Consider the following 181,703-nt stretch of genomic DNA (forward strand, 5'->3'; position numbering starts at 1 on the left):
GTGGTTAATTGCAAAATAAAAGGCTCTAAGTTTTGGGAACTTAGAGCCTTTATAAGCCATCTGTAGGATCGTTCAACCGATCATTTATCTCTTAACTGATCGGCATTAGACGTTGGTCTGCTTTTTTTTACAAATGTCTAATTTGTAAGTAAATTAACTGCAATTGTTATGGAAGTATGAATTTAATTCATCTACCTTTAGGGTAATAAATAAAGGATAAATGGATGAATTCAAATGAGAAAAGCGCTCATTCCTATTGCCGCAATCACGATATTGGTTGGATGTGGTAAAGAGCTCCCTCCGGTCCCTGAACCCGAGTCTCGCCCTGCCAAGCTCTTTACCGTCTCTGTTGGCAACGCCCAGTTTGAACGCCAATTTCCTGCTACAACAGAAGCTGGAGATCGAGCCGTGTTGGCTTTCCGTGTTCCAGGTTTACTTCAATCTATTGACGTAAACGCTGGGCAAGCCGTCAATAAAGGGGATGTGTTAGCCACGCTCAATCCCGACGAATATACCCTCCTTGAAAGGCAAGCCAGAGCAAATTTCATGCTCGCAGATGTTCAATACAAACGTTATAAGAAACTCAGCAAAGACAAAGTGGTTTCTGAACAAGATTTTGATCGCGCCAAAGCAAACCATAATTCAGCTAAAGCACAATGGGACCAAGCAAAAGCGAACTTAAGGTACACCAAACTAGTCGCCCCTTATGATGGTACGATCTCTTACCTACCTGCCGAAAATCATGAATATGTGGCTGCGAAAGCAGGGGTCATGAACATTCAAACAAACCAGGTGTTGAAAGTTATTTTTCAGTTGCCTGACCATTTGTTGACCCGTTTTTCTCAAGGTGCAGATGCTTCTGCATCCATGACATTTGATGCGTTTCCCGAACAAGCTTTTGAACTTACTTTTCAAGAAATAGACACCGAAGCCGATCCTAAAACCGGAAGTTACAAGGTGACCATGGTAATGGCGCGCCCAGAAGACATTGGTATTCTTCCTGGTATGTCAGGTACTGCACATCTGGTCTCTGCAAATGCGAGTGCAACTAAGATCCCTGACTCTGCATTATTTGAGCAGGAGGGTAAAACGTATGTATGGCGCGTTAATGACCAAGGCCTTATTGAGAAAGCAGTGGTGACGTTAAACGAGAAACAGCAAGTAATTGAGGGATTAGAGGACGGTGATCAAATCATTATTTCCGGCGTCAACGCGATTGAACCTGGTATCAAAGTGCGAGAATGGATTAAAGAACGAGGATTGTAGAATGAAAGGAACCGTTACTTTAACAAGTCTGTGCTCTCTTCTATTGCTTGCCGGGTGTGGTGATCCGGCTCCAGAAAGAGCGCTCGATACCCCCCTCGTACGTGTGGTGTCACTGGAAGGAAAAAAAGTGAATGATAACTTGTACTTTCCTGCCGTTGCTAATGCAGCAGACCGTTCTCACCTGAGTTTTCGCGTCGCTGGGGAGATCAGTCGCGTATTGGTAAGAGAAGGGGATAGAGTACAAAAAGGGGACGTGATCGCAACGCTTGACCCAACGGATTATCAGCTCGCCGTCGACAATGCCACGGCAAGGTTTTCGGTTATTGATAGCCAATATCGCCGCTCAAGTCCGTTAGTCGAAAAAGGACTATTGGCAAAGTCTCAATTTGATGAGATTGCCGCACAGAGACAAATTGCCTTGGCAGAGCTTGACTTAGCAAAATTACATTTGTCTTTTACTACGCTCAAAGCGCCAGTGGATGGAATTATTTCTCGAGTAAATGCGGAGCAGCATGAAAATATACAAGTCGGTCAATATATTGTAAATATCCATAGCGTAAATCGGGTAGAAGTATTGATTCAACTTCCTGACAGAATTTATGTAAGGCAACCCAAAAAAGAAGAGGCGCTCACTGCAATTAATGCCATGGTACGTGTTCCAAGTGGCAATGAATATAGTGCGAGCATAAAAGAATTTACCACCGAGCCAGATCCCTCGACGGGTACTTTTACCGTGACGCTCTCGTTACCGATGCCTGAGCAAGAATACATACTCGATGGTATGGCTGTTGAGGTGACATCTAAAGATGAAAACGTAGGTTTAGAGTTGAACGTCGGTATTGACGTACCGATTGAGGCTATTTTTAACGCTGACGGAGATGAGTTAGGCCGTAAAAATAAGTTTGTTTGGGTTCTTAATGATGATAGTACCGTTAGCCGTAAGCAAGTTCTGGTAGGCAAAGCATCAAGAACGTCAATTCAGATTCTTGATGGCTTAAAACTCAATGATAAAGTCGTCGTGGCAGGGATATCTCGTTTAAGAGAGGGCATGAAAGTAGACGTGGTTAAGCAGGAGATAAGCCAATGAGTGAAAATAATCACACTACGCCGCAAGATGACGAAAACATAACGGGTATCGCCGCGTATTTCATTCGTAATCGAGTCATTAGTTGGATGGTGGCTCTGATCTTTTTGATTGGGGGTGTCGCCTCTTTCTTTGGCTTAGGTCGCTTAGAAGATCCGGCCTTTACAATCAAAGATGCGATGATTGTAACGTCTTATCCAGGCGCAACTCCGCAACAGGTAGAGGAGGAAGTGACCTATCCGATCGAGAAGGCGATTCAACAACTGACTTATGTTGACGAGGTAAATTCGATATCTAGCCGTGGTTTGTCTCAAATTACAGTAACGATGAAGAATAACTATGGCCCAAACGACTTACCTCAAATTTGGGATGAGCTGCGTCGTAAGGTGAACGACTTACAAGGCACCTTGCCTCCGGGGGTAAATACGCCCCAAGTGATTGATGACTTTGGTGATGTATATGGCATCTTACTGGCAGTCACTGGCGATGGTTACAGCTACAAAGAATTACTGGATTATGTTGATTATCTTAGGCGAGAACTAGAACTTGTTGATGGCGTAAGCAAAGTATCAGTTTCTGGTGAGCAGCAAGAGCAAGTTTTCATTGAAATTTCAATGAAAAAACTCAGCAGCATTGGTCTTTCTCCAAATACGGTTTTCAACTTATTGTCTACGCAAAATGTAGTTTCCAATGCAGGTGCGATTCGAATTGGCGACGAGTACATTCGGATTCAACCGACGGGGGAATTTCAGAGTGTCAATGAGTTGGGAGATTTATTAATCACCGAATCAGGGGCACAAGGACTGATCTTCCTTAAAGATGTCGCAGATATTAAGCGTGGTTATGTCGAAGTACCGAGCAATATTATTAATTTTAACGGCAGCCTAGCGCTGAATGTCGGTGTTTCATTTTCCCAAGGTGTGAACGTGGTGGAAGTGGGCAAAGCCTTTGATCGCCGCTTAGCTGAACTCAAATACCAGCAACCAGTAGGCGTACAAATTTCTGAGATTTACAGTCAACCCAAAGAGGTCGACAAATCCGTCAGCGGCTTCGTTGTTAGCTTGGCGCAAGCAGTTGGGATTGTCATCATTGTATTGCTGTTCTTCATGGGACTTCGATCTGGTCTGCTAATTGGCCTCATTCTGCTATTGACCGTGCTTGGTACTTTCATTTTCATGAAGTATTTGGCGATAGATTTACAACGAATATCACTTGGCGCTTTAGTTATCGCTTTGGGTATGCTGGTGGATAACGCCATCGTTGTGGTGGAAGGGATACTGATCGGTACCCAAAAAGGGCGAACGAGGCTGCAAGCCGCGACCGATATCGTGACGCAAACGAAGTGGCCGCTACTTGGTGCCACGGTGATTGCGGTAACCGCTTTTGCTCCGATCGGCTTATCAGAAGATGCAACCGGTGAATACTGTGGCACTTTGTTTACAGTATTGCTGATCTCTCTAATGCTGAGTTGGTTTACTGCGATCTCATTGACGCCATTCTTTGCTGATATTTTCTTCAAAGGGCAAAAAATAAAAAGTAGTGAAGGCAAAGATAATGATCCGTATAACGGAATTATCTTCATGATGTATAAGAAATTCTTAGAATTTTGCATGCGTCGTGCATGGATTACGGTTTTGGTTTTAGTTGCAGGTCTGGCCGCGAGTGTTTATGGCTTTACTCATGTTAAACAATCGTTTTTTCCGTCATCTACTACGCCAATTTTCCAATTGGATATGTGGCTGCCCGAAGGCACTGATATTCGAGCGACGAATGATAAGCTTAAAGAGCTCGAACACTGGTTGTCAGAGCAAGATAACGTAGAACATATCACCACCACCGCTGGTAGAGGTTTGCAACGTTTCATGCTTACTTATGCACCTGAGAAGAGTTATGCCGCTTATGGTGAGATCACGACTCGAGTAAACAACTATGAAGCGTTGGCGCCACTTATGCAGCGTTTTCGAGAGCATATAAAAGCGAATTATCCAGAGATAAATTACAAGTTGAAACAGATAGAATTGGGACCTGGTGGTGGTGCAAAAATCGAAGCGCGCATCATTGGTTCTGATCCGACGGTATTGCGAACTATCGCTGCACAAGTGATGGATATCATGTATGCCGATCCTGGTGCGACAAATATTCGCCATGATTGGCGTGAACGAACTCAGGTGTTGGAACCTCAGTTTAATGAAAGTCAGGCGCGTCGCTACGGTATTACTAAGTCTGATGTTGACGACTTCTTGTCGATGTCTTTCTCTGGTATGACTATCGGTCTATATCGTGATGGCACCACGTTGATGCCAATTGTCGCTCGTTTGCCCGAAGACGAACGAATTGATATTCGAAACATTGAAGGTATGAAAATTTGGAGCCCGGCACAAACGGAGTTCATTCCGTTACAACAAGTGACTATGGGCTACGACATGCGCTGGGAAGACCCGATTATCGTACGTAAGAATCGTAAACGCATACTCACAATCATGGCTGACCCTGACTTATTGGGTGAAGAAACCGCGTCGACGTTACAGAAGCGTTTGCAAACTCAAATCGAAGCTATCGAGTTACCGCCTGGCTACTCACTAGAGTGGGGGGGAGAGTACGAGTCTTCGGGAGATGCGCAAGCGTCGCTATTTACGACGATGCCAATGGGCTACCTATTCATGTTCTTGATTACGGTGTTCCTATTTAATTCTTTGAAAGAGCCATTGATTGTTTGGTTAACGGTCCCGCTTGCACTGATTGGTGTTACGATAGGCCTACTCGCATTGAACACACCATTTGGCTTTATGGCGTTACTTGGTTTCTTGAGTTTGTCTGGTATGGTGTTGAAAAACGGTATTGTATTGCTGGACCAGATTGAGATTGAAATCAAGTCAGGAAAAGAAGCTTACAGTGCGGTGGTCGACGCAGCAGTTAGTCGTGTCCGTCCTGTTTGTATGGCTGCGATCACGACAATTCTTGGTATGATTCCACTTCTACCTGATATTTTCTTCAAACCCATGGCGGTAACCATCATGTTTGGTTTAGGTTTCGCGACGGTTCTGACGCTTATTGTCGTACCCGTGTTGTATCGTCTTTTCCACAAAGTGGCAGTGCCAAAGTAAAAACTCCCAATTAGCAAGGATATTCAAAGCGCCTCTGGCTAACTGTTAGGGGCGTTTTTATAAGGAGCAAATTATGGAACAGAAAACTTGTGCATGGGCGATGAATCACCCCCTTGAGCGAGAGTATCATGATAAAGAGTGGGGGGTGCCAGTTTATGATGACAAGGTACTATTTGAATTTATTACCCTTGAAGGCGCTCAGGCAGGGTTGAGTTGGATAACCATTCTTAAGAAGCGCGAAGGGTACCGAAAAGCATTTGAGCACTATGATCTCAATGCCTTGGCTGTGCGAGACGAAGCGCGTGCGGAGTATATTGTTGAGAACTTTGATGTGGTGAGGCATCGAGGAAAAATCAATTCAGTATTCAGTAATGCAAAAGCAGCAAATCAATTAATTGAGGAGTATGGTAGCTTATCGCAAGCGCTATGGCAGTTTGTTGATGGGAAGCCAATCATTAATCATTGGCAAGATATGAGTGAAGTACCTGTATCTACTGAGCAATCCAAAGCGATGAGCAAGTTCCTCAAAAAGAAAGGCTTTAAGTTTGTTGGTGAAACGATTTGTTATGCGTTTATGCAGGCAGTCGGCATGGTGGATGATCACGTTATCGGTTGTCCCCAAAAGCAATAACGCCCCAAGCATTGAGGACATTATTGCTAGATGGATAGGATTATAAGGACCTTTCTTTCTCTAGCGCTAAAGCGTTGTATCGAGCAAAGCCCGCTTCTAAATCGGCTATCAAGTCATTCACATCTTCCAGACCGATATGCAGACGAATCAAGGTGCCTTCAAAGTTGGGATTTGCAACCGTACGCAAACTGTTGAAGCTCTTTGGTTCATTGGCGAGAATCAAGCTTTCGAAACCACCCCATGAGTAACCCATGCTGAAATGTTTCATACCATCAAGTAAAGCGGTGGTGGCTTTTGGGTAAGAGGACTTAAGCACGAATGAAAATAGACCGTTCCCACCAGTGAAGTCACGCTTGAAGAATTCATGTCCAGGGCAGGTCTCCAAAGCAGGGTGGCGGACATGATCCACTTCAGGGCGGCTTTCTAGCCACTGAGCTATTTTCAGACTGCTCTCTGCATGCTGGCGTAAACGTACATCCAGAGTACGAATACCACGCAAGCCAAGGTAGGCGTCATCAGGAGAAACGCACTGTCCCATTAGGTAACTTTGTTCGCGCAGCTGCGGCCAGTACTTTTCTGAGGCTACCGCCGTGCCGAGCATGACATCTGAGTGACCAACAATGTATTTGGTTGCCGCTTGAATTGAAATATCCACACCGTGTTCAAATGGAGCAAAATTCACGCCTGCTCCCCACGTGTTGTCGAGCATCACAATGATGTTTTGTTCATGGGCAATGTCAGCTAGGGTCGGGACATCGATCACTTCCATGGTGATCGAGCCTGGAGACTCCAAGAAAAGTATTTTGGTGTTTGGTTGGATCAGTTCTCGAATGTCTTCTCCGATCATTGGGTCGAAGTAAGTGGTTTCGACGCCCATTTTTTTCATAATGGTGTCACAGAAATCACGGGTTGGTTCGTAACAGGTATCTACCATAAGAATGTGATCACCCGTTTCGACAAAAGACAGAATGGCATTAGAAATAGCAGCAGTACCACAAGGGTAAAGCGCACAACCTGCACCACCTTCGATTTCGACCATGGCATCTTGAAAAGCAAAATGTGTGTGGGTGCCGCGACGACCGTAAAACAATGTTTTGTTAGCACGGTTAATCATCGCTTGGTTTTTTTCCGCGACCGTATCAAATACGACGGTAGACGCACGTTGCACGGGTGGATTTACCACCCCGTTGGTCCATTTCTTATTGCGGCCTGCGGTGACGAATTTCGTCTTTTTGCCCTCTGACATAAAATTTCCCTGTCTAATTAACGATTTTTATTATTTAAAACATGGACTCGCTGTGCTTGGCAAGGGAAAAGTCAAATCTGCGTCACTTGTCAGAGGATTTGGGTGGATGAAACCGAGGGGGAGGGAGGAGACAAAACCGACCGCTTGTGGCCGTCGGTTTTGAAATGATCTAAGTGAGTGGATAGTTTCTAAAGTAATGGGTTAAATAGGTAGAAAATGCGCTCTAAGAAGTGAGAAAAGATAGTGCGTTTTTTCCATTCATCTAACTGAACCGTATGAGACTGATTGATATAGCGATCTTGAAGTGTGGACATCTGTTTTGTGAACGCTTCATCATCTACTGCTAGCGTTACCTCAAAGTTTAACCACAAACTGCGCATGTCCATATTGACGGTACCGACAAGACAGAACTGATTGTCGATTACCACCGATTTGGTGTGGAGTAATCCACCGTAGAATTCGTAGATTTTTACTCCGGCAGTAAGTAGTTCGCTGTAAAACGCGCGTGATGCCCACTGCACCATCATTGAGTCATTTTTATGTGGAATAATCAGTTCGACATTAATCCCACGTTGAGCCGTCATCTTAAGTGTTTCTAGCAGGTCGGCACTTGGCACAAAGTAAGGTGTGGTAATCCTTACGGAATGGTTCGCTTGGTTAATCGCCAACGTTAATACCTGATAAATGAGATACTCAGGCATCCCGGGTCCTGATGGCACAACTTGGATAGGGTGCTGAAACTCCTCACTATCAATTCGGCATTCTGGGTGTTTAGGCAGCGCTCTCTCTCCCGTTTCTACTTCCCAATCCCAGCAATGAATCGCACTTAACACGTTTACCGTCGGTCCTGTGATACGCACCATTATATCAATCCATTGACCAACGCCACTGTCCTGTTTGAAAAACGCAGGGTCGACTAAGTTCATTGAACCGGTATAAGCAATCTCATCATCAATGACGATGATTTTGCGGTGTTGCCTTAGATCTAAGCGGCGTAAGAACATACGCCACATTTTAACTTCTAGCGCTTGCACAACATCGATTCCAGCTTCCTTCATCATTTTGTACCAAGGACTGCGGAAGAAACGAGGGCTACCAGCGGAATCGAGCAGTAGCTTTACATCGACGCCACGTTTAGAGGCCTGGATTAAAGCGGATGCAACCCCGTCAGCCAGACCACCAGGATGCCAAATGTAGAAAACCATGCGAATGCTGAATTGTGCGTGTTCAATGTCATGAATGATAGAACGCAGAATCTCATCAGGGGATTGCTGAAGTGAAAGTGTGTTGCCGCTCAATCCAGGTAAACCAAGACGGTTATTACACAGTTCGTCAATACGGTAAATATGACGGCCCATGGATTCCGGTGTATGGGCATTACAATCGTTTAGCTGGGTAAACCATTGTTGAAATGGTTTGAACATCTCTTTCGCGCGTTCTGCACGCTTGCGACCCAGATTAAGTTCACCAAATAGGAAATAGCAGCCGACGCCAAGTACTGGAAGTATGTAAATAATCATGAGCCAGGCAAGAGAAACGCTGACAGCGCGACGCTTTAAAACCACGCGAATCGTGACACCAGCGACGAGGAGCCAGTACAGGGCAATACCAACAAGGGTAAGAAAGTGATAGAACTTGTCCATATATGCTCAAAATAGAAACCTTAATATGAATATTAAGCGTAAATCATGCTTCTGGAAACTGTTATTACGTTATGAAGGAAAAGGGCCGTTGGTGTTGATAGGTGAAGTAATTTTTCGACATGTTGTGTCATCAAATGATGACAATTTGAACAAAATGTTAAGAAATGAGCAAAATTTCAGCATTTAACCTGAATAATGAAACATTTTTTCGATAAATATGCTAAGTGGGGTTTCAATTTTAAATTGAAACTGTTTTACTGGCCATATATAGAGCGTTATACAAACTTTGCACAAGGTGTACATTTATTTTTACACTAACATATTTTAGACGCCTATTCAGTCTGCAAACACAACAAACATTTTTCGGAGAAAAAGCGTGGCTACAACTAATACAGCAGCACCACGTGATACGTGGGGGTCTAAACTAGGCTTCGTAATGGCAGCAGCGGGTTCCGCTGTTGGTTTAGGCAATATATGGAAATTCCCTTACACAGCAGGTGAGAGTGGCGGTGGCGCATTCGTTGCTATCTACTTGCTCTTTGTTATTTTTATTGGCTTTAGCGTAATGCTCACTGAATTCGCTATTGGTCGTAAGACAGGACTCTCGGCAGTAGGCGCTTTTAAATCAACTGATCGCCGCTGGACATTTACTGGTGTCCTAGGAGTATTTAGTGGCCTATTGATCATGGGTTTCTATCCTGTGGTAGGTGGCTGGGCGTTGGCTTACATCTTTAAAGTGGCTGGCGGTCTTCTAAGCACACCGGATGCCATTGGTGACAGTTTCGGTAGTTTCATTTCTGCACCGCTACAACCACTAATGTGGATGGGTATTTACCTCTTCCTAAACATCCTAATTGTAATGAAAGGCATTTCTGGGGGGATCGAGAAGGCAGGTAAAATTTTGATGCCGCTGCTATTCCTTATCCTGATTGTCGTATCAGTGAAAGGTCTGATGCTACCAGGCGCGATGGCAGGCCTTGAGTTCCTGTTCATGCCGGACTTTTCTAAAGTAGACAGCAGTGTTGTTCTTGCAGCACTTGGCCAAGCATTCTTCTCGCTCAGTCTTGGTATGGGTTGTATGCTGACATACGGCTCGTACCTTAAGAAGAAAGAGAACCTGGTTCAAACTACCGGTATGGTGACAGCGATGGATACTGGCGTTGCGATCCTTGCGGGTGTGGCGATGTTCCCAGCAATGTTCGCATTCGGGATGGAGCCTGCAGCCGGTCCTGGTCTAGTCTTTGTGGTTGTTCCTCAGTTATTTGCTGAAATGGGCGGCGTAATTGGTCTTCTATTTGCTCTTATGTTCTTCGTCGGTCTAACGGTAGCGGCACTCACTTCTTCGGTATCGTTACTTGAAGTGGTGGTTTCTTACCTAATCGACGAAAAAGGCATGAAGCGCCCAACAGCGGTGCTGTCAGCAAGTGCGGTTATGGCAACCCTTTGTGTATTCGCATCGCTATCACTGGGCGGCGTTGGTCCGACACTGTTTGGTACAGGCGCATTCGATATCTTCGACTTACTCACGGATAAGATCTTCCTAGCGGTTGGCGGTATGTTAGTGTGTATCTTTGCAGGTTGGCGTCTAAACCGTGCAGACTTAGAGAAGGAAATCACAAACGATGGTGAAGTATCTTTCCCACTATTTGGTCTATGGTACAACCTAGTTAAATACATTATTCCTTTTGCTATCGCTATTGTGGCATTCATGGGAATTAAGTCTGGATTCGACAGTGGCAAAGGCGAAATCATGATGTTGGGTATCGCTATCATTGCATTGGCTGGCGTGTTCTCGAAGAAGCTATAGTGAGTAAATTTTAAGTAAGTGAGGGCCTCTGTTGAGGCCCTTTTTTGTTGATAAGCTTACGGTCACAAAGATGGAGCTAGAAAGTTTAAGTTCGCCTAATCAATTAGAATAGGTATACTTCTGGCTCCAACGGAGAGCCAGTTTTTTATGTTCGATATCCTATATACCCATCCAGATTTTCTTGTCATTAACAAGCACCCAAACGTCTCGGTCCACAAAGATGACGGGGACACGATGTTGCTTCAAGAAGTCACAAAGCAGAGTGGGGATGAGCAGCTCTACCTCGTTCACCGACTGGATAAGATGACGTCGGGTATTTTGCTGCTCGCACGCAACGCTAAAGCTGCCAGCGCATTATCTCAAGCCTTTGCTCAGCGCAAAGTTGAAAAATACTATTTGGCGATCAGTTCGAAAAAACCAAAGAAAAAGCAAGGGTTAGTTGTTGGCGATATGGAGCGATCACGCCGTTCGTCCTGGAAGCTGGTTAACAGCAAGCAAAATCCTGCTATTACACAGTTTTTCTCCTTAGCCGCAGAACCGGGTGAACGTCTGTTTTTATGTAAACCTCATACCGGTAAAACACACCAAATTCGAGTGGCATTAAAGTCTGTTGGTTCAGGCATTGTTGGTGATGCTATCTATAATGCAGGTAATGAAGCTGATCGTGGTTACCTACATGCATTCTCATTATGCTTTAGTTTTCAAGATGAACAATTTCGCTTTGTTTGCGACCCTCGTGATTACCAAGCGCTAGGCAGTAAGTGGCACTCTGAGATTGTTGTTCAGGGCATTGATAGCTGGTTGTGTCCGTGGGAATTGAACTGGCCAACGATCAAATAAACTTAGAAATAAGATAGATAAGAGATTTCGATGCAAGCATCACAACTTCCGCTGTTTTTTCAGCACCTTGAAGCGGAGCTGGCACAAGCTCCGAATGAAATTCGTCGACTGTTTCATGGTCGCGGTCGCCGTTTTGAAGGCCTAGAACAAATTACTTGTGATTGGTTGCAAGGGCAATTGATCATTAACTTATTTAAACCGGTGGATGAGATTTTTCTTACCGAGTTGAAAAGTGGCCTACATGCGCTTGCTCAGTCCCAACGGTGGTCGGACAAACAAGGTTGCGCAATAGTGATTCAGCATCGCTATGCGGATGGGACTCCTTCAGAAGCGCTAGTTGGGGAGCTAAACTCGCGACCTATCGTGGAAGAGAGTGGGCTTAAATACCAACTGGATATCGGGCGTAACCAAAATTTTGGCCTGTTCTTAGATATGCGCTATGGGCGCGATTGGGTGCGTGAACATGCGAAGCATAAGAATGTACTAAATTTGTTTGCTTACACTTGTGGCTTCTCGGTCGCTGCTATTGCGGGTGGCGCGGATAAAGTGGTTAACGTGGATATGGCAAGAGCATCATTGTCGAAAGGCCGTGAAAATCATCTTCTTAATGACCACAACATTAGCCAAGTCAGTTTTTTGGGCCATGATATCTTCAAATCGTGGGGAAAAATCAAGAAAGCAGGACAATATGATTTGATCATCATTGATCCGCCATCATTCCAAAAAGGCAGCTTTGCTCTGACGAAAGACTACAAAAAAATTCTACGTCGTTTGCCTGATTTGTTGGCAGACGGTGGTCAGGTGCTTGCGTGTGTGAACTCTCCGTCGGTAACCAGCGACTTCTTAATTGAAAGTATGAAGGAAGAAGCGCCGGCGCTAACGTTCCGTGAGCGTTTGGATAATCCACCCGAGTTTATGGATGTCGATAGCGAAGCGGCTTTAAAAGTGCTGCTGTTCAGCTGAGTTTAACGCCTCTTTAGTTGGTCATCCCTTCTTTTAGGGAATCTCTAGGAGCACTCTGGCCATCAAAAGCGCCGTTCGCGGCGCTTTTTGATCGATGAAATAGGGGCTTAACTAATTTGTACTTCAAGATCGGACTCAATCGTAGAAGAGCAAGCCAATACATAGCCTTGTTCAATCTCTTCCAGTGTTAGAGTCTCAAGGCTGGTGGAAGAAACGCTACCTTTATGAACTTTACACTTACAAGAGCCACAAATACCGCTTCGACACGCGACTATCAAAGGCAACGCCGCACTTTCTAACGCCTCCGCTAACACCTGGCCTTTTTTCGCATTGATACTTTGAGCGAAATCAGGCACGGATACGGTCGCTTTTTCGTCAGATACTTCAGTATCTTCATTTCGTGCTGGGGTAAAGCTCTCTTGATAGAAGTTTTCTATATCGAAACTGAGTTCATTTAAATAGCCTTGAACGTCGAGCATGAACTGGTTCGGGCCACAAAGGTAGACAGTGCGTTGCTTAACATCTGGCACTAGCTTTAATAACCACTCGACATTTAAACGCCCTTCAGGGTATGGGGTTTCACCGCCATGTTTAAGTAGCAGCTTCAAGTGGAAATTGGGGTAAGCAGCGTGGTAGGTTTCTAACAAATCAAAGTAGATGGTCTCCTGCCGAGAACGCGCGATATGCAAGAACTCAACGTCAACCTCTTCATTATTGTTCAGCCAATGCTTTGCCATTGCGAACACTGGGGTAATGCCACAGCCTACACTGATGAGTAATGCTTTCTTTTTCCCATCATAAAAAGCCGGTGGATGGTCAATACAGTTGAATTCCCCCGTCGGTGGCAAGGCCTGAAGGGTATCGCCAATCAGAAGTTTATCGACAATGTAATTGGATACTTTACCCCCTTCGACGCGTTTAATCGTGAGTTGCAGGCAATCTTCACCAGAACGAGAGCTAAGCGAGTAGGCGCGAAATTCCATTTTTCCGTCAATCTCAACACCCAGATTAATGAATTGACCCGGTTTAAATTCGAATAGAAGTGACTCAGATAAATCTGCCAGCTTTAAACTCACTGCATCCGGTGTTTCATGGTATTTATCAACACAGCGTAACGTGACAGGTTGACTGCCTTGCCATTCAAAAAACATAAAAATCTCTTTGGTTATGACTATTTTCTACAGTTAATTCTATTAAAAGGCCCCCAACGAAGGGGGCGTGTTATAGACGGGAGAATTACGCCGCTAAAATGGCTTTTAGATCATCCTGAACGTTACTGATGCTACGCATGTCAAATTTCTCTTGAATGATAGCAATCAAGTTAGGCGTCAGGAATGCTGGCGCCGTAGGGCCTGTGTAAATGCCTTTTACGCCTAGCGCGAATAGCGTTAGCAGAATAACAATCGCTTTTTGTTCAAACCAAGATAATACAAGTGTTAGCGGCAGCTCGTTGATATCACAGTCGAACTCTTTAGCCAACGCCAGTGCAAGTTGGATTGCTGAGTAAGCATCGTTACATTGACCAACGTCTAATAGACGAGGGATACCATTGATGTCGCCGAACGTGTTTTTGTTGAAGCGGAATTTACCACACGCAAGTGTCAGAATAAGCGTGTCTTCTGGTGCTTCGGCAGTGAAATCTGTGTAGTAACTACGTTCTGATTTATCGCCATCACACCCACCGACTAGGAAGAAGTGTTTGATGTTGCCTTGCTTCACTTGATCGATAACAGCAGGTGCAGCGTTCATTAATGCATTGCGGCCAAAACCGACCGTGATGTTGTGCTCGATTTCATCGTGTTGGAAGCCCGGTTGTGCAAGTGCACACTCAATCACAGCACTGAAATCGTCACCTTCAAGATGCGCGATACCTGGCCAGCCAACAATGCTACGAGTGAATAGACGATCTGCATATTGACCTACATTTGGGTTAAGCAGACAGTTAGATGTCATCACAATGGCACCAGGGAAGTTAGCAAATTCCTTCTGTTGGTTTTGCCATGCGCTGCCGTAGTTGCCAACTAAATGAGGGTATTTCTTCAGTTCTGGGTAGCCGTGTGCAGGCAGCATTTCACCATTGGTATATACATTGATGCCTTTGCCTTCCGTTTGTTGAAGAATTTTTTCAAGGTCATGCAGATCGTGGCCAGAAACAAGGATACATTTTCCTTTCACTGGTTTAACGTTAACGGTTGTCGGCTCAGGGTGACCAAAGGTCGCTGTCTCACCTAGGTCTAGCATTTCCATCACTTTGTAGTTCATCAGACCAATGCGCATTGAGCAATCAAGCAGTGCACCTAAATCTTCAGGGTCGGTACCTAACCACGCCATGATCTCATGGTACTCTGCGTAGATGTCGTTGCTTGTTTGATCAAGAACGCGAGCATGCTCCATGTAAGCTGCCGCGCCTTTTAGGCCGTATAGACAAAGCAAGCGTAATCCGATCACGTCTTCATGTACTTGGTCTTTACCACGGTTAACCGCCACCTGTGGTGCGAATGTTAATATTTCCGTGACTGAGGCTGGTAGCTCGAAATTCGCTACGGCAGGAATGTCCGAAAGAGGCTGATTCGCTAACGTTGCAGCGGCCATGACTTCCGTCTTTAGTAGAGACTTGTATGCTTCTGCGTCTGATGTCAGTTTTAGAATACGTTCTGGGTCGAAGTTAACATTCGTTAGGGTTGAGAAGAATGCTCGCGGTGCCCATTGGTTGATTTCATCATTGATGATGTTGAATTCAAGTGCGCGTGACGCCCAAAAAGAAACCCCTTGCAGAGCGTAAACAAGCACGTCTTGTAGATCAGAAACCTCTGCCGTTTTACCACACATACCTTGTGCGAAAGAACAGCCTTTTACAGCTGGGGTTTGGATTGTCTGTTCACATTGAATACAGAACATATTGGGTTCTCCAGTGAGTATCGTAATAGTCGTTTTATTTATCACTAGATAGCAGAATGCGTGCCAGACTTTAAGTTTTTGAAATATAACAACAAACTTTACTAGCAAATAAGGGGTTGATGTAATTAATACAACATGAGTGATGTTATAATCACATCGTGCTTTGCGGGCTGCTTATTTATTGATTCCGAGTTTTTTACCCATTCGATACAAATTACCACGATCCATCTGTAAAAATTCGGCGGCTTTTGCCCACACTCCACCCGTTTGGTTTAAAGCATGTTCAATTAAATCACGTTGATAGCGTTCCACCAGCTCTCTCATTGGTTGACTTTTTTGGGGGAAATGGCTTGATGTGTTTTTTACATCATTAAGTGCAGTGGAGGTATCAAAGTGATTCAACATGATGGTACTTGCGCCTTGTTGAATGGAATGTAAAGCGGCGCGGGTCAATGTATGTTCGAGTTCACGAACATTACCATACCAAGGTAAAGACTCTAATTGGCTCAACACTTTAGGGTGTACATGAAGATTTGGTGCGTTGAACTGTTGACGGACTTTTTCCAACAGGTAACCCGCTAAAACCGGAATGTCACCATCACGATTGCGTAATGGCGGCACTTTAATCGGAAATACGTTTAAACGGTGGAATAAGTCAGCTCTGAAGGTGCCCGCTTCGACTTCTTTCTCTAATTGCCGATTGGTCGCTGCGATAATGCGTACGTTGACCAGTAAATGTTGATCGCTACCTACGCGTTGCAGTTCGCCTTGCTGAATCACACGCAGTAGTTTTGCTTGTAAAATTAACGGTAATTCACCGACTTCATCAAGAAAAATCGTACCACCGTCGGCCAGTTCAAACTTACCTGCTCGGTGACCATTTGCGCCGGTAAACGCCCCTTTGACGTGGCCGAATAATTCACTCTCTGCGAGCCCCTCGGGCAGTGCTGCACAGTTTACGTAAATCATCGGCTTGTCGCTGCGATGAGATTGCGCATGCACCGAGTGCGCCACTAGTTCCTTACCTGTTCCCGTTTCTCCTGTGATTAAAACGGCATAATCTGATTGAGCAACGGTGGCAATGTTATTACGCAGTTGATTGATTTGCGGGCTTAATCCCACCATTTCGCCATGTTGTGAGCGTGCTTGCTGGATCAGTGTTTGAGTGACACTTTTTTGCTTTTGGTTCTGTGCTTTGAGTGCTTTTAACTGAGAAATATTGCGCAAGGTTGCAGCGGTTAAAGCGGCAAAAGTTTCCATGGTGACGGGGTCGATATCATCAAACGCGCCGATCGCAAGCGCATCCATCGTGAGCGCACCGACAAGTTGTCCATCAACATATAAGCTGCACCCCATACAATCGTGGACATCGATACACTGGTTTTGTGCTAGTAGGGTGCCATCAAAAGGATCGGGGAGTGAACAATCTGCATCAAAACGTACGGGCTCACGGCTTTGTATTATTGCCTCCAGCCTAGGATGTGCTTTGGGAAAGAAACGTCGCCCTAATACAGCAGGCGATAACCCCTTGACTGCGACGGGCGTAAGAAAGTCATCTTCGTCGAAGATAAACAGGCAACTTGCATCGCAAGGGAAAACCTGAGTGACACCATCAATTAAATTTTGATATTGCTGTTCATGAGAGCGATTTGAGCTGAGGTTTAAGGCGATATTCAGTAGAACTTGGTCGAAGGCTAGGGGCATAACATACTCATAAAAAATGTGGATGAGGCAATACTAACAGAGTGATGTTGTTTTTACATCGTTAGGCTTGTGTGATTGATGTCCCATTGACGACAGAGGAAAGGTGGTGAAACATTGGAAAATGACAACACAGACAAACGCAATAATGGCATTTGCCTGTGTTGTTTAGCTAATGAATGCAACTATCTTTGGTGTGATACGTATTAACGTGGGACCACTCTTGCGCTATCACCGGCTACGTTAACTTGTACTGCTTGGCCGGGCTGGAAAATCATGTTGGGGTCCACCTCTTGAACGATAGAAATGACTTTTCCATCTTCCAAACGAATGGTTAGGTTTACACCGTTGCGTTTACCTGCTTCCCCTGCAATTTCACTACCCGCATATCCTCCGAGTAAGCCGCCGCCAATGGCCGCAATGTCAGAGCCTGAGCCACCACCAATCTTCGAACCTAAAATGCCGCCAATGGCTGCACCTGCAATGGTCCCAATGGTATTAGTTTGGGTCGACGCATCAATCGTCACGGGGGCGACCTTTTCAATTGTGCCATAGTAAACTTGCTGTACGGTACGGGTTTCTTGCGACCCATAGGCGTCGCCATATGGGTTTGGCGAAGTACAGCCAGCTGCTAATGAAGCTAGGGAAAATATGAGAATTAAATGAAAACTATTGTGTCTTACCATGTAACCTCCAAATGATCGCATTACTCAAAGAGTATAGAAGTAAGATTTGCTTTCTGCTGCAATATCAAAGAGAAAGCGGTAAGTCATGGCAAACAATAACTTATATACAAGGGAGGTTTAATTTCAGTTTTAAGAGCGTTACATGGAATCCGCACATCGAGGAGGCTCAGGTATGAGCCATGACTTTATTCTGAGTTCAAAGTATGGAAGCCCGAATAAATACGAGTAAATGTCGTAAACCAGCATGCGGTGCCAAAAATGTAGGCAATGACATCAAAATGTTGTGGGAACAAGCAGAGCAACGCAAAGCAGGCAATAGTCTCGGTACCTTCCGTTAAACCGCTCATATAGTAGAGAGACTTGTTCGTGTACACCGGATTATCGATACCGCGTTTGCTAGCCATGATGGCAAAGGCCAAGAAACTGCTGCCAGTGCCGATGAATGAAAAAATCAAAAACGCACCGGCAACGGCATTTTGCTCTGGGTTTGCCAGTACAAAGCCAAATGGGATCAGCGAATAAAATAGGAAATCCAAGCTGATATCGAGGAAACCACCGGCATCGGTGATGCCTTGTATTCTCGCTAATGCGCCATCCAACCCATCGCAGACTCGATTGAGTAAAATGAACAGTAAAGCGAGCGTGTATTGTTCGGTGACCAATGCGGGTAGGGCAAAACAACCGAGTACAAATCCAAATAATGTGATTTGATTCGCGGTCACGCCGCGATTATCGAGCAGTTTTGCACTTTGCGTTAATGGCCAACGAATAACTTTGATACTTAAACGATCAAGCATTGTTCGTCTCCCAAGGCCAGTTTAGGCAACGACTGCCTTGTGGGATATCTTCTTTATCATGCGTCACCATTAAGGCTGGGATATTCGCATGTTGTAACTGTTCTACAACCCAGTTACGGAATTGAACGCGAAGATCTTTATCTAGTTTGCTGTATGGCTCATCAAGTAGCGCAACTTTAGGTTTAGCCAGTAGCATACGTGTAAGAGCGATACGCGCTCTCTGACCGCCAGATATTTGGTCAGGAAAAGACTCTGCGAGCTTAGTCAAAGAAAGGTGCTTAAGTGCCAGTATTGCACGCTCTTTACGCTCTGCACCTTTAATTGAGTTTGGTAGAGCAAACGCAATATTTTCCCATACGGTTAGGTGTGGGAATAGTAAATCATCCTGAAATAGAATTCCGACCTGGCGTTTGTGCGCTGGTAGAGCATCTAAGCGTTGATTATCCAGTGTGATCGAGCCTGAATAGTCGAACTCTGCTGATAAGTGCCCGGCAATGGCATCTAACAACGTTGATTTGCCACAACCACTTGGCCCCATTAGTGTCACAATTTCACCTTTCTCTACGGTAAGGTTGAAAGAAGAAAAAAGTATATCGCCATGGGATTTACGGATGGCGAGGTTTTCGAGACAAAGACTCATTAGGCAGTAAACCTTTAATAGACAACCGGCGATACTTAACGTGTAAACGACTAAGTAGAATCGCAAAAGAGAAGAACATCAACGGCAATAGGGCTTGCCAAATTGCGTAAATAGCAGTGACGCGACGGTCAAAACCACTCGATAGAGCAACCGCTTCGGTGGTAATAGTGCTAATACGGCCAGCTCCCAGTACAAGAGTCGGTAAGTACTGAGCCAAGCTAACACTAATGCCGACAGCCCAAGCAAACGCAATCGCAGGTAAGAGAATCGGTAGCTTTACTTTTAACCAAGCTTGTAATGGTGATTTCCCCAAACTTAACGCTACTCGCGTTAAACCATTATCAAAGCTGCGCCATGGGCCATCAAGAGAGAGATAGACAAATGGGAAAGCGAAGAACACATGCGCCCAACATACCCAGAAGAAATAAGCATTGCTATCGAGGTACAGTGTCGCTACTTGCATGCCAAACAACACAGAAAGCTGAGGAATCAACATTGGTACCGCTATGATGTAGCCCGGCACTTGCCAGCGGTAACGCAGTCGGTATTCATGAGCAATCAGTGAAAGTAAAAGGGCGATCAACGCACTAATGACAGCAATCAGCATACTTTGTTCTAGCGTACTAAGAATGTTTTGCCATTCGTATTCCCAAAAGCGTAGACTGTAGCGGCTTGGTAGTAAATCAGGGAAGCGCCAACGCTGAGAAAAGCTCCATACTACCATGAGTGGCACCTTTAACAGTGTGAGCAAGGCAATCACCGCGAACAAGGTTTTTCCTGGTAGACGGAAGCCGCTGCGACCTGAGTATTGCCAACGCTTGACGCCTTTGGTGATGCTCCATTCCACCAAGCGAGCAAAACCAATTAATAGAGTTGCGATGACAAAAAGAACGACAGCGCCTGCCGCGGCTCTTGGTAACAAAGAGAGGTCAGGGTCATTAAACCATTGCCAAACTAGCACCGCAAACGTCGGAGGATTCGTTGGACCGATAATCAGTGCGACATCAACAACCGATAAGCTGTAAGCAATGACGGCGAGCATAGGAAAGCGTAGCTTTGCAAACCATTGTGGGAACACGCATTTCCACCAAGCTTGTGCAGAGGTATAGCCCATGGAATGGCTGACTTTTTCGATTTTTTCTACTTTTAAATGCTGAAGAATTGGGATGCTCATCAGTAGTAGGAAAGGCACTTCTTTGAAAGCAAGCATAACGATAAGGCCAAGCGCATAAGGGTCTTTAATAAGCAACGCTAAGTCGTTAACGGTTTGCGCATTTGGGTCATATCCAAACAATTGATTGAGTGTACGTATCCCCATGCCTGTTGGAGCAAATAGGAACGCAAAACCAATCGCGAAAGCCACGTGAGGTATAGCGAGAAGTGGGGAAAGGCTGAGTTCAATTTTACGCCAGAATTTGCTTCCCCAAGAGGCTTGCAGAATCGCAAACGTGATCAAGCAAGCTAGGTAGCTACTAAAAATAGCAGAATAAAAAGTCAGGCTAATTGACGTCCAAACGCCCTCCCAATCAAAGACCGCATTGAAGCCATCAAGAGAGAAGTGGTTCAAACCGATAGGCGGTACGTAACCGAGCGCAGAAACGATTACTCCTAGTAATCCAGGGATGGTCGGCAAAATACATACTGCGATAATAACTAGATACAGCGCTCTTAACATGTGCTCGTATTAATTCCCGTAACGTTTCAACCATTCTTTTTCTAATGCAGCCTGCCAACTAGGGTGGGGCTCTGCGATAGATTTAAATTGTTGTGTGTTTTTAGCCGTACCTGTTAAGTATTGGCTGTTTAGCACCGAAGGGTCACCCCAGATGTTGATGTCACCTTTACGAGATTGTGCTTCAGGACTCAATAAAAAGTTAATCGCAACTTGTGCTCCGGCAATTGCGTTTGCGTTCCATGGAATGGCTAAGAAGTGGATATTAGACAGTGCACCGGCGTCCATCGCGTATGCTTTGGTACTTTCCGCTAGATTACCGCTCGATTGTGCAGAAAACACTGCGTTCGGGTTGAATGTCACAGCAAGATCAATTTGGCCATCATCGAGTAATTGCACACTTTCTGCCGTACCTGCAGGGAATTGCTTACCACCACGCCACGCCACACGATGGAACTCATCTAAGTAGCGCCAAAGTGGTTGAGTTACCGAAGCAAATGTTTCTTTTGTTACTGGTTGTTGTAGCTCTGGCGCATTGTTTGTCACTTCAATCAGCAGTGATTTAATAAAGCTGGTGCCGTGAAACTCGGGTGGGCGAGGGTAGGTTAAACGATTTGGAAACGCTTTTGCGTAGCTCAGCATTTCAGAGAATGAACGTGGTGGATTATTAAGCGTGTCTTCATCATGGATAAAGACCAATTGACCGACACCCCAAGGTGCTTCTAAGCCATCTGTTGGTTCAGAAAAGTCTACATCAACCGGTAACGTTTTATCGACATATTGCCAGCTAGGTAGTTGGTCAACAAAAGGTCCAAACAACAGTTGGTTGTCTTTCATTGATTTGAAGTTTTCACCATTGATCCAAACCATGTCTACACTGCCGCCACTGTTTTTTCCTGCGGCTTTTTCTGCAATGATACGTGTTGTGGTTTCAGAAATATCGGTGACTTTGACATGGTTAAGGGTCACGTTGTAGCGAGACTTTAGCTCTTTTCCGGCCCACAGAATGTAGCGGTTGATTTCTTGGCTACCACCCCAAGCATGAAAATACACGACCTGTCCGTCTGCCTGCTGTTCAATGGCTTGCCATTTTTCCGGAATAGAAGATGCAAAAGAGGAAGTAGCGAAAGTGGCGGCTAAAATACCAAAAGTGCTCAGTAATTTTTTCATACGTAATCCGTGTTTTTTATCTTTGTCTTTATTTTGGTGCTTTGTTTTTCTATGCAATGAAAAACGCTTAATTTTGACAATTAATATAGGGCCTTAATAGTATGGACGATCCTTTTTCTCTATATGGATAGTAATCTATCTTGGTCTATTATCAATGTGAATTTGATAATAGATTTAGAGAATTACTCGCCTTGTGAAGCTATACCAATCAACGCCTCATTTTAGCCGTAAACTTAATCAGAGGTGGCTTGAAGTATGACCAGACCGATATGAATGAAAAAGAGTGCGGCTCCTGATAAACCGCACTCTTAACGTTTCAATATGGATAGACCGGATTACTTCGCCAATTCTTCCATGTTGATGCCTTTTTTCTTCGCAATATATTTTGGAATCAGTGACATACCAAACAGGATAAGACCTGCCGCCGCGAACTTAACAAGCAGCATCGCTGATACACCGTTGGTCGCGATATCACCCGCCATGTAAGCAAAGATGAAAGCACCTGGCGCCATGGTTAGTAGGGATACTAACGCGTAAGTTCCAAGGCTCAGGCTCGTTAGACCGTAAGCGTAGTTCTGCAGACTGAATGGGAATACCGGCACTAGACGAGTTAGGATCAAGAAGCTGGTGCCGTTTGCAGCAACGCCGTCGTCGATCTTTTTGAAGATTGGGTTATCACCAAATTTTTTCATGATTGTGTTACGTAGTAGGAAACGTGCCACAATGAATGCTACCACCGCACCAAGCGTTGCAGAAAACAGCGCTAACACACCGCCTTTGATAGGACCAAATACAATGCCCGCTACAATGGTGAACGCACTGCCCGGTAGTAGGAACACACATGCAAACACGAATGCTGCTACGAATACTGCGTAACCCCAAACACCAAAACTTGCGATCCACTCTTGTAGGCTCTTGATGTCAGTGATGATCTCAAGAATGCCAGTTTGTTTTGCTGCAAATAGTGCTAGCGCTACTACTGCGATTAATAAAGCAATTTTTACAAATTTCATTGTTTTTACTTCACTTAAAGATGGTTATACATTCATACACTTGATTAGACCCGCTTTTGATTTGTAGCGGTTGAACCAAGCTTTCACAGGGCTTGCTAGTACGTTTACTGGTGGCTCATCGTTTTGCATGATGACTGGACCAAACATCAGATCCAGAATGTGCCAAGCTTTCTTGCCAACGCCCATCATAGAGCCACGACAAGCCGAGCAGTAAACCACCACATTATCAGTTTCAAACTCTTCTGCACGGCGTACTGCAACGCGGTTAGCAACATCTGGATTCGCAGGCACAACCATGCCACCAAAACCACAACAGCGAGTGTTTTCACGAGTATGCTCAGGCTCAGAAATTTTGTAGCCAAGCTCAGTTAGGATCCAGCGAATACCGTCCTGTAGCTCTTTTTCGTAGCGAGTTGAACAAGAGTCATGAATAGAGAACACCACATCACTGTGTTTCGCTTTGCCAACCAATTCTTTTGGTAGGCCAATTTCTGGTAGCAGCTTCCACAGAGATACTGGCTTTTGTTTACCGCCAGATTTTTTGATCATGCCGTAGCAGCTTTGACACGCGACAATCACTTCTTGGGCTTCTAACTTGTCGAAGTCTGCTTGCAGGTCGCCGTAACGTTCTTTGAACTTGTCGTATTGACCGATTGCTGCGGTTGGTTTACCACAGCACTTTTGCACCGCGCCCATCTCTGGGAACACGTTTTTTAGGTGCTGTGCAATTGCCGCTACACCTTCAGGAGAGTAGGATGGCAGACTGCATCCTGGCATAAATACTTTATTGCTCATGTGTGTTTACCTAGCGTTTAGCCATTGTGAAGAGTTTAGAGAAGCCCAGAAGCTGGTGCATATTGATTGCCTTGTGACCTTTGATTGGCGATTCGCCATTGTTCGCTTTAACAAAGTCGTTACGAGCGCCAAGGAAGATTTCTTTCATTGGGAAATCTTTTGGACAAACGATCGTACATTGGTCACAGGCGTTACATGAGTAAGCCAGTTGCGGATCCATTGTCTTGTTATTAACGAAATCAGAGAATGCCGTTTTCGGGCAATCCGTGAAGTCGTTCATCATGATACATTCGCTCATACATAGCTTACAGCTACATTGCAGACAGCGAGATGCTTCTTGCTTGATCTGCTCTTCAGTGAAGCCTAAATCCACTTGTGCAAAATCTTGCTTGCGCTCTTCAGCGTCACGTAGTTCACCGTGTAGGCGAGGGGTATCTACTGTACCTTTTGGAAGTGGTACATCTAGACGAGATTGGTAGCTGTATTCTTGCTCGAAGTCACGATCTTCAGTCAGTGGACGAGACGTTAGGAAGCGCTCAACACTCATTGCGGCTTTACGGCCTAGTGCCATCGCTTCAATCACGATGTTACCGCCGCACGCATCACCGGCTACGAATACGTCTTCTAGGCTAGAAGCCAGTGTTTGCTTGTCGACAACATAACGACCGCCACGAGTTTGCTCTAGTGCGCCGTCAGTGATGTCAGCGACGATTTGACCTGTTGCGAATACCACCGTATCCACTGCGATGGTTTTGCTTTCGTCGCTGTATTGAGGTGCAAAGTTGCCTTGCTCGTCAAAGATAGATAGCACTTTCTTAATGGTGATACCCGTTACTTTGCCGTTTTCATGTTCGATGGCAACCGGACCCCAGCCTGCGTTGAACACGACGTTTTCTTCTAGTGATTCGTCGATTTCGATTTGGCTAGCAGGTAGGTTTTCCATGCTCTCCAGAGAACATTGGTACACTTCGCTTGCACCGATGCGCCAAGAAGAGCGCGCACAGTCCATCGCTACGTCACCACCACCGATGACCATCACACGTTTACCGGCACGTGGGAATTGGCGGGTTTCAGAGATCTCTTTCAAGTATTCAACCGCAGAGAACACGCCGTCGTTGTCGTGACCTGGTAGAGGAATGATAGAGCCTACGTGTGCACCGTGAGCAAGAATCACCGCATCGTGCTCGTTTCGTAGTGCTTCAAAACTGATGTCTTTACCGATCTCAACGCCAAAACGGGTCTTAATACCTAGCATGCCTAAGTAGCTGTATTCGAAGTCGATCACATCGCGAGGTAGACGGTATTCAGGAATACCCACGCGCATCATGCCGCCGTATACGTCTAACTTTTCGTAGATCGTTACTTCGTGACCTTGGCGGCGAAGCTCAATTGCTGCTTGAGCACCAGCAGGGCCGGCACCAATGATAGCGATGTGCTTGTTGGTTAGTGGAGCGATGTTAAGATCCCAATGGTCTTGGCTATCTAACTTCTCAGCAACGAAACGTTTGATACCTGCAACACTGATCGGCTGACCGAACTCAGTGTTACGACGGCAAGACGCTTCACAAGGGTGTGCACAAATGCGGCCAAGTGTTTGAGGTAGGAATAGTTTGGTGCGGATAAGATCTAACGCACCTTGGAAGTCACCTTCACCCGCCATGCGAACGTATTGTTTTACATCCGTGTGCATTGGACATGCGGTTTGACATGCTGGATCAGAATCACCCATACAGCCATCGATGATCATCTGGGCGGTGTCGTATAACTTTTGGCTAAAAATTACATTGTTCATTGACTGCTATTTCCGTTTTAATTAGCTCTTGACGTTGATAACGTTCACTTCAGGATTCTTTTGCTCGTAGTGAGCGTGGCTGTATTCAATCCATGAACCATCGTAGTTATAGACGCCTTCCGCACCTAGAACTTCGGTCAGAATCATGGTTGTGTGAGCCGAACGTACGCCGGATTGACAGTAAGCAATGACTTTCTTGCCTTTAATGATGTCACCGTAAAGTGCTTGCAGTTCTTCTGCTGATTTTAGTGTGGTGTCTTCGTTTAACGCTTTTGTCCAGTTGATATGAACACTGCTCGGGATTGTACCAGGGCCGAATGCGCCAGAAACTGCCACCTCACCGTTGAACTCGTCATTACTGCGAGTATCTAGGATTACCCAATCTGGGTTGTTTTGTGCTGCGATAACCATGTCTAGCGTTGCTAGTGCATTGTTTTCTTGTTTCGCATTTGGTGCGTCGTATTGGGTAGCAGCAACGCTTGGGTTTTCAGAACCAGTAGGGAAACCTGCACCCAACCAAGCATTTAAACCACCGTCTAGGTAACGAATGTCGTCGTGGCCTAAGTTGTAGATTTGCCAGTAAAGGCGAGCGGCATCGTGATGAGAGCTCGCAGCGTAAACCACGATCGTGCTGTCTGCTGTTGCGCCAAAGCGACCAAGGATGGTTTCCATTTCTTCAACGCTGTTGCTCATGCCCTCAAAGTCGTAAACACCTTCCGTTGCAGAGTAATCGTTGCGCCACATAGTGTAAGAACCAGAAATAGGACGATCCGGTTTGATAGGGTTTAGCGCACCGATCACGACCACATCTTTGTCTGCGTCCATCATTGCTTTGAGCTGTTGAGCTGAAATGAAATGTTCTGGGTGAGCGTATTCTGTGAATTTCTGCTCTTGTGCAGCCGCATCCACAGTCACAGCCTCAGCAGAGAACATCGTATTGTAAGTTGAGTAACCAACGGCTGCGACAGCCGCGAGCACACCCAACGCAATAGTCGACTTTTTCATGAGTTGTTTCCATATTTTAATTTAAAGTTTTGCTGACGAGTCACTTAGCTCGGCAGTTAGAATCTGGTTGAAGCTAAGACGAAGACACATAAACTTAGTAATTTTTCATAAGTGTTCATGGCGTATTAACACTCTTAAATGAGTGAACTTGCATCTAGCCCTTAGTGGGTAAGTATTTTGAGTAAATTGACACTTAGGAGGTATTGTGGTTTTCCACAATAATGAAGCCAACTTGATCTAAAGCAACAAAGTTATTGGGGGAAGTGATGGTAAAATGTGCTACAGACAATTTTTAATATTATTTCGTAAGTGATTAATAACCATTCTCAAAAAATTAAACTGTTTATTTTTGTTATTTCAACAGTGTTCTCTTATGTTTCATTTGCGAACGAGCCTACAACTCAAAGAAAAGACTATGAAGTCGGGGTGTTGGCGTTGAGAGGGTATGCTCACGCAAGGCAAGCTTGGCTACCCACACTGGATTGGCTAGAAGAACGAAATCCCGGCTACCAATTTAATTTACATACCTATGATTTTGACCAACTGGAAGATGCTTTTCTGCATGATAGGTTGGACTTTATATTGACCAGTCCAGGTCAGGCAACCAAGTTGGCGCGTGCATATCCTATAAACTGGGTGGCCACGCAAAAAACCGCGTATAGCAACTTGCCGAATAAGTCGATTGCGTCAGTGGTGGTGGTTCGTGGGGAATCGCCATATAAGACACTGAGAGACATAAATAAAGCGAAAGTGGCGGCGGTATCGGAAAAAGCATTTGGTGGCTTTATTGCCCTTCAATATGAATTGGATAAGTTAGGCTATTTCAATTCGTCTTTTTTTGAAAAGATTCAGTTTACCGGACCGCCAACGGATCAGTTGATACTTGATGTAATAGGTAATGCTCTTGATGTGGCGATTGTACCTGCGTGTACATTGGAAAATATGGCGAAAGAAGGGCGTATTCAGTTACATGATTTACGAGTACTCAATGAAAAACGTCCAGCAGACTCAGTTTGCGCGGTGAGTACACCACTTTACCCAAACTGGACGTTAGCAATGACGGAGCGTGCCCCTACCTATGTGGGTCAAATGGTCGCTCAGAGCCTATTTGCTATGCCTACTGACCATCCTGCGGCGATCGCTGCAAATAATGTGGGCTGGATGCTACCTGCGCCAAGCATTAATGTTGATCAGGTATACAAACATCTCGATATGCACCCTTTACAAAAGTCTTGGGGGCAAAAAGTTAAAGAGTGGCTACACGAGAATCAAATCATTGCCATTGCTGCAATGCTGACGTTGTTATTGTTGACGGCTTATCACTTTTGGTTGCAGTGGAGATTTCAGCGCAGTCGCGAGGAACTGAAAAATGCAATGAATGATTTGCGCCGAAAAAGCACCATGTTGGAACATGCACAACGCATCACGATTGTTGGTGAACTTGGCAGTAGTATCGCGCATGAAATCAATCAACCACTTGCTGCGATAAAGAATTATAGTCAAGGCGCTAAAGTACGTATGAAGCGAGGTACAACACCTGAAGAGATGTTGCCTATTATCGAAAAAATTCAACAACAAGTGACCTCTGCCAGCGATATTATCCAGCGTTTACGTAGCTTAATAAATAAAACACCGATAGAGAAAAACTGGGTGGATTTACCGTCCCTGATTGAAGATGCAATGAAGTTGGTGGATTTCGAGTTTCAGCGTCATCGTATCCATTTGGGAGTGTTGTATTCTGGGGAGCCGCAAAAAATTTATGCAGATGTGACGGGCCTACAGCAGGTGATCTTAAATGTGCTCAATAACGCCAAAGACGCTTGCCTTAGCCACATGCCAAAACGCACAGGTTTATTCGTTGATTTGCATGTCAGCTTTTGTGATGAGATGGTCATTGTTGATGTTACTGATAACGGCGTTGGTATTCAGCAGCAGGAGATCCCCCTTGACCAAGCATTCTACACCACGAAAGATAATGGCTTAGGACTAGGTTTGGCAATTTGTCGCGATGTCATAGAAGGGCATCACGGCAGTATTCGTTTTCGGTCAATTGAGCCTTCAGGTTGTCAAGTGACCATCATTTTACCGTATCAGGAGGCTTGTAGTGAGTCGTAATCTTTGTCCTCTTTATGTCGTTGATGATGAAGAGTCAGTGCTGGAATCGATGGCCTTCATGCTAGAGAGTTATGGTTATGAGGTAGAGGCCTATTCTAGTGGCGTCGATTTTTTAAATGACGCAGATTTGGCGTCTGCTGGTTGTGTATTGCTCGATAGTCGCATGCCAGAAATGCGCGGCCAAGATGTCCACCAAATCATGAATGAGCAATTTAGCCCGATCAGCGTCATTTACTTAACGGGGCACGGGGATATCCCGATGGCGGTAGAAGCATTAAAGAGTGGGGCATTAGATTTCTTCCAAAAGCCCGTCGATGGCAATGCGCTAGTTTCTGCAATCGAGTTAGCAATGGCAAAGTCATTGGGTAACCTTGATAAGTTGCACGCTAAGCACATACTACAAAATTTGACTAAGCGTGAGAGGGAAGTGCTCGATTTGGTTGTAAAAGGAATGAAAAACCAAGAGATGGCGAATCAGTTGTGTGTTTCTTTACGGACGATTGAAGTGCACCGCTCGAATGTCATGAGAAAACTTGAGGCAGAGAGCGTCGCGACGCTTATTCGAAAAGTGGGGCATTTAATTGAAGCATAAAAAAAGCAGCTAGATTAGCTGCTTTTTCAATGATTCTATATGGATTAGTTTACCCAATCGCGCAGTGTAAACGTGAGTTCGTGGTCGGCATTTTTTAGCACTAGACCTTCATTTGTCAGTGTAATGTCGCTCCACTGAGTCAAAGTGTCTGCCATCACGCGTTCGATCTTCATTTGATCATCCATACACATTTTCATGGTCATGCCCATTTTCTCGATGCGCAGTTGATTGTCTTTCAATTCAGCCTGGCCAAAGAATTCATTACAGCCAGCATTGCCGTTTGCGGTTAGGTTTTCACCCAACTCTAGGCGTGGGCCATATTCAGCGTCTTCAATTGCGATGTTCTTGCCATCGATTTGAACCAACTCCCAATTGTGGTGCTGTAAGTCTTGAGCTGTAATTTCTTTCACATTGTCACCGTTGCTAGCGCATGCTGTCATCAGGATTGGAAGTGAGATTGCTGCAACTAACGTTTTTAGGCTAAGCTTCATTTTATAGACTCCGTTTTAGAAAACGTGGTAAGTATAGGTAATAAAACACTGTTTTTGTCAGTATACGGTTATGGTTTCGTATGTTTTTAGACACGGCGTATTTTATAACAGAGATCCCATTTCCGATATTGATATCTACCGAAAACATCTAAATTTCTTACAGTTATCGGATAGTTGATGCATTGGGCACAATGCGTCCGATGTTGTTGGACTAATTATAGAACGGTTACACATGGAGCAATTAGAATTTTTTTCTGTCCCAAGTCCTTGCGTTGGGGTTTGCACCTCTGACGAGAAAGGGTATTGCATAGGGTGTATGCGTAAAAGAGAGGAGCGCTTCAACTGGCTGAGCCTTACTTCTGCGCAGCAGTTGCATGTCATAAAGCTATGCCGACAAAGATATAGAAGAAAGTTATTAGCAGGAAAAACGAAGCCTGTGTTACCTGAAGAAACGCCTTCGCCACAACAGGATTTATTTTAGTCTGATGATTAGAGCGGTATTAACGGAGTGATTCCCGACTCAATTGGCGATGTCAATGAAGTCGGGAAAACGCTGACTTAAGCTGCTATTTCATTGACCAAAGGTCATCACTTACCCAACCTCCTGCTTGTTCGTCGAAGTGGCAACCGGCAAATCGGTGGTTTTGTTCAACATCCAATTTATTGCTGGGGCGTTCATCCATCAATTGATGGATATACTTTGCCATAGGGTCAGTACACGCTTCACGCTCTCTGCGTGTAACCACTTCCTTAATCATTTGCAGTCTGTAGCTTTTGCTGGCTCGTTTCATTTTTGACCTCCAGAACTCGATGGCAGCAGTTTGAACACATTGGCGCCAGATAGCTGCTCATCGACGTACACTTGGAGGTGCATCGCCATTGTTTGAAGTCTGGAAGACAAATTGTTTCAGAGCAGTGTTTGTAACGCCACCACCTTTCTTTGAATCACTGGTAGAATTGCTAAAATACAAGCTTAAACACCAAGCAACTCATCTGTGTGTTGGAAAGGCTTTATCAAACATAGAAGCCCGGCATAAGGTCGTCAACAGTACCAATGAATATTTTTTTTCCTCCTTTTTTAGGTAGTTTATTTTCAGCTATTTAGCTTACCGATGCTAAAAATGTGAATCTATAAGCGATTTTTAAATACAAAAAACCGGAGCGTTGATGCTTCGGTTTGAACTTAAGAGTGTTATTTAATCAATAAAATATTATTGTGGAGTATTGATTTTACAGCCGCCGAAATTTGGAACATCCGTATTGGTGTATACGATCTCACCTTGAGGCTCATAGTTAGCAACTGCAATGGTCTGTAAGGATTCTAAGTCATCTTTTAGAACTGCCGCGTCTACGTTGCCTGTATCAACGACATCAAGTTTAGGGTAACCATCGCCACCTCCAGCGTTATAGCTTGGAACTGTAAACTGATACACCTTGATTGCAAAATTATTGAAAATGCAAAAGACAAGCGTGCAGGCGATGTCGATAAATAAAAACGGTATTTAGAATTTATCCAAAGTCCATTTCAATATGAAACGCGATCAGTTTGGTTAATAGTATATTGACTTGTGAGTCGGTGTTTGATTTGTGAGCTTTACACACGAGTTTGACGAAGGATTGATCGATTTGGTTTCGTATCGCTTAAGTGAAATAATCGGTTAAGATTTTTCTACCTACGGTGTTAAGAGATAAGGAGTATAAGCAACATGCTTGCTTAAAGTTGGGGTAATTGTGGATTTACAGTTGCTTGCAAGCTTTTGGATGGGCTAAACAAGTGATTTCAGAACGCCTTAAATAGTAAAACCCCGGAGGTGGTAAGTCTCCGGGGTTTTGAAATTTTTTAGATATCTCGGCTGGTAAGTCCGATAATCTTGTATGCAAAAGGTTTGGATTTTATCCGTTAATTCCTTGGTAGGGAATTAGATACGGATGAAGTCCATGTGCTCAACTTTTGGCTTGTAAGCGTGACGTTGAACGTCTTGTGGCTTAACTTTAACTTCAGCGCCGTCGATAACTAGAACGATGCTTTCGTAGAACGCTGGCTTGTCCATTTGGTTAACGATGTCGTCGTGGTTAAGAACGATAGCAACTGCTGCTTCTTCACCGCCGTATACAACTGCAGGGAATTTGCCAGCGTGACGTAGGCGGCGGCTCGCACCTTTACCTAGTTCAGTACGTACTACTGCTTCGAATTTCATAGTATTTACTCTCAAATTAGTAAAAATAAAATTTCACGACACAATGCGACCTTGTGTTCGTGGTAAAGCTTGAATCAGTAACTGTTCAAGCGAGCGCGGATACTAGCATCCAGTTCTGTATTCAGCAACAAAAATTGTCTATAAACCAATAAAAAAACGCCATTCTTTTGGGGGGAACCTTCTGTTTTTTTAAGCTGGATGAAAGTTTGCTCATTTTGTGCTGATTTTAACCTTTTTTGCTGCCCGTTAAGCACGGCTTCGCTGCAGTATCAGCGTCGCTTTTAAACCACCCATTTTGCTTTCCTCGAGGCTTAATTGACCGCGATAGCTGTGTGCCATTTCACTGACGATGTTTAACCCAAGGCCAGAACCTGGGCTGGTTTCATCGAGCCTATAGCCTCTTTTCGTTACCTGATTAAGTTGCTCCCGTGGAATGCCTGGACCATCGTCTTCAATCATGATGTAAATGTTGTTTTTATCTTGCGTAGCGTGAACGCGAATAATACAGTTTGCCCATTTGTAGCTATTTTCTAGTAGATTACCGACCATTTCGTCTAAGTCGGTTTTTTCTACCGCGACACTCAACTCAGAATCTAATTCGTTGATCAAAGAGATCTCACGATGAGCATAGACTTTATCAAACGCCATTGAGATGGCATCTACCCGTTCAGACGGGTTTGATTTTACTGAGAGAATATTCATCGAGCCTGCCATACGAGCGCGGCCTAAGTGATAGTCGATGTGTTGCTGAATCTGGGAAATTGGCGCATTTAAGCGATTTTGCTCTTCAGGCGTTAAGTTCTGCACTTCGTTTTTCAAAACCGAGAGCGGCGTTTTTAGCGCATGAGATAAATTCCCAGCATGATTTCGAGCTCGCTCTAAGAGTTCTTGGTAGTGAAATAGCAGGGCGTTGAGGTCAGTGATCAGCGGTGAAATTTCTTTTGGGTATTCTTCTTCTAAGCCTTTTTTGTGACCTGATTTAAGCTCTCCGAGCTCTCTTTGCAGCTTGGTAAGCGGACTTAATGACCAGGCAATTTGCAGCAAGATAACCGCAAGTACGCCAGCAAATAGCAAGCCTAATATGATCCACAGTCGTCCGGTCAAAGATTGAATTGTGCCTTCGATTGGCTCTTCGTCGATGCCGATGATGACATCAATGGGACCGTCATAATCGGGTAGATAAAGGGTCTTCTTCAACGTGATGAGCTTTTCATCTCGTGCGCCAAAGGCATCTTTGTCCAATCCCTTGTATTCAATCTTCTTGTCCCACAGAGAACGTGAACGTTCTAGGCTGTTTTCTGTGGATGCACTCCAATATAAACCACTATAAGGGCGGTTAAAGCGTGGATCGGACAGCTGAGAAGTGAGAGAGAGCTTACCGTCATTGTCGACTTCTAATTGTGCGGCTATCTCATCCATGAATATATTCAACTGCGCGCGAGTTTCATCCACCATGTAATGGTATACCTGAGTTGGGATAGTCACCCCCGCAGCTAGGATCATCGCGGTTAACCACACCACAGCGGCGAGCACTAAGCGACTTTTAATACTTAGTCGCTTAAGTGTGTGCAGTGGGAGTTTATTCCTACCCGGCATTAAGTTGGTATCCTAAACCACGGACGGTCTTAATGATTTTGGGTGCAATTTTTTTTCGAATGCGGCCAATAAACACTTCGATCGTGTTGGAATCTCGGTCGAAATCTTGTTTATAAATGTGCTCGACAAGTTCAGTACGAGAAATAACTTTCTCGGGGTTGTGCATAAAATACGCCACGACTTTGTATTCTAGTGCTGTCAAACTTATCGGCTGCCCTTGCCATAGTACTTTGGATGAACGGGTATCTAAGCTTAAGTCGCCAACATGCATGACCGGCGATGTATTGCCCGATGCTCGGCGTAGTTGAGCGCGAAGGCGTGCAGTCAACTCAACCATTTCAAATGGCTTGGTCAGATAATCATCTGCGCCTGCATTCAAACCTTCTACACGCTGGGAAAGTGTGTCTCGTGCACTTAGAATAACGACAGGGGTATTAATGTTTTCATCTCGTATACCTTTCAGTACCGTTAAACCATCAAGTTTTGGAAGGCCAAGATCGAGTACTATCGCATCCCACTCTTCAGAAGTGGCGCGATAAAGGGCATCGATACCATCTTGGGAAAGCTCTGGCACCCATCCGCTGTTTTCTAGTGTTTCAACGATTTGTTCACCTAGACGAGGTTCATCTTCGACAACAAGTATTTTCATGCTAATTCTTCTTATTGTGTCTGGTTATTGTGGCTTTAATGCTTTGTTGAAGTTACGCCCCTTAATTTCGAGCATTTCAAGCGTGGCCGCATCGTATTCAACTTTTATGACACTATCGTTGAACAAAATTTTCAGTTCGTAAATCCATTCGTCGTCATCTTCTTCAAGTTCAACTTTAATAATACGCCCATAGAGATCATTCTCCACTGCGGTATACATATCGGAAAAGGGACGAATATAGCCGTTCTGAACCGCACGGTAGACTTCATCCTGATCTTCAGCGAATTCAATGCGTGTTCCCGGTTTCTCAACGTCACAAACGATGGCATGACCATCTTTATTGTCATGATGGTCATGGTGAGACGCGAAGCTTGGCGCTGATAATAACAGCGGCACTAAACTTAGCAGCACGAAAAGTTTACGCGGAGTGGCGGAGGTCGACATAGCAAAGCCTTTTTCAATGAATTGTAATGATTATATCGAGCTGTACATGAACAGAGAGTGAATTAATGAGCGCTCGGCTACTTTAACTCGTCTTCGAAAATCCTATCCCGCAATTTCCAAAAGCGTCCTGATTTTCGAGCGATAACAAACTGGGGCAAACGGAAGCGATGTTGATTCGCCACAACCTTGGTTGGTGATGCTGCTTCAAAAGGACGATGTTTGTCGGCTAGATGAGGGCGGACGAACTGGTCTTTGAAGGTTTGCTTCTGCTTTTTGGTATTCAATGACCAGAACTCATGCACTAATGCATTACCTTCGCCTTGATATGTCTCACCAGAATACGTCACTTTCAGTTGCGATTTACCATCACTGGATTTGAATACCGATAAGTCCATTTCTGTGCACTCAAAGATAAGCGCGTCTTTAAGGTTTAATGCTTCTTTAAGTTTTTTATCAGGATCGACGAGCGTCGCGTCGCATTCATGGCAAATACGCGCTGCGATGTCGTTATCCGCGCCGCATTCACCGCAGTATTTGGCACGAAAGCGGTAACCACAATGCTCACGCTCTCCGGTTTCATCGTCTTCGAAGTAGCCCTGACAGCGTCGGCCAAAGTGCTCCAATAAGAAACCATTACTGTCTAGCTTGCCCCAAAAGTTATTATTGAAGCCACAAGCGGGGCAAGGAATGGTGATGATTTCGCTGTTCGAGTCGGGTTTCGGGTCGCCGACCTCTGGCTGGTACAAGTCGTAGCTGTTACCTGCATAGTCAAGCACCAAACACTCTGTTTTACCCTCAGATAACCGTAAGCCACGGCCAACAATTTGTTGATATAAGCTGACGGATTCCGTTGGGCGCAAAATTGCGATCAAATCCACATGAGGTGCATCGAATCCGGTGGTAAGAACAGACACGTTGACGAGGTATTTTATCTCACGATTTTTGAACGACTGAATGATTGCATCGCGCTCAGGTGTAGGCGTGTCACCAATGACAATAGCGGTTTCGCCTTCAGGCAGTAAGCCATGGATTTCTTGCGCATGGCGAACGGTGGCGGCAAATACCATGACACCTTTACGTTCTTTGGCGTATTGAATGATTTGCTCAACGATTTGTGGCGTGGCACGTTTGGCTTTGTCTATCACCATGTCCATTTCGGCTTCTTTGTATCGCCCGGTATTGGCTGGTTTTAATTGTGAGAAGTCATAAGATAAGACCGGGGCGTCCATCATACGTGCTGGCGTTAAGAAGTTTTCGTCTAGCAAATAACGAATAGGGAGTTCGAAGATACAGTCACGGAAAAAGCGTGACTCTTCAGTCCGAACTTGTCCACGGGTGTGATACTGGTATATCCAGCCCATGCCTAAGCGGTAGGGCGTTGCGGTTAAACCCAAAACTTTAATGCCTGGGTTGAGTTCTCTTAGGTGAGAGATCACTTTTTGATAGCTGCTGGTTTTTTCATCTGGCACGCGATGGCATTCATCAATGACGAGCAACGAAAACTGATTTTTAAATGAATCTAAGTTTCTCACCACAGATTGAACGGAGGCAAACACCACTTGTTGGTCGGTCTCTTTTCGACCCAAGCCGGCGGAGAATATCGATCCTTTTAACCCATACCCTTCGTATTTGGCATGGTTTTGTTCCACCAGCTCTTTTACGTGAGCGAGCACCAGCACTCGGCCTTTAGCCAGCCTTGCCAGTTCTGCGATAACCAAGCTTTTACCCGCGCCAGTTGGCAAGACAATCACTGCGGGTGTTGAGTGCTTACGAAAATAGTGAATGACCGCTTTTACAGAGTCGGCTTGATAAGGGCGAAGGATGTACATGAAATTCTGTGAAATTGCTCAACTATTTTTATTAGGATGGCTATAATACCTGACTTTTATACCCAAGTGACTTTTGAATGCGCCATTCTCGGTCTGACTTGGGCTCAATAGGCTGGTAAAGAAGTCATTTGGGTATAATTCAATGAGGTATTCATGCGTTTAGATAAATATTTGTGTGATGGTCTGGGTGCGACTCGCAAGCAGGCAACAAAGATCATCAAAAGTGGCCTTGTCACCGTTGATGGCGAAGTACAAAAAAGTGGCGCGTTTAAAGTGTCAGAAGGCAGTGTGGTTGAGTGGGAGGGGCGTGAAGTTGGCATGCCTGGGCCTCGTTTCATCATGCTGTACAAACCTGCGGATTTTGTTTGTTCACACGAAGATGGCTACAACCCAACCGCATTTGTGCTGCTTGATGAGCCAAAGGTTGAAAATTTGCATTTTGCAGGCCGCTTAGATGTGGACACGACAGGTTTGGTATTAATCACCGATGATGGTCAATGGTCTCACCGCATTACGTCTCCAAAACACAAGTGTGAAAAAACCTATCGAGTTTGGCTCGCTGACGCGATTCAGCCAGATTACGTAGAAAAGTTTGCTGAGGGTATTGAACTGCGTAATGAGCGGGAAGCCACATTGCCTGCGCATCTCGAAATTGTTAACGAAGCAGAAAACGAAGTGCTGCTGACCATCGTGGAAGGTAAGTACCATCAAGTTAAACGTATGTTTGCCGCTTTAGGCAATAAAGTTGAGCAATTACATCGTGAACGGATTGGTGCAATACAATTGGATGACACCTTAGAACCAGGGGACTACCGTTACCTGACGCAAGAAGAAATTGATTCTGTTTGGAAATGATCATTTTTACAGGAAATGGTTTTAGTTCCGAATAAGAACTGGATTTTTGGTCGGAATCTCCTCAAACTGGTGGTTCCTGCCAATACTGCTCGGTGTCTAAATAGCGGCTAATCAGTGGTTTTGGCGAAAGCAGCAATCAGTCTCAATCAATGCAGAATATTGGTGGGAGGACCACAACAAGAGGTAAACAATGACCGAGAAAGCCCTTAGTACTCCCCAGTCTCAAATTAGCTTTTTATTATTCCTTGTACTCGGTGCCATTGGTGCGTTGACACCGTTAGCCATCGACATGTATTTGCCAGCAATGCCAACTATCGCCAAAGATTTGGGGGTAGCGGCTGGCGCGGTGCAAATTACGTTAACGGCTTATACTGCTGGTTTTGCGTTAGGCCAGCTGATTCATGGCCCCTTGGCTGATAGCTATGGTCGACGCCCAGTTCTTATTTTTGGCGTGTTCTTTTTTGGGTTGGCAGCGGTTGTCAGTGCAACCACGAACGGCATTGATGCGTTAACTTATGTGCGCATGGCTCAAGGTTTTGCAGGGGCCGCAGCGGCAGTTATTATTCAAGCGATCGTTCGTGATATGTTTGATCGTGAAGACTTTGCGCGTGCGATGTCTTTCGTCACTTTAGTGATTACCATTGCCCCACTTGTTGCCCCAATGATTGGCGGCTACCTTGCGGTATGGTTTGGGTGGCGCTCAATTTTTTGGGTACTCGCGATTTCCGCGGTGATTGTTATTTTGTTAGTGCTATGGAGGATTCCAGAGACATTAACACCGGAAAATCGACAGTCGCTTAGATTTGGAACCACGATTCGTAACTATGCGCGTTTATGCTCAAACCCAGAGGCATTAGGATTAATGCTATCAGGGGCGTTTTCATTCTCCGGGATGTTTGCTTTCTTGACGGCTGGCTCGTTTGTCTACATTGATTTATATGGGGTTCAACCTAACCATTTTGGCTATCTGTTTGGCCTAAATATTATTGCGATGATCATCATGACGAGCATCAACGGTCGCTTGGTGAAAAAGGTTGGATCACACGCTATGCTTCGTTTTGGGCTCTTGATGCAACTGAGCGCAGGCATTGGACTGTTTGTAGGTTGGCTATTGAATCTAGGCCTATGGGGTATGGTGCCATTTGTCGTGATGTTTATTGGCACACTGTCAACCATTGGTAGTAACTCAATGGCGCTATTATTAAGTGGTTACCCAAGTATGGCGGGGACAGCTTCTTCTTTAGCGGGGACGCTGCGCTTTGGGACGGGATCCCTAATTGGGGTATTCGTTGCCTCGCTGCCTGATGGCGTGGCATGGCCAATGATCATCGTAATGTTTGCTTGTTCAGTGCTATCTGCACTGTTTTATTGGACTTTAGGAAGAAAGGCGTAATGTCTAATTACACCACAGAAATTCAAAAATTGGTTAATGCTGCTCTGAGCGAACTTGAGCAGGAACATCGTTCGGGTAAACTGGCGAATGCGCCAATAGCGAACAATCTATACTTGGTTCGTTGGGTAACAAAAGCATTGAAATCCCAACAATTTGATCGCAGTGTTGTTGATGACTTAACTCGTTGGCAAAAAGCGGGTCGTTCAAAAGGTAACGACGCAGGGTTGTTGTTTATCTTCAAACGTATTTCTGCATACTACGCCCAGAGCTTCCCTCAGGGAAAAGAGGCGAGGGTGATTAAAGATTCAGAAATCGACGCGTTTCTTGATTATATGGAACAAGAAGGCTGGGAAGTGTCAACATCCGAGTCGTTGATTGGTTTCGGTAAGGTACAAATCTTTACCGAAGGTCAAAACTCATTGGCATTGTGCGCTGATCAATGTGACAGCTGCTTTGATGGCGAACGCTTAGTGAAGCCTATGAGTTGGTTTGTTCGTGGCAATCATGCGGATTTTGTTGAGAAAGCGGCTAAAGCCGGCTTTATGGTTCATAAGGTGACGGATTACAAATCGTTAGTGAAGTACCACGGTGAGTACCTGATCTACCCAGGGAACGAAGGTAATCAGTTGGCTGAAATTCCTCTGAATTTCCAAGCTTAATTCCCTCGTTCTGAAAACATCAGGTGATATATTCAGTAACCTCAGGTGTACTGAATTCAGCATCTTGAGGTCACTTACTTTGTATATCTAAGCCTGATGTTTTGTTTATGCAATGACGAAGCTAAAAGCGGTATTTCCAATATACAGAGCCGTAGAAGCCTTCATAGCTTTGCAGAACTTCGCTCATATTGGCTGCCTCATCATTGAAGAGATAATCTTCTTCTGAATAATCCTCATAGCGGATGTTAAATTCAACGCTCTGATTCTCTGTCATTTCATAGTCTCCACTAAACTCATATCGGTATGAGGTGGACTCGTTATCTGGGTATTGATACCCATCTGATGAGACTGAAGATTTGCCTTTTCCTTGGTTATAACTGTAATCAAAAGAGAGTGATAGCTTTTCATCAAGAAGCCGATCTTTGCTGATCCCGAAGCCAATAGTGGCAATGTCGTCTTTCAACTTAGTTGTGTAACGGTCCCACCCTACCACGTCAGAGTTAGCGAGTTGTTGCTCAGTACTGATGGTTTGCTGGTTGTAAAAGACATGGCCGCTTACCCCATCGGATAGGTAGAAGTTGACGCTGACGTCATAGCCGTAATCCTCGCCTTCGCTAAGGCCAATATCAGGCTTAGGATAATCGTCATTGGCATACCAGACTTCAGCGACGAGCTGAATATTGTCATTTATGTCGTAATAGCCGCCTCCTCGAACCTCCAGGCGCTCTCTGTCCGCTAAGTAGTACTGTCGTAAGTTGGGGGAATCATAACTAGAAGGTAACCAGTCAGACCCATCTCGCTGAGAATAGGAAATTTGACCTCCAATATACCACGGGGCGTCAGGGCGATACTGTGAACCGAGAGAAAATCGATGCTCATCAGTTCGTTTTCTGTCGGCGTATTCGCGTTTATCTTGTTTATAACGGTACCCGGCATTCACACTGACATCAGGATTGAAGTGATGGTCGAGTTTGGCCTCTAGTTTTGTTTTGGTGCGGTCATATTCTTCACGCGTGAAGCCAATGAGGGTATTTCGGTCTGACTTATCGTCTTTATCTAGATAATTTGCAGATAACGCTAATGCGGTCTGACGTGAGAGCTTGTTATGGTAATCCGCGTTCACTAGAAGCGAATTCATCTCACCATGAAATGTATCTGAGTTGACGGGGGATTGAGGGAAAGGGTTTAGCCCACCTTCTGAAGTGGCTTGAGACCAGAGTACACGTCCACTTATGGTGTGCTGTTCCATTCGATAGTTGCCGGATATGGCGAACTGATGGAAGTCATTATCAGGTTCATAGGCAAGGTGGTTTGCATATGGATTATTGGCGCTACCGTAATAGAGTGCGGACTGATCATTACGAAAGAATGAACCACGATAGGCGATATCAATAAGCCAATTATCTTCTATGTAGCTGACACCGGCTTGTGTATTTAGCGTTTCATTGTCGATTGTTTTGGGGATAAAACCAGGGGCACTGATGAGATTCGGAATGTTTGGTGAATAGAGCGATAGAGTTCCTTCCTTACGTTCATGTTTCATCGATACATAAGGCTTCCATGGCGTATGTGGCGTATATTCGAGCTCTAGCTTAAGAGTTTCACGCTTTACCTCATTCTCATACTGAGATAGCTCGCCACTTATTAGTGTGTTGTCAGTACCGTTATAGGCACTTAAAGATGAACGATTCCAAAAGTAGGGGGTCTCACGATAACTGATAAGCAGTTGAAAACCGTCAAATTGCCCGACCTCCCATTGCAGCAAAAAGCGTTGTAAGCCAAGATCTTCAACAATAAAACGTTGGAAGAAACCATTATCTTGATACTGTGCCATATTAACGTTTAGGCTCGCGTTAAAATGTCTATTATCGTTCGTGGTTCCGTAAAGAGGCGGGATCCAATTATAAAACCTTGAAGAACCACCGTTGTCTAAAAATCCAGCACCAATGCTAGCGTCGCCTTCCCATTGTCCAATGCTGCTGCATTCACTGCAGTTCCAACGAGTTTTGTCAGCGGGCATGCTGTTTTGAAGTGCATAATCATTCGCCTGTACTTGCAAGGTGAGAATGCAAGAAATGACTACATAGAGTTGTGTTGATCTCATACTTCCCTCCTTAATAGCTTAGCGCTTGGCCACGTGGATGGTTGGAACCATGTACTTGATTGTGACAGTTGAGACAACTTCCACCACGAACTCTAAGGTCATTTTCAGGTATGGAAACATTCGCGTGCGGAATGCGATGACACTCTTGGCACAGCATCGGTAAGCGCCTGTTAAGAAGCGCTTTGTTTATCGAACCGTGAGGTTTATGGCAGGTCGTGCAGTCCTCGACAACGGGCTCGTGCTCCCATAAGAAGGGGCCTCGTTTTTCTGCGTGACATTCGTAACAAGAATCATTGATGGATGACCATTTCAAACTGTAGTCGTTCAGTGTTTGGTGAGGGTTGTGGCAGCTGGAACATGTCATCACACCATCGAGGATAGGATGGCTCGTGCGCTTGTGGATATCGGATTTTGTTTTTGGATGACAATCGGTACATTTCTCTGCTTGAAGCTCAGCGAACATCATGGGGTCGTCTTTTTGGTGCAATTGGTGGCAACTCGAGCAGGTGAGCCCTTCGAAAGCATGTTCACTGCTGTGCCAAGTCGTGCGATCTGCATCTTGGTGGCATGACAAACAAACGCTATTTTGCTTTTCCGCCGGAACAGGAGAATCGGGACCAAATGTGATCATGGGTTCACGAGCCTGTCCTTTACGTGGATTGCGCTCATGGTTGTTGGCAGGTCCATGACAAGCTTCACATTGCTTGTCACTGATTGGGCCATGAATATTGGCAGCCTTACCATGGATGTTGTCAAAAATTCCCGTGGCTGGTTTATCTGATGTGTCATCATGGCAACGTAAACAACCATCTGGCCCACGACGAGAGTATTTTCCTTCAGAAAACTTAGTATCTAATATCTGTTCGATTTCTTCTTGGCTCAACGTTGTGGTTTCAGATTTTGTCGTGTCGTTTGAATACACCGTAAAGGTAAATCCGATGCAAAGTATGCCAGCCAAAAACCACCGCTGAATCATTGTTTTCATAAGAATCCTTTTCTTCATTTTAAACATCGTTTTTATTATCAATGCCTTAATCAGCGGTAGTCATAAACACGGTGAACTTTATCCACTCCTTGTGATTGCCCTATTGCGTGGCATGTTGCGCATTGTTCGGTCCCCGTGGCCTCAGGTGCTGTTGCTGCGCCCCAAATGGCTCCATGATTTAGCATATGGTTTAAAGCCGAGTCTCCTGCGATGGTATCAGGGTCCGCGTTTGCCAGTGATGATTCGAGGTGACATGCGCCACAAGCGACTAATGCTGGGCTAAAGTATTGACCACTGGCCAAGGAAGGACGAGGATTGTTCTGGCTTGGTAAGTTGTATTGCGACTGACTATGGCAGGCTTCACAATTGTTTATTGTACCAGGGTATGGGGCGTTCCCTGTACGTCGAGAGCCAAACGCATGGAATGAATGAACATGGTATTTGAGATCGGCTGCCATGCCTGAGAAAAAGGCGGAGCGCTCAGAGTTGTGGCAGTTCTTACACTGTTGGAAGTCCGTCGCTGCATGAGGATGTTGGCCGAATAAATGAATGGAGAGCTCCTTATGACAGTCATTGCATAATGCGAGTTCGGCACCCACAGGGATACTATGTTGTTTCACGATGCCTCCGATATCAAAAGACGCGGTTGCATTGTTCGAGGCAATAACAAAAGGCGAGTTAATCAGGTCGATGCCCTCGAAGATGTGGCAGTCGGCAAGCTCTCCGCTCTTTCTATCCGCACAAAGTGGAGCGTCAGCGATGTTGACAGTAAGAATGGAGGTGGCATTAGGCTGTAACAGTGTGTCGCTAAAATTCTTATGGCACAGAAATAATCCTTCACCTTGGGCAATACAACCATCACCTGTTTGACCATCATCAGCAAGGTTTAAACTGTTGTTCGCAAGTACGGGACCATCTCCGTTATCCCAGTTGAGCAATAGGTTTAAGTGACCAGGTTCATTGATGTAAGGGGAAAGCTCAGCGATTGATGTTATTCCAAGACCATCTTTCGAGACCTTCAGTTCAATTTCAAACTGATTGTCAGTGAACCTGGCGTGTTTTATATCAATCACTAAAGAGTTTCTTGCGGTAGCGAGATTATCTAGACGAGTAAGATGGACGGTTTTTGCACTCCGCTCCGCATCCTCTCCAACAATTGGGTTGCCCTCGTCGTCTCGCTCATAAGGGCGATGGCAGCCGGAACAAGTATTTTGTGGTTCGCCATTGCGTAGCCATACATTACCAACTTGGTTGTCATGTGCGCCCCGATCTCGATATAAATGGCAAGTTTCACAGGCCACTTGGCTAGGGTGCTCAAACCAATTATTCGCATCTGATGCCAGTGTAATGTCAGTAGAATGGCAAGTGGTACAGTTTCGAGCATCTTGAGGGAACGGATTGTCTTCAACAATGAGTCCATTAATATCGGTAACCAGCATATCGTTTTCATCGATGGGCTGCTTGTAAGTGGTGCTGTCACCTCTATCGCTACCAAGTTTAAATACGTTGCCATGATACTGATGAATGATTGCGGCTAACGGACGTCTGGCTGGTGCCGCACCTGGGTTGCTGTCATTGTGGCAAGCGGTACATACGGCAATATTATTGTCAATGGAGCGATAGCCGGGGCTATGGAAAAGCGGCTCTTCCATATGACAACTTTCACACTTCCCTTTCTCAATCACGTTTCGTGAGACTGATGGGCTGGTGTTCCCACTCGGTATCCACTCGTAAGTGTGAGTGAATCCAAGTTCTTTGTCGCCATACGCCATAACAATTCGGTGTAACGTATCTTCATCCCATGCGATATAACCACTGTTATTTACTGAGTCGCTAGGATAAGGATCCTGAATTTTAAACAGATCTGCTATGGCAAAGGTGTATCGATATCCCTCATCCGTTTCTAGCAAATGACCATCCCAAACACTTTCCATGCTTGCGCGATTAGTGGGAGTGTTGCTCGAGTGATGAAAGCTCTTCCAATACGTGTTGCCATGACGTCCGTTAAATGCGAATGCGGGATCGGTTGTATCTTCAATATTCTCGCGAGAAGGCATCGCTTTTAATAAGGCGATGCGAAATTCTCTATTTTCATCAAAGCGGTACGACTGCCCACTGCCATCATATATAGAGAAGTCGATGACGAGTTTCGTTTCACCGCTATCAAGAGAAACTAATCTAGGTGGTTGGATATTAACGCGAAAATCACCCAAGTTAGGAGGAGGGGTATTTTGGTCATTCTTGCTGTCTGGTCCGCAAGCGATAAGTAGTGACCCTAAGATGACAATAATAGTCGACTTGAAACAGTTCATGGCCTCTCTCGATTCTTCCTTAAAGTAAGTGGGATTGAGTTAGCTTTGATGAAGTTTGCTATATATAACCTACTGATTAAGTTATTTATCCTTTATCGAGACCGAGTTTAGATGTCCGTATATCCACTCATTTCCAAGGAATTGAAACTTACTGGTCTGGTATGAGTATAGACGTAAAGATAAATGTTAAAAAATAATACGCACTTTTATTATGGTAAATGGTTGATTTTGTAACAATGAATAAATAAAACAGCGACTTAACCTTTAAATGTTATAAAGGAGTGTTAAGCGTGAAAACTAAAAAATTAGATTTATTTGAACTACGCTAAAATTCACAAACAAAGAATCTCACCACTTTTATAAAGTTCATTCTGCCCACGTTGTCGGAATGACAAATGTTTTTATTGTTTTGATTCGGCTATCGATGCACGGTCAACCGTAAGATACTCGCAGGAATAGAGGTTTGACTGGTGTGTTGCACGATGTGTAGAGTCAGGAAGCATATAAACGTGGTGTACGCGCTGTAATACCTCTTTAGTCATGCGGCAAGGAATTAACCGTCACTGTGGGTATAAAAATCTGATTTTTCGTTGGAATTAATGATAAGACTTTATCAAAGATGGTTTTACGGAGGGATGAATTAATGATTCTCATTTCAAAGTTTCTTTTAAATATATTTACCATATCACTTTTAAGTTTGATGTCTATTTCTTGGGGCTGGGCATCTACCGAAGATTTAATTATTAAAAATCAATGTGAATCTTGTCACGGACCTAAAGGTGTGAGCTCTAATACTAATATTCCCTCTATTGCGGGGATACCAGAGTTTAATCACGTTGATCAAATGTTGAGATATTTAGAGGGTAGGCCAGCTGCCACAGTGAATTTTGTTTATGGAGATACTAGCCAAAAAGGTGACATGGTTGGCGTTGTGAAATCCCTAACTGAAGCACAGATAGAGAATATTGCTAAGCATTATTCTAGCATCGAGTTTGTCCGTGCTGACCAACCGTTTGACGCAGCGCTCGCGGCAAAAGGGAAAGCTGTTCACCTTAAAAGCTGTGAAAATTGCCATGCTGAAGGAGGGAGTGACCCGTTCGATGAAGCCTCCATCTTAGCTGGTCAGCAAAAAGGTTACCTTTTAACAACATTGCAGCAATTTAATCAGGGAAAGCGCTCGGTTGACAAACAAATGGATGATGCGATTAAGAGTTTGAGTTCAGAGGACTTGCGGGCACTCTCCGAATATTATGCCAGCTTCCGTTAAACTAAGTTGGAGATGACTGGACATGAGTCTATGGCGAAAACCCAACAAAAAATGGATGCTAGGTGTGCCGATAGGGGGCATATTGGCTTTTGTGATTGGTGTTGGGGCAGTGATGAGTTTCCATGTTGGTATGCAATACACAAATAGCAATGCATTCTGCTATCGCTGCCATATTGGCATGGATACCATCGTAGAGGAGTATCAACAATCATCCCATTTTAACAATGCAAAGGGGGTAGTCGCAGCGACGTGCAGCGACTGCCATGTGCCACGAGAATTTTTGGCGAAGCTTGGGTTAAAAATTCGCGCTACGGCGGATATTTACCATAAGTTGATGGGTGATATTACACTCGAAAATTTTGAAGAAGAGCACCGACCCCGTTTAGCTGAGGTGGTAACAGCCGAGTATGTGGGCAACAAGTCAAAGCAATGTCGATATTGCCACTCTATCGAACGGATGGATTTTGAAAAACAAAGCCGCACTGTTGCTCGTCGGCATGAAATGATGGAAAGTAGAAATCAATCGTGCATTGATTGCCATGCAGGGATTGCACATAAGCTTCCTACTCAAGACTAGCTGATCTTTCGGCTTCCTTGACCATCGCTCTCACCATGCCTTTGAAGATAAATAGGTGAGCTGGCATCATGGCAAACCAATAAAGCAGCCCCAAAAAACCTTGTGGGTGCCACCAGGCTCTGATGTCTAATTCCCTCTGGATTCCGTCGTCTTTGATGGTTATTTCTAAACGACCAAGGCCAGGACCTTTCATGCCGAAGAATAAAGAAAGAAAGTGATTCTCTTCACATCGAATAACTTTCCAGGAATCAATAAAATCACCGACTTTCAACTCCGGCCCGGGAGGCGATACTCGAATTGGTTTTCCTCCACCAAAAAAGATATCGAGCCATTCACGTGTGCGCCACAAGACATTGGCAAAGTAATAGCCTTTCTCTTTGCTACCGATCTTTTGCGCGACTTCCCATAAGGACGCAGCGGAAGCTTTGGTCTTGATACTTGTTCCAGCTTGTTTTGGGTAGTAGCCATACCCTGGTTGCCAACGATTCAGCGCTGCTGGCTCAAATCCCCAAACGTTACTGCGGACAAAAGTCCCTTCTGCTGCGATGGTGTCTGTGACGGACTGTTTATAGCTGATCAGCTTTTGTGGGAATCGTTCGTGTATGGGTTTGGCATCAGCAATGTAATCGTGCTCCAAACCTGCAAGTAGCGCTTTACCAATACTTGCGGGAACTGATGTCACAATGGCTAACCAATATGAGGCCATGTTGGGTGTTAGCAGTGGCGTTGACCAAAGTCGGTAAGGTTTCTTGGTGATCTTAGAAATGACTTCAAATTGCTCACGATAACTTAATGTATCAGGACCGCCAACCTCGTAGATCTCGCTTTTGGTCGGGGTGACTTCCGCTAATTCAAGCAAGTAGTGATTGAGATTGGGCAGGGCAATTGGGTTGGCTTTGGAATCCACCCATTTTGGTGTGATCAGCACTGGAAGGTTGTAAACAAAGTCTCTCATGATCTCGAAGGCTGCTGATCCTGGCCCGATGATCACACCAGCACGCAATTCCGTTACGGGTACGCCCGTTTGGCGAATGATTTTTCCCGTAGCTTTACGAGCAGCAAGATGTGGTGAGTTTCCGGTTCGTGGCTGGATAGCACTCAAATAAATGACGTGCCCTATATGGTTTTTCTCTAGTGCTTGTTTAAAGTTTTCTGCGAGATTCACTTCATATTCGACGAAATCATGCCCTTGAGCCATACCATGAACTAAAAAATACACCAGATCAAAGTTGTTAACGAGTGACAGTGTTGTATCTATGTCGGCTAAATCAAAGTAAGTGATCGTGAGATTTGGATGCGGCTGCGTTCTGGCCTTCAAATAATCAATATGACGCGCCGCTGCCGTGACGGTGTAACCTTTATCAAGCAGTAACGGAAGCAGTTGAGATCCAATGTACCCTGAAGCGCCAAGTACCAACACCTTTTTCATTTTGAATCCTTGTATTGCTGGTGGATTATTCATCACAAAGTATAATCATGGTGCACTTTTCCATTTCTATCAATAGGTTGTCGTTGGAGCGAGGATGTCTTTTTTCTCACAATTGTTTATTCACGCCGATAAATCGTTTTTACGTCGATTGTTCGTCATTGCTCTTCCCATTACTTTACAAAGTATGATGTTCTCTAGCCGAGGCTTGGTGGATGTACTGATGCTAGGGCAACTTGGAGAAGCTGAAATCGCTGCGGTTGGTGTGGCTGCAAGGGCGACCTTTGTTACGACCATCATGCTCCTTGGCGTAACAACTGGCGGAGCGTTGTTAACAGCGCAGTACTGGGGAGCGGGAAACAAAGTAGGTGTAAGGCAAAGCACATCGCTGACGTGGATGATTTCCATGGTATTTGCGGTCCTAACGGTGGTGTTATTCGTTCTGTTCCCAGAACCAATCATGCGCTTAACGACGGATTCAGAAGAGGTGATTCGGCTTGGTGCTGATTATCTCGTTATTTCATCGGTTAGCATGTTTGCTGTTGCCTGTGTCGCAAGTATGGCAGTGGGTCTGCGTGCTATGCATCAACCGGGTCTAAGTACGTTTTTTAGCGGAATCGGCATTCTGTCTAATATCTTCCTTAACTGGGTGCTTATTTTTGGGCAATTCGGCTTTCCTGCGATGGGTATTAAAGGGGCTGCCATTGCCACCGTCATCAGTGGTGCTATTGAAGTAACTTGTTTATTCAGTTACCTGTGGTTTAAAAAGCACATCATTGCTTTCGGTTTGGACGACATTTGTGCCAGCTTAGTGTTGGATAAAATCACCCGTTTCTTAAAACTTTCCCTTCCGACAACATTTAACTTCCTAGCATGGGCGGGCGGCTTATTTGCTTATCACGCGATTATGGGACAAGCAGGCGTGCAGGGCTTAGCTGCATTGTCAGTAATGACGCCGGTAGAGTCGATTGCTCTTGCTATGATGATCGGTTCATCCAACGCTGCTGCGGTATTGGTGGGAAATCAATTAGGCGCCAAGAACTTTGGTCCGGTTTACTATCAAGCGTGGGCAACCGTGATTCTCAATGTATTGATAGCCGTCGTTGTCGCGATTTTACTTCTGCTCTCAAACCAACTTATTCTCGATGCCTTTAGTGCTCTGACGCCAGAAACGCGCCACCTAGCTGAACAGTTTATGGTGATTCTTGCTGTCGGGGTGGTACTTCGTTCTGTTCCTATGATGGCTATTGTCGGTGTGCTTCGCGCAGGTGGGGATGTGAAGTTCTGTTTGTACCAAGATCTGATCGCGCAATGGGTAATAAGTATTCCATTAGCCGCCTTTGGTGCTATCTACCTAGGCTTTGAGCCTCAATGGGTTTATTTACTGTTTTTGACCGAAGAAGTCGTGAAGTGGGGGACATGCCTACACCGCATGGCGAGCAAGAAATGGATGAAAAATTTGATCGATGCTTAGGAAGGGTCGCGAGACAAGTTGCACTAATGGGTGAAAGCAATTCAGCGGTTTCCGTTGATAATCGGTCAAAAACCAAACTAATGATTAAGGATGAATGCAAATAATATTGTATCCACATACAGTGCTTTGTATATTTGGCTTACTATTTATGTGTATCGGTACGTATTGTGAGAGACATTCAAAACAGCAACGTGTAGAGTCATCACGAGAACAAACACAGAATCTGATAGATGTCAGAACGAAATAAGAGCTGAATGATCGAACGGTTCCATTGGTTTGAATCGTGTTCTCATTGCTTATGTTCTGCCACAGCATCCATCGCTCATATTAACCAATGTTAATAAAGCCTCCCAGACGGAGGTTTTTTTACATGATAATACCGGAAACCTCAGGAGGATTTATGGCACGTATAACTGCAGAGCAAAGAGCTTCGAATAAAGCGGAGTATGACGCGCTCGTACTCCGTATATTTATGGAAGAGGGATGGGATCACGTCACTTATGACAGGCTATCCAAAGAGCTAGGCATCCGCAAAAGTACGTTGCAAGGCTACTACGAGAATAGGTTAATGTTTGCTACGGCCTTGCAGGGGAAAATATTACCCCATGTGATGCAAAAGCTTGATGTGAACAGTAGTGAAGGATTCATCAGAAGTTGGTTTGATGCTTACTGGGATCATGAGGATCACGTGTTCCGTGAAGTTGTTAGAATGTTAGTAACGAGTGTCGTGGATTCTGGCAGCGGTGCAGTGCAGATTAAGAGGGCGATTAATCAGATTGAATTGGTCTTGTCTAACAATATCGGTAAGGAAGAGTCTAGAAAGACAATGGAAATAGTCTTCGGGAAGATAATTTTTCTCTATATGGAACAGTTGGTTAGTAAATAATTAAATTAATTCGTACTAATACGCTTGACGGTTTTTGCTGAATCTTTATAATGCCCACCTGTAGATAGCGAACGGCATTCTTTAAGTGCGTTCGCCTTTATTTTGAAATAAAAGCGTACTAATACGATATAGGTAAAGTATTATGAAAAAGACAATTCTCTCTGTAGCAGTAGCAACAACACTTGGTTTGGCAATGGGCGCGGCACAAGCTGATATGGGCATCCCTTCACCAGATCCAATCAGCCCAATTACTCCGCCGGACGCAGTTGTTCCATCTCCAGAGCCAACTAAGCCACAAACTGGCGCAGATTTCATGGATGCATTCAACAAGCGTTTTAGTGAATTTGGCTACGAAATCGTTATCAACGATAAAAACTACGTACAGCTAGTAGATAAGGATGGCAATACACACGCTCTTGCACAAATTCAACCTAAATCTGGTAAGTGGAAGCAGAACGACAAGCAGAAAGAGAACGCTATTATTCTTAAATCTGATGTTCGTCGAGCTATCACGGCTTACATGGAGCACAACAACGGTGATGTAGTTCTTCCAACTCCGAAAACTCCAGACCAAATCAAAGATATGGCTAAGTCTAAAGTTCTTGTTTGGAAAGGTGATTTGACTAACAAGCAGAAGGGCGGCCTAATCGAAAATGTGGCGGCAAACAAAGATATTGTAGTTAAGTTCAATGACGCTACTACTGACGGTATGGCTACTATGGAGTTTTCGCTGCCAGATGGTTCTACTTATGAAGTGACAGCCGCAGAGTTCAACTCTTGGATGCTGACTAAACAGGAAGCGCGTGCAGATGAGCGTAACAACCAAATTGGTATCCCTACTCCGCCTGTAGAAGATATGCCAATTATCGAGCCTATCGACTCCCGTGAAAAAGCTAAACAACACGCTACTGAAGTTGCTAAAGAATGGCAAGCTGGCCTGACTGATGGACAGAAAGCTACAATCGTTGCTGACCGAGCAGATGCAGCAGGATTCACTTTCGATGCGTACGAGAACGCGAACGGTGAGACTGTTCTTACATTCACTAACCAAGAAACTGGTGAGGCACAAGGCGCTACTGTAGAGCAGTTCAAAAGATGGGCTATCAACAAGCAGGTTGAGCGCAAGACAGAGCGTGACCTAAACCGAGCTCCAGTAATTGTCCCACCTGTTGAAGATGCGCCTATCATTGAACCGGATGTTGAGAAGTTCAAGGCTGCTATCAACAACCTGCAAGAATCAGGTGAGAATCTGAAGACTGATCTTACTGCTGGTAAGAGAGAGCTAGAAGTAGCTGCACAAAGTGCAACTGAACAGATGGTCGCGCAGTTCGCAGCGATGCAAAAACAGCTAGACGAACAGGCTAAATTAATTGCTGAACTTCAGAACGGTGAAAACCCTTCAGTACCTAGCACTGGTATCTCTCCAGAAGCAGAATCAGCACTACGTGATGCGTCAGCTACTCTACAAGCTAAGATGGACGTTGCAGTTAACAAGCTACAAGGCGCTGCTAAGACTCTTCAAGAGAAAGGTTCTAAGCTTGCACCGCAAGACCCAGACTTTGGTATCAACCCACCATCACAGGGTGTCCCGACTCATGAGCTTGGCTCAATTGGTGAAGGTCAAGCAGTCGCTTATGTGCAAAATGGTCTTGAAGAGCTATACAATACTGGTAACGAGCAGGCACAACAATACGCAGATAAGGCATTGAGTGATGCTAAATCGTACACTGATACTCAAATTGCTGGTATTAACTCACGTATCGACGGGATCGAAGAAGACTTAGAAACAGTGATGGCAACATCACAAGCAGTAACAGCGGCGCGTCCATACCTGTCTTCAAACCAGACTAACGCAATTGGTGTTGGCTTGGGTAACTCAGGTTCACAAAACGCGATTGCAGTAGGTTATGCTCATCGCATCAACGAGAACTGGACTGCCAATGCGAACCTATCTGGTACGAGCGGCAACGAAGTAGACTACTCTGTAGGTGCAGGTCTGTCATACGCTTGGTAAGAATTACCTATAAACGTAACGTTTACCCTGAACACCTAGGTTAGTAGGGGGTTTTTACTCAGTAGGCTCATCTTAGGATGAGCCTCTTTTCGTAAGAGAATATTATAGCCACCCATAATGAGCATCATAATGTGTTCTGACCTACATTCATTAGCTACCGCGGTTGCTATCGACGTGGACAAGTAGATTGCATCCAATAATAACTAAGATAGATTCTGTCTAGTTGTTTCACTTCAATGCCTCCGTTTCATGAACTTGCGAACCAGAAAAGCTAAACGTAACCTTTAGCGCTACCTACCTAGGCTTTGAGCCGCAATGGGTTTATTTACTGTTTTTGACCGAAGAAGTCGTGAAGTGGGGGACATACCTACACCGCATGGCGAGCAAGAAATGGATGAAAAATTTGATCGATGCTTAGGAAGGCTCGCGAGACAAGTTGCATTTGTACTCTGATAGTGTGATCAACTATTCAAAATACTTCCTACCAACAGGATTTTAGTGTAGATTCTGACTCCGAATTTAAACACCATTTGAGCGGCAAAATCAATGTTAAAACTGTCAGACCTATGTAAAGGCTATGTAGACGGGGGGGAATTTCATCCTGTACTACAAGGGGCAGAATTGACATTGCAACAAGGTGAACAAGTTGCGTTAATGGGAGAGAGTGGCTCCGGAAAAAGTACGTTGCTTAATTTGATTGCGGGGCTTGATACCGCGGATTCCGGTGAAATTCAGTACTCCAATTTTGCGATGCACAGTGCACCAGAACGCCTAAGAACACTCTACCGTCGCAACAATATTGGTAATATCTTCCAACAGTTCAATCTATTACCTACTCTGAATATTGCTGACAATATTCGTTTTTGCCGTCAACTCAAAGGTTTACCAGAAGATAAGGGGTTGTGGCGTCAAATTTTATCCGCACTCGATCTTATGCCGCTTTTAGGTCGCTATCCTGAAGAGGTCTCTGGTGGACAGCAGCAACGCGCTGCTATTGCACGTGCGCTTTATATGGAACCTAAAATTCTATTGGCTGATGAACCGACGGGCAGTCTTGATGAACGCAATGCGGAAGCGGTAATGCGCTTGCTCACCAGTCTAGCGCGCCAACTTGATTGTACGCTGTTACTCGTCACACACAGTGAAAAAGTAGCAGAGCACATGGAAGGTCGAATTCGTCTTCAAGGAGGGCAGCTACATGTTATGGCCCGTAGTTAAGGCACTACTCGGTCACTACCGTCGCTACCCACTACAAATTATTCTTGTTTGGCTTGGTTTAACCCTAGGCGTATCGCTTCTTGTTGGGGTTACCTCTATTAACCAACATGCTAAGCAAAGTTATGAAACGGGTGAAAAGCTTTTTTCAAACCCTTTGCCGTATCGAATTCGCACTAAACACTCCGCCAATAAAATTCCCCAAGGTTTTTATATTCAACTTCGTCGAGCAGGGTTCCATCAGTGCGCCCCTTTTGACGTCTTGCACCTTGATACCAAAAACGATTTGGGACTCATGCTGGTTGGCGTTGATCCTGTGGCCTTGTTACCTTTACATCAGGGTAAGTCACTGGGCGATCTACCACTGCTTTCATTGATGAAACCCCCTTATCCCACGCTCATTAGCCAAGACTTGGCGTCTCACATGGAATTGAAAAATGGCGATTTTATCGAGTTAAATGACGGCAGTAGACTGGGACCTGTAAAGGTCGATACCGATCAGATGTTATCTGGCACTCGGTTGGTTACTGATATTTCCCTTTTACGAATGTTAAAGCGCAGTTCTGGTCTTTCTGCAATTTCTTGTGGAGAAATGCCTGAAGAGAAAGTATTAGCACTGAAGAAACTGCTGCCAAATGGAATGGTGCTGGTACGAAACAGCCGTAGTGAACTGGAATCTCTTACCAAAGCGTTTCATTTGAATTTAACCGCAATGGGAATGTTATCGTTCCTAGTGGGGTTGTTCATTTTCTATCAAGCTATGTCGCTTTCTTTTATTCAACGTCAACGACTGGTTGGGATCTTGCGTCAAGCAGGTGTGACGGGTACGCAGCTCACGCAAGCGCTGCTGCTCGAGTTGTGTCTACTAGTTCTGTTGGCGTGGGGATGCGGTAATTTTTTTGGTTTAATTTTGGCCAATGAACTTATTCCTGCAGTGTCATCGAGCTTGAGCGATCTTTATAATGCGAATGTTGGCCTTGCGATTGGTTGGTCATGGGAATCGAGTCTGTACAGTTTGGCGATGTCTGCATTAGGTGCATTGCTATCGTGTCTGTGGCCGTTGATTCGCTTACTTAAGTCACAGCCTATTCGCCTTTCTTCTCGCTTATCATTAATGCGTTTTGCGGGTCGTGAATTTTCTTGGCAAGCACTTGCGGCGTGTGCTTTTTGTGTTGCTGCTGTCGCGGTGTATCAGGCGCCTAAGACTCAGGAGTCAGGTTTTACTATCATTGCGTTAATGTTAGTCAGTGTTGCGCTGTTTATGCCGTTCATTATGTGGCATGTGTTCCAGAGCCTTTCATACTCTATGCGTTGGGTTCGGGTTCGTTGGTTCTTTGCTGATTCAGCGGCAAGCATGAGTTATCGTGGTGTGGCAACCATGGCATTTATGCTTGCGTTAGCGGCAAACATTGGCGTGGAAACCATGGTGGGTAGCTTTCGTGATACCACCGATAAATGGTTAAGTCAGCGTTTGGCGGCGGATTTGTATGTTTACCCAACCAATAGTTCAGCCGCGCGTATGAGTGCTTGGTTGAAAAAACAACCAGAGGTGGATGCGGTTTGGTGGCGTTGGGAGAAAGATTTTCCAACTGAACGCGGTTCGCTACAAGTTGTGAGTACTGGGGCTTCAGAAGGTGAGTTAGATGCACTGACGGTGAAGCTGGGGATTCCGAATTATTGGTACCATTTACATCATGCTAAGAGTTTGATGATCAGTGAATCCATGGCGCTAAAACTGGATATTCGGCCTGGTGATTATATTGATTTGCTCTCTCCGCTCGGTAGTGGTTGGCAGGTCGTTGGCGTTTACTTCGATTACGGTAATCCATATAACCAAATCATGATGTCTCATAGGAATTGGCTGTATGCATTTGCTGGTTCTGGCAACGTTGGCTTGGGCGTGTTGCTCAAAGAAAACGTGAATGGCGAAGGGCTTAAAGGACGGTTGGAAAGTGTATACCGTCTGCCACAAGATCGTGTGTTCGATAATAGCAATATTTACAATCAAGCAATGCGGGTCTTTGATCATACGTTTGCCATTGCAGGAACGCTCGGCAATATCACGTTGATTATTGCGGTATTCGGCCTGTTTTTTGCAACTTTAGCGGGTGAGTTGTCTCGTCAACGACATTTTTCTTTGCTTCGCTGTATGGGCGTGTCAGGTAAAGAGCTAGTAGCACTAGGTGGCTTGCAGTTGTTTGTCTTTGGCACTATCTCGGCAATTATTGCCGTTCCGCTGGGTTTGGCATTAGCGAACTTGATCGTCGACATCATTATTAAACAATCTTTTGGTTGGTCGTTAGAGTTGCAAATCATTCCGTGGGAGTACGTACAGACCATTGCCTGGGCAATGTTGGCTATTATGATTGCCGGAGCCTTACCTGTTATCCGAATGATTAAGAGCACACCAATGAAGTCACTGAGGGATGCGTTGTAGTGAAAGATATGAAAAACAAAAAGATTTTCTCTATTTCTGCTTTGCTCTTTCTAGCATTTATCTTTTTGACTGGCGCCGCGCTTTATTGGACTCATTGGGACGAAGCAACAGCAACAGAAGAAAATGAGATCAATCACGTGCTACAACGTGAAAGTAAGACGGTCTTTGATCCAGTTTTACCAGATGAACATGTCTCTTTGCCTAAAGACTTTCGTTTTCACCTAGGCTATCAACACGAATGGTGGAATTATTTTGCGAAATTGCAGGATAAAAATGGTCAAGTATACAACGTGCAATGGAGCTACTTTAGGGTTGCGACGGATGAACGAGATACGCATGGATGGCAAAATCCACAGCTCTATCTATCTCATGTGGTAATAAGCAGTGGCTCTCAAGTATGGCGAGAGCAGCGTGTTGCTCGTGGCGGAATTGGCCAAGCAGGAATGACTAACCACCCATTTCGCTTATGGATAGACAATTGGAACTGGCGCTCGCTGGGCTTGACGCCATTTCCTGGTCAACTTGATGTGTCAACGGATGCATTTGGACTTGAACTCAACACCATAACCAATGGCCCATTTGTGGTAAATGGTGATAAGGGCTTTCAAATTAAACACGCATTGCAATCGGTCGCTTCTTTTAGCTTTAGTGCGCCGTTCCTAAATGTGAAAGGGACACTTACCCTCAATGGTCAGCTTATATCTGTTTCTGGCTCTGCATGGGCTCAGAAGGAATGGGGAAGTGGTATGATCGGAGAAGGTCAGCAAGGTTGGGACTGGCTTGTCTTTAACTTCGATGATGGTAGAGCGCTTACCGTGAGTCGCTATCGTCATAATGGCCAGTTACCACACATCTTTGGGACTCTGTCTACTCGCTCTGGGGCGGTATTTAATTTGACTGAGAAGGATTTTAGTATTACCCCAATGCAGGTGACGAGCTTACCTAATGGTCGACGATTACCTCTGCAATGGATCATTAATGTGCCCGAGCATGGTATTAACTTAACGACGAGAATCACCAAGTCAGATATGTGGCAGCCTTTTTTGATTCCTTACTGGGAAGGACCTATACAAGCTTCTGGCTCTAACGAAGCATGGGGATTTATGCAGCTTACGGGTTACTAAATACGATATAAAAACCGCCGAGAAAGGCGGCTTTTTTGGGCAGGGATAGCATCATGCTTGTCTCAAAATAACATGGATATTACGAAAATTAATCTCATATTACACTATGTTAATAGTGGTCTCAGTGAGTATTTCGACTTATTAGGAGATGAAAAGGACTTTTACGTATTTATTCTTCTGTTGGAAAATTCGATGTGTCGTTTAGTTTGTATCGGAAATAACGAAGTTTATACTCTGAACAAGCGATTATTCTTAAATTTTCCACAGATATACACTCTCATCATTCTTTGTTACTCGTTTATTAAGATAATAAATATAAGGGCGAAACCATGAACGATGTCATTCGTGACTTTTTCAAAATGGAATCTGCAGGTGGTATTCTTTTAGTGATTGCAGCGGCAATCGCAATGACCATTGCCAACTCACCATTTGGTGAGACTTATCAAGCAATGCTGCATACTTATGTATTGGGTATGTCAGTTTCTCATTGGATCAATGATGGCCTGATGGCCGTGTTTTTCATGCTCATTGGTCTTGAAGTAAAGCGTGAACTGCTTGAAGGTGCATTAAAATCGAAAGAAACGGCGATTTTCCCAGCAATTGCCGCGGTAGGTGGTATGTTAGCGCCAGCTCTAGTTTATGTTGCTTTTAATGCGGGCGATCCGGAAGCAATTTCTGGTTGGGCTATTCCTGCAGCAACCGATATTGCATTTGCGCTAGGTATTATGGCGCTATTAGGCAAGCGTGTACCTATTAGCTTGAAAGTATTTTTGTTGGCATTAGCGATCATCGATGACCTTGGTGTGGTTGTGATCATTGCATTGTTTTATACCAGTGATCTATCAACAACGGCACTTGTGGTTGGCTTTATTATGACCGGTGTGTTGTTCATGTTGAATTCTAAAAATGTTACCAAACTTACGCCTTATATGATTGTCGGCGCGATTCTTTGGTTTGCGGTATTGAAATCGGGTGTTCACGCCACCTTGGCGGGTGTTGTGATCGGTTTTGCTATCCCATTAAAAGGCAAAAAAGGTGAGCATTCGCCACTCAAACACATGGAGCACGCACTGCATCCATACGTTGCCTTTGGTATTCTTCCTATATTTGCTTTTGCAAACGCGGGCATCTCACTGGAGGGTGTGTCACTGGCTGGTTTAACGTCAATGCTGCCTCTTGGTATCGCTCTAGGTCTATTGGTAGGTAAACCACTTGGCATCTTTACGTTCAGTTGGGTAGCGGTAAAAGCGGGTATTGCAAAGCTGCCTCAAGGTGTGAATTTTGTACATATCTTTGCGGTGTCAGTACTGTGTGGTATCGGCTTTACCATGTCGATTTTCATCTCATCACTGGCATTTGGTAACGTAAGTCCTGAGTTCGACACCTATGCTCGACTTGGAATCTTAATGGGATCAACAACTGCCGCGATCATTGGTTATGCACTGCTGCATTTCTCATTACCAAAGACGCCTGCTCAAGATGCATAAGTCTTAGACAGTCTAGTTATATGAGAAGCCTCCCTACCGGGAGGTTTTTTTATGTATTGAATTACGCGCTGCTAGGCATTCACGCGATCCCGTGACATTGATGAAGAAGGGGGCTTAGAGCAGAAGAAGGAGCTGTACAAAATCGAGGGCGAAAAAAAGCCCAGATTAAAAAGTGTCTGGGCGGATACAAACATAGGAGTTAATAAGAAAAAGCAGCAATACAACAACTAGATGGAAACAAGTTTGACGGCCAGTAAAACTTAAAATGCACTAGTTGTTACATACATTCAGACCAGGCCAATTCCAATCAGTTCCATTTTTTTTTCAAAGTTTTTTTGCACCCAGATATTTCTGCAAATTCATTCCCTTAATGGCTCACGCTCCTCAATCTGGTCAGACCAATGACTAAAAATGTGATGTTAATCATTTGTTAACTTAAGGTTTCGGAGGTATATTTCAAACAGTTGTTTAATACGAGTGATTGAAATGGCCCCGAGAAGTACAACAAAAGAAAAAATACTCGACATAGCCGAAGGGCTATTTGCGGAATATGGCTTCAATGACACTTCACTACGAACGATAACTGGCAAAGCGAATGTGAATCTAGCTTCGGTTAACTATCATTTCGGTGATAAAAAAACATTAGTAAGAGCCGTGCTTGACCGATATCTCGAGGCACTTATGCCTAGTATTAAGACATCATTAGTCGAATTGAATACGCGCGATGACTACAACATGGACGAAGTGTTTGAATCGCTACGCTTGCCTTTACGTGCGTTGAATGAGGTACGCCCGAATGGTACCGCATTATTCATGCTTTTGATTGGACGCGGTTATACCGATGTACAAGGGCATCTGCGGTGGTTCATTAGCACCAGATATGAAGAAGTATTAAACCTTTTCATATCCTCGATTATGAAAGCCAACCCAAGTTTGACGGAAGAGCAATTGTTCTGGCGCTTGCATTTCACATTAGGTACATGTGTTTTTACCATGGCGTCAAGTCAGGCACTAACAGAATTAGCAGAAAGTAAATTTGAGAAGGAAGTGGACATAAAGTCCGTTGTTGATTTACTGATTCCTTACTTGTCGGCTGGCATGTCGACCAAGTAGACATTGATAATGAATAAGAAAATTTAATCACCTGCGGTGAAGTGAACAAAAGGATCTGAACTATGAGCTCTCTACGAAGAAAATGGATTAGTGACCCAGCATTCAAAGTATTCAAAAAAGTACTCCCTCCACTATCGAGTACCGAAAAAGAAGCAATGGAAGCGGGGAGTGTATGGTGGGATGCTGAATTGTTTTCCGGCAAACCAGACTTTACAACACTGCATCATTATCCTAAGCCTGCCCTGTCATCAGAAGAGCAAGCGTTCATGGATAACGAACTGGAAACCTTACTAGAAATGTTGGATGACCAGAAAATCGTTAAGGATGACCGTGACCTACCACCACAGGTATGGGAATACCTACGTAAAGAGCGTTTTTTCTCACTGATCATTTCAAAAGAATATGGTGGTCGTGCGTTTTCTGCATTAGCAAACTCGACCATCGTCACTCGCATCGCAACTCGTAGCATTAGTGCAGCGGTATCAGTTATGGTGCCAAACTCACTTGGCCCGGGTGAACTACTGACCCACTATGGTACACAAGAGCAGAAAGATTACTGGTTACCACGCCTAGCCGACGGTACTGATATTCCTTGTTTTGCGTTAACAGGTCCAGAAGCAGGTTCAGATGCTGGCGGTATCCCCGATCAAGGTGTGGTTTGTTATGGCTCGCATGAAGGGAAAGAGGTACTGGGTGTTCGAGTAAGTTGGAATAAACGCTATATTACACTTGCACCAGTGGCGAGCGTACTTGGTCTCGCTTTTAAGCTACAAGATCCAGATGGGTTACTTGGTGATCAGAAAGATATTGGTATTACGTGTGCGCTTATTCCAGCGGATCACGAGGGCGTTGAAATTGGTGAGCGACACGATCCTCTAGGCTCTGCGTTCATGAATGGTCCAACTCGTGGTAATGATGTATTTATTCCAATGGACTGGCTGATTGGTGGCTCTGAATACGCAGGTAAAGGCTGGCGTATGCTGGTGGAATGCTTGTCGGCTGGACGAGGTATTTCTCTTCCTGCGCTAGGGACGGCGATTGGTCACCTTACTACACGCACAACAGGTGCCTACGCATACGTTCGTAAGCAGTTTGGTATGTCGATCGGTAAGTTTGAAGGTGTTGCCGAAGCCATGGGGCGTATCGGTGGCTTAACTTATTTATTAGAGGCGACTCGTACGTTGACAACCACTTCTCTTGATATGAAGGAGAAGCCCGGCATTGTAACCGCAATTGCTAAGTACCACATGACAGAGATCGCACGTACGATCTTAAATGACTCCTTTGACATTCATGCGGGGCGGGCGATTCAAGACGGTCCGATGAACTACCTAGCTAAGCATTATCTTGGTATTCCGGTCGCCATCACAGTGGAAGGCGCAAATATTTTGACTCGTAATCTAATGATCTTCGGTCAAGGTGCGACACGCTGTCATCCATACGTGTTGAAAGAAATGGAAGCCGCAGCAAACCCGGATACTAACCAAGGTGCGAAAGCATTTGATGATCTGCTGTTTAAACACATTAAACACGCAATGGGCAATACATTTGGCGCATTTGGAGCAGCATTAACGGGGGCACGTTTTGTCAAGGCTCACATGAGTGGTCCTACGCAGCAGTACTACAAAGACATCACACGTTTGAGCAGAGCTTTAGCAGTGAGTGCAGACTTTGCAATGTTAACGCTAGGGGGGGATTTAAAGCGTAAGGAGATGATTTCTGCGCGTCTTGGTGATGGTTTGAGTTATTTGTATATGGCTTCAGCAGCTCTGAAGAAGTACGAAGATGAAGGTCGTCAGCAAGGTGATTTAAATTTTGTTCACTATGCGGTGCAGCACTGTTTGTACAATGTATCAAAGTCATTGAATGAAGCTTACTCAAATTTTCCAGTGAAATATGTGGGTGGTGTACTAAAAGGCTTACTGTTCCCTCTAGGTAATCATTTTAAAGCGCCGAGCGACGAGCTATGTGTTGGTCTCGCGGAAGCAATGATGACGCCAGGGGTGCAACGTGACAGACTGACCAATTTGTGTTACATCGGAAAGGGTGAGGATGATAGCGTTGGTTTGATGGAGAACGCGTTCCTAGCGATGTATGATATCAAACCGCTTGAGCGAAAATTAATGAAGGCGGCGAAAGACGGCAAAGTGGCCCGTAAAGGCATATTGCATGACCGTTTACAGCAAGCCTTTGAAGCTGGTGTGTTAACAGAGCAAGAAATTGATCAAATTCTGGCTGCGGATAAATTGCGTAACAAAGCGATTCAAGTTGATCATTTTAGCCACGATTTCTCAGAAGTACGTACCAATAGCTCGAAGGGATCGAAATTAAACTCGGTTGCATAAGCTTTCTTCTTCCACCAACATAATCAAAGCACCTCCCAAGAGGTGCTTTTTTATGTCCTTTGGCCAGAGATTGACGATTGAGTGCTCCAACCACTTGCATTTTCGATGCCTTTTTACAGAAATTAGATGCGAAGTTACGACGAAACTTTTATCCTAGCAAGGTTGTTTAAAGGAAGTTGAATATGATCATCAAACCTAGAATTCGTGGATTTATCTGTACTACTACGCACCCAGTGGGTTGTGAAGCTAACGTAAAAGAACAAATTGCTTACACTAAAGCACAAGGCCAAATCAAGAACGCGCCAAAACGCGTACTGGTTGTGGGTGCATCAAGTGGCTATGGCCTATCTTCTCGTATCGCTGCGGCATTTGGTGGCGGCGCTTCAACTATCGGTGTGTTTTTCGAAAAAGAAGGCACAGAGAAGAAACCTGGTACTGCCGGTTTCTACAACTCAGTTGCATTCGAAAAGCTAGCTCGTGAAGAGGGCTTGTACGCGAAAAGCCTAAACGGGGACGCGTTCTCAAATGAAGCAAAACAGAAAACAATTGATTTGATCAAAGCAGACCTTGGTCAGGTAGATATGGTGGTTTACTCTCTGGCTTCTCCAGTACGTAAAATGCCAGAAACCGGCGAACTTATCCGTTCTGCTCTGAAGCCTATCGGTGAGACTTACATATCTACTGCTGTTGATACCAACAAAGACGTGATCATCGAAGCAAGCGTAGAACCTGCAACTGAGCAGGAAATTCAAGACACAGTAACCGTAATGGGCGGCGAAGACTGGGAACTTTGGATCAATGCACTCTCAGAAGCTGGCGTTCTAGCAGATGGTTGTAAAACAGTGGCATACAGCTACATCGGTACTGAGTTGACTTGGCCTATCTACTGGGATGGCGCACTAGGTAAAGCGAAAATGGACCTAGATCGTGCAGCAGCAGCGTTAAACGAGAAGCTTTCAGCTACTGGTGGTACAGCAAATGTTGCTGTGCTTAAGTCAGTTGTGACACAAGCAAGTTCTGCAATTCCTGTGATGCCTCTTTACATCGCAATGGTATTTAAGAAAATGCGTGAAGAAGGCGTACACGAAGGTTGTATGGAACAGATTTTCCGTATGTTCAGCCAACGTCTATATAAAGAAGACGGCAGTGCACCCGAAGTAGATAAAGTGAATCGTTTACGTCTGGATGACTGGGAACTACGTGAAGACATCCAGCAACACTGCCGTGACCTATGGCCACAAATCACATCTGAAAACCTGAAAGAGCTAACGGACTACGTTGAGTACAAAGAAGAGTTCTTGAAGTTATTCGGCTTTGGTGTTGACGGTGTGGACTACGAAGCAGACGTTAACCCAGCAGTAGAAACAGATTTCACTCAAATCTAAGCTACTTCTAATTGAATTAAAAAAGGCGCTCATTGAGCGCCTTTTTTGTGTCTTAAATCTTTGAGGTGAATGGTACTACGTTGTCAGCAAAACTCTTTCAAAAGAGATTAACTCAGAATAATCAGAACAGTACCTGCGAGAGTCATTAAGATATTGGCAATCGCGTACGTACCAGCATACCCCAGTGCTGGGATTGTTGACTTCGCGTATTCGTTTACCACATCCATCGCTGGCGCACATGTTCGAGCTCCGATGATAGCACCAAAGAGTAGGGCACGGTTCATCTTAAGCACGTAAGCGCCAACAAGGTAAGCTAGAACGACAGGAACTACACTCACGATAAAGGCCAAACCAATGATCTGCGGGCCTACTTGTGTTAGGTGTTCAAACATCTTGCCGCCTGCGCTTAACCCAATCCCCACCATAAAGAACATTAAGCCCAAGTCTTTCACCATGTTCAGTGCGCCTTGCGGCACATAACCGAAAGTAGGGTGGTTGGCACGTAAGAAGCCTAGAGTGATACCTGATAGCAATAGACCAACCGCATTACCAAGGCTGAATGAGACTTGACCAAACGTCATCGTCACCAAGCCAAACATAATGCCTAAGATAAAGAAGCTACAAAATGCTAATAGATCTGCCATCTGGCTATGAATAGAGATGAAACCAATTTTTTCAGCAAGACCATGTACGCGGCTCTTTTCGCCACTCACTTGCAGAACGTCACCCTTGGCTAAAACGATATCTAAATCCATCGGCATTTCAATCTGAGCACGCACAACACGATTCAAGAAACAACCATATTCTGACAAGTTCAAGTCTGAAAGACGTTTACCAGCGATGGCATCACTTTTAACGACAATCTCTTCTTCGACAATTCGAAGGTCGAGTAGATTGCGGTCGAATACTTCTTTGCCGTTACGGAAGCTTGGATCCAAACGCGCGTGGCTGTCTGGGAAGCCTACCAGTGCAATTTCATCACCCTCTTGCAAAATTGCGTCACCGTCGGGGTGGGCTAGGATACCGTTACGACGAATACGTTCGATATAACAACCTGTCTGGCGGTAAATACCCAATTCACGTAGGTTTTTGCCGTCAGTCCAATCGATCAGCTCTGGCCCGACACGATAAGCACGAATAATCGGTAGGTAAACCTTGCGTTGGCTAGAGTGACCAAGGCCACGTTCCTGTGCGATTTGTTGTGCTGAATCCGATAGGTTTTGTTTTTGCAGTTTCGGTAACAGTTTGGCAAACATGATCATACTGATCAAACCCACTAGATAAGCCATTGCATAACCAACGGATAGATTCTCTAACACTAAAGAGAAGTCCATATTACGTGGAATAGTGGCTAGGCCAGAGTTTAAGGCATCTTGAGCGCCGACTAATACTGGCGTTGCAGTGAGTGCTCCAGCCATCATACCTGCAGACAAACCGAAATCGAGTCCCAAATAGTGACTACAGAAATAAGTCAGACTCACGGCGGCAACGAGTACAGTCATGCTTAAGATAAAGTAGTGCTTACCGTCTCTGAAGAAAATACCAAAGAAGTTGGGGCCAGCTTCAATACCCACACAGTAGATAAACAGCATAAAACCGATAGTAAGCGCTTCAGCGTTAAAAGAAAAACCAAGGTGACCCATTACAAGCGAAGTAATGAGAACACCAATCGAGTTACCTAACTGAAGGTTACCAAAACGAATTTTTCCAAAAGCAAGGCCAATGGCTAATACGACGAAGATTAGAAGAATGGGGTTTTGCTCAAGCAGATGTACGACGTCTATGTTCACAGTGTGGCTCGGTAGATTATGTGACCAAAAGTTATGAGGGAGGGATTGTAACTAAAAATAGCAAAAAGATAAGTGAAATATTTTAGGTTTTTCGATTAGTTGTTGCAGGGGAATAACGAAATGAGCGCCTATAAAAAAAGCCGCTAAAAGCGGCTTTTAACAATCAGTAAATGGTATTACTCGTCGAATAGACCTAGATGCTCTTTAGCGTAAGCTTCAAATTCATCACAACCACCGATGTGCACTTGGTCGATAAAGATTTGAGGTACAGTTTCTACTGGCTTACCTACTGTTTTCTCAAGATCTGCTTTTGAAATACCTTCTGCGTGGATATCAACGTAACGGTAATTGAAATCATCCCGTTTTGCTTTAAGCGTTTCTGCGTGCTCTTTCGCACGAACACAGTAAGGACAAGCAGGACGGCCAAAGATAACTACGAACATATACTTATTTCTCCTAATCTATTCTTTTTGAAAGCGTAGTAACTACCTTTTCAGGGCGCTTTCGTTTCTTGGGACAACTATGCCTTATCCCGAAGCGGAAATAAAGCAGCAATTGCCTGTTGATTCGATAGGTAAAATCTATCGTATAGATTTCATACACAAATGAATTAAAAGCAAGCATAAGATGAGCGGTTATAGTCTATTTTGACTCTGTGAAGCGTCCCATAAAAACACACATTAAATAGGGTTAATGGTTGCAAGGTGCACTTGGTCAACTTTTTTTTGCTCAATACATAGCACTCTATAGTTAAGTGTTTTTGGGGGAGGTGCGTATGTTTCAGTTTATGACTGCGACAAAGATTATCTTTGGAGAAGGAGCGCTACAGTCTTCGTTGTCAGTAATCAACCAATATGGCTATAGTGTTTTGCTTGTCACAGGAAAAGATAAGCAAAGAGCAAAACCAATCATTAATTATCTCAAAGCGCAGAATATGCGTTATCAACATGTCGCAATTTGTGGAGAACCTAATATAACGATGGTTGAAGAGACCGCTGTTATAGGAAGGAAGTTTAAACCCGATATGGTTGCTGCTATAGGTGGGGGGAGCGTGATTGATATGGGGAAGGCGCTTGCAGCCGTTATCCCTAATCAAGGCGATGTTTATGATTATGTTGAAGTGGTTGGACGAAACGTACCACTAAAAGCGAAACCGATACCTTTTATCGCAATTCCTACGACGGCAAGCACAGGTTCGGAAGTGACACGAAATGCAGTACTTAAATCCGGGCAAGACCAAGTGAAAGTTAGTCTAAGAAGCCCTGATATGCTTGCAGACACAGCGATTGTTGATCCAACGTTAACCTATGGTACCGATCAATATACTTCTGGTCGGGGAGCAATGGATGCTTTTACACACTTGATGGAGGCTTATGTTTGTGGTGATCCGAATCCATTGACCGATATGGTGTGTGAGGAGGGCTTAAGGCGTTTGAGCCGTTCGGTGATTGCAGGTTGTAAACAGGACAACCATAAGGCTCGTTCTGACTTATCTTTTGCCGCTTTGCTCGGTGGTATGGCGATTACCAATGCTAAGTTGGGAGCGGCTCATGGATTAGCATCTGCGTTAGGAGGGAAACTCGACGCTCCGCATAGCGTGATAACCGCAAGATTAGCGCCACACGTGATGCAAGAAAATATCAATGCGGCTAAGAAAGCAGGAAGATCAGATGTCGTGAGCCGCTATAAGAAATTGGCTCAAATCGTTACCGAGAGGGCAAATGCGAATGAATATGATGGCGTAATGTGGGTGAAAATGGTCTCTGATAAGCTAGAGTTACCCCAACTCGGTAAGTATGGAGTCTGCCAAACTTCTTTTGAGCAAGTGGCCGAGGATGCCCTTAAGTCGGTGGCAATAAAAGGTAACCCGCTGCCACTTAATCAAGAGAGGTTGGTGTATATCTTACGTCAGGTATGTGATTGCAGTGGCGAATGCTTTGCTGCACCTGAACATCAAAAAAGTACAGTTGAAGTGCTGGAATCAAAGTCGGATTTATCCAGCGTTTAACCTTATCAAAAACAAAGGGAACTCAATGGCTCCCTTTGTTATTAGGTATTAATATTGACTGAGCTTGTCGTAGCGACTGTCTTTCAATGCGTCCTTTACACGCTTTAGGTTTTCCCGGAACCCAGCTCCGCGACGTAGCGTAAAGCCAGTGGCCAACACATCGATTACCGTCATCTGAACTACGCGGCTTGCCATTGGCATGTAAACGTCGGTGTCCTCAGGGACATCTAGGGTAATAGCTAACGAGCTTGCTTTTTCCAACGGCGAATCTTTTGCTGTAATTGCGATGACTGTCGCTCCGTTTTCACGAGCAAGGTTCGCAATCTCTACTTGGCTCTTTGTTCTGCCTGTATGCGAAATAAGTACGACCACATCGTTGTCACTGCAATTAATACAGCTCATTCTTTGCATCACAATGTCTTCAAAACAGGTGATTGGAATGTTAAAGCGAATAAACTTGTTTTGAGCATCACGAGCGACCGAAGAAGAGGCACCTAGACCAAAAAATGAGATTCGTTTTGCTTGCGTCAATAGGTCTACAGCACGATTCACTTGCATTGCATCTAAGCTATTTTTGGCTACATCCAAACACGCCATTGTGGATTCGAAAATTTTATGCGTGTAAGCATCGGGACCATCGCTTTCTTCAACGTTACGGTTAACGTAAGGTGTCCCATTCGCAAGGCTTTGTGCAAGGTGGAGTTTAAAATCTGGAAAACCTTTGGTATCCAGACGACGGCAGAAACGGTTAACGGTTGGCTCACTCACGTCCGCCATTTTAGCTAACGTGGCAATGCTCGAATGAATCGCAGTTTGTGGAGACGCCATAATCACTTCTGCGACTTTGCGCTCTGATTTACTGAAATTCTCCAGATTTTTTTGAATTTTTTCTAATGTATTCATAGTGTTCACGAGGGTATAGAGAACAACTCGCTGGTTCTGTTAACAGTGGATACATCATCGTATCTAGGTCGAGAGAGGCGTTAACAAAAGCGACCAGCGCCATAAAACCAGTATAAACCTGAACCACAATCTGGCTAAAACAAATACGGTTACTATTTAGCGAGAATTTGACAAACCTCAAACAAAATGTTCAATAAAATACAGAATTGAATGTGAGATCGTGCCTTTGTACTCTTAGTAGCACAGTATTGATGTTTGAGTTACACCAAAAACGAAAGAAATTTTCAAATTGGTGTAACTCACACAGAAGGTTAAGAATTGAAAATGTCGTGGACAGTATCTTCAATTTTTGTCATTAAACTCGGTGTTTGCAGAGCAATTTCTCTTTGCTCTTCAAGCACCGAGTTAAGAATGTCTTTGGTAGTCAATGGGTTAGCTAAGACGACGCGAAATACGATGGTATCCATACGTTGCCATTGGGCTGGGTTTAATCGAGTACGAGACACAAATGACTTGCCCGTTTCACGTTGACGCTTCTGAATAAACTGTGTGAGTTGGTTGATCAACTCGTTGAGTTTTTGTTTTTGTGCGCCTTGTGCTTTTTCTAGTGCCGCGCGCATATTTGCTGGTAAATAGCGGTAGGTCAGTAAACAAAGCTCTGGGTCCGAGACCAGTTCAAAATCATCTTGCTGTTTGATTAGATCTGCAAAGTAACGTGCTTTCTCAATACTTTGGTCTATTAGCAGTTCATAGCCTGGACGGCTGATGATGTGCATTGCTGCATAAACTAGCATGGCCATTCCCGAGCGTGAGCCTTCAAGCGTATGACTGCCTAGGTCTTTTGAACCTTTACGCAGAATATATTGCGCGTGATGCTCTACCGATTTCATTGCATCGGGATCTTTGAAAAGCACCATTCCAGCACCCATAGGTATATAGAGCTGCTTGTGGGCATCTATTGTTACCGAGTCTGCTAACTCAACGCCATCAAGTAGCTGACGGTAATGATTCGACATCAACGTCGCACCACCCCACGCAGCATCAACGTGGAAATGGCAATTATGCTCTTCGCAAACTTGTGCGATTTGAGGAAGAGGGTCAACATTACCCGTTTCTGTGGTACCGGCCACACCAACAACCGCAAATGGTTTGATGTTTTGTTTTTCTAACTCTCCAATCTTGGCCTTCAGATCGTCAACAATAATGCGGTTATTTGCGTCAGTCTTAACAGCAACTAAGCCATCCTGACCAAGGCCCAATACATCCGCTGCTTTTTTCAGAGAGTAGTGGCCTCGCTCAGATACAAGAATCGCTAAACCGTCGTAGCCATAATGCTTCATGGCTTTAAACAGGCCTTCTTTCTCAACACCTTTAAATGAACCATCGGCTTTGAGTGCTTTGTTACGAGCCACCCAAAGTGCGGTTATGTTAGCAATCGTTCCCCCAGAACAAAACGCACCAAGTGAGTGATTTGCGCTGTGCATCCACTTGCTATAGAAATCGTCGTTTTGCGCATAGATAAGACGATGTAGCATACCTAACACCTGACGCTCCAACGGCGTGAAGGCTTTAGATGTCTCGATTTTTACTAAGTTTTGGTTCAACGCTATCATGATCTTAGAAAGCGGCATTAAGAAGTAAGGCAGTGCCGATGTCATGTGACCGATAAAGCTAGGTGCCGAAGTATGAACCGAGTGGGAAACTAAAGTATCGAGCAGATGTTCAGTATGGGCAGAAACGAATTCTGGTTGTTCCGGGATCTGAGCAGAAGAAAAGTCTTTCTCTATTTCATGTAAAGGCTTTTCTTCTGCCACGATGTGTTCGCGAAGAAACTGGTTTAAGTTTTGCGAGAGACTTAGTTCTATTTTTGTCAACGTAGAGTCTGGACCTTCAGGAATTGTGAAGATCTTTAGCAAGCTCTCGAGGCTAACGTCAGCGGTTTTTTGTTCCTTAACCATAGCAAAGAATCTTTGTAGTTATTTGGTAATGCGAGCGGTACAATCTAAACCAAAACGGGCGCAATGTCCCGTTTTTATTATTGAAATGAATGTTGCCTAAATGGAATGTCTAGGGAAGTTAATTGCACTTCTGCTGTTCAATTTTAATAATTGATTGATTGTATTTGTTCAGTGCAGTATCAATCTGTTTTGGGTGGCTGAGTAAGTCCGCAAATGCTGAACGAAGTTCGTAGTTTTTTGGATGATTGGTAGACTGGCGATCATTGAAAGTTCGTTTTGCAACGTCTCCCAGCTTGTCGCTACGAGTTGCCAGTTGCTTGACATCATGTTGTTCAAGTTTTAGCCATGCTTCGATTGGTTGCTCGGTGGCAACGCGGCTTGGCTCATTTTTGAGGAAATAATGAACGGCTTCTCGATTTAATTCGAAATGGTGTTTTCGACCTTCCAAAAACCATTGGCTTACTTCGACCAATTCTGGGTACTGAGAGACAGTCAAGTCGACAAGATCCTGATACCACTGCAATGAAGCACCAACATAACCGTCATATTTGTTAGACAGGCATTGTTGATCTGCAGCAAAAGTTAAAGTTGAGCTGGTAGCCAGTAACGCGGCAACGACAAAGCGTTTCATTGTTATTCCTTCTGTTTGTTCTACCTGAATAGCATCGATATGCAAGGTTAGTGATAATGACTATATTTGCAAGCTTACACGCGATATTAGGTTGCTCAGGTGGCGTAATTTTTGCCGTATTGTAATGGATGTTAACGAGTATTCCTGAGATCTAGCTAGCAAGTGATACAAAGAAAAGCATCATGACAGGAACAAGTAGGCTTAGGATAAAGCCGCTAACAATCGCAACAGGCACACAACGAACCCCTCCTGTGGTTTGAATCACGGGTAGAGTGAAGTCCATTGCAGTAGCGCCAGCATAGCCAATGGCGGTGCAAGGGTAACGACGAATAAATAGTGGAATTGCCACGAGCGCAACTAATTCACGCATCAATTCGATTAAGAATGACGCACCACCGAAAACAGGCCCAAAAGCATCACCCATCAAAATGCCAGCGAGTGAATACCAACCAAATCCTGAAGACATCGCAAGCGCTTTATACAAAGGTATATCAAGAAAAACAGAAGCCATTGCTCCGCCTATCATACAAGTGGCAATTATGATGCTAGCAATCGCCATTCCTTGTTTATTAAGCAAGATTTGTCTTAATGTGAGGCCACTGTTGCGTAGCTGAATGCCAATAAAAAACAGGAGGAGAAATAAAATCCATTCACTGGCGGTGTCTACCCAAGAAAGCCCTATCGGCAAGAGAAGGCCAAGTACTAATCCTCCGCCGACAACGATAATGAGCTTACAGGATTCCAGCACCATTGAAGATAAAGGAAGATTTTTTTGAGATTGATCGGTCTGCAATGGAAGCAATTTATCAACGATAGGTAAAGCGCATAGGTTACATAGGCTCAAGCAGACAAAAAAGGTACCAGCATAAAGTAAAATGGTCTGTAAATTACTGCCTAGGTTGTCTAATGCCGCTAAGCTCAAGCCCATTAAAGACAATATGACATAAATGAGGTACGACGTTGATTGATTTATTTTCTCAAGAATCGAAGCACGAGAAATTGGTATTAAATACCCCACAACAAGTGGGGCGAAGATAAATAACATCCCTGAAAACATAAAGCTCAAGCATTCCTTATGAGGCAAGTCGAGTAAATTAAACCCTCATGCATGATGACGGGGCATTAGATTTTACGTGACTGTGTATTGTTGATGTAATAATTAGAGACCGCTGGTACGTAGAACGTCGTTGATTTTATTTTTGAAGAGCGTGTCATTCATGTTGCTTAAATCAAACAAAACTTCAGCGCCAGTGACATTAAATTCGACTTCGTGGTCTTCAATTCGCTCATCTTGACTGCGGAACATCAGCAAGTGATTGGCAATTCGCGCGATGTCTAAATAGCTAACATCAGGTCTGATTTCTTGATACTTTTCATTCGATGAGACTTCTCTAAAGTCATTATCAAACCCCCAACTTTCCAAAACCAGTTTACTGGTCGCTGAGCAACGAGTTTGGAAAATTTGCAAAGCAATATCAGCGTCGAGGTAATTCCCTTTATCCAAGTAAAGGTGGTATTCGCTAATTAAGCAGAATAAGCCTATATCCGCTAATAAACCGACCAGTAATGCCTTTTCTTGTTCAAGGTGCCCATAAGTGTCAGGCTCATGTTTACGAAACTCTTGAGCCACCAGTACCATGGTGGCACCAAGCTCTCGTGAAACCGCAGCACTTTTCATCAATATAGCGTTACACTCTTTAGTGAGATTAACGGAATGTTTGAGCTGCTCAATCGATTGAGCGGTTACGATGTCCCTTACTCGAAGAATTCCAAGGCGCGAAACGGCAGTCGTCAAGTCCGTACATGTGATATTGCGACGATTGAACATCACGGAATTGGCAACTCGAATAACTACAGCTGCAAGACCAGGGTCTTCTAAAAGTGCGTTAGCAATTTCAACAATAGTTGTACTTTCATCGGTACAAAGTGTTTGAATTTTTAAGACGACATCAGGGATGGGAGGGAGAGAAATTTTCCCTGTAGAAATCGATTGCTCTACTAACTGAGCGAACTCTGACTCCAGTGCTTTTATGAGCTTGTCTTTATTATTTGGCAGCCAAAAAAATGATAAATGTTCCATTAGAATATTGTGCTAGAGAGCTTTCATACATTTTACATCCACAGCGTGTGACTTTTCAATCAAATGCGCAATCGATAACGATAGTTTTCACGTTTAGCATATGATTATGTGATTATTGATACGTGAACCGTCAAAAAAATAGCGTTCTAATTGTCACTGGTGTGATTTTCGTCACATGTATTGAGTTTGTGATTTGGCATCTGTGACGGAGATCCTAACTTATTTTTTAACGTTAAGTATGATTGACTTAGTTGGTAAGCACAATTCACATAAATATCGCCAACATATCGACATTTTTTTATTCGCAACAAGCTGCTGTTTATCTGGTGACATCGCTAATCGGGGTAATTTATTCAGATTAAAGAGGTCAATGGACATGACAGACCAAGCTTTTTTTAACTATGTAAGTAATTTTAGTAAGTATCAGAAACGCTCAATGTTCGGCGGAATAGGTTTGTTTAGTAATGATGCCATGTTTGCTCTAGTAAGTAACGATAGTTGTTATTTACGTGGTGGAAATGGCTTAGACAAAGAATTTACTCAACTGAACTGCGAAAAATATAAGCACGTCAAAAAACAAACGACGGCAACGGTAAATTATTATGATGTAACCGAGCTTTTTGATTCGGAATTTTCGGGATTGGATGCTCTATTACAAAAATCGATAGATTGCTCAATTAAAGAGCGAAAGTACCAGAAGTCTTCTGAAAGCAGACGCTTGCGTGATTTACCAAACATGCAACTCACTCTTGAACGCATGGTCAAGAAAGCGGGTATTGATGATGTTGATACGTTTTTGTCAATCGGACCAGTAGAAACATTTAATAAAGTGAAAGCGGCATACGGTAGTGATGTTGATGTGAAGCTTTTATGGAAGTTTGCCGGTGCGGTTGACGGTGTGCATTGGAAATTAATCCAAGAGCCGCGCAAGAAGCAACTTCTGGCTATGTGTGAATAAACGATACCGAAGTGGTTTTAAATAAAACTGGTTAACGATGTATACGAGTTGAGGCAACGCGCTCTGAATCTTATATCTTGGAGTCACTTGGGCATATAGCGTTTATGACGATTGACTCGTTTAGGATGAAGTAGGTGAGTCATAAAAGAGAGAATTGAAAGCGGACGAAGGGAAATGGATGCTTTGACTACTTCGTCGAGTTCGTTATCTCAAAATAAAAAACCGAGGCATTAACCTCGGTTTTTATGTTTAGTTCTAATGCTTAAAACTTGAAACGGGTAGTGAACATTACCTGATCACCATAGAAGTCGTTGATACGCGCTTCAGCACCTAGAGAAAATAGCTCTGTAGAGTGGAAACGTGCGTAAGCAGAACCCATCCAATCATCGTCATTGTCAATAGACACGTAACCCACTTTTCCGCCTACTTCTAGTTGAGGCCCAAGCCATTGGCGCACTCCTAGGTTAAGTTCCATACCAACGTCAGTACTACTAGAAGAGGATGGTTGTACAACCCGCATCAGCATTGCACCAGTTAGATCTGCCCAGTTATTGAGTGGTGAGTGGAAACCAAAACCTGCGGCAGAATCGAAATCGCTTTCGAACTCAGAGTCAATACGAGCGATGATGTGCGCGTTTGGGTGAATTGATTTACTAAAACCAGCACCAAATGTTAAAGGGCTTGCACCAATTCTTGCTTCGAAGTAGTCGTAGCTAAAGTTGCTCATGGTTGCCGGGGCGTTGCGATCGTTTGCGGCAAGCGCGTGGCTTGATGCCAACAAAAGGGCTGTGGCTAATAATGTTTTACGCATAACTAACGATAAACCTTGTTCAATGTTTCCATGGATTCAAGTAACCACTTGAACCATATTCTAATTTATTCGACATCATAATAAAAACCATGGTCTACGACCATTAAAAATATGTCGATGTTTTGTCAAATGATGCCATTGTGCTAGTTTCTGAGCAAAAATCGTGCCGCGATGTTAAGGTGATAGATTTAATTATCCGTCATTCGCCAAAGCTACTCCGTCTTGCTGCCATTGCATTTAAGATGGTTTCAGAATCAAGAATGGTGGTCCACGATAATAGATCCTCGTCATTCTCAATCATAAATGTAGTGAGCTGAGCGACGAGAGTTTCTCTTAACTCTTTGCCTGTCCAAGGTTTGGCAATGTAGTAGTCTAGACTCGCGTGGTTTACCGCCTCTACCGTGTCTTCCAAGTCTGCTTGTCCGGTGAGGAGGAGTTTGCGTGCCGCTTTAGTATGACTATTTTGACTAAGTTCAATTAAAAAGCTGATACCCGTTTGTTCTGGCATGATGTGATCGCAAAGAATAAGCGCGAGCTGAACACCATCTTCCGCCAGTTCTTCGATAACTTGCTTCGCTTCCGTAACCGACTGCGCGCCTTCTACAACAAAGTTATCTTCGAATGGGATCAAATCTTGAAGGACACTGTCCAAGACCTCTCTTTCGTCATCCACGCATAAAATCAGATATTTAGTCATTCTTCATTTCCTTCTCGTATGATAGGTAACCAGACTGTCATGCAAGTGAAGTGGCCGACTTCCGATTCCACTTCTATCCAGCCTTTGTGGCTCGCAACGATTTGCTGACAGATAGACAGTCCTATACCTAGGCCGAAGTTACCTTCTTTTTTTGTTGTAAAATTGAGTTCAAAAATGGCTTGTTGTTGTGATTCTGGAATACCGCTGCCATTATCTTTAAATGAAATTACTGCGTAGGTTTGATGGTTTTTTGTGGCTAATTTTGATTGAATCGCGAGTGTCCCTTTTTCAGGGAATGCATCAATGGCATTGGAAATTAAGTTCGTCCAAACTTGTTGCAATGCAACTGGTTGACAAAGTGTATAGGGAAGCTCGGCATAGTCAGTGGTGACATGGTGCATCTTGAGCTTATTCTCAAATATCACTAGCGTATCTTCGATACCTTCATGTAAGTCTGCGTAGTGCAAGCTCTCATCATCCGAGCGGGCATAACCTTTCAAGCTTTTGACCATATCGGCGATTCTAGCGGCACAAACATGAATAGAACGTAGTGATACGCCAGCCTGGTGATAGTGATCCAGTGTGCCGAGTGTTTGTAAAGTGTCCGTTTTTTGGCGTTTTAATTGAGAGATGAGCTCTAAGTCTCGTTCCAGACCTAAATTCACCATTTTTTTGGCTAATGTCCTATTTGGGAGTGCAGGAGTCAGTTGCTTTACTCTCTCTCTTAGTTCGGCCGTTGAGGTGGGAGTTGTACTTTTTGCTCGGGTCAATAATTCCACGCCTTTGGTCTGGATATCCTGGGAGGGGAGCGCGTTAAGTATGAGTTCTAAGGTCGACGAGAGGTTTTCTACCCCCCGCAATATTGCAGCTATGGGGTTGTTTAGCTCATGGGCAACGCCAGCAACAAGCTGACCAAGCATAGCCATCTTCTCACGTTCAATTAATTGCTGGTGAGCAGACTCCAAAGACTCTAAGGTTTTTTGCAATTTTAGTTTTGTATTGATACTACGTTGGAGACGCCGGTTAAAGTGGCGCAACAGCAGGTTAGTAAATAGGGGCAATAGGTTAGAGTTGCTTTGCATCACTTTCCGGAAAACATTGCGATCAAGTTTGATCACTTCAGTTTGAGTTAGCGTGAGTGCCGTTGAAAAGGATCTCTCCCCCGTGACAAAGGACATACCTCCTACAATATTGCCTTTTGAATGACGCACCACTTCTCTTTGCATCCCCAATTCATCCCTTTTATAAAGCGCCACTTCACCTTTGGTAATGAACCACAGAAAACAATTAGGTTCTCCTTCAATGGTCAGAAAGTGTTCAGGGGAATAGGTGCGACAGGCGTTAGTGTCGTCATTTTGTTGGAAAAAGTGCTCTAGTGCACTCACAACTTGCTCGGTTAAATCATGGTCGGAAAGGGCATGATAGTCATTCAAAAAACCAGCTTGGTAGTTGTGCATTTGATGCTCGATGTGAGCGCGCAACAATTTGTGCTGGTCTAGAATTTGACTGTAGTTGAGTAAGTCATCTTTTTCATAGCGCAGAATAAATTGCGTCAGTTCTTTTTGTGCTGTTTGGAGAAGCACGTTGTCCGGAAGAGGCTTAGTTAAACAATGATCGAGTCGGCCTTCGTTAACTGCAGTTAGAATGGCGTCAATGTCTGAGGAACAGCTGATCAGAATTTTTCGGGCCCGTTTAGTGTGAGGCTCTCGGTCAAGTCCAATAAGAAAATCAACGCTATTAAAATTGCCATGATGGCTCGCGATGACGAGGGCGACCGTTTGTTGGCGCAGCTCTATCTCTTTTAATGCAAGTGTTGCTTCTTCTATTGATTCAGCAGAGAGGATATCAAACTTGCTAGAAAAAGCGGTCAGCTCCAATCGAAATTGCTCGGCACTGTTGGGGTTATTATCAAGGCACAATACAGCGTAGCGGTTCACGAGTGTTTGAGCTCCGGTTATCAGTTAGCAAATTTACCATACCAATTTAGTGCGCTAATGAGTGAGAGCTAGGTTTTATTCTTGACTAATGGGCTAGGGTAAGCATCAATACTCTGATTTGTCTCAATGTTTTATCCGCTTTAGGTTTAGGTTAGACTGAACAAAAATACTTAAAAAGTGACATTATGGAAAATTTAAAAAAAATCGGTGCAATCGGTGGTGCTGTTGTACTTGCGCTTTGTTGGCCGCTGGCGGTTGGGCAAATTGGCCAATCCATCATTGAGGATGGTATTGCCAATATGAATGATGGAACAGTTAAGGGGGAAATCGTTAAATACGATCGTGGCTACCTTTCATCTTTGGTGCTGACTCGCTATACGGTTGTCGATCCCGTGTTAAAAACACAGCTGGAGCGCGATGGGTTGGCAACAACATTTGATGTGACTAGCAAGGTAAGCCATGGCCTCACCAGTCTGACGGCTGATTCCACGTTAGTTGATAGCGCTTTCTTACCTCTTACTATGCACAGCCAAACTCAACTTAATGGCAACACGGCATTTACCCTTGATCTCGATAGTTGGAGTTACCAGAATGAAGCACAAGGCGTTTCTTTCTCGACTAGCCCAGTACAAGTGACAGGGGATGTCACCGTGTTAGGTGATTTGAACTATCAAGTGTCTGTGCCTTCTGTTCAAGTCGATTTTGCGAATGGCGAAGAGTTCCACCTCAGTAATTTAACTGGACAAGGTAAAGGCAAGCAAGCAAAAGGGTATTGGTTAGGCGAGCAGACTTTCACGTTACAAAAGTTGGATGTGGTTGATGCGACACTTGCGCCGGTTTTCATGATAGAGAATGCAAGCTATCGTGGTCATACCAAGTTAGATGAAGCGGGTGAGAAGCTCAATAGCGATCTGAATATTAGCGCGAAGAAAATGCATCTGACAGATGGGACACAAGTAGACGATTTTAAACTGGACTTCTCTATTGCTGATGTAGATAGTCAGTCGTTTGATCAAATAATGTCGATATATCAAAGTTCTCCCCTGTTAGATGATCAAGACATTAAAAGTTTATTGCCTCATATTAATACGTTGTTTGATAAAGGTTTCCGTCTTTCAGTAAACGAACTGTCTTTAGCGTTTGGTGAAGGTAAGTTCCGCAATGAATGGCAATTGTCTGTGCCTCAAGGAACGACTGATATTACTCAGGACCCAATGAAACTCGTGACGGCGACTAATGGCTCATTAAGTACCTATTTTTCTGATGAGTTAGTGGATCTTTACCCATTCATTCAGGAGAGTATTGACGAGTTAATGGTGATGGAAATGATTGAAAAAACTGACAGCGGTTACGAGTTGAAAGCACAAATATCGGACGGAAAGTTGAAGTTCGAAAATGGGCAAGAGTTTTCTTTAATAGCCTTACTCATGCCGGCTTTGATGCAGTAGAGGATTGCTACCCACACCCGTATCGCAGTATCGATATCTTAAGGTCATTTGGGTATACAAAGTGAGTTTTAACTTTTTCATTTTAAAAAGAGGTCGTAAGACCTCTTTTCTTGTTTTTATCCTTGTAAAAACGTGATATTACTTTCTTTGTAATCTTTATTTAGCAGGAGCAATGAGCATCATGGAACAAAATACGGACAACGTATTTAACTTCAGTGCAGGGCCAGCAGGTCTGCCTAAAGCAGTCATGCAGCAAGCACAAAAGGAGCTAATTAACTGGCAAGGTCTGGGTACTTCAGTGATGGAAATCAGTCACAGAAGTAAAGAATTCATCAAGGTTGCAGAAGAGGCTGAGCAAGACTTGCGCGATCTTCTGAGCATTCCAGATAACTATAAAGTACTGTTTTGCCAGGGTGGTGCTCGAGCTCAATTCGCTGCTGTGCCGCTAAACCTATTAGGTAACGCGGAAACAGCGACTTACATTGATGGTGGATACTGGGCAGAAAGTGCGGTTGTAGAAGCCCAAAAATACTGTGAACCAGATGTATTCAACGCTAAGACTGAAATTGAAGGTAAAGTGGCGATTTTACCTGCAAGTGAGTGGCACATTTCTCCGGATGCGGCGTACGTGCATTTTTGTCCAAATGAAACCATTGATGGTGTTGAAATCAATGATTTACCGGTAACGGACAAACCAATCGTTGCTGATATGTCATCGAACATCTTATCGCGAGAAATCGATGTCTCTAAATACGGTGTTATCTATGCTGGCGCGCAGAAGAACATCGGTCCATCGGGTATTGCAATCGCCATTGTTAGAGATGATCTACTTGGTTTAGCTAAAGAAGTACTGCCAAGTATTCTAGATTACACGGTACTGGCAGAGAAAGAATCGATGTTCAATACGCCACCAACGTTTGCTTGGTATTTATCAGGGCTGGTATTCAAATGGCTCAAAGGGCAGGGTGGTGTCAAAGCGATGGAACAGGTGAATCGTGAGAAAGCACAACTGATTTATGATTACATCGATCAGTCTGATTTCTATAGTAACAATGTATACAAGGTAAATCGTTCATTAATGAACGTACCCTTTCAACTAGCAAAACCAGAGCTCGATGCTACGTTCTTAGAATTGGCAGACGCAAAAGGTTTGAAAGCGTTAAAAGGTCATCGTGCAGTCGGCGGTATGCGCGCGTCGATTTACAACGCAATGCCGTTAGAGGGGGTTCAAGCCTTGGTTGACTTCATGCGCGAATTTGAGCGAGAGTACGCTTAATCACGACCTGTGATATAATCCTTTAAAGCGTCGCAATTGCGGCGCTTTTTGTTTTTCTATAGATGTAAATTTCTAATGGGTGGATGCGCATCGAGCCATCTCGACCTTTACTGTTGTCAAAAGCCTCTTTGACCTTTGTATCAAGCTCGTGACGATTTGCCTCGCGCTGAATAGCCTTATGACGGAGCTTAATCCATAATAAAACCCACTTCGAGAAACCCCGGACACCTTCGCTATACGGACAACAGTGAAGCACAGCAGGTATTCGCTTAGAGCCTTCCGAGTTGGCTGGTATGGTTGGATCGGTGTATGTTTCGAATGACCAAGAGTACCAAGCGAGAATGGTGCTTACTGAAGACAGATTGAAAAATGAGACGCACCTAGTGTGGGCTACGGTTGACGTTATGGTGCCTGAGGCTGGAATGTCGGCTTACCTGGCAGAATCGGGTCGATAATCGATTTTGCACTTGCTTTGGGAACAGTGAGAGCAAAAGAAAAGGGCTCATGAGCGGATGAGCCCTTTGTGTATTTGAGTCTCTAAATTACAGAGACTGAAAAAGCTGGTGGTAACGCCCTTTCTGAGCAAGCAGAGCTAGGTGGCTACCTTGTTCGATGATCTCGCCTTGCTCCATCAGACAGATGTTGTCCATGCTTTCTAACTCAATCAAACGGTGAGTAATAAATACCACAGTTTTGTTCGCAAAGTGCTCTTTGAACAGTTTCATTACCGTATGCTCAGTGCGTTTGTCCAGGCCTTCGGTTGGTTCATCAAGAAGTAGGATAGGGGCATCGCGCAATAGGGCACGAGCAATACCAATTCGACGCTTTTCGCCACCGGACAGTTGACGTCCGCCATCACCTAACCAAGCGTTCAATCCCGGCTCGTCTAATAGATTCGTTAAATCTACTTTCGTAAGAATATCAGCCAGTTGTTCGTCCGTGGCTTCTGGGGCTGCAAGCAATAGGTTGTCACGCAATGTGCCATTAAGAACATCAACACGTTGACTCACTACTGTGATTGCTGCGCGCAGATCGGATTCGCTCCAATCTTGTAGAGGCGCACGACCGATGCTCACTTGACCTTGGTTTACATCCCAGTAGCGGCAAAGCAATTGAATAAGCGTCGATTTACCAGAACCGGTTTGACCGACAATCGCCGTTTTTGAGCCTAGTGGCAGTGATAGTGTTAGATCTTTCAGTACTTTTTGCTGACCATCAGGGTAGGTGAAATCAACTTTGTTGAACTCAATATCCAGTGGTCGGTCTACATGTTTTGATGCTTCTGGGAAGACAACGTCTGGCTCAGCTAAGGTGATTTCGTTTAATCGACGTGCTGAAGTCAATGTTTGACCAAGGTATTGGAAAGCGCCTGCGATTGGCATCAGAATTTCAAAACTCGCCATGGTGGCAAACGCAAATAGCGCAATCCAAGGATCTGGCGCACGACCACCAACACCGTCCGCAGCAAACCAAAGCATAGCAACTAAGGTTAAACCATTCGCTAGCATCAACAGACCAGAAGCCATACCTGTTAGGTTAGCGTTGACGAATTGATTGGATAGTAGCTGCTTTTGCTTCTTTAGAATCACATTACGGTAGCGTTCTTCTGCGCCAAATAGGCTCAGTTCGCTGTAACCTTGAAGCCAGTCCAGTGTTGCTACTCGTAGCTGTGCTTTATTTTGAGTCAGGTGTTCGCCGTTATTCTTACCAAGTTTGTAGAACAATACCGGCCACACTAGCAGCATTACCGTTAGAGTACCGCCAAGTAATAGGGCAAGGTGCCAGTCAAAGAAAGCAAGCACAGCGGTTAGCGACAAGATGCCAAACACGCCCACAATCACAGGGCTGATCAGACGTAAGTAAACATGGTCCATTGCATCTACATCCGCCACCAGACGGTTTAGCAAATCCGCATCACGCAAAGTCGAAACACGACCGGGGATCAACGGTGCAAGCTTCTTGAAGAAGAAGATACGTAAATCAGTCAGTAATTTGAAGGTTGCGTTGTGGCTAACAACGCGCTCACCCCAACGACCTGCCGTACGTGCCATTGCTGCACCACGAACACCTGCTCCTGGAAGCATGTAATTGAAGGTTTCACGAGCGATGGTCAAGCCTGCAACCGCAGCTGCAGAGATAAACCAACCTGACAGCGTTAGCAGACCAATAGAAGCGGCTAGTGTTAGGAATGCTAGGAGCATACCCAGTGACAAACCAAACCAATGCTTTTTATACAGTTTTAGATAAGGGAGTAAATCACGCATCTAAGTTGCCCTTGTCTGATTCACGTTGAGCTAAGTTGGCCGTCAACATTTCTTTAAATAAACCTTCTTGAGACGCCAATGTTGCGTAGTCACCGCGTTGAATGATTTGACCTTGTTGCATCACCAAAATCTGAGACACATTCTGCAGTGGTGCCAGCTGATGAGTGATCATCAAATTTGTAGTCGACGCTGTGTATTTGTCGATGCCTTCCATCACAAGTTTCTCGCTACGTGCATCCAAACTTGCCATCGGTTCGTCTAATAGCCAAAAACGACCGTTTTGTAGCATTGCCCGAGCTAGCGCAAGGCGTTGCGCCTGGCCCACAGACAAGCCACCTGAGCGGTCAGAGATTTGGTATTCCAAACCGTGCATCTCTACAAACTCTGCGGCGTGAGAGTCACTGAGTACCGAGTGCACTTGTTTGTCTTGAATATCTTGCTTACCAAGCGTGACATTGTCACGAATGCTACCATGTAGAAGCATTGGATTCTGACCAATCCAACTGATCGTCTTACGCCATATGGCTAAATCAAGTTCAGACAATTCACAGTTGTTGATCTTTAAGCTGCCGCTATATGGCATAAAGCCAAGAATAGTGTTTACTAGGCTGGTTTTACCTGCACCACTTGGGCCGACCAATGCTGTACTTTGGTTGGCATTCAATGAGAAGGTGAGGGGTCCTGCTAGCTGTTTGCCTTCTGGGCTGAAGATAACGAGATCATTGGCTTCTATATGAATCGGAGCGTTTTGCTCAACAACTTTACTGCCGTTTTTAACTTGGTCTACATCGAGATCTAAGAACTCAACGATGCTCTCTGCAGCGCCAACCGCTTGCTGCTTCGCATGGTAGAAAGTACCAAGGTCTCGCAGTGGTTGGTAAAACTCAGGCGCAAGGATCAGAATAAACAGACCTGCGAACAGCGTCACGCCAGTTCCGTAGTAGCCGAAGTTCAGTTCACCGATGTAGCTGAAACCGAAGTAAACCGCAGTAATGGCAATCGAAATCGAAGTGAAGAACTCAAGCACGGCAGAAGATAGGAAGGCAATCTTCAACACGTCCATAGTACGAGTACGGAACACTTCTGACGCGCCTTTCAATGTTTCAGTTTCTGATGTTGTACGGTCGAACAAGCGGATCGTCGTCATGGCTTGCAGACGGTCGTAGAAATGACCAGAAAGTCGCTGTAGTGCTTTGAAGTTTTTGCGGTTTGCGTCTGCGGCTTTCATGCCAACTAGCGCCATGAATATAGGTACAAGCGGCGCCGTGATTAGAAAGATTAAGCCAGCCACCCAGTTAATTGGAAATACCACCACAAGGATGACGAAAGGAACTAATATAGAAAGCGACATTTGAGGAAGGTAGCGAGAAAAGAAATCTTGCATGTCTTCGACTTGCTCTAGGATCAGTGTTGCCCAGCTACCGGCAGGTTTGCCTTTGATGTATGCCGGACCGAGTTGATGGACTTTGTCTAGAATCAGTTGACGAATATACACACGGATCTGTTCACCGCAACGGTACCCCGCAATTTCGCGCCCCCAAGCACAGACTGCGCGTCCAACTACAGTGGCACCTAATCCAGCAAAATGCCAAACGAGTTCGCTTTTGTCCACATGCTCAATGATTAACTGATGAAGAATGGAGGCGAGCAGGGCTGCTTGAGCCAATAAAAACACGCTTGATAGTACGCCTAGGCCTATTGCAATCATTAACCAGCGCTTGGCCAGTTTACTTTGTTGCTTAAGCCACTTATTCAAGCTGCTTTGCTTTTTCTTATCCATTATGAAGGTTTAATGATAATTGTTTTAATGGGCAGTAGTATACAAAAGAAAACCCAACGGGAATACCGTTGGGCTATAAGGATATGACACAAATGTGAAAAGTTATTTGTCAATATACCGATTGTGTTCAGTTATTCTGGTAAAGCGTCTAGGAAACGCTCTGCATCAAGTGCTGCCATACAACCAGTACCTGCGGAGGTGATAGCTTGGCGGTAGTTGTGGTCCATAACGTCACCAGCTGCAAACACACCTTCAATACTGGTTTGCGTCGCGTTGCCGTCTAGGCCTGACTTAACGATGATGTATCCATCTTTCATATCGACTTGGCCTTCAAAGATTTGCGTATTCGGTTGGTGACCGATCGCAATGAATGCGCCCATCACTTCTAAATCTTCCGTTGTACCGTTGTTGACATCTTTAATACGGACGCCAGTAACACCCATTTCGTCGCCTAGCACTTCATCTAGAGTTCGATCCGTATGAAGAATGATGTTGCCGCTTTCTACTTTATCCATCAGACGATTCACAAGGATCTTCTCCGCACGGAAAGTGTCACGGCGGTGGATTAGGTGGACTTCTGATGCAATGTTAGATAGGTAAAGTGCTTCTTCAACGGCAGTATTACCACCACCCACAACCGCCACTTTTTGATTACGGTAGAAGAAACCGTCACAGGTTGCGCACGCTGATACACCACGACCTTTAAATGCTTCCTCAGATTCAAGACCTAGGTATTTAGCTGATGCGCCTGTAGAGATTATTAACGCATCACAAGTGTACTTACCAGAGTCACCTTTCAGGCGGAATGGACGTTGAGACAGATCCACTTCATTGATGTGATCGAACACGATTTCTGTTTCGAATCGTTCTGCGTGTTCTTTCATGCGCTCCATCAAGCTAGGGCCAGTTAGACCTTCTGCGTCGCCAGGCCAATTTTCTACTTCTGTTGTTGTGGTTAGCTGGCCACCTTGTTGCATTCCCGTCACAAGCACAGGGTTTAGATTGGCACGCGCTGCGTATACCGCCGCAGTGTAACCTGCTGGACCAGAACCAAGAATTAATAGTTTACAGTGTTTTACTTCGCTCATTATGGCTCCAAAGAGGGCTGAACATTTCTTTCGATTGTATGGAAATTCTTAGTGCTTTAAAAGCATAAACGAAAAGAGCCGATCGAATTATTGGTTATAGGTTAGAACTTGCTTGTGATAGTGGAGCAACTGTACGGGGTAGAATAAAATTCTGTTTATAGTGGAGAACTCTAGTTTCAAATGTTGCATTAGGCTCGTTTTGAACATTTAAACTACGAAGTGATAACTCGGTGGTTTTAAGTATTATTTTTTCTGTTTTGTTGAAGCTATCAACGTCAAATTCTGGTAATTGCAGAATGTTTGCGTATCCTAGAATGTAAATTAAATGTTAACTTAGCTAACCAGGTGTGCCTCATTAAAGGAGCCAATGATGTTACATTCACGTGAGAATACTCTACATTTAACTCAGCTCAGCATGGCTGCGATTGAACAACTATCTGCTTCCTTTGAAGGCTTACCACGTACCGAGCATGCAGATGGTCAATATCGTTTAAGACGTTACTCTGTTGTTGGTTTTGAAGATGGACAGGTCATTGACTTAAATAAAAACAGCTTTGTGCAATCTTCGGATATCAACCGATTTCAGGGAGATGTGGTTCGTCAATTCGAACCGATCGAGAAAGATATTCTTTTAAGTGAGGGCTTCCGTGAAATGTGCGAGTTGTTCGTCAACGCGAATCACTTGGTCGATGGTCAAGAAATAGAAATTCACCAAATTCGAATCACCGCGATTTATGATGAAACCCAAGTGGCACCAGAAGGCGTACACCAAGACGGTTTCGATCATATTGCTTTGGTTGGAGTGAGTCGCCACAACATTATGGGTGGCGATATCATGCTTTATAGCAGCCATAACCAAGCACCATTCTTCCGCAAAGTGCTTGAGAATGGGGAAGTGGCGATGCTGGCAGACAGCAAACTGTGGCACAATGCTGTGCCAATTCGCTCAGTAATTAATGACCAAGAAGGTCATATGGATGTCTTTGTATTGACAGCGATGGACAAGCGAAATGAACTTCAATCTTAATCAAATCCGAGATCAATTCCCGGCACTAGCGCAATATCACAATGAGCGGCCGGTGACATTTTTTGACGGCCCTGGTGGTTCACAAGTGCCGCAATCGGTGTTGGATAGCATGGTGAACTACCTTGGCCATTTTAATTCCAATCTTGGTGGCCACTACTTCTCTAGCCAAGTGACAGTCAATGTCATGCAAGCGGCACGAGAGTCAGCACAAGCATTACTGAACGCGCCGTCATCCGGTAATATTGTGTTTGGTGCCAACATGACGTCACTGACTTTCCAACTAAGCCGCGCCATTAGCCGCGATTGGAAAGAAGGGGATGAAATCATTGTTTCTGCTCTAGATCATTACTCTAACGTGTCGAGCTGGCAACAAGCAGCAGAAGATAAAGGGGCTGTGGTTCATCAGGTTCGTATTAATGAAGAAGATTGTACACTCGATCTTGAGCATCTTCAGAGCTTATTGAGTGAGAAGACCCGCTTAGTAGCCGTAACCTATGCTTCGAATACGACCGGGTCTATTGTTGATATACATCGAGTGGTTGAGATGGCACACAACACTGGTGCTCAAGTTTATGTAGACGCGGTTCATTACGCGCCGCACCACTTAATTGATGTGCAAGAGTTAGATTGTGACTTTCTAGTTTGTTCGGCGTACAAGTTTTTTGGTCCACACGTGGGCATCGCTTATGTTGCAGATCAATGGCTACACAGTATTAAGCCCTATAAAGTTGAGCCTGCAACCAACATTGGTCCGGGGCGTTTTGAAACCGGTACACAAAGCTTTGAAGGCTTAGCCGGCGTGACGGCTGCGGTGGCGTATTTAGCTCAATTTGGTGATGCGGGCTCATCACTTCGCCAGCGTTTAGAACAAAGCTATGCTTTATACAATCAGCATGAACAACAACTGAGCGAGCATTTTTTACAGCGTTTAAGCGCACTTGATGGGGTGAATCTGTTTGGTATTGATGATGAAGGTAGCCAACGAAGAACGCCGACATTTGCGCTTACGTTCGACAAGTACTCACCGGAGTTCATCGCCAAGACATTAGGCGAGAATAACATCTGCGTTTGGAATGGCCACTTCTACGCACTTGCCTTGGTTCGTCAATTAGGTTTAGAAGAATCTGGTGGCGTGGTTCGCATTGGCTGTATGCATTACAACACAACGGCGGAAATCGATATGTTGTTTGATGTGTTGGAAAGGACTCTAGACGCGTAACGCCTATTATTTCCCAGAAAAAATAAAAGCTCGAGCACATGGCTCGAGCTTTTTGCTTTTCGGTAAGGTCAAAGATGGCTTATGCGCTCACTTCTACTTCGTACGAGGTAAATTTACGCACGTTGATTACGCCAGTATCAAAGATTAGGTACTGACCTTTGATGCCTTGCAGCGTGCCCGTTACGACAGGGTTCTTATCGAAATTGTGCGACGTTATTTTGGTTGGATGTTGCTGAACTGGGTAGCTCAAATCGGTAATGCTTTCACTGAGTACTTCAATCGCGTCTTCACCGTATTGTTGTTTGATCTCAGCAATCTTATCTTCCACCAGTGGCAGAAGTTCAGCAAAGCGGTCTTGCAGTGCGATAGGTTCGCCATCGCCTTTTAGTAATGTACGCCAGTTAGTTTTGTCAGCGATATGTTTTGCTAATTCCACTTCAATCAAACCAGAAATATGACGCGTTTTTACTTTAAAGATCGGTAGACCTTGCGTCGCGCCTTGATCAATCCAACGTGTTGGAATTTGGGTGTAACGGGTGATACCCACTTTTAGGCTTGAAGTGTTCGATAAGTAAACGAAGTGATTTACCATGCAGTTTTCTTCACCCCATTGCGGTTCTCGGCAGGTGCCTTGCTCGTAGTGACAAGTTTCTGGCTTCATGATGCACATATCGCAGCTCGCCAACTTCTTCATACAAACGAAGCAGTGACCTTGAGAATAGCTTTTCTTAGTTTTGTTGCCGCAAGAGCAGCAGTAGATGTTGCCTGTGTGAGTCAGGGTAAGTGTTTGACCAAGAAACAGACTTAAATCCACCTCTTCCTTGCCTACTGGTAAACGGTAGCTGACAGCACCATCAAGAGAAGCACGCATTTTGTTTAGCGTGCCAGTCGCAATTATTGACATGACATTACTCATTATTGTGTTTTTGGCCATTATATCAGAACAGTACCTACGCTGCTCAAGAGGTGAGAGTGTGAACCTTTTCGCAAAGCAGTACTTAATGGAAAATTGATGTTTTATTGGAGTAATATCACGCCATATAATTGTAGTCGGTTTCAAAAATGAGATTTTTTTGGAAAGAGGTGGCAATATCTCTTGATAAAAAACTTAATTTGAAGTTAGAAAAAGCATCAGTACACTGTGCTATATAGCATAATGACAGCTAAATAAGTATAACAACAGCGAAGCTAGGTAATATTGTCAATGAAGCGGATACATAAACTCATTTTTGCACTCTCTATTTTTACCATCAGTTTGGTTGCCATTTATAGTCTGATAGGTGATACGCGAAAGCTTGTGATTACGCCGGACAAATTCAACTTTCATGCGACGAGTGATGCTAGCGCAGGAGGCATGAGTGAAGCTGATATCTCCTATCAAGAAAATGGTTTAACTCTGAGTTGTGATATTAAAAAAAGCCAATATGCTTGGCCATATTGCGGTATCTCAATTTATACCGATGTCATAGAGGCGACAAAGGGCATTGACCTTTCAAACTACCACACCGTCCGACTGAAGTTACGCTATGAAAATGCAGGCGAAGGTGATAAAGAGCTTCGTTTGTATCTGAGAAACTATAACCCCGAGTATTCGAATCCAGATGATGAATACACGATTAAGTACAATGGGATGCAATTTTCACCATCGGACTTTGGTGAAACGATTGAAATTCCAATTAACAACTTGCAAGTGATGACATGGTGGTTGGCTGATAACCATGTCGCGATTGAACATTCGGGCCCAGAGTTTTCCAACATTACTCGTATTGATCTTGCTACCGGGGCGAGTGCAGGCCTTGGCGAGCACAAGATTGTGATTGAGAAAATCGAGTTTGAAGGTGAATACGTAGAACAGTCAACATTACTGTTTGTTCTATTGTTTTCTTGGATGACGCTTGGTCTTGCTTTTTCTCTTCATGAGTTGCGCAAGAGCCAACTGGCTTTTGAAAGGGTGGAGAAGCGTCACCGCCACTTAAAAAAAATGAATAGTACGCTGCGAACTCAGAATTGTGAGTTTGCCGAACTCGCTCACCGAGATGCATTAACGGGTGCGATGAATCGCCATGCTGTTCAAACCTGGTTGGAGCAAAAAGCAAGAGAGGTGAGATGGGGGCATGACTCTTTCTCCGTTCTCTATCTGGACTTAGATAAGTTCAAGAATGTAAATGATCAGTTTGGTCATCAAATGGGTGACGATGTGTTGAGAGAGTTTGTCATGGTCATTGCAAGCTCAATTGAGGCTGAAGACCGATTGGTACGCTGGGGTGGGGAAGAGTTTGTCGTATTTTGCCCAAATACCAATATTGAGCGAGCGGTGAAACGAGCGGAGAGTATTCGTGAAAATGTGGAACGCCATTTGTGGGTTCATGGGGAACCACTAACATGCAGTATTGGTGTGGCTCAAATGCAAAATGAGCGCGTGTCAGAAACGATGGCTCGAGCCGATGAGGTGTTGTACTTGGCGAAGCGAAACGGTCGAAATTGTATCGAAGTAAACTATGGTATGCAAAACCAGCTAGCCATCAACCAGTAAGGTGTTTTAAGGCATAAAAGTGGTCTGTGACCACCAATGATCATCTCTTTGGGGGAAGTGGCGGCATTGGTTTGATGCCGTGGCCAACAGTAAAAATAGAGCAGCGTATGCTGCTCTATTTTTAGGGTTACCAGAATAGCCATGCAAAGAGCGTTAATGCGCCAATGCAGGCAATATTAAGCACAAGACCGATTCGCATCATCTCTTGTTGCTTGATGTGCCCAGTACCGAATACAATCGCGTTTGGTGGGGTCGCAACAGGGAGCATAAAGGCACACGAAGCAGCGATTGCAATCAGTGCAGACAAGATCACCGGGGATAGACCCAGAGCTTCAGCAATAGTGGCAAAGACCGGCACTAGTAGAGCCGCACTGGCCGTGTTACTCGCAAATTCGGTAAGAAATACCACAAACGCCACAACCGCGAGAATGGTCAGTAGAATGCCAGCTTGCTCTAAGAAGCCCGTTAATCCGTGCGCAAGGAAAACGCTGGTCCCCGTTGTTTTAAGCACATTACTCAAACAGATACCACCGCCGAAGAGGATCAATACGCCCCAGTCCGTGGTTTTTTCAATGTCCTTCCACTCTACTGCACGAGAAGCACCAAGCATTAAGATTGCACCCATTGCCACTAACGTATCAAACTTGGCAAAACCACCTAACATGGCGTTGATTGGCTTACTGAAGATCCAAAGCGTTACGGTTAGCAGGAAGATGGCTAACGTGATCATTTTGCCATTGGTCCACTCAACAGGCTCATGGGAAAGTTCAAACGTATGGCCTAAGTCTGGTTTGGTGATGGTATACAATACCAGCACGGCGATCGGTAACAACATCAATGAAATTGGTAGGCCTAATTTCATCCAATCCGTAAAGTTCAATCCGACTTCTGCTGCTGCAATCGCGTTAGGTGGACTACCTACAAGCGTAGCGATCCCGCCAATGGATGCACTGTAAGCAATGCCCAGTAACACAAATAAAAATGTGCGATGATTTTTCTCAGCGTCTAACTTGCTCATTACGCCTAGTACTAGAGGCAACATCATTGCAGTCGTCGCAGTGTTTGAGATCCACATGGAAAGAGAAGCGCTGACACCAAAAAGCATGAACACCGCAACAGACATCTTACCGCGTGCGATAAGCAGTACTTTGTCTGCAATGGCTCTGTCCAACTCTTGTTTGTGCAGCGCTGCTGCTAGAGCAAAACCACCTAGGAACAAGAAAATAATTGAATTGGAGAAGTTGTTCAGTGCAGTTTGGGTATTAAAGACACCAAGAAACACCGCCAGTAGAGGAATCAATAGGGCTGTGATACTGACGTGAATGGCTTCCGTTAACCACAATACTGCGACGAAGACCAAAATGCATAATCCGGTTACGATTTGAGGTTCAAAGGGTAAGGTATTAAATAGAATCACGAACAGCATGATATTGGATGTTAAAATCATGCTGTTGCGAGTGAAGAACCAGTTCTTCAATGTCACAGCGAAAGCGGTCATGGTTATGCTCCTTAGGCTTTGTCTTGTTATTTACTTATTACAGCAAGGTAACTGACTTGTGTGTTTGTTGGATGGATGTTACACGCAATGAGCAGATCAATTTGTTCTTAATCAAAGTAAGAATAAGAAATTGTGATGTTAAGAATTAGAAATGGGTAGGAAACTACCCATTTATTTTTGGAGTCTGTTGAGGGGCAGAGAAACGCTCGAGGTCGTTGTTATTCCGTAGGGATTTGTCGCTCTTCGGAATGCTCTTCGGCACTCTTATCGACGGTAATGTCGTCTACCGCAACAATGGGCACTTGAGGGCCAAGGAAGCGTGGTTGCGTATTCATGATGTATAAGTCTAGGAAGGCTTTTACTCTTGCGAGTAATTCACGTATACGCATCGATGATTTTTGCTTGCTTGTGGTTGGCCCAGCAGCGGCAAGGCATTGAGCATCAATACTGTAGGCATCGGCAATAAATAGCGCGCGTTCACAATGAAAGCGCTGGGTAACGATAAGAAATCGCTCTGAGGCGAAAATCTTTTTAGCACGGACGATCGAGTCCAATGTGCGGAACCCTGCGTAGTCAAGATGTATCACTTCTTCTGGAATACCAGCTTTGAGTAAATCTCGTTTCATCGTCCAGGGCTCGTTGTAAGAACGATGAGCATTGTCACCACTAAGCAGAAATTGCTTTACTTTACCTTGTTGGTAAAGTTCGATAGCGGCATTGATGCGGTGGGTATAGTAGATATTGAGAATCTTCCCAATGTATTTGCTAGTGCCCAGAACAACGGCAACTTCATGTTGTGGAACTTGTTCATAATCCGTAAAAATTTGCGCTTTTGCTTGAAGCACCACCCACCGGTCGATAGCAATGACAGTGACAACTAGACTGAGTAAAGAGATCGACAAAACCAAGGCCAGACACTTCCATGAAAATTTAAGCTTCCATTTTGACTTCCTACGAGAAAACAGCAAAACGATCGATGTCCTTAAATGAATGTGTATTTCTCATCATATCTGATAGGCACAAAAATTGAGAAGCTCATTTATGCCAAAATATGGTTAAAATAAGATCAAACAGCATAAAAAAACAAAGCCCTCGTAGAACGAGGGCTAATAATTATACAAAGCGTCTCAAGACTTAGAATGCTGTACGCTTGTAGCGACGGTAAACCGGCTGCCAGAACGATTGCTCAATGGCATCATTTAGTGCTTCATCTGTAATTTCGAGTGCAACGCCTTGCTCGATCGCTTTCTTAGCCACGGCAAACGCAATCTTTTTCGATACCAAGTGAATCTCTTCCAGTGGTGGCAGTAATGGGCCTTGACCATGAATTGCTAGAGGGGAACACGTTGCGAGTGCACGGCTAGATTCCATTAGCATTTCATCAGTGACGCGTTTGGCATTTACCGCAAGTACACCGAGACCAATACCCGGGAAGATGTAGCTATTGTTACATTGAGCGATAGGGTAGCTGCGACCTTCATGAACGACAGGTTCGAACGGACTTCCCGTTGCAACCAGAGCTTCACCGTTTGTCCAACGGATGATGTCGTTTGGTGTCGCTTCTACACGGCTGGTCGGGTTCGAAAGTGGGAATACGATCGGACGCTGACAATGTTTATGCATCTCTTCGATAATTTCTTGGCTAAATAAGCCCGGAGCACCAGATACACCGATAAGGACGGTTGGTTTGGCATTACGAATGACGTCCAGCAGTGAGAAGGCATTTCCTTCATTTTCCCACTCCTTAGTATTGTCGAACTTCTGAACCAGACGCTGTTGGAAATCAAGAAGGTTAGGCATGCCTTCTTGTAGCAGACCCCAGCGGTCAACCATGTAAACTTGTGAGCGTGCTTTCTTATCTGAAATACCTTCCGATACCATTTGTGCAATGATTGCTTCCGCAATACCGCAACCTGCTGAGCCAGCGCCCAGGAATGTAATACGTTGGTCAGAAAGCTTCGTACCTGCCGCTTTACAAGCCGCAAGCAAAGAGCCCACAGTAATAGCAGCGGTACCTTGGATATCGTCGTTAAAACAACAGATGCGATCTTTATAGCGTTCCAATAAAGGCATTGCGTTTTTCTGTGCAAAATCTTCAAACTGGATTAATGCATCTGGCCAACGACGTTGCACCGCTTGAATAAATTCATCAACGAACGCGTCATAATCTGGCCCGGTGATACGAGGGTGACGCCAGCCCATATACATTGGGTCTGCCAAGCGCTGTGGATTGTTAGTACCTACATCAAGCACGATTGGCAGAGTATAAGCAGGACTAATCCCGCCACATGCTGTGTAAAGGGATAGCTTACCGATTGGAATGCCCATGCCGCCAATACCTTGGTCACCCAAGCCCAAGATACGCTCGCCATCCGTCACTACGATAACTTTAACATTGTGGTTAGCAGCATTGTTTAACACGTCATCAATACGATCACGGTTCGGATAAGAAATGAACAGACCACGTCCACGACGATAGATATTCGAAAAGTTTTCACAAGCCGCCCCTACCGTAGGGGTATAGATGATAGGCATCATCTCTGAAATGTGGTTTTGCACTAAACGGTAGAATAGGGTTTCGTTCGTGTCTTGGATATTGCGCAGGTAAATGTGCTTATCCATGTCACTTTCGAAACTTTTATACTGCTGATACGCACGTTCTACCTGTTCTTGGATGGTCTCGGTTGTCTCAGGTAGAAGTCCTTCTAAGTTAAATGAACCGCGTTCTTCAGTAGAGAATGCGCTGCCTTTATTTAAAAGTGGAGTTGCCAAAAGAGCCGGACCCGCAAATGGGATATAGAGTGGGCGCTTGTCGTTGTTCATTGGGTGCCTTAAATGTAGGGTTGAAGGAAGCATGCAAAATTCTAACGGCTTCACTATTTAGTTGTAAACAATCGTTGATGTACATCAACGTAATGTCGCAAAAAAAATCAGTTGTAGATGAAAATATCGTCTGTAAGTGATGCGTAGTGACTCTTTAAAACACGACTGATAGGCTTTGATTATCCAAAGAACAGGCGACTTACCAAAATCCGCTGATGGTTTCTCTATAAAACAGAGCAGCGGAATGGGCCTACCTTGTTCCCTCTCTGTGACGTCATCAGCCAATTTGCTAAGTAATAATCTGACCTATTAGTGACCTAGGTTGGTATAATACTTCGCAGTTATTTATCACGATGTGACCTTTATGTCTCCATTACCTATCGATGCTTTACAAGCTGAATTTGACCAACTCATTAATCACCATCATCTAGTGGTAGAAGCCGAAACCGGTTCGGGTAAATCCACGCGTTTACCGTTATGGGCGGCCAATCATGGTCGCGTACTGGTGATTGAGCCACGTCGAATCGCGTGTACGTCATTAGCAGAGTTTCTTGCGGAGCAATCAGGAGAGTCTTTAGGTAAAAAGGTCGGGTATGCCATCAAGCTTCACGCTCATTTTGATGAAAATACCCAAATCGTATTTGTGACCCCTGGTGTCGCTTTACGTTGGTTTGTGGAAGATAAACTTGCTCGCTTCGATATTGTTATGGTGGACGAATTTCATGAACGCCGCTGGGACACTGATCTCCTTACCGCCATTTTAAAGCAAGAAAAACAACATCGCTTGATTGTGACTTCAGCCACATTAGAGGGCGAAAAGCTGGTGTGCTATTTGGACGCCAAGCGCCTGCGTTCCGAGGGGCGCTGCTTCCCTGTAGCAGTGTCACATCGGTCTCTTGATAGCCGTTACTTGCCAAACAAGAAAGGTTGCGAGACTGACGTCGTCAAAACGGTAAAAGAAGTGTTGGAAGACGAAGAGGGCGATGTCCTTGTTTTTCTACCGGGTCGCAAAGAGATAACTCAATGTTGGCAGATGCTTCAAAGTCTGGATGATGTGCTGGTGGTCAAACTGCACGCGTCAGTCAGTGATGAGGAGAGACATAGGGCATTAACCATCCAAAAGCAACGTAAAATCGTGTTGGCGACCAACGTTGCAGAAACCTCGTTAACGATACCGAATATTCGAGTCGTCATTGATAGTGGATTAGAGCGCAGAACCGTTCAACGAAATGGGCGCACGGCACTCACGTTAACCAATATTTCTAAAGCAAGTGCAGCACAACGAATGGGCCGTGCAGGTCGTGTAGCTGAAGGGATATGCATTCGCTTATTCGGTGAACATGCGCCACTGGAGCTTGTGACGCCTCCCGAGCTTCACCGCGAAGAGCTTGTTGAGCCAATGCTTGCAGCAGCATGTTGCGGTTACCAACTTTCTAAGCTGCAATTTCTCGATATGTTGCCAGAAAAGTCACTGACTTCTGCATCCCAAACGCTGCAAGCGATGGAAGCGATAGATGAGCATGGTGACGTGACTGAGCATGGTCAAAAAGTTTATCCATTACCAATTGATGCCTTGTTCGCTGATTTAGTGACGCGCATTCACGCCAAAACTGAAAAAGAAGCCATGATTGACTTAGCTGCAGCATTATCTGTGCCTGCTCAGATGTATCAATTGCAAGGTGGGGAGTCAGCTGAAACACTGGCACAGCAAGAACCTTTTGGTTGTGATGCATCGTTGATGATTCGCTTAGTGCGAGGAGAACAACTTCCAGGTGTAAGCATCGATGCTAGCGTGCTGGAAGAGGCTCAAGGTTTAGCTACGCAGATGCGAGAAGTGTTTGAACTGCCTGAACTTGAAGTAGCTTCGCGATACAAGCGAGACGAACTCATCAAAGCCATTGCTAAACTGCACCCGGAGTTAGTGTTTGTACGTCGAGAACGTAGACGTGATGCATTGGGCAATGGTGTGATGGAAATGATGGTCGGTCGCAATAGCCGATTTCCAGAAAAAAGCGAAGCCGCATTGGTTTTAGACAGTCATAGCGTACCAGGACGAGGGGTGAAACAAACGCTTAATCTCGCCTCTGTTATGTTACCTGTACCACTTAATTGGCTTCGTGAGTTAGCGTTAGGTGATTGGCAGCAAGGCGAAACCAATTATGATGAACACGAACCGCGAGCCACCATGCATTTGGTTTATGCAGGGCGAACCATCTGTACGGAATACCAAGCACTCCAAGGCGAAGTGGCCGTCCAATCGATTGTTGAAATGATTGAAGATGAAACCTTGTTGCCAGGATTCGCACCGTTAAGAAAACAGCAGATCCAACATTGGAAAATCTATAACACACTTGGAAGGAATCCATATCCAGTCGATAAAACGGCTCTAGACGCATTGTCTTTTTCTACTTGGGTAGTGGAACAGTTGGAAACATTGGGCGTTGAGGGCATTGAAGATATCGGCTTGTTTGAAGCGGATGATATCCCGTTCGAAGGTATTCCGGATTGGGAATATGAAGATTTTGCTGAGCAGTTCCCGCTTAAACTTGTTTTGGCCGAGCTTAAGTTGGATGTGGAATACTTTGTATCGCGCAAGTTGGTGCATGTTGTTTATAGTGGTGGGGGACGCAAAGGCGATCCTAAACGCTGGGAATTGCCTCGCTGGATAGGTTGGAAAGTACAATACAAAAAAGCCAGTCGAGTTGTTGATGTGAAGTAGGCGTTCGGAAAGATAATTGCTTAATTTTTTTCCTTTGCAATTTATGGCCAATATCTTAGCGATAAGGAATGATATTGCCGTTCAGTTTGGGCGGTGTAAAGGAAAACGAAAACGATGAAGTATAAAGTGATTCCACTACTGTTATGTCCCGTATTGGCTTACGGAAAAAGCATAACGCACATTTTAACCTATGAAGACAACGATGTTTTAGGTACCTACACCTCATACATCAATCAAAACGCATACAATGAACTTGGCTCTGAAATGGACTCTTTGCAACATTTTGAAGTCAAGTTTCAAAATTTCGTATCTATTCCATTTTATCGATTCAATTCAGGTACTGCTCTGATGGGCTCGTACACTCAGAAGTCTCTTTTGCAACTTGCTCATTCTGGCATCTCTTCTCTTTCAGAGAGTCTAACTACAAACCACAAGTGGTCTTAGCCCATCAAACAAATATGATGTTATATAACCATCTAGAAATAGGTTATAGACATGAGTCGAATGGTCAATCGAGTAAACTGTCTCGTTGTTGGGATAGATTTTACATTGCGGCAGAACGATTACGCCCACTCCCAGAGCCGAATTGGACTCGGTATTCGTTTGGTGAATTTATAGAGTATTTTCATTGGCTTGTTGATTTTACCTCGTTTTTTGTTTCAGTATGAATTAGTAATCAATTGAACGTATATATATAGCTAAGCTGTACATCATTTGTTACAAAGTTGGTTTTAATATTTCCTTTTGAATTTAAATGCGGAAATAAAAGACTATTGTTTTATATCCTATTGCTATATCAAAGTAATTGTACGATATTTTGTATAACTCATTTTTAGAGTTTCGAGGCATAGGATGGAACAACAAGGAAAGATGTGCATTGAATTCGATTACACCAGTTTTTTAGGTGCAACAGGCGCTAAAAAGTGGACCTTTTTAGAAGCTTTTGCCACTATCGCACCTATTTTTGGCCTATTGTGGAAACAGAACATCGCGGAATTAAGCAAACCTGAAGATCGCCTTTGGGATGCTGCATTGAAATCGATGTCTTCACGCCAAAGCGATGAATTCAACTTGGTGATACTAGCTAAGCTAGCAAAGCATGAAGGGATTCAAGAACTACGCGTAGTGATGCCTTATTCGTTAGACCCAAAACAAATTGAGTACATTGAATCTAGAAGTAAACTAAAAGTAGATACCACAGAACAAGATGTATTGAATCTAAAGCTCTAACGATAATCTCCAAAAAGCGACCGTAAATCGGTCGCTTTTTTTATACCGTCAATAGACCCAAGCAAGTTACGCTTTCTTTACTGGAGCGCTTAGTCAACCAGTCCGTAGTCTTTACTTAAAATCTCGATGATTTCAGCTTTCGGGTTGTCGCTTAGCTTAATTGGTTGGCCTGTGATCTTTTCGGCGATGCCAATGTAAGTGCGAGAGATGTCCAGCAAAGACGCAACTGGCAGTGCGTTATCGCGAGCCAGTGCTTCACGCTCAGGCATGCGTTCTTTGTTCAGCAGGATGTCTGGGTCAGGGAAGTGGTTAAGCAGAAACTGACGGAAACCTTCTTTCGAGTTTTCCACGATGTTGCCCGCTTGGTATGCTTTCGTATCCCAAATACGTGATGAATCAGGTGTACCCACTTCATCCATGTAAATCAGTTTCTCGTTCCCTACTGCGTCGTGTACGTAGCCAAATTCAAATTTAGTATCAACGAACGTTTGGTCAATTGTTTCAAGAGCATGGCTGATAACGTTGAAGCCTTCTTTAAGCAACTTCTCGTATTGTGCGATGTCTTCTGCACTAGAGAAATTAAACGCCTCAAAGTTATCCACGATGTTTTGACGAGTGATGTTGACATCATCCGCTTCAGGAACACCAGGAATATCTTTTAGAGTGCCTTTGGTTGACGGTGTCATTAGTAGCTCAGGTAACGCTTTGTCTTTCTCAAGGCCTTCCGGTAGTTGAATACCGCAGAACTCACGTTCACCGTTCGCATAAGCACGCCACATAGAACCAGTAATGTATTTACGGCAGATCGCTTCAATTTTAACTGGCTTGGCTTTTTGAACGATCCACACGAATGGGTGAGGGATGTCTAGAATATGGCTATCCGCAAGACCGTTGTCTTTGAACAATTTGAACCAGTGATTAGAAATCGCGTTAAGAGCTGCGCCTTTACCTGGAACGCCTTTTAGCCCACCTTCACCATGCCAGATACAATCAAACGCGGAGATACGGTCACTGATCACCATGATTGCCAGTGGGGCATCAGGAGCGACATCGTATCCTTTTTCTTTGATCAGTCGTGCGCTGTCTTCTTCAGTTAACCAGTAAACGGAGCGAACTTTTCCGCTATGAACAGGTTTGTGGGTGCGAATTGGCAGGTCGTCATTGACGGCAAGTACTTGATTGGCAAGGCTCATTTCGGCATTCCTATCATCTTAATCAAACGTCATAAAGAGAAGATATTCAGTGAGAATGATTCGCTGAATAAATCGAATGAGGGCATCATACCAGAACTATTTTTACGCGCCAGAGAAAAAGCAAACGTTTGCCTTAATTTGTTGCAGCATAAAAAAGCCTCCTTTAATGGAGGCGTGATGCAGGATGAATAACGTCGATCTTATTAATGATACTTGTTTATTCTGCCTTCGACGAAAAAGACTTCACACTGATAACGCAGGGCAATATCGCGAAGCATTGATTGATTCATCAGCGCAATATTGTTCGATGCGACAATGGCACTGGCGTTCCCAGACTGAATCGCTTTAATCACAATTTCCACTTCAGAAAGCTGTTGAGAAGGCTTCATCTGAATGATGTTTTGACAGCGAATGTTAGACGCAGTAAGTTGCTCAAAATCAGGACGATGGCACTCCGCAGTAAACAGGATCCACTGTTGTTGCTGTGACAATACTGCCAACTTAGCAAGAAGCAGGTCAGACACATCCATAGGCTGTGTTGCTTGTGACAATACGTTGTAGCGAGAGTATGTATGAAATTGACTTTGTAACTGCATCCTACTGTTCCTTTATACATGCTGTGTATATATACAGTAGTTTGTTTTTGATGTCTGATCAACCAATTTTTTATGCACCTAGTGGACTTTTGTTTATACAATCTTGAAATGTTCGGTTTTAAGCTGTTGAATATTAAAGTTTATATTTTTAAGGTTGTTTTTGGATATGTCTGTTATGGATTTAAAAATGTGATGATAATTACATTCTAAGTACGGTATATACAGTGGTTTTTAGTGTGCTATACAGTGCATTTAAGTAATGTGGCTATGCTGGGATAGTAAATGGAAAGGAAAGACGCCGTTAAGAGGATAAATAAGATGTAGCGTCGTGGGGGAGGGGTAGAGCGCGACGATCAAAAAAGCGCCTTGTGAGAAAGGCGCTCTTGAAAATCAGTTCCGTTGATTTACTCTGTCTAATTGGCGTGCGGTGTCATGCGCTCACGCATTTTCATCTCACCTAGATTAAACAAGCGAACATCGATTTTCGCAATGTCGTAGCATGTTTGGCATGAGTGATTGTGCTTGCCATCTAAATAATCGTGACGAGTAATAAAACTTGGTTTTTTACACCAGTCGCAGGTGCCTTCTTCAGTGAACATTGATTTTCTCCCCACCTAGATTAATTATGTGTCGTTAGGTGTCATTTTTCGTGGTTATTATTGCATATAAAACAGTTGAAAGTTAACTGACTGTTAATTTCTTTGAGAGGGAGATCGATTGCGAGCCACTCTTTTTGGGGAAAAAGAGCTCGGATTCAAAAGATATAGAAGTAAACTTTACTCTTTTGTAACATTTTGTGAGATGGTTTTAAATGCGAGATTTAGGCGCTTCATTTCTTCTTCACTTCCTCTTGAGTCAGGGTGATAGAGTTTGGACAATTGTCTGTAGCGCAACTTCACTGTTTTACTGTCTGGAATAGAATGTGGAGTGTACCCAAACATGGCACATGCGACAGCCAGTTTTTGGTTACCAGTTTGCGCTTTTATCTGCTTAAACTCCTTGAATACTTTTTCAAATTGTCGCTTGAGTTGTTTGTTTGCAAACTGTAGTTCATTCACTTGATTTTCTAACTGTTGAGATTTAGCTACTTCGGAAGCTGAATGAATGTGTGCTCGTTTGGAAGACCAACGATAGCCAAATGCGCCACCTCCGATCAAAACAGCCAAACAAAATGTCCCAGCGGCATACCTTATAGTTAAGAACTCAGCCTTTTGTTGCGTTGTGGATATCACTTGTTCTTGCTCTTCTTGAACGATGGCTTTTTTATCTAGATCAACAATCTCTGAGACTTGCTTGGCTCTTAGCTGATTGAAGCGATCCTCCAAAAACTGATTATAGGCTTCTTCTGCTTGAGGGTTTTTGAGTGCGGCGAGTTGGTACCAAGATTCGACGAGGTCAGCCTTCGATACTTGTGCTTGATGATATTGGACAAAGTCTGCCAACAAAAAACCACTATCGGTTGGGTCATTTAAAGCGACAGAAGTGAACCAATAAATTGCTTGTGAGTAATTGATTTCACCAGTGAGACCACGACCGTAATCTGCCGCTAATTGTTTTTGCGCCGGGATATAACCGTGGTAAGCGGATTGTTCTAACCAATAACGTACATCAGAAGGGGAGTCTGGGTTTGGTTTTAGCGCCAGTTGCTGAGCGAGTTCGAACTGAGCTTCAGGTTTTGTCGGATTTTGGAATGCGAGGGCAAGGCTAGATAGGCAGACACTTGAAACAAAGAGAAGAGTCGTGATTCTGAAAGACATTGGGTATGTCAGGTCTAGCGTATTTCACTAGACCTGCTCCGATAATAATGGTTACTACCGGTATGGTGCTACTAAATTACTTCAGTGGCAAGATCTGGATTTCAACACGGCGGTTGCAAGCACGACCTTCAGAAGTTTGGTTTGAACACAGTGGGTTACGTTCACCATAACCACGAGCGATTGCACGGCCAGGTGCAACGTTTTGAGATACTAGGAACTGACGTACTGATTCGGCACGGCGCTCAGATAGTGTTTGGTTGTATGAGTCGCTACCCGTGCTATCGGTGTAGCCATCAATCACTAAGCTTGTATCTGGGTACTCAACGAGGATACGAGCGACGCCACGAAGAGTATTGTGAATGCTTGCATCTAATTGGTAAGAGCTCGATGAGAATCCAATGCCGTTTTCCATGCGAAGTAACAGTTGATTTTCACCAACACGCTCAACTTGTACGCCAGAGTTTAGTAGTGCACGTCGCAGTTCTGCTTCTTGTTTATCGAAGTAGTAGCCAACACCCGCACCGGTTGCACCGCCAGCTGCAGCGCCGATTAATGCGTGTTTGCGACGTTCTTTTGCGTTGTCACCCGTTGCCAAACCGATAGCCGCACCTGCGATTGCACCGATCAGTGCACCTTGTGTCGTCGAGTTTGTTTCGTACTCACCTGTGGTTGCGTTTTGTCGTTGAGTAGCTTGACAGCCTGTAAGTGCCAGCACTAGCGCAAGTGCAATAGACATCTTTTTCAAGGGAATATCTCCGTATAAAACTGAGGCGCAGGCGCACCTCATAATAAGTGTTGGATTATGGATGAATAGTTATTGATATTTGTTATGTGAACGTCAGATTGACTCATGATTGAGAAAGAACTACTTGTTTTCTAACATTCTTCTTGCTTGCTCCCCGCCAACCCCACGGTTAACAGATACTCTGCGACCTTTTTTAAGTCCGACTTCATAATCGGCGGTGAGGTTTTTCATCGCTTCTTTAAGCTGCTTCTTAAATGTTTCACGGTCGATGTTTTTAAATTCTTTATCAATGTAGTTGTTGATTTTGTTGGCAGACTCTTCGTCTGGCGAGATCACGGGCAGTTTTTCTAACGCGCCTTCCACCCAGCCTGATACAAAGGAGTTCACTCGACGGGTCACTTCCATCGAAGAGGTACCAGAACCCGCAAAGCTGTTGCGAAACTGACCTGTGCTCTCGTTCAACTCGCGGTAAATAATGTCAAAAGCAAAGGCCGCAAAAATGGCGCGATCAGCTTCACCGATAAATTCAACGCGCTTAAGCCCTTTATGATTCAACAAAACGGCTTCAACACCAAACTTGGTGTTAATACCACGAATCACACGCAGTAGTGTAGAGCTGATATTCGCTGGCAATAGATGAGAAGATTGAGTTTTCCCCATTTTGATAAACTCAATATCGTCTTTATCTAATCCATATTTGAGCATGAGGCTGTGGGCCATTTTAATGGCGTTAGCAGCCTCATTCACGTTGGCAGAATTACCCAACTCTAAACACTTGGCGATTTTTTTCAGGGCTTTTTGTTTATTCATCGGCGACCAGTAACGAGAACAAAAAATTTATGAAGTCGGCTATATTACCTTTTTTGCTTCAAAAGCGAAACAAGAGGTGAGAGAGAAAGAGGGGGAGAGTAAATAAAGCCCCTAGTGGTAGGGGCTTAAAAGTAGCTTGTGATGATGGGGAACTTACAGGCCTAATTGGTCGAGCAGATCATCGGCTTCATTTCTTGAGCTTGTGGACTGCGCTGCGTTATCGGCCATACTTTTGCGTGTAGCTTCTAGAATGTCATCGGGACATTCATCTGCTGCCACTTCAAACTCTTCGAGTTGGATAAACTCAGTTTTGTCCATCGCTAACTCTAGGTAGAAAATATTGTTGTCAGCGGTAGAAAACGTTACACGGCGCGCCTGAGGTCGGTCTAGGTTGGTATCTACTTGCAGAATGACTTGCTTGTTTAGCGCTAGCATCTTTGGTTGATTTTGAGTGATATTCGTTTGCAGTTCTTTGCGAATCTTATTGGTGAAATCACCAACCAGTTGGTTCATCAGTTCACCAAGTACGTTACCCACTTCATCGGAAGTATGTGAAATCGCCAATTCTTCTTCAGGCATGCCCATGTTGCGCATGTAGTTGGTGTAAATCTCTAGTGCTGCTTTTGCTGTAAAGTTAATGACAACCAGACCAGTGAAACCGCCGTCAAACAATACAAAGCAACCAAAATCAGGTTTTAAACTGGTTTTGTTGATCTTTTGCACCATTGCAGAGTAGTTAACTTGTGATGACGTAGCGGACGTGAGGACGCCAGAAACAGACTGGCAAAGTTTTAAAAGAATATCTTCAGTCGTGACAACTTTATTTTTTTTCATTCCGAAAGCTCATAGTGAGATGCTATTTTCTTTTCAATGTAAGCGATTCACGCCTAAGAAATAAAGCATCTTGCATTGAGATTCTGATTTGATCGCTTTTTTAAATGTTGTAAAGTGACGAAATTCAAGGAATATTACCTTATTCGTTCTTCAACCCCGGCTTCTCTCTGAGGCATGAAGCAGGCGGATGATGTTTAGTTATATAACCCGTGGCTGATTGGATCAGCGCAGTAGGGGCAGGAAGCAAATGTTACCAAGATTACACTCGCAAACGGATGTCGATCCTCTTGTTCTTCGTTTTCTCAAAGAGCTTGACCAATCCGGGTTCACTGGCGATATTGAAAGCCAATACTCAAGCCGTCTCGCGGTAGCCACCGATAATAGTGTTTACCAACAACTTCCTCAGGCTGTTGTTCATCCTAAAACCACTCAAGATGTTTCCCTTATCGGCAAGTTAAGCAATACCGAAGAGTTCGAACGCATTACATTTTCTCCTCGTGGTGGTGGCACGGGCACCAACGGTCAGTCGCTGACTAAAGGGATCGTGATCGATTTATCTCGCCACATGAACAAAGTTCTTGAGGTAAACAAAGAAGCAGGCTGGGTTCGCGTTCAAACGGGGGTTGTTAAAGATCAACTGAACGATGCCGTTCGCCCCTACGGTTATTTCTTCTCTCCAGATTTATCGACCAGTAATCGCGCAACGATTGGTGGGATGATCAATACCGATGCTTCTGGGCAAGGTTCCCTAAAATACGGTAAAACCTCTGATCATGTTCTCTCACTGCAAGCGGTCTTCGCAGATGGATCGATTTTGGAATCTGATCTCTCTCATGGTTTACCTCGTAAGGGTGAGTTTGCAGAGGAAGCAATGCGCGTGACGGAGTCGGTTTGTCGTGAAAAGCGTCAGCAGATCAACGATAAGTTCCCTCCGCTCAATCGTTTTCTGACGGGGTATGACCTAAAGAATGCCTTTGATGAAGACAAAGATAGCTTCGATATTACCCGCGTATTATGTGGCGCTGAAGGTTCTCTGGCAATTATCACTGAAGCCAAGCTCAACTTAACGCCTATTCCCAAAGCGCGTACCTTGGTGAACGTTAAATATAACAGCTTTGATTCTGCATTGCGTAACGCGCCATTGATGGTAGAAGCGAACGCTCTGTCGGTTGAAACTGTCGATTCAAAAGTTCTTAATCTCGCTAAACAAGATATTGTTTGGCACACCGTAAGTGACTTACTCACCGACGTACCAAATAAAGAGATGCTGGGTATTAACATGGTGGAATACGCAGGTCAGGATGAGGAAGAGGTGACGGCACAAGTCGCTGCGTTGACTGCCAAGCTGGATACCATGTTAGAAACTGAGGAAGCCGGCATCATTGGTTACCAAGTGTGTAGTGATGTCGCCAGTATTGGACGTATTTACAACATGCGTAAGAAAGCGGTGGGTCTACTAGGGGCGGCGAAAGGTCGCGCGAAGCCCGTTGCCTTTGCGGAAGATACGTGTGTCCCCCCCGAAAACCTGGCGAATTTTATTGAAGAGTTTCGTGAGTTGCTGGATGCGAAATCGCTTAACTACGGCATGTTTGGTCATGTTGATGCGGGCGTATTGCATGTTCGTCCGGCGCTTGACCTGTGTGACCCTCATCAAGAAGCCTTGATGCATGAACTCTCGGATGATGTGGTTAAGCTGGTGGCAAAATATGGTGGCTTGATGTGGGGTGAGCACGGCAAGGGCTTCCGCTCCGAATATGGCCCCGAGTTCTTTGGTGAAGAGCTGTTTACCGAATTACGTAGAGTCAAAGCGGCTTTCGATCCGTACAATAAAATGAACCCAGGCAAGATCTGTACACCATTAAACAGTGATGCAGAGTTGGTCAAGGTGACCGATACAAAGCGTGGTTATTTTGATCGTCAGATTGACGTTCAAGTGCGCGATAGCTTCAAACAGGCCATGGAGTGTAATGGTAACGGCTTATGCTTTAACTACGACACTAGTTCGCCAATGTGCCCCTCAATGAAGGTAACAGCAGATCGTCGCCATTCACCAAAAGGACGGGCGGGTTTAGTACGTGAATGGTTACGCCAGTTGACTGAGCAAGGCATCGATATTCTTGATTTAGAGAAGCAGATACTCGAAAACAAGCCGGCCATCAAAACCATGATCGATCGCGTGCGGCATTCGATTAATCGTCGTCACGAGTACGATTTCTCACACGAAGTGTACGAAGCAATGAATGGCTGTTTGGCGTGTAAAGCGTGTGCCAGCCAATGTCCTATAAAAGTAGACGTGCCAAGCTTCCGCTCTCGCTTCCTCAATATTTACCACTCGCGTTACCAACGCCCGGTAAAAGATTATTTGGTGTCAAACATCGAAACGATGTTGCCTTTCATGGCAAAGGCGCCAAGTGTGGTGAATGGGATGCTGAAGCAGTCTTGGGTACAAAGTTTAACCGCTTCTACTGTAGGTTATCTGGATGCGCCTTTATTGTCTGTTCCAACGTTGAAGGAGCGCGTTGAGTCGTTGACCACGGCTTATGATCTTCAAGCTTTGAGCGGGTTATCATCCGAGGATAAGAAAAAGCATGTACTTATCGTTCAAGATCCATTCACCAGTTACTACGATGCAGAGGTAGTGGAAGACTTTATCAAGCTCGTCAAAAAGCTAGGGATCAATCCGGTACTTCTTCCGTTTAAACCAAACGGCAAAGCGCAGCACATCAAAGGTTTCTTGCGCCAGTTTAGAAATACCGCTCAAGATACCGCGAAGTTCCTAGAAATGGTTGCAGGTTTGAATATCCCAATGGTTGGCGTCGATCCTGCTTTGGTACTTTGCTATCGTGATGAGTATGCAGAGGTCTTAGGTTGCCAGCGTGGTGAGTTTGATGTGCTTACTGCACATGAATGGCTTCACCCAAGATTGAGCGAGTTCGATGTGCATGAGCCAAAAGAGCAAGCGCCTTGGTATTTATTCGCACATTGCACCGAGAAAACCAAAATGCCAAACGCAGAAAAAGAGTGGGGCGCAATTTTTATTCACTTTGGTGCTGTGTTGAAGGCAGTGCCTGTTGGCTGTTGTGGTATGGCGGGGACATTCGGTCATGAGGTGGATAAATTTGCAATCTCGGAAGATATTTATGACCTGAGTTGGAAACCAAACTTGGACAAAGTCGACAACGAGAGATGCTTGATTACGGGCTATTCATGTCGAAGCCAGGTGAAGCGTTTTGAAGGCATCAAACCTAAGCACCCAATACAAGCATTACTAACGCTTATATAGGGTTAGCGAATCTACACTTTCATAAGGATATGAAAATTGAAAATTCTTGAGCTTAAAGTACCACCTGTGGCTGTGTTTTTAGCGGTTGTATTATTGATGTATTGGTTAAAAGAGATATCGCCAGCGCTATTAATTACGGTGCCTTTTGTCAAAGTTGTTTCTGCGGGTTTAACTGGCATTGCGGTTTTTGTCGCTGCTGCGGGTATTTATGAGTTCCGTAAAGCAAAAACGACGGTGAACCCCATCAAGCCTGAATCGGCGTCATCGGTGGTTAATACGGGTGTTTTTGCCTACACTCGAAACCCGATGTACTTTGGATTACTATTGATTATTATTGCATTGGGTCTTTGGTGGCAACATTTAAGTGTAATACTTTGCGGCGCTTTGTTTGTGACTTATATGAATCGGTTCCAAATTAAACCCGAAGAGCGCGCGTTAGAAAGGCTATTTGGCGAAGATTACGTCGATTATAAGAATCAGGTTCGTCGCTGGATTTAAACGTGGAATAGCGAAACAGAGCAAAGAAAGCCCAACAAATGGTTGGGCTTTCTTTTTTATTCAATAGGCCTACAGGGGGCTTAGGCTGCTTTAGTGAACTTTGCTAAAAAAGCGTCTTTGCGTTCTTGGAAGCGCTGTACTAGATCATCTACTGCTTCTTGATCGTAGGGTTTAAGTCCTGTCGCCACCATACGTTTAATGCCTGTCCCAACCACATTGCCGTCTTGCTTAAATGCAAAGTTCAGCGTTACGACACCACGCTTTCCTTCAACATCAAATGTAGCACCAGTAAAGGCCACTTCAGGGTTTGTGAGATCAAGTCGGCTGAATTCGACTTCCATGCTCTCATAAATCACCAATGGACGTTGGCAGTTGATCATCATTTGTTTCTCTTTCATCAGAGGAACCATGATGTGTGGGAAGTTCATACCAGAAAATTGAACATAGTTAGTTACTACATGTTCAATGAATGCAGGGTCGTGATTGGTATCGCCTTCGCGCGACATGAGCAAGTATTCTTTACCAGTCTCATCCACCACAGTACTTTCTTTTTCACACTTATTTTCAATATGCAGTGCAATGCCCGCACTCACCATGCCTGAGAAATTGAAACGCATCTTCTGACTGACGCCTTCTTTGCTGAGAAGAACCGCGAAAAGTAGGTCTCCTGGGACACAAAAGCGCTTATTGTCTTCATCATGGATAGGGTTGTAATCACCGGCAACACGTTTAGCAAAATGGCTTGCTTGTTCACGGGTGAATTGAAACTGGTGATTAGTGTGTGAATAATAAGGTGTTAGAAACATAATTTTTAGATAGTAACCAAAACTGTCAGGGATTATATGCGAATATCTTAGTGACAATGGTCCATCCAGTGACACCTTAACAATGAAACGATAACGCAGTGAAATAAAATACTAAAGCATGTGTCTCTGCTTGTGTTTATTCAGTATGGCAATAATTCATTGATTTACTATTTCCTGCGCGGCTTAATGGGGATAAATAGAATAAAGGCTCCATGATGGAGCCCTTAGATTAGAAAAAGAATGAATGTTGCTTAGCGCAAGCTAGGTAGCAATTGCTCAGGCATAAATGCATTGTGAAGTGCTAGTTTAAGTAACGCATTGGCTTGCTCAATGTCTGGTGCGAAGTAACGGTCTTTATCGTAGAACGACACTTTCTCACGCAGCATTTGCTTTGCAAGCTCAATACGCTCAGAGGATTTGTTTGGTGCACGGAAATCCAATCCTTGGGCGGCCGACAAGTACTCTACTGCCAAGATGCCACGCGTGTTTTCACCCATCTCTTTCAAACGACGAGCGGCAAAGGTGGCCATTGATACGTGATCTTCTTGGTTAGCTGATGTTGGTAAACTATCAACCGAAGCTGGGTGAGCTAGTGTTTTATTCTCACTCGCAAGCGCCGCCGATGTCACCTGCGCAATCATAAAGCCCGAGTTTACACCGCCGTTGTCGACCAAGAATGGCGGGAGCTTCGACAGAGCACTGTCGATCAGCAGTGCCATACGGCGCTCCGATAAGCTACCAATCTCCGCAATGGCTAGCGCAAGGTTATCCGCCGCCATAGCAACTGGCTCGGCATGGAAGTTACCACCGGAGATGATGTCATCGTCTTCCGCAAACACCAATGGGTTATCTGATACTGAGTTTGCTTCCACTTGTAGAATGTCGGCTGCATTTCGAATTTGCTGTAAACACGCGCCCATTACTTGAGGCTGACAGCGCAGTGAATATGGGTCTTGCACTTTCTCACAGTTGGTGTGGGATTCACCAATCTCGCTGGTCGATCCTAGCATATGTCGATACGCCAATGCCGCATCCATTTGACTGCGATGGCCACGAACGCGATGGATACGTGGGTCGAATGGTCGACGACTGCCTAATGCTGCTTCTACAGACATGGCGCCACAAACGGTAGCGGATGAGAACAGGTCTTCAGCGATGAACAGGCCTTCTAGTGCAAACGCCGTTGACGCTTGAGTACCATTAAGCAGGGCAAGACCTTCTTTAGGAGCGAGTGTGATTGGTTCAAGACCTGCAATTTGCAGAGCTTCTAGACCTGAAATGACTTTGCCATTGTGACGTGCTTGGCCTTCACCGAGTAGAACAGTACTCATGTGAGCCAAAGGAGCCAAGTCACCCGATGCGCCTACTGAGCCTTTTTGTGGCACACATGGGTAAACTTGCGCGTTCACTAGGTCAATGAGCATGTTAATAACTTTCAAACGCAAGCCAGAGAAGCCACGCGCAAGGCTGTTGATCTTCAGTACCATCATCAAACGAACGGTTTCGTCTGACATGAATTTACCGATACCAGCAGCGTGTGAAAGTACAATACTGCGTTGCAATGTTTCTAAATCTTCTGGAGCAATGCGTGTGTTCGCGAGTAGACCGAAACCCGTATTGATGCCGTAAACGGTGCGATCGTCTGCAATCACACGTTCGACAACTTTCGTACTTTCCTCAATGGCTGGAATGGCTTGTGGGTCGAGCGTAAGGTTAACAGGTGAGCGGCTCACCTGACGCAGTAAGTTTAAGCTAATATGGCCTGGTTTTAGCGTTAAATTGAGCATGTCTTTTATCCTTACTTGAGCTTTTTCAGTTCTTCATTGAGCATTGGCAAATCCAGTTTTTGCTCGGCTGCACACTGTTTTGCTATATCATAACCAGCATCGGCATGACGCATAACACCCGTCGCTGGGTCATTGTGAAGTACGCGAGCAATGCGCTCAGACGCTTCATCACTGCCGTCACAACAAATCACCATACCTGAATGTTGAGAGAAGCCCATACCAACGCCGCCACCATGGTGAAGCGATACCCAAGTTGCACCACCCGCGGTGTTTAATAGGGCATTGAGTAGTGGCCAATCCGAGATTGCATCAGATCCATCCATCATGCCTTCGGTTTCGCGATTCGGGCTGGCTACCGAGCCTGAATCTAAGTGGTCACGGCCAATAACAACCGGCGCTTTAAGTTCACCGTTTTTCACCATTTCATTGAAGGCTTGGCCAAGGCGTTCACGGTCTTTCAGGCCCACCCAACAGATGCGCGCAGGCAGACCTTGGAACTGAATGCGTTCACGTGCCATGTCTAGCCAGTTGTGTAGGTGAGGGTTATCCGGGATCAGCTCTTTTACTTTCTGATCGGTTTTATAGATGTCCTCTGGATCGCCAGACAGCGCTGCCCAACGGAATGGTCCAATGCCTTCACAGAACAGAGGGCGAATGTAAGCTGGTACGAAACCAGGGAAATCAAACGCATTGTCGACGCCTTCTTCCAAGGCCATTTGACGAATGTTGTTACCGTAATCCAGTGTTGCAGCGCCGCGGTTTTGCAGCTCTAGCATGGCTTGAACTTGCACTGCCATTGATTGTTTCGCAGCTTTAACCACGGCCGCTTCGTCTCGCAAGCGCATTTCTGCTGCGTGAGACATGCTCCAACCTTGAGGCAAGTAGCCGTTCAATGGATCGTGCGCAGAGGTTTGGTCTGTTACTACGTCTGGCGTGATGTTACGTTCCACAAGCTCTGGGAAGATGTCTGCTGCGTTACCTAGTAGACCGACAGAAATAGGCGTGTCGGACTCTTTGATCATCGCTAGCGCTTCATCTAGCGATGTGGCTTTCTTGTCGACGTAGCCTGTGCGTAGGCGGTAATCGATGCGTGACTCGTCACACTCAACAGCAATCATAGAAAAGCCCGCCATTGTACCTGCTAGAGGCTGAGCTCCACCCATGCCACCAAGACCACCAGTCAGGATCCATCGGCCTTTTGCGTCACCGTTAAAGTGCTTTTTCGCGACCGAGACAAAGGTTTCGTAAGTACCTTGGACAATGCCTTGTGAGCCGATGTAAATCCAGCTACCTGCGGTCATTTGTCCGTACATCATCAAGCCTTCTTTATCGAGCGCATTGAAGTGCTCCCAATTGGCCCAATGTGGTACAAGGTTTGAGTTCGCAATCAAGACGCGTGGCGCATTTTTATGAGTCGGGAAAACGCCGACTGGTTTGCCTGATTGGACTAAAAGCGTTTGGTCATCGTCGAGTCTTTCTAACACTTCCACAATCTTATCGAAGCATTCCCAATTTCGTGCTGCACGGCCGATACCACCGTATACCACAAGTGAGTGGGGATGCTCGGCGACATCTGGGTCGAGGTTGTTCATCAGCATACGAAGTGGGGCTTCTGTAAGCCAAGATTTCGCGCGTAGCTCATTACCGCGTGGAGCACGAATTGTTCTACTTGTATCAAGTCGTGGATCTTGTCCCTGGCGCAGTGTCATTTTAAGACTCCTTTAGTTTTACGTTCATACCAAGTCTGTGCTTGGTTATTTCTACTCGAATAAAGTGCAATTTGAATTGGGTCTTATTCGAGTTAATTGTTATTGGTTTCGGTTAGTTAGGCTTATGCTTTTTCTCTGCCATGGCATTGGCGATGTCCCAACATAAGCGGGCGGCTAATCGAGCCGTTTGGCTATCGACATCATAAGTGGGGTTGTACTCAGCAATGTCTGCCAGCATCAGTTTATTTTTGTAATGCAGGATTCGGTCGAGAAACGGCGAAATGATGTCATAACTGACGCCTCTTGCCGCTGGAGCACTCACGCCCGGAGCGGTCGCTGCAGGAAAGACATCCAAATCAATCGTCAGATAAAGGTAATCGCAGTCATCGATAAAGTGTTGCAGCTGAGTCAGGTGGTAGCTGTGGTTCATGTAGCAGAGTTGCTTATCTTCTACATACCAAACATTCAGGTCATCCGCTTTTTGGAACAGCGCCTTTGTATTGCTGCTGCGACTGACGCCAATGCAGGCGTAGTGGAATGTCCAATCGTTACGTTGACAGAAGTGATGGATTTGATTGAAAGGCGTCCCTGAGCTTGGTTTTACGTCCGCGATTGAACTTTCAAAAGCGCGTAGGTCAAAGTGGGCATCGAAATTGATAATACCAATCTTAGGTTGCTTCGCTGGGTGATGAGTTTTGAAGTATTTTGCCAATCCAGAGAAAGACGCCCACGCAATTTCATGTCCACCGCCTAGCACGATAACTGGTGTGTGCGGTAATGCTTTTGCTACTGTTTCGGCGCATTGAGTTTGGCTGCTTTCAAGAAAATCGTCATCGCAGACTACCGTACCCAAATCATAAAGTTGTGCTTGCTGGTGCCATGCTAAATTGGCTAACGCTCGGCGGATCAAATCTGGCGATTTTTTTGCACCGATGCGACCTTTGTTTCTCGCTACACCTGCATCAGTTGCAAAACCAAGAATGGAGACTCCTTGGCTCACGTTTACTAACTCATCAGTGGATTTATGCTTAATGACATGGTGAACACGTAGGCCAAGCTCGCCGTCTTCAGCATCATGGCGGCCTTGCCAGTGGAAAAGCGGGGTGTTTTGCTCAGATTGAGACATGTTGCAGTCCTTTGTGGGAGACATAGTCACCATTTACTATACGACCTATCAGGCGTTTTGCGCCGACCTGATAGCTTAGATCCGCAGGGTGATCGATATCCCAAATAGAGAAGTCTGCATCAAAGCCAACCTTAATCACGCCACGAGACCCTCCATAACCTAATGCCTTCGCTGCGTTTTGAGTCACACCACGTAACGCCTCTTGCGGGGTTAACTGGAAGAGGGTGCATGCCATGTTCATCATTAACGTTAAATCTGCAAATGGAGAGGTGCCGGGGTTAATGTCTGTGGCGATTGCCATGGGGACTTGATGTTGTCTCAGCAACTCAATGGGTGGTAACTGGGTTTCACGCAAGAAGTAGAAAGCTCCAGGCAGTAAGGTCGCGATGGTGTCAGATTTCGAAAGCGCAATCACACCTTGCTCATCGAGGTACTCAATGTGGTCTGCGGATAGGCCGTTGTATTGTGCTGTCAGTGCTGTCCCGCCCATATTTGATAGTTGCTCGGTGTGGCCTTTAACACTCAAGCCGTATTGCTTTGCTGCCTGAAAGACACGCTCGGTTTGCGCTAAATTGAATCCAATTGACTCACAAAACACATCCACGCTGGTGGCGAGCTTTTCTTCAGCGGCGAGAGGAATGATGTCTTCACAAATGTGTTGGATATAATCGTCAGCACGGTATTTGTATTCTGCAGGAAGCGCATGAGCGGCAAGCAGTGTCGTGGTGATTTTTACTTTGCGCTGTTGCTCAAGAGCTTTCGCCGCACGCAGCATTTTGATTTCGTCTTGCAGTGTTAATCCATAACCGGATTTCACTTCGATAGAAGTCACACCGCTTGCAAGTAGGCCATCAAGGCGTGGTAGTGCAAGTTCGATGAGTTGTTCTTCTGTTGCTTTGCGGGTTGCATTAACGGTGGACAGAATACCGCCGCCCTGCTTTGCGATGTCTTCATAAGGTACGCCGTTAAGGCGCATTTCGAACTCGTTAGCACGATTCCCGGCATAAATGAGGTGGGTGTGACAATCAATCAATCCCGGCATCAACAGTTTGCCTTGAAGGTCAATGGCTTGATTATATTGGTCTGGAGCCAGAAGGGATTCGTTATGTTCGTTGTCTTTACCTTGTCCAGTGGTGCTGATCGCGACAATTTTTCCTGACCGAATACCGACACGAGCAATGAGAGTAGGTAAGTATCCTTGTTCTCCTTCTTGCATGGTCACTAGGCGGGCATTTTCAATCAGCAAATCCATTTCAACTCATCCCATTTTTTGCTAGTTTAAATGTATATACAAATAAATAGGAGAAAAAATCATCACTGGCAAGAGTAATGTTGCTGAAATGTGATCAAAACGAAGAAGTAACGCCTAGTTTACAGCAGGATCTTAGAGCTTAATTTGTACTTGTTGCCTGGATGGTAAAGCTGTGCAGTACTCACAAGCTTATCTTGGCTCCAAGTGCGACGGTTAAGTAATAAGCACGGTTCGTTGGTTTGCATATTTAGGTCCTGTTTGATGCGTCCATCAGGCACAATGGCTTCTACGGTATGTTCAATAGCACTGAGTGGGCAATTATCAGAAAGGTACTGGTTTGGCGTGATGCAAGTGAAATCTTGACTGAGATAGTTTGGTGCGTATTGGCTATTGACCCAGCGCAGTTCAAGTTGGATTGGCGTGTTGTCTTCAAAGTGTATGATCTTGCTATAAAACACTGTCGTACCAAGCATCACGCCAAGTTTGATGGCGATGGCGTCATCGGCTTTTATCGATATTTGCTGAATGACTTCACTGTGATGAGTTCGCCCGCGACTTTGGACTTCTTCAGCGATATTACGGATATCTAATAGAGGGGATTCTGATTTTTCGGCCGGCTCGCAAACGAATGTGCCAAGACGAGGGCGGCGTTGAAGCCTACCTTCATTCACTAAATCGCGAATCGCTTTGTTGACCGTCATACGGCTCACACCAAACTGTTCCGTCAGTTCGATTTCTGTTGCGATACGATGCCCAGGAACCCACTCTCCGGACTCAATCTTATCGACGATAAACTGTTTGATTTGCATGTAGAGTGGGGCAGCCATGTTTATTTCCTTTTAATTGACTATACAAATGGTGCGCAATCCATGGACAAATTGCAAGCAGTGGAAGCTATTTGTGAGTTGATAAAAGGAATTAGTCCGCATTCCTGGAGTCTATTACTTGCAGGAGCTGTATCTGTTGTGTAAACAGATATTCATCGAATCAAAATAATGAAGACAGACAGTCACAAAGGGGTCCCATGTTTAAAAAACTAAAAGCGTCGCTTGGCATTGGCTCGGCAAAAGTCGATACCATATTAGATGAAATGAGTGTGTACCAAGGCTCGACTTTGAAAGGGTACGTTCAGATAATAGGAGGCGATGTAGAGCAGCAAATTGATGCGATTACCATTAAGCTGAATACTGAGATGAAAGTTGAGGTGGACGATAGCGTTAGCTACCAGAGCTTTACGATTGACCAATTGAAAGCGGTTGAACCATTTGTTATTCAACCAAATGAAGAGAAGCAGGTACCATTCGAACTTAAGCTGCACGATGAAACGCCAATCACTGCCGTCAGCGCATTAAAGAATCAATGTCATGTATGGGTTGAAACTACATTAGATATTGGCTTCGCGATTGATCCCCGTGACCGTGACTATATTGAAGTCAAGCCATTACCAGTTGCAGCACGTGTGATTGGTGCTATTGAGCAGGCGGGCTTTACTATGGTGAAAGCGGATGTCGAAAAGGGGAACTTACGCGGTAATACTTTTTCTTCACGTTCCGGTATCTACCAAGAACTGGAATTTCGCAATAATGGCTTTATCTCAACCAAGGAAATCGAGCTGTCATTTATATTAGATCGTGAAGTGATGCACTGTCTGGCGGAAATCGATCGTTCTCTCCGTTTCTCTGGTGACCAATACCGTTCATTTTCGCTGCCATTGAATGCAACTGATGCTCAAGTTGCTTCGGCGGTGGCCCCAATCATCAATTTATAATCTGGCTCTTCTCGAGTTCGGAAAATGAGTACCGATATTTGCATGTTAATACGGTATCGGTACGATTATGCAAGTTTTCGCCTTCACTCAGTACGTTCATATTCGCTTTTCCTCTGAACGGGCACGTTTCACTACAATTAATGCGTACCTATCAGGGCACAATGATATCCTTCATCTAGGTGATATTAAGTCATATCTGCATGTTAAATTAATCGATTAAAGGCATAGAAATGTGCCTGTCGTGAGGCTTTGTTGCTTAATTCAAAGATAAGACACGCTGCGCCATTGTGCTTAATTCTTTCAGGCATACTTAGCCTCGAAAGCTTGTTCAGTGCTTTGATCGTGGCGTTAAGTCTCGCCAACTTGAGCGTTGTCGTTCCTCAGGCTTAATTTCCCCCCTATCAACGGCTTCACTCGATACATTGCTGTCTCTGATAGCGAACGCTTATGATAGCCATGTCGCTTTTTTCACGCCTTGTTAGAGCCGTAGATCTTCTGACAACCTACCGCGAAGGTGCGAGGATGTCCTTGATCCAGAAAGTCGGTTCAACTAGCCCAAATTGAATGGCTAGCTCTTGTTCTTCTGTCTAAACTCAAACAGCACTATTGTATTTCACCATAAAAAGTAAGCTATCCTGATCTCTTTGCGTTTAACTATAAAAGTCATTCCCATCGTCATGCTTAGCTTCGTCTTTAGGTTCTCAACTAGGGGGGGGGGTTGTTATGATAATTGCCGAATACATTGTCAAACTACTGAGGGAAGCGAGTATTCAACGCATTTGGGGAGTAACGGGTGACTCTCTGAATGGCTTAGCAGATAGCCTTAAGTCCGATGGAAGCATTCAGTGGATCGGCGTAAGACATGAAGAAGTGGCTGCATTTGCCGCGGGAGCAGAGGCGGAAGTATCCCAGTCTCTGGCTGTTTGTGCAGGATCATGCGGACCTGGTAACATGCACCTTATCAATGGCTTATATAATTGCTATCGTAATCAAGTGCCAGTTCTTGCCATTGCTTCTGATATTCCTTCAACGGAAATTGGCACTCATTACTTCCAAGAAACCGATCCAAAAACACTATTTTCGGATTGCAGTGTCTATTGTGAAAAAATCACCACACCAGAACAAATGCCTCAAGTCTTTGAAACGGCAATGCGTCAAGCTTTACTAAAGCGCAGTGTGAGCGTGGTGGTATTGCCTGGTGATATTGCTCTCAAAGCTCTCCCCAAGGAAACGGACATAAAATGGCAGACACCATCGCTGCCACGGTTAGAACCTGCATCAGAAGCAACCCAATTAGCCGCAGATTACCTCAACAAGGCCAAGCGCGTGACCCTGCTGTGCGGGGCTGGGTGTCAATTTGCTCATAGCGAAATTCTCCAACTGGCGGATATCCTGCAATCACCCGTTGTGCATGCGCTTCGAGGAAAAGAGTTCATCGAATATGATAATCCATACAGCGTTGGAATGACCGGATTAATTGGCTTTGAATCTGGCTATCATGCAATGGAACATGCCGATACCCTGGTGCTTATTGGTACTGGCTTTCCTTACCGACACTTTTATCCTAAAAATAAAACCATTATTCAAATTGACCATTCGCCCGCAGCAATCGGCCGCCATGTCCAAGTTGATGTCGGTATAGTAAGTGATACAATTGCGGCTTTGGATACATTGACCCCTCTTCTCCAACACAAAACGGATGACCGTTTTTTAAAAGCGTGCTTAAAGCACTATACCGCCACCCGAAATCAGCTTGATAACTTGGCTGAGATAAAACCGAAAAGCCACCAAATTCACCCACAAACATTAGCTAAAACCCTAAGTGACCTTGCCGCAGAAGATGCCATCTTTACTTGCGATGTCGGAACCCCAACACTCTGGTCTGCCAGATATTTGCAAATGAACGGACAACGCCGATTGATAGGCTCGTTTAACCATGGCTCAATGGCCAATGCGCTCGCTATGGCATTAGGGGCTCAATCTACCAATTCAAAACGGCAAGTTGTTGCTTTTTGTGGCGACGGCGGGTTCTCAATGTTAATGGGAGACTTATTAACTCTGCTACCCTACGGACTGAATATCAAAATCGTGGTGCTCAACAATCAATCTTTAGGATTCGTCGATATGGAGATGAAAGCCGCAGGCTTTGTTTCAGATAGTACAAAGCTTGATAACCCAAGTTTTGCTGAAATTGCTCGGGCTTGCGGGCTTAAAAGCGACATTGCGACACAACCGCAAGAGTTGGCCGACAAAGTGTCTTCTTTGCTCAATCACGATGGTCCCGCCTTGCTCGAAGTCATGACTGATCATCATGAACTGAGTATGCCTCCGAGTATTAATGTACAACAAGTCAAGGGGTTTAGCCTCTATGCGTTAAAAGCCATATTTAACGGCTATGGTGATGAGTTAGTGGACATTGTCAAAATAAATCTGTTGCGATAAGCCAACTTAACCTGAACTCGAAAAGTGCAGGGTTGATAAACCTGGACTCTCTCGAATTCAGGTTAGTCACCTTGGCGAGCTCTAATCTAGGCTCAATTGTCGAATTTGATTAGCGGATAGATGATACATCTTCGCTAATTCAGCGGCCGCCAATGCCACCTTCGTTTTAAACTCGGGGGGACTAGTACTGCAGCCTAATTATTCTATGAACTGTGGAAGGTCTCGTTTGTTTAGTGACTTAGCCATTAGGACGGCGCTTATCGCCAAATGAATTTTTCAATGCCGTTGAGAGGTCTGCAAGAATTCATTCATTCTATTTTCAAGCTTGCTCAGCGGCCTTTGTTATGCCCTCATTATTCATGCATTAGCAAGCGAGCCAAAGCGGTTGGCGTTGCGTTTAAGGCCAAAACTAAAGGAGCTATCCAGTGTTTAACCATCGGTGTTACAGGGCTGAAGGTCTACGGTGAGGGCGAGTGGAAAGTAAAAAAGCATGGTATTAACGGGAAACGCTAAATCTGGCGTAAGTTACATTTAGCCGTAGATATAGATATGCATTAAATTATTGCTGCTTAGTTGAGTTTATCGAATGTGATCGATGGTGAAGTGCTTTCAAGTTTGCTTAGACAGACCCGCCTAAGAATCAATGAGATGCCTGGAGAGGATGCTTATGAACAAGGTTGTGTTACGAAGCTATTCACATCAAATAAGCTTTGGAAAAAGAAGTACGGCTACCATAAACGTTCGCTCTCGGAGACGATGATGTACCTTGTGAAGACACGACTCGGCGGTACATTAAGCTTTAAGGGATTACCATGCTCAAGTCGGCGTAACTTACGCCATGATAACAGGCATTAAATATACTCGCGGGGCTGGGTATACCTGAAACGATAATGATCGCCTATCAATTAGTCATGTTAGGCGCATTTTTAACTGAATTCGAATTCGGAAACAAAGCTATGTCAATAAGAAAAAGGCATAACTCGATATTTGCCTTGTTATTTCATCACCATCCTTTAGAATGCCTAGGAATTCAAAGCCGTGTACATCCGTATTTGTACCAAGTTTTGTACCAAATTCAGTTTTTCTACACAAAAACAACATATAGCCAATTGATATTCAATTGGTTATGCAAATTCAAGTGTTGCTTGGTATGCAACACCACTGTAAAGGACATAGCATGCCTATTATTACTCTTCCTGACGGCAGTCAGCGTCAATTTGACAACCCAGTATCTACAATGGAAGTTGCGCAATCGATCGGTCCTGGTCTTGCAAAAGCAACGATTGCTGGTCGCGTAAACGGTAACCGCGTTGATGCGTGTGATCTAATTGAAGAAGACGCAAGCCTAGAGATCATCACAGTAAAAGATGAAGTAGACGGCCTAGAAATCGTTCGTCACTCTTGTGCTCACCTTCTTGGTCACGCTCTTAAACAGCTTTACCCACAAGCTAAAATGGCGATTGGTCCAACCATCGACAACGGCTTCTACTACGACATCGACCTAGACGAGTCTCTAACGCAAGAAGATCTAGAAAAGATCGAAAAGCGTATGCAAGAGCTTGCGAAAACTAAGTACGAAGTTGTTAAGAAAAAAGTTAGCTGGCAGGAAGCGCGTGATACATTTGAATCACGTGGCGAACCATACAAAGTGGAAATCCTAGACGAAAACGTATCTCGTGATGACCGTCCAGGCCTTTACCACCATGAAGAATACATCGACATGTGTCGTGGTCCACACGTTCCTAACATGGGCTTCTGTCAACACTTCACACTATTGAATGTGGCAGGTGCTTACTGGCGTGGTAACAGCGACAACAAGATGCTTCAACGTATCTACGGTACGGCATTCCACGACAAGAAAGCCCTGAAAGCGCACCTAACTCGCCTAGAAGAAGCTGCAAAGCGTGACCATCGTAAGATTGGTAAGCAGCTAGACCTATTCCACATGCAGCAAGAAGCGCCGGGTATGGTGTTCTGGCATCATAATGGTTGGTCTATCTTCCGTGATCTAGAAGTGTTTGTTCGTGACAAACTGAACGAGTATGACTACCAAGAAGTAAAAGGTCCTCTAATGATGGATCGCGTGCTTTGGGAACGTTCTGGTCACTGGGATAAATATGCAGATGCAATGTTCACGACTTCTTCTGAAAACCGTGAATACGCAATTAAACCAATGAACTGTCCTGGTCACGTTCAGATCTTTAACCAAGGTCTAAAATCGTACCGCGACTTACCGCTACGTATGGCTGAGTTCGGCTCATGTCACCGTAACGAACCATCTGGTGCACTACACGGTATTATGCGTGTACGTGGCTTTACTCAGGATGACGCTCACATTTTCTGTACTGAGAGCCAAATTCAAGAAGAAGTAACAAATTGTATTAAGATGGTGTACGATACGTACCAAACATTTGGTTTCGACAATATCGTAGTGAAACTGTCTACTCGTCCAGAAAAGCGTGTAGGCTCAGATGAAATCTGGGATCAGTCTGAAGAAGCGCTAAAACAATCTCTGGAATCGATGGAAATCCCATACGAAATTCAAGAGGGTGAGGGTGCATTCTACGGTCCTAAGATCGAATTCACGTTATACGACTGTTTAGACCGTGCATGGCAGTGTGGTACTGTTCAGTTAGACTTCAACCTACCAGGTCGCCTAGGCGCCACTTATGTAGGTGAAAACAATGAACGTCTTGTTCCGGTGATGATTCACCGTGCAATTCTAGGTTCTCTAGAGCGTTTCATTGGTATTCTGATCGAAGAATATGCCGGTTTCTTCCCAACTTGGTTGGCACCAGAACAGGCAATTCTTATGAACATCACTGATAAACAGTCAGATTATGTTCAAGAAGTAGTACAAAAATTACAAAAAAGTGGAATTAGAGCAAAAGCGGACTTGAGAAATGAGAAGATTGGCTTTAAAATCCGCGAACACACTTTGAAGCGTGTACCGTATATGCTTGTTGTCGGTGACCAAGAGATGGAAGCTGGTGAAATCGCAGTACGTACTCGTAAAGGTAAAGATCTCGGTAAATTTAAAGTGGATGACTTCATTTCTTACATCCAAGACGAGATTTCAAGCCGTAAGCTCAATCTGGAGGAATAAGCTATTAAAGGCGGAAGACGCGGCCAACAGCCGGTAAAACAAAACCCGCACCGTTTAAACGGTGAAATTCGTGGCGTTCGTGAAGTTCGACTAACAGGCGCTGATGGTGAATCAGTTGGTGTTGTATCGATTCAAGAAGCGATCGCAGCTGCTGAAGAAGCAGGTATGGATCTTGTTGAGATTAGTCCTAACGCTGAGCCACCAGTCTGCCGAGTGATGGACTACGGTAAATTCCTCTTTGAAAAGAGCAAATCTGCGAAAGAGCAGAAGAAAAAGCAAAAACAGGTCCAGATTAAGGAAATTAAATTCCGTCCTGGAACTGATATTGGAGACTATCAGGTAAAACTACGCAACCTGACGCGTTTCCTTGAAGAAGGCAACAAAGTGAAAGTAACTATTCGCTTCCGTGGCCGAGAAATGGCACACCAAGACATCGGTGTTGATGTTCTTCATCGCTTGAAAGAAGATACTGCGGAATTTGCTGTAGTAGAATCTTTCCCAAGTCGTATCGAAGGTCGTCAGATGATCATGGTACTTGCCCCTAAAAAGAAGTAATTAACGGCTCATCAAGTAATTAAGACCTAGCCGTTTCCCTTTAAAGGTAAACGGCTGGGTTTTGTTCGCCCTAATTACGTTGTTTATTAAACCTACTCAATGCGGAGTTATTCATCATGCCTAAGATGAAAACCAACAAAGGTGCTGCTAAGCGTTTCAAGAAAACTGCTGGTGGTATTAAGTTCAAGCACGCTACAAAACGTCACATCCTGACTAAGCGTACTACTAAGAACAAGCGTCAACTACGTCCAAATGCAATCCTTCCTAAGTGTGAAGTGGCTGCAGTACTTCGTATGTTGCCATACGCTTAATTCTTTTTAGTTATCAATCGTTTAGTTTAGGAGAAGCATAATGCCTCGCGTAAAACGTGGTGTACAAGCTCGTGCACGTCATAAGAAAGTTCTAAAACAAGCTAAAGGTTACTACGGTGCACGTTCACGTGTTTACCGCGTAGCTTTCCAAGCAGTTACTAAAGCTGGTCAATACGCTTACCGTGACCGTCGCGCTAAGAAACGTCAATTCCGTCAACTATGGATTGCACGTATCAACGCAGCATCTCGTCAAAATGGTCTATCTTACAGCCGTTTCATCAACGGTCTTAAGAAAGCATCTATCGAGATCGACCGTAAGATCCTAGCGGACATCGCAGTATTCGACAAAGCAGCATTTGCTGTACTAGTTGAAAAAGCGAAAGCTGCTCTATAATTAGCAGTTTAGGATTAAGAGAAGGAGAGCATTAGCTCTCCTTTTTTATTGCCTTCAAAACTACTCTACAATTCTCAATTCTCAATTCTCAATTCTCAATTCTTTTTCCCAGTTAGTATCTTTGGTATTTACATTAGTGCCTCACATGGTAATTTGCTGAGGTAATCTAACTATTTTGCAGGGGTATTGAATGATTTACACAACAACGGACACCATTCCTGGAAGAGAAATTTCAGAAATCAGAGGTGTGGTGACGGGCAATGTCGTTCAGTCAAAACATATCGGACGCGATCTTATGGCCGGGCTCAAAAGCATAGTCGGTGGGGAAATTCGTGGATACACAGAAATGATGACGGAAGCGCGCAACATTGCCATACAACGCATGGTAGAAGAGGCAACACATAAAGGAGCAGATGCCATTGTTGGAATTCGTTTTACAACCAGCTCTATCGTTGATGGCTCTTCAGAAATACTTGCGTTTGGGACCGCAGTAAAGTTCGCTTAACATATTTTCCTTTCTTCCATGCTTACTTCAATAAGGTGAGATGAAATGTGACGAATCTCATTGAGAGTGAACTCTGTGTGATTATGCGAAATGTGAACTCAAGGTCTGCATTAATGCTCTGCAATTATAAGTCTGTCTAGTTTAATATTTTTAGTTTTAAGTCTCATACTGGTAATAAGTCCGATTCAAAAAAGGTTGAGGGGGTATTTGACTGCTTAGGAGTTTTTTATTGATAATGAAGCTACATGCATTTAATGGCGAGTATTTGCTATGGAAATGTGTGATAGGGTGTATTGATTCGCATTTTTATATAAAAATATGAACCTATAGCTTGCCAACTCATCTCAAATTGTTACAAATGTAATGTGTATGTAATATATTTAGAAGGAATTGTAGATGAGAGAGCTTACGCCCGAATACTTGTTAGCTGCTTTACGGCAGGCGATTAAAGCGAAAGGGCTAACATATCGAGAGCTATCTGAAAAAATGGGAATGCCTCTTTCTACGTTTAAGAGGCATTTAACCAGTACTAATCTTGCGTTGGACAAGTTACTTGAATATTGCCGAGCGGTGGATTGTACATTAGACGAATTGCAGAAATTAGCAGACAACCTTCAGGCGGAAGATCAAGACTATTTTAGCCATACACAGGATGAAGTGTTTTTTCAGTTTCCTCACCTTTACGATTTTTACCGAGAGTTGCGAATGTTACGTGGTAAAGATGGTTACACCATATTAAAGAAAAAATATGACCTTTCTGAACATAGTATGTCTGACTACCTTGGCGCTTTAGAACTGCTCGACCTCGTATATGTCGATGAAAGCAAAAATATTACGCTGCATGGTCCGTTGTACTATAGCTACGCTGATAATTCCAAACTAAACGATAAATATACAGAGATAATTAAGGAGCAAACAACTCAGTACGAGAAGTGCGTTCGGGTCGCCTTATCACGCATGAAAATTACTGAAGAGCAGCTTATTCAGTTAGAAGAACAAGTGGCAAAAACGGTACTAGATTTTCATTCGGAGAATGTGGTGGCAGAAAACTTTAACGTATCTGATTTTACTAATGTCCTATTGATTGCGGGACCGCACCTTCCAGTAATATTCTCTGACGGTATAGTACAAACGGACAAAAATTTTATCGATGATATTCGTTACGCTATCGCTTCTGCAGGGGATAAGCCGAGCCTATCGATATAGTCGGTTTTTCATACCCAAGTAACCTTGCCCTTTGAGAGCGTGCCACGAAGTTATTTCATCATTCATCAAAGGGGAAGAGTGCGTAATTACGCCGCGCTATTTCCCTTGAACTTGAATCAGTGACCATTCTTGGAATCCTACAATTTCTAATTACTAGGGTATCATTTTCAACTCGTCACTCGTCGTCACTAATGCATTGCACTTTAATTTTTTAGCTTGTCCGCTTAACACCTTTGGGCAGTATAGTGGATTATTTAACCGTATGAACACGATCAAATAGATCTAAGTCATTATTTGAGTTGATTGGGTGCACCTTTGATATGTTTTATCGATAATATGATCATTATGCATTGCAAGTGTTGTTGATATTAAGCTTAGGTATTGGCCTGTGTTATTTAGGATTTAGAGCAGGAGTTATGGTATTGAATTCATTTCGTTGGGATACATATTTTGAAACAGGGATTGCAGAAGTTGATGAGCAGCACCAGTATTTAGTCGGCTTTATTAATACGTACGGCGAACTATTGGCACAAAATAACATCTCGATGACTGATATTCAGATTGCACTATTTGAATTATCCCGCTATGCAGAGTTTCACTTCAAAGAAGAAGAAAACTTAATGCGAGAAGCCGGTATTTATCCTGAGCACCTTCAAAAACACGTTCAAGTTCATCGCGCATTTATGACCGATATCATCAGTATGCAGAGCTTTATTAATGAGGAAGATAAGAATGCCGCTGAGCAGTTACTGAATTTTCTGATCCACTGGTTGGCCTATCATATTTTGGGGATTGATCAGAATATGGCTAAGCAAGTCGCTGCGATAAATGAAGGTATGTCGCCAAAAGCTGCGTATGAATATCAAGAACAACAAGTTAATGCGTCAACAGAGCCCTTATTAGAGGCCCTAAACGCGCTGTTTGCACAAGTATCAGAACGAAATCGAGAGCTACTTAAGTTAAACCTTGTTCTTGAAGAAAAAGTCGAAGAGCGAACCCGGCAGCTCTCTACAGCAAATAAGCAGCTCGAAGTGCTTTCGTTGACCGACTCTTTGACACAGCTTCCTAATCGTAGGAGTGCGATAAAAACGTTACAAGAGTTGTGGAGTGACGATGAACACAAAAATTTACCTTTGGTTTGTATCATGATCGATGCCGATTACTTTAAGCAGGTCAATGATACTTGTGGGCATGAGGCAGGCGACTTGGTGTTAAAGGAGCTTGCGCAAGCACTCAAGCATTATTTTCGTAGTGATGACATCGTTTGCCGCTTGGGTGGTGATGAGTTCTTTGTCATCTGTCCAGATACGGAGTTAGAAGGGGGGCTGCATGTCGCAGAAGCTGTACGTAAGCAAATATCGAACATGTTAGTACCAACATCGTACGACCCTTGGCGTGGCAGCATCAGTGTCGGAGTTGCGGAGCGCAGAGAGGATATGGAAACTTATACCGATCTGATTAGGCTAGCAGACAATGCTGTTTATCTCGCCAAACAATATGGCAAGAACCAAGTTCGCTGTATTCAGCATTAGTCTTAAACTGTCCCTCCTTTCTTTATTTAATCGCAATAGAAACGGATGATGTATGCACTGAGAGCCGCAGCTATTCATCCGATTTCTTTATCGGTTTTGAAAATTACGTTTACAAAGCCGATATTATTCCAATGCAATACTGCTTTTTTTCTGTTTTTGCGTTCTTTTTATTCAATAACCTTCTCTTTTCATAATTCAATTTGGCTTTGGTGGCGGCTTTGGCTACTATGTACAGCTATCAAAAAACCAATCACTCCTTTATGGACACTACCAGCAGGTAGATGAGGAAACGATGCAACATCTAGAAGAGATCATTGCTAATGCGAGCGCAGCAATTGAAGCCGCGCAGTCGCTAGTCGTACTTGATGAAGTGCGTGTTCAGTATCTAGGCAAAAAAGGTGAACTAACAACTCAACTTCAAAGCCTAGGTAAACTACCACCAGAAGAACGCCGTGAAGCGGGTCAAGAGATCAATAAAGCGAAAGGCGTAGTTCAACAAGCAATCGCAGCGCGTAAAGATGCACTACAACGTGCTGAGTTAGAAGCGAAGCTTGCCGCAGAAACGATCGATGTAACGCTACCGGGCCGTCGTATTGAGAACGGTGGTTTACACCCAGTTACTCGTACCGTTGAGCGCATTGAGAAGTTCTTTGGTGAACTAGGCTTCAACACAGAGTCTGGTCCAGAAATCGAAGACGCATTCCACAACTTCGATGCACTTAATATCGCGGCGGATCACCCTGCGCGTACTGATCACGATACCTTCTTCTTTAACCCAGATTTGATGCTTCGTACTCATACGTCTGGCGTACAGATCCGTACGATGGAAAATGGCAAACCACCATTCCGTTTCATCGCTCCGGGCCGTGTATACCGAAACGATTACGACCAAACGCATACGCCAATGTTTCACCAAGTGGAAGGCATGTTGGTTGATGAGAACGTAAATTTCGCTCAGCTAAAAGGTATCCTGCACGATTTCCTATGTAACTTCTTTGAAGAAGAAGTGGAAGTGCGTTTCCGTCCATCGTACTTCCCATTCACTGAGCCTTCAGCAGAAGTGGACGTGAAAGGCAAAAACGGTAAGTGGTTAGAAGTTCTAGGCTGCGGTATGGTTCACCCGAACGTACTACGTAGCGTAGGAATCGATCCTGAAAAATACTCTGGTTTTGCATTCGGTATGGGCGTTGAACGTCTAACAATGCTTCGTTACGGCGTAAACGATCTGCGTTCTTTCTTTGAGAACGACCTTCGTTTCCTAAAACAGTTCAAGTAATCCAGAGGGTTCATCACTATGAAATTCAGCGAATCATGGCTTCGTGAGTGGGTAAACCCTGCAGTTACCACTGACGAACTAACACACCAAATTACTATGGCGGGCCTAGAGGTAGACGACGTACTACCAGTTGCAGGCACGTTCAACGGCGTTAAAGTTGGTCACGTTGTAGAATGTGGTCAGCACCCAGACGCAGATAAACTGCGCGTGACGAAAGTAGATGTTGGTGAAGAAGAGCTTCTTGACATCGTTTGTGGCGCATCTAACTGCCGCCAAGGCCTGAAAGTTGCAGTTGCAACTGTTGGTGCTGTTCTTCCTGGCGATTTCAAGATCAAGAAAGCAAAACTACGTGGTCAGCCATCTCATGGCATGCTTTGTTCGTTCACTGAACTAGGCATTGATGTTGAGTCAGACGGCATCATGGAACTAGCAGAAGACGCAGTAATTGGTACTGACTTCCGTGAATTCCTAGCTCTAGACGATGTAACCGTAGATGTTGACCTAACAGCAAACCGCGCTGACTGTTTCAGTATCCGTGGTCTAGCTCGTGAAGTTGGCGTACTAAATCGTGCTGACGTGACTGAGCCATCAGTAGAAGCAGTAGCGACTTCAATCGAAGACAAAGTGTCTATCGAAGTGAAAGCGCCTGTAGCGTGTCCACGTTACCTAGGTCGTGTTGTTAAGAACGTAAACGTTCAAGCTGAAACACCACTATGGATGCAAGAAAAACTGCGTCGTTGTGGTATTCGCTCTATCGACCCTGTTGTAGACATCACGAACTACGTACTTCTAGAGCAAGGTCAACCAATGCACGCATTCGATCTAGCGAAGATCGAAGGTGGCATCGTAGTTCGTATGGCTGAGCAAGGTGAGAAGCTAACACTTCTTGACGGTAGCGAAGCAGAACTAAACGCAGATACACTAGTTGTTGCTGACCACAACAAAGCACTTGCAATCGCAGGTATCTTTGGTGGCGAACAGTCTGGCGTAACAACGGAAACTAAAGACGTTCTACTTGAGTGTGCATTCTTTGCACCTGACCACATCCGTGGTCGCGCTCGTAGCTACGGTCTTCACACTGATTCTTCAATGCGTTTCGAACGTGGTGTGGACTACGCACTGCAAGTAAGCGCAATGGAGCGTGCAACTCAGCTTCTTGTTGAAATCTGTGGCGGTGAAGTAGCACCTGTTGTTGCTGTTGAGTCTGAAGCAGACCTACCTAAGCCAAACAAAGTTGCGCTACGTCGCACTAAACTAGACAACCTACTAGGTCACCATATCGCGGATGCTGACGTAGTCGAAATCCTAGAGCGTCTAGGTTTGACTGTTGAAGCTTCGGAAGAAGGTTGGCTAGCAGTAGCACCAACATGGCGTTTCGATATCGCTATCGAGCAAGACCTGATTGAAGAAGTTGGCCGTATCTACGGTTACGACAACATTCCTAACCAACACCCAGCAGCAGCACTTAAGATGCACAACCACGTTGAAGCGGATCTTCCACTGAAACGTGTTCGTGATCTTCTTGTTGACCGTGGTTACCACGAAGCAATTACATACAGCTTCGTTGAGCCTGAGCAACAAAAGCTAGTTGTACCTGGTGTTGAGCCACTAGTGCTTCCAAACCCAATTTCTGCAGACATGTCAGCAATGCGTCTTGGTCTTATCCAAGGTCTGCTGAACACGGTTGTTCACAACCAGAAGCGTCAACAGCCACGTGTTCGTCTATTCGAATACGGCCTACGTTTCATCCCATGTGAATCTGCAGAAAACGGCATGCGCCAAGAGCCTATGTTAGCTGGTGTTATCGCAGGTACTCGCGGTGAAGAACACTGGGATATCGAAACTAACACTGTTGATTTCTTTGACCTTAAGGGTGATCTAGAAGCGATTCTAGAGCTATCTGCGAACGAAAAAGCGTACTCTTTCGCAGCAGCGAAGCACCCAGCACTTCACCCAGGCCAATCTGCGGCAATCATCATAGATGGCAAAGAGGTGGGCGTGATCGGTACAGTTCACCCTGAGCTTGAGCGTAAGTTTGGCCTAAACGGTCGTACTATCGTATTCGAAATCGAATGGTCTGCAATCAACAGCAAAGTGATCCCAGAAGCGGTAGCGCTTTCTAAGTTCCCTTCAAACCGTCGTGATATCGCGGTAGTCGTGGACGAAGCAGTCGCGTCTGGTGACATCGTGAACGCTTGTCTAGAGCAAGGCGGCGAGTTCCTTAAAGATGCGAAACTATTCGACGTTTACGTAGGTAAAGGCGTTGAAGAAGGTAAGAAGAGCCTCGCAATCGCACTGACTCTACAGTCACTTGAGTGTACGCTTGAAGATGCAGACATCGCTGGTGCGGTTGACGCTATCGTTGCTCACGTTTCTGATAAGTTTGGTGCGGCTCTTCGAGACTAAGCGTTTCGGGCCTCATCTCTACTAAGAGAGACTAAAAACCCTGCCAACTCGGCAGGGTTTTTTTATGCTCTAAGGTAATTTAGTTGGCACAGTGGGTTGGTATTATTATTGTGATTGCAACTTTGCCCGAATGAAGTCGCTATGGTCGACATACAGCAACTCTGCCGCTTTACGTATTACAGCCTCTTCTAACGGGTCGAGTTCTCCATCGGCGTACGCCACTTCCCACATACTTTTGATCAAGTCATATCGGGTTTCTTGAGTTAGTTCTCTAAGTTGGGATGTAAAGTCATATAACGATGTTGATTCGCGAGATTTATTTTGTGCCTGCACTAGTAGTGCTTCGGTTTGCTGCTCGTTGATTGACAGTAACGTCATGAGCAGTGACCGTTTAGTTGCTTGTTCGCTATCATTGATTTCATGATCGGCTCCTGCAACTTCACAAAGTAGACAAGCGATGGCCAAGTTTGGCGACAGTGAATTAGATTGGCTTAGGTCAGAGCCTTCAATAAGCTGTTTGAATAATGAGGTGAGAGAATTGAACATATCGAACACCAAGCAGTAGTTTATTAGTTTAAGATGGGATTAGTTTGAGTAAATCTCAAGAGCTAATCGCCATCGGACTTAAAGTTTCGTACGAACGAATGACTTAACCGATCCATTATGTTGCAGATAAATAGTGATGAAATCTACTCTTCCACTTCGTGGAGGGAAGTTCTTGTCCATCGCTGGTTAAGATACTAATTTGACTTGGCTTACCATTCTCTTCCAAGCGCAGTTCGCCAATAGCGCTTTGGTTTACTAAACGATATAAGTGATGATTACTTGGCACTCGCTTAAAAAATTTAAGGCGTTTACGCTTGGTGAGCGAGTCCAAAGGGGAGCGAGAGCTATAAAGTAATCGATCTATGGCATCACAAAAACTGAGTAGTGTTGCAGGGAACGGATTCTTAATGCCACTACACGTAATTTGATAGATATTAGGGCTGTTTTTTCGGTAGCGGAGCTTAATGTCATACGTGACTCTGAGCGCCAACGACGCGTTCGCGTGTCAAGCACGAGGACTTTCGGTGAGGTATGAATCGTGTAGTGCCAATCTTCAATACGGTATACTTATGAATAAGCGTCTTCTTCGAGTATTTCGATAACTTGTGAGCTGCTAAGTTCATGCCCCATAAGAAATAAACCTAACATCGCGTCCGCTTTTGATGAGTTATCACTCTTCTCGTCGAGGATTTGCAGTAGGCGGGTGCGAATCAGGTCGATTTCGTGTTCAACAAAACCACGTCCTTCTTCTTCACCTTGGCTATCTTCCGGTGCATTATCAAAGCGCAAAAACAGCATTTCTCCACTCAGGTTGGTTTCTACCAGTCGTTCCGGTAACCATTCTTCACCCATTACGATATCGGGGTCATTTCCCGCGGGAAATGTATTGAAAATGGAGATAAGTTCAGATGCTTTCACTATAAATTGCGGTTTCTAACATTGGTTGCTTATTGTATCGGTGAATTGGGCAAAAATCTAAATCTCATTAAAGAGAGGGAGTAAAAAGCGCATTTTTTGCTGCTAATTTGTGCGGCGAATAAGCGGTTTGAGTATCGGCCTAATGAGTGCTGTACATTTTTCACAAATAGGCAGGTAAACTCGGATATACTGATACGCAAGTATTTCTAAAAATTACAGTGATATAGGAAAACATGATGCACTTTATTAGAGCTTCTATTGCATTTTTGGGCATGTGTCTCAACGCAACTGCAGGGGCTCAGCCCGTTTCTCAAGAGCAAGAGTGGGGCATTGCAGCAATGTATCGCACAGCATCAATTCCTTTTTACACGGCAGATGACGACTCTACGGTCAGCACATTTGTACCAATGATGTTCTTTGAAAATGAATATTTGTACATCGACGGTATCGAAGGTGGCGTGTTTTTATATGATGAGCGTGACTCGAATTGGCGAATAAGCGCGATTACCCGCCTACGCTTTGTTGATATTCCCAAGTCCGTCCAAAATGCTTTTGAGGGAGATCGTGCCGATGTTGGTGTCCAAGTTCGGTACCATGCGGATGAAAACTGGCGAGTTGAAGTTGAACTAATGACGGATGATGAGTTTCAGTTCCACTCAAACTATCGTCTAGCAGCAAATTATGAGTTTGGCGATTGGAAACTGGATCCTTCTTTTACGATTCGTTATAAAGATGCGGACTTTAACAGCGCTTACTATTCATTTTCTGATGTGACGGGTGAAAAAATCGGAGCGGGCATCGATGCCAACCTTGGTATTAAAGCACGTTACCATGTGATTTCTAATTTATATCTGTTGGGAGAAACTAGCATTACCCGACTGGATAGTGAGGCATATCGCAGTCAAGTAGTCGAAGACCGCTATCAAGGCGAACTTTTTGTCGGGTTTGGATTCTTTCACGACAAGACCAAAGCGTACAAGTCAGAGTTGAGTAATCGACCATATTTGCGAGTAGCACATGGTTGGGCTACACCTTCAAATATTGGTGATATCTTCAAACTGAATGCGGAAAAAGATGAATACAATAATCAACTTACGTCGTTATTCTATGGCCATCCTTTAACCGATGAAATATTTGGTTTCCCGCTTGATCTTTACCTAACGCCGGGTCTTGTTCACCATTGGTCTTCTGATGTGCAATCATCTAGTACAGAATATGTTGTGGCGATCAAAGCGTATTACACGTTCAATTGGCCAACCCAGTGGCGCTTTGGTGTTGCAGAAGGTGTTTCTTATATTGATAACGTTACCTACATTGAAGGAACTGAAATGGAGGAGAAGGGATACACGGCAAGTAACCTGCTCAATTATCTCGACTTCTCGTTCGATGTCAACGTAGGCGATTTATTCAACCAGAAAGATTGGGGAAATATGTGGGTTGGTTACTCTTTACATCACCGTTCGGCGATTTTTGAGAGTGCTTCTCAGTTTGGCCGTATCAAAGGTGGCAGTAACTACAACACCATTTACTTTCAGTATAATTTTTAATCTCATGAACTTTGTTTGATTGCATGTTACTATTTTGTGCGCTTGGCGATGAATTAATCAAATGACGTCAAATGATATATAGAGCGTTCAACAAGGGAATGGCTCGCATGACATTGGGTAGAGTGAATGCATTGCTTACCACCGTAGCATGAGCCAATAAAATGAAGAAAAGGAAGTGAATATGAAAAAAGTATTGTTGATTCTGATGGCATTAGCACTTACTGGCTGTATGACAGGGAATGATCTGACGGTTGTTAAAAATCGACACACTACAATAGGGCAGGAGTTAGTTGATCTTAAAAAAGCTCTTGATGAAAATGTTATTACGGTTGAAGAATATAGTGCCCTGAAAGAAGAGATTAAAAAGTCTGCAGAAGTTGGCGTGGATTTCAACAATGTTAATTAGACCACTATGCTTGCAAGGATTGCGTAAACCAAGCATTTAAAGCATAAGTACTCTAGAAGCTCAGTATCCAACACGCATGAGCAACGTGTAGTCGTTTTATAACGCATTGGCTTTTATGCTAACGGTGCATGCTATTGTTCGGCGTGGCAAAATCTCAACAAGGTAATGCCACAAAATGCTCAACTCATATCGATGTTCTATACTCAGGAAGTATCACTATGGTCACGAAATACCGCTGATGTGCGGGTTTCTTTTAGTGAATACGGTGAAAGTGCTAGTCCAAGTAATGGCATGAAGTTGGTACGTTCTATTTTCTATGGATATTCTATTGGAGATATAGAATGAAAGATCAAGAAAAAATCATTACGGTTGTTGAAACCCACACTGATGCTGAAGACGTCATTAAAACGCTTAAAAATGCAGGCTATGATGTAGCTAAAATCTCGATTCTAGGTAAAGGATACCATAGTGAGGAGCACGTGTCGGGCTTCTACAATACTGGAGATCGAGTCAAAAAATGGGGTACGACAGGGGCTTTCTGGGGAGGACTGTGGGGCGCGTTGTTTGGTGCAGGTTTATTTTGGTTACCAGGTGTCGGCGCTCTGATGATAGCAGGCCCGATAGTCTCTACCCTTGTTGGTGCGCTTGAAGGTGCGGTACTTACAGGAGGTCTCGGCGCTATCGGTGGAGCACTTGCGAGCATTGGTGTGCCGAAAGATAGTATCGTTAAATATAATTCAGCAATCAAAGCTGACAAATTCTTAGTTATTGTCCATGGTGATGCAGAAGATATTAAAAAAGCGAAAGCAATTTTGGCCGATTATGAACTTGAGACCATCAAAGCAAAAGCATAATAGTGGATTTTTTTCTGATTTCAGGCTACTGAATTAACCTTGATACAAAAAGCTCCATTATTCTGGAGCTTTTTGTATTTCTGAAACCGAAAAAATGTGCGGTTACTGTGGAAAACTGTTTCTATCCAAGAGCAAATTTGTATTAGAGTTATTTGGTCGTGTGAATAGCTTATCACTAAACCTTTCCGTTATCCCGTTTTTGCCCTTGTGTGGTACAATTCCCCCAGTTTTGTGTAATAAAAAGAATAGGAAACGCTTTGACTTCGTCACTGCCCCCAAAAAAGCAAAAGCTTGAACAGCCTGCTGCAGAGCAAAAGGCGCACGCTAATAATGCAGCATCACTTCGCAAAGCGCTGGAACAGTGCATGTTGCGAGACCGTTTTCGTTTAAGCAAACGCATCTCCGGAGCGAGTAAAATCAAAAAGGATGCCGCGCGTAATGCCGTGTTCGATGAAATCGCCTTAGACATTGCTCAGTCTATGATGGACGTAGAAATACGTGGCAACTATCAACCAAAGATTGAATACCCACCTATTCTTCCTGTTAGCCAAAAAAGAGACGACATCGCTAAAGCGATTGAAGAAAACCAAGTGGTTATCGTCGCAGGTGAAACTGGCTCAGGTAAAACGACACAGTTACCGAAGATCTGTGCAGAGCTCGGGCGAGGCAAGTTTGGTCTAATTGGTCATACTCAGCCGCGTCGTCTTGCGGCACGTTCGGTCGCAAACCGTATTGCTGAGGAGATGGAAACTAAGCTGGGTGAGTTTGTTGGTTACAAGGTTCGATTTAACGATCAAATCTCTGAAAAAACACAAATAAAACTGATGACTGACGGTATTCTGCTGGCAGAGATTCAGCATGACCGCTTTTTAAATCAATACGATACTATCATCATCGATGAAGCGCACGAGCGCAGCTTAAACATCGACTTCATCTTGGGTTATCTGAAAGAACTGTTACCACGTCGCCCTGATCTAAAAATCATCATTACGTCGGCAACCATCGATCCCGAGCGTTTTTCAAAGCATTTCAACAATGCACCCATCATTGAGGTTTCGGGTCGTACTTACCCAGTAGAAACACGTTACCGCCCACTAGGTGGTGAAGATGATCACGATCGTGATCAGATGGAAGGTATCTTCGAAGCGGTCGATGAACTGTGCGATGAAGGTTTAGGCGATATTCTGATTTTTATGAACGGCGAGCGTGAAATCCGCGACACCGCAGATGCACTGTCTAAGCGTAATCTGAAAAGTACCGAGATCGTACCGCTTTACGCACGTTTGTCGGCTGGTGAGCAGAACAAGATTTTCCAACCACATGCTGGCCGTCGTATTGTACTGGCAACCAACGTAGCAGAAACCTCGTTGACCGTACCGGGCATTAAGTACGTTATCGACCCTGGTACAGCGCGTATCAGCCGATACAGTTACCGAACTAAGGTTCAACGTCTTCCAATCGAGCCGATTTCACAAGCGAGTGCGAACCAACGTAAAGGTCGATGTGGTCGTGTGGAAGAGGGGATCTGTATTCGACTGTATTCAGAGGATGATTTTAACGCTCGTCCAGAATTTACAGACCCTGAAATCCTACGTACCAACTTAGCCTCCGTTATTCTTCAGATGACCGCGCTTGGCTTGGGTGACATTGAAGCCTTCCCATTTGTGGAAGCGCCAGACAAACGCAATGTTCAAGATGGTGTGCGTCTACTTGAAGAGCTGGGTGCGATTAATCCAAATGCAAAAGATCCGAAGAAACGCCTGACCGCAAGTGGTCGCCAGTTGGCGCGTTTGCCTATCGACCCTCGCTTGGCGCGTATGGTTCTTGAAGCGCCAAAATTTGGCTGTTTAAAAGAAATCATGGTCATTGCGGCTGCGTTGTCGATTCAGGATCCACGTGAGCGTCCGTCGGACAAACAACAATCGTCAGATGATAAACATCGCCGATTCTTCCATGAGGACTCGGATTTCCTGACGTTGGTGAACCTGTGGGATTACATTCAGAAGCAGCAAAAAGCGTTAACGGGTAACCAGTTCCGCAAGCAATGTAAGCAGGATTACCTGAACTACTTGCGCGTACGTGAGTGGCAGGATGTGTACTTCCAAATTCATCAATCAATGCGCGAGATGGATTTTAAACTCAATGATGAGCCCGGTGCGTACCAAAGCGTACACAGCGCTATCTTAGTGGGTTTGCTGTCTCATATTGGTATGAAGGACCAAGAGAAGAATGAGTACCAAGGTGCTCGTAATGCTCGTTTTCATATCTTCCCTGCGTCTGGCTTATTCAAGAAACAGCCAAAGTGGATCATGTCAGCTGAGCTGGTGGAAACCTCAAAATTATGGGGCCGTATCATCGCAAAGATTCAACCAGAATGGATTGAACCGTTAGCGAAGCACCTGATCAAACGCAGTTATAGTGAACCACACTGGTCGAAGAAAAACGCTGCGGTGATGGCACATGAAAAAGTGATGCTTTACGGGGTGCCCATTGTTCCCAAACGCTTGGTGAACTACGGCAGTATCGACCCTGTCATCAGTCGCGAAATATTTATTCGTAGTGCTCTGGTAGAAGGTGAGTGGGAAACCAAACATGCCTTCTTTAAGCAAAACCGAAAATTGTTGCAAGAAGTTGAAGAACTTGAACATAAGTCTCGTCGTCGTGACATTTTGGTCGATGACGATGAGTTGTTTGATTTTTATGATCAACGAGTCGGCACGGAAGTGGTGTCAGGTAAGCACTTCGATACGTGGTGGAAACAAGCATCCAGAGAAAATAAAGAACTGCTCAATTTTGAAAAAGAAATGCTGTTCAAAGGCGATGCGAGCCACGTGACCGATTTAGATTACCCGAACTTCTGGTATCAAAATGGTTTGAAGTTGAAGCTTAGTTACCAATTTGAACCAGGCTTTGATAGTGATGGTGTCACGGTGCATTTGCCGCTACCAATCCTAAACCAAGTGGAACAAACTGGGTTTGACTGGCAGATCCCAGGCCTGCGTCATGAGCTTGTCGTTAGCCTGATCAAATCATTGCCAAAGAGCATTCGTAAGAATTTTGTGCCAGCACCCAATTACGCGGATGCCTTTTTAGCACGTACAACGGCAATGGATGCACCACTTCTGGATTCTTTGGAAAAAGAACTCCGCCGCATGACTGGTGTAGAGGTTCGTCGCGAAGATTGGAATATGGATCAAGTTCCGGAACACCTGAAGGTGACATTCCGTGCGGTTGACCATAGAAATCGTAAACTGAAAGAAAACAAAGATCTGCACGAATTAAAAGAGAGCCTGAAAGAGAAGGTTCAGGAGACCCTTTCTAAAGTGGCGGATGATGATATCGAACAGCAAGGTCTGCGCACTTGGAGCTTTGGTGAACTGCCGAGGGTCTATCAGCAAAAACGTGGCGGCTACGATGTGAAAGCATATCCGGCGCTGGTGGATTCAAAAGACAGTGTTGAAATCAAACTGTACGAAACCGAGTTTGAACAGGTGACGGCTATGCAAGCGGGTCAGCGTCGTTTGATTCTGTTAAATGTGCCTTCGCCAATTAAGTATTTGCACAGTAATTTGCCGAATAAGTCGAAGCTGGGCTTGTACTTCAACCCGTATGGAAAGGTACTGGATCTGATTGATGACTGTATCGCATGTGGTGTTGATAAGTTGATTGAGCAGCACGGTGGTTTAGCGTGGGAGCCAGAGCAGTTTGAATCTCTAAAAGAATACGTTCGTGCAGAGCTTGGTGACACAGTGGTAGAGATTGCGCAGCAAGTGGAAACCATTTTGACGACAGCATTCAACATTAACAAGAAGCTGAAAGGTCGAATTGATTTCACCATGGCGTTTGCTTTGTCAGACATCAAAGCACAAATCGAAGGTCTGATTTTCAAGGGCTTTGCGACAGAGTGTGGTTGGAAGCGTCTGCCAGATATCTTGCGTTACATGCGTGCGATTGAGCGTCGTATGGAGAAGTTGCCAATTGATCCAAACAAAGACCGTTTGCACATGTTGAAGATTGAGTCAGTGACGAACGATTACAAAGAGTTGCTGAATAAAATTCCGAAAGGCATGGTGATTCCGGACAACGTGAAAGAAGTACGCTGGATGTTAGAAGAGCTTCGTGTGAGCTTCTTTGCTCAACAACTGGGCACCCCATATCCGGTTTCTGATAAACGAATCAAAAACGCCATTGATGCTTGTTAATTTATATCAATGGCGAGTCTGATTTAAGCAGTTATGGATTTGTAAAAACGTACCTTATAGGTCTGTCTTTTTTGAATGCAAATTTAACTGGTATGAAATTTGCTTGATGCTAAAAAATGACACATTAAAGTCATAAAGGAGGCAAAGTTTTGCCTCTCTTATGTTTGTAGTACCAAAGCCAGACTTGAATTGCGGTGTTGGTAATAATAAAAAGCAAAGGTTGATGATGAAGAAAACTTTATTAGCAGTGGCACTTCTAGGTGCATCTTCTGCGGCGATGGCAGACTCATGGATTTACGGTGGCGCTACTGTAGGTCAGTCTGACTACAAAGGCGAAACTGATACGTCATACTCAGTACACGTAGGTACCGGTATTTTGCCAATCATCGGTATCGAAGCGGGTGTTACTCAGCACGGTGAATTCAAGAACGCAGTAGGACAAGAGGCTAAAATGACTTCTTACTACGCAGCGCTCAAGCCAAGCATCGACTTTGGCCCACTTCACGTATACGCGAAAGGTGGTATTCACCAGTGGGATAAGAAAGTTTCTGGCGGTCAAAATGATGATGATATTGATCTGATGTACGGCGTAGGTGCGGAATACTTCATCTTTGGTCCAATGTCGGTTGGCGCAAGCTACATGAACTACACAGCGGGTAAAGAAGATATCGGTTCGCTCTCTCTAAACGCAACACTGCATTTCCTATAATCATTGATATGTTGATGATTAATATGAAAAACACCGGTATTCGCTGGTGTTTTTTTTCACCTAGCGTATGACCGCTGGCGCAATATTCGAATTGTCGTGCTGTTGTTCAATGTGAAATTTAAATCACAGAAAAGCGATTATCTTCAAAAAGTGGTGAATAAAAAAAAGCCAACTGATCTGTTCAATTGGCTCTTAGAAACATCGTTTGATCGTGAGTGTTAATTACATCGCCGCTTTTTTCGCTTCTGCCACCCAAGAATCAAATAACCCTTGGTTCGCTTTAATCCAACCATTTACGTGGGACTCGATATCAGCGGAACTGTTTTTACCCTGACTCATCATCATGTTTTGCGCACTGACATCATTGATGTCCAGTTTAACAATTTCGAACAGCTTTGCAGCGGATGGGTTCTTCTCTGCAAACTCTTTATTTGCAACAATGCGCATTGAGTTCATTTCAAAGCCGTAGTTTTTACCATTTGAAAGAGTAGTATCGACACCTTTGCGCTCACCTGGAAGAGCAGAGAATGGTACCTGTAGCCATACAACATCTTTACCCGGAACCAATACGCCACTTACCCAGTAAGGTGTCCAGGTGTAGTACAGAATCGGGTCACCTTTCTTATAACGTGAGATCGTATCTGCAATGATTGCCGCGTAGTTGCCTTGGTTGTGGGTTACAGTGTCACGAAGTTTATAGGCATTTAACTGTTCTTCAATCACCATTTCACAACCCCAACCAGGGTTACAGCCAGTAAGATCAGCCTTGCCATCCCCATTCGCATCAAACAACTTCGCTAACTCAGGGTCAGTCAATTGGCCAATGTCGGTGATGTTGTATTTCTCAGCAGTTTTTTTGTCAATCAGGTAACCTTGTGCAGCACCACTCACGTATTGACCTTCGCGATAAAACTTTTTATCACCACCAGACATGGTGTATTTATCGGCATGAAGAGGGAACCAACCCACAGCAAGAAACGTGGCATCGCCTTTTGCAATCGATGTGTAACCAACGTTGTAGTCGACTTCTTTTGTCGGTTTTACATCGTAACCAAGCGCTTCTAGGGCACGATTCACTATCAGGGTCTGAAATGTCTCTTCCGCGACGGTCGATTGAAGAGGCTGAACAGAAACGCCTTTGCCCGGAAGCTCGTTAGCTAAAGCCTGAGAGGAAAATGTCATGGTGGTTAACGCTCCCACAGACAGAGCCTTCTTCCATGAATTAGTCATGCGTGTTTCTCCTTAGATTTAAGTTCGGTTGTTTCTTTTTGTTTGTGAATTTTAATAGGTATGAAACGGGGCCGGTGTGATACCAGCGTTGCTTAGTATTACCCGCATTCACGCCCAGAACTTGAGTGACGCGATCAAGTAAAATAGCCAAAATGACAATACCTAAGCCACCGACAGCTGCGAGGCCCATATCTAAGCGACCAATTCCTCTTAATACCATTTGTCCTAAACCACCAACCGCAATCATAGAAGCAATGACCACCATGGATAGAGAGAGCATTAGGGTTTGGTTTACGCCGGCCATGATAGTTGGCAGCGCTAAAGGTAATTGAATTCGGTACAGCATTTGCTTTTTGCTTGCACCAAATGAATGGCCAGCTTCAATCAGTTCCTCAGGCACTTGCTGAATACCAAGAATGGTTAAGCGCACGACAGGCGGTAGGGCGAAGATGATGGTCACCACCACCCCTGGAACGTTACCAATACCAAACAACATGACGATTGGGACCAAATAGACGAAAGCGGGTGTCGTTTGCATGGCGTCGAGTATCGGCCGAACAAATTTAGCCGCAGTGTTACTTCGAGCTAGCCAGATACCCATGGGTAAACCAATGAGCAGGCAAAAGAATACGGACGTTAACACCAGTGACAGTGTCGTCATCGCTTGCGACCAAGCGCCGATTAAGCCAATAAAGATCAGCGAGACGAAAGTTGTTGCGCCCAAGCGGAGATTAGAGAATTGCCACGCCAACAAAAATAGAAGCAGAAGCATAAAAGGGGCGGGAGTGGAAACTAATGCCGTTTCAAATGAAGTAAGGATAAAATCGATAGGAATACGTATTGCTTGGAATAGTGGCCTGCCATGCTCTACAAGCCAATCAAGGCCAGATTCGACCCAGACATCAAGGGGAAGCACTGCATCTTGAAAGGGATTCATGATATCGAAAGGGGTCTCTACAACCAATTCTGAACTCAGCCAATCGTTACTCTCTGTCGTATCACTAGTTTGTGACCAAGGGTCGTTTTGTTGCGTCGTTGTTGACCACGGATCGTTATTTGTTTGTTCTGATGACATTGTGATTAATCCTTATCCAGCGCTTGCAGTAGGCGTGATTTCGTCACGACACCAAAGTAATTTCCTTGCTCATCAACGACAGGTACCGCATACGGAACACCAGCAACTTTTCCTAGAATGTCGTTGATGGATTGCTGAGGCAGTAGGGTAATACCATCTTCCAGTTGAGCGCTGGTTAAGGAACGATTTTCCTTGTGCGCAAGGCGCAATGAATCGACGGAGACAATACCTGAGTAGTGGCTCGATTTATCCACGACGATTCCGTAGTCACGATCGTGATCCATCAAGATTTGCATGGCAGAAGCAGGACCATCGTGTTCGGATTTTTTGAACACTGCGGCGGGATTTTTACGCGCAATGTCTTTCGCTGTCAGTACACTAGCAATATTGACTCCGCGGAAAAATGCTTCAACATAATCATTGGCTGGATTGTGAAGAATTTCGTCGGGGGTGCCAACCTGAACGACGTCGCCATTTTGCATGATGGCAATACGATCACCGATTCGCATCGCCTCGTCTAGGTCATGAGAGATAAAAACGATGGTACGTTTGTCGTCGTTTTGAAGGCGAATCAGCTCATCTTGCATCTCGGAGCGAATAAGAGGATCGAGTGCAGAAAAGGCTTCATCCATAAGCAAGATGTCAGGATCGCACGCTAAGGCACGAGCTAGGCCGACACGTTGTTTCATTCCACCAGAGAGCTCATCCGGGTAAGATTCAGCGTAAGCTTCAAGGCCAACTCGTTGTAATGCAGACAGTGCACTGGCGTGGCGTTGCTTTATATTGATCCCCGCAAGCTCTAATCCAAAGGAAGCATTCTCAATAACCGTCATATGAGGCATCAATGCGAAGTTTTGAAACACCATGGAGATGTCATTTCTACGGACTTCACGCAGTTCTTCTTCAGAGATATGAGCAATGTCTTTACCTTTAAGATAAACACTACCTTTAGTGGGCTCGATTAAGCGGTTCAACAAGCGTACAAGGGTGGATTTACCCGAGCCAGATAGGCCCATAATGACAAAAATCTCTCCCTCATTAATTGAGAGAGAAACGTTATTAACACCGACGGTCAGGCTCGTTTGCTCAAAAATACGGTCTTTATCGACGCCTTTCTCAATAAGAGAGAAGGCACGGTCTGGTTGCTCTCCAAACACCTTATACAGTCCCTTAACTTCCAGTATGGGATCCATGTTGAACGTCCTTAAAGTATATATTTTGTTGTCAAATGATTTGTACTCTAAGCAATATGGTGGATAATTTCAATTAAATACCGTGATAAATCGTTGGTTGAATTTAGCTATCTATGGGTAATTTTTGATGAGGTGTCTTTTTATTTTCTTTCATAACAATGTATTGTTGTGTTTTGGTTTGGGTTGTAATGGCATCGTGAGTTGGAGGTTAAACAGGTTCAATTGTGAGTCAACGCTTAGGTTTTTCGTTTGATGTGGTGTGTTTTCTGTTTTGACAAACTCAATTCTTGCTGATTGAGTTAGAGTTCAAAGCGTTTGTTTTTGATGGTTTATGCTGTCGCTTAGTCTAATTGACGTCGGCATTAGATTTATTGATTGCTTGAAGTTGGCCTTGGTGATATTTATCACTAAAGTCTAGGCAATGCATGGAATAAAGAATGGAAGCAGAGCAATTAGAAGTTCTCAACTTCATTAGCCAATACCCTCCCTTTGATGATTTACCGGAAGAGCACCTTAAAAACATCGCAATGAATGCGGAAGTGGCCTATTACCGAGCAGGTTCAGACATCCTAAAAAAGGGTGATGACATTCGCGATCTCTATATGATCCGTAGTGGTGTGGTCGAAATTTATCGCCGTAAAGGTGAACTGTATAACCGGTTTGATACCGGAGGTGTATTTGGGCAGATGGGATTGTTGATGAACAATCGTGTCCGTATGCCAGCCAAAGCGATTGAAGATACTTTGATGTATTGTATTCCAGAGCAAATTTTCACGACATTATGTGATGAATTTGAAAATTTTGCTGATTTTATGGAGTTGGAAGACAGCGCTAGATTACGTACTGCCGTATCTAACCATTCAGATGGCAACGACTTTACGACCGCGAAAGCACGCAAGATATTGAGCCGTGAGCCCGTCACTCTTGAGGCGACCGCAACAATCCAAGAAGCGGCTTTGTTGATGGCGGAAGAGGGCGTCACCGCTTTGCTTATTGTTCGGCCAACGGAAGAAATTACCGAAGATGACGATGACCAGCTATTGGGTATTTTAACCGACCGAGATCTGTGTATTCGAGTTTTGGCTCAAGGTATCGATACCAATATCCAAGTCAGCGAGGTGATGAGCTATGATGTGGTTTCCCTAGATTACAGTGCCTACGTGTTTGAAGCGATGTTAACCATGCTTCGCTACAACGTGCATCACCTGCCAATTTTGAAAAACAAAAAGCCGATTGGTGTGCTTAGCATGACGGATATCGTCCGCTACGAATCGCAGAACAGCTTGTTGCTGGTCAGTTCGATCTTCCAGCAAAATACCGTTGCAGACCTCAAGTTGGTTTCGCACCAAGTAAAGGACTGCTTCGTTCGTATGGTCAGTGAAGATGCAAACGCACATATGGTTGGACGTGCGATGTCGGTTATTGGCAGTAGTTTCAAGCAGCGTTTAGCAGAACTGGCAGAACAAGAACTTGGGCCTGCACCAATCCCTTACTGCTTAGTGGCAATGGGATCCATGGCACGAGATGAGCAGTTGATCGTCACTGATCAAGATAACGCTCTGATTCTGGATAACAGTTATGATCCAGATAAGCATGGTGATTACTTTGCTCAGTTTGCAAAATTCATTTGTGATGGTCTAGCTGAGTGTGGTTACTCCTACTGTACTGGTGACATCATGGCGACCAACCCTGAATGGCGTAAAACCCGTGCAGAGTGGGAAGAATGTTTCGCGAACTGGATTGATAACCCGACACCAGAACGGTTGCTAAATAGTAATATTTTCTTTGATTTGTTAGGTGTTCATGGCCGCGTTAAGTGGGCAGAGCAGTTAAGTGGATTTATTGTTCGTCGTGCGAAGAAGAACAATCGCTTCCTTGCATGCATGGCCTACAATGCGATTCGTCGTACGCCGCCGCTTGGCTTCTTCAAAGATTTTGTGATGGAGAAAGATGGCCGCCACAGAAATTCCATCAACTTGAAACGCCGTGGTACTGCGCCATTAGCCGATTTGATTCGTGTGCACTCACTAGCCATCGGCTCTCGCTCTCAAAACTCGTTTGAGCGATTGGATGACATCAACAATGCAGGGATTTTGCCAAAAGGGCGCGGCATGGATTTGAAAGATGCGATGGAACTGATTTACATGGTGCGTATTCGTCATCAAGCATTGGATATTGAGAATGGCGAAGAGCCGGATAACAATATTGAACCAGAGCACATGTCTGAGTTTGAACGCCGTAACTTGAAAGCTGCGTTTCAGATCTTAAGTAACGCCCAGAACTACATTAAGTTCCGCTACCAGAGAAGCAGTAAATAATGTGGTTTTCTAAAAGCAAACACGGTGATTTACCGCTATCCAACACAAGTCATACGCCAGAATGGTCAACGCTGTTTCAACAATTGGCTGCCCAAGCGAAAGATGAAAGGCTTAAGTGTTATTACTCCACACCAATCGTCAGTGGAGAAACATCGCTGAAAGAGGTGCCTTTTGTCGCTATGGATTTTGAAACAACAGGCTTAAATGCGGAAGAAGATGCGATTCTGACCATTGGTCTGGTGCCATTTACCATCGATCGCGTGCAATGTAATGGCTCTCGACATTGGGTAGTAAACCCAAACCGTGAACTTAATGAAGAATCGGTGGTGATTCATGGTATTACAGATTCTGAAGTGCGCAATGCTCCACAACTCGATCAGATTTTAAGCTCGATACTGGACGCATTAGCAGGAAAAGTGGTTGTTGTTCATTACAAAAATATTGAACGACAGTTCTTTAATAACGCTCTGTTAAACGCTATTGGAGAAGGCATTCAGTTCCCCGTAGTGGATACATTAGACATTGAATATGCCATTCAAAGACGAGAGTGCGCAGGGTGGATTAACAAGTTAAAAGGAAGGAAACCCGGTTCGGTGCGTTTGGGTCATGCTCGTGAACGTTATGGTTTACCAGTATATCAACCTCATCATGCATTAACCGATGCTCTAGCGACAGCAGAACTGCTCCAGGCACAATTGCAATACCATTTTGACCGAGATATGGCACTATCTTCAATTTGGCAATAAAAACTATTTGTCGCCCTGATAGTAAAATGCAATGCATTATTGGGGCGTTTAACGTTAAAATTACAAAGTAGAGCAACCTACCTAAAAAGCGACTCAAGACTCGCACATAAGCTTTGCAGTAAGTGACGCAAGAAAGCCATCACTCCAATTCCTACACTCGATTTTTATTTGGTCACGTATTTTAAGGAGATAAATCGTGAGCACCGACAATAACGGTGGCATTCAACGCCCCGATGGTAAAGTAAACGCGATTGACACTGACTATCAAATCGGTCAGGACAATGTAGCGTTAAAAGTAGGCCCATTTGGTCTCGATATCCATAACCGTGTATTTGCTATTTCAGGTATGTCGATCATCCTGTTCGTAGTGCTAACCCTCACTTTCAGACAACAAGTAGAACCGTTCTTCTCTGGACTGCGTAACTGGCTTGTTTCTAACCTTGATTGGTTTTTCCTTTCGGCTGGTAACATCTTCGTTGTGGTTTGTTTACTATTGATCGTGACGCCACTTGGCCGCGTGCGAATCGGTGGTACTGAAGCAACGCCGGATTACACTTATGCAGGTTGGTTAGCGATGCTATTCGCAGCGGGCATGGGTATTGGTCTGGTATTCTTTGGTGTGTCTGAGCCAATGTCTCACTTCAGTGCTGCACTTGGCGGTGTGAACGTAGAAAATGGCATTCGTACTGACTGGGCTCCACTAGGCGCAGCGCAAGGCAACACAGAAGCGGCTTCTGCACTGGGCATGGCTGCAACGATTTACCACTGGGCTCTTCACCCTTGGTCAATCTATGCGCTATTGGCTCTAGGTTTGGCGATTTTCTCGTTCAACAAAGGCCTGCCTCTAACGATGCGTTCTATTTTTTACCCACTTTTCGGTGAGCGCGTTTGGGGTTGGGTTGGTCATGTGATCGATATTTTGGCCGTTATCGCGACAGTATTTGGTCTGGCGACGTCTCTTGGTTACGGTGCTTCTCAAGCCGCTACGGGTCTGAACTTCTTGTTCGATATCCCAGTGAACAATACTACTCAGGTTGTTCTGATTGTGGTTATCACAGCTCTTGCATTGCTTTCAGTGGTTGCGGGTTTGGATAGTGGTGTTAAGCGTCTATCTGAAATCAACATGGGTCTTGCCGCACTGCTGCTATTGTTCGTGATCATCGTTGGTCCAACAATGGCAATCATGACTGGTTTCTTTGAGAACATTGGCGCATACCTTACAAATATCCCAGCACTATCGATGCCATTTGGTCGTGAAGATGTGAACTATTCACAAGGTTGGACTGCGTTCTACTGGGCTTGGTGGATCTCATGGTCACCATTCGTAGGTATGTTCATTGCGCGCGTATCTCGTGGTCGTTCAGTTCGTGAGTTCATCGTGTGTGTTATCCTGATCCCATCAACCGTGTGTGTGCTTTGGATGACGGCGTTCGGTGGCACGGCGATTAGCCAATACGTTAACGATGGTTACCAAGCGGTATTTGATGCAGAACTGCCACTTAAACTGTTTGCGATGCTAGATGTGATGCCGATGGCTGAAATTACGTCTGTCGTTGGTATCATCCTAGTTGTGGTGTTCTTCATCACTTCGGCTGACTCTGGTTCGTTGGTTATCGATACCATTGCTGCTGGTGGTAAAGTCGATGCGCCTACACCGCAACGTGTATTCTGGTGTACGTTTGAAGGTTTGGTTGCTATCGCTCTGATGCTAGGTGGTGGTTTAGCGGCTGCTCAGGCAATGGCGGTGACAACCGGTCTACCATTTACGATTGTGTTGCTTGTCGCTACAGTGTCATTGATAAAAGGCTTGATGGATGAGCCTCGTCCAAAAGCGAAATCAATGAAGAAAGCAAAAGCTTAATCTCTTCACCTTAAATATAAAAAACGGCATGCCTAGGCATGCCGTTTTTTTTTGATTGTTTGTTCCGTCAGTCCCACTTTAGTTGTGTCATCTCTGTACTCATTTACGAAATGTTTTGCACCGCACTATAAATACATTAGACCTCAAATTATTTTTTCTTTCACCATATACTTTTTCTATTGTGACTGGTGTCGCATTAATCAAGATTGATTGGAGGTTTGTTTGATTTTACCCCCAGAGTGATGCCCATAATATAAAGGAATTAATTAGAGCACGAAGGATATGTATCTACACATGATCACGTCAGCACCTTGGGTGATTTATCCAGAAATTGGAGAAGACCCAAGTCAAAAATGGATTTTTCGTGAACCACAAGCAACGGATGGTGATGACATTTACAGTTTGATCGCAGACTGTCCACCACTCGACATGAACTCTTCTTACTGCAACTTTCTCCAGACTACGCATTTCAGCAAAACCTGTATTTTGGTGGAACACAAAGGCAACGTAGCAGGCTTTATTTCTGGTTACCAGAAACCAAATGAGCCTGATGTTCTCTTTGTTTGGCAGGTGGCCGTCTCGCCTTGGGCACGTGGAAAAGGTTTAGCATTTACTATGCTTGATAGCCTTCTAAAGCGAGATGAGTTGGCGAAGATTAACGCCATTGAAACGACGATCACAGAAGAAAATGACGCGTCATGGGCATTGTTCAAAAAGCTTGATGCGCAAAATGGCAATTTTGGTGAAGTGACCACTTTTCTGGATGAAAAAGAGCACTTCAAAGGCAAGCATGATACAGAGTACCTGTATCGCATACCCCTCAAATAACCTTCACTCATTAGGAATCAAATAAACGGTCTCATCATGGATATTTTCAAAAAGCAGGAATCCAACGTACGTTCATACTCGAATAGTTTTCCAGTCGTATTTCGTAAAGCAAAAGGGAGTTGGCTGGAAACAGAACAAGGCGAGCGATACTTAGATTTCCTTGCTGGAGCGGGATCTCTAAATTACGGTCACAATAACCCAGTCTTTAAACAGGCGCTGCTTGAGTACATCGAAATGGATGGCATTACTCATGGCTTGGATATGCATTCAGAGGCTAAGGCGTCATTTTTAGAAGCGTTGGATCGCTTTATTCTGAAACCACGATCATTCGATTATAAGGTTCAATTTACAGGTCCAACCGGAACAAACGCGGTTGAAGCGGCACTAAAACTGGCAAAGAAAGTAAAAGGTAGAAGCACAATCGTTGCATTTACCAACGGTTTCCACGGTTGTACTGCCGGGGCATTGGCCGCAACAGGTAACCAGCACCACCGCCAAGGGGCGGGGTCAACGTTGAATAATGTGACGCGTATTCCTTTTGAAGGCTATGCAGGAGTAGACGGTCTCGCATTATTTGAAACCATGCTCAACGACAATTCTGCGGGTATGGATAAACCAGCGGCAGTGTTAATTGAAACCGTGCAAGGGGAAGGTGGCTTAAACGTTGCGTCCAATGAATGGCTACAGCGACTGGCTCAAATCTGTAAATCAAATGACATTCTGCTTATCGTTGACGATATTCAAGCAGGTTGTGGTCGCACGGGTACTTTCTTTAGCTTCGAGCCATCTGGCATTAAACCAGACATCGTTACCTTGTCAAAATCGATTAGTGGTTATGGTCTGCCAATGGCCATTGTCTTATTAAAACCAGAACTCGACCAATGGAAGCCAGGCGAACATAACGGCACATTCCGTGGCAATAACCACGCATTTGTAACGGCGACTAAAGCACTTGAGACGTATTGGTCAAATCGTGATTTTGAAATTCATATTAAACGATGCTCCGAACAGATCGATGAAGTCATTCAACGCAGCATAAAACGTTTCCCGGAAATGTTTGTTCAACGTAAAGGGCGCGGCATGATGATCGGTATTGAATGTCAAAATGGTCAACTTTCTGGAGACATTGCAAAAGCCTGTTTTGACAACGGTATGGTCATTGAGACAGCCGGTCCTAATGACGAAGTGGTCAAATTCTTCTGCCCATTGACGATTAGCGAGTCAGAGTTAACTCAAGGTTTAGATATTTTTTCAGTTGCGGTAGAAACCATCGCGGCGAAACACTTCAAACAAGCATCGTAACAAGGAAAGAACAATGATCGTTAGAACACTCGACGAGTGTCGCAATAGTGAAAGACGCGTGGTATCGGACAACTGGGAAAGTGTTCGCATGTTATTGAAGGATGACAATATGGGCTTTTCGTTCCATATCACCACAATTTATCAAGATACAGAAACCCACATTCATTACCAAAACCATCTTGAGTCGGTATTTTGCATGAGTGGGGAAGGAGAGATTGAAGTGATCGGGGGGAAGACTTACCCGATCAAACCAGGCACGCTTTACATTCTTGATAAGCACGACGAACATTATCTTCGCGCGTACAAAAACAAAGAAATGGTGATGGCTTGTGTATTCAATCCGCCGATCACTGGCGCTGAAGTTCACGACGAAAATGGGGTTTACCCATTGGTCGATTAATTTCCCTCAATTGGGGTGAGTCTTCACCCCATTTCCCCTCTTTAAAATGATCAATCATTAAGGCCCTCTCATGACTTTTACCGTAGAAAAAATCGGCGGTACATCAATGACAGCGTTTGATGCTGTGCTTGATAACATTCTTTTACGTCCTCAAAATCCATATAACCGCATCTTTGTCGTGTCCGCCTACAGTGGAATGACGGACGCGCTGCTTGAATGCAAGAAAACCAGTAAACCGGGTGTGTATCAGCTGATCGCTAAGCGTGATGATTCGTGGCAAGACGCGTTAGCCTATGTTGAAAGCCGAATGTTGCTGACCAACGAGCATATCTTTGCTGACCCAATGAATCGAATGCGTGCGGACAAGTTCATTCGCTCTCGTATTGCGGAAGCGAAAAACTGCATTTCCAATATTCTAGAGACCTGCCAGTATGGACAATTCTCATTGCGTCATTATCTCCCTCAAATTCGAGAATTTCTCTCTTCAATTGGAGAAGCTCACAGCGCCTACAATACGGCACTGAAACTCAAGAATATGGGTATTAATGCGAAGTTTGTTGATTTATCAGGATGGGATAATCAAGAACCAAGAAGCCTAGAACAATCGATCAGTGATGCTTTTGCCGATATTGATGTTAGTACAGAGTTGCCCATCGTTACTGGTTATGCGTACTGCAAAGAGGGTTTAATGCACACTTACGATCGTGGCTATAGTGAAATGACCTTTAGCCGTATAGCGGCGATCACCAAGGCGGATTTGGCGATTATTCACAAAGAGTATCACTTAAGCTCCGCTGATCCGAGGGTGGTAGGCCCTGAAAACGTTCACCCTATAGGTTCGACAAATTACGATGTCGCAGACCAATTGGCTAACTTGGGCATGGAAGCGATTCACCCTAATGCGGCAGCGGGTTTACGCGAAAGCTGTATTGAACTGCAAATCAAGAACACTTTTGAGCCAGAGCATAAAGGGACACTCATTTCTTCGGATTACCGTCCTGACACTGATAGGATCGAAATCATTGCAGGTAAACAGAAGGTTTTTGCGTTGCACCTGTTTGATCAAGCGATCGTTGGTAAAGTGGATAATGTAAGTTATGAGCTAATGGAAATTATTTCTGATGCTCGTGTAAGTTTGATCGGTAAAGAGATGAACGCTAATTCCATAACTTACTATCTTGGCGGTAGCACAGAAAGCCTGAATAAAGTGTTGTATAAAGCTGAGAAGCGCTATCCTAAGGCATCGATTACAGGGCGAATGGTGGCATTGATTTCTGTAATCGGCTCGCAAATTGATACGAACAAAACCTTAGCCAAAGGTGTATTGTCACTGATGAACAGTGATGTTACCCCCATAGCGCTTCACTCATCCATGAGAAATGTAAACGTGCAGTTTGTGGTGGGTGATAGTGAATACCAACAAGCGATTTGTGCCCTACATGACGAGTTTTTTGAGAAAACGCCACAGGTCACTACATCATCTAACGTGGCATAATCAACGTTCATCTTTTAATGGTTTATGTGTAGTGATAAGTATGCAGAACCATACTTGGGGTGAACTATTACAGATAAGGAGCCAAATTAGGCTCCTCTTTTTAATTTGACCTCATTATCAACACAAGCAGCGGTTTTTTGCTTTGATCATTCAATCAGTGTGCGAACCAAATCTCCACCTGCTAATTCCTCCTTCATCATGCGGGATCGGTACGACTCCCACCATGTGGTCATGTCGACTCATCCGCTACAGTCCCACACTGTGAGATTTTCAAGTGTTACAATAAATAGTTTGTCTTTGAGACAGCCACAGTGCTCAATAGTATTTAAACAATGTTGACCGAACACTTTTTTAAAGGTGTTAAATAGGAAGTTTGCTTTATGCGTAAATCAGATAAGAAAATCGAAAAACAAATTAGTGAATATAAAGCCTTAAGGCTATGTTTGCCCTCTAATTTCAGGGCGACGAATGCCAGTTCGCCAATTTCAACTTACTGAATCATGCTCAGTCTATTCGGGTAATAAAAGTTTGCTCGTCATCCACAAAAGCGACAAAGCCGCCGTGATAGATAAACACTCGGCCACGCCCTTCGACTAGGCAGGCGAGCTGTGGGTTCAAATCTTCTTCGTTATCTTGGCTTTGAAAAGTGCCAGTATCCGTGATTACGCCGCGGAGTGTCGGCAAATATCCATAGGTGCGCTTGGCTTGATCTATCAGGCTCAATTCACTGGTACTAGAGAAACAAGCGGGAATCGAACCGGCGTCTTCAATAAATAGAGGTTTCAGTTCTTCAAAGGCGGTAATCACCAGCCAGTCAATGTCGTTTACATGATGGATAAACATAGGTGTTCTCGATAATTCTGGTTCGGAGATCTTATCACTATCGGGGAAGAACGTAGTAGAGATTTAGTTGTTAAAATCGGTAAACCAGTGCCACACCCAGACATGCACTAAGGTAATTTTAAACACGTTTTGATCGAGAAATAAGCCCTAACTCCTCGTGAAAATCAGTTCACTAATATGCTGGTAGCCCGAACCCTACGACTAATGTCTAACTGTCTGAGAAGATTTGTATTTTTTTGTTTGGTATAAAGCACTAGCAACTGAATTTCAAGGGTTCATGAACATCAGTCATCGAGTTCTTGTAGAAGAGAATATAGGCAACTACTCGCTTAATCTTCGTTTAGTGAGTAAATAACGTTGGTTGGAAAAACACACCTTAGAGTGTGAACGAAAGGAATCACTATGCCACTACACTACAGTGCTGACTTTGGAAATAAAAAAGACATGCTAGCTTGGGTGTTCTATTAACTTAAGTTAGAGGTTTCTATGAAGAAAGTATTATGGGAAATTATTTTTTCACTAATGTCGTTCGGCAGCATCGCTGCAATAATTGCTCCCAATGTCCCTACGTTGTTTTACTTGCTTGGGTGGCTCTATATTATTCTAATGTTAGGTGTTGGTGTTTTGACCCTATATGCTGAGCGAATTATAGCTTGGTGCGATAAAAAGTTAGGGAACACTAAGGATGATTAAATAGGGTGGTTCACTTGCCCTGAAATATACAAGGTCAGCAGTCAGTAATGTGCGGATTGTACCTTACTGTGTGATTACCGAGGGAGGTTGACGGTCTAATTACCGAAGGATTCTGTCGTAGTTCCTTTTTAGGGTAGTCCACCATCTCCCTCCTGTATCTACTCGATAATTAGAGATTCGGCTCGCGCTTCTCGTAATACTCTCGTGTTGAGCTTTTCCTCAACCCAGATATTCCTGACGGTGGAGTGACTGATTGAGATATGGTAACGCTTCATCATCTCACCACTTATCCTGATTGCAGTCAGGTGTGGGAGTTTTAGTGTTAACGATATCACGATGTTTCTTGTTGTTTCATCGATACGGTTGTTGTGACGTGGCAGTCCATACATGCGTTTTAGAGCAAGTGGACCGTGCGCTTCGAGTAACTGACGATTATTGTGAATGCTCTTCACCGAACAGCCACTCTGGCGAGCAGCTTCTCTGACATTTCCTAGTTTATTTGCAAGTTCGATAGCATCCAGTTTCTTCTGAACCTCCTCGCCGTATTCAGTCCTTGAGCTAGGCTCTAGCAGCTCTTTCGTTGTGAGCTCTCGGTCAGCAAAGTAAGCCGTGAAGCCACCATCAAGTCGTTTACGTAGCTCAACTTGTTGGCTGACGATGGAATACCGTAAGGGAGAAGTTATTTGATACATCGAGTTGTTATAGCTGAAGGTGTGGTCTCTACGGATCTTACGATACTCTTTTTGGATACAGACAGCGTCGAGGTCGATGTGTTTGGGAACAGGCGTGTGCTCAGAGCGGATTTGCTTTGCATTCACTTTCAATGTCGTCGCCCAATAATCTGGGATGAACGTGTTTTGTAGATAGTCGTTCGCTTGAGCCATCTCGGCATAAAACACAAAAATTCCCCAATTCTTTGTTTCAGGGCTAGTTTCTAGCTACTCATCATTGAATATCATTTTCGAATCGAGAGTGGTCATCGATGAGTAAAAACATTTATTGGCATTGCAGTGAAGTCAACCATTTCAATCCAATCAACACGTTATAGTGTTTTGAATATTTCATCGATTGGTAATCTAGCTTTTGGCAACCCGAAATTATAATCTTCATCTTCTTTTGGATATCCCATAGCTAAGGCTACCTCACAAACAAAGCCATCTAATTCTTCTTCGAACGCTTGTCCTATCAGGGCCGTATCGACTCCCTCCATGGGTGTGGAACCAATTTCCAATCGAGCCAAGGTGTGCAGAGCATTCCCAAGCGCCAAATACATTTGCGCTTTAGTCCAATAGCCGTTGTAGCCTGCATCATCAGTGTTCACTTCCGCGAACGAGAAGCCTCCGTTTAGCATATTGTCATACATGTCTTCCGGCAGATGGCCGGAGTCTACTTCAACATCTACGCAATGCGCATATTGCTCTTTCGTGAACTTAGGGTTGTAGGCAAAAAGAATGACATGAGATGCCTCAAGGGCGTGGTGTTGATTGAATTGATACTTGATAGCAAATGTGTTGTGGAAACGCTGTTTGGCCTCGTCACTTTCCAATAACAAAAATTTCCAAGGTTGGGAGTTAATGGATGAGGCTGACATCCGAATCGCTTCTTTAATTATCTCAATTTTATCTAAAGGAATACGCTTACTGGAGTCATACTGCTTAACGGTATAGCGAAAGTGCAAATCTTTGATGATTTGATTCATTGTATGTCCTTATTAGGTGTTTGATTTTCTATTAAAGCCTAGTACAAAATATCAAGTTTAAATATTTGAACTGCTCCACAATACTGGACATCAAGTTAAGCGACTTTTGATACTTGTAGTTATCCATAATTTACCAATTTGGTAAAACACTGAAACGCTTTTGCTCCAAAGTTTTCAACGTTGATTGATTTGAACTTGAACAAACCAAAAACTAATGTATAGCCTTTGCTAAACAAAGCAGTCCAAAACACGACTCATTGCTGTTACCACACAGCTAAAAAATCAGTATCAAAATCACTAACTTTAGTTAAGATAGAGTCAATGCCACAATTCATATAAGCATGCTTTACGTGCTGTTAATTAGTTTTTATTTAAAATACGGGGTGCATCATGGGTACAGTTATAGGTATGTTGGTCTTGGCGTTCATCGCGTACTTGGTAAAGAAAAATACGGGGCTGCACTTACATCAGTGGTTTTCTAAGAAGTATCAAGAATATCTAGACACGAAGAGAAAGAACAAAAAATCAGCATGACTCACGATGAGATGTGTTACTTCCATTCGTCATGCCCAGAACTTTCTCAGTGGCACATCGTAAATCAGAATTGTCCATGAAATGAGTCAGTGATTCTTCCGCTCAACTCAGTCACTAGAATATCTACGCAAACAAAAAGGGGCTACGTGAGCCCCTTTCTATATTTGGATAAAAAGCCGTTAACTCAAGCTTTCTGTTATCACTGGTTTGGTATTACGTCTTGCAATCCAATACGCCACGCCTCCCCAAAGCAGTGTTAGACCCCATAGCCCCGTCCAATATTGCGCCACTTGTTGCCACGTTGCGCCCATTTGGTTGAGTGCTAAAAAGCCTTTAATTGCCCATGTACTTGGGCTTAAGTCTGCAAACCAAAGTAGGGGGGCCGGAATCGATTCAACCGGCCAAATAAAGCCCGCTAAAAAGACTAATGGCAACGAGCTAACAAGTACGACAACAGAGACCAGTTCGCGTCGTGGTAGTAAATAACCGAGCCATAATCCCAAGCCACAGCATCCGAGTAAAAATGGCAGTAACATGGTGAGCAATTCGCTCGGGTTTGCAACGCGGTTGACGCTTAAGCGCTCAAAACTAAAACCAAAGTAATACGCGCTGAGTAGGTAGTAGATTGCAACAAAAACTAAGGATCTGGCGAGCAATAAAGCGCCGGTTGATGCTTGTGACCAATAACCACGCCCATGGCGTTGCGTACCCGTTTGCAAACCCACCGCCATGATCAGAGTCTGCTGTAGTATCAGTACGAATACCGCGGGTACAACATACTCGATGTATCCCATGGTTGGGTTGAAGGTCGGTTTCATGTTGAGCTTGAATGCAGAATAATCGTGGCTTGCCATATTTAATGGTACGCCATCAATGAGCATTTTACTTACTTTGACTTGCGCACTTAACGTATCACCGGCTTGTGCTAATCCTTCTACCACTGTGCCGTAAACCAAGAAGTAAGAGGCGTCAGCGGCGTAAGCCAGAGTTGGGCTTTTACCTAACATTAAATCTTTGTAGAAGTGCTCTGGGATCACCAAGAAACCGGTGATTTCACGATTGAAAAATGCGTTTTTTGCATCAGCAATAGTGTATAAACGGGCAACAATGTTCACTTGTGGGGTCGCATCCACCATGCGCTCCAGTGTTAAGCTCGTTTGGCTTCCATCTAAGTTAACAACCGCGATAGGTTGTTCGCGCGGGGTTTGCTGTGCGTAGGGGAGTGGATACAAAAATGAATAAAACACCACACCACCAAATACAGTAAGCACGACGACTGGGTTGGTTAAGACTGAGCGAAATTCAGTTTTAATCAATTGCCAAAAACTCATGCTGCCTCCTGTGGATCGTTATTGCTTGCCATGCTGTCTTTAATCGCAGCATCACGATGCTTGAGCACAAGTACGACGGTGAGCATTAGGGGAATAGTATAACCAATCATTGGCCACATAGAGCTGAGAGATTGAGCCGCACTAGCACCATAGTTAGCTTGGTCGATCTGCACTTCAATATAGTAAGTGATAGGCAATAATCCACGCCACGCCTGAGCCAATGCGTTCATATCAGACACTGGAAACGTAATCCCCATAAAAGCAAAGCTAGGCGCAGTAAAGGCTCCAGCAAAACTCATCGCACGTGCAGGATCCATCGGTAGGAAGAAAAACAATGCCCCCATAATGATACAAGCGATAATGGTAACGAACTGTGCAATTAACATGACAGTAAAGCTGCCTTCCATTGGCCAATCTAACAAAACGTAAAACCAGTATAGGAAGAGGGCACTTTGAAGCATAAACACTGGAATGTATTGGCTAAGAATCTTAGCCAATTGCTGAATGGGTTTTTCTCCCAAGAACGCAAAACGGTTTGCTTTGTTTCCATAGATACGAAAGTGTGCAGTAAGGATCAAGATGGTGCTCACCACGATGCCAATTTGCCAAATAGCCGGGACGATAGCCGTAACCAAGAACTGAGCATAGTTAGTATTTTGATTAAATAGTGCAGTTATTTGAGTAGAAATTGGCACAGCCTGGTCAAGAGCGGCTAGCATAGTAGTATTACCTTTTGCCAGATTACTCATCGCTTCTAATTGCGCATCAAAGTAGCCAAATGATTGTTCCACTGCTGAGCTGATAAGCTTTGCAACCAGAATATATTGGCTGTTGAAGAACACGGATATCTGCGGTTGGCGATGCTGAAGAATGTCCTGATCTAAATTATGAGGGAGTACTACATACGCGTAGATGTCACCTTCAATCATGGCGGTCTTTGCTTCTAAAGCACTATTGTACTGAAAATTTATCGACAAAGTTGGTGATGCATCCAAGGTCTGCATCATTTTGCGTGAGAGTTGGGAATGTTGTAAATCTACCATGCCAATGGGTAGATCTCTTGCAATGCCAATAGAGAAAACACCCCAAATGGTGACGGCTAATAAGACAGGAAGCCAAGTCAGACACGAAAATAACCATTTATCGCGCCGTAGGATCTGTCGTTGGGAGATAGGAATCGTCATAGAGTTAAACCAATGCCATTAAAGTTCAACCACAACGCTCATACCCACACGCAGCCCAGACTCTTCTTGGGTTGGTCGGGCTTCCACTTCAAAAGTACGAAGATCAAACCCTTTAGATGCATCAGTGGCGCGCCATGTTGCGAAATCACCCATCACAGCAACATGAGTAACTTTGAACTCCACTTCTCTATCTAGCGCAGGCAGGTAAGCATTAAAGGTCGTTCCTTTGGTGAAGTGATTCAGAAGATCTTCCCGAACGTTCAAGGTTGCCCAAGAGTCCTGAATATCGATAACGGTGACCACAGGGAAGCCTTGTGGAGCGAGTTCACCGCTTTGCAATAACACTTGTGATACTTCACCATCAAACCAGCTAAAGATTTTGGTGTCTTTCACATAAGCCTCAACTTCTGCTACGGCACCAGCTGCCATTTTAACTTTTTCAGCAGCGGCAACTTTAGTTTCGGTACGCGTTCCCTCTTTTGTCATCTGGTACATTTGCTTAGCGGCACTTTCGGTGTATTTTGCCGCTTGCCATTGAGTGAAAGCTTCATCACGTTTTTGTTCTGCTATGACGCCATCATTGTACAAATTTTCCACACGTCGGTACGTTTTGTTCATCAAACTTGCTGCAGCTTTTGCTTTTAACCATTGATCTTTTGCTGCTTGGATTTGTTGTTCACGTGCGCCTTTTTCAGCTTCTAATGCCAATGCGCCCGCCGCTTTTTCTTCGGCTTTAGCTTGCTCTAGTTTAGCCTCTATCTCGGGATTGTGCAGAGTGAAAATAAGCTGACCTTTTTCTACATCATCGCCTTTACGTACGAGGACATCATCAATACGCCCCGGTACTTTTGACGAAATCGTGTACTGTTGAGCTTCGATCAAACCTTGTAGGCGAACTGGTTCTGGTTGGTATGCGTGGTAAAATTGATAGCCAACCCAAGAAGCGATACCGAGAGCGCAAAGAGAAAGTAGAGTGGGTTTTAAAGATTTTGCTACCATGAACTATTTGACCTTCTTATCTGTTGAGGTTGATGAATGTGCAGTGCTTTGGTATTGATTAAAACTATTCATTTCATTGCTAAGCGCTAATAGTTTGGTTAACGACATTAAATAGTGAAAACGTGCTGTTGATTGTTGAGTTTTGATACTCGCGACAAAGAGTTGAGCGTCAACAACTTCGAGCGAAGTGGCAAGACCTTGTATGAAAGATTTTTGTCTAAGGCGTAAATTTTCGTTGGCGAGTCGTATACTGGACTCCAAGCCTTCCACTTCATCAATGGCTTGTTGAGCTTGGAGATAGGTTTTTTGTACCAACAAAGAAAGGTCCTGTTTCGCCTGTGATTTTAGTGCGTTCACTTGCCTGATCATGCTCTGCGCGGCTTTAACTTGTTCACTACGACCCGATGATTCAATCAGTTGTATATTCACCCCTACGCCCACTAGCCAATCTGGCTTCATTTGGCTCGCGAGGGAATCATCTTCATACAAGTTGTAATCACCAAATAGGAAAACCTCTGGATAATATTTGCCCTTTTCTGCTTTGAGCAAGCTAGATGCCTGCTTGTGCTTCGCGTCGAGTAAATCTAAACCAGGGTAGGTAAGTAGTGTTTGATCAATAAATGCGTTAAGAGGAGGAAGTTGTTTATTTATAAACAAAGCCTCAGAAGGTTCAACCAAGCCAACTTGCTCTAAAATCTTACCCAACGCTGATTGAGCGATGACCAAATCGCTGTTTGCTTTGCGAGTGTCGACTTTTGCTTTGTCGAGGGATGCTTCAGCTTGAAGGCGCTCAACTCGCGAGATTTGACCTTGCTCTTCCAATTTTAGTGCGAAGTCGCGGTGCTTTTCTAAGTCTTTCTCAACGGCTTGACGTGTCGTTAGCACTTCTTTGGCGAGCACCACTGAGAAATAGTATTTTGCAAGATCTTCGAAGCGCGCCTGCTGCTCCATCGCTAGTTGGCTTTTCGCCTCATCGGTTTTACCTTGTGCCGCTGATTGAGCTGCATCAATACGGCCTCCGGTAAAAATTGGCCAGATTGCCCGGATAGAAGAAGAAAAAATATCACGCTCAGTGATGGTTGAGGTGGTATTTGCTAGCGTATTGAACACAGGCTCAACTATCGGTAGAAACTCCGGTGGAACGCTAATTTTTTGCCCAGTACTGTCGAATATCTGTTGGCCTGACAGGGTGACATCGTTATCCAAGTGAGTGTAACTAGCAGTAAGACTTACCTGAGGAAGATTCAAGTTATCTGTCGCATTTTGCTGATACTCGTAATTTTCTACGTTGGCACGCTTTGCTTTTATAGAGTAGTTGTTTTCTAACAATAACTGCCATGCATCACTGAATGTAATTGGAGCTGCTTGGCAGGCAAAGGAAATAGAACTACTAAGAAGACTTAAAATCCAAAACTTTCCATATTGTGTCATAGTCATCCCTTCGTTTAGAGTAATAACTCTAATATAAGGTAATAAATAGTAAGTGTTAAGTAGTTAATTTGGAATTAATAGGGATTGGGTTGCGCCCTCTTTCTAGTGTAGAGGGCAAATGAGCAAATGGGCAAATAGGTCAGTTAGGGGCTATTTTATTGAAGGGCAATAAAACTCAGCTCTCCACTCGAGTTGACGAGAGCCACGAATCGTATTCAGTAAGTCTTTACCACTCATTTGAGGAAAGGAAAGCAGCACTTTAAGGTCGTATGGGCTAACTTCGCTTTTTTCATAAGCTCTGACGTGGGTAAACGTTGAATACATATTTTCTGACAGCATAGCCTTATTAAGGCAAATTCCAAATGTATCTCGTTCCATGCTTTGATATTCCTTTGTAACTATAAGTGCATCTTTGTTTATAGCTATACAGCAGCAGTTGGTAGTTAAGCGTTTGTCATAAAAAAAGGTATTATTGCTATTATGTCATTTTTTGAATTACCTAGTGAATGTGTTGAGCATTAAATAGGCTTCCTATTTAGCTGCTTTTTATTCGAAGCTCTGAATGACTCCTTTGACTAAAAATTATACGACCTAACCCCCCGAAATGCCTAAAAATTCGCTAATTTTGACGTGACAAAGATCAAGGTACAGGTGGCAAATGATGTATCGAGTTAAATAGTTAATACGACCATTTGGCTAGCGCTATGATTGGGATTTGATGTTTCACGGCGTTTATATCTAAGTTATTCTCGCTGAATCCAGCATCTTGAGGTTACTTGGGTATATATATTGACCATAAAGCACAGCGTTTGATTCGTTTGTTCACAGATTTATCATTTGATGTAAGCCACTGTGTAAACTCAGTGTTAATTTAGCGATAAATAGGGAAGTATTCAGAGATTAAGGGAAAGAGCAATGAGTTGGAGTACGATCAGCTTTCGCAAGCGCATGCTTATTATTATGACGCTCTCGGGCTTGATCGAGCTTCTTATCCTGGTTGCGGCAGGTTTTACTTACCTCAAGTATGACCAAGAACAGGAAATGGGCGAGAAAGCACTTGGAGTGGCTCGTTTCCTTTCTACCTCTCATATTGTTCGAGAGATGATCGAATCGCAAAACGCGGACCCATACCAACAGAGATTTCGGGATATGGCGGATGCGATAGGCGCTGCATTTATCGTTATTGGTGATAAAAATGGCGTTCGATTGATTCACCCGATAGACAAACGCGTAGGCAAGCCAATGAAAGGTGGCGACAACCAACAAGCGCTGGTGGAGGGGCTTTCGTACATTTCAACTGCTCAAGGTTCATTGGGGTACTCTGTACGTGGTAAAGCGGCGATTTTTGACGCGCAAGGTAACATCATTGGTGTGGTATCGGTTGGTTATCTGTTGGAGCGCCTGCAAGATCGTATTGAACCATTTTTTGCTTTCCTTATTTTAATGGCATTAGTCGTGGTTGCTGCCAATGCGATTGTTTCTAATTATGCCTCGCATAAATTCCAACGAGCGATCTTAGGATTTGAACCAGAAGAAATTGGTCGTTTGTATGGTGAGCTCGATGTCACGATGTGCACCATCAAAGAGGGCGTACTGAGCATTGATGCGCAAGGTGTGTTGCGTTCTATTAACCGCAGCGCTTGTCAGATTTTGGGTATTGATAGAGACGTTGCGCTGAATAAGCCTTTGACTGATACACTCCGTGACAGTGACTTGTATACGGTGCTGGAAACGGGACAAGAAGATCATGATATTGAGATCTTCCTTAATCACAAGCTCTTGATTGCTAACCGTTCACCGATCTACGTAGATGGAAAAATCGTGGGTGCCGTATCGAGTTTTCGTCTGCGCGATGAGATCAACGAACTCACCGAGCAGTTGTCGCAAACCAAAGAGTATGCGGACTTACTTCGCTCTCAGACACACGAACACAGAAATAAGCTCAACACCATTAGTGGATTGATTCAAATGGGTGAACTTGAGTCGGTGCAACAGCTGATTGGCCAAGAAACGGCGCACTATCAAGCGATGATCGAATTCTTACGTGACACGATTAAAGATCCGCTACTTGCGGGCTTGTTGTTAGGCAAAATTGAACGCGCTCGCGAATTAGGGTTGCAGTTGGTGGTCGAAGAGGGCAGCCGCTTAGAGTCATTACCATTGTGGCTGAACTCAGAAGATTTAGTGACCATTCTTGGCAACCTCGTCGATAACGCATTTGACGCTACGATGACTGCGATTCAAACTGAGTCATCGATCAGCAAGGATCGGAGAATCATTGAAGTATCAGTGAGCGATTATGGAAATGAAGTTATTTTGGAAGTGCTCGATCAAGGTTGTGGTTTACCAGAAGATATTGAACCGAAAGAGCTGCTGAAAAAAGGCGTGTCAACTAAGTCGCGTCAGAACAGAGGTGTTGGATTACACCTTGTGAATCAACTGACTATACGTTATCACGGCTACGTTGAGATGCTACCAAATACAGAGCATGGAACGAGAATTACCGTATATTTGCCAAAGGAAGAACAAATATGAATATGGCAACGCGAGTCATGATCATCGAAGATGATATTGCGATTGCAGAGCTACACCATAAATTCCTGAGTCAGCTTTCTGGCCTAGACGTGGTGGGCATAGCAACAACGCGAATGGAAGCAGAGTTGCAGCTAGAAGTGTTAAAGCCTGATTTATTATTGATGGACGTCTACCTCCCTGATGGAACGGGGCTTGAAATCTTAAATACGTTGCGTGCAAACAAGCAAACCTGTGATGTTATTTTGATCACGGCCGCTAGAGATGTGGCAACATTGCAACAGGCAATGCGAGGTGGGGTGGTCGATTATTTGCTAAAGCCGGTGATGTTCCCGAGACTGGAAGCCACGCTGCAAAAGTACGTCTCCCAACGACAGCAATTAGATGTGGCAGAAAGAGTAGATCAGAACTTGGTCGACAAAATGCTGCAATCAAGTATTGCAACGGACACTACGTCTCAGCGCTTACCAAAAGGCATTGATGGTGTAACGTTAGATAAGATTAGCACTTTGTTTGCGGGAGATGAAATGTTTACCGCAGATGAAGCCGGTGAGCAGATTGGTGCAAGTCGCACAACGGCGAGACGTTATTTGGAATACTTAATTAGCTCTGGTGAGTTAGAAGCGGACCTAAACTATGGCACTGTTGGGCGGCCCGAGCGTTGCTATAGGAAGGTGATGCGGTAACGGGTATCTTTAAGGTGAAAGAAAAGCGGAGGTTCAAATGGGCCTCTGCTTTGTCTTTCCTACCTTGATTTGTGAATGATTTGAAAGTGGTCATTGAGTTCTCGACTAATTTTAGTTAGGCGCCGTTCTCAGTCAGAACAAAGTAGGGCTATTTTTCTCTATTAGTGTGCATGGGTGATGTGATGTGATGGATTGTCATTATCGTACAATAAACCGTCACCTTAGCGCTTTTGCGCAATTTTTGCCATATTGAGAAAGTTGGATGTTGCTTATGATTCAATTACTTATATTATTTTATGGAAATTATTTAATCGTTTGCACTAGCAAGTGTTGATGTAAATCAAATAGTCGTAGACAATACGTCCCCGTGTCGGAAATCTCCTCCACAGAGTGCAAGGTTGTACTCTAGAGACATAAGTGTCCGAAGTCACCAGAAAATGCTGAAATCCAAGCTATGTTTAAGGCTCTCAGCAGTGACAGTTATTTCGGTCTATAGGCTTTATCTATCAACGAAATAGGTAAGACCAATTTTCTATTTTGAGGTGCCATTGATAGGGTTGGCTCAATCCTTTTAGCCGTATCCAGGCACACTATAAGTACCTCGTTTTTAAGGGAAAGATGATGGTAATACCAGAAAACAGCAGCATCGTTATTTTTGGTGCTTCAGGTGACCTTACATACCGTAAGTTAATTCCTGCTCTATACCACCTCTATGCGAACAAACAGCTTCCAGATAATTTTGCCATTCTAGGCGTTAGTCGTACTGAATACAGCGACGATTCTTACCGAGAAAAGCTGAAGAAATCGCTGCAGGACATGGAGAAAACGGAGCCAGAAACGCTTAATGCATTTATCAATCACCTGCATTACCAAGCAATCAATACTTCTGACACACCAGATTACAGCAAGTTGGTGACTCGTTTAGACCAACTGGCAGACGAATACCAATTCGAACAACGTAATACACTTTTCTACCTTGCGACGCCTCCAAGCCTATACAGCGTGATCCCTGCAAGCCTAGCAGCACACAGTCTGAATAACGAGGAAGATGGTTGGAAACGTCTGATTATCGAGAAACCATTCGGTTACGATCTTGAATCAGCGCGCATTCTAGACAAAGAAATCCACGAACACTTTCAAGAGCATCAGATCTACCGTATTGACCACTACCTAGGCAAAGAAACGGTTCAAAACCTGCTTGTACTTCGCTTCTCTAACGCGATGTTTGAACCGCTATGGAACCGTAACTTCATTGATTACGTGGAAATCACAGGCGCAGAATTCTTAGGCGTAGAGGAGCGTGGCGGTTACTACGACGGTTCAGGCGCGGTACGTGACATGTTCCAAAACCACTTGTTACAAGTACTCGCAATGGTAGGCATGGAGCCACCAGCTCAGATCAACGCTGACTCCATGCGTGATGAAGTGGTGAAAGTGCTTCAATGTCTTAAACCACTGGATGAAGACGCGCTACGCAATGACCTTGTTCTGGGTCAATACACCGCTTCTGAAGTTCGTGGTCAACACCTACCGGGTTACCGTGAAGAAAACGGCGTAGCAGACGATTCTCGTACCGAGACTTACATTGGTTTGAAAGCTTACATCAATAACTGGCGTTGGAATGGCGTGCCTTTCTACGTACGAACAGGTAAGCGTCTTCCTACTCGAGTAACTGAGGTGGTTATCCACTTTAAACAGACACCACACCCAGTGTTTGGTCAAAATGCACCAGAAAACAAGCTGATCATTCGTATTCAGCCAGACGAAGGCATCCAAATGAGCTTTGGTCTGAAAGAGCCAGGTGCAGGTTTTAAAGCAAAAGAAGTGAAAATGAACTTCCATTACGCTGACCTGCAAGAAACCCAAATGCTGACTGCTTATGAGCGTCTACTTTTAGATGCACTAAACGGTGATGCAACGCTATTTGCTCGTAGCGATGCGGTTGAAGCGTGCTGGCAATACGTGCAACCTATTCTTGATTTCAAGCAAGACCCACAAGCGCTATTTGGATACGCATGTGGCACATGGGGACCAAAAGAAGCGGACGACTTGCTACAGCGAGCTAACCGAGCTTGGCGTTTCCCTTGTAAAAACTTAACTGATACGGACTACTGCGAACTATGATCAACCACAAGATCTACCAAACAGCAGAGCAGGTAGTAGAAAGCCTTGCTAACGACATGAAAGCGTTTAGCGAAATGGGCCGACCTGTTCATATCTCCCTTTCTGGCGGCAGCACACCTAAAATGCTGTTTAAGCTACTGGCAACAGAGGCTTACGCGACGTCAATTCAGTGGCAAAACCTACACTTCTGGTGGGGGGATGAGCGCTGTGTTGCACCGGATGATGCAGAAAGCAACTACGGTGAAGCGAATACACTATTGTTTAGTCAGGTCGCTATTCCTACTGAGAACATCCACCGCATTCGTGGTGAAGAAGAGCCAAAAGCAGAAGCAGAGCGTTTTGCGAAAGAGATGGCAGAAGTGATTCCAACGGAAAATGGCACACCAGTGTTTGATTGGATCTTGCTTGGCGTTGGCGCAGATGGTCATACCGCCTCTCTGTTCCCAGATCAGACAAACTACGATGATGAGAACCTATCAGTATTGGCTTCTCACCCTGAATCTGGTCAGATTCGCGTATCGAAAACGGCACGTGTATTAGAAGCAGCGAAGCGCATCAGTTACTTGGTACTTGGCGCAGGTAAAGCAAACATTGTTGAAGAAATCAATAGTTCACCAGCACAAGACCTCCCATATCCGGCAGCGAAGATCCAAGCGAAAGCGGGTCTGACGGAATGGTATTTAGATTTAGACGCAGCGGCAAAAATCGCGTAATGCAGTCGCTAGTCGAAGAAAAGACAATTGGAGAGAAACAATGAAAGGTGATATCGGTGTAATCGGCCTTGCTGTAATGGGTCAAAACCTTATCCTAAATATGAACGATCATGGCTTCAAAGTAGTGGCGTACAACCGTACTACCGCGAAAGTCGACGAGTTCCTAGATGGCCCAGCAAAAGACACCAACATCATTGGCGCATACTCGCTAGAAGACTTGGTAGAAAAACTAGAAGCACCACGTAAAGTGATGCTGATGGTTCGTGCAGGTGATGTGGTTGACGCTTTCATCGATGCTCTAGTCCCTCTACTAGACAAAGGCGACATCATCATTGACGGTGGTAACACTAACTACCCAGACACAAATCGCCGCGTAGCACACTGCCGTGAGAAAGGCATTCACTTCATCGGTACTGGCGTGTCTGGTGGTGAAGAAGGTGCGCGTTTTGGTCCTTCAATCATGCCTGGCGGCTCTCCAGAAGCTTGGGAAGCGGTTAAGCCAATCTTCCAAGGTATCTCTGCGAAAACTGACGCTGGTGAACCTTGTTGTGACTGGGTTGGTAACGATGGTGCAGGCCACTTCGTTAAGATGGTACACAACGGCATCGAATACGGTGACATGCAGCTTATCACTGAAGCTTACCAGTTCATGAAAGACGGTCTTGGTATGTCTGCAGACGAGATGCAAGCGGTATTCACTGATTGGAACAAGACTGAGCTAGACAGCTACCTTGTTGAAATCACGGCTGACATCCTAGGCTACAAAGATGAAGACGGTGAACCACTAGTAGAGAAGATCCTAGACACTGCAGGCCAAAAAGGTACGGGTAAATGGACAGGTATCAACGCACTAGACCTAGGAATTCCACTAACGCTTATTTCTGAGTCTGTGTTCTCTCGTTGCCTATCTGCACTGAAAGACCAACGTGTTGAAGCTGAGTCTCTATTCGGCAAGACAATCACACCAGTTGAAGGCGATAAGCAAGAGTGGGTTGATGCACTGCGTCAAGCGCTACTAGCATCTAAGATCATCTCTTACGCTCAAGGTTTTATGTTAATGCGCGAAGCATCTAACGAAAACGGTTGGGACCTAAACTACGGTAACGTAGCACTGATGTGGCGTGGTGGTTGTATCATCCGCTCTGCGTTCCTAGGCAACATTCGTGATGCGTACGAAGCGAACCCAGATATCGCATTCCTAGGTTCTGACGAGTACTTCAAAAACATTCTACAAGGCAGCCTAGCGGCATGGCGTAAAGTAGCAGCGAAATCTCTAGAGTCTGGTATCCCAATGCCATGTACGATTTCTGCGCTATCTTTCCTAGACGGTTACACAACAGCGCGTCTACCAGCGAACCTGCTTCAAGCTCAACGTGACTACTTCGGTGCTCACACATACGAGCGTATTGACCGTCCACGTGGTGAATTCTTCCACACAAACTGGACGGGTACAGGCGGTAACACAGCGTCTACCACTTACGACGTATAATTCGTAGTTTTAAAACTGACGAAATACAAAAGGATGCCCAACTGGCATCCTTTTTTTTATTGCCTGTTTACTAGAAACTCTAAGAGTACTTATGCACTCTTTTCTTTTGTATTGCCTTTGTGGTGAGAACCGAATTTGTCATTCAAGTAGAGTAGTCCGCTGACGAGGAGCGTCACAACGGAAACCGTAAAGAGGGCATACATACTTAATACCCAAGCGAATGTGGCTGTCAGAAAGGCAATGAAGGAAAACATTCTGCTGAATGACATAACATGACCGAGTTTAATATTTTTCATAACGCCTCCCAAATCTTAGCGGGTAGAGACAAGAGTGATTTAACACCGCATTTCGATGGTCTCTTTTTTGCCCGAAAAAGACCCAAAAATCAGGCTAAAGATTTCTCAAAAAAGGTTAAATGTTGACCTGTTCGACAGCTTTTGTCGTGGATTTTTATGTGTTTCATTGCCTAAGGTGTTCGTTGGCATTTTTGAGCTTTGAGAAAATCAAAAATGATTTCTAGTTTTAGCTAGAGTTAATGTATCCCAACTGATACCGCAGGAAACTCTTATGCTCAAAACTCAGCTTAAACGTGTTGTATTGCTTACAAGCTTATTGATTTCATCGTCTGCCATGGCGGCGACGAGCAATTACAACACGGATATTCCACAGGGCATTATGACGCCAGATAAGGTGGAAACCAGCATTGGTACTTTAAACTTCAATGATGGTGTACCAAGTGAGCAAACCACTGAGAAGCTATATAACCATTTAGATACCATGCGTGCGACAGAAGTGTTTATGAATGCGATTCCTATGGCATCGTTAGAAGCATTGAGACTTGGGCATGAAGAAATGGGAATTACCCAGTCTAATCAGGTTATGTTGTTCGATAATTTGATGGATTCCAATCCGCTGTTTTTGACAGGGAACACTGACACCGTTTATGCATCGGCTTTTTTGGATTTAGAACGAGATGGCCCAACGGTGGTTGAAATCCCACCAGGAATGGGACCAACAACGATTAATGATGCCTTTTTCCGTTTTGTGACCGATATGGGGGTGGTTGGCCCAGACAAAGGTGAAGGGGGGAAGTACCTAATTTTACCGCCTAACTATGAAGGCGAAATACCAGAGGGCTATCACGTAGCACAATCAACAAGCTACGTGAACTGGTTTATCGCGCGTGGTTTCTTGAAAGACGGGAAGACTGACGCAGCGGTCAATGCATACCATACAGGGTTGAAGATCTACCCACTGTCAAAGAAAGGCGATCAGCCTAAGATGGAGTTCATCTCCGGCAGCGGTAAATCGTTTAACACTATCCATGCGAATAATGAGCATTTTTACGATGAAATCAAAACAGTGATGGATAAAGAGCCGATTGAGTTTATCGACCCAGAAATGCGCGGTTTGATTGCGACAATAGGTATTCAAAAAGGTAAGCCGTTCAAACCTGATGCGCGTATGCAGAAGATTCTGAAAGATGGTGCTGCGATTGGTAACGCAACAGCGCGTGCTTTGATGTTTAACCCACGCACAGAAAATGCATACATTTGGGACGATCGTAACTGGAAAACCGCTTTTATCGGCAAAGATTATCAGTGGCTCATTGATGCAGGTAAAGGCGGGCGCAATCTGGATGCGCGTACTTATTTTTTCTACATGGCAACGGTAAACACTCCAGCGATGGCGCTTAAGATGATTGGCAAAGGCTCTCAGTATGCCATTGTTGATAAAACTGCAGAAGGTGAGTTTTTTGATGGTGGTAAAAACTACAAACTGACGATTCCGGCGAACGCACCAGCGAAGAACTTCTGGTCGGTGGTGGCTTATGACCCTCAAACACGCTCGGAGTTACAAACTAGTCAACCGTTCCCAAGTAAGAACGATAAGCGTGACAAGATGGTAGAAAACACCGATGGTTCTGTTGATTTGTACTTTGGTCCAACCGCACCGAAGGGTAAAGAAGCAAACTGGATTCAAACGGTTCCAAACAAAGGGTGGTTTAGTATCTTGCGCATGTATGGTCCTCTGGAACCTTGGTACAACGGCACTTGGAAGCCAAGTGACATTACGGAAGTGAAGTAAGTTTTGGTGAAGTAATAAGTCATTAGCCGATCTGTTTCAGATCGGCTTTTTTGGCTGTAAATTAGTTTGATGCAGTGCCTGTCTAATAAAAGTTTCCACTTGATCGATGATAGGGTGCTGATAGAAAGCGCGATGATATTGTATGCCTACATCAAAGTCATTTGTTTACCATTAAACAACAATGGAATACGGAAAATACTCTCAGGAATCGAGCTGTCATCAAGGTACATCACAAACACATACGGGCTGACTTTTACGCAGTCGAGGGCCAAGGTCATGGATGAAACCGTGAGCTTTTGATCTAACGTGATCCCAGTGTTTTTTCGTACTCGTTCATAATAAGCACTGACATCCAACGACCCCATCGATACGCGAACCGTCTGCGAGTTTTCTATTTCACAGAGCTGCTGGCAAAGTAATGTTGGTGTATAGATGCTTTTTCTACATTGAATAGTTCGTTGTCAAAATGCTGACGACATTCAGCAACTGGCGATTGAAGGTTGCTTTGCTTATGTCCAAGGTATGGCACACTTTGACTTGTGATTTTTGTTGGTTCAACAGGTGGAGAAAGCGATATAAATTTAAATCGAAAGTGATTTCATGGAGTCAGTTCGCCCAAAATTAGCGTCTTAAGTATCAACGTGTCTCATCCTCTGTTCCAATAAAAGAATCAATGATTTTTCCTTTGTGACATAGAGTTAATATGTTGATGACTACGGTAATCGCTTTGATAGCAAAACTAAGATTACATAAAAGAGGAATAAGAGTATTAGGTAAGCCTTTGATCTCATCCTATAATTAGTGGCATGCGGAGGATGTTTGATAGACCAATATCCACTATTTTTTAAAGCCTGCAAACAAGGAATCAACGAAAGTTGAGATTGTTTACGTTTGCCAAGAAGGTGATTAGCACAATTAATTGAGGTTCTAGCGATGACTCTTAACAAGTACTTTGTTTTTATTCCAGCAGATTTGGATCAGGAAACGCACAAGGAAAATGAAGTGATATTAGAAACGGAAGCTCAACGTCAGGCATTAGTAAAACAGGCGCAGCAAGAGGGCGGATTGTAAACTCGGCTTCAAAATGAGAAGAGCACCCAATGCGATGCTCTTTTTTATTTCCTTGGCACTCGTGATCCCAATGCTACGATTTCAATATACCAAGGGTTTTGAGCTTGCGATAAATGGTATTGCGGCTCAAGCCGAGCATACGTGACGTCTTACTGATGTTGCCCTGAGTGGCTTGGTAAGTCTTGACCAGTTTATCTTCGACTGTCGTACGCATGTCGGCTTCTTGAGCATCGGTAACGGCTTGAGTTGTTAGGCATTGACTCAGTTTGTTCGCGAGATGAGTGGGTACATGGCCCAGTGTTAATTGCGGTTCACCTTCCGCCATTAAGGTAGATACTTTGAGTAGGCTGTCTAGTTCACGTAAATTACCCGGCCAAACATAATTAAGCAGTAAAGACACTAGATGAGGGCAGATAGTCTGCTCAGATGGCGAGTGGCGACGATGAATATTTTCTATTAATGCAAGTTGGTCACTGCGATCTTCAAAGCGTGGCAACTCGATAATCAAACCATTGAGGCGATAGTAGAGATCCTGACGAAATGCCCCTATTGTAACTAGCTGCTCTAGATCTTTGTGTGTCGCAGCGATAATTTGCGTATCGACCTGAATCGTTTGGTTAGAGCCTATCGGCAGCACGGTTTTGTCTTGCAGAACATGCAGTAAACGGGTCTGTGCTTCCAACGGCAAATCAGCAATCTCATCCAGGAACAACACCCCTTTATCTGCTTGGCGAATCTTACCTTGATAGCCTTTGTTGTTTGCTCCAGTGAAGGCGCCAGCAACATAACCAAACAACTCGGACTCCACTAAATCTTTAGGCAGTGCTCCACAGTTTACTGAGACTAATGGCCCGTTTTTTCTCACACTGTTTTTGTGTAGGGCTTTAACGAACTCATTCTTACCAACGCCGGTTTCACCCAGGATCAGCAAGCTAATGTCTTTATCAATTACGCGGTTCGCTTGTTGCCAGCAATGCTCGACATTGGTATCGCCATAGTGGAGATCATTCGATGCAGAAATTGAACGTGATTGAGTTTTTCTTTCTGATAGCGGTTGAGTTTTGAAGACGAGAGCCTGATTGCTCGAAGAGCTATCTAGAATCGCCTCAAGTGATTGTCCAACCACATTCTTTTGGTCAAGCAACTGTGACGCAACTTGATTGTGCGCGAGAATTTGCCCTTCCTGATTGGCGATGATAATGCCTTGCCACCCACTATTGAGCAGCCCCTGTTCGCAAGCAATATCCACTCGAGTATGTCCTTGAGGGATTTGATTGAGAAGTTGGTTCTCCACTTGTTGAACCATGTTCTGTACGAGCACTTGGGTAGAAAAGTCGTGTTTCTTTTGCTCACTAGTGATATCGAGTACACCGATTAAATGTCCCAAATGATCAAAGATAGGACTGGCCGAACAACTGATAAAACGATGATGCTGAATGAAATGTTGGTCACCAATAACCGAAACCGGTTTTGCTTCCACCAATGCAGTGCCAATGGCGTTAGTGCCTTTGAGTTTTTCCTGCCAGCACGCACCAGAACTGAGAGCAATTTCCGTTAATTTTTCACGAAATTTGGGTTGCCCCCAACTGCCGATGATCACGCCTTCGGCATCGGTCAGTATCAGTCGGCTATCACTATGGGCGAACAGTTGATTAAACAAAGGTAAGGCGAATTGCTTTACAGAATCGATTAAGAAGTTGAGTTGGTGGCGTCTGTCTTGCAGAAATGCAGAGGTGACACGAATATCGTCTGGGCGACGTCGCTGTTTTAAACCGGCTTGTTCGCTTCTATCCCATGAAGTTGAAAGCCAGTTGCTATTGGTAATGTGTTGAAGTTCCATGACTGTACCATTTTGTCACAGTGAGGGTGTGCCATTTTGGAACACTTGAACACTGGTGTTCACACCATACATGCGCTCAAACATCACTCACTTGGTTTGTTATCGCTTGGTAATCATAGTTTTACATTTAATTAACAACAAGGTGTGTGTTGTTGGCATGTGACTTGAGTGTTGTTCTTACAAGGAGTTGAACACTCTGCTGTATAAAACTAAAAACTGAACGAGAACAAAAGGAAGAGTTATGATCTATGCACAACCAGGTAGTGACAATGGCATCGTTAATTTCAAATCACATTACGATAACTACATCGGTGGCGAATGGGTAAAACCTGCTAGTGGCGAATACTTTGACAATACCTCGCCAATCAATGGTCAGACGTATTGTAAGGTCGCTCGTTCTGGTGAGGCGGATATTAACCTCGCATTAGATGCTGCGCATGGTGTCAGAGCACAATGGGCGAAAACCAGCGTTACTGAGCGTGCTAACATTTTGCTTAAAATTGCTGACCGTATTGAACAGAATCTAGAAGAGCTCGCGGTGGCAGAAACGTGGGAAAACGGTAAGCCAGTCCGTGAAACGTTAGCGGCGGATCTGCCTTTGGTTGTGGACCATTTCCGTTACTTCGCAGGTTGTATACGCGCTCAAGAAGGCAGTGCAGCTGAGCTCGATGAACATACTGCAAGTTATCATTTCCCTGAACCGATTGGTGTGGTAGGTCAGATCATTCCTTGGAACTTCCCAATGCTGATGGCAGCGTGGAAGCTTGCTCCAGCGCTTGCAGCAGGTTGTTGTGTAGTGCTCAAGCCTGCCGAGCAAACACCGACGTCGATTCTGGTTCTGATGGAAAAGATTGGTGATCTTCTACCTGCTGGTGTGGTGAATGTGGTCAACGGCTTTGGTTCAGAAGCAGGGCAAGCATTGGCCACCAGTAACCGAATCGCCAAGTTAGCATTTACTGGCTCAACTGAAGTGGGTAACCATATCCTTAAATGTGCGGCAGAGAGCCTCATTCCATCGACAGTCGAGCTCGGCGGTAAGTCACCAAACATCTATTTCCCAGATGTCTTCGATCACGAAGATGATTATCTAGATAAATGTATTGAAGGCACTCTGCTTGCGTTCTTTAACCAAGGCGAAGTGTGTACCTGCCCATCTCGTGTATTGGTGCACGAATCAGTGTACGACAAGTTCATTGCCAAAGTCGCAGAGCGTGCTAAAACCATTAAGCAAGGAAACCCATTAGATACCGACACTCAGGTTGGTGCTCAAGCATCACAAGAGCAGTTCGATAAAATTCTAAGTTACCTAGAAATCGGCCGCCAAGAGGGGGCGAAAGTGGTATTTGGGGGGGATGTGGCGAAACAAGAAAACGATCTTGAGCAAGGTTACTACATTCAGCCAACGTTATTGCAAGGTCATAACGGAATGCGTGTCTTCCAGGAAGAGATCTTTGGTCCAGTTATAGCCGTCACGACCTTTAAAGATGAAGCGGAAGCGCTGGCGATTGCCAATGACACCGAGTATGGACTGGGTGCCGGCGTATGGACGCGTGACCAGAACCTTGCTTATCGTATGGGCCGTAACATCGAAGCAGGACGTATTTGGATCAACTGCTACCACGCTTACCCAGCGCATGCAGCGTTTGGTGGCTACAAGAAATCTGGCATCGGCCGAGAAACGCACAAGATGATGCTAGACCATTACCAGAATACCAAGAATCTATTGATCAGCTACGATGTCAATCCGCTAGGATTTTTTTAAACTAGCAGTCTTTTCAAGACAACCAAAAAAGTCCCGAACGTTCGGGGCTTTTTTTATGGAGTGGAGGGGAGAACGAGTATTCGTAATTTCTTACTGATCAATGCTTTCCAGAGTCTGACTCTTATTCACAGGATGTGATCTTTGACATTATCAATTTGTTAACGCTTGCTATACTTACGTGTCCATAAACTAAGGAAAAGGACGTTCAATGTTAAAGCTCAAGCAAATTGTTGTCGCGGCTTCTTTGGCTGCATTAAGTACAAGTTTTTCAGTTTCTGCAAAAGATACGTTCATTACTATCGGTACGGGCGGTGTCACTGGCGTTTACTACCCAACAGGTGGTGCAATTTGTCGTTTAGTCAATAAATCGCGTGCTGATCACGGCATTCGTTGCTCGGTAGAAAGTACGGGCGGTTCCGTTTACAACATCAACACTATTCGTGCTGGCGAACTAGATTTAGGCATCGCGCAGTCAGATTGGCAATCCCATGCCTATAACGGAACGAGCAAGTTTGAAGATAACGGACCTTTTAAAGAGTTGCGAGCGGTGTTCTCTGTTCACCCTGAACCATTTACCGTTGTGGCTCGTAAAGACGCCAACATCAATACGTTTGATGATCTAAAAGGCAAGCGAGTAAACATTGGTAATCCGGGTTCGGGTCAACGTGGCACGATGGAAGTGCTGATGAAAGAGTATGGTTGGACTTATGATGATTTTAAACTTGTGTCTGAATTAAAAGCGGCAGAGCAATCCAAAGCGCTGTGCGATAATAAAATTGATGCGATGATTTATACCGTCGGTCATCCAAGTGGTGCAATCAAAGAGGCAACGACATCTTGTGACAGTGAGATTGTAACTGTTACGGGGCCGATAGTAGATAAATTAGTTTCAGACAATAGTTTCTATCGTCTCGCAACTGTACCTGGTGGTATGTACCGTGGCTCTCCGGATGATGTTCAAACCTTTGGTGTCGGCGCAACATTTGTTTCTTCTACGGCAGTGCCAGATGAAGTTGTGTACAACGTTGTGAAAGCGGTATTTGAAAACTTTGATAGCTTCCGACGTCTTCACCCGGCATTCGCTAACTTAAAGAAAGAAGAGATGGTGAAAGATGGTTTATCTGCACCCCTTCATCCAGGTGCTGAGAAGTACTACAAAGAAGTGGGGTTGATTAAGTAACGCCACATGCCGCCAATAAAAAACGCCATCGTATTTGCGATGACGTTTTTGTTTGTTAGCGCTAAGCAGAACCTCAATGAGTAAAGCGAGCTTTGGCACTCAGGTATAAACATCAACAAAGAAGTAGGCGGTAATTAACATAGAGGAGAGCGCGACAAAACCTTTTACATAGCGAGGATGTAGCTGTCGGGACACGCGTGCAGCTAAGTAACCACCGACTAAAGTACCAACCATCACGACGCTGCCTTTGGTCCAATCAATCGAACCGTTGGAAATAAAAATAACAATAGCAATCAGGGATACACAGGTCGAAACCAGCAGTTTAAGACCGTTCATTAAGTTGATGTCTTGATGTCCTGCAACCACCAAATAACTCAAGACGATGACACCTAATCCAGCATTAAAGAACCCGCCGTAAGCAGAAACGCCAATCAGAAGTAAGCTCAAAGCAATTACACCCACAACTCCGGCATGCTTACTTCCTTTGGTGAATGATTTGATGGCAGCGGTTAGATGCGAGCCAGTGAGAAAAAGCACCGTCGCAAACAATAGTAACCAAGGTATAGCTTCAAGAAAAATAGATTCTGGCGTGTTGAGAAGCAAAAATGCGCCGACGGCACCACCAACTAAACTGAAAGAAACGGTAAATCCTAGCTCATGCTTGTTCTTGAGGATTTCTTCACGAAAACCGATTGCACCACTGATATAGCCAGCACAAGAGGCGTAGGTGTTCGTTGCGTTCGCCGTGATAGGAGGTACACCTACCGCCATTAATGCTGGAAAAGTGATAAAGCTGCCACCACCCGCTACCGAGTTAATGACCCCGCCGAGGATGCCCGCAGCAAATAAAAGTGCAAATTCCAGCAGCATGAATCGTCCTTTAAATTGTTTGTTGTCAGGATGTTAACAATACTTTGGTCGAGAGAATAAAGGAAGCAGTGATTAGCCAAAGAAACAGCCACCGCAGAGGGTGGCTTGGTTTCAAAGGTCTATCTTGAAGGGAAATAGACTTTTTATTGCTCTACCTTTTCAGGTTGGGCTTTCAGTTTTTGAACTAACTTTACAAACAACGGGCTGCCAAGGACTAACACAGCAAGTATTGTGAAGGTTAGTGTGATTGGACGCTCCCATAGGAAATTCAATTCACCGTCAGAAATCATCAACGCGCGGCGTAAGTTCTCTTCCATTAATCCACCGAGGATAAAACCAAGCAACAGAGGCGCGAGAGGGAAGTTAGCCAGCCTCAAAGCGATAGCGGTCATTGCCACGAGAAGCATCACAAATACATCCATGGTATTGAACGACACCAGATACACGCCTGTGATTGAGAAGAACAAAATCATTGGCAGAAGCACCGTTCTTGGTACCGCCAGCAGCTTGGAGATGTAAGGGATCAGTGGTAGGTTCAAAATAACCAGTACGATGTTGCCAAAGTACATGGAGATAATCACTGACCAGAATACATCTGGATGTTCAACAAACAAACGAGGGCCAGGTTGAATGCCGTAAGCGATAAGCGCTCCTAACATGATTGCCGTCGTACCGGAGCCTGGAATACCAAGCGTAAGAAGTGGCACAAATGAACCGCTTGATGCCGCATTATTCGCTGACTCAGGTGCCACTAGACCACGAATGCTACCTTTGCCGAACTCTTCTTTCTTCTCTTTTGGCGCGAGGTTGCGCTCTAGGCCGTAGCTCAGGAAGGCGGCAATGGTTGCACCTGCGCCCGGGAGAACGCCAGTGAAAAAGCCGAGAATGGAAGAGCGAATAGAGACCGGTGCGACTTCTTTGATTTCTTCTTTTGTTACCTTCATCGAGCCAATATTACTTAGTTTCTGTTGCTCCTCATCCCGAGTGTCGTTTGATGGCTTCAAAATGCCCATCAAGGTCTCACCTAGTGCGAATGTCGCCATCGCCAATAGCAAGAAACTAAAACCATCCATCAGATCAGTCATGCCGAAGGTGAAACGTTCAACACCTACGCCTTTATCGATGCCAACCGTAGACAACATCAGACCAAGAATGGTCATCATCCAAGCTTTAATGACTTGACCTTTACCCGCAAACGCGGCAACGGCAGATAAGCCCAATAACATCAGCGCGAAATAGTCTGAGGACTGAAAGCTCAATGAAACTTTCGCCAGCGCCGGAGCGGCCACAAGCAACATAATGGCGGAAAGTGTGCCACCAGTAAAAGAAGAGTACGCCGCCAGTGCCAGCGCTTTTCCTGCTTGACCTTTTTGCGCCATCGGATAGCCATCAAATGCGGTGACTACCGTGGATGAACAACCCGGCGCATTAATAAGAATTGAAGACGTTGAACCACCAAATACTGCACCGTAATACACGCCAGCCATCAAAATCAGACCGGATGACGGATCTAAACCGTAAGTTATCGGGATCATCAGGGCGATAGCAGAAATTGGGCCAAGGCCCGGTAACATTCCGATGAAAGTACCGACGAAACAGCCCACGATCACCATCATGATGTTCATTGGCATAACCGCAGTGGATAAACCTTGTAGAATTCCATCTAACATAATTCAGTCCTTTCTTTTGACTACCAGATGGTAAAAATCAGGCCAGGCTCAAGGTAGATATCGAGACCTTGAGTGAGCAATAAATAAAACGCAATAACGAATGGGAATGAGGCACCAAACAGCACAGGTTTACGTCGTTCGCCAAGTAAATAAAAACTAGCTAACAGGAAAAAGCCCGTTGCTAATACGAAACCAAGGTACGTTAGACCAAGGCCGTATAGAGCCATCAATACGAGGAAGGCGATAAGTAGTTTCCAATTAAAAGACAGGACTGCACCACTTTGTTTGTCTGGTTGGCCAGTGACAAGCAGCATCAAAGATAGAGTGATACCAGCATAAGTCAGAATGGTTGGAAGTGTCCGTGCAGTGAACGGTTCGTATTCATCACCAGGGAATAACGGAATTTGCGACGTTTGATAGCCGTAGCAAAGGCAAAAAATTAAAAAGATCATCGCGCCTACACGGTCACGGCAGAGCAAGTATTCTTTGGTAAAAAGATTGGTTGAATGAGACATATCCAACTCCTAGAACATCAGGGAAAGGCCGTATATGAGCGTTAATGAAGAAAGGTAAGCCATTAACAATTAAGAGCATCACTACAAGTCGAATGACTTAGTGCTTGCGAATTAATAACAAAGGAGTTTTTACATGTCGAATGTCCGACGATGCCCATATACGGCTAAAATAAGAGTGCAAATATAACTGGGGCTAAGGATGGTTAGCCCCGTAACTCGGATTAAGAGTTGCTGTTATTTCAGGAAACCTAGCTCGCGCATTAGGTCACCCATTTGCAGCTCTTGCTCTTCTAGGAACGTGAAGAACTCTTTATCCGCTTTGTAATTGTCAATCCAACCATTGCGGTCACGCACTACTTGCCATTCGTCCGTGTTGTACATTTTGGTCAGAGCCGCATTCCATTCGTCTAGTTTGGCTTGGCTCGTCCCTGGGGCTGCGAAGAATCCACGCCAGTTAGCAAACACGGTCTCATTACCATATTCTGTTAACGTTGGGATGTCTGGTGCTGCGTCTAGACGCTTTGGTGCCGTAATCGCGAGTACCTTTACCTGACCAGATTTCGACATCTCAAGTACTTCACCCAAACCGGTTGAAAGCAGTTGAGTTTCACCAGATAGCAGCGCAGCCATCGCCTTGCCGCCTGCATCGTAAGCGATGTAACGTACTTTACGCGCGTCAAAACCTTCGCCTTTAAATGCCGCTGCGACCACAAGGTGATCCATCGAACCCCTTGCAGAGCCACCGGCGATCTTCACTTTACGTGGGTTAGATTCGAATGCACTAACCACGTCTTCCCAAGAGTTATATTGCGAATCGGCAGGCGCGACAATAGCACCGTAGTCTGCGATGGTCGCAGCGACAGGGGTCAGGTCACGGAATGATTGTGGGAAAATACCCGTCAGTGAGCGAACAACGATAGGCGTAGAGTTCACCATCAGGGTGTCTGGTTGACGCTCAGCGGTTTCAATCAGGTGGGCGATCGCTTTACCACCGCCTCCACCAGAGAGGTTTTGAAATGAAACATTCTCAACGATGTCCGATTTTACAAGTACATCACCAGTGCCACGAGCGGTCATATCCCAACCGCCGCCAGCACCACCAGGAATGAGGAAATGAATTTTCTCGACATCAGCAGCGAAAGTGTTGAAAGAAAAAGAGGCAGCAATGATCGATGCAGCGAGTGTTGGTTTGAGTACCTTTAACATGTTTCACGTTCCTTATGTAGGTGACTCTACTGTTTTGAAGAGTCTTATTATGTGGTCGTTTAACGAAGTAGGGGACCTTGTTATCGATGGGTTGAAGGTTAATAAGGTGTTAATGGGAAGTCTCTAATGCGTAAATAAAGAGAATATTGGGCATAATCAAAGTTTTGTTCATAAAGTTCACAGTCTTGTACATGATGAACTGAATATAGAAAAAGCATTTGAGAGTAATAAATGACCGGTAAAAAGGTGTTTGAGCCATTTACATCGAAGTTAGAAGTGGCCTTAAACACCCAGGTATCATGGTTGGATTGTCGACAACTTGTTTTTCGTTGTCGAAATTTGATGATTAATATGCGGTTTATTTCCACTTATCGTCATTAGGAACCTATACCTTAGTCTAAATTGTCGACAATCTTCTTGCTTGTAGACAATGCAATCGGTTATTTTACATTTAAGTTAAGAGATTGTTGGCACTCTGGTGTCGTAAGCGTGAATTCCTGGACATGAATATTGAATTAAAGCCTCGCCAAAAATCGGCAACTTTGGAGAAAGAAAGAACAAAATCTAAAACGTTGATGAGCTCTCTTGTTGAAGCCATCGTCAATGGTGATATACCGCCGGGTACCAAGATCTCGGAGCCAGAACTGGCCAAGCAATATCAGGTTAGTCGAGGTCCTCTACGTGAAGCCATGATGCGTTTAGAGGGGTTAGGGCTGATTGAACGCATTCCCCATGTCGGCGCTCGCGTGATTACCTTCTCTCCCGAAAAGCTGATTGAATTATATTCGGTTCGAGAAGCATTAGAAGGGATGGCAGCGAGGCTAGCGGCGCGTTACATCACTCAAGAAGAACTGCAAAACTTGGAGAGGTTACTGTCGAGGCATTCAAAGCACATTGATAATGTCGAGGGCGCGTCTTATTTTCACCAGCATGGCGATTTTGACTTTCATTATTGTATCATAAAAGCGAGTCGAAACAGTAAGTTGATCTCATTACTTTGCGATGAGCTGTACCACTTACTGCGCATGTATCGCTACCAATCTCCTCGAGCTCAGTCTCGTCCCAATGAAGCGCTTATTGAGCACGAGTTTATTCTCCAAGCCATTCGCAATCGTGATGAGGAGCTAGCAGAAATGCTGATGAGAAGACACATCTCAGGTAGCAGGAAATTGATCGAACAACATATTTCACATTCAGAACGTTTAGAGAAAGAACAAGACTAGAAGGAAATTGTCATGAGCTTATCACCAGGGGCGAAATTCCGGCTCGCCGTTGAGCAAAACGATCCGCTACAAATTGTTGGCACCATCAAC

General features: G+C 44.5%; 143 protein-coding genes and 8 pseudogenes. 72 read left to right on the plus strand and 79 right to left on the minus strand.

Going from position 1 to position 181,703, the window contains the following annotated elements:
• Nucleotides 1–234: 234 nt before the first annotated feature.
• The 4 genes from AK965_RS05515 to AK965_RS05530 all read left to right on the plus strand — a co-directional run bounded on the left by AK965_RS05515 (nucleotide 235) and on the right by AK965_RS05530 (nucleotide 6,085).
• Nucleotides 235–1,266 (plus strand): efflux RND transporter periplasmic adaptor subunit, encoded by a 1,032-nt coding sequence (locus AK965_RS05515; protein WP_099078677.1) that lies wholly within the window; start codon nucleotides 235–237, stop codon nucleotides 1,264–1,266.
• Nucleotide 1,267: 1 nt separating this feature from the next.
• Entirely contained in the window at nucleotides 1,268–2,353 is a 1,086-nt protein-coding gene (locus AK965_RS05520; RefSeq protein ID WP_099078678.1) for an efflux RND transporter periplasmic adaptor subunit, read from the plus strand.
• On the plus strand, nucleotides 2,350–5,454 hold the full coding sequence (gene vmeI, locus AK965_RS05525; RefSeq protein ID WP_099078679.1) for an efflux RND transporter permease subunit VmeI: 3,105 nt from the start codon (nucleotides 2,350–2,352) through the stop codon (nucleotides 5,452–5,454). The genes AK965_RS05520 and vmeI overlap by 4 nt, the downstream gene beginning before the upstream one ends.
• Before the next feature lie 73 nt (nucleotides 5,455–5,527).
• Nucleotides 5,528–6,085: a DNA-3-methyladenine glycosylase I gene (locus tag AK965_RS05530; protein WP_172438075.1), complete on the plus strand. Its 558-nt coding sequence runs from the start codon at nucleotides 5,528–5,530 to the stop codon at nucleotides 6,083–6,085.
• Nucleotides 6,086–6,125: 40 nt separating this feature from the next.
• On the opposite strand, the gene AK965_RS05535 is transcribed toward AK965_RS05530, so the two are convergent.
• Nucleotides 6,126–7,331, minus strand: coding sequence for a cystathionine beta-lyase (locus AK965_RS05535; protein ID WP_099078681.1), 1,206 nt, complete (start codon nucleotides 7,329–7,331; stop codon nucleotides 6,126–6,128).
• Between the two features lie 188 nt (nucleotides 7,332–7,519).
• Nucleotides 7,520–8,974: a cardiolipin synthase gene (gene cls, locus AK965_RS05540; RefSeq protein ID WP_099078682.1), complete on the minus strand. Its 1,455-nt coding sequence runs from the start codon at nucleotides 8,972–8,974 to the stop codon at nucleotides 7,520–7,522.
• A gap of 436 nt (nucleotides 8,975–9,410) precedes the next feature.
• Between cls and AK965_RS05545 the strand changes: the two genes are divergently transcribed.
• From AK965_RS05545 to AK965_RS05555, 3 genes are all read left to right on the plus strand, one after another.
• A complete protein-coding gene (locus AK965_RS05545) occupies nucleotides 9,411–10,781 on the plus strand; it encodes a sodium-dependent transporter (RefSeq protein WP_253252666.1) in 1,371 nt (456 codons plus the stop codon).
• Between the two features lie 147 nt (nucleotides 10,782–10,928).
• The gene (locus AK965_RS05550; protein WP_099078684.1) at nucleotides 10,929–11,621 is read left to right on the plus strand and encodes a TIGR01621 family pseudouridine synthase; all 693 of its coding nucleotides are present in this window, start codon (nucleotides 10,929–10,931) and stop codon (nucleotides 11,619–11,621) included.
• 30 nt (nucleotides 11,622–11,651) lie between these two features.
• Nucleotides 11,652–12,584 (plus strand): class I SAM-dependent methyltransferase, encoded by a 933-nt coding sequence (locus AK965_RS05555; protein WP_099078685.1) that lies wholly within the window; start codon nucleotides 11,652–11,654, stop codon nucleotides 12,582–12,584.
• Between the two features lie 107 nt (nucleotides 12,585–12,691).
• Here AK965_RS05555 and AK965_RS05560 read toward each other — a convergent pair whose 3' ends face one another.
• From AK965_RS05560 to AK965_RS05615, 12 genes are all read right to left on the minus strand, one after another.
• Complete coding sequence (locus AK965_RS05560) at nucleotides 12,692–13,735, minus strand: hybrid-cluster NAD(P)-dependent oxidoreductase (RefSeq protein ID WP_099078686.1); 1,044 nt, start codon at nucleotides 13,733–13,735, stop codon at nucleotides 12,692–12,694.
• 85 nt (nucleotides 13,736–13,820) lie between these two features.
• Nucleotides 13,821–15,482, minus strand: coding sequence for a hydroxylamine reductase (gene hcp / locus AK965_RS05565; RefSeq protein WP_099078687.1), 1,662 nt, complete (start codon nucleotides 15,480–15,482; stop codon nucleotides 13,821–13,823).
• Nucleotides 15,483–15,656: 174 nt separating this feature from the next.
• Nucleotides 15,657–17,186 (minus strand): nitric oxide reductase transcriptional regulator NorR, encoded by a 1,530-nt coding sequence (norR, locus tag AK965_RS05570; protein WP_099078688.1) that lies wholly within the window; start codon nucleotides 17,184–17,186, stop codon nucleotides 15,657–15,659.
• Nucleotides 17,187–17,389: 203 nt separating this feature from the next.
• Nucleotides 17,390–17,869 carry a glycine zipper 2TM domain-containing protein gene (locus AK965_RS05575; protein WP_099078689.1) on the minus strand — a complete coding sequence of 160 codons (480 nt, stop codon included), beginning with the start codon at nucleotides 17,867–17,869 and terminating at the stop codon, nucleotides 17,390–17,392.
• A gap of 185 nt (nucleotides 17,870–18,054) precedes the next feature.
• Nucleotides 18,055–18,666, minus strand: coding sequence for a CDP-alcohol phosphatidyltransferase family protein (locus AK965_RS05580; RefSeq protein ID WP_099078690.1), 612 nt, complete (start codon nucleotides 18,664–18,666; stop codon nucleotides 18,055–18,057).
• Nucleotides 18,659–19,306 (minus strand): ATP-binding cassette domain-containing protein, encoded by a 648-nt coding sequence (locus tag AK965_RS05585; protein ID WP_099078691.1) that lies wholly within the window; start codon nucleotides 19,304–19,306, stop codon nucleotides 18,659–18,661. The genes AK965_RS05580 and AK965_RS05585 overlap by 8 nt, the downstream gene beginning before the upstream one ends.
• Complete coding sequence (locus AK965_RS05590; RefSeq protein ID WP_099078692.1) at nucleotides 19,272–20,981, minus strand: ABC transporter permease; 1,710 nt, start codon at nucleotides 20,979–20,981, stop codon at nucleotides 19,272–19,274. Before AK965_RS05590 ends, AK965_RS05585 begins: the two co-directional genes overlap by 35 nt.
• Nucleotides 20,982–20,990: 9 nt before the next feature.
• A complete protein-coding gene (locus AK965_RS05595; RefSeq protein ID WP_099078693.1) occupies nucleotides 20,991–22,148 on the minus strand; it encodes an ABC transporter substrate-binding protein in 1,158 nt (385 codons plus the stop codon).
• A 335-nt stretch (nucleotides 22,149–22,483) separates the two neighbouring features.
• A complete protein-coding gene (locus AK965_RS05600) occupies nucleotides 22,484–23,161 on the minus strand; it encodes a TVP38/TMEM64 family protein (RefSeq protein ID WP_099078694.1) in 678 nt (225 codons plus the stop codon).
• A 24-nt stretch (nucleotides 23,162–23,185) separates the two neighbouring features.
• Nucleotides 23,186–23,956: a (Fe-S)-binding protein gene (locus tag AK965_RS05605; protein WP_099078695.1), complete on the minus strand. Its 771-nt coding sequence runs from the start codon at nucleotides 23,954–23,956 to the stop codon at nucleotides 23,186–23,188.
• A 10-nt stretch (nucleotides 23,957–23,966) separates the two neighbouring features.
• Nucleotides 23,967–25,748, minus strand: coding sequence for an FAD-dependent oxidoreductase (locus tag AK965_RS05610; protein ID WP_099078696.1), 1,782 nt, complete (start codon nucleotides 25,746–25,748; stop codon nucleotides 23,967–23,969).
• A 21-nt stretch (nucleotides 25,749–25,769) separates the two neighbouring features.
• A complete protein-coding gene (locus AK965_RS05615) occupies nucleotides 25,770–26,753 on the minus strand; it encodes a sulfurtransferase (protein WP_099078697.1) in 984 nt (327 codons plus the stop codon).
• Between the two features lie 309 nt (nucleotides 26,754–27,062).
• Between AK965_RS05615 and AK965_RS05620 the strand changes: the two genes are divergently transcribed.
• Together AK965_RS05620 and AK965_RS05625 are read left to right on the plus strand one after the other, a co-directional pair.
• Nucleotides 27,063–28,868, plus strand: a complete 1,806-nt coding sequence (locus tag AK965_RS05620) for a sensor histidine kinase (RefSeq protein ID WP_172438076.1) — start codon at nucleotides 27,063–27,065, stop codon at nucleotides 28,866–28,868.
• Nucleotides 28,858–29,460: a response regulator transcription factor gene (locus AK965_RS05625; protein ID WP_099078698.1), complete on the plus strand. Its 603-nt coding sequence runs from the start codon at nucleotides 28,858–28,860 to the stop codon at nucleotides 29,458–29,460. Before AK965_RS05620 ends, AK965_RS05625 begins: the two co-directional genes overlap by 11 nt.
• A gap of 44 nt (nucleotides 29,461–29,504) precedes the next feature.
• On the opposite strand, the gene AK965_RS05630 is transcribed toward AK965_RS05625, so the two are convergent.
• Nucleotides 29,505–29,951 carry an META domain-containing protein gene (locus AK965_RS05630; RefSeq protein ID WP_099078699.1) on the minus strand — a complete coding sequence of 149 codons (447 nt, stop codon included), beginning with the start codon at nucleotides 29,949–29,951 and terminating at the stop codon, nucleotides 29,505–29,507.
• Between the two features lie 232 nt (nucleotides 29,952–30,183).
• Between AK965_RS05630 and AK965_RS05635 the strand changes: the two genes are divergently transcribed.
• Entirely contained in the window at nucleotides 30,184–30,432 is a 249-nt protein-coding gene (locus AK965_RS05635; RefSeq protein WP_099078700.1) for a DUF1289 domain-containing protein, read from the plus strand.
• Nucleotides 30,433–30,517: 85 nt separating this feature from the next.
• Here the strand turns inward: AK965_RS05635 and AK965_RS05640 are convergent, their stop codons facing one another.
• The 7 genes and pseudogenes from AK965_RS05640 to AK965_RS05670 all read right to left on the minus strand — a co-directional run bounded on the left by AK965_RS05640 (nucleotide 30,518) and on the right by AK965_RS05670 (nucleotide 36,667).
• Nucleotides 30,518–30,742: a hypothetical protein gene (locus tag AK965_RS05640; protein WP_099078701.1), complete on the minus strand. Its 225-nt coding sequence runs from the start codon at nucleotides 30,740–30,742 to the stop codon at nucleotides 30,518–30,520.
• 420 nt (nucleotides 30,743–31,162) lie between these two features.
• Nucleotides 31,163–31,387 (minus strand): annotated as a pseudogene (gene ushA / locus AK965_RS05645) (bifunctional UDP-sugar hydrolase/5'-nucleotidase); the annotation flags it as partial.
• Nucleotides 31,388–31,870: 483 nt separating this feature from the next.
• The gene (gene rplY, locus AK965_RS05650) at nucleotides 31,871–32,149 is read right to left on the minus strand and encodes a 50S ribosomal protein L25 (protein WP_099078703.1); all 279 of its coding nucleotides are present in this window, start codon (nucleotides 32,147–32,149) and stop codon (nucleotides 31,871–31,873) included.
• A 246-nt stretch (nucleotides 32,150–32,395) separates the two neighbouring features.
• Nucleotides 32,396–33,745, minus strand: a complete 1,350-nt coding sequence (locus AK965_RS05655) for an ATP-binding protein (RefSeq protein ID WP_099078704.1) — start codon at nucleotides 33,743–33,745, stop codon at nucleotides 32,396–32,398.
• Nucleotides 33,735–34,394: a response regulator transcription factor gene (locus tag AK965_RS05660; RefSeq protein ID WP_099078705.1), complete on the minus strand. Its 660-nt coding sequence runs from the start codon at nucleotides 34,392–34,394 to the stop codon at nucleotides 33,735–33,737. The genes AK965_RS05655 and AK965_RS05660 overlap by 11 nt, the downstream gene beginning before the upstream one ends.
• Nucleotides 34,395–34,418: 24 nt before the next feature.
• Nucleotides 34,419–34,838, minus strand: coding sequence for a PepSY domain-containing protein (locus tag AK965_RS05665; protein WP_099078706.1), 420 nt, complete (start codon nucleotides 34,836–34,838; stop codon nucleotides 34,419–34,421).
• 77 nt (nucleotides 34,839–34,915) lie between these two features.
• A complete protein-coding gene (locus tag AK965_RS05670) occupies nucleotides 34,916–36,667 on the minus strand; it encodes a DEAD/DEAH box helicase (protein WP_099078707.1) in 1,752 nt (583 codons plus the stop codon).
• A 153-nt stretch (nucleotides 36,668–36,820) separates the two neighbouring features.
• Here AK965_RS05670 and rsuA point away from each other — a divergent pair, with 153 nt between their 5' ends.
• From rsuA to AK965_RS05685, 3 genes are all read left to right on the plus strand, one after another.
• A complete protein-coding gene (gene rsuA / locus AK965_RS05675; RefSeq protein ID WP_099078708.1) occupies nucleotides 36,821–37,522 on the plus strand; it encodes a 16S rRNA pseudouridine(516) synthase RsuA in 702 nt (233 codons plus the stop codon).
• Between the two features lie 190 nt (nucleotides 37,523–37,712).
• Entirely contained in the window at nucleotides 37,713–38,915 is a 1,203-nt protein-coding gene (locus tag AK965_RS05680) for a Bcr/CflA family multidrug efflux MFS transporter (protein ID WP_099078709.1), read from the plus strand.
• Entirely contained in the window at nucleotides 38,915–39,574 is a 660-nt protein-coding gene (locus AK965_RS05685; RefSeq protein WP_172438077.1) for a DUF2913 family protein, read from the plus strand. Before AK965_RS05680 ends, AK965_RS05685 begins: the two co-directional genes overlap by 1 nt.
• A gap of 121 nt (nucleotides 39,575–39,695) precedes the next feature.
• Here the strand turns inward: AK965_RS05685 and AK965_RS05690 are convergent, their stop codons facing one another.
• The 3 genes from AK965_RS05690 to AK965_RS05700 are packed head-to-tail and all read right to left on the minus strand — an operon-like array spanning nucleotide 39,696 to nucleotide 44,975.
• Nucleotides 39,696–41,678: an MtrB/PioB family decaheme-associated outer membrane protein gene (locus AK965_RS05690; RefSeq protein WP_099078711.1), complete on the minus strand. Its 1,983-nt coding sequence runs from the start codon at nucleotides 41,676–41,678 to the stop codon at nucleotides 39,696–39,698.
• Between the two features lie 10 nt (nucleotides 41,679–41,688).
• On the minus strand, nucleotides 41,689–42,663 hold the full coding sequence (locus AK965_RS05695; RefSeq protein ID WP_099078712.1) for a DmsE family decaheme c-type cytochrome: 975 nt from the start codon (nucleotides 42,661–42,663) through the stop codon (nucleotides 41,689–41,691).
• 50 nt (nucleotides 42,664–42,713) lie between these two features.
• On the minus strand, nucleotides 42,714–44,975 hold the full coding sequence (locus tag AK965_RS05700) for an OmcA/MtrC family decaheme c-type cytochrome (protein ID WP_099078713.1): 2,262 nt from the start codon (nucleotides 44,973–44,975) through the stop codon (nucleotides 42,714–42,716).
• Nucleotides 44,976–45,618: 643 nt separating this feature from the next.
• Here AK965_RS05700 and AK965_RS05705 point away from each other — a divergent pair.
• Both AK965_RS05705 and AK965_RS05710 read left to right on the plus strand, forming a co-directional pair.
• Nucleotides 45,619–46,242, plus strand: a complete 624-nt coding sequence (locus AK965_RS05705) for a cytochrome c-553 (protein ID WP_172438078.1) — start codon at nucleotides 45,619–45,621, stop codon at nucleotides 46,240–46,242.
• Nucleotides 46,243–46,264: 22 nt separating this feature from the next.
• Nucleotides 46,265–46,819, plus strand: coding sequence for a NapC/NirT family cytochrome c (locus AK965_RS05710; RefSeq protein WP_099078714.1), 555 nt, complete (start codon nucleotides 46,265–46,267; stop codon nucleotides 46,817–46,819).
• Here the strand turns inward: AK965_RS05710 and AK965_RS05715 are convergent.
• Entirely contained in the window at nucleotides 46,806–48,248 is a 1,443-nt protein-coding gene (locus tag AK965_RS05715) for a DUF2867 domain-containing protein (RefSeq protein WP_099078715.1), read from the minus strand. The two genes, AK965_RS05710 and AK965_RS05715, sit on opposite strands and share 14 nt — an antisense overlap.
• Nucleotides 48,249–48,342: 94 nt before the next feature.
• Between AK965_RS05715 and AK965_RS05720 the strand changes: the two genes are divergently transcribed.
• The 10 genes from AK965_RS05720 (at nucleotide 48,343) to fabV (ending at nucleotide 63,725) form a co-directional block, all read left to right on the plus strand.
• Nucleotides 48,343–49,719: an MATE family efflux transporter gene (locus tag AK965_RS05720; RefSeq protein WP_099078716.1), complete on the plus strand. Its 1,377-nt coding sequence runs from the start codon at nucleotides 48,343–48,345 to the stop codon at nucleotides 49,717–49,719.
• A 400-nt stretch (nucleotides 49,720–50,119) separates the two neighbouring features.
• Nucleotides 50,120–50,605, plus strand: coding sequence for a TetR/AcrR family transcriptional regulator (locus AK965_RS05725; RefSeq protein ID WP_172438079.1), 486 nt, complete (start codon nucleotides 50,120–50,122; stop codon nucleotides 50,603–50,605).
• Nucleotides 50,606–50,747: 142 nt separating this feature from the next.
• Nucleotides 50,748–52,619 carry a YadA C-terminal domain-containing protein gene (locus tag AK965_RS05730; protein WP_099078717.1) on the plus strand — a complete coding sequence of 624 codons (1,872 nt, stop codon included), beginning with the start codon at nucleotides 50,748–50,750 and terminating at the stop codon, nucleotides 52,617–52,619.
• A gap of 546 nt (nucleotides 52,620–53,165) precedes the next feature.
• Complete coding sequence (locus tag AK965_RS05735; RefSeq protein WP_099078718.1) at nucleotides 53,166–53,837, plus strand: ABC transporter ATP-binding protein; 672 nt, start codon at nucleotides 53,166–53,168, stop codon at nucleotides 53,835–53,837.
• The gene (locus tag AK965_RS05740; RefSeq protein WP_099078719.1) at nucleotides 53,818–56,271 is read left to right on the plus strand and encodes an ABC transporter permease; all 2,454 of its coding nucleotides are present in this window, start codon (nucleotides 53,818–53,820) and stop codon (nucleotides 56,269–56,271) included. Before AK965_RS05735 ends, AK965_RS05740 begins: the two co-directional genes overlap by 20 nt.
• A complete protein-coding gene (locus AK965_RS05745; protein ID WP_172438080.1) occupies nucleotides 56,271–57,395 on the plus strand; it encodes a lipocalin-like domain-containing protein in 1,125 nt (374 codons plus the stop codon). The genes AK965_RS05740 and AK965_RS05745 overlap by 1 nt, the downstream gene beginning before the upstream one ends.
• A gap of 329 nt (nucleotides 57,396–57,724) precedes the next feature.
• A complete protein-coding gene (gene nhaA / locus AK965_RS05755; protein ID WP_099078721.1) occupies nucleotides 57,725–58,882 on the plus strand; it encodes a Na+/H+ antiporter NhaA in 1,158 nt (385 codons plus the stop codon).
• A gap of 486 nt (nucleotides 58,883–59,368) precedes the next feature.
• A complete protein-coding gene (locus AK965_RS05760; protein ID WP_099078722.1) occupies nucleotides 59,369–59,995 on the plus strand; it encodes a TetR/AcrR family transcriptional regulator in 627 nt (208 codons plus the stop codon).
• A gap of 62 nt (nucleotides 59,996–60,057) precedes the next feature.
• A complete protein-coding gene (locus AK965_RS05765) occupies nucleotides 60,058–62,340 on the plus strand; it encodes an acyl-CoA dehydrogenase (protein ID WP_099078723.1) in 2,283 nt (760 codons plus the stop codon).
• 182 nt (nucleotides 62,341–62,522) lie between these two features.
• Nucleotides 62,523–63,725: an enoyl-ACP reductase FabV gene (gene fabV, locus AK965_RS05770; protein WP_099078724.1), complete on the plus strand. Its 1,203-nt coding sequence runs from the start codon at nucleotides 62,523–62,525 to the stop codon at nucleotides 63,723–63,725.
• 107 nt (nucleotides 63,726–63,832) lie between these two features.
• Here fabV and AK965_RS05775 read toward each other — a convergent pair whose 3' ends face one another.
• Nucleotides 63,833–65,515, minus strand: a complete 1,683-nt coding sequence (locus AK965_RS05775) for an aspartate:alanine antiporter (RefSeq protein WP_099078725.1) — start codon at nucleotides 65,513–65,515, stop codon at nucleotides 63,833–63,835.
• Between the two features lie 176 nt (nucleotides 65,516–65,691).
• The gene (locus tag AK965_RS05780) at nucleotides 65,692–65,958 is read right to left on the minus strand and encodes a GrxA family glutaredoxin (protein ID WP_099078726.1); all 267 of its coding nucleotides are present in this window, start codon (nucleotides 65,956–65,958) and stop codon (nucleotides 65,692–65,694) included.
• A gap of 332 nt (nucleotides 65,959–66,290) precedes the next feature.
• Here AK965_RS05780 and AK965_RS05785 point away from each other — a divergent pair, with 332 nt between their 5' ends.
• Entirely contained in the window at nucleotides 66,291–67,523 is a 1,233-nt protein-coding gene (locus AK965_RS05785) for an iron-containing alcohol dehydrogenase (protein WP_099078727.1), read from the plus strand.
• A gap of 48 nt (nucleotides 67,524–67,571) precedes the next feature.
• Here the strand turns inward: AK965_RS05785 and AK965_RS05790 are convergent, their stop codons facing one another.
• From AK965_RS05790 to AK965_RS05810, 5 genes are all read right to left on the minus strand, one after another.
• Nucleotides 67,572–68,426 carry a MurR/RpiR family transcriptional regulator gene (locus tag AK965_RS05790; protein ID WP_099078728.1) on the minus strand — a complete coding sequence of 285 codons (855 nt, stop codon included), beginning with the start codon at nucleotides 68,424–68,426 and terminating at the stop codon, nucleotides 67,572–67,574.
• A 311-nt stretch (nucleotides 68,427–68,737) separates the two neighbouring features.
• Nucleotides 68,738–70,384 carry a pyridoxal-dependent aspartate 1-decarboxylase PanP gene (gene panP, locus AK965_RS05795; RefSeq protein ID WP_099078729.1) on the minus strand — a complete coding sequence of 549 codons (1,647 nt, stop codon included), beginning with the start codon at nucleotides 70,382–70,384 and terminating at the stop codon, nucleotides 68,738–68,740.
• Nucleotides 70,385–70,502: 118 nt separating this feature from the next.
• Entirely contained in the window at nucleotides 70,503–71,015 is a 513-nt protein-coding gene (locus AK965_RS05800; RefSeq protein ID WP_099078730.1) for a hypothetical protein, read from the minus strand.
• A gap of 151 nt (nucleotides 71,016–71,166) precedes the next feature.
• Entirely contained in the window at nucleotides 71,167–72,072 is a 906-nt protein-coding gene (locus tag AK965_RS05805) for a lysine exporter LysO family protein (protein ID WP_099078731.1), read from the minus strand.
• Nucleotides 72,073–72,174: 102 nt separating this feature from the next.
• A complete protein-coding gene (locus AK965_RS05810; RefSeq protein WP_099078732.1) occupies nucleotides 72,175–73,095 on the minus strand; it encodes an HDOD domain-containing protein in 921 nt (306 codons plus the stop codon).
• Nucleotides 73,096–73,465: 370 nt separating this feature from the next.
• Here AK965_RS05810 and AK965_RS05820 point away from each other — a divergent pair, with 370 nt between their 5' ends.
• Nucleotides 73,466–74,053, plus strand: a complete 588-nt coding sequence (locus tag AK965_RS05820; RefSeq protein WP_099078733.1) for a TfoX/Sxy family DNA transformation protein — start codon at nucleotides 73,466–73,468, stop codon at nucleotides 74,051–74,053.
• A 262-nt stretch (nucleotides 74,054–74,315) separates the two neighbouring features.
• Here AK965_RS05820 and AK965_RS05825 read toward each other — a convergent pair whose 3' ends face one another.
• From AK965_RS05825 to AK965_RS05835, 3 genes are all read right to left on the minus strand, one after another.
• Nucleotides 74,316–74,864: a hypothetical protein gene (locus AK965_RS05825; RefSeq protein ID WP_099078734.1), complete on the minus strand. Its 549-nt coding sequence runs from the start codon at nucleotides 74,862–74,864 to the stop codon at nucleotides 74,316–74,318.
• A 199-nt stretch (nucleotides 74,865–75,063) separates the two neighbouring features.
• The gene (locus tag AK965_RS05830; protein ID WP_099078735.1) at nucleotides 75,064–75,561 is read right to left on the minus strand and encodes a response regulator; all 498 of its coding nucleotides are present in this window, start codon (nucleotides 75,559–75,561) and stop codon (nucleotides 75,064–75,066) included.
• Nucleotides 75,558–77,498, minus strand: a complete 1,941-nt coding sequence (locus tag AK965_RS05835) for an ATP-binding protein (protein WP_099078736.1) — start codon at nucleotides 77,496–77,498, stop codon at nucleotides 75,558–75,560. The genes AK965_RS05830 and AK965_RS05835 overlap by 4 nt, the downstream gene beginning before the upstream one ends.
• 185 nt (nucleotides 77,499–77,683) lie before the next feature.
• Here AK965_RS05835 and AK965_RS05840 point away from each other — a divergent pair, with 185 nt between their 5' ends.
• Together AK965_RS05840 and serC are read left to right on the plus strand one after the other, a co-directional pair.
• Nucleotides 77,684–78,946, plus strand: a complete 1,263-nt coding sequence (locus tag AK965_RS05840) for a DUF945 family protein (protein WP_099078737.1) — start codon at nucleotides 77,684–77,686, stop codon at nucleotides 78,944–78,946.
• Between the two features lie 181 nt (nucleotides 78,947–79,127).
• Entirely contained in the window at nucleotides 79,128–80,222 is a 1,095-nt protein-coding gene (gene serC, locus AK965_RS05845; RefSeq protein WP_172438081.1) for a 3-phosphoserine/phosphohydroxythreonine transaminase, read from the plus strand.
• An 82-nt stretch (nucleotides 80,223–80,304) separates the two neighbouring features.
• Here the strand turns inward: serC and AK965_RS05850 are convergent.
• Nucleotides 80,305–80,495: pseudogene (locus tag AK965_RS05850) on the minus strand (IS3 family transposase); the annotation flags it as partial.
• Here AK965_RS05850 and AK965_RS05855 point away from each other — a divergent pair.
• Nucleotides 80,486–80,677: pseudogene (locus tag AK965_RS05855) on the plus strand (D-serine dehydratase); the annotation flags it as partial. The pseudogenes AK965_RS05850 and AK965_RS05855 overlap by 10 nt on opposite strands.
• 87 nt (nucleotides 80,678–80,764) lie before the next feature.
• Here the strand turns inward: AK965_RS05855 and cydC are convergent.
• The 3 genes from cydC to trxB form a co-directional block, all read right to left on the minus strand.
• Nucleotides 80,765–82,486: a cysteine/glutathione ABC transporter ATP-binding protein/permease CydC gene (gene cydC, locus AK965_RS05860; protein ID WP_099078739.1), complete on the minus strand. Its 1,722-nt coding sequence runs from the start codon at nucleotides 82,484–82,486 to the stop codon at nucleotides 80,765–80,767.
• On the minus strand, nucleotides 82,479–84,266 hold the full coding sequence (gene cydD / locus AK965_RS05865; RefSeq protein WP_099078740.1) for a cysteine/glutathione ABC transporter permease/ATP-binding protein CydD: 1,788 nt from the start codon (nucleotides 84,264–84,266) through the stop codon (nucleotides 82,479–82,481). Before cydD ends, cydC begins: the two co-directional genes overlap by 8 nt.
• 131 nt (nucleotides 84,267–84,397) lie before the next feature.
• Nucleotides 84,398–85,354, minus strand: a complete 957-nt coding sequence (trxB, locus tag AK965_RS05870; protein WP_099078741.1) for a thioredoxin-disulfide reductase — start codon at nucleotides 85,352–85,354, stop codon at nucleotides 84,398–84,400.
• A 370-nt stretch (nucleotides 85,355–85,724) separates the two neighbouring features.
• Between trxB and AK965_RS05875 the strand changes: the two genes are divergently transcribed.
• Both AK965_RS05875 and AK965_RS05880 read left to right on the plus strand, forming a co-directional pair.
• Nucleotides 85,725–86,381 carry a 2OG-Fe dioxygenase family protein gene (locus AK965_RS05875; RefSeq protein WP_172438082.1) on the plus strand — a complete coding sequence of 219 codons (657 nt, stop codon included), beginning with the start codon at nucleotides 85,725–85,727 and terminating at the stop codon, nucleotides 86,379–86,381.
• Nucleotides 86,365–87,600: a cysteine desulfurase-like protein gene (locus AK965_RS05880; protein ID WP_099078743.1), complete on the plus strand. Its 1,236-nt coding sequence runs from the start codon at nucleotides 86,365–86,367 to the stop codon at nucleotides 87,598–87,600. The genes AK965_RS05875 and AK965_RS05880 overlap by 17 nt, the downstream gene beginning before the upstream one ends.
• Nucleotides 87,601–87,679: 79 nt before the next feature.
• Here AK965_RS05880 and AK965_RS05885 read toward each other — a convergent pair whose 3' ends face one another.
• Nucleotides 87,680–88,504, minus strand: a complete 825-nt coding sequence (locus AK965_RS05885; protein ID WP_099078744.1) for a DUF2797 domain-containing protein — start codon at nucleotides 88,502–88,504, stop codon at nucleotides 87,680–87,682.
• Nucleotides 88,505–88,804: 300 nt separating this feature from the next.
• On the opposite strand from AK965_RS05885, the gene AK965_RS05890 reads away from it, so the two are divergent.
• A complete protein-coding gene (locus AK965_RS05890; RefSeq protein WP_099078745.1) occupies nucleotides 88,805–90,133 on the plus strand; it encodes a GGDEF domain-containing protein in 1,329 nt (442 codons plus the stop codon).
• A 127-nt stretch (nucleotides 90,134–90,260) separates the two neighbouring features.
• Here the strand turns inward: AK965_RS05890 and AK965_RS05895 are convergent, their stop codons facing one another.
• The 3 genes from AK965_RS05895 to AK965_RS05905 form a co-directional block, all read right to left on the minus strand.
• On the minus strand, nucleotides 90,261–91,631 hold the full coding sequence (locus tag AK965_RS05895; protein ID WP_099078746.1) for a DASS family sodium-coupled anion symporter: 1,371 nt from the start codon (nucleotides 91,629–91,631) through the stop codon (nucleotides 90,261–90,263).
• A gap of 218 nt (nucleotides 91,632–91,849) precedes the next feature.
• Complete coding sequence (locus AK965_RS05900; RefSeq protein WP_099078747.1) at nucleotides 91,850–92,599, minus strand: vancomycin high temperature exclusion protein; 750 nt, start codon at nucleotides 92,597–92,599, stop codon at nucleotides 91,850–91,852.
• Nucleotides 92,600–92,765: 166 nt separating this feature from the next.
• The gene (locus tag AK965_RS05905) at nucleotides 92,766–94,454 is read right to left on the minus strand and encodes an NAD-dependent malic enzyme (RefSeq protein ID WP_099078748.1); all 1,689 of its coding nucleotides are present in this window, start codon (nucleotides 94,452–94,454) and stop codon (nucleotides 92,766–92,768) included.
• A gap of 364 nt (nucleotides 94,455–94,818) precedes the next feature.
• On the opposite strand from AK965_RS05905, the gene AK965_RS05910 reads away from it, so the two are divergent.
• The 3 genes and pseudogenes from AK965_RS05910 to AK965_RS05920 all read left to right on the plus strand — a co-directional run bounded on the left by AK965_RS05910 (nucleotide 94,819) and on the right by AK965_RS05920 (nucleotide 98,403).
• Complete coding sequence (locus tag AK965_RS05910) at nucleotides 94,819–97,173, plus strand: helicase-related protein (protein WP_099078749.1); 2,355 nt, start codon at nucleotides 94,819–94,821, stop codon at nucleotides 97,171–97,173.
• Nucleotides 97,174–97,287: 114 nt separating this feature from the next.
• Nucleotides 97,288–97,736 (plus strand): annotated as a pseudogene (locus AK965_RS05915) (phospholipase A); the annotation flags it as partial.
• Between the two features lie 289 nt (nucleotides 97,737–98,025).
• A complete protein-coding gene (locus AK965_RS05920; RefSeq protein WP_099078750.1) occupies nucleotides 98,026–98,403 on the plus strand; it encodes a transporter in 378 nt (125 codons plus the stop codon).
• 89 nt (nucleotides 98,404–98,492) lie between these two features.
• Here AK965_RS05920 and AK965_RS05925 read toward each other — a convergent pair whose 3' ends face one another.
• From AK965_RS05925 to AK965_RS05955, 7 genes are all read right to left on the minus strand, one after another.
• Complete coding sequence (locus AK965_RS05925) at nucleotides 98,493–99,596, minus strand: phosphoribosylaminoimidazolesuccinocarboxamide synthase (protein WP_099078751.1); 1,104 nt, start codon at nucleotides 99,594–99,596, stop codon at nucleotides 98,493–98,495.
• A gap of 203 nt (nucleotides 99,597–99,799) precedes the next feature.
• Entirely contained in the window at nucleotides 99,800–100,192 is a 393-nt protein-coding gene (locus AK965_RS05930; RefSeq protein WP_099078752.1) for a SulA-like leucine-rich domain-containing protein, read from the minus strand.
• Nucleotides 100,193–100,605: 413 nt separating this feature from the next.
• Nucleotides 100,606–100,791, minus strand: coding sequence for a hypothetical protein (locus AK965_RS05935; RefSeq protein WP_172438083.1), 186 nt, complete (start codon nucleotides 100,789–100,791; stop codon nucleotides 100,606–100,608).
• Nucleotides 100,792–100,968: 177 nt separating this feature from the next.
• The gene (locus AK965_RS05940) at nucleotides 100,969–101,949 is read right to left on the minus strand and encodes a molecular chaperone DnaJ (RefSeq protein ID WP_099078754.1); all 981 of its coding nucleotides are present in this window, start codon (nucleotides 101,947–101,949) and stop codon (nucleotides 100,969–100,971) included.
• 76 nt (nucleotides 101,950–102,025) lie between these two features.
• Entirely contained in the window at nucleotides 102,026–102,694 is a 669-nt protein-coding gene (locus AK965_RS05945; RefSeq protein WP_099078755.1) for an OmpA family protein, read from the minus strand.
• Nucleotides 102,695–102,814: 120 nt separating this feature from the next.
• Nucleotides 102,815–103,504 (minus strand): DUF2786 domain-containing protein, encoded by a 690-nt coding sequence (locus AK965_RS05950; RefSeq protein WP_099078756.1) that lies wholly within the window; start codon nucleotides 103,502–103,504, stop codon nucleotides 102,815–102,817.
• Between the two features lie 153 nt (nucleotides 103,505–103,657).
• On the minus strand, nucleotides 103,658–104,338 hold the full coding sequence (locus tag AK965_RS05955) for a DUF3334 family protein (RefSeq protein WP_099078757.1): 681 nt from the start codon (nucleotides 104,336–104,338) through the stop codon (nucleotides 103,658–103,660).
• A 247-nt stretch (nucleotides 104,339–104,585) separates the two neighbouring features.
• Between AK965_RS05955 and AK965_RS05960 the strand changes: the two genes are divergently transcribed.
• Together AK965_RS05960 and AK965_RS05965 are read left to right on the plus strand one after the other, a co-directional pair.
• Nucleotides 104,586–107,621: an FAD-binding and (Fe-S)-binding domain-containing protein gene (locus AK965_RS05960; protein WP_099078758.1), complete on the plus strand. Its 3,036-nt coding sequence runs from the start codon at nucleotides 104,586–104,588 to the stop codon at nucleotides 107,619–107,621.
• A 36-nt stretch (nucleotides 107,622–107,657) separates the two neighbouring features.
• A complete protein-coding gene (locus AK965_RS05965) occupies nucleotides 107,658–108,119 on the plus strand; it encodes an isoprenylcysteine carboxylmethyltransferase family protein (protein ID WP_099078759.1) in 462 nt (153 codons plus the stop codon).
• An 80-nt stretch (nucleotides 108,120–108,199) separates the two neighbouring features.
• Here the strand turns inward: AK965_RS05965 and AK965_RS05970 are convergent, their stop codons facing one another.
• The 6 genes from AK965_RS05970 to hutC form a co-directional block, all read right to left on the minus strand.
• Nucleotides 108,200–108,925 (minus strand): DUF3581 domain-containing protein, encoded by a 726-nt coding sequence (locus AK965_RS05970; protein WP_099078760.1) that lies wholly within the window; start codon nucleotides 108,923–108,925, stop codon nucleotides 108,200–108,202.
• Between the two features lie 251 nt (nucleotides 108,926–109,176).
• On the minus strand, nucleotides 109,177–110,712 hold the full coding sequence (gene hutH, locus AK965_RS05975; protein WP_099078761.1) for a histidine ammonia-lyase: 1,536 nt from the start codon (nucleotides 110,710–110,712) through the stop codon (nucleotides 109,177–109,179).
• Between the two features lie 11 nt (nucleotides 110,713–110,723).
• Entirely contained in the window at nucleotides 110,724–112,421 is a 1,698-nt protein-coding gene (gene hutU, locus AK965_RS05980) for a urocanate hydratase (RefSeq protein ID WP_099078762.1), read from the minus strand.
• Between the two features lie 112 nt (nucleotides 112,422–112,533).
• Nucleotides 112,534–113,547 (minus strand): formimidoylglutamase, encoded by a 1,014-nt coding sequence (gene hutG, locus AK965_RS05985; RefSeq protein WP_099078763.1) that lies wholly within the window; start codon nucleotides 113,545–113,547, stop codon nucleotides 112,534–112,536.
• Nucleotides 113,534–114,799, minus strand: coding sequence for an imidazolonepropionase (gene hutI, locus AK965_RS05990; protein WP_099078764.1), 1,266 nt, complete (start codon nucleotides 114,797–114,799; stop codon nucleotides 113,534–113,536). The genes hutG and hutI overlap by 14 nt, the downstream gene beginning before the upstream one ends.
• Nucleotides 114,800–114,918: 119 nt before the next feature.
• Nucleotides 114,919–115,626, minus strand: coding sequence for a histidine utilization repressor (gene hutC, locus AK965_RS05995; RefSeq protein WP_099078765.1), 708 nt, complete (start codon nucleotides 115,624–115,626; stop codon nucleotides 114,919–114,921).
• Nucleotides 115,627–115,823: 197 nt separating this feature from the next.
• Between hutC and AK965_RS06000 the strand changes: the two genes are divergently transcribed.
• On the plus strand, nucleotides 115,824–116,567 hold the full coding sequence (locus tag AK965_RS06000; RefSeq protein ID WP_099078766.1) for a sporulation protein: 744 nt from the start codon (nucleotides 115,824–115,826) through the stop codon (nucleotides 116,565–116,567).
• A gap of 299 nt (nucleotides 116,568–116,866) precedes the next feature.
• Here AK965_RS06000 and AK965_RS06005 read toward each other — a convergent pair.
• Nucleotides 116,867–117,101 (minus strand): annotated as a pseudogene (locus AK965_RS06005) (IS5/IS1182 family transposase); the annotation flags it as partial.
• Nucleotides 117,102–117,290: 189 nt separating this feature from the next.
• Between AK965_RS06005 and poxB the strand changes: the two are divergent.
• From poxB to pheT, 11 genes and pseudogenes are all read left to right on the plus strand, one after another.
• On the plus strand, nucleotides 117,291–119,009 hold the full coding sequence (gene poxB / locus AK965_RS06010; RefSeq protein WP_099078767.1) for a ubiquinone-dependent pyruvate dehydrogenase: 1,719 nt from the start codon (nucleotides 117,291–117,293) through the stop codon (nucleotides 119,007–119,009).
• A gap of 214 nt (nucleotides 119,010–119,223) precedes the next feature.
• A pseudogene (locus tag AK965_RS06015) lies at nucleotides 119,224–119,896 on the plus strand (transposase); the annotation flags it as partial.
• Between the two features lie 290 nt (nucleotides 119,897–120,186).
• Nucleotides 120,187–122,115 (plus strand): threonine--tRNA ligase, encoded by a 1,929-nt coding sequence (gene thrS, locus AK965_RS06020; RefSeq protein ID WP_099078768.1) that lies wholly within the window; start codon nucleotides 120,187–120,189, stop codon nucleotides 122,113–122,115.
• 3 nt (nucleotides 122,116–122,118) lie between these two features.
• Nucleotides 122,119–122,670, plus strand: coding sequence for a translation initiation factor IF-3 (gene infC / locus AK965_RS06025; RefSeq protein WP_099078769.1), 552 nt, complete (start codon nucleotides 122,119–122,121; stop codon nucleotides 122,668–122,670).
• Nucleotides 122,671–122,786: 116 nt separating this feature from the next.
• A complete protein-coding gene (gene rpmI / locus AK965_RS06030; RefSeq protein WP_099078770.1) occupies nucleotides 122,787–122,981 on the plus strand; it encodes a 50S ribosomal protein L35 in 195 nt (64 codons plus the stop codon).
• 40 nt (nucleotides 122,982–123,021) lie between these two features.
• Entirely contained in the window at nucleotides 123,022–123,375 is a 354-nt protein-coding gene (rplT, locus tag AK965_RS06035; RefSeq protein ID WP_004727974.1) for a 50S ribosomal protein L20, read from the plus strand.
• A 190-nt stretch (nucleotides 123,376–123,565) separates the two neighbouring features.
• Nucleotides 123,566–123,880 carry a heavy metal-binding domain-containing protein gene (locus AK965_RS06040; protein ID WP_099078771.1) on the plus strand — a complete coding sequence of 105 codons (315 nt, stop codon included), beginning with the start codon at nucleotides 123,566–123,568 and terminating at the stop codon, nucleotides 123,878–123,880.
• Between the two features lie 396 nt (nucleotides 123,881–124,276).
• Nucleotides 124,277–125,086, plus strand: a complete 810-nt coding sequence (locus tag AK965_RS06045; RefSeq protein ID WP_099078772.1) for a helix-turn-helix transcriptional regulator — start codon at nucleotides 124,277–124,279, stop codon at nucleotides 125,084–125,086.
• A gap of 422 nt (nucleotides 125,087–125,508) precedes the next feature.
• Nucleotides 125,509–126,618 (plus strand): GGDEF domain-containing protein, encoded by a 1,110-nt coding sequence (locus AK965_RS06050; protein ID WP_099078814.1) that lies wholly within the window; start codon nucleotides 125,509–125,511, stop codon nucleotides 126,616–126,618.
• A gap of 292 nt (nucleotides 126,619–126,910) precedes the next feature.
• A complete protein-coding gene (pheS, locus tag AK965_RS06055; protein WP_099078773.1) occupies nucleotides 126,911–127,894 on the plus strand; it encodes a phenylalanine--tRNA ligase subunit alpha in 984 nt (327 codons plus the stop codon).
• Nucleotides 127,895–127,912: 18 nt separating this feature from the next.
• Nucleotides 127,913–130,300 carry a phenylalanine--tRNA ligase subunit beta gene (pheT, locus tag AK965_RS06060; RefSeq protein ID WP_099078774.1) on the plus strand — a complete coding sequence of 796 codons (2,388 nt, stop codon included), beginning with the start codon at nucleotides 127,913–127,915 and terminating at the stop codon, nucleotides 130,298–130,300.
• 105 nt (nucleotides 130,301–130,405) lie between these two features.
• Here pheT and AK965_RS06065 read toward each other — a convergent pair whose 3' ends face one another.
• The 3 genes and pseudogenes from AK965_RS06065 to AK965_RS06075 all read right to left on the minus strand — a co-directional run bounded on the left by AK965_RS06065 (nucleotide 130,406) and on the right by AK965_RS06075 (nucleotide 131,764).
• Complete coding sequence (locus tag AK965_RS06065; RefSeq protein WP_099078775.1) at nucleotides 130,406–130,846, minus strand: TerB family tellurite resistance protein; 441 nt, start codon at nucleotides 130,844–130,846, stop codon at nucleotides 130,406–130,408.
• 115 nt (nucleotides 130,847–130,961) lie between these two features.
• A pseudogene (locus AK965_RS06070) lies at nucleotides 130,962–131,413 on the minus strand (hypothetical protein); the annotation flags it as partial.
• On the minus strand, nucleotides 131,414–131,764 hold the full coding sequence (locus AK965_RS06075; RefSeq protein ID WP_099078776.1) for a hypothetical protein: 351 nt from the start codon (nucleotides 131,762–131,764) through the stop codon (nucleotides 131,414–131,416).
• A gap of 272 nt (nucleotides 131,765–132,036) precedes the next feature.
• Here AK965_RS06075 and AK965_RS06080 point away from each other — a divergent pair, with 272 nt between their 5' ends.
• The 5 genes from AK965_RS06080 to AK965_RS06100 all read left to right on the plus strand — a co-directional run bounded on the left by AK965_RS06080 (nucleotide 132,037) and on the right by AK965_RS06100 (nucleotide 139,482).
• Complete coding sequence (locus AK965_RS06080) at nucleotides 132,037–133,311, plus strand: MipA/OmpV family protein (RefSeq protein WP_099078815.1); 1,275 nt, start codon at nucleotides 132,037–132,039, stop codon at nucleotides 133,309–133,311.
• Nucleotides 133,312–133,492: 181 nt separating this feature from the next.
• Entirely contained in the window at nucleotides 133,493–133,717 is a 225-nt protein-coding gene (locus AK965_RS06085; RefSeq protein WP_099078777.1) for a hypothetical protein, read from the plus strand.
• A 341-nt stretch (nucleotides 133,718–134,058) separates the two neighbouring features.
• Entirely contained in the window at nucleotides 134,059–134,571 is a 513-nt protein-coding gene (locus tag AK965_RS06090; protein WP_099078778.1) for a general stress protein, read from the plus strand.
• 269 nt (nucleotides 134,572–134,840) lie between these two features.
• The gene (hrpA, locus tag AK965_RS06095) at nucleotides 134,841–138,773 is read left to right on the plus strand and encodes an ATP-dependent RNA helicase HrpA (protein ID WP_301182225.1); all 3,933 of its coding nucleotides are present in this window, start codon (nucleotides 134,841–134,843) and stop codon (nucleotides 138,771–138,773) included.
• 226 nt (nucleotides 138,774–138,999) lie between these two features.
• Nucleotides 139,000–139,482, plus strand: coding sequence for a porin family protein (locus tag AK965_RS06100; RefSeq protein WP_099078817.1), 483 nt, complete (start codon nucleotides 139,000–139,002; stop codon nucleotides 139,480–139,482).
• A gap of 222 nt (nucleotides 139,483–139,704) precedes the next feature.
• On the opposite strand, the gene proX is transcribed toward AK965_RS06100, so the two are convergent.
• The 3 genes from proX to proV are packed head-to-tail and all read right to left on the minus strand — an operon-like array spanning nucleotide 139,705 to nucleotide 142,980.
• A complete protein-coding gene (gene proX, locus AK965_RS06105; RefSeq protein WP_099078779.1) occupies nucleotides 139,705–140,712 on the minus strand; it encodes a glycine betaine/L-proline ABC transporter substrate-binding protein ProX in 1,008 nt (335 codons plus the stop codon).
• Nucleotides 140,705–141,787, minus strand: coding sequence for a glycine betaine/L-proline ABC transporter permease ProW (gene proW / locus AK965_RS06110; protein ID WP_099078780.1), 1,083 nt, complete (start codon nucleotides 141,785–141,787; stop codon nucleotides 140,705–140,707). Before proW ends, proX begins: the two co-directional genes overlap by 8 nt.
• A gap of 5 nt (nucleotides 141,788–141,792) precedes the next feature.
• Nucleotides 141,793–142,980 carry a glycine betaine/L-proline ABC transporter ATP-binding protein ProV gene (gene proV, locus AK965_RS06115; RefSeq protein WP_099078781.1) on the minus strand — a complete coding sequence of 396 codons (1,188 nt, stop codon included), beginning with the start codon at nucleotides 142,978–142,980 and terminating at the stop codon, nucleotides 141,793–141,795.
• Between the two features lie 437 nt (nucleotides 142,981–143,417).
• On the opposite strand from proV, the gene AK965_RS06120 reads away from it, so the two are divergent.
• From AK965_RS06120 to AK965_RS06150, 7 genes are all read left to right on the plus strand, one after another.
• Nucleotides 143,418–145,298 (plus strand): DUF294 nucleotidyltransferase-like domain-containing protein, encoded by a 1,881-nt coding sequence (locus AK965_RS06120; protein WP_099078782.1) that lies wholly within the window; start codon nucleotides 143,418–143,420, stop codon nucleotides 145,296–145,298.
• Nucleotides 145,295–146,044 carry a 3'-5' exonuclease gene (locus AK965_RS06125; protein WP_099078783.1) on the plus strand — a complete coding sequence of 250 codons (750 nt, stop codon included), beginning with the start codon at nucleotides 145,295–145,297 and terminating at the stop codon, nucleotides 146,042–146,044. Before AK965_RS06120 ends, AK965_RS06125 begins: the two co-directional genes overlap by 4 nt.
• 196 nt (nucleotides 146,045–146,240) lie before the next feature.
• On the plus strand, nucleotides 146,241–147,905 hold the full coding sequence (locus AK965_RS06130) for a BCCT family transporter (RefSeq protein ID WP_099078784.1): 1,665 nt from the start codon (nucleotides 146,241–146,243) through the stop codon (nucleotides 147,903–147,905).
• A 294-nt stretch (nucleotides 147,906–148,199) separates the two neighbouring features.
• Nucleotides 148,200–148,733, plus strand: coding sequence for a diaminobutyrate acetyltransferase (gene ectA, locus AK965_RS06135; protein ID WP_172438086.1), 534 nt, complete (start codon nucleotides 148,200–148,202; stop codon nucleotides 148,731–148,733).
• A 36-nt stretch (nucleotides 148,734–148,769) separates the two neighbouring features.
• Nucleotides 148,770–150,035: a diaminobutyrate--2-oxoglutarate transaminase gene (gene ectB, locus AK965_RS06140; protein ID WP_099078786.1), complete on the plus strand. Its 1,266-nt coding sequence runs from the start codon at nucleotides 148,770–148,772 to the stop codon at nucleotides 150,033–150,035.
• A gap of 13 nt (nucleotides 150,036–150,048) precedes the next feature.
• On the plus strand, nucleotides 150,049–150,435 hold the full coding sequence (locus tag AK965_RS06145) for an ectoine synthase (protein WP_099078787.1): 387 nt from the start codon (nucleotides 150,049–150,051) through the stop codon (nucleotides 150,433–150,435).
• A 70-nt stretch (nucleotides 150,436–150,505) separates the two neighbouring features.
• Nucleotides 150,506–151,930, plus strand: a complete 1,425-nt coding sequence (locus AK965_RS06150; protein ID WP_099078788.1) for an aspartate kinase — start codon at nucleotides 150,506–150,508, stop codon at nucleotides 151,928–151,930.
• Between the two features lie 504 nt (nucleotides 151,931–152,434).
• Here the strand turns inward: AK965_RS06150 and AK965_RS06155 are convergent.
• From AK965_RS06155 to AK965_RS06195, 8 genes are all read right to left on the minus strand, one after another.
• Complete coding sequence (locus AK965_RS06155; RefSeq protein ID WP_099078789.1) at nucleotides 152,435–152,773, minus strand: cytosolic protein; 339 nt, start codon at nucleotides 152,771–152,773, stop codon at nucleotides 152,435–152,437.
• 851 nt (nucleotides 152,774–153,624) lie between these two features.
• On the minus strand, nucleotides 153,625–154,365 hold the full coding sequence (locus AK965_RS06165) for a helix-turn-helix domain-containing protein (RefSeq protein ID WP_253252665.1): 741 nt from the start codon (nucleotides 154,363–154,365) through the stop codon (nucleotides 153,625–153,627).
• Between the two features lie 143 nt (nucleotides 154,366–154,508).
• On the minus strand, nucleotides 154,509–155,165 hold the full coding sequence (locus AK965_RS06170; protein ID WP_099078791.1) for a nitroreductase family protein: 657 nt from the start codon (nucleotides 155,163–155,165) through the stop codon (nucleotides 154,509–154,511).
• Between the two features lie 713 nt (nucleotides 155,166–155,878).
• Complete coding sequence (locus AK965_RS06175) at nucleotides 155,879–157,030, minus strand: ABC transporter permease (protein WP_099078792.1); 1,152 nt, start codon at nucleotides 157,028–157,030, stop codon at nucleotides 155,879–155,881.
• Complete coding sequence (locus AK965_RS06180; RefSeq protein ID WP_099078793.1) at nucleotides 157,027–158,214, minus strand: ABC transporter permease; 1,188 nt, start codon at nucleotides 158,212–158,214, stop codon at nucleotides 157,027–157,029. Before AK965_RS06180 ends, AK965_RS06175 begins: the two co-directional genes overlap by 4 nt.
• 18 nt (nucleotides 158,215–158,232) lie before the next feature.
• Complete coding sequence (locus AK965_RS06185; RefSeq protein WP_099078794.1) at nucleotides 158,233–159,213, minus strand: HlyD family secretion protein; 981 nt, start codon at nucleotides 159,211–159,213, stop codon at nucleotides 158,233–158,235.
• A 3-nt stretch (nucleotides 159,214–159,216) separates the two neighbouring features.
• Complete coding sequence (locus AK965_RS06190) at nucleotides 159,217–160,644, minus strand: TolC family protein (protein WP_099078795.1); 1,428 nt, start codon at nucleotides 160,642–160,644, stop codon at nucleotides 159,217–159,219.
• Between the two features lie 150 nt (nucleotides 160,645–160,794).
• The gene (locus AK965_RS06195) at nucleotides 160,795–161,022 is read right to left on the minus strand and encodes a hypothetical protein (protein ID WP_099078796.1); all 228 of its coding nucleotides are present in this window, start codon (nucleotides 161,020–161,022) and stop codon (nucleotides 160,795–160,797) included.
• Between the two features lie 537 nt (nucleotides 161,023–161,559).
• Here AK965_RS06195 and AK965_RS06200 point away from each other — a divergent pair.
• The 5 genes from AK965_RS06200 to gnd all read left to right on the plus strand — a co-directional run bounded on the left by AK965_RS06200 (nucleotide 161,560) and on the right by gnd (nucleotide 168,188).
• On the plus strand, nucleotides 161,560–163,179 hold the full coding sequence (locus AK965_RS06200) for a sensor histidine kinase (RefSeq protein ID WP_099078797.1): 1,620 nt from the start codon (nucleotides 161,560–161,562) through the stop codon (nucleotides 163,177–163,179).
• Nucleotides 163,176–163,862: a response regulator gene (locus AK965_RS06205; protein ID WP_099078798.1), complete on the plus strand. Its 687-nt coding sequence runs from the start codon at nucleotides 163,176–163,178 to the stop codon at nucleotides 163,860–163,862. Before AK965_RS06200 ends, AK965_RS06205 begins: the two co-directional genes overlap by 4 nt.
• A 621-nt stretch (nucleotides 163,863–164,483) precedes the next feature.
• Nucleotides 164,484–165,986: a glucose-6-phosphate dehydrogenase gene (gene zwf, locus AK965_RS06210; RefSeq protein ID WP_172438087.1), complete on the plus strand. Its 1,503-nt coding sequence runs from the start codon at nucleotides 164,484–164,486 to the stop codon at nucleotides 165,984–165,986.
• Nucleotides 165,983–166,699: a 6-phosphogluconolactonase gene (gene pgl, locus AK965_RS06215; RefSeq protein ID WP_099078800.1), complete on the plus strand. Its 717-nt coding sequence runs from the start codon at nucleotides 165,983–165,985 to the stop codon at nucleotides 166,697–166,699. Before zwf ends, pgl begins: the two co-directional genes overlap by 4 nt.
• 40 nt (nucleotides 166,700–166,739) lie before the next feature.
• Entirely contained in the window at nucleotides 166,740–168,188 is a 1,449-nt protein-coding gene (gene gnd / locus AK965_RS06220; RefSeq protein WP_099078801.1) for a decarboxylating NADP(+)-dependent phosphogluconate dehydrogenase, read from the plus strand.
• Nucleotides 168,189–168,277: 89 nt separating this feature from the next.
• Here gnd and AK965_RS06225 read toward each other — a convergent pair whose 3' ends face one another.
• The gene (locus tag AK965_RS06225) at nucleotides 168,278–168,484 is read right to left on the minus strand and encodes a hypothetical protein (RefSeq protein ID WP_099078802.1); all 207 of its coding nucleotides are present in this window, start codon (nucleotides 168,482–168,484) and stop codon (nucleotides 168,278–168,280) included.
• 271 nt (nucleotides 168,485–168,755) lie between these two features.
• On the opposite strand from AK965_RS06225, the gene AK965_RS06230 reads away from it, so the two are divergent.
• Nucleotides 168,756–170,276, plus strand: coding sequence for a DUF1254 domain-containing protein (locus AK965_RS06230; protein ID WP_099078803.1), 1,521 nt, complete (start codon nucleotides 168,756–168,758; stop codon nucleotides 170,274–170,276).
• A gap of 36 nt (nucleotides 170,277–170,312) precedes the next feature.
• Here AK965_RS06230 and AK965_RS06235 read toward each other — a convergent pair.
• Nucleotides 170,313–170,873, minus strand: a pseudogene (locus AK965_RS06235) (hypothetical protein).
• Nucleotides 170,874–171,209: 336 nt separating this feature from the next.
• Between AK965_RS06235 and AK965_RS20415 the strand changes: the two are divergent.
• Nucleotides 171,210–171,347: a hypothetical protein gene (locus AK965_RS20415; protein WP_172438088.1), complete on the plus strand. Its 138-nt coding sequence runs from the start codon at nucleotides 171,210–171,212 to the stop codon at nucleotides 171,345–171,347.
• A gap of 73 nt (nucleotides 171,348–171,420) precedes the next feature.
• Here the strand turns inward: AK965_RS20415 and AK965_RS06240 are convergent, their stop codons facing one another.
• The gene (locus AK965_RS06240) at nucleotides 171,421–173,187 is read right to left on the minus strand and encodes a sigma-54-dependent Fis family transcriptional regulator (protein ID WP_099078804.1); all 1,767 of its coding nucleotides are present in this window, start codon (nucleotides 173,185–173,187) and stop codon (nucleotides 171,421–171,423) included.
• 241 nt (nucleotides 173,188–173,428) lie between these two features.
• Between AK965_RS06240 and AK965_RS06245 the strand changes: the two genes are divergently transcribed.
• Entirely contained in the window at nucleotides 173,429–174,949 is a 1,521-nt protein-coding gene (locus tag AK965_RS06245; protein ID WP_099078805.1) for an aldehyde dehydrogenase family protein, read from the plus strand.
• Nucleotides 174,950–175,157: 208 nt separating this feature from the next.
• A complete protein-coding gene (locus AK965_RS06250) occupies nucleotides 175,158–176,129 on the plus strand; it encodes a TAXI family TRAP transporter solute-binding subunit (protein ID WP_099078806.1) in 972 nt (323 codons plus the stop codon).
• Nucleotides 176,130–176,228: 99 nt separating this feature from the next.
• Here AK965_RS06250 and AK965_RS06255 read toward each other — a convergent pair whose 3' ends face one another.
• The 4 genes from AK965_RS06255 to AK965_RS06270 all read right to left on the minus strand — a co-directional run bounded on the left by AK965_RS06255 (nucleotide 176,229) and on the right by AK965_RS06270 (nucleotide 180,390).
• Nucleotides 176,229–176,999: a sulfite exporter TauE/SafE family protein gene (locus AK965_RS06255; protein WP_099078807.1), complete on the minus strand. Its 771-nt coding sequence runs from the start codon at nucleotides 176,997–176,999 to the stop codon at nucleotides 176,229–176,231.
• Nucleotides 177,000–177,142: 143 nt separating this feature from the next.
• A complete protein-coding gene (locus tag AK965_RS06260) occupies nucleotides 177,143–178,669 on the minus strand; it encodes a tripartite tricarboxylate transporter permease (protein WP_099078808.1) in 1,527 nt (508 codons plus the stop codon).
• Between the two features lie 20 nt (nucleotides 178,670–178,689).
• Nucleotides 178,690–179,184, minus strand: coding sequence for a tripartite tricarboxylate transporter TctB family protein (locus tag AK965_RS06265; protein WP_172438089.1), 495 nt, complete (start codon nucleotides 179,182–179,184; stop codon nucleotides 178,690–178,692).
• 234 nt (nucleotides 179,185–179,418) lie between these two features.
• Complete coding sequence (locus AK965_RS06270) at nucleotides 179,419–180,390, minus strand: tripartite tricarboxylate transporter substrate binding protein (RefSeq protein WP_099078810.1); 972 nt, start codon at nucleotides 180,388–180,390, stop codon at nucleotides 179,419–179,421.
• Nucleotides 180,391–180,893: 503 nt separating this feature from the next.
• On the opposite strand from AK965_RS06270, the gene AK965_RS06275 reads away from it, so the two are divergent.
• On the plus strand, nucleotides 180,894–181,613 hold the full coding sequence (locus tag AK965_RS06275) for a GntR family transcriptional regulator (protein ID WP_099078818.1): 720 nt from the start codon (nucleotides 180,894–180,896) through the stop codon (nucleotides 181,611–181,613).
• Nucleotides 181,614–181,703: the final 90 nt, after the last annotated feature.

Origin of the sequence: Vibrio sp. PID17_43 (genome assembly GCF_002608565.1) — a bacterium.
Taxonomy (GTDB): Bacteria; Pseudomonadota; Gammaproteobacteria; order Enterobacterales; family Vibrionaceae; genus Vibrio.

Coding starts and splice junctions, on each gene's coding strand:
- AK965_RS06090 (WP_099078778.1), top strand. CDS start 134,059: ATGAAAGATCAAGAAAAAATCATTACGGTTGTTGAAACCCACACTGAT.
- AK965_RS05780 (WP_099078726.1), bottom strand. CDS start 65,958: ATGTTCGTAGTTATCTTTGGCCGTCCTGCTTGTCCTTACTGTGTTCGT.
- AK965_RS05960 (WP_099078758.1), top strand. CDS start 104,586: ATGTTACCAAGATTACACTCGCAAACGGATGTCGATCCTCTTGTTCTT.
- AK965_RS05630 (WP_099078699.1), bottom strand. CDS start 29,951: ATGAAGCTTAGCCTAAAAACGTTAGTTGCAGCAATCTCACTTCCAATC.
- AK965_RS05765 (WP_099078723.1), top strand. CDS start 60,058: ATGAGCTCTCTACGAAGAAAATGGATTAGTGACCCAGCATTCAAAGTA.
- AK965_RS05660 (WP_099078705.1), bottom strand. CDS start 34,394: ATGAAAATACTTGTTGTCGAAGATGAACCTCGTCTAGGTGAACAAATC.
- AK965_RS06045 (WP_099078772.1), top strand. CDS start 124,277: ATGAGAGAGCTTACGCCCGAATACTTGTTAGCTGCTTTACGGCAGGCG.
- AK965_RS05740 (WP_099078719.1), top strand. CDS start 53,818: ATGTTATGGCCCGTAGTTAAGGCACTACTCGGTCACTACCGTCGCTAC.
- AK965_RS05955 (WP_099078757.1), bottom strand. CDS start 104,338: ATGAAAAAAAATAAAGTTGTCACGACTGAAGATATTCTTTTAAAACTT.
- AK965_RS05800 (WP_099078730.1), bottom strand. CDS start 71,015: ATGAAACGCTTTGTCGTTGCCGCGTTACTGGCTACCAGCTCAACTTTA.
- AK965_RS06065 (WP_099078775.1), bottom strand. CDS start 130,846: ATGTTCAATTCTCTCACCTCATTATTCAAACAGCTTATTGAAGGCTCT.
- AK965_RS05935 (WP_172438083.1), bottom strand. CDS start 100,791: ATGTTCACTGAAGAAGGCACCTGCGACTGGTGTAAAAAACCAAGTTTT.
- AK965_RS06230 (WP_099078803.1), top strand. CDS start 168,756: ATGCTCAAAACTCAGCTTAAACGTGTTGTATTGCTTACAAGCTTATTG.
- AK965_RS05920 (WP_099078750.1), top strand. CDS start 98,026: ATGGAACAACAAGGAAAGATGTGCATTGAATTCGATTACACCAGTTTT.
- AK965_RS06240 (WP_099078804.1), bottom strand. CDS start 173,187: ATGGAACTTCAACACATTACCAATAGCAACTGGCTTTCAACTTCATGG.
- rplT (WP_004727974.1), top strand. CDS start 123,022: ATGCCTCGCGTAAAACGTGGTGTACAAGCTCGTGCACGTCATAAGAAA.
- AK965_RS05685 (WP_172438077.1), top strand. CDS start 38,915: ATGTCTAATTACACCACAGAAATTCAAAAATTGGTTAATGCTGCTCTG.
- AK965_RS05790 (WP_099078728.1), bottom strand. CDS start 68,426: ATGAATACATTAGAAAAAATTCAAAAAAATCTGGAGAATTTCAGTAAA.
- fabV (WP_099078724.1), top strand. CDS start 62,523: ATGATCATCAAACCTAGAATTCGTGGATTTATCTGTACTACTACGCAC.
- pheT (WP_099078774.1), top strand. CDS start 127,913: ATGAAATTCAGCGAATCATGGCTTCGTGAGTGGGTAAACCCTGCAGTT.
- AK965_RS06200 (WP_099078797.1), top strand. CDS start 161,560: ATGAGTTGGAGTACGATCAGCTTTCGCAAGCGCATGCTTATTATTATG.
- AK965_RS05820 (WP_099078733.1), top strand. CDS start 73,466: ATGGACATGACAGACCAAGCTTTTTTTAACTATGTAAGTAATTTTAGT.
- AK965_RS05725 (WP_172438079.1), top strand. CDS start 50,120: ATGGCACGTATAACTGCAGAGCAAAGAGCTTCGAATAAAGCGGAGTAT.
- hutI (WP_099078764.1), bottom strand. CDS start 114,799: ATGGATTTGCTGATTGAAAATGCCCGCCTAGTGACCATGCAAGAAGGA.
- AK965_RS05910 (WP_099078749.1), top strand. CDS start 94,819: ATGTCTCCATTACCTATCGATGCTTTACAAGCTGAATTTGACCAACTC.
- AK965_RS06270 (WP_099078810.1), bottom strand. CDS start 180,390: ATGTTAAAGGTACTCAAACCAACACTCGCTGCATCGATCATTGCTGCC.
- AK965_RS05705 (WP_172438078.1), top strand. CDS start 45,619: ATGATTCTCATTTCAAAGTTTCTTTTAAATATATTTACCATATCACTT.
- AK965_RS05715 (WP_099078715.1), bottom strand. CDS start 48,248: ATGAAAAAGGTGTTGGTACTTGGCGCTTCAGGGTACATTGGATCTCAA.
- proV (WP_099078781.1), bottom strand. CDS start 142,980: ATGGATCCCATACTGGAAGTTAAGGGACTGTATAAGGTGTTTGGAGAG.
- AK965_RS05680 (WP_099078709.1), top strand. CDS start 37,713: ATGACCGAGAAAGCCCTTAGTACTCCCCAGTCTCAAATTAGCTTTTTA.
- AK965_RS05515 (WP_099078677.1), top strand. CDS start 235: ATGAGAAAAGCGCTCATTCCTATTGCCGCAATCACGATATTGGTTGGA.
- AK965_RS06205 (WP_099078798.1), top strand. CDS start 163,176: ATGAATATGGCAACGCGAGTCATGATCATCGAAGATGATATTGCGATT.
- norR (WP_099078688.1), bottom strand. CDS start 17,186: ATGCCCCTAGCCTTCGACCAAGTTCTACTGAATATCGCCTTAAACCTC.
- AK965_RS06155 (WP_099078789.1), bottom strand. CDS start 152,773: ATGTTTATCCATCATGTAAACGACATTGACTGGCTGGTGATTACCGCC.
- AK965_RS06080 (WP_099078815.1), top strand. CDS start 132,037: ATGTGTCTCAACGCAACTGCAGGGGCTCAGCCCGTTTCTCAAGAGCAA.
- AK965_RS06100 (WP_099078817.1), top strand. CDS start 139,000: ATGAAGAAAACTTTATTAGCAGTGGCACTTCTAGGTGCATCTTCTGCG.
- rpmI (WP_099078770.1), top strand. CDS start 122,787: ATGCCTAAGATGAAAACCAACAAAGGTGCTGCTAAGCGTTTCAAGAAA.
- AK965_RS05810 (WP_099078732.1), bottom strand. CDS start 73,095: ATGGAACATTTATCATTTTTTTGGCTGCCAAATAATAAAGACAAGCTC.
- serC (WP_172438081.1), top strand. CDS start 79,128: ATGGAACAAAATACGGACAACGTATTTAACTTCAGTGCAGGGCCAGCA.
- cls (WP_099078682.1), bottom strand. CDS start 8,974: ATGGACAAGTTCTATCACTTTCTTACCCTTGTTGGTATTGCCCTGTAC.
- ectA (WP_172438086.1), top strand. CDS start 148,200: ATGATCACGTCAGCACCTTGGGTGATTTATCCAGAAATTGGAGAAGAC.
- AK965_RS05590 (WP_099078692.1), bottom strand. CDS start 20,981: ATGTTAAGAGCGCTGTATCTAGTTATTATCGCAGTATGTATTTTGCCG.
- AK965_RS06085 (WP_099078777.1), top strand. CDS start 133,493: ATGAAAAAAGTATTGTTGATTCTGATGGCATTAGCACTTACTGGCTGT.
- AK965_RS05925 (WP_099078751.1), bottom strand. CDS start 99,596: ATGAGCCTTGCCAATCAAGTACTTGCCGTCAATGACGACCTGCCAATT.
- AK965_RS05530 (WP_172438075.1), top strand. CDS start 5,528: ATGGAACAGAAAACTTGTGCATGGGCGATGAATCACCCCCTTGAGCGA.
- hutC (WP_099078765.1), bottom strand. CDS start 115,626: ATGGCTGCCCCACTCTACATGCAAATCAAACAGTTTATCGTCGATAAG.
- hcp (WP_099078687.1), bottom strand. CDS start 15,482: ATGTTCTGTATTCAATGTGAACAGACAATCCAAACCCCAGCTGTAAAA.
- pheS (WP_099078773.1), top strand. CDS start 126,911: ATGCAACATCTAGAAGAGATCATTGCTAATGCGAGCGCAGCAATTGAA.
- AK965_RS05710 (WP_099078714.1), top strand. CDS start 46,265: ATGAGTCTATGGCGAAAACCCAACAAAAAATGGATGCTAGGTGTGCCG.
- AK965_RS05760 (WP_099078722.1), top strand. CDS start 59,369: ATGGCCCCGAGAAGTACAACAAAAGAAAAAATACTCGACATAGCCGAA.
- AK965_RS06180 (WP_099078793.1), bottom strand. CDS start 158,214: ATGACGATTCCTATCTCCCAACGACAGATCCTACGGCGCGATAAATGG.
- AK965_RS05640 (WP_099078701.1), bottom strand. CDS start 30,742: ATGAAACGAGCCAGCAAAAGCTACAGACTGCAAATGATTAAGGAAGTG.
- gnd (WP_099078801.1), top strand. CDS start 166,740: ATGAAAGGTGATATCGGTGTAATCGGCCTTGCTGTAATGGGTCAAAAC.
- AK965_RS06175 (WP_099078792.1), bottom strand. CDS start 157,030: ATGAGTTTTTGGCAATTGATTAAAACTGAATTTCGCTCAGTCTTAACC.
- panP (WP_099078729.1), bottom strand. CDS start 70,384: ATGGTTAAGGAACAAAAAACCGCTGACGTTAGCCTCGAGAGCTTGCTA.
- AK965_RS06245 (WP_099078805.1), top strand. CDS start 173,429: ATGATCTATGCACAACCAGGTAGTGACAATGGCATCGTTAATTTCAAA.
- AK965_RS05555 (WP_099078685.1), top strand. CDS start 11,652: ATGCAAGCATCACAACTTCCGCTGTTTTTTCAGCACCTTGAAGCGGAG.
- AK965_RS05560 (WP_099078686.1), bottom strand. CDS start 13,735: ATGTTTTTTGAATGGCAAGGCAGTCAACCTGTCACGTTACGCTGTGTT.
- AK965_RS05875 (WP_172438082.1), top strand. CDS start 85,725: ATGTTACATTCACGTGAGAATACTCTACATTTAACTCAGCTCAGCATG.
- AK965_RS06185 (WP_099078794.1), bottom strand. CDS start 159,213: ATGGTAGCAAAATCTTTAAAACCCACTCTACTTTCTCTTTGCGCTCTC.
- AK965_RS05890 (WP_099078745.1), top strand. CDS start 88,805: ATGAAGCGGATACATAAACTCATTTTTGCACTCTCTATTTTTACCATC.
- nhaA (WP_099078721.1), top strand. CDS start 57,725: ATGAACGATGTCATTCGTGACTTTTTCAAAATGGAATCTGCAGGTGGT.
- AK965_RS05785 (WP_099078727.1), top strand. CDS start 66,291: ATGTTTCAGTTTATGACTGCGACAAAGATTATCTTTGGAGAAGGAGCG.
- AK965_RS05655 (WP_099078704.1), bottom strand. CDS start 33,745: ATGCCGGGTAGGAATAAACTCCCACTGCACACACTTAAGCGACTAAGT.
- proX (WP_099078779.1), bottom strand. CDS start 140,712: ATGACTAATTCATGGAAGAAGGCTCTGTCTGTGGGAGCGTTAACCACC.
- AK965_RS06255 (WP_099078807.1), bottom strand. CDS start 176,999: ATGCTGCTGGAATTTGCACTTTTATTTGCTGCGGGCATCCTCGGCGGG.
- AK965_RS05970 (WP_099078760.1), bottom strand. CDS start 108,925: ATGTTTCTAACACCTTATTATTCACACACTAATCACCAGTTTCAATTC.
- proW (WP_099078780.1), bottom strand. CDS start 141,787: ATGTCATCAGAACAAACAAATAACGATCCGTGGTCAACAACGACGCAA.
- rplY (WP_099078703.1), bottom strand. CDS start 32,149: ATGAAATTCGAAGCAGTAGTACGTACTGAACTAGGTAAAGGTGCGAGC.
- AK965_RS06195 (WP_099078796.1), bottom strand. CDS start 161,022: ATGGAACGAGATACATTTGGAATTTGCCTTAATAAGGCTATGCTGTCA.
- hutH (WP_099078761.1), bottom strand. CDS start 110,712: ATGCTCAATTTAACGCTAAAACCAGGCCATATTAGCTTAAACTTACTG.
- AK965_RS05600 (WP_099078694.1), bottom strand. CDS start 23,161: ATGAAATTTGTAAAAATTGCTTTATTAATCGCAGTAGTAGCGCTAGCA.
- trxB (WP_099078741.1), bottom strand. CDS start 85,354: ATGAGCGAAGTAAAACACTGTAAACTATTAATTCTTGGTTCTGGTCCA.
- AK965_RS05610 (WP_099078696.1), bottom strand. CDS start 25,748: ATGAACAATGTAATTTTTAGCCAAAAGTTATACGACACCGCCCAGATG.
- rsuA (WP_099078708.1), top strand. CDS start 36,821: ATGCGTTTAGATAAATATTTGTGTGATGGTCTGGGTGCGACTCGCAAG.
- AK965_RS05595 (WP_099078693.1), bottom strand. CDS start 22,148: ATGAAAAAATTACTGAGCACTTTTGGTATTTTAGCCGCCACTTTCGCT.
- AK965_RS05585 (WP_099078691.1), bottom strand. CDS start 19,306: ATGAGTCTTTGTCTCGAAAACCTCGCCATCCGTAAATCCCATGGCGAT.
- AK965_RS05805 (WP_099078731.1), bottom strand. CDS start 72,072: ATGTTTTCAGGGATGTTATTTATCTTCGCCCCACTTGTTGTGGGGTAT.
- AK965_RS05735 (WP_099078718.1), top strand. CDS start 53,166: ATGTTAAAACTGTCAGACCTATGTAAAGGCTATGTAGACGGGGGGGAA.
- AK965_RS05885 (WP_099078744.1), bottom strand. CDS start 88,504: ATGTCAATAATTGCGACTGGCACGCTAAACAAAATGCGTGCTTCTCTT.
- pgl (WP_099078800.1), top strand. CDS start 165,983: ATGATCAACCACAAGATCTACCAAACAGCAGAGCAGGTAGTAGAAAGC.
- AK965_RS05605 (WP_099078695.1), bottom strand. CDS start 23,956: ATGAGCAATAAAGTATTTATGCCAGGATGCAGTCTGCCATCCTACTCT.
- AK965_RS05550 (WP_099078684.1), top strand. CDS start 10,929: ATGTTCGATATCCTATATACCCATCCAGATTTTCTTGTCATTAACAAG.
- AK965_RS05580 (WP_099078690.1), bottom strand. CDS start 18,666: ATGCTTGATCGTTTAAGTATCAAAGTTATTCGTTGGCCATTAACGCAA.
- AK965_RS05840 (WP_099078737.1), top strand. CDS start 77,684: ATGGAAAATTTAAAAAAAATCGGTGCAATCGGTGGTGCTGTTGTACTT.
- AK965_RS05615 (WP_099078697.1), bottom strand. CDS start 26,753: ATGAAAAAGTCGACTATTGCGTTGGGTGTGCTCGCGGCTGTCGCAGCC.
- AK965_RS05665 (WP_099078706.1), bottom strand. CDS start 34,838: ATGTCGACCTCCGCCACTCCGCGTAAACTTTTCGTGCTGCTAAGTTTA.
- AK965_RS05930 (WP_099078752.1), bottom strand. CDS start 100,192: ATGCAGTTACAAAGTCAATTTCATACATACTCTCGCTACAACGTATTG.
- AK965_RS05950 (WP_099078756.1), bottom strand. CDS start 103,504: ATGAATAAACAAAAAGCCCTGAAAAAAATCGCCAAGTGTTTAGAGTTG.
- vmeI (WP_099078679.1), top strand. CDS start 2,350: ATGAGTGAAAATAATCACACTACGCCGCAAGATGACGAAAACATAACG.
- AK965_RS06150 (WP_099078788.1), top strand. CDS start 150,506: ATGACTTTTACCGTAGAAAAAATCGGCGGTACATCAATGACAGCGTTT.
- AK965_RS05700 (WP_099078713.1), bottom strand. CDS start 44,975: ATGAACTGTTTCAAGTCGACTATTATTGTCATCTTAGGGTCACTACTT.
- poxB (WP_099078767.1), top strand. CDS start 117,291: ATGATAATTGCCGAATACATTGTCAAACTACTGAGGGAAGCGAGTATT.
- zwf (WP_172438087.1), top strand. CDS start 164,484: ATGGTAATACCAGAAAACAGCAGCATCGTTATTTTTGGTGCTTCAGGT.
- AK965_RS05635 (WP_099078700.1), top strand. CDS start 30,184: ATGGAGCAATTAGAATTTTTTTCTGTCCCAAGTCCTTGCGTTGGGGTT.
- AK965_RS05730 (WP_099078717.1), top strand. CDS start 50,748: ATGAAAAAGACAATTCTCTCTGTAGCAGTAGCAACAACACTTGGTTTG.
- AK965_RS06040 (WP_099078771.1), top strand. CDS start 123,566: ATGATTTACACAACAACGGACACCATTCCTGGAAGAGAAATTTCAGAA.
- AK965_RS06250 (WP_099078806.1), top strand. CDS start 175,158: ATGTTAAAGCTCAAGCAAATTGTTGTCGCGGCTTCTTTGGCTGCATTA.
- AK965_RS06145 (WP_099078787.1), top strand. CDS start 150,049: ATGATCGTTAGAACACTCGACGAGTGTCGCAATAGTGAAAGACGCGTG.
- AK965_RS05905 (WP_099078748.1), bottom strand. CDS start 94,454: ATGAACAACGACAAGCGCCCACTCTATATCCCATTTGCGGGTCCGGCT.
- AK965_RS05670 (WP_099078707.1), bottom strand. CDS start 36,667: ATGTACATCCTTCGCCCTTATCAAGCCGACTCTGTAAAAGCGGTCATT.
- AK965_RS20415 (WP_172438088.1), top strand. CDS start 171,210: ATGACTCTTAACAAGTACTTTGTTTTTATTCCAGCAGATTTGGATCAG.
- AK965_RS06190 (WP_099078795.1), bottom strand. CDS start 160,644: ATGACACAATATGGAAAGTTTTGGATTTTAAGTCTTCTTAGTAGTTCT.
- AK965_RS05720 (WP_099078716.1), top strand. CDS start 48,343: ATGTCTTTTTTCTCACAATTGTTTATTCACGCCGATAAATCGTTTTTA.
- cydD (WP_099078740.1), bottom strand. CDS start 84,266: ATGGATAAGAAAAAGCAAAGCAGCTTGAATAAGTGGCTTAAGCAACAA.
- AK965_RS05520 (WP_099078678.1), top strand. CDS start 1,268: ATGAAAGGAACCGTTACTTTAACAAGTCTGTGCTCTCTTCTATTGCTT.
- AK965_RS05690 (WP_099078711.1), bottom strand. CDS start 41,678: ATGAGATCAACACAACTCTATGTAGTCATTTCTTGCATTCTCACCTTG.
- hutU (WP_099078762.1), bottom strand. CDS start 112,421: ATGACACTGCGCCAGGGACAAGATCCACGACTTGATACAAGTAGAACA.
- AK965_RS05695 (WP_099078712.1), bottom strand. CDS start 42,663: ATGAAAACAATGATTCAGCGGTGGTTTTTGGCTGGCATACTTTGCATC.
- AK965_RS05825 (WP_099078734.1), bottom strand. CDS start 74,864: ATGCGTAAAACATTATTAGCCACAGCCCTTTTGTTGGCATCAAGCCAC.
- AK965_RS06225 (WP_099078802.1), bottom strand. CDS start 168,484: ATGAAAAATATTAAACTCGGTCATGTTATGTCATTCAGCAGAATGTTT.
- AK965_RS06275 (WP_099078818.1), top strand. CDS start 180,894: ATGAATATTGAATTAAAGCCTCGCCAAAAATCGGCAACTTTGGAGAAA.
- ectB (WP_099078786.1), top strand. CDS start 148,770: ATGGATATTTTCAAAAAGCAGGAATCCAACGTACGTTCATACTCGAAT.
- cydC (WP_099078739.1), bottom strand. CDS start 82,486: ATGCGTGATTTACTCCCTTATCTAAAACTGTATAAAAAGCATTGGTTT.
- AK965_RS05895 (WP_099078746.1), bottom strand. CDS start 91,631: ATGACCGCTTTCGCTGTGACATTGAAGAACTGGTTCTTCACTCGCAAC.
- AK965_RS06120 (WP_099078782.1), top strand. CDS start 143,418: ATGGAAGCAGAGCAATTAGAAGTTCTCAACTTCATTAGCCAATACCCT.
- AK965_RS05575 (WP_099078689.1), bottom strand. CDS start 17,869: ATGGTAAGACACAATAGTTTTCATTTAATTCTCATATTTTCCCTAGCT.
- AK965_RS05940 (WP_099078754.1), bottom strand. CDS start 101,949: ATGTCTTTCAGAATCACGACTCTTCTCTTTGTTTCAAGTGTCTGCCTA.
- AK965_RS05880 (WP_099078743.1), top strand. CDS start 86,365: ATGAACTTCAATCTTAATCAAATCCGAGATCAATTCCCGGCACTAGCG.
- AK965_RS05545 (WP_253252666.1), top strand. CDS start 9,411: ATGGCAGCAGCGGGTTCCGCTGTTGGTTTAGGCAATATATGGAAATTC.
- thrS (WP_099078768.1), top strand. CDS start 120,187: ATGCCTATTATTACTCTTCCTGACGGCAGTCAGCGTCAATTTGACAAC.
- AK965_RS06265 (WP_172438089.1), bottom strand. CDS start 179,184: ATGTCTCATTCAACCAATCTTTTTACCAAAGAATACTTGCTCTGCCGT.
- AK965_RS05535 (WP_099078681.1), bottom strand. CDS start 7,331: ATGTCAGAGGGCAAAAAGACGAAATTCGTCACCGCAGGCCGCAATAAG.
- AK965_RS06000 (WP_099078766.1), top strand. CDS start 115,824: ATGTTTAAAAAACTAAAAGCGTCGCTTGGCATTGGCTCGGCAAAAGTC.
- hutG (WP_099078763.1), bottom strand. CDS start 113,547: ATGTCTCAATCTGAGCAAAACACCCCGCTTTTCCACTGGCAAGGCCGC.
- AK965_RS06260 (WP_099078808.1), bottom strand. CDS start 178,669: ATGTTAGATGGAATTCTACAAGGTTTATCCACTGCGGTTATGCCAATG.
- AK965_RS05830 (WP_099078735.1), bottom strand. CDS start 75,561: ATGACTAAATATCTGATTTTATGCGTGGATGACGAAAGAGAGGTCTTG.
- AK965_RS06170 (WP_099078791.1), bottom strand. CDS start 155,165: ATGAATCAAATCATCAAAGATTTGCACTTTCGCTATACCGTTAAGCAG.